At 42.3% G+C, this 230,686-nt stretch carries 188 protein-coding genes, 3 tRNA genes, 2 pseudogenes and 1 riboswitch; of the genes and pseudogenes, 91 read left to right on the top strand and 102 right to left on the bottom strand.

The features are described 5' to 3' along the window. Positions 1-418 precede the first annotated feature (418 nt). Positions 419-1,567 (top strand): site-specific integrase, encoded by a 1,149-nt coding sequence (locus SNE26_RS02265; protein ID WP_321557757.1) that lies wholly within the window; start codon positions 419-421, stop codon positions 1,565-1,567. A 264-nt stretch (positions 1,568-1,831) separates the two neighbouring features. On the opposite strand, the gene SNE26_RS02260 is transcribed toward SNE26_RS02265, so the two are convergent. Then, on the bottom strand, positions 1,832-4,261 hold the full coding sequence (locus tag SNE26_RS02260; RefSeq protein WP_321557756.1) for a hypothetical protein: 2,430 nt from the start codon (positions 4,259-4,261) through the stop codon (positions 1,832-1,834). 274 nt (positions 4,262-4,535) lie between these two features. Between SNE26_RS02260 and SNE26_RS02255 the strand changes: the two genes are divergently transcribed. From SNE26_RS02255 to SNE26_RS02235, 5 genes are read left to right on the top strand one after another with little or no spacing between them, the layout of a single operon-like run. Then, entirely contained in the window at positions 4,536-6,254 is a 1,719-nt protein-coding gene (locus tag SNE26_RS02255) for a class I SAM-dependent DNA methyltransferase (RefSeq protein WP_321557755.1), read from the top strand. Further along, on the top strand, positions 6,254-7,525 hold the full coding sequence (locus SNE26_RS02250) for a restriction endonuclease subunit S (RefSeq protein WP_321557754.1): 1,272 nt from the start codon (positions 6,254-6,256) through the stop codon (positions 7,523-7,525). Before SNE26_RS02255 ends, SNE26_RS02250 begins: the two co-directional genes overlap by 1 nt. Continuing rightward, positions 7,522-8,157, top strand: coding sequence for a hypothetical protein (locus SNE26_RS02245; RefSeq protein ID WP_321557753.1), 636 nt, complete (start codon positions 7,522-7,524; stop codon positions 8,155-8,157). The genes SNE26_RS02250 and SNE26_RS02245 overlap by 4 nt, the downstream gene beginning before the upstream one ends. 9 nt (positions 8,158-8,166) lie before the next feature. Next, positions 8,167-9,990, top strand: a complete 1,824-nt coding sequence (locus tag SNE26_RS02240; protein WP_321557752.1) for a DUF262 domain-containing protein — start codon at positions 8,167-8,169, stop codon at positions 9,988-9,990. Positions 9,991-9,995: 5 nt separating this feature from the next. Continuing rightward, positions 9,996-13,010, top strand: a complete 3,015-nt coding sequence (locus SNE26_RS02235; protein WP_321557751.1) for a DEAD/DEAH box helicase family protein — start codon at positions 9,996-9,998, stop codon at positions 13,008-13,010. 10 nt (positions 13,011-13,020) lie between these two features. Here the strand turns inward: SNE26_RS02235 and SNE26_RS02230 are convergent, their stop codons facing one another. Beyond that, a complete protein-coding gene (locus SNE26_RS02230; protein ID WP_321557750.1) occupies positions 13,021-13,260 on the bottom strand; it encodes a helix-turn-helix transcriptional regulator in 240 nt (79 codons plus the stop codon). Between the two features lie 100 nt (positions 13,261-13,360). Here SNE26_RS02230 and SNE26_RS02225 point away from each other — a divergent pair, with 100 nt between their 5' ends. From SNE26_RS02225 to SNE26_RS02195, 7 genes are all read left to right on the top strand, one after another. Then, the gene (locus SNE26_RS02225; protein ID WP_321557749.1) at positions 13,361-13,708 is read left to right on the top strand and encodes a hypothetical protein; all 348 of its coding nucleotides are present in this window, start codon (positions 13,361-13,363) and stop codon (positions 13,706-13,708) included. A 22-nt stretch (positions 13,709-13,730) separates the two neighbouring features. Then, the gene (locus SNE26_RS02220) at positions 13,731-14,381 is read left to right on the top strand and encodes a hypothetical protein (RefSeq protein ID WP_321557748.1); all 651 of its coding nucleotides are present in this window, start codon (positions 13,731-13,733) and stop codon (positions 14,379-14,381) included. A gap of 67 nt (positions 14,382-14,448) precedes the next feature. Next, positions 14,449-14,772 carry a hypothetical protein gene (locus SNE26_RS02215; RefSeq protein ID WP_321557747.1) on the top strand — a complete coding sequence of 108 codons (324 nt, stop codon included), beginning with the start codon at positions 14,449-14,451 and terminating at the stop codon, positions 14,770-14,772. 302 nt (positions 14,773-15,074) lie between these two features. Beyond that, entirely contained in the window at positions 15,075-15,635 is a 561-nt protein-coding gene (locus SNE26_RS02210; protein WP_321557746.1) for an ATP-binding protein, read from the top strand. Then, positions 15,619-17,139 carry a PIN domain-containing protein gene (locus SNE26_RS02205; protein WP_321557745.1) on the top strand — a complete coding sequence of 507 codons (1,521 nt, stop codon included), beginning with the start codon at positions 15,619-15,621 and terminating at the stop codon, positions 17,137-17,139. Before SNE26_RS02210 ends, SNE26_RS02205 begins: the two co-directional genes overlap by 17 nt. After that, positions 17,136-18,086, top strand: a complete 951-nt coding sequence (locus SNE26_RS02200) for a hypothetical protein (RefSeq protein ID WP_321557744.1) — start codon at positions 17,136-17,138, stop codon at positions 18,084-18,086. The genes SNE26_RS02205 and SNE26_RS02200 overlap by 4 nt, the downstream gene beginning before the upstream one ends. A gap of 6 nt (positions 18,087-18,092) precedes the next feature. Further along, on the top strand, positions 18,093-18,464 hold the full coding sequence (locus tag SNE26_RS02195; protein ID WP_321557743.1) for an ASCH domain-containing protein: 372 nt from the start codon (positions 18,093-18,095) through the stop codon (positions 18,462-18,464). Between the two features lie 537 nt (positions 18,465-19,001). Here SNE26_RS02195 and SNE26_RS02190 read toward each other — a convergent pair. From SNE26_RS02190 to SNE26_RS02175, 4 genes are all read right to left on the bottom strand, one after another. Further along, positions 19,002-19,075, bottom strand: a tRNA-Arg gene (locus SNE26_RS02190). Positions 19,076-19,215: 140 nt separating this feature from the next. Beyond that, the gene (locus SNE26_RS02185) at positions 19,216-20,022 is read right to left on the bottom strand and encodes a polysaccharide deacetylase family protein (RefSeq protein WP_321557742.1); all 807 of its coding nucleotides are present in this window, start codon (positions 20,020-20,022) and stop codon (positions 19,216-19,218) included. Beyond that, positions 20,003-20,971: a glycosyltransferase family 2 protein gene (locus tag SNE26_RS02180; protein ID WP_321557741.1), complete on the bottom strand. Its 969-nt coding sequence runs from the start codon at positions 20,969-20,971 to the stop codon at positions 20,003-20,005. The genes SNE26_RS02185 and SNE26_RS02180 overlap by 20 nt, the downstream gene beginning before the upstream one ends. 265 nt (positions 20,972-21,236) lie before the next feature. Next, on the bottom strand, positions 21,237-22,418 hold the full coding sequence (locus SNE26_RS02175) for a glycosyltransferase family 87 protein (RefSeq protein ID WP_321557740.1): 1,182 nt from the start codon (positions 22,416-22,418) through the stop codon (positions 21,237-21,239). A 109-nt stretch (positions 22,419-22,527) separates the two neighbouring features. On the opposite strand from SNE26_RS02175, the gene SNE26_RS02170 reads away from it, so the two are divergent. Both SNE26_RS02170 and SNE26_RS02165 read left to right on the top strand, forming a co-directional pair. Next, positions 22,528-23,457, top strand: coding sequence for a Nif3-like dinuclear metal center hexameric protein (locus tag SNE26_RS02170; protein WP_321557739.1), 930 nt, complete (start codon positions 22,528-22,530; stop codon positions 23,455-23,457). 317 nt (positions 23,458-23,774) lie between these two features. Beyond that, positions 23,775-24,635, top strand: coding sequence for an N-acetylglucosamine kinase (locus SNE26_RS02165; RefSeq protein WP_321557738.1), 861 nt, complete (start codon positions 23,775-23,777; stop codon positions 24,633-24,635). A gap of 393 nt (positions 24,636-25,028) precedes the next feature. On the opposite strand, the gene SNE26_RS02160 is transcribed toward SNE26_RS02165, so the two are convergent. Further along, entirely contained in the window at positions 25,029-25,721 is a 693-nt protein-coding gene (locus tag SNE26_RS02160; RefSeq protein ID WP_371328320.1) for an NUDIX domain-containing protein, read from the bottom strand. Positions 25,722-25,850: 129 nt separating this feature from the next. Here SNE26_RS02160 and pfkA point away from each other — a divergent pair, with 129 nt between their 5' ends. The 7 genes from pfkA to SNE26_RS02125 all read left to right on the top strand — a co-directional run bounded on the left by pfkA (position 25,851) and on the right by SNE26_RS02125 (position 32,813). Continuing rightward, positions 25,851-26,837 (top strand): 6-phosphofructokinase, encoded by a 987-nt coding sequence (gene pfkA / locus SNE26_RS02155; protein ID WP_321557737.1) that lies wholly within the window; start codon positions 25,851-25,853, stop codon positions 26,835-26,837. 7 nt (positions 26,838-26,844) lie between these two features. After that, positions 26,845-27,693: a hypothetical protein gene (locus SNE26_RS02150; RefSeq protein WP_321557736.1), complete on the top strand. Its 849-nt coding sequence runs from the start codon at positions 26,845-26,847 to the stop codon at positions 27,691-27,693. Positions 27,694-27,698: 5 nt separating this feature from the next. After that, positions 27,699-28,694 (top strand): type I glyceraldehyde-3-phosphate dehydrogenase, encoded by a 996-nt coding sequence (gap, locus tag SNE26_RS02145; RefSeq protein ID WP_321557735.1) that lies wholly within the window; start codon positions 27,699-27,701, stop codon positions 28,692-28,694. Between the two features lie 90 nt (positions 28,695-28,784). Continuing rightward, entirely contained in the window at positions 28,785-29,189 is a 405-nt protein-coding gene (locus SNE26_RS02140; protein WP_321557734.1) for a hypothetical protein, read from the top strand. Between the two features lie 625 nt (positions 29,190-29,814). Further along, a complete protein-coding gene (locus SNE26_RS02135; RefSeq protein WP_321557733.1) occupies positions 29,815-31,317 on the top strand; it encodes an MAC/perforin domain-containing protein in 1,503 nt (500 codons plus the stop codon). Between the two features lie 210 nt (positions 31,318-31,527). Continuing rightward, the gene (locus SNE26_RS02130; RefSeq protein ID WP_321554927.1) at positions 31,528-31,908 is read left to right on the top strand and encodes a hypothetical protein; all 381 of its coding nucleotides are present in this window, start codon (positions 31,528-31,530) and stop codon (positions 31,906-31,908) included. Positions 31,909-31,937: 29 nt separating this feature from the next. Beyond that, complete coding sequence (locus SNE26_RS02125) at positions 31,938-32,813, top strand: IS3 family transposase (RefSeq protein WP_321554928.1); 876 nt, start codon at positions 31,938-31,940, stop codon at positions 32,811-32,813. 450 nt (positions 32,814-33,263) lie between these two features. On the opposite strand, the gene SNE26_RS02120 is transcribed toward SNE26_RS02125, so the two are convergent. Then, the gene (locus SNE26_RS02120) at positions 33,264-33,989 is read right to left on the bottom strand and encodes an SDR family oxidoreductase (protein ID WP_321557732.1); all 726 of its coding nucleotides are present in this window, start codon (positions 33,987-33,989) and stop codon (positions 33,264-33,266) included. 51 nt (positions 33,990-34,040) lie between these two features. Then, positions 34,041-34,946, bottom strand: a complete 906-nt coding sequence (locus SNE26_RS02115; protein WP_321557731.1) for a helix-turn-helix domain-containing protein — start codon at positions 34,944-34,946, stop codon at positions 34,041-34,043. Positions 34,947-35,552: 606 nt separating this feature from the next. Here SNE26_RS02115 and SNE26_RS02110 point away from each other — a divergent pair. Together SNE26_RS02110 and SNE26_RS02105 are read left to right on the top strand one after the other, a co-directional pair. Next, complete coding sequence (locus tag SNE26_RS02110) at positions 35,553-36,623, top strand: NADH:flavin oxidoreductase/NADH oxidase (protein WP_321557730.1); 1,071 nt, start codon at positions 35,553-35,555, stop codon at positions 36,621-36,623. 116 nt (positions 36,624-36,739) lie between these two features. Further along, complete coding sequence (locus tag SNE26_RS02105; RefSeq protein WP_090523343.1) at positions 36,740-37,159, top strand: OsmC family peroxiredoxin; 420 nt, start codon at positions 36,740-36,742, stop codon at positions 37,157-37,159. Positions 37,160-37,320: 161 nt separating this feature from the next. Here the strand turns inward: SNE26_RS02105 and SNE26_RS02100 are convergent, their stop codons facing one another. The 6 genes from SNE26_RS02100 to SNE26_RS02075 form a co-directional block, all read right to left on the bottom strand. Further along, a complete protein-coding gene (locus SNE26_RS02100; RefSeq protein WP_321557729.1) occupies positions 37,321-37,686 on the bottom strand; it encodes a hypothetical protein in 366 nt (121 codons plus the stop codon). A gap of 376 nt (positions 37,687-38,062) precedes the next feature. After that, positions 38,063-39,298 carry a cytochrome c3 family protein gene (locus SNE26_RS02095; RefSeq protein WP_321557728.1) on the bottom strand — a complete coding sequence of 412 codons (1,236 nt, stop codon included), beginning with the start codon at positions 39,296-39,298 and terminating at the stop codon, positions 38,063-38,065. Positions 39,299-39,404: 106 nt separating this feature from the next. Continuing rightward, on the bottom strand, positions 39,405-40,901 hold the full coding sequence (locus SNE26_RS02090) for a RagB/SusD family nutrient uptake outer membrane protein (protein ID WP_321557727.1): 1,497 nt from the start codon (positions 40,899-40,901) through the stop codon (positions 39,405-39,407). 17 nt (positions 40,902-40,918) lie between these two features. Then, positions 40,919-44,335 (bottom strand): TonB-dependent receptor, encoded by a 3,417-nt coding sequence (locus SNE26_RS02085; protein ID WP_321557726.1) that lies wholly within the window; start codon positions 44,333-44,335, stop codon positions 40,919-40,921. Between the two features lie 266 nt (positions 44,336-44,601). After that, complete coding sequence (locus SNE26_RS02080; RefSeq protein WP_321557725.1) at positions 44,602-45,636, bottom strand: FecR family protein; 1,035 nt, start codon at positions 45,634-45,636, stop codon at positions 44,602-44,604. Between the two features lie 144 nt (positions 45,637-45,780). Continuing rightward, entirely contained in the window at positions 45,781-47,964 is a 2,184-nt protein-coding gene (locus SNE26_RS02075; RefSeq protein ID WP_321557724.1) for a TonB-dependent receptor, read from the bottom strand. Positions 47,965-48,024: 60 nt separating this feature from the next. On the opposite strand from SNE26_RS02075, the gene SNE26_RS02070 reads away from it, so the two are divergent. Beyond that, a complete protein-coding gene (locus SNE26_RS02070) occupies positions 48,025-48,363 on the top strand; it encodes a hypothetical protein (protein WP_321557723.1) in 339 nt (112 codons plus the stop codon). A gap of 16 nt (positions 48,364-48,379) precedes the next feature. On the opposite strand, the gene SNE26_RS02065 is transcribed toward SNE26_RS02070, so the two are convergent. The 3 genes from SNE26_RS02065 to SNE26_RS02055 form a co-directional block, all read right to left on the bottom strand. Continuing rightward, positions 48,380-48,967, bottom strand: a complete 588-nt coding sequence (locus SNE26_RS02065) for an RNA polymerase sigma-70 factor (RefSeq protein ID WP_321557722.1) — start codon at positions 48,965-48,967, stop codon at positions 48,380-48,382. 525 nt (positions 48,968-49,492) lie between these two features. Then, entirely contained in the window at positions 49,493-51,067 is a 1,575-nt protein-coding gene (locus SNE26_RS02060; protein ID WP_321557721.1) for an AGE family epimerase/isomerase, read from the bottom strand. A gap of 4 nt (positions 51,068-51,071) precedes the next feature. Then, positions 51,072-53,570, bottom strand: coding sequence for a glycoside hydrolase family 9 protein (locus SNE26_RS02055; protein WP_321557720.1), 2,499 nt, complete (start codon positions 53,568-53,570; stop codon positions 51,072-51,074). 372 nt (positions 53,571-53,942) lie between these two features. Between SNE26_RS02055 and SNE26_RS02050 the strand changes: the two genes are divergently transcribed. Then, the gene (locus tag SNE26_RS02050; RefSeq protein ID WP_321557719.1) at positions 53,943-55,049 is read left to right on the top strand and encodes a hypothetical protein; all 1,107 of its coding nucleotides are present in this window, start codon (positions 53,943-53,945) and stop codon (positions 55,047-55,049) included. Positions 55,050-55,141: 92 nt separating this feature from the next. Here SNE26_RS02050 and SNE26_RS02045 read toward each other — a convergent pair whose 3' ends face one another. Then, positions 55,142-55,690 carry an inclusion body family protein gene (locus tag SNE26_RS02045; RefSeq protein WP_321557718.1) on the bottom strand — a complete coding sequence of 183 codons (549 nt, stop codon included), beginning with the start codon at positions 55,688-55,690 and terminating at the stop codon, positions 55,142-55,144. Between the two features lie 410 nt (positions 55,691-56,100). On the opposite strand from SNE26_RS02045, the gene SNE26_RS02040 reads away from it, so the two are divergent. From SNE26_RS02040 to SNE26_RS02020, 5 genes are all read left to right on the top strand, one after another. Continuing rightward, on the top strand, positions 56,101-56,649 hold the full coding sequence (locus SNE26_RS02040) for a hypothetical protein (RefSeq protein ID WP_321557717.1): 549 nt from the start codon (positions 56,101-56,103) through the stop codon (positions 56,647-56,649). A gap of 24 nt (positions 56,650-56,673) precedes the next feature. Continuing rightward, positions 56,674-57,339 carry a hypothetical protein gene (locus tag SNE26_RS02035; protein WP_321557716.1) on the top strand — a complete coding sequence of 222 codons (666 nt, stop codon included), beginning with the start codon at positions 56,674-56,676 and terminating at the stop codon, positions 57,337-57,339. After that, entirely contained in the window at positions 57,323-58,129 is an 807-nt protein-coding gene (locus SNE26_RS02030; RefSeq protein WP_321557715.1) for a histidine kinase, read from the top strand. Before SNE26_RS02035 ends, SNE26_RS02030 begins: the two co-directional genes overlap by 17 nt. Positions 58,130-58,156: 27 nt before the next feature. Continuing rightward, positions 58,157-58,804 carry a response regulator transcription factor gene (locus SNE26_RS02025; protein WP_321557714.1) on the top strand — a complete coding sequence of 216 codons (648 nt, stop codon included), beginning with the start codon at positions 58,157-58,159 and terminating at the stop codon, positions 58,802-58,804. Between the two features lie 271 nt (positions 58,805-59,075). Next, positions 59,076-59,771 (top strand): Crp/Fnr family transcriptional regulator, encoded by a 696-nt coding sequence (locus SNE26_RS02020; RefSeq protein WP_321557713.1) that lies wholly within the window; start codon positions 59,076-59,078, stop codon positions 59,769-59,771. A 30-nt stretch (positions 59,772-59,801) separates the two neighbouring features. On the opposite strand, the gene SNE26_RS02015 is transcribed toward SNE26_RS02020, so the two are convergent. The 7 genes from SNE26_RS02015 to SNE26_RS01985 all read right to left on the bottom strand — a co-directional run bounded on the left by SNE26_RS02015 (position 59,802) and on the right by SNE26_RS01985 (position 69,037). Continuing rightward, the gene (locus SNE26_RS02015; RefSeq protein WP_321557712.1) at positions 59,802-60,212 is read right to left on the bottom strand and encodes a PIN domain-containing protein; all 411 of its coding nucleotides are present in this window, start codon (positions 60,210-60,212) and stop codon (positions 59,802-59,804) included. Further along, positions 60,205-60,441, bottom strand: coding sequence for a hypothetical protein (locus SNE26_RS02010; RefSeq protein WP_321557711.1), 237 nt, complete (start codon positions 60,439-60,441; stop codon positions 60,205-60,207). Before SNE26_RS02010 ends, SNE26_RS02015 begins: the two co-directional genes overlap by 8 nt. Before the next feature lie 84 nt (positions 60,442-60,525). After that, positions 60,526-61,467, bottom strand: coding sequence for a helix-turn-helix transcriptional regulator (locus SNE26_RS02005; protein ID WP_321557710.1), 942 nt, complete (start codon positions 61,465-61,467; stop codon positions 60,526-60,528). A 246-nt stretch (positions 61,468-61,713) separates the two neighbouring features. Then, positions 61,714-63,243, bottom strand: coding sequence for a RagB/SusD family nutrient uptake outer membrane protein (locus SNE26_RS02000; RefSeq protein WP_321557709.1), 1,530 nt, complete (start codon positions 63,241-63,243; stop codon positions 61,714-61,716). A 24-nt stretch (positions 63,244-63,267) separates the two neighbouring features. Continuing rightward, positions 63,268-66,543 carry a TonB-dependent receptor gene (locus SNE26_RS01995; RefSeq protein ID WP_321557708.1) on the bottom strand — a complete coding sequence of 1,092 codons (3,276 nt, stop codon included), beginning with the start codon at positions 66,541-66,543 and terminating at the stop codon, positions 63,268-63,270. 369 nt (positions 66,544-66,912) lie between these two features. Further along, positions 66,913-67,791 (bottom strand): hypothetical protein, encoded by an 879-nt coding sequence (locus tag SNE26_RS01990; protein WP_321557707.1) that lies wholly within the window; start codon positions 67,789-67,791, stop codon positions 66,913-66,915. Between the two features lie 10 nt (positions 67,792-67,801). Next, positions 67,802-69,037 (bottom strand): YdcF family protein, encoded by a 1,236-nt coding sequence (locus SNE26_RS01985; protein ID WP_321557706.1) that lies wholly within the window; start codon positions 69,035-69,037, stop codon positions 67,802-67,804. Positions 69,038-69,223: 186 nt separating this feature from the next. Between SNE26_RS01985 and SNE26_RS01980 the strand changes: the two genes are divergently transcribed. After that, positions 69,224-70,411 (top strand): PAS domain-containing sensor histidine kinase, encoded by a 1,188-nt coding sequence (locus SNE26_RS01980; protein ID WP_321557705.1) that lies wholly within the window; start codon positions 69,224-69,226, stop codon positions 70,409-70,411. Continuing rightward, positions 70,408-71,451, top strand: a complete 1,044-nt coding sequence (locus SNE26_RS01975) for a response regulator (RefSeq protein ID WP_321557704.1) — start codon at positions 70,408-70,410, stop codon at positions 71,449-71,451. The genes SNE26_RS01980 and SNE26_RS01975 overlap by 4 nt, the downstream gene beginning before the upstream one ends. Positions 71,452-71,532: 81 nt before the next feature. On the opposite strand, the gene SNE26_RS01970 is transcribed toward SNE26_RS01975, so the two are convergent. The 3 genes from SNE26_RS01970 to SNE26_RS01960 form a co-directional block, all read right to left on the bottom strand. Continuing rightward, on the bottom strand, positions 71,533-71,928 hold the full coding sequence (locus SNE26_RS01970) for a hypothetical protein (RefSeq protein ID WP_321557703.1): 396 nt from the start codon (positions 71,926-71,928) through the stop codon (positions 71,533-71,535). A 106-nt stretch (positions 71,929-72,034) separates the two neighbouring features. Then, positions 72,035-73,441 (bottom strand): D-alanyl-D-alanine carboxypeptidase/D-alanyl-D-alanine-endopeptidase, encoded by a 1,407-nt coding sequence (gene dacB, locus SNE26_RS01965; RefSeq protein WP_321557702.1) that lies wholly within the window; start codon positions 73,439-73,441, stop codon positions 72,035-72,037. Continuing rightward, on the bottom strand, positions 73,419-74,855 hold the full coding sequence (locus SNE26_RS01960) for an amino acid permease (protein WP_321557701.1): 1,437 nt from the start codon (positions 74,853-74,855) through the stop codon (positions 73,419-73,421). The genes dacB and SNE26_RS01960 overlap by 23 nt, the downstream gene beginning before the upstream one ends. Positions 74,856-75,006: 151 nt before the next feature. On the opposite strand from SNE26_RS01960, the gene SNE26_RS01955 reads away from it, so the two are divergent. Continuing rightward, positions 75,007-77,250, top strand: coding sequence for a sodium-translocating pyrophosphatase (locus SNE26_RS01955; protein ID WP_321557700.1), 2,244 nt, complete (start codon positions 75,007-75,009; stop codon positions 77,248-77,250). Positions 77,251-77,475: 225 nt separating this feature from the next. On the opposite strand, the gene SNE26_RS01950 is transcribed toward SNE26_RS01955, so the two are convergent. Then, positions 77,476-77,676 (bottom strand): helix-turn-helix transcriptional regulator, encoded by a 201-nt coding sequence (locus SNE26_RS01950; RefSeq protein ID WP_321557699.1) that lies wholly within the window; start codon positions 77,674-77,676, stop codon positions 77,476-77,478. Positions 77,677-78,232: 556 nt separating this feature from the next. On the opposite strand from SNE26_RS01950, the gene SNE26_RS01945 reads away from it, so the two are divergent. After that, positions 78,233-79,093, top strand: coding sequence for an RNA polymerase sigma factor RpoD/SigA (locus SNE26_RS01945; RefSeq protein ID WP_090466905.1), 861 nt, complete (start codon positions 78,233-78,235; stop codon positions 79,091-79,093). Between the two features lie 227 nt (positions 79,094-79,320). Here the strand turns inward: SNE26_RS01945 and SNE26_RS01940 are convergent, their stop codons facing one another. The 3 genes from SNE26_RS01940 to tyrS all read right to left on the bottom strand — a co-directional run bounded on the left by SNE26_RS01940 (position 79,321) and on the right by tyrS (position 81,724). Continuing rightward, positions 79,321-79,782 (bottom strand): RES family NAD+ phosphorylase, encoded by a 462-nt coding sequence (locus tag SNE26_RS01940; protein ID WP_321557698.1) that lies wholly within the window; start codon positions 79,780-79,782, stop codon positions 79,321-79,323. After that, entirely contained in the window at positions 79,782-80,276 is a 495-nt protein-coding gene (locus tag SNE26_RS01935; RefSeq protein ID WP_321557697.1) for an antitoxin Xre/MbcA/ParS toxin-binding domain-containing protein, read from the bottom strand. The genes SNE26_RS01940 and SNE26_RS01935 overlap by 1 nt, the downstream gene beginning before the upstream one ends. 164 nt (positions 80,277-80,440) lie before the next feature. After that, complete coding sequence (tyrS, locus tag SNE26_RS01930) at positions 80,441-81,724, bottom strand: tyrosine--tRNA ligase (RefSeq protein ID WP_321557696.1); 1,284 nt, start codon at positions 81,722-81,724, stop codon at positions 80,441-80,443. Between the two features lie 161 nt (positions 81,725-81,885). Here tyrS and SNE26_RS01925 point away from each other — a divergent pair, with 161 nt between their 5' ends. Next, positions 81,886-82,560, top strand: a complete 675-nt coding sequence (locus SNE26_RS01925; RefSeq protein WP_321557695.1) for a hypothetical protein — start codon at positions 81,886-81,888, stop codon at positions 82,558-82,560. A gap of 4 nt (positions 82,561-82,564) precedes the next feature. Here the strand turns inward: SNE26_RS01925 and SNE26_RS01920 are convergent, their stop codons facing one another. Continuing rightward, a complete protein-coding gene (locus SNE26_RS01920; protein ID WP_321557694.1) occupies positions 82,565-82,855 on the bottom strand; it encodes a hypothetical protein in 291 nt (96 codons plus the stop codon). A gap of 229 nt (positions 82,856-83,084) precedes the next feature. On the opposite strand from SNE26_RS01920, the gene rpsA reads away from it, so the two are divergent. From rpsA to SNE26_RS01885, 7 genes are all read left to right on the top strand, one after another. Next, entirely contained in the window at positions 83,085-85,052 is a 1,968-nt protein-coding gene (gene rpsA, locus SNE26_RS01915) for a 30S ribosomal protein S1 (RefSeq protein ID WP_321557693.1), read from the top strand. A gap of 169 nt (positions 85,053-85,221) precedes the next feature. Next, a complete protein-coding gene (locus tag SNE26_RS01910) occupies positions 85,222-85,614 on the top strand; it encodes an ACT domain-containing protein (RefSeq protein ID WP_321557692.1) in 393 nt (130 codons plus the stop codon). A gap of 90 nt (positions 85,615-85,704) precedes the next feature. Next, positions 85,705-86,244 carry a bifunctional pyr operon transcriptional regulator/uracil phosphoribosyltransferase PyrR gene (pyrR, locus tag SNE26_RS01905; RefSeq protein ID WP_321557691.1) on the top strand — a complete coding sequence of 180 codons (540 nt, stop codon included), beginning with the start codon at positions 85,705-85,707 and terminating at the stop codon, positions 86,242-86,244. A 67-nt stretch (positions 86,245-86,311) separates the two neighbouring features. Continuing rightward, positions 86,312-86,692, top strand: a complete 381-nt coding sequence (locus tag SNE26_RS01900; RefSeq protein ID WP_321557690.1) for a four helix bundle protein — start codon at positions 86,312-86,314, stop codon at positions 86,690-86,692. Between the two features lie 71 nt (positions 86,693-86,763). Beyond that, positions 86,764-87,696 carry an aspartate carbamoyltransferase catalytic subunit gene (locus tag SNE26_RS01895; protein ID WP_091163068.1) on the top strand — a complete coding sequence of 311 codons (933 nt, stop codon included), beginning with the start codon at positions 86,764-86,766 and terminating at the stop codon, positions 87,694-87,696. Positions 87,697-87,972: 276 nt separating this feature from the next. Next, positions 87,973-88,251 (top strand): hypothetical protein, encoded by a 279-nt coding sequence (locus tag SNE26_RS01890; protein ID WP_321557689.1) that lies wholly within the window; start codon positions 87,973-87,975, stop codon positions 88,249-88,251. Between the two features lie 94 nt (positions 88,252-88,345). After that, complete coding sequence (locus SNE26_RS01885) at positions 88,346-89,776, top strand: serine hydrolase domain-containing protein (RefSeq protein WP_321557688.1); 1,431 nt, start codon at positions 88,346-88,348, stop codon at positions 89,774-89,776. 507 nt (positions 89,777-90,283) lie between these two features. Here SNE26_RS01885 and SNE26_RS01880 read toward each other — a convergent pair. The 3 genes from SNE26_RS01880 to SNE26_RS01870 are packed head-to-tail and all read right to left on the bottom strand — an operon-like array spanning position 90,284 to position 96,071. Further along, positions 90,284-91,411, bottom strand: coding sequence for an efflux RND transporter periplasmic adaptor subunit (locus SNE26_RS01880; RefSeq protein WP_321557687.1), 1,128 nt, complete (start codon positions 91,409-91,411; stop codon positions 90,284-90,286). After that, positions 91,404-94,649, bottom strand: a complete 3,246-nt coding sequence (locus SNE26_RS01875) for an efflux RND transporter permease subunit (RefSeq protein WP_321557686.1) — start codon at positions 94,647-94,649, stop codon at positions 91,404-91,406. Before SNE26_RS01875 ends, SNE26_RS01880 begins: the two co-directional genes overlap by 8 nt. 18 nt (positions 94,650-94,667) lie before the next feature. Next, entirely contained in the window at positions 94,668-96,071 is a 1,404-nt protein-coding gene (locus tag SNE26_RS01870; RefSeq protein ID WP_373695589.1) for a TolC family protein, read from the bottom strand. 89 nt (positions 96,072-96,160) lie between these two features. Here SNE26_RS01870 and SNE26_RS01865 point away from each other — a divergent pair, with 89 nt between their 5' ends. The 3 genes from SNE26_RS01865 to SNE26_RS01855 are packed head-to-tail and all read left to right on the top strand — an operon-like array spanning position 96,161 to position 98,578. Next, positions 96,161-97,111 carry a LysR family transcriptional regulator gene (locus SNE26_RS01865; RefSeq protein WP_321557685.1) on the top strand — a complete coding sequence of 317 codons (951 nt, stop codon included), beginning with the start codon at positions 96,161-96,163 and terminating at the stop codon, positions 97,109-97,111. Beyond that, positions 97,065-98,315 carry a glycosyl hydrolase family 8 gene (locus SNE26_RS01860; protein ID WP_321557684.1) on the top strand — a complete coding sequence of 417 codons (1,251 nt, stop codon included), beginning with the start codon at positions 97,065-97,067 and terminating at the stop codon, positions 98,313-98,315. Before SNE26_RS01865 ends, SNE26_RS01860 begins: the two co-directional genes overlap by 47 nt. A 35-nt stretch (positions 98,316-98,350) precedes the next feature. Then, positions 98,351-98,578, top strand: coding sequence for a hypothetical protein (locus tag SNE26_RS01855; RefSeq protein WP_321557683.1), 228 nt, complete (start codon positions 98,351-98,353; stop codon positions 98,576-98,578). Positions 98,579-98,887: 309 nt separating this feature from the next. On the opposite strand, the gene SNE26_RS01850 is transcribed toward SNE26_RS01855, so the two are convergent. The 9 genes from SNE26_RS01850 to bglX all read right to left on the bottom strand — a co-directional run bounded on the left by SNE26_RS01850 (position 98,888) and on the right by bglX (position 120,300). Beyond that, positions 98,888-100,207: a flavin monoamine oxidase family protein gene (locus tag SNE26_RS01850; protein ID WP_373695596.1), complete on the bottom strand. Its 1,320-nt coding sequence runs from the start codon at positions 100,205-100,207 to the stop codon at positions 98,888-98,890. Positions 100,208-100,487: 280 nt separating this feature from the next. After that, a complete protein-coding gene (locus SNE26_RS01845; RefSeq protein ID WP_321557681.1) occupies positions 100,488-103,277 on the bottom strand; it encodes a sugar-binding domain-containing protein in 2,790 nt (929 codons plus the stop codon). A 504-nt stretch (positions 103,278-103,781) separates the two neighbouring features. After that, positions 103,782-105,335 carry a VCBS repeat-containing protein gene (locus tag SNE26_RS01840; protein ID WP_321557680.1) on the bottom strand — a complete coding sequence of 518 codons (1,554 nt, stop codon included), beginning with the start codon at positions 105,333-105,335 and terminating at the stop codon, positions 103,782-103,784. Positions 105,336-105,354: 19 nt separating this feature from the next. After that, complete coding sequence (locus SNE26_RS01835) at positions 105,355-106,920, bottom strand: VCBS repeat-containing protein (RefSeq protein WP_321557679.1); 1,566 nt, start codon at positions 106,918-106,920, stop codon at positions 105,355-105,357. Positions 106,921-106,935: 15 nt separating this feature from the next. Continuing rightward, complete coding sequence (locus SNE26_RS01830) at positions 106,936-108,258, bottom strand: vanadium-dependent haloperoxidase (protein WP_321557678.1); 1,323 nt, start codon at positions 108,256-108,258, stop codon at positions 106,936-106,938. A 10-nt stretch (positions 108,259-108,268) separates the two neighbouring features. Next, positions 108,269-111,883 carry a VCBS repeat-containing protein gene (locus SNE26_RS01825; RefSeq protein WP_321557677.1) on the bottom strand — a complete coding sequence of 1,205 codons (3,615 nt, stop codon included), beginning with the start codon at positions 111,881-111,883 and terminating at the stop codon, positions 108,269-108,271. Positions 111,884-111,960: 77 nt separating this feature from the next. Then, positions 111,961-113,730 carry a RagB/SusD family nutrient uptake outer membrane protein gene (locus tag SNE26_RS01820; RefSeq protein WP_321557676.1) on the bottom strand — a complete coding sequence of 590 codons (1,770 nt, stop codon included), beginning with the start codon at positions 113,728-113,730 and terminating at the stop codon, positions 111,961-111,963. A gap of 26 nt (positions 113,731-113,756) precedes the next feature. Next, positions 113,757-117,056: a TonB-dependent receptor gene (locus tag SNE26_RS01815; RefSeq protein WP_321557675.1), complete on the bottom strand. Its 3,300-nt coding sequence runs from the start codon at positions 117,054-117,056 to the stop codon at positions 113,757-113,759. A gap of 937 nt (positions 117,057-117,993) precedes the next feature. Then, positions 117,994-120,300: a beta-glucosidase BglX gene (bglX, locus tag SNE26_RS01810; protein ID WP_321557674.1), complete on the bottom strand. Its 2,307-nt coding sequence runs from the start codon at positions 120,298-120,300 to the stop codon at positions 117,994-117,996. A 189-nt stretch (positions 120,301-120,489) separates the two neighbouring features. On the opposite strand from bglX, the gene SNE26_RS01805 reads away from it, so the two are divergent. Further along, entirely contained in the window at positions 120,490-121,251 is a 762-nt protein-coding gene (locus SNE26_RS01805) for an NUDIX domain-containing protein (protein WP_321557673.1), read from the top strand. A 22-nt stretch (positions 121,252-121,273) separates the two neighbouring features. Here the strand turns inward: SNE26_RS01805 and SNE26_RS01800 are convergent, their stop codons facing one another. The 14 genes from SNE26_RS01800 to SNE26_RS01740 all read right to left on the bottom strand — a co-directional run bounded on the left by SNE26_RS01800 (position 121,274) and on the right by SNE26_RS01740 (position 137,261). After that, positions 121,274-122,995: an ATP-binding protein gene (locus SNE26_RS01800; protein WP_321557672.1), complete on the bottom strand. Its 1,722-nt coding sequence runs from the start codon at positions 122,993-122,995 to the stop codon at positions 121,274-121,276. A 2-nt stretch (positions 122,996-122,997) separates the two neighbouring features. Further along, positions 122,998-124,128 (bottom strand): sensor protein KdpD, encoded by a 1,131-nt coding sequence (locus SNE26_RS01795; protein ID WP_321557671.1) that lies wholly within the window; start codon positions 124,126-124,128, stop codon positions 122,998-123,000. Between the two features lie 232 nt (positions 124,129-124,360). After that, complete coding sequence (locus SNE26_RS01790; RefSeq protein ID WP_321557670.1) at positions 124,361-124,924, bottom strand: K(+)-transporting ATPase subunit C; 564 nt, start codon at positions 124,922-124,924, stop codon at positions 124,361-124,363. A gap of 97 nt (positions 124,925-125,021) precedes the next feature. Continuing rightward, positions 125,022-127,112, bottom strand: a complete 2,091-nt coding sequence (gene kdpB / locus SNE26_RS01785; protein WP_321557669.1) for a potassium-transporting ATPase subunit KdpB — start codon at positions 127,110-127,112, stop codon at positions 125,022-125,024. 99 nt (positions 127,113-127,211) lie between these two features. Then, positions 127,212-128,927: a potassium-transporting ATPase subunit KdpA gene (kdpA, locus tag SNE26_RS01780; protein ID WP_321557668.1), complete on the bottom strand. Its 1,716-nt coding sequence runs from the start codon at positions 128,925-128,927 to the stop codon at positions 127,212-127,214. A gap of 9 nt (positions 128,928-128,936) precedes the next feature. Next, positions 128,937-129,014: a K(+)-transporting ATPase subunit F gene (gene kdpF, locus SNE26_RS29505; RefSeq protein WP_373695595.1), complete on the bottom strand. Its 78-nt coding sequence runs from the start codon at positions 129,012-129,014 to the stop codon at positions 128,937-128,939. A 552-nt stretch (positions 129,015-129,566) separates the two neighbouring features. Then, positions 129,567-130,913 (bottom strand): sigma-54 dependent transcriptional regulator, encoded by a 1,347-nt coding sequence (locus tag SNE26_RS01775; protein WP_321557667.1) that lies wholly within the window; start codon positions 130,911-130,913, stop codon positions 129,567-129,569. A 129-nt stretch (positions 130,914-131,042) separates the two neighbouring features. Further along, positions 131,043-131,243, bottom strand: coding sequence for a YqaE/Pmp3 family membrane protein (locus SNE26_RS01770; protein ID WP_090531506.1), 201 nt, complete (start codon positions 131,241-131,243; stop codon positions 131,043-131,045). 50 nt (positions 131,244-131,293) lie between these two features. Further along, positions 131,294-131,845, bottom strand: coding sequence for an acyl-CoA thioesterase (locus SNE26_RS01765; RefSeq protein WP_090532037.1), 552 nt, complete (start codon positions 131,843-131,845; stop codon positions 131,294-131,296). Between the two features lie 131 nt (positions 131,846-131,976). Continuing rightward, positions 131,977-133,230 carry a DUF5103 domain-containing protein gene (locus tag SNE26_RS01760; RefSeq protein WP_321557666.1) on the bottom strand — a complete coding sequence of 418 codons (1,254 nt, stop codon included), beginning with the start codon at positions 133,228-133,230 and terminating at the stop codon, positions 131,977-131,979. 5 nt (positions 133,231-133,235) lie between these two features. Beyond that, positions 133,236-133,667 carry a hypothetical protein gene (locus tag SNE26_RS01755; protein WP_321557665.1) on the bottom strand — a complete coding sequence of 144 codons (432 nt, stop codon included), beginning with the start codon at positions 133,665-133,667 and terminating at the stop codon, positions 133,236-133,238. Positions 133,668-133,809: 142 nt separating this feature from the next. Then, a complete protein-coding gene (locus SNE26_RS01750; protein WP_321557664.1) occupies positions 133,810-135,732 on the bottom strand; it encodes an ABC-F family ATP-binding cassette domain-containing protein in 1,923 nt (640 codons plus the stop codon). A gap of 143 nt (positions 135,733-135,875) precedes the next feature. Next, on the bottom strand, positions 135,876-136,649 hold the full coding sequence (locus SNE26_RS01745) for an SGNH/GDSL hydrolase family protein (protein ID WP_321557663.1): 774 nt from the start codon (positions 136,647-136,649) through the stop codon (positions 135,876-135,878). Between the two features lie 252 nt (positions 136,650-136,901). Then, a complete protein-coding gene (locus SNE26_RS01740) occupies positions 136,902-137,261 on the bottom strand; it encodes a hypothetical protein (RefSeq protein WP_321557662.1) in 360 nt (119 codons plus the stop codon). Positions 137,262-137,462: 201 nt separating this feature from the next. On the opposite strand from SNE26_RS01740, the gene SNE26_RS01735 reads away from it, so the two are divergent. Further along, positions 137,463-137,996, top strand: coding sequence for a hypothetical protein (locus tag SNE26_RS01735; protein WP_321557661.1), 534 nt, complete (start codon positions 137,463-137,465; stop codon positions 137,994-137,996). A 131-nt stretch (positions 137,997-138,127) separates the two neighbouring features. Here SNE26_RS01735 and SNE26_RS01730 read toward each other — a convergent pair whose 3' ends face one another. Further along, positions 138,128-140,488: a BamA/TamA family outer membrane protein gene (locus SNE26_RS01730; RefSeq protein WP_321557660.1), complete on the bottom strand. Its 2,361-nt coding sequence runs from the start codon at positions 140,486-140,488 to the stop codon at positions 138,128-138,130. Between SNE26_RS01730 and SNE26_RS01725 the strand changes: the two genes are divergently transcribed. From SNE26_RS01725 to SNE26_RS01715, 3 genes are all read left to right on the top strand, one after another. Next, positions 140,479-141,228 (top strand): RNA methyltransferase, encoded by a 750-nt coding sequence (locus SNE26_RS01725; RefSeq protein WP_321557659.1) that lies wholly within the window; start codon positions 140,479-140,481, stop codon positions 141,226-141,228. The two genes, SNE26_RS01730 and SNE26_RS01725, sit on opposite strands and share 10 nt — an antisense overlap. Before the next feature lie 46 nt (positions 141,229-141,274). After that, a tRNA-Cys gene (locus SNE26_RS01720) sits at positions 141,275-141,345 on the top strand. 30 nt (positions 141,346-141,375) lie between these two features. Continuing rightward, entirely contained in the window at positions 141,376-141,549 is a 174-nt protein-coding gene (locus SNE26_RS01715) for a spore protein (RefSeq protein WP_090527770.1), read from the top strand. A 255-nt stretch (positions 141,550-141,804) separates the two neighbouring features. On the opposite strand, the gene SNE26_RS01710 is transcribed toward SNE26_RS01715, so the two are convergent. Continuing rightward, positions 141,805-142,848 carry a quinone-dependent dihydroorotate dehydrogenase gene (locus SNE26_RS01710; protein WP_321557658.1) on the bottom strand — a complete coding sequence of 348 codons (1,044 nt, stop codon included), beginning with the start codon at positions 142,846-142,848 and terminating at the stop codon, positions 141,805-141,807. 298 nt (positions 142,849-143,146) lie between these two features. On the opposite strand from SNE26_RS01710, the gene SNE26_RS01705 reads away from it, so the two are divergent. Together SNE26_RS01705 and SNE26_RS01700 are read left to right on the top strand one after the other, a co-directional pair. After that, positions 143,147-143,749 carry a DUF998 domain-containing protein gene (locus SNE26_RS01705; protein WP_321557657.1) on the top strand — a complete coding sequence of 201 codons (603 nt, stop codon included), beginning with the start codon at positions 143,147-143,149 and terminating at the stop codon, positions 143,747-143,749. A gap of 22 nt (positions 143,750-143,771) precedes the next feature. Beyond that, the gene (locus tag SNE26_RS01700) at positions 143,772-144,131 is read left to right on the top strand and encodes a hypothetical protein (RefSeq protein ID WP_321557656.1); all 360 of its coding nucleotides are present in this window, start codon (positions 143,772-143,774) and stop codon (positions 144,129-144,131) included. A 153-nt stretch (positions 144,132-144,284) separates the two neighbouring features. Here the strand turns inward: SNE26_RS01700 and SNE26_RS01695 are convergent, their stop codons facing one another. Then, a complete protein-coding gene (locus tag SNE26_RS01695; protein ID WP_321557655.1) occupies positions 144,285-144,707 on the bottom strand; it encodes a hypothetical protein in 423 nt (140 codons plus the stop codon). 120 nt (positions 144,708-144,827) lie between these two features. Here SNE26_RS01695 and purU point away from each other — a divergent pair, with 120 nt between their 5' ends. Both purU and SNE26_RS01685 read left to right on the top strand, forming a co-directional pair. Next, positions 144,828-145,652: a formyltetrahydrofolate deformylase gene (gene purU / locus SNE26_RS01690; protein ID WP_321557654.1), complete on the top strand. Its 825-nt coding sequence runs from the start codon at positions 144,828-144,830 to the stop codon at positions 145,650-145,652. Between the two features lie 231 nt (positions 145,653-145,883). Continuing rightward, on the top strand, positions 145,884-146,765 hold the full coding sequence (locus SNE26_RS01685) for an endonuclease/exonuclease/phosphatase family protein (protein WP_321557653.1): 882 nt from the start codon (positions 145,884-145,886) through the stop codon (positions 146,763-146,765). Positions 146,766-146,817: 52 nt separating this feature from the next. Here the strand turns inward: SNE26_RS01685 and SNE26_RS01680 are convergent, their stop codons facing one another. After that, on the bottom strand, positions 146,818-148,278 hold the full coding sequence (locus SNE26_RS01680) for a glycoside hydrolase family 30 protein (RefSeq protein WP_321557652.1): 1,461 nt from the start codon (positions 148,276-148,278) through the stop codon (positions 146,818-146,820). A gap of 278 nt (positions 148,279-148,556) precedes the next feature. Then, positions 148,557-149,066, bottom strand: a complete 510-nt coding sequence (locus SNE26_RS01675) for a chorismate mutase (protein ID WP_321557651.1) — start codon at positions 149,064-149,066, stop codon at positions 148,557-148,559. A 159-nt stretch (positions 149,067-149,225) separates the two neighbouring features. Between SNE26_RS01675 and SNE26_RS01670 the strand changes: the two genes are divergently transcribed. After that, positions 149,226-150,260, top strand: a complete 1,035-nt coding sequence (locus SNE26_RS01670) for a sterol desaturase family protein (protein ID WP_321557650.1) — start codon at positions 149,226-149,228, stop codon at positions 150,258-150,260. Positions 150,261-150,398: 138 nt separating this feature from the next. On the opposite strand, the gene SNE26_RS01665 is transcribed toward SNE26_RS01670, so the two are convergent. Together SNE26_RS01665 and SNE26_RS01660 are read right to left on the bottom strand one after the other, a co-directional pair. Then, positions 150,399-151,382, bottom strand: coding sequence for a helix-turn-helix domain-containing protein (locus SNE26_RS01665; RefSeq protein ID WP_321557649.1), 984 nt, complete (start codon positions 151,380-151,382; stop codon positions 150,399-150,401). Positions 151,383-151,510: 128 nt separating this feature from the next. Then, positions 151,511-152,158 carry an ankyrin repeat domain-containing protein gene (locus SNE26_RS01660; RefSeq protein ID WP_321557648.1) on the bottom strand — a complete coding sequence of 216 codons (648 nt, stop codon included), beginning with the start codon at positions 152,156-152,158 and terminating at the stop codon, positions 151,511-151,513. Positions 152,159-152,432: 274 nt separating this feature from the next. Between SNE26_RS01660 and SNE26_RS01655 the strand changes: the two genes are divergently transcribed. From SNE26_RS01655 to SNE26_RS29495, 4 genes and pseudogenes are all read left to right on the top strand, one after another. Then, positions 152,433-155,042, top strand: coding sequence for a DNA translocase FtsK (locus SNE26_RS01655; protein ID WP_321557647.1), 2,610 nt, complete (start codon positions 152,433-152,435; stop codon positions 155,040-155,042). A 69-nt stretch (positions 155,043-155,111) separates the two neighbouring features. Continuing rightward, a complete protein-coding gene (locus SNE26_RS01650; protein WP_321557646.1) occupies positions 155,112-155,789 on the top strand; it encodes an outer membrane lipoprotein carrier protein LolA in 678 nt (225 codons plus the stop codon). A 214-nt stretch (positions 155,790-156,003) separates the two neighbouring features. Next, positions 156,004-157,097: pseudogene (locus SNE26_RS29500) on the top strand (ISAs1 family transposase). Positions 157,098-157,264: 167 nt separating this feature from the next. Further along, positions 157,265-158,358, top strand: a pseudogene (locus tag SNE26_RS29495) (ISAs1 family transposase). 93 nt (positions 158,359-158,451) lie between these two features. Here SNE26_RS29495 and SNE26_RS01625 read toward each other — a convergent pair. The 4 genes from SNE26_RS01625 to SNE26_RS01610 form a co-directional block, all read right to left on the bottom strand. After that, positions 158,452-158,988 carry an AAA family ATPase gene (locus tag SNE26_RS01625; protein WP_321557645.1) on the bottom strand — a complete coding sequence of 179 codons (537 nt, stop codon included), beginning with the start codon at positions 158,986-158,988 and terminating at the stop codon, positions 158,452-158,454. 7 nt (positions 158,989-158,995) lie between these two features. Beyond that, positions 158,996-160,108 carry an ATP-binding protein gene (locus SNE26_RS01620; RefSeq protein WP_321557644.1) on the bottom strand — a complete coding sequence of 371 codons (1,113 nt, stop codon included), beginning with the start codon at positions 160,106-160,108 and terminating at the stop codon, positions 158,996-158,998. A gap of 125 nt (positions 160,109-160,233) precedes the next feature. After that, a complete protein-coding gene (locus tag SNE26_RS01615; RefSeq protein WP_321557643.1) occupies positions 160,234-160,713 on the bottom strand; it encodes a DUF4265 domain-containing protein in 480 nt (159 codons plus the stop codon). A 9-nt stretch (positions 160,714-160,722) separates the two neighbouring features. After that, the gene (locus tag SNE26_RS01610; RefSeq protein WP_321557642.1) at positions 160,723-161,784 is read right to left on the bottom strand and encodes a polysaccharide deacetylase family protein; all 1,062 of its coding nucleotides are present in this window, start codon (positions 161,782-161,784) and stop codon (positions 160,723-160,725) included. A 117-nt stretch (positions 161,785-161,901) separates the two neighbouring features. On the opposite strand from SNE26_RS01610, the gene SNE26_RS01605 reads away from it, so the two are divergent. Continuing rightward, positions 161,902-162,174: a hypothetical protein gene (locus tag SNE26_RS01605; protein ID WP_091211965.1), complete on the top strand. Its 273-nt coding sequence runs from the start codon at positions 161,902-161,904 to the stop codon at positions 162,172-162,174. Continuing rightward, positions 162,171-162,932 (top strand): MBL fold metallo-hydrolase, encoded by a 762-nt coding sequence (locus tag SNE26_RS01600; RefSeq protein ID WP_321557641.1) that lies wholly within the window; start codon positions 162,171-162,173, stop codon positions 162,930-162,932. The genes SNE26_RS01605 and SNE26_RS01600 overlap by 4 nt, the downstream gene beginning before the upstream one ends. Positions 162,933-163,004: 72 nt before the next feature. On the opposite strand, the gene SNE26_RS01595 is transcribed toward SNE26_RS01600, so the two are convergent. Together SNE26_RS01595 and SNE26_RS01590 are read right to left on the bottom strand one after the other, a co-directional pair. Beyond that, the gene (locus tag SNE26_RS01595; protein WP_321557640.1) at positions 163,005-163,283 is read right to left on the bottom strand and encodes a DUF3072 domain-containing protein; all 279 of its coding nucleotides are present in this window, start codon (positions 163,281-163,283) and stop codon (positions 163,005-163,007) included. 66 nt (positions 163,284-163,349) lie between these two features. After that, a complete protein-coding gene (locus tag SNE26_RS01590; RefSeq protein ID WP_321557639.1) occupies positions 163,350-163,817 on the bottom strand; it encodes a hypothetical protein in 468 nt (155 codons plus the stop codon). A 186-nt stretch (positions 163,818-164,003) separates the two neighbouring features. Between SNE26_RS01590 and SNE26_RS01585 the strand changes: the two genes are divergently transcribed. The 3 genes from SNE26_RS01585 to SNE26_RS01575 all read left to right on the top strand — a co-directional run bounded on the left by SNE26_RS01585 (position 164,004) and on the right by SNE26_RS01575 (position 167,621). Continuing rightward, positions 164,004-165,584 carry a GDSL-type esterase/lipase family protein gene (locus tag SNE26_RS01585; protein ID WP_321557638.1) on the top strand — a complete coding sequence of 527 codons (1,581 nt, stop codon included), beginning with the start codon at positions 164,004-164,006 and terminating at the stop codon, positions 165,582-165,584. A gap of 258 nt (positions 165,585-165,842) precedes the next feature. Then, positions 165,843-167,108: an ectonucleotide pyrophosphatase/phosphodiesterase gene (locus SNE26_RS01580; protein ID WP_321557637.1), complete on the top strand. Its 1,266-nt coding sequence runs from the start codon at positions 165,843-165,845 to the stop codon at positions 167,106-167,108. 9 nt (positions 167,109-167,117) lie between these two features. Further along, on the top strand, positions 167,118-167,621 hold the full coding sequence (locus SNE26_RS01575) for a hypothetical protein (protein WP_321557636.1): 504 nt from the start codon (positions 167,118-167,120) through the stop codon (positions 167,619-167,621). On the opposite strand, the gene SNE26_RS01570 is transcribed toward SNE26_RS01575, so the two are convergent. The 3 genes from SNE26_RS01570 to SNE26_RS01560 form a co-directional block, all read right to left on the bottom strand. Next, positions 167,613-168,551 (bottom strand): DUF72 domain-containing protein, encoded by a 939-nt coding sequence (locus SNE26_RS01570; RefSeq protein ID WP_321557635.1) that lies wholly within the window; start codon positions 168,549-168,551, stop codon positions 167,613-167,615. The two genes, SNE26_RS01575 and SNE26_RS01570, sit on opposite strands and share 9 nt — an antisense overlap. 148 nt (positions 168,552-168,699) lie before the next feature. Beyond that, positions 168,700-169,461, bottom strand: a complete 762-nt coding sequence (locus SNE26_RS01565; protein WP_321557634.1) for an SDR family oxidoreductase — start codon at positions 169,459-169,461, stop codon at positions 168,700-168,702. 282 nt (positions 169,462-169,743) lie between these two features. Then, a riboswitch (SAM riboswitch) is annotated at positions 169,744-169,858 on the top strand. Between the two features lie 149 nt (positions 169,859-170,007). Further along, entirely contained in the window at positions 170,008-171,456 is a 1,449-nt protein-coding gene (locus tag SNE26_RS01560) for a DUF3943 domain-containing protein (RefSeq protein WP_321557633.1), read from the bottom strand. A 255-nt stretch (positions 171,457-171,711) separates the two neighbouring features. On the opposite strand from SNE26_RS01560, the gene SNE26_RS01555 reads away from it, so the two are divergent. Beyond that, positions 171,712-172,113, top strand: coding sequence for a transmembrane 220 family protein (locus SNE26_RS01555; RefSeq protein WP_321557632.1), 402 nt, complete (start codon positions 171,712-171,714; stop codon positions 172,111-172,113). A 75-nt stretch (positions 172,114-172,188) separates the two neighbouring features. Here SNE26_RS01555 and SNE26_RS01550 read toward each other — a convergent pair whose 3' ends face one another. Beyond that, a complete protein-coding gene (locus SNE26_RS01550; protein ID WP_321557631.1) occupies positions 172,189-173,037 on the bottom strand; it encodes a transglutaminase family protein in 849 nt (282 codons plus the stop codon). A 4-nt stretch (positions 173,038-173,041) separates the two neighbouring features. After that, positions 173,042-173,779 (bottom strand): peptidase, encoded by a 738-nt coding sequence (locus SNE26_RS01545; protein WP_321557630.1) that lies wholly within the window; start codon positions 173,777-173,779, stop codon positions 173,042-173,044. A gap of 136 nt (positions 173,780-173,915) precedes the next feature. Here SNE26_RS01545 and SNE26_RS01540 point away from each other — a divergent pair, with 136 nt between their 5' ends. After that, positions 173,916-174,920, top strand: a complete 1,005-nt coding sequence (locus SNE26_RS01540) for a nucleoside hydrolase (RefSeq protein WP_321557629.1) — start codon at positions 173,916-173,918, stop codon at positions 174,918-174,920. A gap of 66 nt (positions 174,921-174,986) precedes the next feature. Continuing rightward, positions 174,987-175,214, top strand: a complete 228-nt coding sequence (locus SNE26_RS01535) for a hypothetical protein (protein ID WP_321557628.1) — start codon at positions 174,987-174,989, stop codon at positions 175,212-175,214. Here SNE26_RS01535 and SNE26_RS01530 read toward each other — a convergent pair whose 3' ends face one another. Further along, complete coding sequence (locus SNE26_RS01530) at positions 175,215-175,964, bottom strand: YdcF family protein (RefSeq protein ID WP_321557627.1); 750 nt, start codon at positions 175,962-175,964, stop codon at positions 175,215-175,217. 100 nt (positions 175,965-176,064) lie between these two features. Between SNE26_RS01530 and SNE26_RS01525 the strand changes: the two genes are divergently transcribed. Continuing rightward, positions 176,065-176,274 (top strand): YtxH domain-containing protein, encoded by a 210-nt coding sequence (locus SNE26_RS01525; protein WP_321557626.1) that lies wholly within the window; start codon positions 176,065-176,067, stop codon positions 176,272-176,274. Between the two features lie 442 nt (positions 176,275-176,716). On the opposite strand, the gene SNE26_RS01520 is transcribed toward SNE26_RS01525, so the two are convergent. From SNE26_RS01520 to argH, 5 genes are all read right to left on the bottom strand, one after another. Then, entirely contained in the window at positions 176,717-177,112 is a 396-nt protein-coding gene (locus SNE26_RS01520) for an AraC family transcriptional regulator (protein ID WP_321557625.1), read from the bottom strand. A gap of 6 nt (positions 177,113-177,118) precedes the next feature. Next, the gene (locus tag SNE26_RS01515; protein ID WP_321557624.1) at positions 177,119-178,753 is read right to left on the bottom strand and encodes an amidase; all 1,635 of its coding nucleotides are present in this window, start codon (positions 178,751-178,753) and stop codon (positions 177,119-177,121) included. A 221-nt stretch (positions 178,754-178,974) separates the two neighbouring features. Next, positions 178,975-179,673 (bottom strand): DUF1345 domain-containing protein, encoded by a 699-nt coding sequence (locus SNE26_RS01510; RefSeq protein WP_321557623.1) that lies wholly within the window; start codon positions 179,671-179,673, stop codon positions 178,975-178,977. A 63-nt stretch (positions 179,674-179,736) separates the two neighbouring features. Further along, positions 179,737-179,940 carry a YwbE family protein gene (locus SNE26_RS01505; protein WP_112572483.1) on the bottom strand — a complete coding sequence of 68 codons (204 nt, stop codon included), beginning with the start codon at positions 179,938-179,940 and terminating at the stop codon, positions 179,737-179,739. Positions 179,941-180,035: 95 nt separating this feature from the next. After that, positions 180,036-181,370 carry an argininosuccinate lyase gene (argH, locus tag SNE26_RS01500; RefSeq protein ID WP_321557622.1) on the bottom strand — a complete coding sequence of 445 codons (1,335 nt, stop codon included), beginning with the start codon at positions 181,368-181,370 and terminating at the stop codon, positions 180,036-180,038. Between the two features lie 384 nt (positions 181,371-181,754). Here argH and SNE26_RS01495 point away from each other — a divergent pair, with 384 nt between their 5' ends. The 9 genes from SNE26_RS01495 (at position 181,755) to SNE26_RS01455 (ending at position 192,021) form a co-directional block, all read left to right on the top strand. Beyond that, positions 181,755-184,424: a family 78 glycoside hydrolase catalytic domain gene (locus SNE26_RS01495; RefSeq protein WP_321557621.1), complete on the top strand. Its 2,670-nt coding sequence runs from the start codon at positions 181,755-181,757 to the stop codon at positions 184,422-184,424. A 136-nt stretch (positions 184,425-184,560) separates the two neighbouring features. Then, the gene (locus SNE26_RS01490; RefSeq protein WP_321557620.1) at positions 184,561-185,205 is read left to right on the top strand and encodes an START domain-containing protein; all 645 of its coding nucleotides are present in this window, start codon (positions 184,561-184,563) and stop codon (positions 185,203-185,205) included. Positions 185,206-185,521: 316 nt separating this feature from the next. Beyond that, positions 185,522-186,259 (top strand): (Fe-S)-binding protein, encoded by a 738-nt coding sequence (locus tag SNE26_RS01485; protein ID WP_321557619.1) that lies wholly within the window; start codon positions 185,522-185,524, stop codon positions 186,257-186,259. Continuing rightward, positions 186,259-187,647, top strand: coding sequence for a lactate utilization protein B (locus tag SNE26_RS01480; protein WP_321557618.1), 1,389 nt, complete (start codon positions 186,259-186,261; stop codon positions 187,645-187,647). The genes SNE26_RS01485 and SNE26_RS01480 overlap by 1 nt, the downstream gene beginning before the upstream one ends. Continuing rightward, entirely contained in the window at positions 187,644-188,234 is a 591-nt protein-coding gene (locus tag SNE26_RS01475) for an LUD domain-containing protein (protein WP_321557617.1), read from the top strand. The genes SNE26_RS01480 and SNE26_RS01475 overlap by 4 nt, the downstream gene beginning before the upstream one ends. 294 nt (positions 188,235-188,528) lie before the next feature. Next, positions 188,529-189,266, top strand: coding sequence for an SDR family NAD(P)-dependent oxidoreductase (locus tag SNE26_RS01470; protein WP_321557616.1), 738 nt, complete (start codon positions 188,529-188,531; stop codon positions 189,264-189,266). A gap of 80 nt (positions 189,267-189,346) precedes the next feature. After that, the gene (locus SNE26_RS01465; RefSeq protein ID WP_321557615.1) at positions 189,347-190,888 is read left to right on the top strand and encodes a DHA2 family efflux MFS transporter permease subunit; all 1,542 of its coding nucleotides are present in this window, start codon (positions 189,347-189,349) and stop codon (positions 190,886-190,888) included. A 27-nt stretch (positions 190,889-190,915) separates the two neighbouring features. Next, positions 190,916-191,518, top strand: a complete 603-nt coding sequence (locus tag SNE26_RS01460) for a TetR/AcrR family transcriptional regulator (protein ID WP_321557614.1) — start codon at positions 190,916-190,918, stop codon at positions 191,516-191,518. A gap of 113 nt (positions 191,519-191,631) precedes the next feature. Then, positions 191,632-192,021: a response regulator gene (locus tag SNE26_RS01455; RefSeq protein ID WP_321557613.1), complete on the top strand. Its 390-nt coding sequence runs from the start codon at positions 191,632-191,634 to the stop codon at positions 192,019-192,021. Between the two features lie 141 nt (positions 192,022-192,162). On the opposite strand, the gene SNE26_RS01450 is transcribed toward SNE26_RS01455, so the two are convergent. Next, positions 192,163-192,624, bottom strand: a complete 462-nt coding sequence (locus tag SNE26_RS01450) for a DUF4268 domain-containing protein (RefSeq protein WP_321557612.1) — start codon at positions 192,622-192,624, stop codon at positions 192,163-192,165. A gap of 539 nt (positions 192,625-193,163) precedes the next feature. Between SNE26_RS01450 and SNE26_RS01445 the strand changes: the two genes are divergently transcribed. Next, complete coding sequence (locus SNE26_RS01445) at positions 193,164-193,451, top strand: DUF3892 domain-containing protein (protein WP_321557611.1); 288 nt, start codon at positions 193,164-193,166, stop codon at positions 193,449-193,451. Between the two features lie 53 nt (positions 193,452-193,504). Here SNE26_RS01445 and SNE26_RS01440 read toward each other — a convergent pair whose 3' ends face one another. Beyond that, complete coding sequence (locus SNE26_RS01440) at positions 193,505-193,861, bottom strand: nuclear transport factor 2 family protein (RefSeq protein WP_321557610.1); 357 nt, start codon at positions 193,859-193,861, stop codon at positions 193,505-193,507. A 273-nt stretch (positions 193,862-194,134) separates the two neighbouring features. On the opposite strand from SNE26_RS01440, the gene SNE26_RS01435 reads away from it, so the two are divergent. Continuing rightward, positions 194,135-194,707 (top strand): cyclic nucleotide-binding domain-containing protein, encoded by a 573-nt coding sequence (locus SNE26_RS01435; RefSeq protein ID WP_321557609.1) that lies wholly within the window; start codon positions 194,135-194,137, stop codon positions 194,705-194,707. A 71-nt stretch (positions 194,708-194,778) separates the two neighbouring features. Further along, positions 194,779-195,216 (top strand): carboxymuconolactone decarboxylase family protein, encoded by a 438-nt coding sequence (locus SNE26_RS01430; RefSeq protein ID WP_321557608.1) that lies wholly within the window; start codon positions 194,779-194,781, stop codon positions 195,214-195,216. A gap of 73 nt (positions 195,217-195,289) precedes the next feature. Here SNE26_RS01430 and SNE26_RS01425 read toward each other — a convergent pair whose 3' ends face one another. Continuing rightward, positions 195,290-195,580, bottom strand: a complete 291-nt coding sequence (locus tag SNE26_RS01425) for a YciI family protein (RefSeq protein WP_321557607.1) — start codon at positions 195,578-195,580, stop codon at positions 195,290-195,292. Between the two features lie 95 nt (positions 195,581-195,675). On the opposite strand from SNE26_RS01425, the gene SNE26_RS01420 reads away from it, so the two are divergent. Next, a complete protein-coding gene (locus SNE26_RS01420; protein ID WP_321557606.1) occupies positions 195,676-196,026 on the top strand; it encodes a nuclear transport factor 2 family protein in 351 nt (116 codons plus the stop codon). 111 nt (positions 196,027-196,137) lie between these two features. Here the strand turns inward: SNE26_RS01420 and SNE26_RS01415 are convergent, their stop codons facing one another. Further along, positions 196,138-198,093, bottom strand: a complete 1,956-nt coding sequence (locus SNE26_RS01415; RefSeq protein ID WP_321557605.1) for a sialate O-acetylesterase — start codon at positions 198,091-198,093, stop codon at positions 196,138-196,140. A gap of 203 nt (positions 198,094-198,296) precedes the next feature. On the opposite strand from SNE26_RS01415, the gene SNE26_RS01410 reads away from it, so the two are divergent. Further along, complete coding sequence (locus SNE26_RS01410) at positions 198,297-199,361, top strand: LacI family DNA-binding transcriptional regulator (protein ID WP_321557604.1); 1,065 nt, start codon at positions 198,297-198,299, stop codon at positions 199,359-199,361. A gap of 33 nt (positions 199,362-199,394) precedes the next feature. Here SNE26_RS01410 and SNE26_RS01405 read toward each other — a convergent pair whose 3' ends face one another. After that, on the bottom strand, positions 199,395-200,954 hold the full coding sequence (locus SNE26_RS01405; protein ID WP_321557603.1) for a beta-N-acetylhexosaminidase: 1,560 nt from the start codon (positions 200,952-200,954) through the stop codon (positions 199,395-199,397). Between the two features lie 900 nt (positions 200,955-201,854). Here SNE26_RS01405 and katG point away from each other — a divergent pair. Then, entirely contained in the window at positions 201,855-204,131 is a 2,277-nt protein-coding gene (gene katG, locus SNE26_RS01400) for a catalase/peroxidase HPI (protein WP_321557602.1), read from the top strand. Positions 204,132-204,326: 195 nt separating this feature from the next. Here the strand turns inward: katG and fbp are convergent, their stop codons facing one another. Further along, a complete protein-coding gene (gene fbp / locus SNE26_RS01395) occupies positions 204,327-205,373 on the bottom strand; it encodes a class 1 fructose-bisphosphatase (RefSeq protein ID WP_321557601.1) in 1,047 nt (348 codons plus the stop codon). A 79-nt stretch (positions 205,374-205,452) separates the two neighbouring features. Beyond that, positions 205,453-207,906 carry a phosphoenolpyruvate synthase gene (ppsA, locus tag SNE26_RS01390; protein ID WP_321557600.1) on the bottom strand — a complete coding sequence of 818 codons (2,454 nt, stop codon included), beginning with the start codon at positions 207,904-207,906 and terminating at the stop codon, positions 205,453-205,455. A gap of 130 nt (positions 207,907-208,036) precedes the next feature. On the opposite strand from ppsA, the gene SNE26_RS01385 reads away from it, so the two are divergent. Beyond that, positions 208,037-208,921 carry an AraC family transcriptional regulator gene (locus SNE26_RS01385; protein WP_321557599.1) on the top strand — a complete coding sequence of 295 codons (885 nt, stop codon included), beginning with the start codon at positions 208,037-208,039 and terminating at the stop codon, positions 208,919-208,921. Positions 208,922-208,996: 75 nt separating this feature from the next. On the opposite strand, the gene SNE26_RS01380 is transcribed toward SNE26_RS01385, so the two are convergent. The 3 genes from SNE26_RS01380 to SNE26_RS01370 form a co-directional block, all read right to left on the bottom strand. Further along, the gene (locus SNE26_RS01380) at positions 208,997-210,589 is read right to left on the bottom strand and encodes a RagB/SusD family nutrient uptake outer membrane protein (RefSeq protein ID WP_321557598.1); all 1,593 of its coding nucleotides are present in this window, start codon (positions 210,587-210,589) and stop codon (positions 208,997-208,999) included. 20 nt (positions 210,590-210,609) lie between these two features. Further along, complete coding sequence (locus SNE26_RS01375) at positions 210,610-213,879, bottom strand: TonB-dependent receptor (RefSeq protein WP_321557597.1); 3,270 nt, start codon at positions 213,877-213,879, stop codon at positions 210,610-210,612. A gap of 270 nt (positions 213,880-214,149) precedes the next feature. Further along, positions 214,150-215,154 carry a FecR domain-containing protein gene (locus tag SNE26_RS01370; RefSeq protein ID WP_321557596.1) on the bottom strand — a complete coding sequence of 335 codons (1,005 nt, stop codon included), beginning with the start codon at positions 215,152-215,154 and terminating at the stop codon, positions 214,150-214,152. A gap of 172 nt (positions 215,155-215,326) precedes the next feature. Here SNE26_RS01370 and SNE26_RS01365 point away from each other — a divergent pair, with 172 nt between their 5' ends. Next, a complete protein-coding gene (locus SNE26_RS01365; protein WP_321557595.1) occupies positions 215,327-215,959 on the top strand; it encodes a methyltransferase domain-containing protein in 633 nt (210 codons plus the stop codon). Positions 215,960-216,152: 193 nt separating this feature from the next. Here the strand turns inward: SNE26_RS01365 and SNE26_RS01360 are convergent, their stop codons facing one another. From SNE26_RS01360 to SNE26_RS01350, 3 genes are all read right to left on the bottom strand, one after another. Further along, positions 216,153-216,746, bottom strand: coding sequence for a sigma-70 family RNA polymerase sigma factor (locus SNE26_RS01360; RefSeq protein ID WP_321557594.1), 594 nt, complete (start codon positions 216,744-216,746; stop codon positions 216,153-216,155). 250 nt (positions 216,747-216,996) lie between these two features. Continuing rightward, positions 216,997-217,866, bottom strand: a complete 870-nt coding sequence (locus SNE26_RS01355; RefSeq protein WP_321557593.1) for an inositol oxygenase family protein — start codon at positions 217,864-217,866, stop codon at positions 216,997-216,999. Between the two features lie 292 nt (positions 217,867-218,158). Continuing rightward, positions 218,159-219,688, bottom strand: a complete 1,530-nt coding sequence (locus tag SNE26_RS01350) for a glycosyl hydrolase family 28 protein (protein ID WP_321557592.1) — start codon at positions 219,686-219,688, stop codon at positions 218,159-218,161. A gap of 266 nt (positions 219,689-219,954) precedes the next feature. Here SNE26_RS01350 and SNE26_RS01345 point away from each other — a divergent pair. Beyond that, positions 219,955-220,026 (top strand) — tRNA-Arg (locus SNE26_RS01345). Positions 220,027-220,089: 63 nt separating this feature from the next. On the opposite strand, the gene SNE26_RS01340 is transcribed toward SNE26_RS01345, so the two are convergent. Continuing rightward, the gene (locus SNE26_RS01340; RefSeq protein WP_321557591.1) at positions 220,090-221,478 is read right to left on the bottom strand and encodes a sulfatase-like hydrolase/transferase; all 1,389 of its coding nucleotides are present in this window, start codon (positions 221,476-221,478) and stop codon (positions 220,090-220,092) included. 76 nt (positions 221,479-221,554) lie between these two features. Continuing rightward, positions 221,555-221,917: a helix-turn-helix domain-containing protein gene (locus SNE26_RS01335; protein WP_321557590.1), complete on the bottom strand. Its 363-nt coding sequence runs from the start codon at positions 221,915-221,917 to the stop codon at positions 221,555-221,557. Between the two features lie 75 nt (positions 221,918-221,992). Between SNE26_RS01335 and SNE26_RS01330 the strand changes: the two genes are divergently transcribed. From SNE26_RS01330 to SNE26_RS01320, 3 genes are all read left to right on the top strand, one after another. After that, a complete protein-coding gene (locus tag SNE26_RS01330; protein WP_321557589.1) occupies positions 221,993-222,808 on the top strand; it encodes an SDR family oxidoreductase in 816 nt (271 codons plus the stop codon). A 177-nt stretch (positions 222,809-222,985) separates the two neighbouring features. Continuing rightward, positions 222,986-223,870 carry an oxidoreductase gene (locus tag SNE26_RS01325; RefSeq protein ID WP_321557588.1) on the top strand — a complete coding sequence of 295 codons (885 nt, stop codon included), beginning with the start codon at positions 222,986-222,988 and terminating at the stop codon, positions 223,868-223,870. 96 nt (positions 223,871-223,966) lie between these two features. Continuing rightward, positions 223,967-224,773: an AraC family transcriptional regulator gene (locus SNE26_RS01320; protein WP_321557587.1), complete on the top strand. Its 807-nt coding sequence runs from the start codon at positions 223,967-223,969 to the stop codon at positions 224,771-224,773. Between the two features lie 185 nt (positions 224,774-224,958). Here SNE26_RS01320 and ychF read toward each other — a convergent pair whose 3' ends face one another. After that, positions 224,959-226,062: a redox-regulated ATPase YchF gene (ychF, locus tag SNE26_RS01315; RefSeq protein WP_321557586.1), complete on the bottom strand. Its 1,104-nt coding sequence runs from the start codon at positions 226,060-226,062 to the stop codon at positions 224,959-224,961. A 215-nt stretch (positions 226,063-226,277) separates the two neighbouring features. Between ychF and mgtE the strand changes: the two genes are divergently transcribed. After that, positions 226,278-227,648, top strand: a complete 1,371-nt coding sequence (gene mgtE / locus SNE26_RS01310; RefSeq protein ID WP_321557585.1) for a magnesium transporter — start codon at positions 226,278-226,280, stop codon at positions 227,646-227,648. Positions 227,649-227,720: 72 nt separating this feature from the next. On the opposite strand, the gene SNE26_RS01305 is transcribed toward mgtE, so the two are convergent. Together SNE26_RS01305 and SNE26_RS01300 are read right to left on the bottom strand one after the other, a co-directional pair. After that, on the bottom strand, positions 227,721-228,053 hold the full coding sequence (locus SNE26_RS01305) for a DUF3276 family protein (protein WP_090528014.1): 333 nt from the start codon (positions 228,051-228,053) through the stop codon (positions 227,721-227,723). Positions 228,054-228,457: 404 nt separating this feature from the next. Beyond that, a complete protein-coding gene (locus SNE26_RS01300; RefSeq protein ID WP_321557584.1) occupies positions 228,458-230,245 on the bottom strand; it encodes an ABC transporter ATP-binding protein in 1,788 nt (595 codons plus the stop codon). Between the last annotated feature and the right edge of the window lie 441 nt (positions 230,246-230,686).

Raw genomic sequence — 230,686 nt, 5'->3', positions numbered from 1 at the left:
TAAACAATGGCGAGATAAAACATTTCAATGACTGGCTTTAGCTAATATCCGCAAAACATACAAGATAAAGCGTGCGGCGATGGCACAGGACATGATAAATGGCCGGGACTTAAATAAAGGATGCCGAAAGTGTGCCAATAAGTAACCTAAACAGATAAAACACGAAACAGAAAGTAAACCCAAACCACTGACAGAATCTCAACTAACAGAATGAAAAACTGTACCTGCTGGAGAAAAAGGCGATAAACGCAACAAAAAAGCCCCTTAGATAAACTAAGAGGCTATATAATAGTGATCCCATTTGGATTCGAACCAAAGACCTACAGATTAGAAATCTGTTGCTCAACGTCTAAATGAGCTAACTGAGGCGGTTTTTTTCTTATTCGGGTACAAGTGCGCCACTTAATGCGCCAAATCAATGTACACTGAGCCAAAAATTGTTACTAAACCCAACTTATCTTATCGTTCTCACATCTCTTTTCACTTTAATGGAAAAAGATTCAGGGAGTACAACGGTAACCGTTTGAAAATTAAGATTTATCCAAACTACGCATCATCTATAAAGGAGAAAGACAGGTTGCTAAGGCAATTGTTATTTGAATTTAAAAAGTCACTGGAAACAGGCTGGAATCCTTTAATAGTTGATGAGCCAATTATTGAAATTAATGCAGAACCAATACCATCTCTTGAACAACTATTTTTAGAAGTTGAAGCAACAAAGCTATCCAGCCCTTTATCCGATAAGTATAAGAGAAACATAAAATCCATCGTAAAGCAGTTTTTAGCATTTTTAAGTACAGAAGAAAAATGTAGTCCACTTCAATCACTAAAGCTTAGCAGAATTGAGACCTTTCTCAATCAGTTCAAATCGTCTGCGACCAACTACATGAATATCCGTAGGATGTTGGGATTATTCTTTGCCGAATTTGAAAGGAAAAAATACATCACGGTTAATTTGATTCTAAATACTCCACGCTTAAAACCGAAAGCTGCCCTTCACAAGATTTATACAAAAGAACAATTAATTCCCCTGCTGGACTATCTTAAAAAATCAAATCCCGACTTATACTTGTGTTGTTTGTTATCGTATAGCTGCATGTTACGCCCACATATTGAAATCAGATTATTAAAAAAACGGCACTTTAATGATGATTTCTCAACCATTTCGTTATCCGGTGCAGAGAATAAAAGCGCTCGTGTAAGGGTGGTATCAGTCCCCAAATATCTTCAAACTATTATTGAAAATAGATTATCGAAAGTACAAGACCCCGAAACAAATATATTTACGTTAAGTAATCATGCTTTTAACGAATACTATTTTAACCTGATATGGACACGCCTAAAGTCTGATATGAGCAAAAATGGTTTGATACAATCAGAGCAAACCATTTATTCTTTTCGCCATACCGCTGCCATTGATGTGTATAATCGCACTAAGGACATTCACATACTACAACAACTTTTAGGGCATTCAACAATGATAGTGACGTTGAAGTATCTACGGGGTTTAGGTGAATTGAACAGCCAACAATTAAAGGATGTGTTACCAGTATTAGAGTTAGTTTAATTACCTCCCCCGAAAGCCCCCCACACAGTATCCCGTTACTCTCCGGGGCGGGCCCGGGCCGGGTGGTCCCCATTTGGGACTATCCAAGACAATCGAATCTACCGCCGAACCCTGAATTTGACTTTTTCAAAACATGACCGTTTTTGTAAAATTTTGAGAGTCGGTAAAAATTTTTTTACGCAAATTTTGTGAAAAAATTAAGCCTTCACAATAATGCCCTATTGCCCGCAATTAATTAATGACAATAGGGCTTACTTGTACTGCTTAGTAAATATACTTAGCCTGCAACAACGGGAAATTTGAAAACAGCCGTACCGTTGAGTTAGTTCTTATCAAACGCCCCCGGTGAACGCATTGTAATGAATCTCCCTCCACTTGTTCCAAGTGCAGCTTTTGTAATTCAGGATTGGCGAACGTTTTGAAAGAGAATCGGCGACCTTTATAGGTTACTTTTAAAGGTTCTGTTTCAAAATTATCGCACTCAATCATTAGTGTATCAGCTAAAAACTTATAATACATCGGCGGGTAAGTCATCGTGCCAACTACACAAAAATCTTTCCCTTCTAATTTATTTGAGCCGACAGCGTTACCAAAGTGTAGCGTATCATCAGGATTTTTGAAGTACTTTTTATATTCGTTAAATGTGATAACAGGTGAATCGCCGACCATTGTTGAAATTTTTTCGTGGTACTTGCTAAGTCCACTTTTAGAGCAACTTTTGGAAGTGTATTGTATGATAGTCCCCTGTAATTGAACGTTAGATATATCAATAACTTCCAGCCTATCCCCAAATACTTTTTCAAATAAGGTTTTTGAAGCGGTCGCATCTAAAAAAATTATTTTTTTATCGGTTGGCAGCTTACTCAGATGATTAACTTGGTAGTGTATGTACCCCTCTTGAAATGAAAAAGTTGACGATTGAAAAAATTTAAGTACGTTACTGTTGAAATGATTTGCCCGGACTATCTGCTTTAAAATGAAATGATAATCACCAAAGTTGGGGGTGCCGTGGATGTTTGAATCTTTAATAGTTAAAACATCCTCCCATACGCTGGTATCTAATCCCCTAAGCTTTAACTCGTTTACCACTATCGAAACGTCACTAACAGTAGTTGTCAACTGTTCAAACAATGAACCAAAAGTATTTTCATCAAATACATAGGTATCATGCGGGAAAGATTGGTAAACCATCCTTGTGTGGGTAGTGAATACGGTTAAGTCTGCATTAACATCCCTGATTAATTTATTTTTAACAAGATATTCCGATGCACAAACTATATCGTTAGCATCAGCAATGCCACTCTCAAATATTGAATAGCCCTTTGCCAAGTCCTTAATCAGAAAACTAACTACCTCACCTAAACCTGTTTGATATAACCTATTAAAGTGTGCTTTTACCGGTGCGCTAAAATTAACTAATGCTTCCGGCGTAACAACTTTTTCATCATTATCTAAGTTCGATGCCGTATAGTGTTCATCTTTCAACTTGTTGCTTGGAAAGCCGATTACTACACTTTTTTGATTTCTCCAATAAGAAGTTTTACCAAGCCCCGGCGGTACTTTAACCAAATATACCTTGTTCCCTTTTTCGGTGCGTATCCGCTCGTTCGCCTTTAATAGCTTAGCTTCGGCTTTCGGCAGCGTAAGCATATCAACTTGATATGATGGGTCAATCTCAACACGCCCTCGTTTTCTAAGCAATTCAGCAAACGTTTGGTCGGGATTATCTTGGTCTTCCTTGTAAGGTGAGTAATTGCCAATTAAGCAAGGTCGATAATTTCCCTGATTGCGTAACCATGAAATTTTATACCGCTTAACCTTAGCATATTCGGGGTTTCTGTCTAAACAGGTCTTGTACAATTTCTCACCGCCAACAATAGTTATTAAGTTGGATGCCATACATAGTAATTCCCGGTCGTTAAGTTTGGAACCTAAATCAGGAGTACCCCCGCCTTCGTAAAAAGTTTTGAATAACCTACATTTCAATAGGTCTTCCATCTTCCAATTATCAATTAAATCGCCGCCTGTCTTAGGTTCGACGAAAAAAGGGGGAATCTCGGTAATCCTATAAGTATATAAAGATGAATAACCATTATTTCCCGTTTTTTCAATATTATTAAAATTGAAAATTTTTCTACTTCTACCACCAGCTAAGGCATATTTTAGTTCGTTAGCTATTTCAAATAATTGAGCAGGATTAAAAGTTGAATCAGGAATTCCCCGGAATACTTTTTTGTTGGTTCCCGACCAAACCCTTGCTAAGTCCAAACATGAAATATCATTTTTACCATTGAAAACCACAGTGAACGCTTGAAGAATATCTAACGCAAGTTGTGAATCTCGCACTTCACCGTCACAAATAAATACCAAACGGAATCTTGGGTCAGTCTCCGTATGCCGATAGGTGTAATAGCCAAAAAGGTAATTCAAACCAAAATCCCGGCAAATATCGTTTGCTTCGTTTAGAGTGATGGTCTCGTCAAAGTCAAGCGCAAAAATAGTTTGCGTTATAAAATTATTTGTATGCCGTTTGTTTTGGTCATACACTTGGGCGGTAAATGGTTGTCCCCGCTCAATACATTCAATTAGTTTTTCATCCGATGTTTTGCAATGTGAGAATTTAAGTTTTGCTATCTCGTCATCGGTTGGTTTTACGTGAAAAGTCTTTTCACTCGTGGAGTAAATTAAATTCACTATTCATAAATCGTTGTTAAGTTCTCTTTAATGCTTCAATGAAGCGAAAGACGGCGGTAATAGTTCAGTGAACTTAACTTAGTAATACTATTTCCCGATTAGTCGTCTCTCTTTTAATACTTTAAGATGTATTTTTTCGATTTGTTTACCAGCGGAATTATTGCTGATTTCTCTTATTACAAAAATAATTCATTTAAAAAAAATTGCCACTTTTATTTTCAAATACATTCAAATTTGTAGTTTTAGAAGAACTTAGCCCTATCATTGCAATAACATGAAGAACTTTAAGGAAACTGCCAATTTTATATGGTCAATAGCTGACCTTCTCCGGGGCGATTATAAGCAAAGTGACTATGGCAAGGTTATACTACCGTTAACGGTACTGAGGCGTTTAGATTGCGTACTGGAAGGCACCAAAGTTGAGGTGCTTAAAAAGTATGAACAGGCTAAAACCATGAACATACAGAACATTGACCCAATACTAAATAAGGTAGCCGGATACAATTTTCACAACCGCAGCAATTTCACTTTCGATAAACTTGTTGCTGACCCTAACAACATTGCCGCCAACCTTATCGAATACATAAACGGGTTTTCTGCCGATGCCCGTGAGATAATTGAGCAATTTGAGTTTGAAAACCAAATTACCCGCATGGATAACAACAACCTGTTATTTATGGTGGTAAAACGTTTTCAGGAAATTGACCTACACCCAAAAAAGGTAAGTAGCATGGAAATGGGTTACTTGTTTGAAGAATTGATACGCAAATTTGCTGAAATTTCAAACGAGACAGCTGGTGAGCATTTTACGCCACGTGAAGTTATACGGTTAATGATTAACCTGCTTTTCCTGAATGACCGAGATATACTTACACAAAAAGGTATCGTAAAAACCATATACGATTGCTGTGCCGGGACGGGCGGTATGTTAAGCGTTGCCGAAGAATACCTGAATGAGTTGAACCCGGATGCCCGTTTAGAAGTGTTTGGTCAGGAGTTAAACCCGGAATCATACGCTATCTGTAAATCGGATATGTTGATTAAAGGACAAAACCCGGTTAATATAAAAAAGGGTAATAGTATATCTGATGACCACCTATCAACTGAAAAATTTGATTACCTGATTACCAACCCGCCGTTTGGTGTTAAGTGGGAAAAGATTGCTAAAAAGGTAAAAGCTGAACATGAAGAAAAAGGATTTGGCGGCAGGTTTGGTGCCGGGTTGCCATCCTCCGGGGATGGGTCTTTCCTGTTCTTGATGTCGCTTATATCAAAAATGAAGCCAGAAGGCTCACGGCTGGCTATCGTATTCAACGGTTCGCCAATGTTTTCGGGTAGTCCAAGTACAACGAAGAATGAATCAAGCATACGGCAGTGGATAATAGAAAATGACTTATTGGAAGCTATTATAGCCTTGCCTAACCAATTGTTTTATAATACCGGCATAAGTACCTATATATGGATACTATCCAACCATAAGTCAGCTAATCGCCGGGGGAAAGTACAACTAATTAATGCCGTGGACTTTTATAAAAAAATGAGTAAATCTCTTGGTGATAAACGTAACGAATTAAGCCCTGACCACATTACCGAAATCACTAAGGTGTATGGCGAATTTTTACCGACCGAAATCAGTAAAATTTTTGATAACCGGGACTTCGGCTATTCAAAAGTTACGGTTGAACGCCCTGAAAGGGATGCCAAAGGCAATATAAAAACCGACAAAAACGGCAAACCAAAAGCAGATAGTAGTTTACGAGATACAGAAAGTATCCCGTTGAAAGAAAACATAGAAGCTTACATAAAAAAAGAGGTATTACCTCACGTACCGGATGCATGGGTGGATGAAACTAAAACTAAAATTGGTTACGAAATTAACTTTACTAAATACTTCTACCAATATAAGCCGTTGAGGTCATTGGATGATATAAGGCGTGACATAATTGCCTTGGAGCAAGAAACTTTGGGATTAATCAACGAAGTAATTGCCTGATGGGAATGTATAATTATAAAGAATCAGGAATTGAGTGGATTGGTGAAGTTCCGCAACACTGGATTTTAAAAAAGGTCAAGCATACTACCTACGTAAAAGGAAGAATTGGTTGGCAAGGTCTTCGGTCGGAAGAATTTTTGGAAGTTGGCGACAGTTACGTAGTTACCGGTACAGATTTCAATGATGGACAAATTAATTGGACAACCTGTTATCAAATTACAAAAGCGAGGTATGACGAAGACCCTTACATCCAATTAAAGGAAAACGACTTGCTTATTACCAAAGACGGAACTATTGGAAAAATTGCATTGGTTAAAAATATCCCGTCTATCGCAACTTTAAATAGTGGGGTATTTGTAACAAGACCAATTAGCGGAGATTACATTACATCTTTTTTCTATTGGGTTTTGCAGTCAGATATTTTTACATCTTTTATTAACCACAATAAAAGCGGCTCAACCATATTGCATTTATATCAAAATGTTTTTAACGAGTTTAAGTTCCCTTGCCCATCAATTCCTGAACAACATAGTATTTCTCAATATCTCAATCATAAAACAGAGTTAATAGACAAACTAATAGGTGGCAAAGAAAAACTCCTTCAACTTCTTAATGAAGAGCGTATAACAACTATTACTCAATCAGTCACTAAGGGACTAAACTCAACTACAAAAATGATAAATAGCTGGGTTGAGTGGTTAGGAGAAATACCCGAGCATTGGACAGTAAAAAAAATTAAATATGTTGCCAATCTAAAAAGTGGAGATACAATCACATCCGAGTTTATCACCGAGGAAGGTGCTTATCCAGTATATGGAGGGAATGGGTTGAGAGGTTATTATGAGCGATACAACATGGATGGTGATTATATCCTCATAGGTAGGCAAGGTGCATTATGCGGTAATATTAATTATGCCTCAAATAAATTTTGGGCATCTGAACATGCTATTGTTTGTTATCTGAATAAAGAATATGATTGGATTTGGCTTGGCAACCTTTTAACCGTAATGAACTTGAATCAATATTCACAATCAGCAGCGCAACCGGGATTGGCGGTCGAAAAAATTAAGAATTTGTCAATACCTGTACCTAATTATGATGAACAGCGGAGAATTGGAGAATTTATAACGCAAGAATGCTACCGAATAGATAGATTAATGCAAAAGATAAAAAAAGAAGTTGAACATCTTAAAGAATACAAAACCGCATTAATATCAGAAGTGGTTACTGGCAAGGTTGACATAAGGGACGAAGTAAATGTTTTCTCATGACTAACCTTATCAACCGTGTTTACAGATTAATTGATGACTGTTGGATAAGCTTTACTTCAAAAGTTGGTGGCGGCGTAATAAATATAAACAAAGAGGCTTCGATGCAGTTGCAGTTCGCCTATATCCTAAATAATGCGTTTGATTTGATTATATACGCCCCTGACGAAAAGGTTTCACTTGAACTTGAAACCGGGATATCGGTCGATGGACGATGGAGAGAAGTCGACATTTTAATCTCTATGAAAAAAGACAATGAGTTTAAATATTTACCTATCGAAATGAAATGCTACAAAACGCTTGCTTCGTCAGGTAAGAAGCGTGGTGGTGCTGACCTTTTTATGAAAGACGTTTATGAAGATATTCATTTACTGGAAAAATATTCTTTAGGGGCGGGTCACTTATCAGGTATTCAATTAACTATGACCGACATGAAAAATTTGGTATCCCCTTTAAAGAAAATAACTAAAAATTGGGATTACGATATTTCTCATGGTTACTCAATAATCGGAGGCGTTGTAAAGACCACACCTATCGGCGGCAAACCTGTCAACATTAGCTTATTAAAGGATTATACTTTCAACTGGACTCAAATAAACAAATATTATTTCCTTAAACTTATCGCAAATTCCTAAACCCTTACAATGAAAAAAATATTAGGCGCACCTAAAAGTATCAGAGAATTATTTACTGGTGTAAAGTATAGCATCCATTACTACCAACGTGAGTATCAATGGGAAAGAAAGCAGATTGAAGAATTGATTGAAGACCTCACAGGAGAGTTTTTAGAGTATTATTCAGACGACCACGAACGTCAGGAAGTAGAAAAATATGGTCACTACTTTATGGGGTCTGTTGTACTTACCGAAGATGAAAATGCCATTATTGACGGTCAGCAAAGGCTTACGTCTTTAGCTTTATTGTTAATTTATCTGACCTTAAATCTTAAAGACGAACATGACAAAGCCGAAGTTTTAAACCTGATACATTCGCAGAAATACGGCAAAACCACATTCAATATTAATGTTGAAGAAAGGAATGAATGCTTAGAAAGCATCTTGGATGGTAAAGAATTTGAATTGAACAACCGCCCGGAAAGCGTAAAAAATATTTGGAATAGGTACAATGATATAAAAAGTTTAATGATTGATGCTGTAAGTGAACAAGCATTGCCTTACTTCAAAGATTGGATAATTGATAATGTGCAATTTATTCGTATTGAAGCCCAAACAGAACAGGATGCGCATAAGATTTTCGTATCAATGAATGACCGGGGGCTAAGTTTAACAGCAACAGAAATGTTAAAGGGCTATTTATTATCGGAAATAGCAGATGATAATGAAAGGCAAAAAGCAAATGAACTTTGGAAGAACAAAATATTAGAATTAAAGGCTTTAGGAAAAGAACAAGAAAGTGATTGCATAAAAACTTGGTTGAGGTCACAATATGCCGTTACAATCAGAGAGCGCAAAAAGAACGCACAACAAGGAGACTTTGATAAAATCAGCAACGCTTTTCACAAATGGGTGCGAGAAAATTCGTTGCACATAGGCTTACAGAGGTCAAACGATTTCAACAGATTTGTTCAAAAGGAATTTATCCTTTTCGCTGATACATATATTCGGATATTTAGGTATTCAAACAATCTGACTGCGGGCTTTGAACACGTATTTTACAACGCTAACCGAAACTTTACATTGCAGCCTTTATTAATTTTAGCTGCGATTACTCCAACTGATAGCAAGGAAACAGTTGATAAAAAAATCCGAACAGTATCTTGCTTTTTAGACCAGTTTATTTCAATCCGAATTTTCAATTTCAAAACATTGGATTACTCAGCCATGACTTATGCGATGTTTACCTACGCCAAAAAAGTACGGCGAAATACGTTGCCGGATTTATCAAAGTTCCTCACAAAGGAAATTGCTAACTATGAGTTCAAATTAAGCGGAATTAATAGTTTTAACTTAAATGGATGGACAAAGCGATACATGCTTCATCAATTAGCAAGGCTTACGCATTTCGTTGAAAAACAAAGCGGGCGTGACACCAAATTTGAGACTTATGTCGACCGTTGGATAAAAAATCCTTACGATATTGAACACGTTATTTCTGACCACTACAGAAGATATAAAGACGAATACGAATCCGAAGAAAGTTTTCAAAACCATAGAAACATGTTTGGCGCTTTAGTATTGCTGCCACAGGATATTAACCGAAGTTTAAATGATAGCAACTACGACAAGAAATTAGATAAATATTACAGTCAGAACTTACTTGCAGCATCTTTGAACGAAAAGACGTTTAAAAACAATCCACATTTTTTGAAATTCATTGAGGCTGGAAAATTAAAGATGGTAGCCGTACCATCTTTTAAGAAAGCGGTAATAAAAGAACGGCAATCAGTATATCTCGAATTAGCGAAGCTTATTTGGGATGTGAAAAAAATCAATGAATTTTCACTATAACGGTTATGGCAAGCGGGATACACACAGAAAAAACTTTTGAAGCAGCTATCGAGCAATCGCTACTCACTTACGGTGGTTACGTCATAGGGAATTCAGATGATTTTGATGTTAACTTAGGTTTGTTCCCCGGTTACGTCACAGACTTTCTAAAAGCGTCGCAACCTAAAGAATGGATTAAAATTTCAGGCATTCATAAAACGGAAGTCGAGAAAAAGGTAATCCAACGCTTATTAAAGGAATTGGAGTTACGGGGTACACTTGATGTGATACGTAACGGGTTTATTGATTACGGCGTTAAATTTAGGTTGGGTTACTTCAAGCCGGAATCTACACTTAACCCTAATGCTGAGGTCTTGTATAAAACCAATAGATTATCAGTCACCCGGCAGCTGTTTTACGAGCGTAGAGGCAGCAACTCAATTGATATGGTATTATCCCTCAATGGATTGCCAATTGCCACCATAGAGCTTAAAAACCAGTTTACCGGGCAAGACATTACACACGCAAAAAAGCAATACGTGTATGACCGTGAACCGACAGAACCGATATTTCAATTTAAGAAACGGTCGTTAGTACACTTTGCCGTCGATACGGATGAATGTTATATGACCACCAAATTGGATGGTAAACATACCCGTTACCTACCATTTAACAAGGGTAACAACAACGGAGCGGGAAATCCTACAAACTATAATGGTTACCGTACCGCCTACCTTTGGGAATACGTATGGGCGAAGGATAGCATGATGGATATTATCGGTAAGTTCCTTCACCTGAGTTCCGAAGAATTTGAATTTAATGGTGTTACTAAAATAAAGGAAACTATTGTATTCCCACGGTATCACCAAATGGAGGTAGTACGTCAGGTGAGCGCAAACGCCCGTGCGGAGGGGGCGGGTAAGAACTACCTTATCCAACACTCTGCTGGGTCGGGTAAATCAAATTCAATAGCTTGGTTATCTTATCGTCTTTCAAGTATCCATAACGAAGCTAACGAACGAATCTTTGATACGGTAATAGTAATTACCGACAGGAAGGTCCTGGACAACCAACTACAAAACACCATATACCAGTTTGAACACAAACAGGGGGTGGTCCAAAAAATAGATAAAGATTCTCAGCAATTAGCCGATTCCTTAACCGCTGGGTCAAATATCATTATCACGACCCTGCAAAAATTTCCATTCATTTTAGATAAAATTGGCGAGATGTCTAATCGCAAGTACGCAGTCATCATTGATGAAGCGCATAGCAGTCAGGGGGGCGAATCGACAAAAAAGCTAAAAGAAGTATTAGCGGCAAAATCATTGGAAGACGCTGAACAGGAGGATATTTATACAGGTTTAGACGATGATGTAGAAGATGAAATCAGGAAGTCTATGCAAGCTCGTGGACGGCAAACTAACCTTAGTTTTTTCGGTTTCACTGCCACTCCAAAAGCTAAAACGGTAGAGGTTTTCGGTACACCTGATGAGAATGGTAAACCAAAGCCTTTTCACCTTTATTCAATGCGGCAAGCCATTGAAGAAGGTTTTATTTTGGATGTATTAAAGAATTACACTACCTACAAAACATTTTACAAGCTATCCAAACAGATTGATGACGACCCGGACGTACATAAAAAGCAGGCAGCGACAGCAATAGCCCGGTTTTTATCACTACACCCGCATAACTTAGCCCAAAAGACCGAAGTAATGGTTGAACATTTTAGACAAGTTGTATCAAAAAAAATTGGCGGGAAAGCGAAGGCGATGGTTGTTACCAGTTCACGGTTACATGCTGTACGCTACAAAGAAGAATTTGATAAGTATATCGAGAAAAAGGGCTATAATGATATAAAGACCTTAGTAGCATTTTCGGGTAAAGTGATTTATGATATGTTCCCGGATGGTGTTACCGAGGTTGACCTGAACGGCTTTAAGGAAAAAGAATTACCGAAGAAATTTAATACCAGTGAATATCAATTACTGTTAGTTGCAGACAAATACCAAACCGGGTTTGACCAGCCACTATTGCATACGATGTATGTAGATAAGAAATTGTCAGGCGTTAAGGCCGTGCAAACACTATCACGGTTAAATCGAATGTCTGCCGGCAAGGATGATACCTTTGTACTGGACTTTGCTAACGAGACCGAAGAAATACTAAATTCGTTTCAACCGTATTACGAACTGACCACAGTTGAAACCACAACCGACCCGAACCACCTGTACGACTTACAGAATGAAATTAGAAAGGCGCACATAATTTGGGACACCGAAGTCGATAATTTTTGTAACGTATATTTTAAGTCGGCGAGGGCTTTATCAGTAGCGGAGCAAGGTAAGTTATACGCTTACGTTGACCCGGCAGTTGACCGCTACAAGCAATTACCAGTTGAGAGCAGCAAGGATGATGTTATCAATACCGAATCAACGCAGGAAGGCTTTAAAAATACACTTCAATCATTTGTGCGGCTTTATTCATTCCTAACTCAAATTATGCCTTTTACGGATGTGGAGTTGGAAAAACTTTTTACATACGGTAAATTCCTGCTTAAAAAACTACCAAGAAACGCAAACGACCGTTTTCAATTAGGTGACGAAGTATCATTGGAGTATTACCGATTGCAGCGAATCAGCGAAATAAATATCGTAATGGAGCCGCAAGCGGAATATGGTTTGGATGGACAAAACGAAGCGGGTATCCGCATGACTAAAGAAGAAAAGGCGGCACTATCAGAAATTATTGAAGTGCTTAATAAAAGGTTCTCAACCGAATTTAACGATGCTGACAAGCTTTTCTTTGACCAGATTGAAGCTGAGTTGGTCGCCGATAACAAGTTGAGCCTACAGGCTAAAACAAACACCATTGAGAACTTTAAATTTGGTTTTGACGACATCTTCATGGATAAACTTATCTCCCGTATGGAGCAAAACCAAGATATATTTTCCAAGATGATGGACGATAAAGATTTTGGCGGGTTGGTAAAGGATTATATGTTAAAAAAGGTTTACAACAGTTTGAATAAAGCCGGGTAGTTGGTAGCGGTTAAAGCGGTTTTTCAGGTAAAAAATCACGGGGGCTACAATTAAAAATCACAGCAAGTTTATTGATGTGTTCCGTATTATACTTCGCCCGGTGGTGCGGGTTTTCAATGGCGCCGATAAATGAATCTGACACATCCAATTTGATAGCCAAAACAGCTTGCGACATATTTCTATCTTGACGCATTTGCTTCACACGTTCAATTATATAGAGGTCTAAGGCTGATTTCTTGATTTCCGACATTTTCAACCTACAAGGTTGCCGTTTAATCAGCTTCGCAATACCAACACAGGTATTGGTAATCTCGTTTTTGTTTTGTAACTTAGTGTTACAAATTACTTAAATGAACAAGCTGATTTCTTACGTAGTTGGGTTAGCCATAACTATTGCGATAATGTATGTTATCGGTTTTATTATAGCCTGTATTGTTATGGTGGTAGTATTGATTATCAAAACATACATCGCCTACAGAAATTCAAAAGTTCAATTTACAGAATGGGAATATGATAGCGAGTACCCACCTCTTATCAGCACTGTAGATGGAGAACAAATGTTCCAAAATATAAAATGTTATGGAAGATATAATCGGTTTGAGGAAAAGTGGGAATTTAAAAAAGTTGTTGACCCGGTAAAACGCCCGTTGAATGAAGCCAAATCATTAAGTGATAAATATTGGTTAATGTATCGGTAAGGGTTACGTAAGGAGTTGGGTAATGGCAGAACACTTGATTATTAACGAAGATGATTTTGATTATTTTAATCGCTTGGTTAATAGTGCTGTTAGAGACGGCTTCGAAATCGTATCATCAAGTAGTCATTGGGACTACGAACGTAATAAAACAATTTATCATGCTTTGGCAGTTGATAAAAATCCCCAAATCAGATACGAAGAAGATGATGATGATGAAATGGACTACCTTATTCCTGAAACTCCTATCAAACAAGAAAAAAGAATTGAACTATCTACAGTTGAGTATCTGTTAAAATTTGCTACAAAAAAGGATTTAACCGGATTTTGTACCGCAAAGGGAGAGAATGAAATAAAACCCGAATGGGATGAGGATAACCAGCCTTTAAATAGTTTAGGACGTGTTTTTAATCGCCGCCGTGGTTTTTTGTCACTGGCTGCCTTTACAGATGATAATGTTTTATTAATAAATGATTTCCTGTTAAACAGCGGCGAATTACGTGACCTGACTTATAATCTTGAAAATAACAATATCAATTTTAAAGTTATTCATTTCAGCCCGGATGACTTTGACCGGGAATGCGGATTAGTATCGCACTTTGAATATCTCAACCGTATGCAAAAAATACAACAAGAGAAAACTAACGTAAATTTCCTTCAATGGCTTTTTAAGTAAGCGAACTTCGTTTTGTGACGTTTATACAAACCATGCCATTGCAAAAGGCGATACCAACAAACAAGTCATGCAAAACCATTTCAAAGTTGTGTTATTCAGCATAGCGCATCTTGATTCACTTTATCACTACACGTGTGCGGAATTACCGTTTTTAGGAGAAACCATTGAACTTGAAAGGGGGCGGACGTTTTTTACTATAACAGAAACGTTCTTAATGTCAGACCCGAATGATGACTATGCGGCGGCGTATATCCTATGTGGTACGCTGAACGGAAAGCAGTGGAGTGCATCAAATTTTAAGAATTTAAAGCACCGTATCCACCGGACTGTAAATTTAGATATTGAGTTAAATAGCTATGGTAACGTGATATTTCCTGAATCTTTGGACTAAAATTATATGTACCATTATGGTATAAAACTGTACTTTTTAGTACTTTAATTGACGTTAATGATCACCGCCGCCTGGCGGGGATCATTAACATATACAGAATTCAGTATAAAAAACGGATAATTTACCCGACCGACGGGGTGGCAGGTGGGCTTAACCGACAATCAGAGCTAATATTTTCAATTTTTTGTTGGAATAATTCATAAACTCGTCCACATTAATTACTACTTGCTATTACAGCAATTTTATATAACAAGTAGTATTATAATTATATATTTAACAACCTTTATTTTATCGGTCAATTTGTGAACAATAAAACGACATTATTCAAGAATATTATATTCGTTGGTGGAATACATGGGGTTGGCAAAAGTACTATTTGCCACAGGCTGGTAAATGCTCTGAATATCAATTACCTCTCTGCCAGCGAAGTTTTGAAATGGAAGGATATCAATACCGATTTCAAAAACAAGTTAGTAAGTGATATCCCCGACACCCAAGACAGATTATTACGAGGGTTACACAATGTAGTTAACCATGACCATCACTATATTTTAGACGGACATTTTTGCTTATTCAATAAAGATGGGGTTGCAACGAAAGTGCCTTTGAAAACCTTCTCCGCCATCAACCCGATTTACCTCGTTGTAATTGTCGGCGATACGGCGAAGGTTGCAGATGGGCTAAAGAATCGGGACGAAAAAACATACTCTGAAAAATCTTTAGCCTATATGCAAACTATGGAATTGCACTATGCACAAGAAATCTCTACGGAATTAAGCGTGCCACTTTTTGTGTACGATACAAGCCAATCAGACCTGAGTTATAATAAACTACTATCACAGCTACATGAGAGCCTTACTTGATACAAATATTATCATACATCGAGAATCTAACCGCATTCAAAATGAAGGTATTGGCGTACTATTTTATTGGCTGGATAAATTAAAAATTGAAAAGTGTATTCATCCGGCAACAGCAGTAGAGTTAAATAAATATAAAGACAAAGTTGCGAAGGGGGTAATGAATGTGAAAATAGAGAACTATAATACTCTAAAGACTATCGCTCCCTTTGACGATAAAATAAGGAATGTAAGCTCTAAATTTGATAATAATGACAATGACCGAATCGATACGCAAATCTTAAACGAAGTGTACGCAGGGCGGGTCGATATTCTCATAACCGAAGACACTAAAATTCATAATAAGGCGGTCGTTCTTGGCGTTCAAAACAAAGTGTTCAAAATCGATGAATTTATAGATAAGTCTATATCCGAAAATCCCGAATTGATTGATTACAAAGTACTGGCTGTAAAAAAATCTTATTTCGGTTCGCTCAATCTGCAAGACACATTTTTCGATACGTTCCGTGAAGACTACGCCGGTTTTGACAACTGGTTCAATAAAAAAGCAGATGAGATTTGCTATGTCTGCTATAACAATAACATTTTAAGTGCCTTTCTTTATATCAAAGTTGAAGACCAAAGTGAAAACTATTCTGAGATTGCACCAATATTTACTAAAGGAAAAAGATTAAAAATAGGCACGTTTAAGGTTATAAATAACGGTGTAAGAATTGGTGAACGATTTCTCAAAATCGTGTTCGACAACGCCTTAAATAATACTTCTATTGAAGAAATATACGTAACAATTTTTGACAAAAGACCTGAACAAAACAGATTGATTTTAATGCTAAAGGAATGGGGGTTTGTTGAGCATGGCACTAAAAATACAAACAATGGAATTGAACAAGTGTTGGTTAAACCTTTTAGCCGACGGAACCCGGTAAATATTCAAAATCCAAAGCTTACTTTCCCGTTTATTTCAAGAGATTTAAATTTTTATATCGTTAAAATTGAACCGCAATACCATAGCGAATTATTTCCAGATTCAAGATTAAACAATGAATCGCCTTTAGATTTTGTAGAAAGCAAACCGCATAGAAACGGGTTAAGTAAAGTTTACATATCTCATTCTAAAGAAAGAGATTTTAAATCGGGGGATGTTTTAATCTTTTATAGAATTGGAGAGCAGGCACCTAAGATATATTCAAGCACTGTCACAACGATTGGCATTGTTGAAAATATTATAGATTCTATTGCAACATTCGATGATTTTAAGGCAATATGTAGGAAGAAAACTGTTATTTCAGACGAAGATTTAAAAAGCCAATTTTGGGACAAGTACCCCAAATATAGACCGTTTGTTATAAATTTTTTATATGCCCATTCACTGCCGATGCCCAAGCCGACACTTAATGATTTAAACCAATTAGGCATAATACAGGATGTGACTAATATGCCACGTGGTTTTATAAAAATTAATAAAGACCAATTTAACCGCCTTATCAAATTCGCTTATAAAAAATGAAAAGTATTGCTGTATGGTATGAGCCAAAAAACAACTCTATTGAATCGTTAAATGATGTTGAGCTTCACTTCAACCTTTGGAAATTACCTTTGGGTTCATCCCAATATACAAGGTTTATGGACATTGGTATTAAGTTGGACAACACTACTAACATATCAAGGCTGAAAATATATTTTCCATTTAAAATACAGAAAGCAGATTTTACCGACATCGTTGATAAATTTATCAGTAAACCAGATTTGGTCAGTGCAATTTTTAACGAAAACTATAAAACGACATCGGTAGGAATCAGCAAAAATCACCGTATTACAGATTCCAACAATGAATTTGTTTTTAATATTTACGAAACCAGTGATTCTGATGTTGAAATAACAGAGCAGTTTAAGGGGACGGTTATTAACATTAGCTGCCAAGAATCACAAGAGCAAACCTATTTTAGATTTAGAATCAGCGGGAATTACCTACTGAGCCTAAGTGATATTCAAAAGCCGTCTAACGCTGTTGTTCAAAGTGCATTCTCTAAAATTGAACTAATTGATTTTCGGGTTAATGAAGCGAGAGATTTGGATTTAGACCTTTTAGAACGAATTGACCGGGAAAAAGCACTGAAAATTAAAAAAGCACACTTCTTCTTTATATGTTCTTCCAACGAAGATGTTTTAGGGTCACATAAGCCGTATGTTAGCTGTCGAAATTTAGAGAACTACCGTTGGATAGGATACGTAGATGATGACAAATTGAATCCTAATCAAATTTTTCTTGCATACCACTGGACACAAGGCGGCAAGCCGGGAGATGCCAAACAAGACTTTAGCGTACTAATTAAATCTAAATTTGAAAGTAACAATTGGCGAACGATTGCAGTATACATATTAGGTTTAGCCGTATTAGCTATTTTGTTTAACATTGTCAGCCAGCAAATAATCAATTGGATTAGCTGTAAATAACTATATATGAAAGTAGTACTATCTATCAAACCTGAATTCGCATTTAAAATTTTCGACGGTACAAAGCAATTTGAGTTTCGAAAGGCGATATTTAAAAATCCCACCGTAAAAAATATAATCGTTTATGCTTCGTCACCAGTGCAGCAAGTTATTGGTGAGTTTGAGATTGAAGAAATATTGAAATTTGAAAAAAACAAATTGTGGGAATTAACCGCAGAAGCATCCGGAATAACTGAGCATTTCTTTTTTAAGTATTTTGAAGAAAAAGTAGATGGATACGCAATAAAGATAAAAAACACGAAACGTTACAGCACACCTAAATCGTTAAAAAGGGATTTTAATTTGTTACCACCTCAATCATTTGCTTATTATCTGTAATAAAAAAAGCCCTCTGATTTTAATCAGGGGGCTTAATATTCATAATGTGATTAACGTAGTAGCTTTTTCGTTTACCTCATCAACTACACCTCCTGTTAATCGTCTAAATAAATTGAGGTTGTTTTGTTACCGTACTCATAGCCCAATGCTTCCGCTATCAATTCGTTTGAATAAGCCATTCGCTTTGCCAGTGTCGCCTACGTATACCGGGCAACGTAGGTAGTAACATCAAGAATACCACAATCTCCACCGATAACACTAAAGTATTGATATTGGTTTTTATCCATTGAAGTATCAGGTTTGGCGGGCTTTCTTTAGTCAGCGGATGAATACGTTACTAAACCAGTATAAAAGTGCGCCACTCAATGCGCCATAAAGTGCGCCATTTTTACCATGCTGATTAAACAAACCGCTTGGATTTAAAACAAAAAATGCCTATCTTTAAGATAAGCATTTTGAACTCGTTTAGAATGAAAAACCCCTTTATTTGACTTAAAGAGGTCACAAAACCATTCAGCGGAGCTGAAAGGTTTCTTGTGATCCCATTTGGATTCGAACCAAAGACCTACAGATTAGAAATCTGTTGCTCTATCCAGCTGAGCTATAGGACCATCGCATCCTGATTACAAATATACACATGGTTTTGATCCATGGCATATCGTATAATTTTTTGCGGTGCAAATATGCAAAATTATGCTGAAAATAACAATCAATTTGGTAATTGATTTGCTATAAGCTGCTTAACAGCCTGTTAATACAAAACAGGTGCCGGCTTATTTCTGTTTTTTATCTTACTACAAAAACTGTCCGTCCGTCTAAAGGTGTAACCTTTAGACGCTGCCCAATCAATAAAATCACCTATTCGTTGAGCAAAAACTTCGCCTGAGTTTTTTGAAACATAGCCAGGGAACCCGAATTTTTCCTTATCGTGCAGATCGGTAAATTCCCAGGGGTGAAAATACAGGTTCAGATAGCCATCTTTTTTATGTGCTGCCGCACTAATGAGCTTTAACACATACAGCGGTAAATTATGAAAGCTTAACCAAAAAAGCGGAAAACGTATCAGGGGCGAAACCGAAGCCGGGATCTGCAGCACATCATGGTCATAAAACCAGCTTCGGGATTTATTAAAATTGTTGTATCTGCCCGGCAGCCAGGTTGGATTTATGGACGAATTATATTCATAACCGGCTTTTGCAATCTCTGCCTCATCCACCGGCATCATCCGGGCCATCCGAAAACCTGTTACCTCAGTCTCCGAAATATGCTCCAATACCAGCTTTGACTGCCTTAAATGCTCAACTTTAAAATCGGAATGATAATATCCATGCGAAGCTATTTCATGCCCTTCGGCTACCATTCTTTTGATGATTTCTGGCTTATTGACAGCATAATTAGCAGTACAAAAGAAAGTAGCTTTTATATTTTTTTGTTTCAGCAGGCCGAGTATAATATTGGTACCTCTTGTTGAAATTTCAAGCTGCTCATCAAATGATATTGATTTACCGTACTCAAACGGCATATCAAACTCCTCGACATCAAACCCCAATAAAATCATTATCTACAATAACAACGTTTGACGAACGGATAATATAATGCGGGCGATGTTTAGACTGCATAAATATTTTGCCTACATACACTCCAATAACACTCATTATAAGTAACTGAAGGCCGCCAAAAAAGGCTATAGTAGCAACAATTGACGCCCACCCCGAAACCGCATAACCTAAAAAATAACTTACCAGCACGTAAGGAATGTACAAAATAGCCAGTGATGAAAAGAACAAGCCTATCAACGATACAATATAAAGCGGTCTTGCACTGAAGGCTACAATACTGCCTATAGCAAGCCTAACCAGTTTTGAAAAAGAATAGCTTGCCTCGCCGGTATGTCGTTTTGACGGTACATAAGGGATGCCAACTTGCTTATAACCGGCCCATTTAATTATCCCCCTGAAAAAGATCTCGTATTCGTCAATAAGTTTAAGCTGTTTCACTACCTTCTCATCAATCAGCCTGAAATCGGCAGTACCGTTTTCCATCTTGATATCTGATAGCATATTAAGGCCTTTGTAAAACAACTTTGAGGTAACTTTCTGATATCCCTTGCCGTGTGGATTTTCACCTTCACGATAGGTGTAAACAATATCATAGCCATTTTCCCAAAGCTTTAACATCTTCAGGATCAGTTGCGGTGGGTGCTGCAAATCGGCATCCATCGTTATTACGGCATTGCCCTGGGCCATTGCAATACCCGCTTTAAGGGCGTAATCTTTACCAAAGTTGCGTGAAAGCTCTACATAAAAAACATTAGGATGCAGCTCGGCACTGATCTTTAATTCATTTAAAGTGTTATCACGGCTGCCATCGTCAACAAAAATCAGCTCATAGGCGTATCCTGTGGGCAAAAGTGTTTCACGAAGTTGCTCAATTAAATAACTAATGTTTTTTTCTTCGTTATGGGAGGGTATAACAATAGAGATCTTTTTATCAGCAGGGTATATCATAGTTATACTATGGAAATTTTTAATTGTAACAGGCGGTATAATATTAAAAGCTTATATTTGATTGCATTTTCACTCTGAAATGACCTTACGATTAATTGCTACAAAACGTAACTGTCATGATCAGTTTTAACAAAAAAGATGCAAAAGACCCTAAATGCAACTTTCTTGTTACAAACATAATTAATAATTATTTATTAATCTGCAAATTTTTCTGATTTTACAGCAAAAAATAGTCATTCACGGTTTATTTTATACCTGGCTCCTTTTAAACCGTTGCCGGGCTTAATACACTTTCTTTTTCTTTGACAAAATCTCTGGTAAGTGTTTCGTAAATTATTTTAAGCCAGATCAAAAAACAGGGTATCGATTTCAATTTATAAGGAACGATATATTGTGTGCGGATAAAGGATGGAAAAAGATCGGAAGGGGAAAGACTGGTTATTAACAATGCTAAAACCAGCAGAAAAATCTCAAAGCCGGTTACCGGTCGGTTCAAATTCATAAACCAAACGGCTACCCCAACAAAAGCGATAATGTAGGTTGATGACTCGGCCGAACTGCTGAAGATCACTGCGAAGATTAGCACCGACGAAAGGATCAGCCGCTGATATTCCAAAACCTTATAGGCTCCAATGCGAAGGTACGACAGGGCAAACAGCACCAGTGCCGGCCCTATCACATACATATTCTTAAGGTTATCATAATGAAAAACCCTGCGGATAAAACCCGTAACACAAATTTCCTGCATGTATGATTGCTGGTTATCCGAATTTTTGACTACCAGGTCAGCATACCAGTCATGATAAGTTTGTATGATAAACGAGGGAGATGAAATAGACATCGGCAATACAAACAACACTGCCGACCAGAATATAAAACTTAGCATAAACTTTGGTTTGTTGGCCGAAAAGAAAAAGAAAGCCAGTCCCACTATACCGTACAGCTTTATAAATGCGCCAAGCGCTATCATTAGCGCCGCCCAAAAATCCTTCTCCCGCTTTATAAAATTAAAACTTAATATGATCAGCGCCGCTATCATAGGATTACTTTGCACATTGGCCGATGCTGTCATCAGCTCATGAGCGCACAACAAAAGCACAATAACGTATTGATCGTTTTTCAATGGCAAGAGTTGGATGGCTTTAAACAGGATGAAGGCATTGAACAACACCCATAAAATAACCCCGATACTATCAGGCAGAATAGCGAATGGTGCCATGATTATGGAAAATATCGGCCCATAGTGGTTCAGGTCGTAATAATGCTCAGGCTGATAAGCGTACAGGTTATGCTGATGAATGGTATTTAAAAAGTTATATTTAAATATGGTGTAATTGTTAAACCCCTGGTGGGCTAAAACGCCTTTAATGACCAAAAATAGACTTAGGCCAAACCATAAAGAATAAACAAAGGGTTTGTTGGTGATAAGCTTAGCAAGTTTTTGCACGGATTAGGAATCGTTAAATTTATGCGAAGATATAAATACGTCACACAATTATTACAAATCCAGAAATTAACTTGTGCTATGTTATCTTTGACAAAACCCAATCATTACCATGAATTCAAACCTCTCCCCCATTAATCATAATCCCGATCGCCGTAAGTTCATCGGTCAGTTAAGTGCCTTAGCAGGTACTGCTGCGTTATTATCAGCTCCTTTTGCTGCAGATGCAATCACCCTTGTTAAGCATGATGAAAATATTACCGTAGGGCAAATTATCGACCTGTTTATGAAACAGGTGCCCGGTGCCCCGTTCCCCAACACAGTGGATACCTTAAAATCGGGCAACCGCGATATTGTAGTTACCGGCATAGTTACCACCATGTTTGCTACTATCGGCGTAATTGAAAAGGCTATCAGCTTAGGTGCTAATTTTATTATAGCGCATGAGCCCACTTTTTATAACCATGCCGATGAAACAACCTGGCTGGCCAATGATGATGTATACCTGTATAAAAAGCAATTGCTTGATAAGCACAACATAGCCGTTTGGCGCAACCATGATACCATACACAGCCTTAAACCCGATGGTGTTGGCATTGGCTTGCTAAAGCAGCTTGATTGGGTAAGCTATTACAAACCCGAAACAGGAAACCTGTTAACCATCCCTTCTACCTCCTTAAGTTCGCTTATCGAAACACTGAAAAAAAAATTAAAAATTGAGAAGGTACGATACATAGGCAATCCATCACAAAGCTGCCAAAAGGTGCTGCTGTTGCCCGGAGCTGCAGGCGGTAAAAGGCAGATCACTGAAATGAGTACAAAAAAGCCCGACGTACTCATCTGCGGTGAAATTTCGGAATGGGAAACTGCCGAATATGTAAGGGATGCCCAGGCCAAAGGCGATAAACTATCGTTAATTGTATTGGGCCATATTGCCAGCGAAGAACCGGGCTCCGAATTTATGATAGGCTGGCTAAAACAAAACGTGCCCGGCATTAAAGCAACTCACATTCATCCGGGCAATTCACTATCCTTCATGTAATGCAAAAGCCACGTTTTAGCATTTAATAAAGCCAATATTTTGCTAAATAATGTAACATTACGTACAATTGTAAATTACTCTGTTTTTAATTGTAAAGGGAAACTGCTTATCTGTAAACTTTACATTTAAAAAAGATATAGTTGACCTGATTAATTATTGATAACATTGGTGCGAAAGTGCCATTTAAAGTTTAATTTATATTAAAAAGTAGCTGTAATTTAAGTAAAAATCGCAATTTTCAATTTTTGAAATACAAAGTGTTTTTTTTACAATAAGTTAATCCTACTTTTAACCGATTTTTAAAAAAACAAAAATTTATGATCATAATTGCTGACGGTGGCTCAACCAAAACAAATTGGTGCCTGGTTACCGAAGAGGGAAAAAAAGTTTACTTTAATACCGAGGGTTATAACCCATACTTTTCAAGTACAGAGTATATTATACAATCACTGAACGAAAGCTTGCCTACCGATCTTGAAAAAAACCTGATCACCGAGGTTAATTACTACGGTGCAGGTTGTTCAACCCCCGAAATGCGTAAGATTGTTGAGGAAGCCATGAAAGTGGTTTTCGCCGGCGCAAAGGTTAACATCGGTCATGACCTGCTGGCTGCTGCCCGTGCTTTGCTTGGCAACACCGAAGGTTTTGCTGCTATATTAGGTACCGGAACCAACACCTGCATTTATGATGGTAAAGAAGTGATACACAATATCGATTCAGGTGCATACATCCTGGGTGATGAAGGCAGTGGTTGCTACATTGGCAAAAAATTATTGACCGATTATTTACGCGGATACATGCCTGAGCCTGTGCGTGCCCTTTTCTGGGAAACTTACAAGCTTACTCCTGATGATATTAACGAGCAGGTTTACACCCAACCCCGCGCTAACCGTTTTTGCGCAAGCTTCAGCAAATTTGTTTACGATAATAACGTACACATTGAATACTCACGCAACCTGGTACGTACCTCGTTCGAAGATTTTTTCCGCAACCTGGTAACCCACTACCCTGATTATCAAAAATATACTTTCAACTGCATTGGTTCCGTAGGTTACAATTTCCGTAACGTGCTGGAAGAAGTAGTTACCGAAAATGGCATGGTTGTTGGCAACATCATCCGCTCACCTATAGATAACCTGGTGAAATACCATTTGGAATTAGCACCTTCTTCTTTATAAGAAGAGAGTCAAGAAATAAAGACGTCAAGAATCAAGACCTAAGAAGTTAAGATTTTACGATAAAAGAAAGGGCTGGAAGATTTTCCGGCCCTTTTCTTTTTAGTATTCTCTAACAAATCATCAGATAACGTTGTCGTCCGTCCGTATACCTGTGTCACCGTACTTACGGACAATGTACGGACGCGGCTCTCTCCTCCCCGTCATTGCGAGGCACGAAGCAATCGCGAACTGTACAGGGGGATTTGCATAACCCCTCTGCAAACCGGGGATTGCTTCGTGCCTCGCAATGACGGTTTGGAGAAGATGTAAAAAAGAAAAAGGTTGGAAAATCTCCCAACCCCTTCTTTTATATCAAACTTCTTGATTCCTGAATCTTGACTTCCTGCTTCTACCTCACACCAAATTCATCTCTCCCTGAAAAATCTTGCCGTACTTGCGTTTATCAAATTTGTAGAGTTTGGCTGCGCGGTATGATACCCCTTTCTGCTTCTCATCCAGTTCCTTCAAAAAGCCGTAGCTCAGCATTTTTTTGCGAAAGTTACGTTTATCCAGCTTTTTATCTAAAACAGCCTCATAAAGCGACTGTAATTGTGTAAGGGTAAATTTCTCGGGCAGTAATTCAAACGCTATTGGCTGATAGTGCAGGCGGCGCTTTATTTTATTGAAGCCTGTTTTAAAGATCTCACTGTGGTCAAACGCAAGTTTAGGCAGTTCGCTTACCGGGTGCCAGAACGCCTTTTTAGCATATTGCGTAACCGGACGCAACTCTTTTTGCCCGTTTATACGGATCAATGCATAGTAAGCAACCGTAATTACACGGCCCTGGGGGTGACGGTTCACCTCGCCAAAAGTATGAAACTGCTGCATGTGCAAATCACGTAAACCTGTAAGTTCATACAGGATCCGCTCGGCAGCATCGTCAATACTCTCGTCCTGCTCAACAATATAGCCGGGCAGTGCAAGCCAGTCTTTATATGGCTCCTCGTTTCGCTCAATAAGCAAAATTTTAAGCTCGCCGGCTTCAAAGCCGAATATCACGCAGTCAATCGAGAATACGGAATCAAACTTGGGTAACATTAGTTCCAAACTATTAGTGAGATTTAGTTAATAAGTTTAAATATATAGCCTTAATTCCTAATCCAAAAAAAAATAAATAAAATTTAATGGTGTAATCTACACACACTATCTTCGTAGCGTAAAATTAAGGAGCGAAAGATGCGTAAAATTTCAAAAATAGGGGTTTTAACTTCAGGTGGTGATGCCCCCGGAATGAACCCTTGTATACGTGCTGTTGTGAGGACCGCACTGTATAACGGGCTGGAAGTTGTAGGTGTAAGGCAGGGTTATAAAGGCCTTATCGAAAACGACATGTATGAAATGGATAAACGCTCGGTAAGTAACATCCTTAATTTAGGCGGCACAATTTTAAAAACCGCACGCTGTTTGCCTTTCAAAACCGACGAAGGCATGGAGATAGCGTATCAGAATGCCAAAGCCCGTGGTATTGACGCCCTTGTGGTTATTGGCGGCGATGGTACTTTTACCGGCGCCCTGCGCTTTTCACGTAAGTATCCCGACATTGCCGTAATGGGCGTACCGGGTACCATTGATAACGACCTTTGTGGTTCAACCTATACCCTGGGTTTTGATACAGCTACCAATACGGTTATCCAGGCTATTGATAAAATCCGCGATACTGCCGATGCGCATGACCGCCTTTTCTTTATTGAGGTAATGGGCCGCGATTCGGGCGCTATTGCTTTGCGTGCAGGTATCTCATGCGGCGCCGAGGCTATTTTACTGCCCGAGCGCGCTACCGCTATTGACGATTTGATCGTTAACCTTAAAGAGGGGCACATGAACAAAAAATCATCGAGCATTGTAATTGTTGCCGAAGGCGACAAAAACGGCGGTGTTTATGACGTGGCAAAGGCTGTACAACAAGAAGTTAAAAATTACGATATAAAAGTTACTATCTTAGGCCACTTGCAACGGGGCGGCGCACCGTCAAGCTTTGACCGTATTTTGGGCAGCAGGCTTGGCTTTGCAGCAGTTAATGCTTTGGTTGCCGGCGAATCACAAAAAATGGTAGGTTTGCAGGCCAACCAGATCATGATGACAGACCTGGAAGCAGCACTTAACCAGCATGAGTTTAAGCTTGAAGAAGACCTTTTACAAATGATGGATATATTATCGATATAAAAGATTAATGATTGCAGTTGTTTATAGCGGATCGTACTTTGCACATTGGAGGCTTACTGATAAGGGAAGAACTGTTGCTTCCTTTAAAACCAATGGTATAAATCCCTATTTTAACGACGAAAAGCATATCCTTCAGCTGCTCAACAAAAACATCAATCTTATACACCACGCCGAAGTAATCAGGCGCATCTACTTTTTTGGCGCGGGCGCCTCGTCAGATGAGCGAAAGAAGATAGTTCATAGCGCTTTTTCAACCTTTTTCAAGTTCGGAAAAGTTTCTGTTGAGCATGACATTGCCGGAGCGGCTATAGCCTGCTGTAAAAACGAACCCGGCATTGTGAGCATTTGCGGCAGCGGCAGCAATGCCGCCTGGTACGATGGAAGAAGAGTTTGGCCAAACAATTACGGCCTGGGTTATATCCTTGCCGATGAGGGCTCGGGCAACTGGCTGGGCAGGCAGCTCATCAAAGAATTTATGAACGATACCCTGCCCCCATCGATCCGTAAAAAGTTTATCCATAAATATGATGCCGATCGTAAAAACCTGCTCGAAAAGGTTTACCGGCAAAAACAACCGGCTTTATTTTTAAGCTCATTTACCGATTTTTACCTCGATAACAAGAGCGATCATCATCTGCAAAACGTCATAAAAAAAGGATTTAGCAAGCTAATTTCTACATATTTGTTACCTTTATATCAGCAACACCCGGGTACGTCTGTGCACTTTGCAGGATCTGTTGCTTTTAATTTTCAGGAACACTTATATGAAGCTGCCGCCGAAGCTGATCTGCAAATCACTAACATAATTAAAGAACCCATAAATAATTTATTAACCTACTATTCAAGTAAAAATTAAAAATCATGAAAATAGGAATTAACGGTTTCGGCCGTATTGGCCGCCTGGCATTCAGGGCTGCAATTGAAAGACCAGACATTGAAGTTGTTGGTATTAATGACCTTGTTGAGCCAGATTACATGGCTTACATGTTAAAATACGATTCAACTCACGGTCAGTTCAAAGGTACTATTGCTGTTGAAGGCGGTCATTTGGTTGTTAACGGTAAAACCATCCGCGTTACTGCCGAAAAAGACCCTGCTAACCTTAAATGGAACGAAGTAGGTGCTGAGGTTGTAATCGAATCAACCGGTTTGTTCTTAACTCAGGAAACTGCTCAAAAACACATCGATGCCGGTGCTAAAAAAGTAGTTATGAGCGCCCCTGCAAAAGATGATACCCCTACATTTGTAATGGGTGTTAACCACAAAGCGTTAAAAGCCGATCAAAACATCGTTTCAAACGCTTCATGTACCACCAACTGTTTAGCACCTATCGCTAAAGTATTGGATGATAACTTTGGTATCGAAGAAGGCTTAATGACTACTGTACACGCTGTTACTGCAACTCAAAAAACAGTTGACGGCCCATCGGCAAAAGACTGGAGAGGTGGCCGTGGTGCTTACCAAAACATCATCCCTTCATCAACAGGTGCCGCTAAAGCAGTTGGTTTAGTTTTACCTCAGTTAAAAGGTAAATTAACAGGTATGTCATTACGCGTACCAGTTGCCGACGTATCTGTAGTTGACTTAACTGTACGTTTGAAAAAAGGTGCATCTTACGAAGCCATCAAAGCAGCTATGAAAGCAGCATCTGAAGGCGAATTAAAAGGCATCCTTGGTTACACTGAAGACGAAGTTGTATCTGAAGACTTTAAAGGCGATGCACGTACATCAATTTTTGATGCCAAAGCAGGTATCGGTCTGAATGAAAACTTTGTTAAAGTTGTATCCTGGTACGATAACGAGTGGGGTTACTCAAACAAACTGATCGACCTTGTTCAGGAAATTGGCAAATTATAATTGCTGATTTTTCAGATCATATAAAAACGCCCTTCGGTTATCCGAAGGGCGTTTTTTTGTATATTTTAGTCCATAAAACCAAACCCCAATATGATAGATGATACACTATTGAAAACGATTGATGATGCGCACATAATTGCTAAAAAAGCTCAACAAAATAAAGAGCTCGATTTGTATATAGATATTTTTGCCGATGACCTGCAATACAAACAACTCAATGGCAAAACCATCGGAAAGAAACAATTGGCAGCCGACGTTAAACGTTATTTTAACAGGGTAAAAAGCTTTTCAAGCAATTATCGCAGAACTGAATTTAGTTTTTCAGAAGGTAAAGTTACAGAGCGGTTAACACAGTATAGCGAGGTTTCAATCCGTGTATTTATTTTCTTCACAAAAAAATGGACTGTTGAAAGAGAAGGTATTTATGAGTGGAAAATGATTAAAGACAGTTGGAAAATTTTCAACGTTGAGGTTTTAAACGAACGAATCTATTGATCCTGTAATTTACTGCGGGCTACACCATCGTTAAAATCCCTCCCACGGATTGCTATTAAAAAATCCGAAATTGAACATCTGAAATCCCAAATCACAATAATGGCGTTCCCGTTAGCTAACGGGCCTGGCTTTACGTTGCAAGTCCTCGCCTTTCCTGCCCGCAATTCCTACACAGGCTGTGGGCTTTACACTGCGATTCCTAACGCGGCCTGTGCTCAAGCCCGTTTTCCGCCGTCCGTATACCTGTGTTACTGTATTTAAGGACGGGTGGCGGACGGGGGCCCGTGACTTTGATACTCGCGCCTAAACGGGCACCGATTGTAGGCTTGAAAGCTCATTGCCTCATGCCATTTTAATTAGCTTATACATCTATATTAAATAAGTGAAAATAAGATAATTAAATCATTTCACCTCTCATATAGTCTTATTTTTTTCAATCCAAAACTCATTTATTAAGAAACTATTAGTTTAAAACATTCTTCAATACAAACCACTTATTCAACATATTACCCAGTAAATAGCTTACATCGTAAGTTTATTAACCATACATTAATGTATATTTTCAATTAAATACAATACTTAAATATTTTTTTCTTTATTTCGCGGCACATTAATAATAATTATTATGATTAAAAATCTAAACCTTAAAGTTTTATTAGCAGGGATGTTCATTACCTCTGCCTCTATGCTAACAAGTTGCAAGAAAGAGCTTGCACTGGTACCTGAAACAAATGAAAAACCTTCAAAACTGGCTACCCGTGATGCAGGGGTTGGTCCTTACGACCTGCTGGGTTTTGGCTATGATGTAACCGGCGAATATGCAAGTTCAAACTCAACTACTTATCAGGTTGTAGACATCGCTAAGATAGCTCTGGCAGAGCCAAACAGGTTCGTTACCGATTTGAATGTAACGCAGTATTTTGAATCCCATTCAGGCTCGACAGCAGAAGATTATTCACAAAACCTTTCTTATTCAACAGGTGCTTCCTTAACAGTTGGTGCATTTAGTGGTACGATCAATGAAAAGTTCCGTGAATTTGGTTCTTTATCTTCAAAATATTCTTATGCTGATGCTTCAATGTTGATCAGGCAAAAGCGACTTAAATTTGATGCCCCTTTAAGTTTGATAAAATCCAGCTATCTAACCCCTGTGTTTAAATCAGATGTGAACAGTATGACCGCTCAGCAACTTGTGACGAAGTATGGTACGCACGTTTTAACAGACATAATTTTAGGTGCTAAGTTAAGTTTATATTACCGCTCTCAAACCACAATTAAAGACAGGGCTTTATCGGCAAAAGCTGGAGCTGAAGCAAAAGGATTATTTGGAATTTTTGGTGCTTCAACCAGCATAGCTTATCAAGATTCATTGATAAACTCAAACTTTGATCAAACCCTGCGCTATGAAACTGTTGGAGGGGATGGCAGCAAGGGATTGCTTTTAGGTGATATGAAGCCGCTTGAATCAACTCCGGCCGTAAATATAGGCAACTGGCAAAGCAGCTGTACTCGTGAAAATGCAGCGTTTATTCAATTAGGTAACAGTTCAACAAATCTCATTTTGTTATCTGATCTTATTGATGACCCGACTAAAAGTACAGCTGTTAAAAATTACATTAATCAATATTTAGCAAACAAGCATGTTCACCTTTCAAATACTTTGGCTACCGTAAAATCAAGTACCTTTTACAATATTTTTTTAAGGCTTAACGGTGAAAATTTTGTTTCAAACACGGATGGTAGCGGTGTGGTTAATTGCCAGTATACAGCAAGTGCTTTTGAAAAAGTATTATTTGCAAAACAAGCCGACGGGACCTATACTATAGAATCAAATCGTTTTCCTGGATTATTTTTAAGAATGGATGGACGAAATGTGCCTAATAATAATGATGGAGGAGGAGTTGTAAACCTACAGAACGGTGCTTCAGATTACGAAAAATTCAAAATAATCAAACAAAGCAACGGCACCTATGTAATACAATCTGCCAAATTCGGTACATATTTAAGAATGGATGCCCGTGGATTTACTTCTTCTAACAATAGCGGCGGAGGTATAGTTAATTGCAAGTCTGGATCAACAGTACCTGGAGGATGGGAAACTTTTGTGATAACTCCTGATCTTTACTAACCCTTAAAAGAAATATTTTTTAAGCAAAGAGGCTGTTTCCTAATATTGGAGACAGCCTTTTTGCTTTTTAAAAACGGCTGCCTCAAGCGTTCCAAACTGGCGAGAATATGCAGTATAAGAAAAAGCGTCGCGTACTCGTGACTTTAAGCGAGTTCGCCCTGTATAGTATCTGTCTTGTCCTAAAATAGGTTTACACAACAGTAAACAAAAATGGAAAGATATTCAAAAGTGTATGGCAGCAAATGGCAAAGCCAGTACAGCGAGGAGTTTAAGCGTAAAGTTTGTCAAGAATATTTAGAAGGTCAGGAAAGCCGAACAACGATTGAAAGGAAATACAAATTAGGCAATAGCCGTATTGCGTTTTGGCTCAAATCATTCGGATTGGAGATGAAGAAAACAATTTATGTATCTTCGAATGATATGCCAACCAAGAAAGATCAGGATGTCCCGGCCGAAAACAGCGCATCAATTAAGTTATTAAAAAAGCAACTTGAAGATGCATTGCTGGAGAAGGAGCTTTATCGTAAAATGATAGAAGTGGCCGAAAGAGATCTTAAGATCAATATCCGAAAAAAGTCCGATACCAAGTAATCCGTGAGATTAAAGACAGCTACCCTGGGATGAGCCTGGTGAAGTGCTGTTGTTTACTTGGAGTTACCCGGCAGGCCTATTACCAGCATTTTTGGGAGACAGAAGCGATAAGCTTTGAGCAGGAAATATTATTAAATGAGGTCCGGGCAATAAGGGCCATACATCCGATTATTGGCGGTAAAAAACTCTATGTTTTGCTGCAGCCTTTTTTGCTTGAGCACCGGATAAAAATGGGCAGGGATGCGCTTTTTGATCTGCTTGCTGCTCACTACTTGTTAGTTAGAAAGAAAAGGCGGCGCATACATACTACTCAATCTTTTCATTGGCTAAGAAAATATCCTAATTGCATAAGAGAAATTATTCCGACTAAAGTGAACGAAATATGGGTGTCAGATATCACTTACTACAGGACAAAGAAGGGATTCGTTTATATCAGTTTTATAACGGATGCCTATAGTAAAAAGATCGTCGGCTATCATGCCGCTGATACACTGGATGCAGTTCACACACTTAGTGCTTTACAAATGGCCATTAAAGAAAGTGACCAGCCTTTGACTGGCTTAATACATCATTCAGACAGAGGTGTTCAGTACTGTAGCTATGATTATGTAAAGCTATTACAGGACAATGAAATAATCATCAGCATGACCGAAAACGGAGACCCTTTAGAGAACGCAGTAGCGGAACGGATAAATGGAATAATGAAACAGGAGTACCTGGAACATCATATACTTAATGATAAAAACCAGGTTATGGAACTTTTAGCTAAGTCTGTAAACACTTATAATAAGCTAAGGCCTCACATGAGTTGCAATATGCTTACACCTGAGATCGTACATCAAAATAACCTATCTGTACAGCGAAATTGGAAAAGTTATTATAATTCAAAAAATGTCAATCTGTAAACCTATTTTAGGACTAATCAATAATGTAAACCTATAGCAGGATTAATCAATTAAACTGTAAACTTATTTTAGGACGATACAAGTTATTATAATTCAAAAAATGTCAATCTGTAAACCTATTTTAGGACTAATCAATAATGTAAACCTATAGCAGGATTAATCAATTAAACTGTAAACTTATTTTAGGACGATACAGAGGCACGAAGCAATCGCGAACTGTACAGGGGTACTTGCACGGCTGCTCTGTAGGTCGGGGATTGCTTCGTGCAATGACGGGTGGTGCGGGCTTGTGTATCGGTAAGCAATCGCGAACTGTACAGGGGTACTTGCATAGCCTCTCTGTATGTTCGCGATTGCTTCGTACCTCGCAATGACGGATGGTGAAGACTTGTTTTTCTTCTTGCCTCTTTCTTCTTGATTCTTGACCTCTTGAATCTTGACTCTATCCGCCTACCACGGGCTTTCACCATAATCGCTGAAGTATTTGCCTGTTGGGCCGTCGGGGCCTATCATGGCGTATTTAACTATCGGTGCTGCGCCGTCTTCTACCGGTTTTGGGCCTCGGTTGCCGTTAAATTCGGTATTGGTGTAGCCGGGGTTTACCATGTTTACTTTAACCTGATCTTTAAGGTCGTAGGCTAATGCTACGGAATAAGCGTTCAGTGCAGTTTTCGACGGCCCATAAGCTGCCGACTTAACCTCATAATGCTCCCAGTTTGGGTCGTTATGATAAGTTAATGAACCCAGATCGGATGTTACGTTCACAATCCGTGGGTTTGGCGACTTTTTAACCAGATCGATAAAAATACGCACCGTACGGATCACCCCGAAAAAGTTAACCTCAAAAACCTCTTTCATGATATCGTCGCTCACGGTGTCGGCTTTCTGCGGGAACGCGCCGGGGATCCCGGCATTATTGATGAGCACATCCAGGTGATCTATTTTGGCGGCCAGTTCATCATGGGCTTTTTGTACCGATGCCTCGTTGGTAACATCTATCAGTAATAGTTCAACATCATTTAAACCTTCGGCTTTAAGCTGCTCAACGGCTTTTTTGCCCCTATCCTGATCACGGCTGCCCAGGTAAATGTAGTAACCGGCCTGGGCCAGCTGACGGGCGCTTTCTAAACCGATACCTTTATTAGCGCCGGTTATTAAAACTGTTTGCTTTTCCATAATACAAAGCTATGGAGGCCCGGTAATTATCCCGCTGCACATAGCAGGGCATTAACTGTACATTTCCCGGATTTGCATCCTGAAGGCTATGGGCGTGGTATCGGTAAGGCGTTTAAAAAAGCGGTTAAAGTAAGCGGCATCCTCAAAACCAAGCTCATCGGCAATTTGCTTTACCGATAGTTCGGTATGCAGCAGGCGGCGTTTAGCCTCAACAATCAGTCGCTCGTGAATGTGAGTGATAGCCGTTTTGCCGCTTTGCTGTTTAATAACATCGGTAAGGTGACCGGGAGTTAAATTCAGCTTTTCGGCATAGGCGGCAACATCATGCTGAGTGGTATAATGCTCGGCTATCAGCGCCTGGAAACTTTTAAGCAGGCAATAATTTAGGGTGATGCAGGTTTCATTATACTGCTCGCTGTACAACCTGCTCAGGTATATAACCAGTACCCGCATCCAGGAGCTAAGCATCTGGTTGCGCCAGGTACCATCAGCTTTAAACTCAACCAGCATTTTGCGCATCGTATCTTCTATAAAAGTAAGATCGGCAGGGCTAAGCTTTATTTCGTGCGCGGCAGCAGGGTTTTGGATTATGGGAAGCTGTTGAAGTATGCGGTTATCTTCCAGCTGCAAAAACTCGTCGGTAAAGCTCATTATCAGGCCCGCTGTAGGCCCCGAATGCTCCTTGAGGTGTACCTGCTGCGGTACGGTAAAATAAAAAGTATCGGGCTTTACGGTATAAGGTACAAAATCTATCCAGTGCCTGTTAGCACCGCTTTTAACCAATACAAACAGGTAATAATCCTTACGGTGAGGCTGCAGAAATGCCGGATCGAGCCAGAACTCGCTGCAGTGCTGCAATGCTTCGCACATATGTATCATGGTATTACCCTGCTCATTGTTCTGTTGCAGGGTAAAAGTAGGGATAACGTTTTTTTCGGGTGTAGTTAAAACAGGCATAAAGCAAAGTACGCAATTTTTGATATGGTGTAAGCAGCCAACCAACAGCGGATTGTAAATGTTTGTTTTATCGTAAATCCTCAAAACGCCATTGCGGGGCACGAAGCAATTAGCCCCCTTAAATCTCCCCCAGAAGTGTAGACTTCAAAAATGTTTAAAGCCCTCTTCTTTGAAGAGTTGAGTGAGGCTAATTGCTTCGTACCTTATAATGATGTGATTGTAAGATATTGATTATTAATTGTATTTTTTGGAGTGATTTTATAAATACGGGCGTTCCCGTTAGCTAACGGGCCGTGCTCATACTGCACCAGGCATTATCCGCCAGTTGGCGGACGGTATCCGCTCCTATCACTAATGCGGCCCGCGCGCGCTATCGCTAAGATATTTTATAGGTCATTACGATTTTTTTCAGGATTTCCCTGATGGATACTCGCAATGACGGGTGGAGAATGTTATTTCACCTTCAGAATCCGCCGGATTTAATCACTACCCATAACAAAGTGATCCCTGGCACAAAACAACTCTCCCCTCTCACTGCAATATCATTTTACAAAAACAGTACATACGCACTGCTTGTTAGTACGCATATTTGCAAAAACAAAAGACATGTCTACATTATTTTCTCCGCTTAAAATAAAAAACATCGAACTAAAAAACCGCATCGTAGTATCGCCTATGTGCGAGTATTCAAGCCAGGATGGCTTTGCTAACGACTGGCACCTGGTACACCTTGGCAGCTTTGCGACAGGCGGCGCAGGACTAATCATTACCGAAGCCGCAGCAGTATCACCCGAAGGACGCATTACCTTTGCCGATCTGGGTTTGTATAAAGACGAGCACATCGAAAAACTAAAACAGATCACTGATTTCATCAAAGCGCAGGGCGCTGTTCCCGGTACGCAGCTGGCGCATGCAGGGCGTAAGGCAAGTCACCAGGAACCATGGAACGGCGGCAAACAGATCCCTGCCGATCAGCCAAATGGCTGGCAAAGCGTTTCGGCAAGCGCTGTTCCTTTTGCTGAAAATGAAGAACCACCTGTAGCTTTAGATAAAGCAGGAATCGAAAAAGTGAAAGCAGATTTTAAAGCTGCTGCCGTAAGGGCTGTTGCTGCCGGTTTCCAGGTAATAGAGCTGCATGGAGCCCACGGTTACCTGATCAACCAGTTTCTTTCACCATTCAGTAACCAACGTACAGATGAATATGGCGGCAGTTTTGAAAACCGCATTCGCTTGCCCCTCGAAATAATTGAAGGTATTAAAGAAGTTTGGCCTGAAGAGAACCTGCTGTTTGTACGGATCTCGGCAACCGAATGGGTAGAAGGCGGCTGGACAGCCGGTGACTCTGTTGCTTTAGCCAATATTTTAAAAGGTAAAGGTGTTGATTTGATTGACTGCTCAACGGGCGGCAACATACCAAATGTTAAAATCCCATTAACGCCAGGTTATCAAGTTGAATTTGCCGAAAAAGTTAAAAAAGAAAGCGGTATACTTACAGGTACGGTAGGTTTGATCACCAAATCGGACCAGGCTAATGAAATTATAGAAAACGAACGCGCCGATCTTGTGTTTTTTGCAAGAGAAATGCTTCGTGATCCGCATTTTGCACTACGCGCCGCACATGAACTTGGCGAGGAAATAAAATGGCCGGTACAGTATGAACGGGCTAAATGGCATTAATTGGTTCACGGGTAATAGTTCATGGTTCATAGCAAACCCTGAAACTAATGCCTCACAAATTAAGCCATGAACTATGAACCATAAACTATGAACTAAATACACAAAAACAACACACTATGAAACGTACAGCAAACGCCCATTGGAACGGTACATTACAGGCAGGCCAGGGAGAGATCACTACCCAGAGCACCGTATTAAACAAAACCCAGTATTCATTTAAAACCCGCTTTGCCGATGGTATTGGCACCAACCCGGAAGAATTATTAGCTGCCGCTCACGCAGGCTGTTTTACTATGGCTGTTGGCGCTGCTTTAACCCAGGCAGGTTTTACCCCTAACGATTTAACCACCGATGCAATCCTTGACCTTGATATGCAAGCCTTAGAGGTTACAGGCATCCATTTAGAAATAAAAGGATCAGCAATTGATGGTGTTTCTGAAGAACAATTTAAAGAAATTGCCGAAGGCGCCAAAGCTAACTGCATTATTTCAAAAGCGCTGAGCGTGCCAATTACTTTAAGTGTTACTTACGCTTAATTACATTTTATAAACTAACAAAAAAGGGATTGCGCAATGCACAATCCCTTTTTTGTTTACATTCTCTTGTCATCCTGCACCTGCCCTTTTAATACAACAAGGCCGCCGGTTAAACCGGTGGCCTTTCAGCACATTGCTAAATAGGGTTTCAATAAGCTATGTTACAATATAAATACAAGCAGCATGGTAATATGTACCAGAACGCTGAATGCAAAAAAGCCAAGCAACGTACGGATACCAGAGCCGCCCATGCCTGCTATAATGTTGGCAAAAAATAGTACAAGGGTTATAGCCAGTATAGCTATAGGAGCATTGTAATAATACAGCAGAAAAGCAGGTACAGGTAAAAAAAGCACACCCTGTGATATCAATGAAAACATGAACCAGGCAGTTCTGTTGGGGGCCTGACTGTCGGCAAAGGCAATTAACTTATTCCAGATATTGTTGCCTGTTTTAATATTGGCTGTGTTAACTGTATTGGTATTTGCAGCGGCCCATTCAGGAGCATTTATTTTTAAAGTTGCCATGATTGTTATCTTTTAATAATACAAAGATGGCCGGTACGGCTTGCCTGTACCATGATCGTGGCGCGTAAAAAAAGTGATCATGGTCACTTCTCAAAACCATGGTGTCGGGGAGAAAAAAACATGTCATTGCAAGGCACGAAGCAATCGCATGCTATACAGGGCGGCATTGCTTACGTGCGATTGCTTCACATACTTGTTTATTTGCTAAAAGGCTGTTTAAAACGATGGTTTTGAATGTAGAGACGCATAATTGCGTCTCACGCCTGCAATTTACGGCAACTGAGACACCTTTTGAAATTGGCTTGTCCTACGTGAGACGCAATTATGCGTCTCTACAAAATATTTTCTTTTTTCAAAACAGCTTGTAAGCCAAAAGCTACTTCCCGGCAGCTTGCAAAAACGCCAATATCTTTTTAGTTTCATTTGGATAGATAGCAATGCGGTGAGTGCGCACCATGTATGGCGATGATTTTTTATTCGCGGTATCATTTACAGCAATGGTATTTGATGGCTTAAGCGGCATATGGCAATCGATACAGTTGTTTTGCATCATCGCGCTTAGCTTAGGCGCTACTTTGCAAAAATTGTGATTGGATTCGGTATGGCAGGTCATACATTTTTTTGAATACAGGGCAAGGTTTCCACCATTATTTACATGCGTGTTATGGCATGTACTGCAATCCATATTGCTCATTATATAACACTTGCTGGCGGTTAGCAGACCGTTCTGGTTGCCGTGCACATCAAGCGAAGCTGCGTTGGTTTGAATATTCAAATAATCCGGCTCCTTGAACCGGGCAAGCGTATCTCCCATTTTAAATTTAAAGGTTGATATCTGGAAAGCCTGCTTACTGCTCGAATGACAAACCCCGCAGGCATCCATTTTTTGAGCACGGGTAAGCGATACAAAACGGATAATATATTTTGCTTGCTTTTCTTCCGGATAAGCCTCGTGGTAATTCACGTGATTGGCAGCGGGGCCATGACAGCGTTCACAATCAATGCCATAAATGACAGATGCAGGTTCAAACTCAACCTTACGGTTTTGCATATCAACATTTTGTGGCGATGCCTGCCTGACGAACGATGCATGGCACTCAAAACATCTTTGCAAAATAGGTCTGTTAAAATCAGGTTTATCACCATCATAACCCGGACTATTCGCCCAGCCATGAACAGCACTAAAGTAAGATACCGGCAATTCAAGCAATTGCTTACCCTGCCAGTACATGTAAGTTTGGGCCTTGTTTACACCAAAAGTGATATCCATTTTATGAGCAAGGGCCTCTTTGCCATTGGCGTAACTCACCTGGTACAGTTCCCCATTGCGTTTCTCCATTTTAACTACAGCACCATCTGCATATTGCAGAGTGTTACTGTGTGGATCAAAACTCCCGTGTACAATATCAGGTGTTGTTGGTCGTGATGAAAGGTAGTGTGCTGTATGCAGGTAACTGTCGTAAACATCCTTATGGCATTTTTCACAACTTGCTGACCCGGCAAAGATCTCGGCTCGCGGGTCCTGCGGCTTATCGCTCAGGCATTGTACCAACAAAAAGCTCAATGGTATCAGTAACAATAAAGCCAAAAAGAATGTGCGCTGCTTAAGCATAAAATTACCTGCTAAAAATTGAAAAGCCAATGTAATGCCCCTCTATATAAAGATAAAAAGGCTGCCATGTAACATGACAGCCTTTTTATTGATTATAAGGGTTAAATTAATAACCCGGATTTTGTTTAAGCTTGGTACCGTTAAGTGTTTCATTTAACGGGATTGGTAAAATCTCATTAACACCTGCTTTAAAGCCTTTAGATGCAAGCACGGTTGGTGCTTGTCCCCAGCGTACAAGGTCAAACCAACGATGGCCTTCGGTAGCCAGCTCAAGTCTGCGCTCATCATAGATATTTTGAAGCGTAGCAGGTTTTGAAGCTAAACCAACACGGGCACGCACTGCATTGTACAATGTTTGTGCACGGCCCTGATCACCGCCGCCGTTCAATTCGGCTTCGGCCTCCATCAGGTAGGTATCAGCCAAACGGATCTCGATGTAATCGTTAGGCCAGTTCAAATCTGTAGTACCTGTGGTAACTTTATTAGCCAATACAGGTGCATACTTCTGAATAAAATAACCTGTATTTTGGTAGCTTGGTGAATAACTGGTTTTGGTAGCTTTAGTTAAACTGTCAATGTTAACAACGGTATAACCATAACGCGGATCGCCTTTTAAAGCGGTAGCCAGTTGGGTTGTTACCGGATTAAAACCATAACCCCCACCATAATACACCGGGCCGGTATAGCTACGCGGACCAATCATCTGGGTGTAGATGTTCGATTTAAACTGGTTCCAGTTGCTCCAGGTATAGCTTTGTGAGCCTGAGTGAACCAATTCAAAAATCGATTCACTGTTAAACTTGTTTTTAGGGCTGAAAACATCGCCAAAATTCGGCAACAGTTTATAGCCGTAGTTGGTATTCACATCCTGCAGCATAGCGGCAGCGTCTGCCCATTTCTTTTCATACAGATAAACTTTACCCAACAAAGCTTTGGCAGCACCCTGCGTAACACGACCGCCTTCTGTTGCCGGAACAGTAGTTGGCAAGCCTGTTATTGCCGCTTTAAGGTCGGTTTCAATCTGCGCATAAACAGCTTCAGGAGTTGCCTGTGGCTGATCATATACGTTAGTAATGTTCAGTGTGGTTAATATCAGTGGTACATTTTTAAACAACCTTATCAGGTCAAAATAATAATGCGCACGTAAAAACTGGCCTTCGGCAGTATAGCGTTTCAATACATCCGCGCTTAAACCTACTGCCTTTGGCAAATTTGCAAGTAATACATCCGTACGGTTTACGCCCTGAAAGTTAATTGCCCAAAACTGGTTTTGCGGACCTAATGCCGGCGTAAGTGTGTAATTATTGATTGCCTGCCACTGAGGTACATCAGACGAGCTGCCGCCACCTGCATAGCAATCATCAGATGCTGAGTTAAGCGCACCAAGCGGATCAGAGTAAGTGTTATCGATACCGCCGGTTTCTGTAACCAACGGATCATAAGCCGCCACAACTGCTGTAAGTGCCTCATCGGGGGTAGAATAATAGTTTGACTCTAAAAATTGCCCTTTAGGATCAAGCTCAAGGAATGATTTTTTACAAGATACTATCGTACCCATCCCCAATAAAACAATCCCTGTATATAGATAATATTTCGATTTCATGATAATTGTAATTTCTGTTATAAAGTAATATCCAAACCTGCCATAAATGTGCGTGCCTGAGGGTAAATGCCCATATCAATACCGCCGCTTATTTCAGGATCATATCCTTTGTAACCTGTAATTGTTACCAGGTTATTACTGCTCAGGAATACTCTAACCCTCTTAACATCGGCTGCTTTTAACCATGCTGCCGGTAAGCTGTAACCCAACTGCAAAGTTTTGATACGGAAGTACGCACCATTTTGCAGGTAAAAGTTTGATGGGTTTTTGAAGTTATTGTTCGGGTCGGCATCACTTAAACGCGGGTAGTTGCTGCTGCTGTTGGTAGTTGTCCACGCGTTAAGCGCTTCAATTGGATAGTTGGCAGCTGGTATATCTAACCTGCGGTAAGCCTGATAAATTTTGTTGCCCCAAACACCTTGTCCAAACAGTTTGAAATCAAAGTTTTTGTAGTTGGCACTCAGGTTAATACCATACGTGAAAGTTGGCAGCGGGTTACCTAAAAACTGGCGGTCGGCCTGGGTTATTTTGCCATCACCATCGGTATCCTGCCATTTAAAATCACCTGGCTTAGCGTTTGGCTGGATCAACTGGCCATTTTTGGTATACGAATCAATTTCGGCCTGCGAATGGAATACACCCAGTTCTTTGAAACCATAAAATTCGCCTAAAGGTTGCCCCGGAGTAACACGGCCAATTTCATAAGTTGAGCTTTGTACGGTACCAAGTGTAAAATGATCTATCTGGTTGCCTAAGCTCAATACAGTGTTTTTGTTGTAAGAGATATTGCCGCCTACGTTATAGCTAAAATCACCTATCTTGTTATTATAGCCAAGGCTTAACTCAATACCTTTATTCTCCATATCACCTACGTTATCATAAGGCTGATCAGAGAAACCTGCATATGAAGGCAATGATACCTGCTGTAACATACCTTTGGTAAGCTTGCGGTATACATCAACAGTTACGCTCAGGTTGTTTAACAGGGTTGCATCAAAACCGATATCGGTAGTATGGGTTTCTTCCCATTTCAGGTTAGGGTTTGCCGGCGCGTTAGGACTGTAGCCGATATAAACCTGATCACCAAATACTGCGTTACGGCCGCTGCCAATTGTAGCAGCATACCTGAACGGCTGGAGCGCCATTTCGTTACCTACCGAGCCGTATGAAGCGCGCAGTTTGAAGAAATCAACAAATGAATTTTTAGGGAACCAGTCTTCACGGCTCATTACGTAGCCGATTTGACCGGCCGGGAATACACCGTAAATGTTGTTGCTACCAAATTTTGATGAACCATCACGACGGATAATACCTGAGAAAAGGTATTTTTGATCGTAGTCATAAGTTACCCTGCCAAAATATGATGCCAAGGTATGTGGCTGTACAGCATCTAAACCAAGTGCACTTGCTGCAATCCGGTTGGCCGCCGGCAAAGCGAAGTTTATAGAGGCATCGTCAAGTGAACCTACCGGCTCGCCCAAAAATGTTCCCTGTAAACCTGATGAAGTAGTTTTTTGCGCACTGGTACCTACTAAAGCGGTAAGGTTGTGTTTACCAAATGAACGGGTGTAGGTAGCTGTGTTATCCCAGTTCCAGGTAAGGTTCCTGTTATAAGCGGTTACCTGCGATGTTGTTGTATTTGACGTACTTGAGTTAAGGTAATACAATGGCGTAAAAGCATCAGAACCATAGTAAGCCTGTTTAGCGCTGATCTGCGAACGGATCTTTAAGCCGCGGATAGGTTCAACCTCAACAAAAGCACTACCTAAAAGGTTGGTAGCATCGTTATAGTTACCCGTAATTGTTTGTGCGTAGGCAAACGGATTAGTGATTTCCTGGCCCACATAGCCTGAAATACCGTAAGGTAAGCCTTGCGCATTGCGGATGATGTTTGCATTAGCATAATCACCCTGATTTGGCTGGGCGCTAACGTTGTTTACAGTAACCGGCGTAATCGGGTCAAGATTTAAGGCAGAGCTTAGCGGACCACCGAATACACTATTGGTGTTACCGAAAGCCTTGTTTTTGCTGTACGCATAGGTAAAGTTTTCACCTACGGTAAGCCATTTCTTTAGTTTGTATGAAGTATTAACCGTGAAGTTAAATTTCTTATAACCCGAAATTGAAGGCATCACCACACCCTGCTGATCAAGATAACCGAATGAGGTATAATAGTTAGCTTTATCAGAAGCGCCGCTGATGCTCAGGTTATGGTTATGAATGATGGCATTACCTTCAAAAATCTCATTTTGCCAGTTAGTACCTGTGCCATAGGATGATGGATTAGCAAAAGGGGCAGCCTTACCATCATTAGTTAATGACTCATTCCTTAAAGTAGCATACTGAGTTGCATTGGTTAGTTTAGGCTTGCTTACCGGCGACTGGATGCCAACATAACCGTTGTAGGTAATTTGGGCATCGCCTTTTTTACCTTTTTTGGTAGTAACGATAATTACACCGTTTGATGAACGGGAACCGTAAATAGCGGCAGACGCATCCTTCAATACATCTATCGATTCAACATCATTCGGGTTGATGTTATCCAAACCGCCGTTATCAACCACAATACCGTCAATTACATATAACGGATCGCTGTTTTGCCTTGAGGTAACACCCCTAACCCTGATTTGTGGTGAAGAACCCGGCGAACCCGAGCTTTGTACAACACTAACACCGGTAACGCGGCCTTTCAAAGCATCGTCAACACGGGTAACCTGCTGATCCTGCAGATCGCTTGCTTTAACACTACTGATAGCGCCGGTAACTGTAGTACGTTTTTGCGTACCATAACCTACAACCACAACTTCGTTAATTGTTTTTATATCTTCAGTTAATACAACATTGATTACTGTTTGGTTGCCAACAACAATTTCTTGTTTAGCATAACCAATAAATTGTACGACGATAACCGAAGCCGGACCTGCAACAGATAATTTGTAGCCTCCGTCAACACCGGTAGTGATACCATTTGTTGTACCTTTTTCGGTAACTGTAGCTCCCGGAACCGGCTGGCCTGTATTATCGGTAACCTTACCGGTAATGGTAACGTTAGCCGCAACCTGCTCAGTAATTACAACACCAGGTTCGGCAGGATTAATTGCAGGTACAGTAGCTGCTTTTTTTTCAAGTACTACCCTATCGTTCATTACATCGTAATTGATACCATTGTCTTTAAACACCTGGTCAAGTACGGTTTTTAATGTTTGGTTATTGATGTTTAATGAAAAGTGCTTATCAGCGTCTAAAGAACTCGTGCTGTAAATAAACTTTACATTGTTATTTTTTTGAAGGTATTGTAAAGCCTCAAGCATGGTTGTATTGCTGAGCGTAACATTTACCTTTTTATTAAGGATCCCCTGAGCTTTAATCGGGCTTGAATAAGCTATGCTGCTTACCATTATTGCTATCAGAATCTGGCTAAAAGTGATCTTCATGATTTTACCCCACGGTATGGGCCTTCGTAAACGAAAATTCATATATTTGTTATGTTTCTTTGTTAAAAATGAGACAATTAATAGCCCGCACACCTCCCTGAGGTGTTCTTAGCGGAACGGGCTTTTGATCCTTAAAACTTAGGGGTGCTCGCAACACTTCTAAGTTTTTTTATGCAGATCATTTCTGGGTTATTTTACTTTTCTTCTTCTTTTAGGTTTGTAGTTTTTTGTACATCTTATAATTTTTGATTTGTTTAAATGGTTGGTTATTTAAGTTCTATATGGTTATTTACTATAGCGTAATCAATATTGAGCGATTTTTTCAGCGCGTTAAGCACATCGGGTAAGTTAAACCCATCAAAATCGGCGTTCAGGATGTAATGGTTTAGCTTTTCGCTGCTTACCTTGATATTTACATTAAAGCTCGAATCAAGTACAGGGATGATCTCCTTAAGCGGCTTGTTATCAAACACGAGATGCGTGCGCTGGTACTGTTTCACCGTTGATCTCACTTCAACCGCCTGTGATGTCAGTGTATGCTTATCATTCAGATAAACCGCCTTTTGATGCGGATAGATCATCACCTCATCTTCGGTAAGCTTTGTTGTAATGGCATTGTTACTACCTTTAGTTTTAACACTTACCGAAACCTTACCTGTTAATACAGATACATCGGCTACGTTACTCCGCTCATTGTCGCGCACCAGGAAACTGGTACCCCAAACTTTGGTAACTATGGAACGGCTGCTGATAATAAAAGGGCGCTGAGGGTTTTTGGTCACCTCAAAAAAGCACTCGCCTGATATGCTCACCTGCCTCGAATCGGGAGCAAACAGGTTAGGATAGCTGATCTTTGCCGATGGATTGAGCCAAACCGCGCTGCTATCCGGCAAGGTAACTTTATAAATATGACCCGTATTATTGCTAATGTTAAACAGGTGTACATCGCTTATCGCTGATGCTGCCAGATGCTGATCTTTTGTTTTTTGGGTATAAATAACCGCTATAGCAGATAGAGCAAATACAACTACAGCCGCAACAGCTACGGTATACCATTTGCGGAACGACACAATTTTTGGTTGTTCTTCAGATACCGGCCGATTCACAAGATCAAGATTGCTAATAATACGGAAGTAGATATTTTCTTCCAGTTGCTTCTCGTCGGTAGGTGACAGGTCCGAAACATGATCATTTTCACGCTCAAAGCTGAAATACCATTGCCTTATTAAAGCTATTTCGGCCTCGGTGCAATCGCCTTTGATGTATTTCTCGAGCAAATCAATGCGTATAGGTTCTTTCATGAAAAGAAAATAATTCCGGTTTATAAATGAGATGACGTTTGTGAGATAGTGTACCCCCTACACTCCCTGAATATTTTTTTAAAAAACATTCAGGGAGTGTCATCAAATTATCCAACACACTGAAATACAGCCAAATTACATTGACTACAATTTGAGTTTTATGCCGCCGTTAACCACAAAACCATCCAGCGGGGCATAAATATCTTTAAATGTCGGGTCGGTAATGCTGCCGGTGTATATCGGGCCGAACTTAGTTTGGCGGGTATCAGTCAGGTTCTCGAAGTTTACAAACAGCGAAAAGTGCTTCCACATCTTTTCGGCCATGAAACCTGCTGTCCAATATCCCCGACCGACCGATCCGTCATTCAAACGCTGCGGACTGAAATAATATGCTTCGGCCCCAAGTTTTAACTTGCCCTCTATTTCATAAACCAGCACATTGTTAAGCCTGTTACGGGATACAAGCGGATAGTTTGTTACTTTGTTGCCGGTATGCTGGGTAACATCGGCCAGGGTATAACCAATAAACAGCTTAAAATTGTTATAGGTTAGCTTAATATTGGTTTCGATGCCCTTGGTATTCAAATCGCCGGGAGGCTGCAGGTATTGTAAATTGCCATCACTTAGGGTAGTTAACAAAATAGGCCTTTCAATACGGGTATAAAAGAAAAGCTGGTTAATGCTCAGGCTCATCATGTTATCAAACAAACCGGTTTTATAAGTAATATCATAATTGGCACCGTATGATCTTTCGGCTTTGGTATTGGCTACATCTATCGGCAATACATTCCTAAACTCAACACGCTCAGCATCCTCGGTAAATACAGTTGGCGCTTTATAGCCAAGGCCCCCGCCCAAACGGGTCGAAAAATGAGCATTTATCTTGTACAGGCCGGAGATTCTCGGCAGTAAAAAGAAGCCGTATTTGCTATGGTGATCTCCCCTCAACCCCGATTCAAGGGTAAACTTACCGGTAGCATTCCAGGTATTTTGTACAAAGGCACCAAATGTGTTGTAACTATAGCTTCGCAGGGCAAAAGCGCTGTTTTTATCTTCGGTAAACTTATCGGTAAGGTAATTTATCCCTACAACCCAATCGGTTCTACTGCTGTTATACGCGTAATTAGCCTCGCTGTAAGATGAAACCTGCGAACCCGAAAACTTGTAAGCGGACAGGTTAATGCTTCGGTCAAAATAGCTTACACTGTTTTTAACTGTAAGTTTCTCCTTATCATTGATAGTATGGTCAAGTTCCAATTGAGAACTGTAACGACCGGTTTTGTTTTCCTCAAAATAGGAATGCTGTTCATCGCCCCGGCCTTTAAGATATTGCATATCACCGCCAATCCTGTTTTCGATAGTTGAGTTTATGCCCGCTATCAGTTTTGTACGGTCATTAAAGTAAAAAAACAACTTGGGATTAAAAGTATAGCGATTAAACCGGGGAATGGCAGATAAACCAATATCTGAAGGATCATAGGCCGTGCCATGGTTATAGGCCGCATACATAGTTACGCCTATATCTTTAAACTTTTGCGAATAAAACCCGCTGGCATCAAGTCCCAAAGCCGATGTTCCATTTAAAAGGAAATTTAATTGTCGCTCGTCGGTTGGTGTTTTAGATACTAGGTTTACCAGCCCAGCAATTGCGCCGCCACCATAAAGTGTTGATGATGAACCTTTAATTACCTCAACCTGCTTCAGGTCAAGCGGAGCTATCTGCAATAAACCAAGTCCACCCGAAAAACCAGAATACAGCGGAAAACCATCGCGAATGATCTGTGTGTATTTACCGTCCAGGCCCTGGATGCGGATACTGGAATTGCCGCTGGTCGCCGATGTTTGCTGTGTTTGGATGCCCGTACTTTCGGCCAGCAGCATACGGATATCTCCGGGCTTCATATTTCCTTTTTCGTCCAGTTCCTCGCCCGAGATCACCTCAACCCTTGTAGGGATGTTTGCTATGGTACGGCTGCTGCGGGTGGCGCCTATCACAACCTCGGCAAGGTTTTCGCCTTCTTCCTTTTCGGGCTGTAAAAAAACAAGTACAGGGGCCTGTTGGTTTAGAGGGAAAATAACTGTATCTGTCCGGGTTTGATATCCGATAAAACTATAACGGATAACCTGTTTACCATCGGGAACATTGTTAAGTATTATCATCCCGCCCGTGTCGGCAGCGGCGCCTTTACCCGTTGCAGGCATTAAAGCAGTAGCGCCAATTAATGGTTCTTTTGTCTTTCCATCTTTAACAATGGCCTTAAATGTATTTTGAGCGTATGATATAGTAGTATAAAGTAGTGCAATAAAAAGCACAGTTAGTTTTTTCATGATGTTATTATAATTAAGTGAATACAGAAAACGGGCCGGGAGGCCGGGTATTAACTTAATTTGGGAGGCAGCCAGATAGCAGAAGAAATTTTGGTAATGCGTGGCTGGCAATATGCAGCATATTCATTAGCAGCGCTCTCCGTTACCACGGGTAAACTAACAATCAAAGCTTTGCCCGCAACGAAGCCTAAACATGAGCCACAGGTAAAGAAGGGCGAACAGCCAAAACACTCCTTTTCATTAGGAGCTTGCTTACTTGTAGCCTCCTTGTTTACAACAACGCAGTCCTTATCTGTGCAGCATGGTTTAGCCGAAAGGATAATAACATATAAAGACAAGATGAAACAAATAATTTTCACGCACCAAAGCTATTTAATTATTGCCGGCTTTGGAAAATGATTTATCAAAAGCAGTGTTAAAATTTGTGAAATAACATGGCCATCACCCACAGCATGTGATGGCTCAGACTTAAACGCAACCGTTTAATTGCCTTGGTAATTTGATTTTCAACCGTCTTTTCCGAGATTCCCAGCATCTGGGCTATCTCCTTGTTGGATTTATATTCCTTACGGCTCAATTCAAAAACCGACCGGCATTTATCAGGGAGATGACTTATTTCGGTTTCAAGCGTATGGGTCAGATCGCGAAGCATGATCGCATCTTCGGTTCCGGTATCGGTCTCGGTAGTTAATAATTTAAGCGCCTCGGTATGTTTTGCCCTGATGGTTTGTTTACGGTATTGATCAACCACCTGGTTTAAAACCGCCAGGTGCAGGTAACCGCCAATAGTAGTATTAATTTGCAGCGTATGGCGTTTATGCCAAAGATTTGAAAATATCTCCTGAACAACTTCCTCGCACAGTTCTTTATTTTTCAAGCGTTTGTAAGCATCGCCGTACAGCTTTTTCCAATAACGCTGGTAAATTTCCCTGAACGCACTAAGCTTATCCTGCTGCAGTAACCCTATCAACTCCTCCTCAGTCAGCCTGGTAAAATCGTTCATTTGTTAAATAACGTGGCAATTAATGTTAAAAGATTGGCAAAACTCAAAATAATTAAGGCAACTAACAAGATGTGAATTGTAATACTTTTAATATAAAACCATCATTATGTTGCTTTGACACAATAAGATAAACAGGTTGCAATGTTGATTTTACAGCAAACAGGTGGGATTTTATGTATAGATTCACTTGATTCGAGGCAAATTTATATTGACTATAAATTGACACAAAATAAGATTTTTTGCTGCTGAACGGGGTAAAATATCGTTATGATAAAATAAGAGGTTATACGATTTATATAATATATCTGATAAACGGAACTTTAATGGACTTGCTTATAATAATTTAATTGGGGAGTAACTCTAATAGATGCTTGCCTATTTAAAACTAAGATAATGGCGTTGCCTTCGGCCGGGCTATCCGCTCATACGCCTGCAGGCATTACGCTCTTGGCCGGTATCCGCTACTATCCCTAACGCTGTCTGAATCAGAATTTACAGGATTTAGGAATCTACAGAATTAGATAATCAAAAAGCTTTAACCAGAGCAGACTCATTCCCCGCCAAATCAACTGCCCTCACACTTAGCTTACCATTTTCACCCGCCATAAAATAATTTAATGGTGTAAAACCAATCCTTTTGCCATTGCTATAAATATTATAACCCAGCACCCGCTTATTATCCTCAGATGCCCCCCATTTTAAAGTACCGGTAGCCTTAACCAGTTTTACCTTTCGCGGTACAGTAGGTGGTGTTTTATCCGGATCGAGCTGCATAATACAGTTCATCAGCGCGCGCAAGGTGTGGTAAGTTCCCTTCCAGATCTGCCCTTTGAGGGCTGTTTTATATTGAGGTTGCTTATCTATGCCCCCCTGGTACCAGTCGCCGTGCTCATGGTCAATGAGGTAGTTTTGGGTGTATTGCCACAAGATTTTAAACTTATCAAAATACTGATGCTTATCCTGTGGATATTTGGCCGCCATGATGAACAGGGTGTTGAGCCCTTCGGCCTGTGCCCACCAGTTTTTGGTATCCTCGGTAATGGTAAGTCCGGGCTTATCTTTAAAGTAATAACCTTCGTCATAAAAGCCGCCAACCTTGTTATCCCACCCGTTATCCAATGCATCGTCGACCATTTTCTTACCTATCTGTAAGGTTTTGATATCATCCTCCCAGCCTAAAGCATGTGAGGCTTCAAGCATCAGGTAAGCCGTTTCCACATTGTGTCCGTACGAGATATGATCAAGGCTATGATGCTGCTTATAAACTGCAAGGCTCGAATCGCGGTAGGAAACCGGTGTCCAGTCGGGTTGAAAAAACAGGATGAGGTTACCCTTGTCATTGGTAATCTTATCGCGCACCAGCAGCAGCATTTCCTCCAAACGCGCTTTGAGCAGTTTATCAGGCCATACGCCATACAATTCAGTAAATGCCTCCAGCAGGTGGATGGATGAGTTTTGATCTTTATAGCCCGTTTCGGCAGTTGATTTTATGCTTGCATCTCTTACAACGGGCGTACCATCGCGCTGCATGTGCTGGTAGTAACCTTTATAAACCGGGTCGTGGGCGTGTTTCTCCAGCCACCAAAAACCTTGCTTAGCCAGGTTTAACGCGCTGCTATCCCCCGAAGCCTGGTAATATGCAGCAAGCGCGTAAATAGCAAAAGAGTTGCCATAAGCTTCCTTAGGTGCAAAGCCACCCTGTTTAGGATTGCCCTGTTTATCGGTAAAAATGTAAAAGCCTCCGTACTGTTTATCCCACAATCTATCCCGCAAAAACTCATACCCATGGCGAGCCCCTTCTATGTAATATTTTTTACCGGGGAAAAGCTCTGCAGCTTTGCTGTTGCTCCAAACATGCCGGGCCTGGGTTACCAGCATCTTATCCTGGTTTCCCGTTGGCTTAAAATCATATGTAAACGCGCTTAAAAAGCCACCATCGGCAGTATCAATAGCGGCGGGGTACCAGGGTTTAAGCAGTTCATCAACCATCGATCTTTGCATTTCATGGGCTATCTTTTGCTTTTCGCCCTGATTATTTTGAGCAAATACAACCGACGCGGTACCGATTAAAGCCGAAAGCAACGTGATCTTCAATTTCATAAGCTTACTTTTTATTTAAAACGTGATCGGCTGCTAAAACTAAAAACAGGTAATCGGTAGTGCCCCCGCCTAAAACGTACTCGCCCTGTTGCCATAGGTAAGGCCAGTTAAGCAGTTCGGGAAAATCTGGACGGATAAGCGCCGTGCCGGATGTGATGCCACCGGGAATATATGAGCGGTCGGCCCGGTTAAAGCCGTAAGCGGTGGTCATTGACTTTGCGCCCACTCCCGATACAAATGAAGCTGTGTTAGCCCCCGGATGACAGCCCAGCACAAAATCAATGGCATGCAGTATATAGGTATCGCTAAAAACAGATGGGAAACCGGAGTATAAAAAGTATTGTTTATACCCAAAATTCTGGATCCCCCAGCCCGCTCCCCAAATATTAGGTTCGTACGGAACACCATAAGGGGTTTTGGTTCCCTGCTGCTGAATTTGAGCGTAGAGCTTCTTTACAGCTTCGGTTATTTTATCATGATAATTTGCATCATTGATCAATCCCATGGTGCGGCCAACCAACCAGCCGGTGTTATCAATACTGTTGGCTATTGCATCAGTATTGTTTACCAGGTAATCGGCATAGGTTTTATCTTTTGTAGTAATAAATAACTCAACGGCTAAAGCTACGCGGTGGCGCAAATTCTGATCTGGCGTATTTTTCCAAACCTCCTGTGCTATTTGCAGGCATTGTGTAGCAAGCGTGTCATTATAGCCCTTCATTACACGACTGGCAGCGGCCAGTGCGGCGGCTGTTTCTAATGAGCGGCCGGGATTGTCCTCAGTAAATACCCAGCGGTCATCAGCTGCGGCAGGAGTTTTCAATACAGGGTCGGTATTTGAAGCGTTGGTTACAAAAGGTTTGTTATCGGTGATATTAGCGGCATCACCTAAAATGGTGTACTGCCTGATGGTTGGCTCAATAACTCCGCGGTAAAAACGCCCCATTGCCTGGTAGCCGCCGGTTATAGCCAGCAAACCGTGCTCAATCTGTTGCAGCATATCCGGTTTACCATCGGGTTGGTGGATTTCTACAATGTGGTTCTTTTGGTCGATAGTGGTATTATCATACTTTACGTCAAAAGCCTCGTATGCTAAGGTAAGCCCATGAACCGTTTCTGCCTGTGATTCAACCCGCAGATCAAAATCACCGGCATCATGCCATGCGCCACGGTCGAGAAATGGTACGTTATCGCCCGGTTTATATTTGTTGAGCGTACTATGCCCCTGGATATACCCATCAAAATGATTGGAATCTATTGGCGCCATCCTTGCATCATCCATATGGCATAAACCATGCCATACGCGGTATTTTTCGTTAACACGCATGTGGCACATCTGTATTGGCAAAAAGTATGAAAGCGTTGGCTGCCATACATCATTTTTAAATACGTCAGTACTGATCTGGAATGGCTCGGTTTGATAGCTACCATATTTCACCACATACATGCCCGGTTTGATGATCTTTGAAAAATCAAATTGCAGATAATGGTATCTCAAAAAATCGCCCCAGTTATTAGGCGTAGCTTTTAGAACGGCTACCAAACCGCCGTTTTCATCTACCCTCAGCAGCGAAACCGGCAATACTTTTTTGTCATTCCTATCCAGCTCAATTACAGCTATCTTTTGCTGCGCAGGATGATAGCCCACTTGTGATACCTGTACCACAGGCTGCGATTGCCAGCCGTCGACAGCATTTGGTGTTACCAGCCATTCTATAGCATTTTTTGACGCACCTTTCGCCACTAATGAACGTACCACAAACCAGCCATTGTTATGCTTAGCCCGGCCATCCAGCAATTGCAGGTTACCTCCCGAAAGGTTTTCAATGGTCATGCGCTGCAAATCGGTTTCAGGTACTATAGTGAGCTTTCTGCCTTCGGCCATAGGCATAACCTGGATTTCGCCTTCTTTGTCGATATAAGTTTGTCCATCGGCCTGCTGTGGAAAGATGCCAAACTGCTTATCCATATAATAGGATTTGCCAAACAGGATCCCCGGAAATAACTCCAGGTTAAAACCTACTTTACCAATCCAATTATCCGGCAGGGGTTTGTCCAAATCAACAATGATCCTGAATGCTTTACCTGCCGGGATTACCCGGATATTATAAGCAAAATTCAGATCCGGGTAAATGATGGGATTGAAACCATGGCGGTTCATATCCGGATTGGGGAACTCCATGCGTACGCTTACCTCGCCGGTAGTTTTATTAACTACCCGCTTACCCACTTTGGGAATAGGCGACCATTGCCCCGGCGTAGGTTCCAGCCTGATATCGCCATTGGTAGCTACACGCTGCCCGTTTTGGATAATGCCTACCCCACCCTGATGTCCTTCGGGATAAAAATCATGGGCAAGCATCACGTTTACACCCTTATATTCAAGATATTCCTGCGCGTTAAGCTTCATTAAATTAACAGCAGGCTTAACCTGTGCATACAAAAAGCAGGGCAATAAACAGCAGGCAGTAATAATCGTCGTGAAGGTAAATTTAGATCTCATCAGGATAATGGGTTAACCGGTAATATGCAATAAGATATTTGCATGGCTAAAAATACTTCTGCGGCAAGGGCTCAGTATAATGATATATTAACCTTTTGTTGCCTATTTTATACAATAACAGGGATTTTACATTAAAAATTACTATCAATTAAAACCCTGTTTACGGCGCCGCAATCCACTTACTACCAATTAATTAAAAATTAAAATACCTGATATCGGGTATTCATTTTGTTCATTAATTAATTTAAATTTGATTACCAGTAATACCTGTGTGCCGAAAAAGGGATCAAAGAGTAGGCAACAATCATTAAACCGATGGCCTTTCCGTTATTCTTAGCTGTAACAGCTTCGTGGCTGTTACTGAACCCCTGTTTGAAAAACCAAGTTTTTAAATTATTGGCGGCTGCATTTATTTTTCTTAGCTGCTCTGCAGCAGTTCATGCGCAGCCTGCAAACCCCGATAGTGCAAAAAACACTATAGGTAAAAAAGATTCAGTAGCTAAAGCAAAATTCCTTCCCGATTCTATATTAAATATTTACAACCTAAGCGGACGAAAGGATTCGGCCAGGCTCAATGAAATCATCGCTATCAGGCTCAAAACTACGCTCCCTATAGATTCGTTCAAAACCTTGTACGTTGATGACATCAAAGTAGGAGAAACTGCTTTTTGGAGTAGCAACGATTATGAAAAGATAGTATATTTTAAAATAGATGAATCGGTACAGAACCTGGCCGTGCAGTTTTTAGCCAGCAAATCTCTTGATAAGGCCCGCATCCCGGTATATTTTTCAGTAGGATACTCTGGCGGGTACATAACCAAAGGCTTAATAAAAACACAGCTTGAGGTTAAACAAAAAATAAGCAGGGTTTGGGTATGGGTAATGGCAGTTATAATGGCAGGTTTCCTGGCAATGGGTTTAAAAAACAATATCTTAAAAGATGACAGCAATTTATACTACAGCCTGAGCCGTACGCAACTCCTGTATTGGACGGTAATTTTTTGCGTCACTTATCTGTACATATGTAATGAAACAGGAGCCCTTCCTGATATCCCGGGTTCGCTGCTCGCTATCCTGGGCATTAGCGCTGCAACTATGGCTACGGGCAAGGTTATCGAAAACGACCAAAAAACCAAAACCGAAATTGATCCCAAAGCGCATAGTGAAGGCTTTTTTCACGATATCCTATCCGACAGGAGCAGCATCAATATCCAGCGCCTTCAAAATGTGTTGTTCAATATCTTGTTCGGGCTGATCTTTATACAAAAAACCATATCATCAAACCTGCTTCCCGATTTTGATAACAACATTTTGCTGATGATGGGCATAAGCGCAGGCACCTATGCCGGGTTAAAAGCCACCGAGCCAACCAAAGACCAGCCAACTGAGCAACATGATTCAACTACCGTGGGAAATGAAAAACCAACCGACCAACCCGACGGAGATGACAGTAAAGGGGGTGGAGGTAAAACAAAATAAACAAAGCTTTTAATAAAAACAGGCACAAACCCGGTATCATATGATGATAAACCGGGCCTGTGCCTGTTCTTTTAATTCGGGTTTAAGCTGAATTAGCTTTGTACGGTAACGGTTGGGTCCCAGTAATAGTAACCAAATAATACCGGGTCATTAACGCCTCTCTGGCGTACATAAAGTGCAAACTGAACGTTGTATTGTTCGGTACCTTTGTTAATTACAGTAGCCTGGTTAAACCAAAAATTTTGATCTGAGAACCCAACAGGAAGTGCAGTGCCATTAGTTGGCAAAATACCTGTGCGGTTGTATACATTGAAAGTTTCGCCATCAAATACTACATCTTGTGCATACCATGCTAATTTGTAAATAACTACGGCCGAATCAAAGTTACCATACTCTGATACCGCATACCAGCGTATAACATCGCCTACATCAGCTTTGATGTTAAGGTCGGCCCCGCCCGAACCGGTAATGGTATTACCGCGGGTAGCAACCATATACATATAGCTATGAGGCAAGCCTGTGGGAGCATTAGGATCCTGGCTTGGGCTTGGATAATCGGTAGTGATTGCATCGGTGTCGATAACTACCTGGATGTTGATGATCTCCTGCGAGGTGGAGAGAAATTCGCTGTTAATTGCCATGACTAAAAGGGTTATTAGGATAAATAAATGTCCCTACTCTTTAAAGGATTTTCGGGTTAGCTCCTTTGATCAGAGCGGAAAAGACCGAAGCGCTTCTTACCGGTTTTTCTTCTTCGCTTATCACAATACAAACCTCCGCTTATTTAAACAGGCTTATTAGAGAAAAAATACCGAATAAAAAAAATAAGTATTTATACGTATGCAAACCATAAAAACACCCTTTCACACTATTTCACACCTATTAACTTTGCGATATAGGAAAACCAGCAGAAAACAAAGCGAACAATAAATAATTAGTGAGAAATTTTTTCACAGTAGTATAAATAATTTCTCACTTATATAATTTATTATTATCAACATAAAATACAAATAATACAACTATATTACCTGCATATTAAACCTATTATATCATGAAAAAACGACCTCTTAACTTATTCAAACCAATTGCTTTGGCGATTACCATTTGCTTGTTTTTTGCCATGACATCATGCAGGCAGGCTACTCAATTCGCGCAGGTAAAGTACACCGCTACCCAGGTTAACCATTGGCTCGACTCGGCTAAAACCGACAATTTTGTTTTTCAGTTTTACAGCCCCCAGGTTGATGATGTTAAAAAACCATACCAGCTTGTATCATATATTCTTGATACAGCAGGAGGCTATCTTAACCCGGTGCACCCCGACACGCTGGCTATTACAAAAGATACGCTTGTTAACTTAACCGGCCCCGTGGTTTTAGGCAATACGTACCTCACCAAAAAAGCTATTATAGCGATTATCTCAACCGATAGCGGAAAAAAACGTGATTATGACTTCCTGGTTTTTACACCTAAGATCATGGCCTCCAACCAACACCTTGTATACGCCATCAGCCTCATAAAAAACGGCGCATCTATTGATTACCGCGACTCAGACACCGGGGATGTTGATTCAAATCCATCACCTCCGGCAAAAATGTAATAGCGTTAAAAAAACTGTTGCAAAGTGGAACAGCTAATTAAAGGCATATCTGACTGGTCGGAGGTTTGGGCGCTGCTCATTCCCCTGGCCATTTCTTGTTTAAAGAAAAAACAGCCTGCTTTTAACAAACCTGTTGTTATATATTTATGGACTGCGTTGGCAATTAATGTAACTATTGACGCTATATGGAAGCTTAAAACAATTTTACCGCACCCATATAATACCAATAATTACCTGTATAACATACATTCTATAATCAGGGTGCTATTGTTCAGCTCGTTTTTTATAAAGCTAAACCAACAGTTTCTGTCGCGAACAAAAAGAATTGCACCATATATTTTTTTAGGGTTTGTGCTTATCAATTTCAGTTTTTACCAAAACTTTTTTGATTACGGGCAATTGAGTAGCAGATTACTATCATTTGAGGCAGTAATTATGATGTTTTATTGTATGCAGTATTACCTGTTTAAAATAACCGACGATGAAGAACCGGGTAAAAAACAGCCCGACTTTTGGATAGTAACCGGCCTGGGCATTTATTACACGGTAAACTTTTTCATTTTTCTGCTGTACAATGAACTCACCCTGCGCCTGCACAACTTTGCCATAAGCTTGTGGAACATCCACAATTTCACCTATACCATTTTATGTGTATTTATAGCGAAAGGGTTATATGAAACAAACGAATGACGATATCAGACTTCTGCTCTTTATGGGTATTGCGGTTATGCTTTCTTTATTCGCCAGTATATTGCTCATTTTTATATTTTTTCAGCGTAAAAAATACCAGTATCAGCAAAAAATACAAAAGCTGCATCAAACCCAGCAAAACCAGCTGATCGAAGCCGCTGTACGCAGCGAGGAAACAGAACGCCACCGCATTGCCGAAGAGCTGCATGATGAGGTGGGCGCCATTTTATCGGCATCAAAACTGCATTTACAAGGAGTAAAGATTAACGTTATTGATAAAAACAACGAGCCAAGGTATGAAAAAGGGCAGGAATTGCTTGATATGGCTATTAAACAGGTACGCGGAATTTCGCACAACCTGCATTCAAGTATCCTGAAAGAGTTTGGGTTAAATGAAGCTATCCGGCATTTTACCGAAAAAATAGCAAACAATGATCTCATATTTATTACTACCGATCTTGACGATTCATACACAAGCCAGGCCAATGAAAATGATATAAGCATATACCGCATGGTGCAGGAGTTAATGAACAATATACTTAAACACGCCAGGCCTAAAAAAATACACATCACATCAGTTTATAACCAGGATGCTTTGAACATCAGTATTTTTCATAATGGAAAAGGGTTAAGCCATGTACAATATGAAGAACTAAAGTTTAATAAGCAGGGCCTTGGCCTGAAGGCCATCCAAACCCGCATCATTTTGTTAAAAGGCGAAGTATCATTCAATCACAACCCCGGGGGATACTACATTAATATCAGCATCCCCCGAACAATTACTATTTAACCATTATAACACTTCAAAAACAAGGCGATGAAACCTATAAAAATTGCCATAGCCGATGACTACACCATATACAGGGATGGCCTGAAGATTGGCCTTACCCAGGATGAAAACCTGGAAGTAATACTTGAGGCAGCAGACGGTGAAGACTTAATAAAGGGTATTGAAACCAACATGCCTGATGTAATTATCATGGACCTCAAAATGCCTGTTATGGATGGTATGGAAGCTACCAAACTCATCAAAAAGACCTATCCGGATATAAAGATCTTAGTAGTGACCATGTACGATGACGAAAAGTTCGTGATCCATTTAATGGAGATTGGCGCTAACGGATACCTGCTAAAAAATGCCGAGGCAGAAGAGATTAGGAAAGCGATATATTCGGTACACGAAACAGGCTATTACTTTAACAGTATTGTAAGCAACGCACTGTTAAAAAAACTGGTGATAAAAGGCAACATCAAACCATCCTTTAAAGAGGGCGTTGAACTTACCGAACGGGAGCAGGACGTACTGAAACTGATTTGCGCCGAAAAAACAGCCAACGAAATGGGTAAGCAGCTTTTCCTTAGTCCGCGTTCGGTTGAAGGGATCAGGCAGCGCCTGATAGATAAGGTAGGCGTACGTAATACCGCCGGGCTGGTAATGTTTGCTGTAAAAAACGGAATAATCTGATACTTTTTTAAATTAGTGATACCATTTGTTATACTATTTTTTAAAATAAAACTCCATTTTTAAATAAACACACGAAATACACCCATACGAGAGACCACAAAAACAATCAATCTGTTTTTTTTATTCAATAAAAACATTTTTTATCAGGTTTAAAACCGTCAAAACCAACAATAAATAAAAATACATCAATTAAAATTCGCCACTTTGATAAAAAATACAATTTTCATTGATATTTTTACAACAAAACGCGGACTGATTGATAAATATTTGAATGAAAAGAAATATCCAGTGTGATAATCAAACCTGTCTTTTATGTAAAGGCTGTATAAAAGAGTGGCTGCCGGCAATTGCAGCCAACAAAAAAAACTTTAATGTAAAAAAAGGACAGGTTATTTTCAGTGAAGGCGACCCGGTGAAAGGAATTTACTTTGTTTATGAAGGCAATGTGAAAGTTCATAAAAAATGGGGGCCGGATAAAGAGCTTATTATTCGTTTTGCCAATAAGGGCGCTATTTTTGGCCACCGTGTACTGGGTAAACATGCTACCCACTACCCTATTTCGGCAACAGCTTTGGAAGCAGGCATTATATGCTACATTGATATGGAGTTTTTTGAGGCCACTTTAAAAGTAAACCCTCAGTTTACCTACCAGCTAATGTTATTTTTTGCGGACGAACTGCAGGAAGCCGAACGCAAAATGCGTAATCTTGCGCATATGCCGGTAAAGGGCCGTGTTGCCCAGGCACTCATAAGCCTCAAGAATCAGTTTGGCACAAACCCGGAAGGCCATATTGATGTAGAACTTACCCGGCAGGACCTCGCCTCATACGCCGGCGCCACTTACGAAACCGTTTTCAGGGTAGTTAATGAATTGATACAGGAAAAACTAATCAGCACCAACGGCAAAAAGATCAATATCACCAATCACGATAAGCTTTTCCTTTTAACGCAGGATGATGATTTGTAGAGGCGGATGTTTTCAAATTAAAATGAAAATCTAATTTAACCCTTTAAATGGATTTATAATTTTCAGTTGTGAGTCTATGATTTGACCATCATTCATATCTTCGGAATATAATATTGAACAATCTGACTCCAATGCTGATGCCAAAATTATTGAATCAAACATCTGAAAATCATATTTATTCATAATCTTCAACGCACGCAACATCATAGGTTCATTTACCGGAACATAAACACATTGCTGCAAATATGTTTTTATAAGATCAGCTACTTTATGCTTTGGAAATTTCCATCTCCGCAGGCAAACGTTAATAAACTCGCTTAGGTTCTGAGAACAAAAAAAAGGACTATCGGCAATTATCTGAATGGCTTCCGCCTGCTTTTCTGGATAAAAATCATCTAAGGCATAAAGCAGAACATTAGTATCAATAGCGATATTACTCATAATTATTAGCATCATCCCTATCAAACTTATACCCACCACTATTGAAAGAAAAGTTCTTTAGTCTGTCTTTCAAAAGGTCAACCCTTAAGTCTTTGGACTTAGTTTCTTTTTCAATTGATTCAGTTTCATCAACCGAAAATGCGATAATTTCAATCATCTTCCCAACCAGATCATCCGGCAACTCAAGCGTAAGACTTTTTTTGTTGGATTTTAATATTGTTCTTATCATAATACCAAATTTACAAAATTCAAGTAATCATTACGATAACGACAATCATTTTTAACATTCTAATAATTATCGGCAACTCAACCCTCACCCCGCCAAATTCCTTACCTCAACCGGCGATAATGATGTTTGCTTTTTGAAGAAGCTGGAAAAATGCGATAGCTGTTCAAAGCCCAGGCTATATGCTATCTCTGATATGTTCCAATCGGTTTGTTTAAGCAGGATGCGGGCTTCCTGGATGAGCCTGCCCGTTATATGCTCGGTTGTAGTTTTGCCTGTACTTTCTTTTAATACCTTATTAAGGTGATTACTATGAACAGCAAGCCTGTCGGCATAGTCTTTAGCTGTACGCAGGATAACCCTTTGATCGGGCGACGCTATTGGAAACTGCCTCTCCAGCAATTCAATAAACAGGGATGATACCCTTGCGGATGCATTATGATTATTACTGTAATTGGTAAGGGGCTGCAGTTTCTGACCATAGTGAATTAGCTCCAGCAAATAGTTCCTGATCAGGTCATACTTGTACAGGTAATCAGATGCTATTTCCTGTTGCATCTTTTTAAAAATGAGGGTGATCTCATCGGCCTGTTCATCTGTAAGCATAAACACCGGGCAACCTCCGGGACTAAAAACCGGTAACACATCTAACACCACACCGCTTTTCGATTGTACCATAAACTCATCGGTAAAAATGCAGAAATACCCGGATTGATCCATGTCCTGCGGCTTCCAGCTATAAGGGATTTTAGGCGAACCAAACACCAATGCATTCTTTTCAATATTGATAACCTTATCTGCATACTCAGCAATATTCCGGCCCCTCACCAGGTTTATCTTATAATATAACCTGCGATTGTAAGGCACGTGGGTAGGATCCTTCTTTATTTTAGCAATGATGTCGCTAAGGTTGAATACATTAAAATGCCCTATCTGTTTGTTGATATCAGCCGGAAGCAGGTCCCTTACTGTGCTATTGGTACGCTCGGCGGCGTCTTTATAGAAATCTTCTACTGTTACAGTTTTCATTTTGCTTTGATGGAACAACACAAACTTAATGATAACTATACCATTATTTGCTTCAGGTAAATGAGTTCTTACAAAACTCAAACAAAAGCTTGCAGCATATCAATACTTTATAGTTCCGAAAGGCGAAATGAATTAATACCTAACAAAAAGGTTATTTGAATTTGATAAATTTCATTAACAGATGACAAAAAAGAAGCCGCCTCATACTTCACTTATGAGGCGGCTTCTTTCTATGCAACACAGGTATTAATAACCTGGGTTTTGGTACATCTTAACAGGGTCAAGCTTGTACTCATCAAATGGAATAGGATAATAACGATCTTTAGTAGTAAAGTTCGCCAGCGAAGCCAAACCGAAATCAGTTTGCTTTTTGGCCTTGAAGTAAGCAACTAATTCGGCATCGTTAAAAGTGCGCAACAGATCATACCAGCGGTGGTGCTCAAAGGCAAGCTCAACGCGGCGCTCGTGTAAAATAGCCAGTTTTAATGTCGGGTATTTGGTAGCATAGTCACTGTTTGTCATTGATACCGCATAAGTTGGCATACCTGCACGTGTACGCACCTGGTCAAGCAAGCTTATAGCAGTAGCCTGATCGCCAAGATAATTATCAACTTCGGCCAATGAAAGTATCACATCAGCATAACGCATCAGGATCCAGTCGTTACCACCGTAGCCATTTATACCGGCGGCATTACTTATATCCCTAAATTTGGTTACAAACCAGTCTTTTACAGTAGGATCATTTGCAAATTTCACGGAGAAGGTCATACGCGGATCGCCTGTTTCATACTCATTAATCAAATCATGAGTAACGTTATAGCCCGCGCCTGTCGATTTTTTCTTACTATTAAGCGTATCGCCTTTTGCCTGAAAGTTAGCTGCTATTGATGAACTGTAATTAATATCACCCTGAATATTTACTATTTGGAAAATGAGTTCAGGACAGGTTGTTTTTTTAGCAACATCAAAAACATCGGTATAAGGAACACTCTTAAGCTCACCAAAAGTACGCATGTTATAAACATTGGTTAAGTATGTTTTGGCGTTAGTGAGATTAGTAGTACGATTGGCCTGATCCTGAGTGGTTGCCATAGTAAGATATACCTGGCCCAGCAAAAAGTTAGCAGCAGCTTTAGAAGCTCTGCCGGTTGAAGCCTGAAGGTTTGGAAGCGGGCTGTTATTGATAACATCCATCAAATCGGCTACTATTTGCTGATAAACAACGGCTTGCTTTTCGCGAAAAGTAGCTGCAGGCAAATCAGAATACCCCAATTGCTTGGTAACCAATGGTACATCTCCCCAAAGACGCACTAACTCAAAATAAGTAAACGCACGTAAAAACTTAGCTTCGGCAATGTACTGCTGTTTTACACTGTTATCCGGGAACGGCACAGCATCAATATGTGATAATACCACGTTTGCCCTGGTAACAGTACCATATAATGATACCCAGTGAGATTTCAGGTAAGTATTACTTGGAAGTATTGAAAAGTTACCAAACTGAAAAGGTTCCCCTGAGTTTGATTGGTTATCCTGAGTTCCTGTATCGTCAGAACGTTGATCTGTCCACAGATCGCTGCTTTCACCTACATTATTGCTACTGCGTAACGATTGATAGATACCGTTTACAGCTAACAACACATCATTAGGAGTTTTATAGCTTGCATCAACAGTTATAGCATTGGGGTCACTCTGATTTAAAAAGTCTTTTTTACAAGACGGGCTTATCGCCACAACAGCTGCAAGGCAGGCTATGGCTACAAATTTTTTATTCATCTCTATATCTCTTTAAAAAATTCATTAAAAAGTAACATTAACACCTAAGTTGTATGACCTAACCAGCGGGTAGGTACCATAATCGATGCCCGGAGCAAGATTGGCAGGCTGAGTGTTGTTTGAAGCAGCACCTGAATAATTATAGTCAACATCAGGGTTATAGCCTTTGTACTTGGTGATGGTAAATGCGTTTACAACACTGGCAAAAACGCGTGCTTTGCTCAGGCCTAAAGTTTGTTGTAAGAAGTTAGGCAAAGTATAACCTAAAGTAAGGTTGGTACAACGCAGATATGAGCCGCTTTGCAGGTAAAAAGTTGATAAACGGGTACTGTTACTTTGTGTGCCGGCACGTGAGGCACGATAAACCAAACCATTACCAGGATTGGCATCATTGCGGTAACGCTGAGCCACGTCGGCGTATTGATTACCAGATCCTTCCATGTTGTACAGGTAGTAATCCTGGCCATCAAGGATCTTGTTACCGTATGAGCCATTGAATGAAGCACCGAAGTCAAAACGTTTGTAAGTACTGTTAAGGGCGAAGCCGTAAGTAAATTTAGCATATGGCGAACCGATGATAGTTTTATCAGCATCGTTTACAACGCCATCTTTATTGGTATCAACAAACCAAAGATCGCCTATTTTGGCAGGATTGGTTTGAGAAGCTGATGGAGCGGTTTTACCAAAATTAGATGCATTGATCACGCCACCAACCTGGAAACCGTAGAACATACCAATAGGCTGGCCCTGAGTAGTTATGCTGGTAAGGTATGAACGCTCGGCACCGTTGATGATGAGGGTATTTTGGGCAGGCAGTTTAACTACTTTGTTGCGGTTTAATGAAATGTTACCGCTTGCACCTAAAGTGAAATCTTTGGTATTAATGATTTTACCATCTAACTGCAAATCAAAACCCGTGTTACGAATTTTTGAGTCGCGCAGGTTAGTTAAGATAGTAGTACTGCCAGATATTGCCGAAATAGGCTGATTATACAACAGATTGTACGAGTAACTTAAATAATAGTTGGCAATAACCTGTAAACGGCCGTTAAATAAACCGATATCGGCACCAAGGTTATATTGCGATGTGGTTTCCCAGCTTAATTTCGGATCTTTTAAACCGCCTGGATATGTTCCGGTAGCTATACTGCCATTTAACACAGCACCAACCGGGCTGGCCAGTGTTTGCGAGATAGCGTAATTAGGGATATTGAAGTTACCGCTTTTACCCCAGCTTGCGCGGATCTTAACCGTTGACTGATCACCAAGAAAATTGTGGTAGAAAGATTCGTCAGAAAGATTCCAGCCTGCTGCTACTGAAGGGAAGTAACCATACCTGTTTGTTAAACCAAAGCGAGATGAACCATCGGCACGGAATGATGCAGTTAAAAAATACTTACCGGCATAGTTGTAGTTTGCACGACCAAGGTACGACAGTAAAGTATAAGTACTTTTAGCAGCTGAGTTTAAGCTAAAGAAGGCCGCATCGGCACCTTTGCCTGAAATTTCGGGCACATAATCACTCTGAAAACCATTTGCCTTTACGCTGATGTAATCGCTGGTTGTTTTTTGTGCTGTATAACCGGCTAACGCATCAAAGTGATGTTTGCCAAATTGTTTGGTATAGTTTAAGGTAAACTCCGCCAATCTGTCAACGTTAATAAGGTTTGAAGCCTGTGCATTGGCTGCAAGTATTGACTGCTGAGATCCCGGAGGGAACGCACCGCTGCTTATTGTGGTTGGATAGTAGTAATCGTATTTTTCGGTATAGGTTTGTGTACCAAGATTGGTTTTAAAATTGAAACCCGGCAATATATTATATGTTACGTTGGCATTATAAGTACTACGGTAACCTTTTCTATTAATTTTAATACGCTCGGCAAGTGCTACAGGATTTTCGATACTCTGATAGCCGTACTGAGATGAACCGGCGGCTTCAACGTTTGTTTGTAAAGAACCATCAGCATTATAAGCAGGCAGGTAAGGCATATAAATCAAGGCGCCAAGGATTGGGCTATGGTCAAAGCGGCCTTCCTGTGTTTCCTGGTTGGTATTTTGAGTATAGGCTATGTTTGCACCGATATGGATACGTTTGCTGACATCGCCATCAATATTTGTACGAAAGTTAACACGCTGCTGACCGGTTGATTGAATAATACCCGGTTGGTTTTGATACGCACCGCTTACATAATAACGAATACCATTAGAAGCTCCTGAGAACGACAAAGTGTGTTTCTGGAAAAACGTGTTGCGGTATAATTCATCCTGCCAATCGGTATGTACTGTTTGTTTAATAGGGGTTTGTGAAGCAAAATCATATAAGCCATTGGGAATGCTCACACTACCCGAATTACCTACATTAGTAACACGTGTTGCGTTGTTATCAGAGTACATGGCATCGTTCCAGCTATGGCCTGAATTAACCCAAAGGTCATGATAAGCATTATTACGACCATCTATTACCAGTAAAGCGGCCTGATCGGCATCAAGTAATTTTACTTTGTGTGCCAGCTGGTCAACGCCGGTCTGTACATCATATTCAAAACGGCCTTTACCTTCTTTACCTTTTTTGGTAGTAATCAATACTACACCGCCCGATGCACGTGAACCATAGATGGCGGCAGATGCAGCATCTTTCAAAATGTCGATGCTTTCGACATCATCAGGGTTAATGAATATATCATTACCGGCAGGGTAACCGTCAATTACATATAAGGGATCAGAGCTGGCGTTGAATGAGCCAACGCCCCTTACCCTTATTTTAGTGCTTGTATATGGTGCACCGCTGGTTTGCGATACTTGTACACCTGATACTTTACCGGCAAGTGCCTGGCCAAGCGAAGGAGCAGAAAGGTTCAGATCACTGGCTTTTACGCTGGCGATAGAACCGGTAACATCGCTTTTACGGATAGACTGATAACCGATGGCTACAACCTCGTTAAGCATGTTTGCTTTTGGTTTCATTTTAACGTTAATGGTTGATGAACCGCCAACTGTTATTTCCTGCTGATCATAACCAATAAAGTTGAAAATAAGCACGGCGCCTTCTTCGGCCGAGATAGTATATTTACCGTTTGTGTTAGTTGCAGTACCCTTATCAGTACCTTTAATCCGAACCGATACGCCGGGCAAAGGAAGGTTAGTTTCGTCGGTAACAGTACCGGTAATTTGCTTTGCGGCGTCATATACTATATTTTTTGCCGAAGCGTTTGAGATAAAAGGTTTTAGCAAAACCAGTAAAAACAATACAGGAATTAAAAAAAACCTGCTCAAAAGATTTGGATTAATCTTTTTATTCATATTTTTAAAATTGATTGTTGAAAGAAATGACTTAAAGCCTTGGACCGCTTTTGAGTTATTTGACAATTATCCCGGACCAGGTGAGTGTTAGCGCATTCACCGGTTCTTAGTTTTATCGCCGAGCTCGATGTTAAGTTGAAGTTAATGTTACATAGGCGATTATTTTTAAAGATGTGAGCAAAAGATTAATAATTTAATAATTATTATTGCGTTATCATTAAATAATATTAATATAAAGTTATCAATATTGTAATAATGACAGCAAAGCTAAACCTGCTATCTTAACCAAAGGATACCTTAGTGTTAAATTTACATTAACAAAAAATAAAAAAACACCTGCCTGTTTGCAGGCATTTTTACTTTAGCCTGCTACCAGGAAGTACTGGTAAAATTCACGTTATTTTTGCGTGATGAGGTTACGGCTATCCCCTTTTCATCACTGCCAAGCAATGAAAACCCTTCCAGTTCATCACCCCTGTCAATACCATCAACCTGGCTTAGTACCACCTGCTTACCGGCTTCTATTGATTTTTTAAGATCAACATAGGTAAACCGCCATTGCCTGCCCTCAAGCTTATTCTGAATCAGCACTAAAACACCTTTATCAGCCTTCCAATACAGGTTTTGTACCCAGGGCGTACATGTAAACTTTTTATAAAGTACGCCGGGCTCTTTAGTGCTTTTAGCTTTGGCCAGCTTTTCGGGGTCATACAAGCGTACTTCGTTGCCATGATCGCCATAATCGGCAGTGGCTACATACCACTTATTATTATATTTTACATATTCCGGACGCGTGCCCTGGATGCAGGCATCATCCTCAATGGTATTAATTAAGTTACCGTCAAGCGTTCCGGTTTTAAGCAGGCCTTTCCAGTTTACATTATAAATCACGGCTCTCCATTGGCTTCCTGCAGCATTCAAACGAATGGAATTACCTATAAAAGTTGGCCCTTTATCATTATTATAAGCTATGCCGGTTGGGTGATTAATAACATCCTGCCCGTTTTGGGTTAGCTTATATTCTTTATGCTGATAAACCAGGCTGTCATGATCCAGCTTAAATTCGCGGATCATCCCTACCTCCCTGTCACCATATAAAAATACACGACCGTTTTGATAAGAAATCCCCTGGCAAGCGCCTAAAGAATCGATGGTTATGGCGCGGTCAAGTTTATGATCAATTGTCCCGGTGGTAATACTGCCAATCCCTAAAACAGCAGCTACTATAGTTAAAGTAAGTTTTTGCATGAGTTAATTATTAACGAGGGTCAAGTGGTTCATCAGGATCAATTTGTTTCGCTTCTTCAACCGGGTAATATTCAACTTCGGTTTCAGAATTGCGCTTAGCCAGTTTGTAAGGCACATAGTTCAGTTCCTTTTGGCAGCGGGTATCCATATTCATGATAAAATCGGTTTGTGATTTATCAGTTACCACAATGCCGGGCTTATCGGCGGGGATGCCATATTTATAAAGAAGCCTTGCGCTGTTACGCATATTGGTAGTGGTATGGCGTGCATGCGGTTCAATGATGATCACATTTTCAGGAATGTGAAGGGTTTTCATTAAATAAACCTTCATTTCTTCCGCTTCATTATACTTTGTTTTATAAGGATGCACTTTACCGCCTGATACAATAATAAACGGCGCTTTGCCCGCCTTATATTCCTGTACCGCCAGCCTGCAGCGCAGCATCCCCTCCCCGCTCAGCGGCGATGTTAAATTATCAGGGCCAGCGCCGGGCACGAGGATATTTGAATAAGGATAACCGCCCCATTTAATGGTTTTGATACGGGTTACGGCAGCTTTGTTTGCGTTTAGCTCCATCGGCTCATAATTAGCAGGGTCCTGCCTTTCGTTGATCTGCAGATAAAGCAGTGCTGCCTGCATAGCCGGTTCAAAAAACAGCTTTGTTCCTTTAATATCACCAATTAACGTAGCACTGGCATCATACATCAGCGTATAATATGCCCTCGCTTTAACATTATAGCTAATAGAATCTATTTGCGGATAGTTAGGCTTTTTGCCTTCAGCATAAACACCAATAGTATAGTTGATACTCCAAGCATCCTGCTCCCATGCCTTCACAAGCAATTGCTCCGGCGATAGTTTTTTATACAAACTGTATTGCCCCGATGGGATCAGCTTTGATTTAACCAGCTTATCAAGCGAGTTACCTGCCTTATACAAAGCCATAAGTCGCTCACTTACCGATTTGATATCTTCATCAGTCAGTTTTACGGCAGCTGTTAAACATGATGCATCTTTACAATCGGTGAAGGAACTACTTAGGGCACTTAGTTTTTTTTGTGTAAGCTGTGCCAGTCCGGGATCATTTTTAAGTAAAGCGCTTACTTCGGCATCCTGTTCAAATAAAGTCAGCAGTCCGTAGTTTTTAGTCTTTACATAATCTGTCGGGGTATTTTTGACGGGGGCTTGTGCAAAGGCGCTTAAACCACCCCATCCAAGCATTGTTAGTAGCAGGAGTTTTTTCATTGAGCTGTTTTTTAACAAGGCGCAAATAACGCCTAAGCAGATAAACTCAAAGTTAACTACCGGTAACTTTCCTCTTACAAAACAGGCCTAATTTTGATTTAAATTAAGATATACCATCTTTAGGACAAAATAATCCATGTCAATTTTGATATTTGTAAAAGCTGATAAATATCCCAAACTTCATCTATGGAAAATGCTGCCTTATTAAAAGCCATTATTGAAAATGCTATCGACGGCATTATTACTATTGATGAACGGGGGATCATAGAATCCATTAACCCATCGGCCTGCAAACTTTTTCAATACGAGCCTAACGAAGTTATCGGCAAAAACGTGTCGATATTAATGCCCCAGCCTTATAAGCAGGAGCATGATCATTATATCAATCGATATCAAACTACCGGTAAGCCACATATCATTGGTATAGGCCGCGAAGTAACAGGCTTGCGCAGGGACGGCACTCAATTCCCGTTCAGACTTGGGGTTAGCGACGTAAATTTTTCGGGCCGTAAAATATATGCCGGTTTTATACACGACCTTAGCCGTGAGAAGGAAGCAGAAGACAAGCTAAAGGAATATGCATCACACCTGGAGGAAGTGGTAGAGGAGCGCACCCTCTCCTTAAAACAATCTGTTCTTGAACTGCAAAAAGCAAAAGAAGAAGTGAGTCAGTCCCTCGAAAAAGAGAAAGAACTGGGGCAATTGAAAAGCCGCTTTGTATCCATGGCATCACATGAGTTTCGTACGCCTTTAAGCGCGGTTCAGTTATCAGCCTCACTTATTGATAAATATGCCGAGCCTTTGCACAGCCCGCAGATCAGCAAGCATGTTGGTAAAATCAAAAATGCCGTTGGCAACCTTACCACCATTCTGAACGATTTTCTCTCGCTCGAAAAACTGGAAGCGGGGCGTGTTGAACCATCATATACCAGGTTTGACCTGGTTAAACTGGCGGAGGAAATAACCGAAGAAATGCAGATTATGGCCAAGCAAAATCAAAATATCCTTTATCAGCATACAGGTACGGATAGTATGGCTTATCTTGATATTAACCTGCTTAAAAACTGCATTATCAATCTCATCACTAACGCCATCAAATATTCGGGCGAGGACAGCTTTATTGAATTTAGTACTGAAATAAATGCATCCGGCTGTTCTATTACTGTAAAAGATAACGGCATAGGCATTCCCGAAAGCGATCAAAAGCATTTATTCGAGGCATTTTTCAGGGCTCATAATACAGGTAATATCCCCGGCACCGGTTTGGGCCTTAACATTGTGGCCCGGTATGCCGCCCTTATGAACGGCCGGGTTGATTTTCAGAGCAACGTAAACGAAGGCACTTTATTCACCATTTTATTTCCAGCCTTATGAGCCAAAAGATCCTGATCATTGAAGATAATAACGATATCCGCGAAAATGTAGTTGAAATACTGGAGCTGGCCGGTTATACTGTATTTGAGGCAGATAATGGTAAAAAAGGCGTTGAACTGGCCATTAAAAACCTGCCCGATGTAATACTTTGCGATATCATGATGCCCGAGCTTGACGGCTATGGGGTTTTATTTATGCTGAATAAAAACCCCGAAACAGCCGCTATTCCTTTTATATTTTTAACCGCCAGGGCCGAACGGATTGACCAGCGCAAAGGCATGGAAATGGGGGCCGATGATTACCTCACCAAGCCTTTCGACGATATTGAACTGATGAATGCCATTGAAAGCAGGCTGCGAAAAAAAACCGCACAACAAAGCTTTTATAGCCAGTCGCTGGAGAGCTTAAGCTCCATCGTATCAAAAAACAACGGCCTTGCCGAGTTAAAGCGCATTATCAGCGACCGAAAGGCACGCCTGTTTAAAAAAGACCAGGTAATTTACTACGATGGTGATAAAGGGAATGGCTTGTACCTGATACTAAAAGGCCGGGTTAAAACCGTTAAGCTGGCAAACGATGGCCGTGAACTGATGACTGCCATACACGCAGCTGAAGAGTACCTGGGGGTGAATGCCATGCTCTCGAACGAGGCCTATACAGACACTGCAACTGCAATGGAGGACAGCCAGCTGTGCCTGATCCCGAAAGACCAACTGGATAACCTCCTCAATTTATATCCTGATATTGCCCGCGAATTTATCAAACTACTCTCCAATCATATCCGCGACCGGGAAGAACAATTATTGCAGCTTGCCTACAACTCAGTACGGAAAAGGATGGCCGATACTCTGATGCGCCTGCATAAACAGCAGGGTGGAGACTTCAAAATTTCGCGCGAAGATCTTGCGGCCATGGCCGGCATAGCAACCGAAACCGTAAGCCGTACCCTTACCGATTTTAAAGATGAAAACCTCATTGATAAAAAAGGAAGCCAGATCACCGTGCTCTCGCCCGAGCGGCTGGCCAAAATGAAGAACTGACCGCCGTCATTTTTAGATGATCGTTGCTCATTCTCTCAGCAATGGCTTGATTACAACGAACCATTTGCACCCCTGGTGCAACTATTTCTGTATCAACACCAACAACTCCTGTGGCGTTTCATAAATTGTGCCTTTGTAACTGAGTGCTTTAACGCCAACGCACACGGTATCAACGGCTTTAGTAGTATGGGTAATATAGATCTTCCCACGCACATCAGGTTCGATGCCTTCACTTACCATCTTCATACCGGTTAGCAACTGCATTACACTATCAATGCCCGGCTTTTTATCAAAATATTTTTCTTTCCCTTCGGGGAAGTAATAATCAAACTTATCGCAGCTGATCCTGAACTGGGTTTCGCGGCCAAGTTCGGTGAATTTAAATTTGATGGTTTGGACATCATCGGCCGGGCTGGTTTTGCTTTTGCAGGCCGCAAATGACAGTGCTGCAAGGAAAATAAGTTTATAACTTTTCATTATCGGTTCGATATTACGGTTCCAATAAAGTTAAGGTGTTTACCAATAGAATAAAAGCCGATATAAAAATCTATAAAAACTCCCACTTTAGGGCCGGGGGGGGCAATTACTTCAACTCATCCAAAACCCTGAACATTTTCTCCTTTATACCCCGGCCCGGTCCGCTGAAATTATTAATCATAATAGAAAAACAAAGCTCACGCCCGTTTTTGGTTTGATAACCGGCATAGCACAACACGTTGTTGATACTACCGCTTTTCATCTTCATATCATTATAAACCGGCAAACTTGTATAAAAATCGGGAAACCAGCTTTCTTTTTTTGCCGATTGCAGGATGCGGGCCAGCGTTAACGTAGTTACCCTATCGCCGGGCGAAAGGCCGCTGCCATCGTAAATATTCATACTCCTCGTATCTATCCCTTTGGCTGCCCAAAACTTTTGTACCTCATCCACCCCATTTGCGGTTGTAGGCTTGCGGCCCTGTTTCCAGGCTATAGTTTTAAGTAACTGTTCAGCGTAAAGGTTGATACTTTTCTGGTTAAGCCAGTAAACTATTTTGCTTAAAGTTGGTGATGATATAGTTGCCAGATTTTTTGAGATAGCAGGTAAAGGCAGGTTTTTAGCATTCAAAGTAGCGGCTGATTCCGGCTCATTACCGATAATGATACCTAAGCTCCTCAGCGTATCATTAAGCCGTAACGCAGCATCATAAGCGGCATCAGGGATGGCAGCCGAAATGCTTTTCTTGTCCTGGTCAATGGCGTAGGTGCCGCGCAGATATATTACCTTACTGCCAACTGGTAAAAAGGCATAGGCATTATCGCCTGATCCGGCAGAACCATTTGTCAACTCGCTTTTAAATGCAAGGTATGGCATCAGCGGAACAGTGCGGGATACGCCAACCGGGTTACCAACCGCACCGGTACGAAGCTTGATATCAAACTGATTTTCGCGCCAGCAAAGCCCGGATGTTCCTGCTCCGTAATAGTTGCCGATATCCTGCCAGATCCAGCCTTCGGGGATAGATTGCGTACCGAAGATGCTGTCATCACCAATAATACGGCCGTTAATTTTTTTGATACCGGCTTTTTGCAGGGCATCGGCCATAAGGGCTAATACATGGCCCTCTTTGGTTTGTTCATATCGCCAACTGCCCAGGGTTGGGTCGCCGGCGCCTTTAATGATGATATCGCCGGTCAGGATGCCGTCGGCACTAATCTCTCCGGAATAACCTAATTGTGTTTGATATTGAAAATCGGGGCCTAAAACATTAAATGCAGTAATACTGGTAATGGTTTTAAGCGTTGAAGCGGTAGCCAAACCCATGTTAGGGTTACCGCCAAATATCTGCTCCCCGGTTTTGGCATCAAGTACAGTTAACGATACTGAAGCATAGCTGCACTGGCTATCGGCCTGTAAACGGTTAAAAGCATTTGATATCCTTTGCTGAAGCGTTTGCGCCGTAACATATCCACCTATAAATAAAAAACTAATTACCAGTAAGTGCCTCATCCTGTTTCTTAACGTTCCGCTGCGAAATATAATATATTGGTACGCCAATCAATACAATAATTAAGCCCGGCCAGGTAAACTGGGGCTTGTAAATGATCAACAATACGCAAAATATCAATCCCATTATTATGTATATAGCAGGCAAAACCGGGTATCCCAGTGCTTTATAAGGGCGCTCGGCATTTGGCTGTTTAGTCCGTAGAATATAAATACCAAAAATAGTGAGCACATAAAAAATCACTACCACAAATGAGATCATATCTAACAGATCGCCGTAGCGGCCGCTTAAACAAAGTACCGATGCTACTGCTGCCTGGATCCATAACCCAAACTCTGGCACGCCAAATTTATTTAACTCACCTGTTTGTTTAAAGAATAACCCATCTTTTGCCATGGTATAATAAACCCTCGCTCCAGAAAGTATCAAGCCGTTATTGCAGCCAAAAGTTGATATCATGATCATAACAGCAATGATATAAGTGCCGAGATTACCAAATATGATATGCGATGCAGCTACGGCAACACGATCTTTATCGGCAGTGGCTATATCATGCATCGACAGTACGCCAGTGTAAGCAACGTTGGCCGATACATAAATGATGGTAACGATCAAAGTCCCTAAACCAAGACTTAAGGCAACATCCCTTTTAGGGTTCTTCATTTCACCGGCTATAAAAGTCACGCTGTTCCAGGCATCACTGCTGAATATCGAACCTACCATCGAAGCTGCAATAGCCCCCATGGCGGCAGCAAGGGTAAGACTAACAGTTGTATTATCCGCTTTAAGGTTATGAATATCCCAGGCGTTACTCCAGTTGGCATGCCATATTTCGGGCTTTAGCGCAACAAAACCAAATATGATCAAACCAAACAAACTTAAAAGCTTGGTAAGCGTGAATGTGGTTTGGATAAGTTTACCACTTTTTACCCCTTTGGTATTGATGTAGGTAAGTAGTACGATAATGAAAATTGACATCAGCTGTGCCGCGCTGATCTTTAAGAAACCGAGTTGAAAAAGAATGTTCTCCTCGCTAAGAGGGCGAAATATATAAGCAGCAAACTTGCTGAAAGCCACCCCTACGGCGGCAATGGTGCCTGTTTGGATCACCGCAAAAAAACTCCATCCGTATAAAAACGCGATGAGCTTATTATAAGCTTCCTTTAAATACACATACTGCCCGCCGGCTTTGGGAAACATGCCGCTTAATTCGCCATAGCTTAAGGCGGCAGTGAGGGTCATAAAACCGGTGATAACCCAGATGGCTATCAGCCAGCCGGCAGAGCCAACATTACGGGTAATATCTGCACTAACAATAAAAATACCTGAGCCTATCATGGAGCCCGATACCAGCATGGTACCGTCCAGCAAGCTAAGCTCATGTTTCATTTTGGGCTGCGATGAGTTTTTCGCCATATATGTTTTAGGGTTTAAATCTCTAAACTATTCAAAAAACTTTAATATTAACGATCACTATAGTAAATAAATAAAATTACTATTTTGCAATCACCAATTATTAAACACTGCTAAAACCAAGTAGTACTACTTATTAAACCAAACTTGTGATATGGATTTTCTGAACAATTATTTAATTTATTTAATTCCTGTTTTTGGACTTATCGGGATCCTCGTTATGGCCGTTAAAGCCGCCTGGGTTACCAAACAAAACGCCGGTGACGGTGACATGGCCACACTTGCAGGCTATATTGCCGATGGCGCTATGGCCTTTTTACGTGCCGAATGGAAAATATTAGGCGGTTTTGTGGTAGTTGCCGGTATTTTGCTGGCCTGGTCGGGCACAACGGTTGCCAGCTCAAGTCCGGTTATTGCCATATCATTTGTGATAGGCGCATTTCTATCAGCCTTTGCAGGTTACCTGGGGATGCGCATCGCTACCAAAGCTAACGTACGCACTACACAGGCCGCACGTACCAGTTTAGCACAAGCATTAAAGGTTTCATTTACCGGCGGAACAGTAATGGGCTTGGGTGTTGCCGGTTTGGCTATTATTGGTTTAGGATCGCTTTTTATTGTTTTTTACCAGGTTTATGTTGTTAAAGTAGCGGGCAGTACCGTTAACGGCGAGGCCATGGCAAAAGCCCTTGATGTTTTAGCAGGTTTTTCATTAGGTGCAGAATCTATAGCATTATTTGCCCGTGTTGGCGGCGGGATCTACACCAAAGCAGCCGACGTAGGCGCCGACCTGGTAGGTAAAGTTGAAGCCGGCATTCCTGAAGATGATGTTCGTAACCCCGCCACCATTGCTGATAACGTAGGTGATAACGTAGGTGACGTTGCCGGTATGGGCGCAGACCTTTTTGGCTCATATGTAGCCACCATGCTGGCTACCATGGTACTGGGCCGGGAAATTGTATCACATGATAATTTCGGTGGCATTGCCCCGGTATTGTTACCAATGGTGATTGCCGGTTTAGGATTAATATTTTCCATTGTTGGCGCATCTCTTGTGAAAATTAAAAATGAAACCGATAGCGTACAAAATGCTCTGAATATTGGCAACTGGGCCTCAATTGTATTAACGGCTATAGCTACCTATTTTGTTGTACAATGGATGTTGCCATCGGGCGAATTTCATATGGTACGTGACGAAGTTAATGGTGTTGTAAAAACAGGAATAATACCTTTCACCAAAAATGGTGTTTTCGGATCGATATTGGTTGGTCTGGTAGTAGGCACTTTAATGTCGATTATTACTGAATATTACACAGCCATGGGTAAACGCCCGGTATTGAGTATTATCAGGCAATCGTCAACCGGTCACGCTACCAATATTATCGGCGGCCTATCGGTAGGTATGGAATCAACTGTGCTGCCTATCCTTGTTTTGGCATCGGGTATTTATGGTTCATATTATTTTGCCGGTTTATACGGTGTTGCTATCGCTGCTGCCGGTATGATGGCAACTACAGCTATGCAACTGGCTATCGACGCTTTCGGGCCAATTGCAGATAATGCCGGTGGTATTGCCGAAATGAGCCGCCTGCCCGAAGAAGTACGCCATCGTACCGATAACCTGGATGCTGTTGGTAACACTACAGCTGCTACAGGTAAAGGTTTTGCTATTGCTTCGGCAGCGTTAACGTCATTAGCCTTATTTGCGGCTTTTGTGGGTGTTGCAGGTATTGAACATATTGATATTTATAAAGCTAACGTACTGGCCGGCCTGTTTGTTGGCGGAATGATTCCGTTCATTTTTTCTGCCTTAGCTATCGCTGCGGTGGGCAGGGCAGCCATGGCCATGGTAGAAGAAGTTAGGCGCCAATTCCGCGAAATTCCAGGCATCATGACCTATGAAGGTAAACCCGAATACGAAAAATGCGTAGCCATATCTACCAAAGCATCTATCCGCGAAATGGTTGCCCCTGGTTTAATCGCATTGATCACCCCTATCATCATCGGTTTTGCCTTTGGCCCCGAAGTGTTAGGCGGCTTGCTGGCAGGTGTTACCGTATCGGGCGTGTTGATGGGAATTTTCCAGAGCAATGCAGGTGGTGCATGGGACAATGCAAAAAAATCATTCGAGAAAGGCTGCGATATCAATGGCGAGATCTTCTACAAAAAATCGGAACCACACAAAGCATCAGTAACAGGTGATACCGTAGGTGATCCGTTTAAAGATACTTCAGGCCCATCTATGAATATCCTCATTAAATTAATGTCGATAGTTTCATTGGTTATTGCCCCACACCTGAATAGCCATCCGGCTCCAACCAGCGCCAGCATTCAAAAAGAGATGAATAAACAACCCATGAGCATCCACGTGGTTGTTAAATCAGAGAAAAGTGTCTAATAGTTTTTATATTTAATGAAAGAGCCGCCTGTTGAGGGCGGCTTTTTTTTGTCTGAACCTGGATTTATACGATTTGCCGGATTATTGGAATTTATTATAAGAACGGGCCCGCGGACGACAGATTTGAGATATGGACGTGAGATTTGAGATAAACCCTCTATTTAACATAATCCCTTTCACCTTTCACCTTTCACCTTTCACCTTTCACCTTTCACCTTTCACCTTTCACCTGCATTCCAAAATATCCCCCGGCTGGCAATCAAGGGCCTTACATATTGCTTCGAGGGTTTCAAAACGGATGGCTTTTGCTTTTCCGGTTTTCAGGATGGAAAGGTTTGATATGGTGATCCCTACCCTGTCGCTCAGCTCATTTAATGACATTTTGCGCTTTGCCATCATTACATCCAAATTAATAATTATGCCCATAACTTAGATATTACAGTTAATAATAAGTATAAACCCAATTTCAATTACTTCAATAGCCACACAGCAGATATTATCATTATTAATCTCAATATCTCTATTTATAATTATATCTTTTAGCTATTTTCATTCGGCCCTTATTTTTGCGAAATGACACTTCCCCGATAGCGCCCTGTAATATTGGTCCGCATCTTTTAGTGCCATCTGTTGTCTCTATTCCATCACGTATCATATCTTAAAACCCTGCTGTACGTCGGCAGCCATATATTGAAAGATAAACAAATCAAATACTATTTAAACAAGCCTTTAAACGGTACGTACCTTTTTCATTACACTATGATATTAAATCCATTTCAAACAAAAACAATATTTATTAAATAACAAAACAAATTCATCGTTTTACGATAAATTTTATCTGCAATTCGTAAAGTAAAAAATTAAAATATAAAATTTGACACTGGTATTGCTATTTCTGATTTATATGTTTTATTTTAGAAACAAAATATTAGCTTTGCACGTTCTATTCAGAATATAACGAATAGAGAGGTTTATTAAATAGATGAGACAACTCAAAATAACGCAATCCATTACCAATCGCGAATCGCAATCGCTTGATAAATATCTGCACGAGATTGGTAAGGTAGACCTGATAACCGCCGAAGAAGAAGTAATTTTAGCCCAAAAGATCCGCGAGGGCGACCAGGCGGCATTGGAGCGTTTAACCAAAACTAACCTTCGCTTTGTTGTATCTGTTGCTAAACAATACCAAAACCAGGGCCTCACACTGGGCGATTTAATCAACGAGGGCAACCTCGGCCTGATTAAAGCCGCTAAGCGTTTTGATGAAACCAAAGGCTTTAAATTTATATCCTATGCTGTATGGTGGATCCGCCAGTCGATATTGCAGGCCATTGCCGAGCAATCGCGTATTGTGCGTTTACCGCTCAACCAGGTAGGTTCCTTAAGTAAGATCAGCAAAGCTTTTTCAAAGCTTGAACAGGAGTACGAGCGCGAACCATCGCCCGAAGAACTTGCTGATATATTGGAGACCACTGTTGATAAGATCTCCGACACACTAAGTAACTCGGGCCGCCATGTATCAATGGATGCACCGTTTGTACAGGGCGAAGAGAATACATTGCTTGATGTACTGGAAAACCAGGAACCAAACACCGATTCGATCCTGATCAATGAATCATTATCTGAAGAGATCAAACGTTCACTGTCGACCTTAACTGAACGCGAGCGCGAAATCATTGTATTGTTCTTTGGATTAGGAACTAACCACCCGCTTTCATTAGAGGAAATTGGCGAGAAATTCAACCTAACCCGCGAACGGGTACGCCAGATCAAAGATAAGGCACTGCAGCGCCTGCGCCATACCTCAAGAAGCAAGATACTGAAATCATACTTAGGTTAATCAAAAAATCTAAAGGAGATATTAAAAGAGGCTGTCTCAAAAGTCAGAGAACAGCCTCTTTTTCTTTAATTTATTCGGGTAGGTGGTGGAGTAAGTTTTCGTATAGACGATTCTCAAGGGCTCGATTTTGCTTTTGAGACTGCCTCTTTTTTGTTGGTTTATTTGGTTAGCTGCTATGCAATAACCGCCCCCCCCCCGATGACTTAATGACGATTTATCAAAATGACTTAATGACTAATAATAAGCCGCCTGTCAAAACTAAAAGGTTCTCTTTTTAAAAGCTTTACATCAAATGCATCGGGATGCAAGGGATTGAGCAGGTAATTATATTCGGCAGGGACAATTGATGAGGGTACTTTCATTAATAAATACTCCTGCTTTTTAAGGAAAGTGTCGCCAAGTTGGCGCAAAATCACCGGGCCGGATATATCACGCCAGTCTTCAGGTAATTGCTCAGCCTCCACAGTGATTATTTCACTATCCGGCACTTCAATTTCGGTTAGGCAATAATTACCCGGAATTACCAGCGGATCCAAATGTACCAGCACCTCCAGCACCGCTAACGATCTGGATGAAGCAAGATAAAGCATCGGCTTCCCCTCGCTGTTCCATCGTCCGCCATACAATCGCGCCCCGGTGCCGCTCAGGTCGGCGGCGTAGTTACATTTAGTAATACGATAAAGGATCATCAGGCAAAAATACCGTGCTCGATACGGCCAAGTTCTTTAAAAACCATATCAAAACCGGCAGACGTATCTAAAATGGTTACCGGAGCCTCGCCCCTGAAAACCACCGAGGGTGTTTTGATCCAGATCTTGAATTTATCCATCGATTCAAAAACCTCCTCGCCACGGGTATAAAGCCGTGCAAGCTCAATAGCCTTTTCGGCATATTCGGTTTTGATGATGGCATCATCTTCGTAGCGCTGCAAGGTACGCTCGGAGATATGCAGTATATTGGCAAGCTCCTGGATATTAAGAGAGATTTTTTTAGCGAATGAAAGTAAAGCACCTTTAGCAAACCCTTTACGCGCCAGGCTGATGATATCAAAATCAGAAGATGCTTTTACCTGTTTTGAGCCATTCAATAAGCTATAAAACGAAGGCATAGCTCCCTGAACAACATAAGCTGCCATGGGTTCATTAACCTCGTTTTTAGTATCCGGCTTTGATTTATATGACATATGTACAAATATAATTACCATTTGTCGCATTTACAAATATAAACCAACAAAAAAAGCGATAGATTTTAGCCTATCGCTTCTTGTGTCATTAGGTCATTGTTCATTAAGTCATTGCAATGCTAATGGCTTAATGACGCCAAAGGCTAATGAAATAATAACTTAATTTATTCTGCAACTATCAAAAAATAGTTCTTTTTACCTTTTTGTGCTACAATAAATTTACCGCCAATTAGTGCATTATTATTATATACATCATCAGCAGTACCTATCTTAACTTTATTGATAGCTACACCTCCACCTTGTATCATCTTTTTAGCCTCTCCTTTTGAGGCAAAAACGGAGGTTTTAGCAGCTAAGAGATCAGCAGCATTAATGCCCTGCTCCAGTTCACTTAATGCTATATTATAATTAGGTACGCCGGCAAATAAGTCTAACACTTCCGCATCATTAAGCTCATTTAAAAACTCAATCCCGATATTCCCAAATAAAAACTCAGATGATTTGATAGCCTTTTCGTACTCAGCTTCGCCATGCACACGGATGGTGATATCCTTAGCCAATGCTTTTTGCAATACACGCGTGTGTGGTGCGGCATCATGCTCAACCTCCATTGCTTCAATAACTTCACGATCAAGCAAAGTAAAAATGCGGATGTATGATTTAGCGTCAACATCTGTAGTATTTAACCAAAACTGGTAAAACTGATAAGGCGAAGTACGCTCGGCATCAAGCCAAACTGCTCCGCTTTCGGTTTTTCCAAACTTGGTGCCGTCGGCTTTTTTTATCAGGTTAGTAGTTAGGGCAAAAGCCTCCCCGCTGTCTTTACGACGGATCAGCTCAGTACCGGTAACAATGTTGCCCCACTGATCGCTGCCGCCCATTTGCAATGAGCAGTTATGGTGTTTCCACAAGTAGTAAAAATCGTAGCCCTGTACCAATTGGTAAGTAAACTCGGTGAATGACATGCCGGTATCACCTTCCAATCGTTTCTTTACCGAATCCTTGGCCATCATATAATTTACCGTAATGTGTTTGCCCACATCGCGGATAAAATCAAGAAAAGTAAAATTTTTGAACCAGTCGTAATTGTTCACCATTTCGGCACTGTTGGCTCCGGTGTTAAAATCCAGGAAACGGGTAAGCTGTTTTTTTACCGCCTCCAGGTTATGCTGCAGCACATCCTCTGATAACAAATTACGCTCGGCCGACTTGCCCGAGGGGTCACCCACCATACCGGTAGCACCGCCAACCAAAGCATAAGGTTTATGGCCTGCGCGCTGAAAGTGGATCAGGGTCATGATCTGGGTAAGGTGACCAACGTGCAATGAATCGGCAGTTGGATCAAAGCCGATATACCCCGAAGCCATACCTTTATTTAACATATCCTCGGTTCCGGGCATTTCGGTATGCAGCATGCCGCGCCAGCGTAATTCTTCAACAAAGTTCATATCAAGTTCTGTTTCAAAAAGGTGCAAATATAACAGAATAATTGGCTGGGTAGCGAGCCTTTGTCAACTTGATACAGGTTAACTACAGGTAAAATCTGTTTCAAATAATTACTTATATTTTGTATCTTGAGCAAAACCGGGTATTTTGCAAAGCAAGGGCTATGAATTTTTTATCTCATTTTTATTTCGACAGGCATACTACAAACTGTTACCTCGTGCTGGGAACGGTACTGCCCGACCTGTTGAAAAATGCCGATAAAACAATCATTCTTCACCCCGAAAAGCTACATCACACTGATAGCGAGGTTAATTCTATTATAGCTGGATGGAACAAACACCTTGATGTTGACAGGTATTTTCATTCATCTGATTTTTTCACCACCCGTTCGCACGAGCTTAAAAAGCTGCTGGCCCCGGCCCTGCAGGGATCGCCGGTTAAACCATTCTTTTTAGGCCACATCGCATTGGAGCTTATCATCGATAACCTGCTGCTCACCACAGGTAAAATAAGTGTTAACGAATTTTACGATCATTTAAGCGGCTGCCGTGAAGATAAAATAAGGGAGTTCCTGACTTTTGCAGGGTTAAAGAATAGCGACGTTTTTTTTAAATTTTATGAAGGTTTTAAAAAAAGCCAGTACCTGCATACTTATGCCGAAACGCACCAGATAGCCTACGCACTTAAACGGATCTGCATGCGGGTTTGGCAAAACCCTTTCACTCCAGAACAGGAAGCGTTGATGAACGATATTCTTGATGGTTACCGTGAAGAGATGCTTGGCGATTTCATGTCGATTTTTGAAGAGATAGACAGCAAATTGAGGAACCTGCTATAAAAGCTTACTTGATAGCATTTTCCAAACTGCCAAAATCTTCATTCAAAAGCAACTCATAAAGTTTTATTACCTCATCCCAACTTTTCGCCTGATAATACAATTGCTTACCATCTATAACACAGATCATTTTTAATGATTTATCTGTTTCCAAAATACATTCTTCCTCTTCTGTTCCAACCCAAAAAGCACCATGCTCATCATCCATATCCTGTGTTTCGGCAATAGCCATTAGTACATTATCCATACTGATATCATCCTCACTATCCGACCATGCCCTTTGCAAATATTTAGTCATAACTTATCAATTCGTAGTCCGCATCATAACCTTGGCGCTGTTATCAAATCATTCATTCTGGGTAAAATTTATACCAACTTTAATTTACCCTCCCTTAATCAGCGCCAAAAACATATAAAAACTCCTAAAATATAAGGAATTAACATTAAAAAATTTCTTTTTTCAATAAAATATATCCGTACCTTTGCAGTCCCAATTAACAAATTGGGAAAAGGAGAAAAATTATTTAATGGCAAAAAAACAAGAAGCAGAAAAAGAATTAAAAGCGAAAGAAGCTGAACTGGGTACAGTTAAAGCGGCTGGCGAAAAAGAAACTATTGAATCAGAAGCTGATTCAATATCAATTGAAGAGATCAAATCAAAAATCGCGGCTACACCAAGCGAAGATTTCGACTGGGATGCTGACGACAAAAAATTTGGTAACTACAGCGATGACGACCGTGAGAAATTTGAGAAATTGTATGATGGAACTTTCAGCTCTATCACCAAAGGCGAAATCATCACCGGTACTGTTGTTAACGTTAACAACAAAGATGTTGTACTTAACGTAGGTTTCAAATCAGACGGTTTAGTATCAGTATCAGAATTCCGTGACACACCAGATCTTAAAATCGGTGACAAAGTTGACGTTTTTGTTGAGTCGCAGGAAGATGCTAACGGTCAGTTAGTACTTTCACGCAAACGCGCAAAAACTCAAAAATCATGGGAACGCATTAATTCAGCCCTTGATAATGATGAGATCATCACCGGTTTTGTAAAGAGCCGTACTAAAGGTGGTTTAATTGTTGACATTATGGGCGTTGAAGCCTTCTTACCTGGCTCACAGATCGATATCAAACCTATCAGGGATTACGATGTGTACGTAGGTAAAACTATGGAATTCAAAGTTGTTAAAATCAACCACGAATTCAAGAACGTTGTGGTATCACATAAAGTGCTTATCGAAGACGATCTGGAAAATCAAAAAACAGAAATTGTTGCACGCCTTGAAAAAGGTCAGGTATTGGAAGGTACCGTTAAAAACATTACCGACTTTGGTGTATTCATTGACCTTGGTGGTGTTGACGGCTTACTGCACATTACAGATATTTCATGGGGCCGTATTGAGCACCCACGTGAAATTTTGGCATTGGATCAAAAGATCAACGTTGTTGTTCTTGACTTTGATGACGAGAAAAAACGTATTGCTCTTGGCTTGAAACAATTAACCCCTCACCCTTGGCAAAGCCTTTCTGAAGAAATTCAGGTTGGTTCAAAAGTTAAAGGTAAAATCGTTACCGTTGCTGATTACGGTGCATTCCTTGAAATCATCCCTGGTGTTGAAGGTTTGATCCACGTATCAGAAATGTCATGGTCACAAAACCTGCGCAACCCTCAGGAATTCCTGAAAGTTGGTGACGAGATCGAAGCTCAAGTATTGACTTTAGATCGCGAAGAGCGTAAAATGTCATTAGGTGTTAAACAATTAACTCCAGATCCATGGCAAAACGCTGCTGAAAGGTACGCAGTTGGTACTCAGCACGTAGCTACAGTTAAAAACATGACCAACTTTGGTGTGTTTGTTGAACTGGAAGACGGCATCGATGGCTTGATCCACATCTCTGACCTTTCTTGGTCTAAAAAAGTTAACCACCCTAACGAATTCACTAAAGTTGGTGAAAAACTAAACGTGGTTGTACTTGAACTTGATGTTGAAAACCGCAAATTGAGCTTAGGCCACAAACAGCTTGAAGAAAACCCTTGGGATACTTTTGAAACTATCTTCACTATCGACTCGATCCATGAAGGTACCGTTATTAAAGTAACCGACAAAGGTGCTATCGTAGCTTTACCTTACGGTGTTGAAGGCTTTGCGCCAACCAAACACCTGGTTAAAGAAGACGGCAAGAGCCTGAAAGCTGAAGAAGCTTCTGAATTCAAAATCATTGAATTTAACAAAGAAAACAAACGTATCGTTATTTCACACTCACGTATCTGGGAAGAAGCCCGCGCTGATGCCCGCGTACAGGAATTTGAAAACCGTAAAAAAGAAGCAAAAGCTGCTACTAACGCGGTGAAAAAAGTGAAAGATTCTGTTGAAAAATCAACTTTAGGCGATCTTAGCGTATTAGCTCAGTTAAAAGAGCAAATGGAAGGTGCTGAAAACAAAGCCCGCAAGGCTGCACCTGCTGCTAACAGCTCTGAAGAAGAAGCATAATTTTAGCTTAGCACTTTATACAAGCCCCTCCGGTTTCCGGAGGGGCTTTTTTATTGGAAAAACTTTTCTGAGCGAGGTACGAAGCAATCGCATGCTATACAGGGCGGCTATGCTTCCGTGCGACTGCTTCGTGCCTCGCAATGACTTGTTTTTGATTTACATTTGTCATATGATCGGAGAAACCAACCTCAACACGCTCTTAAAAAACATGACACCAATGCTTAATGATGGTGATTATGTTTATAGTACAACAACATCATTAAACAATATCAACTCCTGCGACGTCATAGCCTTTTTTAAAGAGGAAGAAGCCACCACCCTCATTCTCAAAAAAGAAGCGGCCGATAAGCTAAACCTCGAATATAACTACGTTGCCGCCTGGATCACTTTGACTATTCATTCGTCATTGGAGGCAACCAGACTTACTGCTGCTTTTGCAACCGCGTTGGCAAAAGAAAACATCAGCTGCAATGTGGTAGCGGCCTATTATCATGATCATATTTTTGTGGCTAAGAAGGATGCGGAAAGAGCGATGGCAGCTTTGAAAAAGCTATCTGAATAATAGCAGGTAAAAAAAGTCTCCCCTCCCGGGGGAGATTTAAAGGGGGCTTTTCAAAACAAATTATTACTTTTGCCCAAATCCACCCATACGATGCAAAATCTAACACTGCTCGACGGACAAAAGTTTCAAATCACCATACAACGTTTATGTCGCCAGTTAATTGAAAATCATAACGATTTTTCAAATACAGTATTAATTGGTATTCAGCCGCGCGGCATTTATTTGGCTAAACGTGTTGCCGAAGAATTAAGAAAGATCCTTCCTGATAAAAACATACTGCAAGGCGACCTTGACATCACTTTTTACCGCGACGATTTCCGTCGCCGTGAGTCACAGCTGGTACCTAATCAAACCAAAATAGATTTTATTATTGAAGGCAAAAAAGTGATCATGATGGACGACGTGTTATGGACGGGCCGCACTATCCGTGCCGCCATGGATGCGATGCAGGCCTTTGGTCGCCCGGAAAAGGTGGAACTTTTAGCGTTGGTAGACCGCCGCTACTCGCGCCATATCCCGGTTTCGGCCGACTATGTGGGCATCGAGGTTGATTCTATAGCATCGCAAAAAGTGGTAGTAAGCTGGAAAGATACAGACGGCGAGGACAAGATCGTTCTTGTTTCAGAATGATTTCGGATTTCGGACGTTCGATTTCGGATTTATTTGATTTAGAATTTTTCGATTTGATAATCTAATAATGGATAAAGTAGAATTAAAACAGCGAACAAAGAAGTTCTCAATAGACGTTATCAAGTTTGTCGAGGAGCTTCCGCGAAAGCGTTCACTTGATATATTATCACATCAGTTACTAAGAAGTTCCACCTCAATAGGTGCAAATTACAGATCGGCATGCAGAGGAAAATCAACGGCCGATTTTATAAATAAAATTATAATAGTTGAGGAGGAAGCCGATGAATCAGTTTACTGGTTAGAATTAATGGAAGAATCAGGACTCATAAGTTCAACAATCTTACCTCTGCTTAAAAAAGAAGCGAATGAACTTACTGCTATATTCACAGCAATAGGCAAAACAGCAAAAGAAAAACAACGATTAAGCAAATCAGAAATAAAAAAATAAAAAATCGGCATTCGAAAATCAAGAAATAAAAAATCCGAAATCGAACATCCGAAATCCGAAATCAAAATAACATGGCAGGACTGAGCACACGACACTTATTGGGTATAAAAGATTTGAACCGGGCAGATATTGAGCTGATATTTGAAACTGCCGATACTTTTAAATCTGTTTTAAACCGGCCGATCAAGAAAGTGCCGTCGCTGCGGGATGTTACCATTGCCAATATTTTCTTTGAAAATTCAACCCGTACCCGTTTATCATTCGAGCTGGCCGAAAAAAGGCTATCGGCCGATGTCATCAACTTCGCGGCCTCGTCATCATCAGTAAGCAAAGGCGAAACCCTGATTGATACAGTAAACAACATCCTGGCCATGAAGGTTGATATGGTGGTAATGCGCCATCCATATGCCGGCGCTGGCATCTTCCTGTCAAAACATGTAAAAGCGCAGATCGTGAACGCCGGTGACGGCGCACATGAGCACCCTACCCAAGCCCTGCTTGATGCCTTTTCCATCCGCGAAAAGTACGGCGATGTCGCTGGCAAAAAGGTAGTAATAGTAGGCGATATCCTTCACTCACGTGTGGCGCTTTCCAATATTCTTTGCCTTAAACAACTGGGGGCCGAAGTAATGGTTTGCGGCCCTACAACACTTATCCCTAAATACATCGGCTCGTTAGGTGTAAAGGTCGAGCATAACCTGATCAAAGCTCTTAACTGGTGCGATGTTGCCAATATGCTCCGGATTCAACTGGAGCGCCAGGATATAAAATATTTCCCTTCGTTAAGGGAATACACTATGCTTTTCGGTCTTAATAAAACCATATTGGATTCGCTGGATAAGGAGATTACCGTAATGCACCCCGGCCCTATCAACCGCGGCGTGGAGATCACCAGCGATGTAGCCGACAGCAAGCAATCCATCATACTCGACCAGGTGGAAAACGGTGTAGCCGTACGTATGGCTGTGCTTTACCTGCTGGCCGGACAAACACCAACCATATAAAGAGCATGTTTCAGGTATGAAATTCAATTTTAAAACATATCTGAAACATACTTATAAAGGAGAACTTGTTTATCTTGCCGTTATTGTCGCATTGTATCTTTATGATCACGACAATATCATCTTCCTGGTATTTTCCCTTTCTCGTTTATACAGGGTTATTATCGTTATCAATATAAATTAACCCAGGCCGAAAAGCTCAAGGCCAAAGGCCTCACCGAAGAGGATATCGAAAATATCAATTTTGTAAAAAAGTGGGAGCATTCGCGCCGGCGCGGCATGTGGAATTATTGCATCATTGATGGCGGTTTTATTTTCGGATTGGCTATATCACTTATTACAAGCATTGCCTGGTTAATTTTTAAAGGCAAGGATATGCATACCTTACTTGCCGAACCTGGCGATATGTTTGCTTTTATCGGTTACAATTATATGATCGGGGCAGGTATTGCCGTTATCATATTCCGCATGAAATGGAAATATAACGAAAAACGTTTCCTGCGCTTAACCGATCCTTTGGCCGATAATTATTTTGCCAAAGATTACCAGGATATATAAGTCAATAGTATTTAGTCGTAAGTCAATTTTTTTCCAAACTTAAGACTTGTGACTAAAGACTAAGTGCTTTTCAATATAACTCGAACTACTTTTCATGAAACTTAGATTCTGTTTTATCTTACTTTTATTCATCCCGGGCATAACCTTTGCCCAAAGCCATCAGCAATTTAAGACCGATTCGGTATTTGTGCTGGTGAAAAAATTCTTCAATGCCAAACAGGCCGACTCCATTTATGCCCTCACAGGGCCGAACTTCAGGCATGCCGTTAGCGAAGGACAATTCCGTCACCTTACAGAACAACAACTTTTCCCACTGAATGACATCAAGGGTTCAACTGTAATCAGTTTTGTTAATAACAAGGTAAGTACCTACAAGCTGGTGTTTCAATCAGTCACGCTGCAATTGCTCATGAGCCTTGATGCCGGTAACCAGATAGAGCTTTTTCTGTTTCAGCCTTTTAAAGATATTACTGCAGATAAAACCACACAGGTACCTACATCCAACAAAATGCTTAGTATAATGGATAAACAGGTTGATTCCGTAGCCCGCGTCTATATTCAAAAAGCAAATACGGTAGGCCTTAGCATTGGGGTTATTAAAGATGGCCAGTTCATCACTTACAACTATGGGGAAACAGCCCGCGGCAATAAACAATTGCCAACCACAAATACCATATTCGAGATTGGTTCAATCACTAAAACATTTACAGCTACCTTGCTGGCTTATTACGCTAACGAAGGTAAAGTAAAACTAACCGATCCCATTACAAAATATCTGCCCGATTCTGTAAAAACCAATGCTACGCTAAATGCTATAACCCTCCAAACCCTAAGCAACCATACATCAGGGTTGGCAAGGATCCCCGAAAATCTTCAGTTTGATTCGGCCAGCTCGGCTAATCCTTATAAAAGTTACAACAAAAAATTGCTGTATAGCTACCTCAAAACCTGTAAGCTTAATAGTAAGCCAGGCGAGCAGTATGCATATTCCAATTTAGGAGTTGGCTTATTAGGAACGATATTATCGCAAGTAAGCGGCAAAACATTTGATCAAATGGTACAGGAGGTGATTTGTGCCCCTTTAGGCATAAAAAATACTGTTCAGCATTTAAGCACGTTACAGCTACCCCACTTCGCCAAAGTATATAGTCAATATGGCGACCCTACGGTTGCCTGGGATTTTGACGTCCTCGCCGCCTGCGGAGCCCTGCATTCAACGGTAAATGACCTGCTGATATATGCAAAGGTCAACATGAGCGGTGGCGCAGATAAGCTATCAAAGGCTTTTGAGCTAACCCATCAAATTACTTACAGCAAGGATGCCAAAATAGCGCTCGGCTGGCATATCATTTTGGTTGATGGCGTTGAATATATTTTCCATAACGGCGGTACCTATGGCAGCAGCAGTTTTTTAGCTTTTAATGCAGATAAAAAGCTGGCGGTGGTCGTGTTATCCAATGCAGCTGAAAATACGGACGCAGTGGGGACGGGGATTATTAAGAAGTTGCAGGCGACAGGAAAATAAAACAGAATATAAAGCGCGGGATTGTGCGATTCCTCTCTCAAGAGGTGTAGGGGTGTGTTTCTGCCTTGACAAGCTTGTAGCAGAGACACACCCCAGCCACAACAGTTTCCACCGCGCCCCCTCTCAAGAGCTATCGTGTGGACACATCTTTAAAGAATTGTCATTTAGATAGAGCAGCGGCGGGTTGAGTGGTGGAGCGAAAGAGAAATCTTCTACATCAGGCCTTACAACTATACTTGTAAAAAGCAGAGCGTAGAAGATTTCTCCTCACCTCTGTCGCACAATTCCACCCTTGGGTTCGTCGAAATGACATTTTTTTCTATCAATGATAAGATAAAAAAGATGTGTCCACACGATAGTCTCAAGAGGGGAATTAAAAAATCCATCTAAATAAAAAAGGTGCCTGAAAACCTATTAAGCTTCCAAGCACCTTTCCCTTCGCGCTATTCAGGTTGTTGACTTTGAAGAAGAAATTTTCAATCTTCAAATCAACCAATTTCCAAATCATTAATATTTCAAGGTCGATCCGTTCCTGATCTCGTCAGATGCAACTTTTACCAGTTTGTCATCAGCCTTCAGATCGCTCCCGAAAATTTCGATGCTATCACCATTGCTCAGGCCCTTTTTCACGTCAACCCAAACCGCTTTATGGTCAACAACCTTTATAACAAAAACCTTCTCAGTTGAAGTAGCAACAGCAGTTTTAGGCACTACATAAGTACTGTCGCCGGCAGGCAGCGGTACATTTACTTCTGCAAACATGTGCGGAAGCAGCTTTTTGTCTTTATTATAAACATCCATCTCCAGGCGTTCGGCGCGTAGTTTTTCGTCAAGCGCACCTGCTATACGTTTTACCTGTGCGGTGAATTTTTCACTTGGCAATGCCCTCACTGTAAATTTAACCTCGCTTTTGTTGCTTAGCGCACCGGTGTAAATTTCGGGTACCGAAACTACTAAACGTAAACGGCCCTGATCCTGTATGGTAAACAACGGATCGGTGCTTTTACCTCCCGGACCAACATAAGCACCCAGGTTTACATTGCGGCTTGTGATTACCCCATCAAACGGGGCGCGGATTTCCAGGTAAGCCAAATTGGCCGATACCTCTTTTAAGCCTGATTTCGCGGCGTCAATGTTAGCCTGGTCGGCGTTCTTTTTAGCTTCGGCTTGCTCCAAATCGTTTTGCGAAACAGTACCCGGGGTTTTGCTGGTGCTTACCAGTCTGTCATAGGTGGCTTTGCTGGCAAAATAAACAGCTTCAAATTGTTTAATGCGTGATTGCGCTGCAGCTAATTGCGAGTTAATTTCCGGTGCTTCAAGCACGGCTAATAGCTGGCCCTGGTGTACCTCTGAACCAATATCAACCAAAAGCTTTTTAACGTAGCTGTTAGTTTTTGCATACAGGTCAACCTGTTGGTAAGGGATCAGTTCACCCGGTATGGTGATGTTGCTGCTTAACCTGCCTTTAGTTACCGGCACAATTTGTACAGTTGGGGTTTCAACAGCATCCTGCTGTTGTTCCTGTTCCTCCTGCTCCTTTTTTTCTTTCTCATCTGAGTGGCAGGCGCTCATGGAGCCAATTGCCATCCCTAAAACGGCAAGCAGCAGTATTGATTTATTTTTTAGCTTATTCATGGTGGTGCAAAGGGACATAAAATTTACTTTCTTTATCTTCTGGGTCTAATGATACAGATTGAGTGGTGGCATTACCTTGTACCCAGGCAAAAACCAATGGTAATATCAACAGCGCGGCAAAGGTGGAGGCGATAAGTCCGCCGATAACGGCACGACCAAGCGGCGATGTCTGATCTCCACCCTCGCCTAAACCAGATGCCATCGGTACCATACCCACGATCATGGCCAAACTGGTCATCAATATGGGGCGCAGACGTAATGCCACCGCTTCACGGGCCGATTTCAAGGCGTCGCCGTTGTGCTTGCGCAGCTCTTCGGCATTGGTGATCAGTAACACCGCGTTTGAAATGGATACCCCTACCGACATGATCATGCCCATGTATGACTGCAGGTTAAGCGTAGCGCCGGTGATCTTAACCAATAGCAACGAGCCAAACAATACAGCCGGCACAGTTGATAAAACCACCATCGACATTTTGAACGACTGGAAGTTTGCCGCCAGCATCAAAAATATCACCAATACAGCTACTAATAAGCCCGATTGCAGGCTGTTCAGGGTATCGGTAAGGGTTTGGCTCATGCCATGCATTTCAACTGTTAAACCACGTGGCGGTTTGCCCAGGTCGTCAATGGCTTTCTGTACATCATTGGTTGCTGTACCCAAATCCTTTTTATTGATGTTTGCTGTTACGGATAATGTTGGCACAGCGCCTACGTTATCGTTTTCGCCAAAGGTCGTGCCTGTTTTAACATCAGCCACATCACCCAATACCGGGCGGGCCTGGTTTGCCAGCACAGGTATTTCCTTAACATCATTTAAGCTGGCCATCTGGTACTCAGGCACCTGAACCTGCACAAGGTAGCTTAAGTTTGATTTTTCATCAATCCAGTTGTTTTTTTCCGTAAACCTTGATGATGAAGTTGATGCTACCAGCGACCGGGAAATATCATTTAAACCAACACCAAGCTGCGCAGCCCGCTGCCTGTCGATATTGATATCAATAGTTGGATAATTGAACGACTGGCCTATCTGCACATCGCGCAGGTATTTGATATCTTTCAGTTTATTGATAACCTTAAAGGCGTAATCAACGTTTTGCTTTTTGTTCTTACCGGTGATGGCTACTTCGATAGGAGTTGGCGATCCCTGGCTCAGGATCTTATCAGTCAATTCAATCGGCTCAAATGATAGTTTAACGTTGGGTAACTGTTTTGCCATCTCATGCCTGAACTTTTCTTTCAGATCGTCAAGGTTAACCTTATAATCCTCCGTTAAGCTTACCTGCATAACAGACTCCTGCGGGCCGGCCATGAACAGGTAGATCGGGTTGGTTGAGAATGATGAAGGGTGCGAGCCAACAAATGTTGAAGTTATAGCTATGTGGTTTTTACCCACAATATCGCCCAATATGTGCTGGGCCTTAACCGCTATCAGTTCCGTACGCTCTAAACGGGTACCATCAGCAGCCCGCAAACGTACCTGGAAGGTACCTGAGTTTACTTTAGGCAACACGTCGCGGCCAATGATATTGAACAACAGGAAAGCAAGTCCACATGCAGCTACTACATAAACCGTTACCAGTATCTTGCGGTTAGGCAGCATGCGGTCCATCAGGCGCATAAAACTGTCTCTGAATTTGTCAAAGCGGGTGACCTCGCCGCCTGTATGTTCAAGAGCGGCCTTCATGGCTTTTTCTTTTTGTTCCCATGGCTCACCTTCATCCTCTAATGCAAAACCATCTTTATGGCTGTGGTCTTCATGCTTGTTTATCATGATCCAGTTGGCCATGATAGGTACAAAGGTTTGCGCCAGGAAGTAAGAAACTATCATGGAGAAACCAATAGCCAATGCCAGCGGCAGGAACAATGCGCCCGGGATCCCATTCATAGTAAATGCAGGTGCAAACACCGCCAGGATACAAAACAGGATTAGCAATTTAGGGAACGCGATCTCCTTACAGGCATCCCAAATAGCCAAAGCTTTTGGTTTGCCCATGTCAAAGTGCTGGTGAATATTCTCGATCGTCACCGTCGATTCATCCACCAAAATGCCTATCGCCAGCGAAAGCCCGCTCAGCGTCATGATATTGATAGTCTGATGCGCTAACGACAGGAAGAATATAGCCGATATGATACAGGTTGGGATAGTAAGGATCACAATAAGGGCCCCTCGTTTATCACCCAAAAACAACAATACCATAAGCCCGGTAAGTACCGCACCTATCGCGCCTTCTTCGGCCAAACTTTTTACCGCGTTAATTACATAAACCGATTGGTCAAACACGAACGACAGTTTCACATCATCGGGCAGTAAAGCCTGGAATTTTGGCAAAGCCTTTTTCAGGTTCTGAACTACTTCCCAGGTTGAAGCCGTGGCCGATTTGGTGATGGGCAGGTAAACCGAACGTTTACCGTTAATAAGCGCGTAACCGTTGGTGATATCGGCGCCATCTTCAATAGTGGCTACGTCCTTCATAAATACGGTTTGAATCCCATTTTTATAAAGCGGGATATCTCCAAAATCCGGGATTTTCTTTATCGTGGTATTTGAAGGTGCAAGGTAATTATAATCGCCTATGCGTACGTTACCCGCCGGAGTGTTCTGGTTATTCTCGCGCAGGGCAGCCACGATCTGGTCGGGCGTTAAGTTGTGCGAGCGGAGCAGGTTAGGGTCGACTTTAATCAATATGGTACGCTGGTTACCACCAAAAGGCGCCGGTGCGACAAGGCCGGGTATGGAGGTAAATGACGAACGTACGTAAACCAGAGCATAATCCAGCAATTCGTTATTGCTTCGGGTGGCGCTGCTCAACACCAGCTGACCAACCGGCAGCGTTGAAGCATCAAAGCGCAAAATGAAGGGTGGCTGCGACCCCTGCGGAAACGCGGCCTGCGCCCGGTTGGTGTAACTCGTGACCTCCGCCGCGGCCTGGGCCATGTTAGTGCCCTCATAAAAAGTAACTTTAATTAACGTTAAGCCCTGTATGTTTTTTGTTTCGATGCTTTTTACGCCCGATACAAAAAGTAACAGGTTAACATATTGCTTACCGAAGTAAGCCTCCATTTGGTTTGGGGTGAAACCGCCGTATGGGTGCGATACATATATAACCGGCAGGTTAAGATCGGGAAATATATCGATCTTGATAGTCCGTACCGCATTTATACCGAAGAAGAACAGCCCGGCTACTATAACCAATATGGTAATTGGTTTTTGCAGCGCCCCTTTTATCATTCCCATTGTATATGTGTGTAACTGTTAAAAATTATTGATGAAGATCCCGAAATCGCCTGTGGCTGCCGATTTGAACAGCAATGCCTGCCATACGTTGTTCAGGGCTATGTATTTGTCAACCTCGGCCCGGTTAAGGGTATAAAGCGCCTGTGTAAAATCAACTATATTTGAAAGTCCGTTTTTATACAGTGTATATTTTTGAATGTAAGCGTTGTTAGCGGCCGAAACTTCAACCGGTACTTCGTTCACATTTTTCAGGGCATTGCCTATGCGTGTTTCGGCCAATGCGCGCTGTGCTTCCAGTTGTTTGTCAATCAGCTCATAATCATTCTTCAGCTGTTCTGAAGTATATTTTTGCGATTGTACCTGGTAGTGGGTCCTGAAAACGCTTGTAAAATTCCATATTACGCCCACGCCAAACAGGTAATTGTAACGTGTTGGGTCAACACCTGCTCCATAACTGCCCGTGTAACTATCCTGGTTAGTGCCATAGTCCGACTTAAAGCCCGATCCTCTACCCTGATAAACACCAAACAAACTAAAGGTTGGCAATGCAAAAGTGCGGAGGTACTTAGCCTGCTGATCGCTCACGTTTACCCTGTTTTGGTAAAATTTCAAAGTTGGGTGATCAGTAGCGGCAACAGCGCTCAAAGCCTCCAAATTATTTGGCTGTTTGGTAATAAAAGCGCTATCCAACTGAAACTCCTGCGCCGGGATCCCTAAATAAATCGATAGTTGGTTGCTTTGATCCTGTACCGTTTGCTGAGAATTGGTAAGCGCGATTTTAGCGTTAGATACCTCGGCATTGGCCAGTGATGAATCCACACCCGGATTTAAACCGTTCTTTACCCGGGCAACGACAACTTTTTGCAGTTCCATAGCGCGGTTGAGGTTGTCCTGCTGAGCTTTGGCAAGCTGCTGCGCTGCCAGTAAGTTTAAATACGTGGCTGCAACGCGAACCTGGTGCTGAAATTGCTCCTGTGCAAGATCAGTTTCATCGCGTGATACGATTGTTTTTTGTACGCCAATCCTTTGCTTCGATTTGCCGAAGGCGAAAAAGTCCCAGCTAACGTTGGTCAAATAAAGTGCGCCAAAGGCGGCATTCCAGTTCTGTTTGGCCAAAGCCGGGCCGGATGACGATACCGATAAACCACGGTAGCCATAAGATGGTCCGTTTTGGCCGTTCACTGTTCCGTAGTCCTGCTGCGCGGAGAAGTTTACATCCGGCAGATACTCCGTTTTTGTTTCTTTGAGGTATGCCTTAGAGGCGTTAAGCTGGTTTGCCTTCGACTTGATTGAAGCATAGTTAGCAAGGGCCATTTGTTCAGCATCCTTAATGGAAAGGACTTTTTGCTGAGCTTGTACGTGTAAGACATATGAAACACTCAAAAAAAACAGGAGTAATTTTTTTGAATTTGTGTTTAACATGAGGTGTATTTTATACACTGCAAATGTATACCTATATGATTCATGAGAAAAATGAATTAATTTTGTGTAAATCATTAGCAAAACTAATAATGAATATTGCATTACATCATTTCAGGTTAGTTGACACCATTTCAAAAGAAGGATCGCTGACCAAAGCAGCGAGTGCTTTACACCTAACTCAATCAGCCCTGAGCCACCAGTTAAAAGAACTGGAAAAAGAACTGGATATAGACGTATTCCATCGCCAGGGAAAGAAACTACAACTAACCGAAGTAGGGTACCGTTTTCTACGAAGTTCGGAAAAAATATTAGCCGAAATACGTACCCTTGAAGAAGATATTAACAACTATAAAAATGGTAAAACAGGCAAGCTTAATATCAGTATGCAATGCTATACGGCATACCACTGGTTGCCTGGCGTAATTAAGGATTTCAAGAGCCAATGGCCTGATATTAACATAAATATAGTTTCGGATGCAAGCCGCCGTCCACTCGAATACCTCATGCGCGGCGACCTTGATTTGGGCATTGTACGCACCCAAATGGTGAATACACAAATCGTTTATGAACCTATTTTTGAAGACCGCCTGATATGCATTTTACCGGTCGATCACCCGCTGACAAAAAAGGCTGTTATTGACATCTGCGACTTCCAGGATCAGGAGTTGATCCTCGCTCTTTATGACCCCTCATACCAGGAAACCCCGGTCATCGAAACATTGATCCAGGAGCAGCATGTGAAGCCCAAAACCCTTAGCCGGATCCACTATACCGATGCCACAATTGAGATGGTAAATGCAGGCCTCGGAATTAGCGTTATGGCCGATTGGATTGTGAAGCCATACCTGCCCGGTAAACACATTGTTACAAAGCCACTGCACCATAGCATAGCAAAACGTACATGGTATGCCGCCACCTGTAAGGATACCCCGGCAATTCAGAATTTTTTGAGCTGCCTCAAGAACCATTTCTGCAAAACCGAGTTATTGTGCAATGATGCGGAAGAGGTTGCTGCTTACCCCGAACTACGTGCGATATAGCCCACTGATATTTTTGATATTTACGCTGAACGGCCTTTATGCACAGGTTGCATTAAGGCCGTTTCCGCAACATTGCCGATATACCGCCGGTACTATTAAACCTAATCATCATAGTCAGCAACAACTGGATAAACAGGTAACCGCTTTTTATGATCAATGGAAACACCGGTACATAAAACCGGGCTGCGATAAAGGCCAATTTTATGTTTGGTTCGAAAAACCCGGTAAGGAATGTGTATCCGAAGGGCAGGGTTACGGCATGATCATTACCGCGCTGATGGCCGGATATGATAAACAAGCCAAAACCGTTTATGACGGTTTATACAATTACTACAAAGCTCATCCCGCTAAAACATCACCTTATTTAATGGCCTGGGCACAGGTAAAAAACTGTAAAAACCTCGACAGAAGTACAGCTACCGACGGCGATATGGACATAGCCTACTCCCTGTTATTGGCCGATAAACAATGGGGCAGCAAAGGCAATATCAACTATCTGCAGGAAGGGAAGAACGCCATGGCGGCAATTATGCATTATGAGATCAATCCGAAAACGTTTTCTGTTTTATTAAGCGATGGCAGCGACGGAGATAGCGAAGATTATTATGACATGCGCTCATCTGATTTTATGCCTTCCAATTTCAAAGCATTTGAAGGGGCATCAAAAACCGGTAAATGGCAAAAAGCTATTGATAACAACTACCGCTTATTTAACTATCTGCAAAAAACTTATAGCCCGGACGCCGGCCTGGTGCCTGATTTTATCAGAGGTATAAACGCCAAAGCCCGGCCTGCGCAGCCAAACTACATGGAATCAAAGTATGATAGTTATTATAACTACAATGCATGCCGTGTTCCATGGCGCATAGCTACTGATTATTTATTATATGGCGATAAGCGCGCAAAAGCTTTTGTAACCCCAATAAACAGATGGATCAGGCAAACTACCAATGGCAACCCTGATAATATTTCGGCCGGGTATACGCTTGAAGGAAATGACATTAACGGTAGATACTTTGAAGCGCTGAGTTTTATAGCGCCATTCGCTGTATCAGCGACGGTTGATCAAAGTAACCAGCAATGGCTTAATAAAGTTTGGGATTACCTGGTAGCCTTTAAACTGAAGGACTACGATTATTACGATAATACCATCAAGATGCTGGATATGATCATAGTGAGCGGAAATTGTTGGAAGGTGGAATAAATTGATACAGACGAATAATTTAATTAAATTTGATTATGCTTACAGTTCAAGTAAAATTATCCGTAGAAGACATTATCAATTCATTACCCGATTTGAACGCTAATGAAGTTGATAAACTTCAGAACGCTATTGCTGTATTGAAAAACGAAGAAGCATTACAACAGGCGATTAACGAGGGCTTAGAAGATATAAAACAGGGCAGGGTAACTCCACATGACGTAGTAATGCAGGAAATTAAAGCGAGATATAATTACAAGGCGTGAATTTCATGGTTTTGTGGTCAGACAAGGCCAAATCAACTTATTTCGAAGTAATTGAATATCTGGAATATAAATGGACCGAAAAAGAAATTAATGCATTCATTTCCAGAACTGACGGCGTAATCATTAAAATAAGCAATAACCCTTTTCTATTTCAACAGCATAAAGATGATACCTTAATCAGGCAGGCTGTATTACATGAAAATGTCTCACTCATATACCAAATTTCAGAAGATCAAAAATTAATTAACCTTATTACATTTTGGGACAACAGACAGAACCCAACTAAACTAAAAGTAAAATAACACCCTCCTACTCATACCCTAATAACATTTCCGCAGCTCTTAATCCACTGGTAAGCGCCGCCTCAACAGTTCCCATTGCCGTTCCTTCATACAGATACTCACCTGCGAAAAAAAGGGTATCACCAATAGGATGGCTTAATATTTTCCGTGCCCCGGCGGTTTCAACGGTATCATAACTATATGACCCGCGCGAGAACGGATCGATTGTCCAGTTGATTACATTCCAGGTGAGGAGTTTTTCTTTCAGCTTCGCGATATCGATCTTAAAAATATTGGAGATGGAGCCAAGTGCTTCTATCAAAACATCCTCGTCGCTGGTATTCAAACGTGCGGCTGCAGGCGGACCACCGAGCCAGCCGGTAAGCAGCGGGCGATGTACAGGCATCTGTGTCCACCAAACCGGAATTGCTTCGTTTGAAAACAGGAAACCCATATCTTCCAGATCGGCACCGGTCATTTGCCGGGTTTCATCGTTGTACCAAAATGCTTCATCAAACTCCAATAAAACTTTGATCACAGCCCCAAAACCAAGTGATTTTAAGGCTTTGGTGTAATAATCAACAGGCGGGTCAAAACTCAATGTGCCTTTCAATCCGGCTTCAGCCTGTAGTATGCCCAGTGGTACAGCAACCAGCAGTTGCCGGGCCTGATAGATGATCCCTATGTCTGTGCTTACAGTAACATGATGTTGCCCCCAGTCAATATCTTTTGCAACAGCATTAAGGTAAATATGGCCGCCTGCCTGTTTAAACTCATTTGCCAGGTAGCTGATCAACGTGCAATAACCACCTTCTACACGGTACTGTGCATCCTCATGCTCATTTTGCCACTCTTTACGGATAGAAAAGGCGCTGGCTTTTTTTGGATCGGCATTGTCATAACCGGACACATATCCCCGCACAGACTCCCGGAGACCGGCATACTCTTCGCCCGAAAACTCTTGTTGCATGAAATCCTCAATGCTCATATCATGCTTCAGCTGCATGATACTTTCCAAAAATTCGTCCCAATGTTCAATTACATGCCCCTCGGCTATAAACTTCCCGTCATCATATTTCCACATAGAGGCGGAGGCCGGGGTATATTTAATACCGGCTTCATTGAGCAGGCTTTGGGTTATGGGTAAATCGCCATGAATAAATTCGGCGCCCAATTCGGCGGGCTCGAGGGAGGTACCATGTTCCAATGTATGAATGCGGCCACCAAGCCGGTTACGTCCTTCAAGCAGCACAATGTTTTTACCTGCTTTGGCAAGCGTACGGGCTGCCATTAAGCCTGCTGCCCCGCCGCCTATGATAATTACATCTGTATTTTCCATATGTAAAATGCGTTGAGCAAGATAAGCAGATTTTTAAAGCAGAACCTGTATAGCAAGTAATTCTTAAACAAAATTTAACACAGATGTCTATCGACTGTCGCAAGTATGTAGCGAAGGGATTATGGGTGGGTTACTTGTGCCCTCGACTTCTGCAGCCAATTGGACAAGACAAGAAGAAGAGGCACAAGTAGCCTTCACCCCCAGGCAGCCCGACATACTTGCGCCAGTCGCAGCCAGTTGCAATGACAAAAAAAGTTCAAAATAACATTTGTTATTAAATGAAAAGCTCTTACTGCAATGCTATCACCTGCTTATCCAAATTCCAGCCTTCAAGCAATATTGTTGGTTTTACCGTACCCAGCTTAGCTACCGGGGCACTAACGGACACAGTGATACTTTCATGCGGGGCAAGGCTAAAATAATTACCTGTCCAGTAGCTTGGCATCACCTCTTCACCATTTTTCATCAGTTGCGGGCGGACGAAGAACGCCAGTTGGTTTGAGTTATTGGTGAACTGCATAGTCCATTTATTTTCGCTTGCACTTTTTTCGGCTTTGATTTCTTTGGCTTGTACCTGTGCATGCTTCATATCATTCAGCGTTGTAAAGTCATCGGTAGCTGAAAGCCAGTATACATTGTGTGATACTGTTTTGCCTGCGTTATTGGTCAGGTTCAACACCACAAAGCTTACACCGCTGCTGGCTGCAAGGGCATCTTTAAGCTGTATCACTTCCTTAACACCTGTTTGTGACAGCCCTACATTACCAACCTTTGCCGATTTAACCAGCTTGCTACTGATATCATAAATATCGGCCGTTGCGGTTAAACTGCCGGTTGCATGGTGCGTACGGTTTATAATAGCTATCGACGAATTATCATAATTATACTGAATGTGGATAGGTTCGCAGGCATTTTGCATGGTGTAGTAGCCTGCGTTAGGTTCAAGGTACCAATCGTAAATCTGCCATATTACACTTGGCAGGGCTGCATTTAGCTTCCAGAGCATCACGCCACCTGTTTCGTTCAATTTATGACCATCGGCCTCAAAAATACCCTGGTATCCTACAGCGTTCATGAGCTGCATCTTGTCTGAAAAATTAACAATACTGCTTGGCTTACCATACCTTTTGGCCATTTCTTCATAGTACTTATCATACTTACCTGCACCGGTAGCCGCATCATGATAGCCCCATGAATTATTAAGGGGGAAAGGCAAATTGGTATCCCAAACCAGGTTAGGGATGATCTTTGGCAACGTTGTATACGGTGGTTGTGACGGCAGGCCGGTTTCGTCTTTAAACACCCAGTCCTTAGCATCATTGGCCAGCTTGTAGTAGTCTTTAGGGTCTTTCCACTCGTACGGGCCGCCGCTGTAAACGCCCGATGGCATCTCATCAGGCCATGAGCCTTTCCAACCGGCAGGCAGTTTGGCAAAGCCGGACGAACTTGGAATGAACGGACGTGTACCATCTAAAGTGATGATATCATTACGCATTACATCATATAATTCTTTACGGGCGTGGCCTTCGTTCCCCCCAGTCCATACCAATAAACTTGGGTGGTTACGGATGCGATAAATGGTGCTCTCCACGTTTTTAATGAACACGTTGCCTTCAAGCGGCCAATCTGGCGAGCCTTTAAATTCGCCCTGGGTATCGCCGGTGATCCAAAAATCCGACCATACCATTTGCCCATATTTATCGGCAGCATTCCAGAAAGCATCGGGCTCGGTAACACCACCACCCCAAATACGTACCAGGTTAACATTGGCATTGCGGCAAAGGTGCATTTCATAATCATAACGGGCAGAATCGCGGTTTACCATCATATCCGGTACCCAGGCGCCACCTACCAAATGCACTTCCTTACCGTTTACATAAAACTTACGGCGCACAAAACCGTTGGCTGTGGTTTCGGCTTTTGAGGCAACCTTGCGGATCCCAAATACAAAAGTGGTATCATCGCTTATCGTGTTTCCCTCGGCATATTGCATACGGATACGGTACAGGTTTGCTTTACCATAACCATTAGGCCACCATAATTTAGGCTGACGGATGATCAGCTGGCTAATCTTATCTGCATTTAACTCCACCACTTTTTCAGCACTGGCTGGCACTACTACAGGTTGGTTAAACTGAACCGGAGCACCTGCAAAATTGTCGGGTTTTATGCTAACAGTTAGCTTACCACCGTGCGTTGCGGTTGTATTGTTGGTCAATGTTAAATTTAACGAAAGCTTAGCTATACCTGTATCAGGCAGGCTTGGTAAATCAGTAACCAGTTTTGGCCTGCCAATAGTCACCGCACCAGTAGTACGTAAAAAAACCGGTTGCCAGATGCCCATATTACGGTCGCGCACCGGCGGGATCCAGTCCCAGCCCGATGAACAAAGCATAGTCACGTTTTTGCCGATATCACCGGAAGGGCCTCCATTTTCATAAAACGGGCCGAGTGCTTTTAATTGCTCTTTTGCAGGATAGCCCGGATAATCAAGCGGATATATTTTTACTGCGAGGGCGTTTTCGGCACCGGCTTTAACAGCATCGCTTACATCCAGGTTATGCTCGGCAAACATTCCGGCCATTTGGGTGCTGTCGGCAATTTGCTTGCCGTTAAGCCATACAGCTGCCCGGTAGTTGATCCCTTTAAATATCAATTGAAAACGGCGGCCTTTGTCGCCAGCTGGCACTTTAAAAGTAGTGCGGTACCAGTAAGGTTTTTTCCAGGGATTAGGGTCATTAGGTAAATGACTGTATTGTTCCAGGTTATATTCTTTGTTGAATTGATCGGAGGCATCAGGAATCAGCAAATTGTTCAGCCCCTGGTACGGGTCGGGATAAATATGGTTAGCTACTAATCCGGTAAGTACTGTTGAGGGCACTTTTACCGGGAACCAATATACTGGTGAATGATATTGCGCATTGGAAAGTTCGGGGCCGGAGGCACTTATCAATGCAGAGGATTGCAGATCGAAATTGCTTAATTTAACTTGTTTTACAACTCCTGATTGTGCCGATACAAAGGCAGGCAAAAGACAGGCGCCTATCAGATTTAAAGCAGAGCAGATACTTTTGTTCATTTAATATATTAATAAATATCGTTGTAAAACTACTTAACATACAGCCAGATACAGCTGTACTTATTTATCAATTTGTTGTACAAATGATACGTTTTAGGGATTTAGTAAAACATTTTACTGATTTGGCGGAACATTTTTAAAAACCATGCCATTGCGATGAGGAACGCCCCCGGCCAATGTTGGTGTTGTCACCAACATTTTCCCTAAACAGCTATGTTGACGCAGAAAAAGTTGTTGGTGACAACACCAACAACGGCGGAGCGATATATAGTTTGCAGTTGGATTGACTCTACTGACAATCGGGGGTTAACAGGGTTAACAGAATTCAGGGTTAACATTTACGTATGTAATTAATAATCAATTAATTGAGTGTTTTTTATACTAAAAATGTGTTAACCCCTTTTTGTATAAATATTAGCAGCTAAATATCAATTCACAGGCAACAAAACACGAAGGGTGGTCAATTCGATTTATGATACATCCTCAAGAAAAGAATAATGAAAACTACTTTTTGATGGTTTTATTCTGCAGCACAATGACAGGTTCATACAGATCCCAATTGGGTTTATAGTCCTTTTGGTTCATGAGGCCCTGTGCCCCTACCGAAAAATTACCCAAGACAAGATCGGTATCGCCATCGCCGTCAATATCACCGGCATCCATCGAAATCCATCGGCCTAATAAATTAACCGGTACCTCATGAACTTTAAACTTACCCGGACTAAGCTGTTCATGGTAGGTAAAACCTTCGGTAGGATGATATTTATAATCGGGGAAGAAAGCGATAACGGCCAGGTCGAGATCCCCATCCTTATCAAAATCGGCAGCTATGGCTTTGGAGCAGCCATTGATATGGTAAAAGTAGGTTTGCTTAAATTTCCAGTTGCCCTGGTTTGTAAAAATGTAAACACCATGGTAGGGCTTAAATATGGGAGAGTAATCGTTGTTATCTCCGCAAGTATATACTATATCAAGTTTACCGTCGTGGTTAATATCAACTAATTGAAAACTGCTCGAACCATATACAGACGGAAAACGCATGATGTTTTTGGTAGTGAAGCGCCCGTTTTTATCATTCAGGAACAGCCAGATGCCTTCATCGGCCTGGGCAAACAGGCAGGCAATGTCAGGCCAGCCATCTCCGTTAAAATCACCTGTATAAACAATTTCCGGGCCTGGAACAGCACGGATGACCTTTCTTTTGAAGGTATGGTTAGCCCCTTGCTGCAAGAGGAATAAACCACCCCTATCGCGGCCAAAACCACAGCTTACATAATCCATCAGGCCATCTTTATTGAAATCGGCCGCAGCGCTTTTAACCGGGCGCGGCAGGCTATCGGCCATTAAAGACGTATCTTTTGATTTCCCGTCGAGATTAATATGTGTTAGTGTGCCCTTAAGCTGGTCGTTTGGCGGCAGGATCCCGATGCAGGTGATTACGGCGCTATTGGCTTCTGTTACTGACCGATAAAACGTAGCATCAGTTATCGGCGAATGGAATTTTTTGATCAGTGTAGCCGAGAGGTCGCTATTCCAGCGGTAAAGCTTATTGCCGGCACCGCCTGTATAAAAATGTCCGTCAACATCATTAAACTTAACCATTGTGGTCATGGCCTCTCCCGATTTAGTGTCAATATTAGCAGGCCTTTTTACCGAAAATATAGCCGAATCGAGCACTGCACCGGGCTTGGGAATTTTTAGTTTTTTAGGCGAAGCGTACCGGTAATAAACCACAATCTTTGTCCAATCGGCAAGTGATAGTGTGGCCCCTGGCCCGGCTATGTATTGATCCATAAAAGGCTGCATGCCTAATTTACGTCCCATCGCAGGCAGGATATATTTATCCCAGGTGACGCTATCCAACAATGAAGCATCGGGCGGCTCATGGCAGCTGCCGCAATGCTTGACGGCCGTCTTTTTTGCATCTGCCAAAAGCTCTTCGTCGCTCGGTTCATTATTGCCGCAGCTGTTTAAAGCTGCTATCAAAATAGTAATCAGTACCGTGGCCAGTAATAATATGTTAAGCTTTTTTACCTTCACACCTCCTTCTTTCCTCATCTACAATTTGGATATAGCTTTACTTTTTAGTGTGATTTTCAAGTACGATCAGGGGCAGGTGCTGATCCCAATTGGGTTTAAAACCGTCCTGAAACATAAAGCCATCAGCATAATTACCTAACACAAGGTCGGGCTTGCCATCCTTGTTCAGGTCGGTCATTTCCATACACATCCAGTGACCAAGCTGGCTAATTGGTAAAGCATGGGGTTTAAAATCGAAAGGTTTAGCCTGCTCAAAATAAACAAACTCTTCGGCTGGTGTATTTTTCATATCAGCGAAGAAGGCTATAGTAGCAATATCAATGTCACCGTCGCCATCAAAATCGGCAGCAATGGCTTTTGTACAGCCGTTTACAGGGTAAAACCAGCGTTGTTTAAAATTCCAGTCGCCTGTATTGGTAAAAATGTACAAACCATGGTACGGCTTAAGGATCCGTGAATCGCGGTAGTTATAGCCGCATGTTAATACGAGGTCAAGCTTGCCGTCATGGTCCATATCAACCAATTGAAAGCTGCTTGAACCATACACCGGCGGGAAATGCAGCAGGTTTCGCGTAGTAAACCCTCCATTTTTATCATTTAATAACAGCCAAAGCCCTTCATCACCGCTGCCAGTCAGGAGCATCACATCCGTCCATCCATCGTTATTAAAATCGCCGGCTAAAGCTTGTACCGCGCCTGGCTTATCGTAAATAGTTTGTTGCTCATAAGTATGATCTTTATTTTGTTTGAGCAGGTAAACGCCGCCTTTAAACTTACCCTGGCCGCAAACTACAACATCCTGCAAGCCATCCTTATTAAAATCGCCTGTTACCGTACCAACGGGCCGGGGCAGATCTGATGCGATATAAGTTTGTTCGTTGTTAACATGCTGCGCGTCAAGGTTCACTTTAACTACTTTACCATTCGGAAAATCAACCGGTGCCATACGCCCGATGCAGGCGAAAAAGCCCACATTGTTCCCGATACTATCCTTGCCAAAACTAACTCCAACTGCAGCTGATGGAAATTTCGCGAGGGAGTCCATTTTTAAATTATTATCCCAGGTATTCAATTTTTCATCCACCGCATCGGCACTATACATACGCCCTGTAGCCGCATTAGTAGCAAGCATGGTAGTAAAAGCGGTGTAACTTACCGGTGCAGGCTTTTTAAGCGTAAAGCCAGCCCAATCATTTATCAATGGGATGGGCTTTTTAGCCGGCAGCAAGGTGTCGGGCGCTGCCTTTTTATAATAATCTAAAATGGCTGTCCATTCGGCAATAGTTGCACCGGCAGTATCAAGCGGATTGTTTTTATAGTATGACGAGCCTCCGTAAGTTGAGATATGCAGCAGCGGCGCCATATTAACCAGTGTGTGGTTAAGCCAAACATCTTTTGGCAATGCATCAACGGGCACTAACGAGTGGCAACGGGTACACTTTAATTGTATCAGGTTTTTACCATCAACTATAACGTCGCCGGTAAACTTATAAGGTTGGTATGCCGGTTTACGCTTGCAACCATTGATGAGCGTTAAACCGGCTAATAATGCAGAGAATGAAAAAAGATATGATATGGTTAATACGCTTTTTTTAAAATTCATAAAATAGCTAACCTCTTATTTTTTAAGTTTTAATTTTTTCCAGATGTATTCGCCTACCTGTTTGCCTTGTACAGCACCCTGATCAACGCTATTGCGGAAGTGGATACCACCGTAAAACCTGCTTATCGAGGTTTCATCGGCAGCTTTCAAAAATGAGTCGAAATGGCGCTGCATGCCTATATAACGCAGATCGCTGGTATCCTGATAGGCAAAATTATCGCCAAATAAATGCGTAAGTACCACCGCCGAAGCACCACTTATATCACTATGCCCGCTCGGGTATTCGGGGAATGGCGGCGTTTGCAGCATAGGTAGCCAGTCGTGGTCAATTTTATCGTTAATAATAGTTACGGGCCTTATATAGTTAGTTTCATATTTAACCTGCCAGCCGCAAATAAAGGCATCGTACAAAGCTATTGAAGTAAGCGCGTAGGCCTGGGCGGTTTTTATAACATCAGCATGGGTTTGCTTACAGGCAATAGCTGTTATACCAATCCAATGCCCACCAGGAGTGATTTTTTTATTGGCAAACATCATATGACCGTTATGCTGAATCACAAAGGGATTATCATCCCAAAAACGGGCAATCTCTACCTGTTCTGGTGTGATGTGCTTACTCAGGTCATATACCTCCTGTGTTTGCTTAAAATACTCGCTGTTTTTATCCTCACTAAAGGCGGGCGGGGGCGGCAACGGGAACATGGTTGAGGTATCAACCGCGAAGGTGTGCATAGTACCCCAGCAAAACTCTACGCCGTCCAGGTAATCGGGAGGTGTAGGATGCCAGTTGCCAGGATTATCATTACCCAAAAACCTTGGCTTGCCGCGGGTTTGGGGATAATTATCAACCGCTGCCCTTTTTAAAATGTACTTACCTATCTTTTCGCCAAATGCCATTGAGCGGGCATAGGTTGAATCATCAAGATTATCTTTATACATGGCATAAACCTTAGCCTCGTATTTTTTGAGCGAATCGATAGAAAAGGTAACCTTATGAGCTACTGCAAAAAATGCCGATGTTGCCGCGAGCGTGTAATTATACTTTACCCCGGCCTGCGGCTGGGGCGGTTTTCCAAAGCCCTTTAACTGTGCGGTAATTGAATTATAATCGGGATTTTGATAACGAAGCGCCTCATATGCTGCCAGCGTGGTATATCCATAAATACGACTTGAAACCGGGGGGCTGAATACATCATAAATAATAACCTGCGTAAGCTGATCAACGTTGTTATGAATAACATCAGCATCTTTGATCAGCGGGATCTTTTTAGGCTTAGTTCCGCAGCCTAAAATAAGGGCACAACCCGCAACGGCTATAAATATCTTAAAGCATCTCATTTATAATAGTTTAGTTAATTGGTACATTTCGTTGATGGCCATAACTGTCGGTTACAGTTACCGATGCCATGTTATCATCAATATTAATGAATCTGCCCGATTGAGACAAGAAAGAATTACCATTATAAAACTCCTGTTTAGCAGTTTTACCATTTTTATATTTTATGGTTGCAAATACATCAAGCGGCTGCAGGCTATACGTTTTAACGGGCCTTTTCAGCTCAAATAATTTCATCCTGTCACGATTTTGAGTAGCTGCCAATAAGTAATTACCCCTGGCCCCTTTAAGTTTCACCAAAGCCTTACCATCACCCGGAATATAAATACCGCTTTGCATAATGCTAAGCGGTTTAAAACCTCCCTTACCATCACCCTTTAGCAATAAACCGTTAAAAGCATCGTAACGGCCTGTTGCCACTTCGGTGCCATAGTCATTGCCGTTCAGTGCAACATCCAGGTTACCATCACCATCAAAATCATCAACAGTAATGCCGCATAGTTCAGACATTTGCGCCTCAACCGGCAGCGGAATGGCGGTAAATTTACCACCGCCGTCATTACGCAAATAAACCGACTGCAGGTAGTTCACTTTTAAACGCAATGCGCCCTCACGCATTTTTGGTGTGATCACCGAATCCATTGTTGCTGTTGCAAACGAGCGGTAATTCTGGAACCTGATACGCATGCTGATCATTTGCTTCACAATATCATCGCGGCCAAAAGCCGGGAATTCCTGCAGCTGTCCATCCTGATCCTTCAGAAAAACGGAAGGGAAAGCATCATAACTGCCATTGTTGTCAAAGTCTTTAGCGGTAATATAAATAGGGTATTGATCGCTTGCCTTATAAAAAGTATTTAAACCGGTATTGCCTACAATGTAATCCGTATCACCGTCGTGGTCAAAATCGCCGGAGGCAATAGTGTTCCACCAACCAAGCTTGTTTTCAACGCCGGTGTTTTGCGTTACGTTTTTGTATACCCCATGATCATTTTTAAGGAAAGTGATAGGCATCCATTCGCCGGTAAGGATCAGGTCGGGCCAGCCATCGTTATTAAAATCGGTAAATGTGGCGTCACAAACCAGGCCAATATTATTCAATTCTTTTGCTGCCGATGCAGATACGTCGGTAAATTTAACAACGCCGTTTTTGCTGTCGTTACGCAAAATAAAACTTGAAACCGGCTTAGGATAGTTCCAGGGATCTACACGGCCGGATATAAACAAGTCCATTTTGCCGTCACGGTTTATATCTGCCGCTTTCACACACATTTTACTGGTGAGGTTTTTAGGCAGGGCATCCGGCTGCAGTTTAAAGTTTCCTTTACCATCGTTAACATAAAGCCTGTCCTGGTAGTTTGATGAACCGGGCTCACTTTCATAACCGCCGCTGGCTACATAAAGATCAGGGTCGCCATCGCCATCGGCATCAAAAAGCAGCATACCTTCATCCTTAACCCTAACCGGCGATATCATATGCGCCATATCATTAGGATTACCAACGGGGGCAATAGTTTTGGGCTGAGGTACCAGGTCGCGCTGAATAAATTTGCCACTGGCCTGCTGCAATAGTAATTGAGCCGGGTATTTGGTAGTACCGCCAACCACCATATCGTCCAAACCATTACCATCTACATCGCCAACCGCTATGGCCGGCGTATATTCCGACAGTTTATGCGGAAGCAGTTTCTGAACATTAAAGTCGATATAATCCTGATCGTTATGTTTGTAGCTTATACCTGCCGATTGAGTGATATCTTTGAACAATGCGGTGTTATCAACCGAAGGCTGTTTATTGTTATAATCAAGCTTTGCATCGCCAATTTTAACCTGGAGTGTTTGATTAGTTTTAACATTGGTAAGCAACTGTTTTTCACCGTTATCCCAGCGGATCACCACCGAATCGAGTTGAGATACATTACCCAGGCCAAAGTGGGCAATATCCTGTATGGTGGATAAATAACCGCGGTAAGGTGTATTTTCATAGTACTGGTGTTTGCCATGATCGTAATAAATATCGGCAAAAGCGCCAAGGCCGTTAAGGTTTTTAGCCCCGCCATGAAACTGTATATGTAAGTAGTTACTACTGTTTATTGCTTTTTTACGGGAGGTATTTCTGTAGATCATGGCTTCATCATTGATATTGTTGATCACCATATCCATTGTGCCGTCATTATCCAGGTCGGCATAGGCGCATCCATTTGAAAACGAGGGGGTACCAAGTCCCCAGCTTTTGGTTACATCCTCAAACTGCACTCCGTTAGTATTACGGAAAGCGTAATTAGGTATTTTCACAATCGGGATCTGGTCGAGCACCTGTTGGGTTGACGCTACCGAATAGGCCATTTGCCTGAAAGTTATAAAATCATGATCGGTTACATCGCGCGGATAGCCGTTGGTTATTACGATATCACGGTAGCCGTCATTATCAAAATCGGTTATCATGGGCCCCCAGCTCCAGTCTGTTTGTCCAACACCACTTAAAAAAGCCACATCGCTGAATGAAGGATCACCGATGGAATCATTGCTGCCAATTCGCGGACCATTATTCAATTGTAAAGTATTACGGGTATACTGGTATTGATATTGATACCTGTCAAAGTTTTGAAATACCTGGTAATTGTTAGGCGGCATGAACATCTTTTTGCGGTAATTATCCTCGGGGTTCATGTCCACCTCAAAAACATCAGCAAGGCCATCATTGTTCACGTCCTCAATATCCTGCCCCATGGCGCTGAAGGCGGTGTGTTTAAAATATTCCTGTACCTTATCGGTAAAAGTGCCGTTACCGTTATTGATGTATAAAATGTTATCGGTTAAAAAATCGTTAGTTACGTAAATGTCTTTCCATCCGTCGCGGTTAATATCAACAATGGTAGCCGCGTGACCGTAGCCTTCGGTGCCGATGCCTGCCTGTTTTGATACATTGGTATAAATCGGGTGTTTTAGCGCCGGATCCCAGTCGCAGCGGTAAAGCTGTCCGGTGCTCCGGTGACTTCCATTAGTAATTATCGGCCTGAATGTGCTTTGATTATCGCCGGCTACAGCCTCATTAACCGTGAGGTACATATCCAGGTCGCCATCGTTATCATAATCAAAAAACGAAGCCATGGTTGAGTGAAGCTTTACATTAAGGCCATATTCTTTAGCCATTTCTTTAAAACGTGGTACACCATCTTTACCTATGCCCTGGTTTACGTAAAGCAGGTTGGTGCGCTTAACCGAATCATCAAGCAAGGTATAACATACGTAAAGATCCATAAGGCCATCGTTGTTGATATCAACAACGGCCACTCCCCTGCCCCATCCGCCGCTGCCGCCAACACCTGCGGTTGATGTAACATCATCAAACGTCATATCGCCTTTATTAAGGTATAGTTTATTTGATGTGGTATTGGCAACAAAGTAGATATCCTGCAAGCCATCATTATTGAAATCGCCTATTCCCACACCGCCACCATTATACAGGTTAAGTTTGGTAAGGGGGTTTATGGTATCATTTTCAACAATTTTATTATTAAAGGTAATACCCGAATGCGAAGAAGGGACCTGTTCAAAAAGTGTAGCTTTTTTACAGGCACTAAATAAAACGGCAACCAGGCATACAAGGGGAAGGGTGTACTTCATTATTGGTTAGTAAACTATAAAAAAAGGTGGAGATAATTATCTCCACCTAAAGTTAAATATTTAAAATCAATGGTTAATTAATAACCAGGGTTTTGTTTAAGTTTTGAAGAACCTGTTGCACCTGAAAGGTCGATCTGGTTTTGAGGTATTGCATAATACTCATTTTTACCTTTTGTGAAATGCGCACCGTTTAATTGCGAGTTGATGTTTATATCATATGCAAAAAACGCATTAATCTCATTAGCCATACTGCCTGTACCCTGATCCCAACGTTGTAAATCGAAGAAACGCTGGCCTTCCATAGCCAATTCCAGCTTTCTTTCGAAATGAATAGCTGTGCGGGCATAGTTTTTATCAGCAAACGCACCAGCAGGGTAAGGGCTAACTACGTATTTATCAGCTTTGGTGGTTTTATCTGTATACTCAGACTTTGTGGCGTCATAGTCGCTGTTTTTATAGACCCACCAAATAGGATTGGCAGCACGCGTACGTACCATATTAACGTAAGTTAACGCTTTGTTAACATCACCTACTTCTACCTCTGCTTCTGCAGCCATTAAAAGCACATCGCTCCAACGCATAAGGTTAACATTGTTTGAAGTAACTTCGTTAGCAGCCCAGTAGTTTTCAGTACTTGAGTTGGTACCTTTTTCGCTTGATGAATATACGTTTTTGCGTGGGCTGAATACACCATCCGTAGGGTCACGGATCCATTTTGGCTCAGGATTGCCCCAGTCCAAATATGGAATATTAGGACGCCCTACTGTAATATCCAAACGCGGATCCACATTACCGGTGTAAGGATCAGTTTTACCGCTTACTTTTTTCCCATCGTTAAACGTGGTAAACAACGGCAAACCATTATCATCTGTTTTAAACGAGTTACCTAATGATTGGGAAGGGTTGAACCAACCGCAGCATGCGCCGGGACCACTGTTGTAAGGGAAGTTCAATTCGTCGCCAGTGTTACCGTTGTTACCGCCTGAGTTATCATTTACTGAAGCCTGAGCTGCAAACACCGATTCAACACTGTTTTTTTGAGCCGAATTGGGGCTGAAGTTTTTTTGCATGTTATCGTTTAATGCAAACTTTTCGCCGGTGGGTTTGATTCCGTTGGTTATCAGATCATCATACAAAGCCTTTGCTTCGGCAAATTTATGCTGAAACATTTTAGCCTTCGCCAGGTAAGCAACAGCTATCCATTTATTAGCACGTCCTTTGTTTGGCTGGGTTGCCGGGATATTGTCGATACCTGCTTGTAAATCTTTTTCAATATCAGGCCATATATCTTTATCGTTGGGCTGGTTGCCATCGGTAACAGTTTCATCAACATAAGGGATCATGTTGTACATTTTCTTCAACTCAAAGTAGTAGTATCCCCTTAAAAACTTAGCTTCACCCATTATTCGTTTTGCCTCAGAGGCCGAAATATCCTTGGCCAAAGGCAAAATGCGCAATACGTCATTTGCACGCACAACACCGCTAAAACACAAGGTGTATTTTGATTGAATATAAGGGTTTGAGGTGGTGTAAGTAAAGTTACCAACTGGCAATGCGTCGTTACCACCATCAGATGGCTCCGAGCCTTTGTAAGCATCGCCGGCGGCCACGCTGCCAAATAACCAGTTTGAACCGGCAGCGTTAATACCACCACCTATCCCACCAACACCATCTAACAGCGAATAAGTGCCTATAAGTAAACTTTCTACTCCAGCCTTGTTAGACAAAAGTTCTTTATTTAAACTTTGCAGGATCGGCCTGTCAAGTATATTTTTTCGACATGCATATACCAGGCACACCGATAGCACTATCAGTGGTACGATCAGTTTTGCTTGTAATTTTTTCATAACTTTTATTTATAAAATTTTACGTATTAAAAAGTGGCGTTGACACCAATATTGTAAATTTTTTGATTAGCCGGATAGTTGCCAAAGTCGATACCGAAACTGGTATTATCACTCAGGTTAGATGGTTGAAGCTCAGGATCTAAACCTGAATACTTTGTAATTGTAAATAAGTTGTTTGCCAGGAAATAAACCCTTAACCTTTTAACACCTAAGCTTTTAATTTTTGAATTAGGTATGGTGTAGCCTAAAGTCAATGATTTTAACCTTAAGTAGTTACCATTTTCAACATACCATGAGTTGGGCTCGCCTGTGTTATCCGCGTTGGCTGTTCTTGTTAACACAGGAATAGTTGCTTTTGAATTATCTGCACCTGGTCTCCAAACTTTAGGGCCTAATATATCGGCACTTACGTTACCGGTAAATACCTGTGGAAAGTAAGTCCAGTATTTAACGTAATTGAAGATCTTGGCACCAAATGAACCATACAGGAATGCATTTAAATCAAAGTTTTTGTAAGCCAGGTTAAGTGTAAAACCTGTTGTAAATTTAGGGTTAGGATTACCAATAAATGTTTTATCATCTACAGAGATCTTACCATCTCCATTTACGTCGGCATATTTGAATAAACCCGGGCGCGCGTTACCATCAGTTGGAGAAGCGGCTATATCAGCAGCATCCCTGTACAAGCCAATAACTTTATAGCCATAAAATGCACCTACGGGTTGGCCTGGCTGCAATCTTACAAAGTTTTGAATACGGGTTGAACCGCTACTATTGCGGTTTTGATATTTCAAACCGTTCAAATCTGTAACCTTGTTATCGTAGTGGCTTAAGTTTAATGACAGATCATATTTAAGACCGTTGGCTGCCCCCCCATGATAAGCTGCTGTTACCTCAAAACCGGTGTTTACAATGTTACCACCGTTAACATAAGGCAGGTTTGGAACCGCAACCGGGGCAAGGGCAATGGAAGGATCGGTTGAAACGAATAACAAGCCGGTAACTGATTTACGGAAATATTCGGCTGATAAGTCTAACTTGTTATTGAAGAGTGTCGCGTCAAAACCAATGTTTTTGATGATATCATTTTCCCATGAAGTACTGATGTTACCTAATTGGCTACGATAAGTACCTGTAACTGTTTTATTACCAGTACCATCAATATCGTAGTTCGCGTTACCATTTGATGGTATATACAAAGTGTACGCATTACTCAACCTTGTTTCAACACCATTTAATGAACCTAACTTACCGTAGCTGGCACGTAGTTTCAAATCGCTTAACCAACTGATATCCTTCATGAACGACTCTTTGGAGATCCTCCAACCGATACTTGCCGACGGGAAGGTGCCCCAACGATAGCCATTAGCAAAATAGGATGATCCGTCGCGGCGTATTGTACCACCAACGATATATTTGTCGTCAAAGGTGTAATCGGCTTTTGCAAAGTAAGATAACAAACCGGAATCAAAAAGCTGATCAACACCATTACTTGGCGCATTTACACCATTTGCAACGGTAACATAGTTAGGAAGGAAAGTAAGGTTATAATTACCACCGCCTGCACGGATGCCACGACGATAGGTTGTAACTGCTTCTGAACCGGCCAGTATCTTAACGTTGTGTTTACCAAATTGCTGGTTGTAGTTTAAGGTATTGGTCCAGGTGTACTGACTATTGTAACCTGCAACTTCGGTAAAACCGTTTGTTGAAGTATTACCTTCTGAGTTTTCGTAAGCTGTTGGCGTAAAGAAATAGTAGTAGTAATTATCCACAGTACCACCAAATTGAGTGCGGATGGTGAAATGTTTCAAGAAATCAACCTCTGCAAACAGGTTACCAACTATGTCCCAATTATTATTCCTATTATTTTTTGTACGTTCCTGAACAGCTACCGGGTTGCTTGAGTTACCTAAACTTCCCGACCTGGTGCCTGCAAAGTTGCCCTTAATATCATAAACCGGGATAATAGGAGGTTCTCGGTAGATATATGATACAGCGTTACCTTCGTTTTGGTTATTGCTCAGGTTAGGGCTTCTTTTGTAAAATATATAAGCATTTTCACCAACCCGCACGTGGTTACCAAGCGCAAACGTTGTATTAGCCCTTACTGAATAACGTTTAAAATAAGTATCAATTAACGTACCTTGCTGATTAAAATAGTTAACAGACATTAAGTAGGTAGATTTTTCGCTACCACCACTTGCTGTAATGTTATGACTTTGAATAGGAGCCGGTTTAAATACTTCGTGAAACCAGTCGGTACCCTGTTTATTGGCAAGCGTTATATTGTTTGCGCCAAGTTTATCAGTACCTGCAGGATTTAAACGCAATGGATCTAACGGATTACCATTATTAGGATCCAAATTATACCAGTCGGCAGTAGTACCAGGATCACCAATGTGCGCACCGGCAGGAGTAATAAAATCAGGAATTGTCCACTTTTGTGTTTTTCCGGGATCATATTGAGAGTTACCATCAGCTAATGGGCTTGTGCCATCAGCTTTAGGGCTATTTAAATATGATTCATAAATTGCTTGAACATAAGTTTTAGTGTCGGCCAGTTTAAAGCCGTCGGCCAATGGGCGTTGTGTACCGTAAAACGCATCATAAGTAATTGTTGTGCCACCACTTTTACCTTTTTTAGTTGTTACCACAACTACACCATTTGAACCACGCACACCATATATTGAGGCTGAACCGTCCTTCAGTACCTGGATAGATTCGATATCATTGGGGTTGATGTCATTAAGTGACCCCTGAACACCATCGATCATAACAAGCGGTGCAGTACTGAAGATCGAACCCACACCACGTACGTTAACAGTGGCTCCGCCACCAGGGTTACCCGAGTTAATTACGGTAACACCAGCAGCCTGCCCTTGCAATAAAGAAGCAGTGTTGGCCGCAGGCACAGTTTTTAAGCTGGCCACGTTAACAACAGCAATTGAACCGGTAATGTCCTTTTTACGCTGAGCCGTATAGCCCGTTACAATTACCTCATTCAATGTGCTGCTACCAGATTGTAACGTAATACGCAGGTTTGCGTCGGTACCTACTTTAACCTCGGTACTTTGATAACCGATGTAGGTAACTACCAGGGTATTGCCCGGGCTTAAGGTTAAGGTGAAATCACCGTTAACGTCGGTCACAGTACCAGTACTTGTACCTTTAACGCGTACAGACGCGCCAACAATGGGTAATTTATCGTCGGAGCCGATAACCTTACCTTTGTACTTTGTTTGTGCTGTAACTACCAATGAAGATACCAGGCAGCATAGCAGCAAACCCAAGTATCTTCCTTTTAGGAGTAAACTTTTAAACATGAGATTGAGATTTAGTTGATTAATATATTTGATTTAAGCTTTTTGGTCGATAATTGGTGGTGCTATGTTTTAAAATGAAAAATTGCACGCTTGCGGGCAACCTGTTTATACGGGGCGATTGTGAGATAGGCCCTGTTAACCAGATTAATTGAAGATGAAGTGTTGGAAAGTAAAAAATGTAAAAGTTTTATCATATGAACTTCTCTCGTATAATTTTTTTAAACTTTTTTATCCGTGTAATCACCTTTTTTGTGCTCCCGCTGCTGAAGCAACATTCAAGTTAAAATGTTATAATAATATTAGATTTTGAACGATTTCTGTTAAAACAGAAATTTATATTGGCTATGGAACTAATGTAATTAGTGTGTACTGTATACACAAGTAAAAGAAGCAGATTTACAAATTAATTATTTATAGGTCAATTTATCAGCTAAAATTACAAATTGCAAACTCTTCATTGATACATTATTAATACATGAGCTATTTTTTTGAAAATATCGCATTGTAAAAGTGTTGCTATTATTCTGTAACAGGTCCGAAAAGGTTGTTGAAACAATAAATATTAGTGCAACAGAGCTGTTACCTTCAATATTTTGCCCCCGGTTTAATACGCCGGGCCTCATTGCCCTAATTTACCAAAATGTTAAAATATCATCATACTTTGCATATACTGTCATGCCAACATTTATTATTAATTGCACAATAATAAATGTTGAATATACATTTACACCAACGATACTTTTCAAGTAATAAATGTTCATATTACATTTATTACAATCGATTTCACACTCTTGCGCAACCTTTTACACACTTTTTTTAAAACAAAACAGCACCGGCAAAATTTACTTGCCGGTGCTGTCCAGATATTTTTGGGTACCCAAAAATATCTTTGCTTTTTTTAACAAAGTGCTAAAAATGTATTATATTCCAAATGGTACTATTTGGTCCACCAAACCGATGCATTATGCGTATCGGCCGAACTGGTTCCTATTTGCACAATAAACTCGCCAGGTTCCCAGTCATACTTAAGCTGGCTGTTATAAAATTTCAATTGTTCGGGAGTAATATTAAAAGTTACCTGTTTTGACCCGCCCGGCTGAAGGCTTATTTTTTGATAGCCTTTAAGCTCTTTTACTGAGCGGCTGATGCTCGCCACAGGGTCGCTGATATATAACTGAACCACTTCTTCGCCCGCATATTTACCTGTGTTTGTTACGGTGACTGTAGCTGTTAAAGTTTCATTGCCTTTTAATTTATTTTTGCTTACGCTAACCGCACTGTAACCAAAAGTGGTATAGCTTAGGCCATAACCAAACGGATAAAGCGGATCATTTGAAATATCAAGATAATTTGACCTGAATTTTGACGGACCACCGCTGTATGGCCTGCCGGTGTTTTTGTGGTTATAATATATAGGTATCTGTCCTACGCTGCGCGGGAAAGTAGCGGTCAATTTACCGGCCGGATTATAATCGCCGAATAATACGTCGGCAATAGCATTACCTGCTTCGGTGCCCGGCGCCCAAACGTCAAGTATCGCGTTAGCATGTTTATCTTCCCAGGTTAGGGTAAGCGGACGGCCATTGAACAACACAATCACCATTGGTTTGCCCAGTTTTGAAAGTTCCTTCAGCATGTTTTTCTGGCTTTCGGGAATATCTATATCCGAACGGCTTGACGACTCGCCCGACATGCTTTGCGATTCGCCCACTACAGCTACTATCACATCCGATTTTTTGGCAGCATCAACTGCTTCTTTCAACAGTTCATCGGCCGGCTTAGCATCTAAGGAAACCATACCCGGACCAAAGTTCAACCTTTTAATAAACAGGCTATCCTCTGTAATATTGGCGCCTTTAGCGTAATTGATGGCAACGTTATTCCCCACTACGTTTTTAATACCTTCCATTACACTCACCGATTTTTGCCATTCGCCGGCAATAACCCAGGTACCCAGCATATCCCGGCGGTTATCGGCCAGCGGGCCAACCAATGCAATACTTCCTCCTTTTTTAAGCGGAAGAGTTTGATTATCATTTTTTAATAATACAAAGGAGTGTTTGGTAATTTCCCTCGCAGCCGCACGGTTGGCAGGTGATAATTCTTCTTTAGCCTCCTTATCGGCATCCATTGATTTGTAAGGATTATCAAACAAACCTAATTTATACTTGGCTTCCAATACACGCCGGCAGGCAAGATCAATTTCCTGCTGGGTTATTTTCTTTTGTGCAAGCGAGTTCTTTAAAGTTTTCAGGAAACCCTCTCCTACCATGTCCATATCCAAACCAGCTTTAAGCGCAAGGGCAGATACCGTTTGCAGATCACCAAGACCATGATCTGTCATTTCGTTTACAGCTGTATAATCAGACACCACGAAACCTTTAAAGCCCCAATGCTTCCTTAACAGATCAGTTAGCAACCATTGGTTACCTGTTGCAGGTACACCATCAACCGTATTGAATGAGCTCATGAAGCTGCCCGCACCTGCATCAACTGCTGCTTTATATGGCGGCAGGTAATCCTGGTACATTTTAATACGGCTCATATCAACTGTGTTATACTCACGACCAGCTTCTGCACCTCCGTAAAGCGCAAAGTGCTTAACGCAAGCCATCACAGCATCCGCATCTTTCATGTTTGTTCCCTGGTAGCCCTGTACCATCGCTTTTGCCACCTGCGAACCATACCATGGGTCTTCGCCCGAACCTTCAGAGATACGGCCCCAGCGGGGGTCGCGGGCTATATCAACCATTGGCGAAAACACCCAGTTTAAACCTTCGCCGGTTGCTTCTTTAGCTGCAATTTGTGCCGATTGTTTGATCAGGCCCATATCCCACGTAGCCGACATACCCAAGGGGATAGGGAAAATAGTACGGTGACCGTGGATCACATCCAAACCAAAAATAAGCGGGATATGCAATCTTGAGTTTTTAACAGCTATGTCCTGGACCTGGCGGGTTTGCTTAGTACCCCATACACCAAATACGCCGCCAATTGATCCTTTTTTAATATTTTCTTCAACACCTTTATTTACTACCGATCCTGTTATCGCCGCCCCGACTGTTACCAGGTTAAGCTGACCAATTTTTTCATCAAGGGTCATTTTACTCATCAGGCCTTTTACATAGGCGTTCATTTTTGCATCTTCGGTTTTGGCCTGTGCCAGCACCTTGTTAAAGGGCGTCAATGCCACGCAAAATGGCATCACGGCTATGACAAGCCGGCTTGAAAAATACTTTTTCATTTTTTAATTTATATGGGTAGTAAATAATTGGTTAACAAATATGACTAATAATCAGGGCATTTCATTGCGCCCTTAAATATTTTTGATGGTTTTTAAAGCGATATGCTATGGCATTTTACATAGTGTATTAAGTACACAATTGTAAATATTATAATTAAAAAATCAAACTTTATTTGTACAATAGCACAAATGTTAAGTAAACAGCAACTTATTGAGTACAGCGAGGATGCCCGTAAAAACTACGTGAACCACATTTCTATTGATTGTGTTGTATTTGGATTTCATGAAGGGCAAATGAAAGTGCTGTTGTTAAAAACCCATAATGAAGAAAAATGGTACCTGCCCGGCGGCTTTGTACTTAAGGAAGAACCGATAGATAACGCAGCTGTAAGGATCTTACAGGAGCGTACCGGTTTGGATAAAATATTTTTACAGCAGTTTCGTGTATTTGGCGACCCGAACCGTTCAAAGGTTCATAATGATATGTATGCCGATATGCTGCCTAACGAACAAAACTGGTTTTCGGGCCGGTTTATATCTATAGGCTATTATGCACTGGTTGATTTTTTTGGTGTTATGCCCCACCCCGATCAGTTTTCGGAACTTTGCGCCTGGCGTGATCTGGACGATATGCCCGAAATGCAGCTCGATCACGAGAATATCTATAAAAATGCTTTAGATGCCTTACGCCTGCAGCTTAACTATCAGCCTATCGGCTACAACCTGATGCCGAGGGAATTTACTATGCCCGAGCTTCAAAAACTTTATGAAACCATTTTAGGCAAAAAGCTGGACAGGCGCAACTTTCAGCGCCGCATATTAGGCTTCGGCATCCTCAACCGGTCTGAAGAACCCCGCAAAGGCGGCGCACATAAGGCGCCATACCTGTATTCGTTTGATATGGAAAATTACCGGCATGCCTTAACCGAAGGGTTTAAAGGCGGATGGTAATTTCGGCCACAAGAGCGATAGCTTACGCTGCAGCTATCGCCCTTTTTAGTGTAAAATAAAAAGTACTGCCTGAGCCTATTTCACTTTCGACATTGATCTTCCCTGCCTGGGCTTCAATAAAATCCTTGGCAATAGCAAGGCCCAGTCCAGTGCCGCTTTGCTCAGATGTAGTGTTGGGCACCTTAAAATAGCGCTCAAACAAACGGGGCAGGTATTGGCCTTCAATACCTTTGCCATGATCGGTCACTGAAAATTCAATCTCATCATTCTTGTGCTTTTTAACTACCAGTTCAACGGTCGATTTTTCATGGCTGTATTTTATGGCATTGGAGAGCAGGTTAATGAGCACCCAGGTGGTTTTATCCAGGTCGGCATGCACTTTAGGCAGGCTTTCATCGCATTTTACCTTGATATCCACCTGCTTCTGATCGGCAATAAACTTGATGGCCTTCACCGCGTAATCCACGATATTTTGAGGGTGTGTGCTGCCAAAGTTCAGCTGCAGCTTACCGGTTTCAACCTGGGCCATATCCAGCAACTCACCGGTGATAAGCAGCAACCTGCGGGTGTCCTCGTCTATATTGCTGATCAGCTGGCGCTGTTCGGAGTTTACCTCTCCAATACGCTCATCTTCCAATAGCTTAAGGCTCATTTTTATAGATGAGATCGGCGTTTTCAACTCGTGCGATATGGTAGCGATGAAGTTGGTTTTAGCCTCGTCAAGCTGCTGATATTCGGTAATATTTTTCAGGATGATCACCTTGCCTATCACTTTATCCCTGCTGCTAACCGATAGCGATTCGCGCGAGTAAAAACCTTCACGCTCGTCGGCGAAGATCCGCAGCTTTGCCTGGTCGTTCACCAGCAGCTTACGTAACAGATCATTTTCGAGCGCAATATCAGGGGCATATCTGCCATTAAGCTGATCTGCTTTCATGCCAATAAGATTGCAGGCCACCTGGTTGGCAAATATGATAATGCCCTTTTCGTCAAGACCGATAATGGCATCATGCATGGAGTTGATAATAGTTTCGATCCGTTTTTTTTCAAACAGGATACTGGCCAGGTTACTGTTTTCAAACTCATCAAGCTTGCGGGTCATGTTATTGAAAGCTTGTCCCAACTCGCCAAATTCATCGTCCGATTCAAAATGGATCTGTTGATGATAATTTCTGTTAGATACCTCTTTGATACGTGCTGTTAGCTCCTTAATAGGATTGGCAATATAACCCGGAAAATTAACCGCGAAACTAAAAGCCACCAAAAACAAAAACGCTCCTAAAAAAGCCACCAGCCAGGTAACCCGTTTAGAAGTAGCTGTCGCTACGTCATTTTTATGCGATATAGCATCCATATTAAGCTTCATGATACCATACAGATGCTGATGCAACCTGCTCCGCAGTTGGTTTTGTACCGCTTCGGTATTATCAGCATGTTTCAGCTTTTCATAGGTGGCGCTTGCCGAATCGGTCAATTGCTGCTCGCCCGCTTCAGTAACATTGCGTTGCTGCAAGGCTATATTTTGATCAATTGTTTTTAACTGTTGCGGAGTTAAGCTGCCCGTGCGCGAATCTAATGCTGTTAACACATTCTGTGTGTATTGCAGGGTTTTGTAGTTATCTTTCAGGATAACGCCCGCATCGGCAGATAACCGGTTCAGGAAGTATATAGATAACCCGCAGCAAATTAATGCCAGTACAAACAGGAAACCAATGCCTGTACGGAGTTTGTTTTTTATAGTCATGGTTATGAAAGTATTACAAGGTCAATATCAGTTTTCGACATTTTATTCAGTAGCTGTGTAAACACAGCTGTTTTCATGATAAGCTGGTAAAATTTAAACCGCGGCTTGCCAATACAAATCGTGGTGATGTCATATTTTTCGGCGGTTTCCCAAATGGTGCGGGCTACATTATCGTCTTTTACCTTCAGCACTTCACCTCCCAGTTGCGTAGCAAGCTTCATGTTATTAATAAGGTGCCTTTGCGCGGCTAAGTTAATCTTATCACTGCTCTCGCGCGAGGTTTGCACATACAACAAATACCATTTGGAACGATAATATGATGATAACCTTGCCGTTTTACGGATAATGACCTTAGCCGACTCATCATTGGTGCTGATACAGGCCAAAAACAGCTCGGGCCGCAACTTAATGGTTTTAGGTACTTCAATATCTATCTTCCGCTCAACCTGGTGGGCCACTTCGCGCAGGGCCAGCTCACGCAATTGCAATATTCTTTCTGCCTGAAAAAAGTTGCTGAGCGCAGTCGGAATCTTCTTCTCGTCATAAATCTTACCTTCTTTAAGACGGTCAATCAGCTCATCGGCGGTAAGGTCGATGTTCACCACCTCATCGGCCAGTTGCAAAACTTTGTCGGGCACACGCTCATTGATGGTGGCACCGGTTATGCGCTGCACTTCTTCGTTAAGACTTTCCATGTGCTGTATGTTCACCGCGCTGATCACGTTAATACCCGCGTTCAGGATCTCCAGTACATCCTGCCAGCGCTTTTCGTTGCTGCTGCCTTCAATATTGGTATGGGCCAGTTCATCAACTATTACTACCTCGGGCCTTAGGCTGATAATCGCTTTTAAATCCATTTCCTCCAGTTCCTTCCCCTTGTAAAACAGTTTGCGGCGTGGTATTATGGGCAGCCCTTCAAGCAGGGCATGCGTTTCCTTACGGTTATGGGTTTCAATGTAACCTATTTTAACGTCGATACCATTACGCATCAAAGCCTGGGCCTCCAGCAACATGCGGTAGGTTTTGCCTACCCCGGCGCTCATGCCTATATATACCTTGAACTTCCCCCGGCGCGATTTTTTGATCAGCTCCAGGAAATGTTCAACTGATTGCTCTTTGGTGTCTTCGTTCATAAGGCTAAGCCCCCTCTAAATCTCCCCCGGTAGGGGGAGACTTTAAAATTATCGATTATATATACAGCTATTAATGCTGTGCGCTTTTTATTCTTCAGCCGTTGTTGGTGTTGTCACCAACAACTTATGCTTTTCAATTAACATTCCGTGCGCCTTGTCTGATGGTTGTTGGTGTCAACGGCCTCAATTTGCAAATCAAAGTCCTCCCTTCCGGGGAGGATTTAGGTGGGGCCTATTTCATCTCATCCAGTGCCACATTTAATTTCAACACATTCACCTTAGCCGGGCCAAACAAACCAAACAACGGTTGCTCTGTATGCTCATTAACCAGTTTGGTTAAAGCATCGGCCGATAAACCACGGGCTTTAGCCACACGGGCAACCTGTACCCGCGCACCGGCGGGTGAAAGATCAGGATCCAGTCCGCTGCCCGATGCGGTAACCAGTTCGGCAGGGATCTGTGAACGGGTTACACCGGGATTGTGCTTCAGGAAATCTTCAATTCGGCCTTCAACCTGTTTCAGATAATCGGGGTTTGAAGAGCCTTTGTTTGAACCTCCCGAACCCGCAGCATTATAATCAACTGCCGATGGACGGCCCCAAAAGTATTCGTCTTTAGTAAATTTTTGGCCAATGTTGGCATAACCAACTACCCGGCCTTTGTAAGCAATGGTTTCACCATCGCCTTTGCCCGGAGTAAATTTACCGATACCAGCTATAGCTAAAGGATATATGCCTGCTAATAATACAATGAGGATTAAAGTAAGCTTGATGGATGGCAACAAATATGTTTTCATTTTCTTTTTAGATTTGAGATATGAGATTTGAGACGTGAGATCTTGGATACAGGGATATAAAATAAGACAAGTTCCTGTCTCAAATCTCACATCTATATTATATAAAAAGTGCAACAGCTAAATCAATTAATTTAATACCAATAAATGGTATCAGGATACCGCCTAAACCATAAATGAGCAGGTTACGGCGTAACAGGGCGCTTGCACCTATTGGTTTGTATTCGACACCACGCAAAGCCAACGGTATCAGCAACGGAATAATAATAGCGTTAAATATCACTGCCGATAATATAGCCGATTGTGGGCTGTGCAGGTCCATGATATTTAGTGCCTTTAAAGCCGGCATTGATACCATAAACAGCGCCGGAACAATGGCGAAGTATTTGGCTACGTCATTAGCGATACTGAAAGTGGTCAATGTACCGCGGGTCATTAATAATTGTTTGCCTATTTCCACAATTTCAATCAGCTTGGTCGGGTCGTTATCCAGGTCAACCATATTACCGGCTTCTTTAGCGGCTTGCGTACCGCTGTTCATAGCCACGCCAACATCGGCCTGGGCAAGAGCAGGGGCATCGTTGGTACCGTCGCCCATCATGGCAACCAGTTTACCACCCTGCTGTTCTTTTTTAATGTAGTTCATTTTATCTTCCGGCTTCGCCTCGGCAATAAAATCATCCACACCAGCCTTCTCAGCAATAAATTTGGCCGTAAGCGGATTATCGCCGGTAACCATTACGGTTTTAACACCCATTTTGCGCAGGCGCTCAAAACGTTCGGCAATACCGGTTTTAATAATGTCCTGCAGTTCGATAACACCCATGATCTTTTCATTTTGCGATACAACCAGCGGGGTACCATCGTTTGATGAGATCTTTTTAACATTCTCTTCAACATCGGCGGGGAATGGGTTGCCAGCCTTTAAAGCGATGTTACGGATAGAATCAAATGCGCCTTTACGGATACGTAAACCATCATGAGTATCTAAACCGCTTGAGCGCGTTTCGGCAGTGAATTTGATGAAAGTACCAGCCCCTCCCAAACCCTCCCCGGAAGGGAGGGCTTTATAATCTTCTACTATTCTAAGCAGCTTGATTCTTTCTCCTTCTCCCCCGGAGAGGGCCGGGGTGAGGCTCAATTCAACAATTGACTTACCTTCAGGCGTTTCATCTGCCAGCGAGCTTAATACGCATGCCATTAGAAAATCTTGCTCGTTTACACCGGCTGTTGGGTAAAAGCTCGTTGCTTTACGGTTACCGATGGTAATAGTACCGGTTTTATCCAGCAATAAGGTATCCAAATCGCCGGCAGTTTCAACGGCTTTACCTGATTTTGTGATCACGTTGGCACGTAAGGCCCTGTCCATCCCGGCAATACCGATGGCCGATAAAAGGCCACCGATAGTGGTAGGGATCAAACAAACAAACAACGATATAAAAGCAGCTATAGTAATGGGCGTATTGGAATAATCACCAAAAGGTTTCAGCGTAACACATACAATAACGAAGATCAGTGTAAAGCCGGCCAGCAAAATGGTCAATGCTATCTCATTAGGGGTTTTCTGGCGTGATGCACCTTCAACCAAAGCAATCATCTTGTCCAAAAAGCTTTCGCCGGGCTGGGTAGTAACCAGTACTTTTATCCTGTCAGACAGTACTTTGGTACCACCTGTTACAGATGATTTATCGCCACCGGCCTCACGGATCACAGGGGCTGATTCGCCTGTGATGGCCGATTCATCAATGGTGGCAATACCTTCAATAATCTCACCGTCAGTCGGGATATTATCACCGGTTTCACAGATGAAAACATCGCCTTTTTTAAGTTGTGACGACATTACCCTTTCCTCCTTGCCGTTAACCAGCAGGCGGGCAGGTGTTTCTTCGCGGGTTTTGCGGAGGCTTTCGGCCTGGGCTTTACCGCGTGCTTCGGCAATGGCCTCGGCAAAGTTGGCAAACAGTACGGTTAATAATAATATAATGAATACCGTAAAGTTGTAGGCAAAGCTACCCTGCCCTTTATTAGTAAGCGAAAATATGCTCACAATGAGCATTACAACGGTACCTATCTCCACGGTGAACATTACCGGGTTCCGAAACAGCACACGTGGGTTTAACTTGATGAAGGACTGCTTTAAAGCATCCTTCATCTGATCACCCTGGAACAATGTATTTTGATTTGAGTTCATGATTTATGGTTTTACCCCCTCTAAATCTCCCCCCAGGGGGGAGACTTTTTGATTTACTTTTTAAAGTCCTCCCTTTCGGGGAGGATTTAGGAGGGGTGTTTATTTTAATGAAAAATGTTCAGCAATCGGACCTAAAGCTAATGCCGGAAAGAATGATAATGCAGCAATGATCATAATTACCGCGAAGATCATCAGCCCAAAGGTCGAGGTATCACTCTTCAGCGTACCGGCGGACTCTGGTATATATTTCTTATTGGCTAATAATCCTGCTATGGCCAGCGGACCAATTATTGGCAGGAACCTGCCTAATACCATCACGATACCGGTGGTATAGTTCCAGAAGATATTACCATCACCCAAACCCTCAAAGCCCGAACCATTGTTGGCTGCTGCCGAGGTGTACTCATACAACATTTCGGAAAAGCCGTGGTTACCGGGATTATTTAACCATGAAGATGGTTTAACAGCCCAATCAGCACCGGCCGCATGCACAATAAAGTATGATGAAATGGCGAGGCCAACCAATATGATAAAAGGATGCAGCAACGCAATAAGTGAAGCGATCTTCATTTCGCGCGCCTCTATCTTTCGTCCCAAAAACTCCGGAGTACGACCAACCATCAAGCCCGAAATAAATACGGCAACTATGATAAATATGTAGAAGTTAAGGAAGCCAACCCCACAACCGCCATAAAAACAGTTAATCATCATGCCCAGCATCATCATAGTGCCCGAAACCGGCATGGCGCTGTCATGCATGGAGTTTACCGATCCGGTGGAGATAATGGTGGTCATAATACTCCAGTAAGCCGAGTTTGCCGGGCCAAACCTTACTTCCTTACCTTCCATTGCGCCTGTGGCCTGGCTCACGCCCATTTTAGCAATAGCAGGGTTGCCATGCAGCTCGGCATTCATGGTCGGGACCATCAGCATCAACATGCCCAGCGTCATTACACCGAAGATCACGTAGGCGAATTTCTTTTTATTGAGATAAAAACCCAGTGCAAATACCAAAGCAATAGGAATAACTACCTGCGCTACCAGCTCAACAGTATTGGTTAAGTAGTTGGGATTTTCGATTGGGTGGGCAGAGTTGGCACCGAACCAGCCGCCACCATTTGTACCCAAATGTTTAATAGCGACTAAGGCAGCAACCGGTCCGCGGGATACGTGAACGGTATCGCCCTGCATGCTGATAAAAGTATCTTTGCCGGCATAGCTGGTGGTCATGCCGTTAAATGCGAAGATTACAGCTATAACAAAAGAGATAGGCAATAATACGCGGGTGATAGATTTCACAAAGTACTCCCAAAAGTTACCCAGCTTGTCGGTAACCTTATCTTTCATGGCCCTGAAAACAACTACCAGCGCGGCAATACCTGTTGCGGCCGATACAAAATGCAGGAACATGAATACAAAATGCTGTGTAAAGTAGGTAGCGCCACTTTCGCCTGAGTAGTGCTGCAGATTGCAGTTCACTAAAAAGCTGATGGCGGTATTGAAAGCAGTATCAGGCGACTGGCCCGGATTGGCGTCAGGGTTAAGGGGTAGGTGGTCTTGTGCCATCAGACATACAAAGGCATATATTAACCAAACGCTGTTGATGGTGAGCAGGGCCAGCAGGTGCTGTTTCCAGTTCATTTCGCGTTTGGTATCGATGCCGCTGAAGCGAAAAATGAGGCGATCGAGCGGGGCCATAAAATCGAGCCAGGTTTTTTCGCCCTTAAAAACTTTAGCCATGTAACGGCCAAGGGGAATGGCAATTGCTAAGGTGAGCAGGTAGGTGAAAATTACACCCGTAAGTTCAGTGTTCATAGTTTAATGTTAAAATTTTTCGGGTTTAAGGAGTACGTATACCATGTAAATGAACACGGCTACTGCTACAATGAATAGTGCTGCCATGGTGTTAGATTTTTTCGAAGTAGGTTACAGATTTAAAAAAGACCCAGAATACCACTACAAATGTGGCCAGGTAAGCGATTGTGAGTAAAGCATCCATTTTTATGTGTTTTTGCAAAGGGCTTTGCCAAGCGGATGCCAAGAAATTTATTATCTATATAAATAATTGACTATTAAATATTTATATAGATTTAAGATTGAGGTTTTATTTATTTAGGGAGAATTGAACTATCATTTTGATAGGTGATTATCAAAGTGGAAAGCCCCCTCTAAATCTCTCCCTGAAGGGGAGACTTTTGATTTGAGTATTTATCGTCGCCGCTCCGCTTACTGGTCGAAGTTTAGCGATAGCGTAACTTCGTCCCAAAATGAGTTAAGCTTTCAGCTTAACCATAAAAGTAGTTGTTTGAATGCCTGCTACAGCGTAGCCCCGGAAGCAGGATGCTTCCATTGTTTTAGGACGAAGTTACGCTATCGCTAAACTTCGACCAGTATCTGTACCTAAAGAGCAATAAAAAAAATCCGAAATCGAAATTCCGAAATCCGAAATCAAACTTACTCCAACCCGTACTCCTTAAGCTTTCTGTACAACGTTGCAACACCAATATTTAACAGGTGTGCCGCCTCGGCCCTATTCCCATGCGTATGGTTGAGTACCCGTTGGATATGCAGTTTCTCGACAGATGAAAGATCGAACGCTGAAATTGGCGCACCGCTTTTTACCTGTTGCTGTTGAACCTCATAAGGCAATAAACTTTCGTCAAGCACATTACTATCCGTAAGGATCACCGCGCGCTCGACAACGTTTTTCAACTCGCGGATATTACCGGGCCAGGCATAAGCTTCAAGCTTTTCGATAAACTCATCGCTCAATACATTTACCTGTTTTTTTACTTTAAGCGCGAAGTGCTGCATAAAGTATTCTGCCAGTAATTTGATATCTTTTTTACGTTCGCGCAGGGCCGGCAAAGTGATCTGGAACACGGACAGACGGTAATATAAATCCGACCGGAAATGTCCTTCGTTACTCTCATTTAGTAAATTTCTATTTGTAGCCGCCAGGATGCGCACATTAACCTGGGTAGGTTTAGTATCCCCTATTTTAATAAACTGCTGCGATTCGAGCACGCGCAACAACTTGGCTTGCAGATCATGATCAAGCTCGCCTATCTCATCTAAAAATATGGTGCCGCCGTTGGCTTCTTCAAACAAGCCTTTTTTATCTTTAACAGCACCAGTAAACGAACCTGCTTTGTGGCCAAACAGCTCGCTTTCCAATAACTCTTTAGTAAAAGCGCTACAGTTTACGGCAACAAACGATTTTGAGCTACGGTTGCTGGCCTGGTGAATAGCTTCGGCAAAAATTTCCTTGCCGGTGCCGGTTTCGCCCAATAATAATACAGTAGTATCAGTAAGGGCCACTTTTTGAGCCAGCTTGATCACATCACTGATAGCGGTTGATCTGCCGATTAGCCTGTCAAACCCGAACTTATCATTCAGCTTACTTTCCAGCTCGGCAACTTTTTGCTGCAGCAAGGCTTTATCCATGGCCTTGCTTACCAGCGGGATGATCTTTTCGTTATCGTCGCCCTTGGTGATATAATCAAATGCCCCGGCTTTAATAGCTTTTACACCATCGTTAATGGTACCGTAAGCGGTTAAAACAATAATCTCGGTATTAGGATAGTTTTTCTTGATGGTTTCAGAAAGGGTAATGCCATCAATATCGGGCAGCTTAACATCACTTAATACCACGTGTATGGTGTCCTGCTGCAGCTTTTTCAAGCCTTCCTTTGCCGTACCTGCGGTAATTACCTCATGCCCTTCCAATTGTAAAATACGCGCAAGCAAGTTGCGCAGGCGTTCTTCATCGTCGATAATTAATAGCTTACCTTTTTGCATCGTGGCAAATATGACAATTTTGAACCATGATTTTTAGGATTTGAAGATTTCTTGATAGAATAGTCCTAAACAGGAAATACCCGTTCTAAATAATCCAGATCAAAATATCAGGGGATCCTATAATCAAGGTTACCAACGGTAACGCCTTGTCGCCCGCATCAGTTGCCTGTGGCGTTTGGCCTCATAATAATCGCTGGTTACCAGGATGGAATGGATGACGCCGGGGATCCAGAAAAAAAGGGTTAAAAATATATTCAATATAAATGCACCTATCCTGCCGGTAGTAAGGATGGCAAGCGGTGGCAGTAAAAAGCACAGAAAATATCGCATGGCAGTAGTTTTAATGTTTAAACCATTTAGACGATACGCCGGTAAATTTGTTACTGCTTTATTTCTTCGCCAAGATTTGGTGGTAACTGATCGCCAAAAAACAACGCTTTCAATTCAGTAGCATCATTTGGGTTCATTTTTCCGCCTAATATTAACCTCAATTGGCGGCGGCGAAGTGCACCTTCATACAGTGCACGCTCCTTATCAGTTTCGGGGACAAGCTCAGGTACAGTTGTCTTTTGACCATCTTTATCCAGGGCTACAAAGGTGTAATAGGCTTCGTTACTTTTTACTTTAGTGCCCGACGGGATGTTTTGCGCCCAAACATCCATCCTTACCTCAACCGAAGTAGTGAACGCACGGGTAACCTTTGCTTCAATGCTGATCACATCGCCCAGTTTTATCGGCGACTGGAACGATACGTTATCTACCGAAGCGGTCACCACAATCCTGTTGCAATGCTTTTGTGCCGAAATAGCAGCGGCGATATCCATCCAATGCAGCAGGCGGCCACCCATCAGGTTGTTTAGGGTATTGGTATCATTGGGCAATACCAGTTCGTTCATGATGGTGTATGATTCCTGCGGCGATTTTCCGGTCATATTGGGTGAAATTTGGTGCAAAGATACAAAGCCCCCTCTAAATCTCCCCCTAAAAGGGGAGACTTTTGATTTGCTATCGCTATAAGTTTGATTTTAAAGCCCTCTCCCTTTAGGGGAGGGTTTGGGTGGGGTTACTGCTTCGTCACCAACTCCCTGAAACCTACCAGTTCGTCCCAGCGGGCAGCGGGTGGGCGATAATAGGTAAGCATTTGGTATTCGTTTTCGGTTTCAAAATGACTGCCTTCAAAAGGAATATCATCAGCTTTGCCTGTTTTGGCATCTACCCAAACGTATTCGTAATCATATACGCCTTGTTTTAACAGCATGTTTACCGTGTAACGGCCGTTATCAAGCGGGTGCAGCCTGTTGTTTTCGTCAAGCCGGTAATTATTAAACTGGCCAACTACATATGGACTACCCTCTTTAGGGTCTTTACCTGTTGATAGCGTAAAATACACATGGGCATAGTCGGCATCGGTTGCCGGGGTAGTGCCGTCATTATTCAGGATATAAAACTTCCCGTCATTATCGTACTGAAAAATGTAGTTGGGCTGGTCGCGCACCGGATCACCCAACAGCACTACTACATTGGTTGAATCCTTATAAATTTTAGCCACCCTTTGCGAGTTGAGTTTGAGCGTACGGGTATCAAACAGCCTGAACTCATTACGGCCCGGAAAATCATTGATAGATACATCATTATAAATTAACTGTGTACCGCGGATATAAGTGGGCTGCCCGTTAAGCACCGCAGTTTCGGTACGGGCATTTTGCATAATGAAAGTACGTAAGGCATAAGCAGGGTTCTGCACAACAAGCCCCGAATAATCAACCGTAAAATTGATCTTCTGGTTGGTTTGCCGGGTGGCATTATTGGCCGAAGCCACCAAATCGGCGGCAATAGCTACCCGTTTACCCAGCACATACAGCCTGCGGGTAAGCACCATTTTGTTTTGATCACCATTTTCATACACCTTCAGCACATAATTGCCCGATATTTTAGGAGCGATGTTATTGTTAGGCAATGAAATTTCGTAATGCGTATACTTCTGCATGGTACCGGTGGAGTAGTTGTAATTATAGAGGCGGTCGTCGGTAAAGCTTTGCAGGTATTCGGCAGTGGAAAGGTTTGATGAGTTCCAGTTGGCATCGCAATGCTCAATGGTATAATAATAATTATGACTGCCGCCCCGCAGGTCATCAAAAGCAAGCAGCACTTTTTCGTCCGATACCAAGTTGATCACCGGAAAAGAACCCTGCTTGGCAGTGTTATAAAACTCCACGCTTTTTATAGCCGGAGAGTAAACGTTGTTGTTATAGGGTGATTGGGCGAAGGTTGCTTGAATAAACATGGTGAAGATTACCATGCTTAAAAATATCCTCATTAATTTCATTCCTGTTCAATATCTGTTTTATTCTGCAGCCAATACTGCCTAACGTCAAAACTAAACAATGCAACTGACAAAAATAAAAAAGGAGAACCTGTTGCAAAAGTGAACGCTGAACCGCCATTAGTGAATATGTTATGTACCAGGTAAAAGAAGCCTATCCACATCATAACAAGCGCAACAAGCCGCATTATCAATTTCAATTTGTGCGTACTTATAAACAGCAGTAATTGGCCAATTAAAAGAAACAAAGCCCCAGCTGCAATTGAGTCTTCATCATTATTAGTTAATGTTAATGAAAACTTAAGCGTTTTTGCTATCGGAAACGCAACCTCCGCAAATATTACTGGTACTGCTCCATGCCCCATTCCCACAATAATAATACAACTGGTTATTAATATGGCTATGGCAAGCCCACGATATTGGTTGATCATTTATAATTTAGGTTTGTATTAACTTTGATAAACGAATATAAAAAAGCCGCTATTGCAATGCAATAGCGGCTTTTTTATATTCGCGATACTTTACCCCATACTTATCAAAGCCCTCTCCCTTCAGGGGAGGGTTGGGTGGGGCTTACGATTCCAATTCCAAAATCTGCTCGGCCAGTGCTTCCCACTTATCCTGAATTTGTTTCAGTTCGGCTTGCTTAGCACTGTAAGTGGCGTTGGTTTGTTTTAGTTTGGCGCTGTCGCTATATATTTTTTCGTCGGCCAGTTGGGTTTCCAGTTGCTTTACATCTTTTTCAAGGTCGGCAATCTGCTGCTCCATTTTGGCCAGGTCCTGGTTTAATTTTTTAAGCTGCTGATGCTTGTTTTCGCCTTGCGGCTGTTTAACAGGCTCAGGCTTTTTCTCTTCCTTTTTAGGCTGAGGTGCAGGCGCGGCAGCTTTGGGCTCCAGCTTGCGTTTGGCAAACCATTCGTCAAACTCGGCGTAAGTACCTGGATAGATCTTGATCTTCTGATCCTCAATGAACCAGATCTTGTTAGCTACATTATCCAGGAAATACCTGTCGTGCGATACCACGATGAAAGTACCTTCGTACTGCTCCAATGCCTGGATCAGGATATTTACCGATTGCATATCCAGGTGGTTGGTGGGCTCATCCAGTACCAGGAAGTTGGCATCGGCAGTAAGCGCTTTAGCCAAAGCCACGCGCGATTTTTCACCACCCGATAGCACTTTGATCTTCTTGAACACATCATCCCCGGTAAACAAAAACGAACCTAAAATGGTACGCAGCTCGGTATCCGTATGTTTTGGAGCAAATGATTGCAGCTCCTGTAAAATCTGATTTTCGAGGTGTAAAGATTCCAGCTGGTGCTGGGCAAAAAAAGTAGTAGTTACGTTATGGCCGGTGGTTACCGTACCAGTATAATCCTTGTCGGCAGATGCGATGATGCGCAGCAGGGTTGATTTACCTTTACCGTTGGCACCGATCAGGGCAATTTTATCGCCTTTTTCAATTACAGCTTCACCGCCATTTAAAATATCAATTGCAGGATATTTTTTAACGATATCCTCTAAGGTGATTACATGCCTGCCCGATTGTTTGGAGAAACGGAAAGCGAAGTTAACCGAAGGGTTATCATCATCCACATCATCAATCCGCTCCATTTTATCAAGCATCTTGATACGTGACTGCGCCATTTTTGCCTTAGAGGCCTTGGCGCGGAAACGCTCGATCAGGCGCTCTTCCTGCTTTATTTTTGATTGCTGGTTTTTGAACTCGCCGCGCTGAATTTCTTCACGTAAAGCTTTTTCTTCCAGGTAAAAAGTATAGTTACCCGCATAAACAGTAAGCTTACCCTTGCGTGATTCAACGGTACGGTTGATCACTTTATCCAGGAACCACCTATCGTGCGATACAATGATGATAGCGCCGCTAAATGCTTTCAAATAATCTTCCAGCCACTGGATAGATGGTAAGTCCAAGTGGTTAGTAGGCTCATCCAGCAGCAGGATATCGGGTGCCTGCAACAGGATCTTGGCCAGCATTACACGCATCCGCCATCCGCCCGAAAACGTGCTCAGCTTGCGTTTGCAGTCGTCATCACTAAAACCCAGACCAGCTAAAATTTCGTGTGCTTTGTATTCGATATTGTAACCGTCAAGCAGTTCAAATTCGTGTTGCTTGTCGCTTAGTTTATTTAAAAGTTCTTCGCTATAATCCGTTTCCAGCTTCTTGAGCAGGCTCTCTATCTCGTCATGCAGCTGGTTCTGACGCTCAAAGGCTTCCATGGCCACGTGTACGATGTTTTTGTCAGATGAATATGAAAGCAGATCCTGATTAAGGTAACCCATGGTAAGGTCCTTAGCCATTGATATAGTTCCGGAGGTAGGCTTATAGTCGCCTACAATAATTTTTAAAAGGGTAGTTTTACCTGTGCCGTTGGCACCAATTAAACCAATTTTTTCACCGGGTTTAATATGCCAGTTGGCTTCATCATATAGGGCCCGCGCACCAATCTCGAACGTAAGGTTATTTATAGCAATCATTTACGCGCAAAGATACGACTTTTTGAGGTGAAAGGCTAAAGGCGTTGAAATGAGGTTAAAGGCGAAAGGTCTTTAAATGAAACAAAATAGAAAGGCCAAAGATATTCAGAAGCAAAGCCGCAGCTACCTTTAGCCTTTCGCCTTTAAAGAGCTCCGGTAGCTTTCAACCACGTTTGTGCCATGAGCGCTTCGCCAGCTACGCTGGGGTGTACACCATCGAGGTTCCAGTAGGTGGCCGGTGCTGTTTGCTCGGCTTTGTCAAATGCAGATTGATAGGGCACAAACACTGCGCCGAACTCTGCTGCTACATCTTTGGCAGCCTGGCGGTAAGCATCAAATGCAGGGTACCATTTATCATCAACGGCCTTTACATTTTTTTCGGCAAAAGGCTCGCAGATCACCAGTTTAATATCGGGCAGGGCCTGTTTGGTGCGGGTAAGCAATTTTTTATAATCGGTAATGTAAGTTTCAATAGTGCCTGTATAACCGTTGGTGAGTGTATGCCAAAAGTCGTTTACACCGATGTGGATGCTCAGCACGTTTGGTTTAAGGGCAAGACAATCGGTATCCCAGCGGTCGGCCAGTTGAAACACTTTATTTCCGCTGATGCCTTTGTTGTAAATTTTGAGGCCTTTATCGGCGTGCTTAAGCAACAATTGCGATGCGGTAAGCAATGCATAACCCGAGCCTAAAGCGCTTGTGGTATTGGGTTCGGTTTTGTTATGATCGCGGCCCCAGTCGGTAATGGAGTCTCCCTGAAAAAGCACTACATCTCCCTGGTTAAAAGTTATTTTTGGGGCTGGTCTTTCGGCGGCTAAAGCCGATGAAACAATTGATGGTATTCCCATAGCCGCCAGCGTTCCTACAGCCGTAGTTTTTAAAAAATAACGACGGTAGTTTTGTTTGGTATCTTTCATTTGAGGATTATAAAGGTATTTGCCGAATTTACTGAATTGCCGCAATTATTAAAATTTTGTTGGTTTTTGTATCAGGGTTTGTGAAAGGAATATTACATAAATCCAAAAAACTGCCGCAGGTTTTCAACCTGTGGTGCCGCATTAATTAAGCTTTCAGCTTAATTAAAACTGAAGCTGAAAGCCTCGACTATACTCAACCACGAGTTACGCTATCGCTAAACCCGCGGCAGTTGGTAGTAAACCCGCGGCAGATCATTTATCAGCCACAAAATTAATCGGCTTTGCAGGATCATAGGTAACATACATCCGTTTCCAGGGGGCATCGTCTATGAGCCGCCATTTGTGTGCGGTGCCTGTGATATCCTGGGCTATCAGGATCTCGCCGGGATTCAGCATAAACTTTTCGCCGGGATAAGTCTCAAATTCAAGGGTACCGGTAAGGGTGATCACATATTGATAGGCAGGAGCATTATGGTAATCATAAAAAGCATGCGGTTCCGATTCCTGGAACCTGATAGCCAGCGCCTCATTAAGCGGGCCTAATTCAATCGTACCCTTTTCAATATGCGAATGGCCATCGTCGCCGGTGTATAGCCTGTAAGCTTTTATCATATGGGCCAAACTAACATTTAACCGTTAATACCATCTAATTGCAGTATAATTATTGCAAAACAGTGGCGTTCCATATTTATTATGGATGAACTTGCCGGCGTACTTAATGCGAGTAATTATTTCTTTAATCAATAGCTCATAAAAAACACTATTTTTATTGCAGATAATTACAGCATCGATAAAGAGCTTTCTATCCAAACCATGAAAAAACTTTTACTTATTTTTTGCCTTTTTACTGCTGCACACAGCTTTGCATTTGCCGATAAAACCGCTATCAACCATTTTGTAATTAAAGAAAACCCCTTTGCTGTTGATGAGGTTGCCGTAGTTGCCACCGATACGGCAGGCGTGATACAGGAAAATGTAAACGGTGTTTTCACCTTTGTAATGAACGGTTTTACAGAAGAGCTTAAGTTTGACAAAGGCACGGCTTTTTATCGCCACAAGCTTGACCGTTCAAGCTTCCTGTACGCCAAACACATGAACGACGCCGGTACGCATGCCATACTGTATTACATTTACAAACACGATAGTAAACTAAGCCCTTTCCATATCAGCTGGGTATTACTGATAGCTATCCCCCTATTGCTGGTATTGCTGGCCTATATGTTTAAGCGGTTCATCATTATTGCCGTGGTTATCTTCTGTATTTTCCTTTACTTCAACTACCACAATGGGTTAAGTATCCCAACCTTTTTTGAAAGCATTATTGATGGCCTGAAGAATATGTTTTAGAACGAGGGCTCTTTTTGGTAAAAGGCTAAAGGTGAAAGGCAAAACGTGGCTGCAGCTTTGCAAAGGATTATTGTCTGGCTTTTCCTAAAAAACCTTTGACCTTTCGCCTTTTACCTTTAACCTCTAAAACCTTAAAAAGGCAATCCTATACCAAAATTCAGCTGCATAAAATTGTAGCTTTCACCGTTGGCTGTTTCGTACGCTTTTTTGAATGAGCCCTTGCTGAATAGCTCGCCGGCATGGTTAATCAGCACCCATTGGTTAGCTCCGTTAAATTGCGGGTCTTTAAGTTTAAAGGCTGCATCAAGCCTGAAAACGAAGAAGCTTAGGTCGAACCTCAGTCCTGTACCAATACCTACAGCTGTTGAGCTTAAAAAATTGTTCAGTTTAAATTGCCCGTTGGGGTTATCAGGCTCATCATGCAAACGCCACACATTACCCGCATCAACAAAAACCGCACCTTTGAGTTTTGCGCCAAAAAAGTTATTTGCCAGCAGGTACCGGTACTCGGCATTGGTAATAAATTTGATCTCGCCAAATTGATCAAGATATTTCAGGCGGGCGCGTGTATTAACATCAGTTCCATAAAACGAAGCACGGTTAAATTGCCCCGGGCCTAATGTGCGTGGCAACCAGGCCCTGATATCATTGGCGCCACCTGCATAAAAATTCTTTTCAAAAATAAGCTGATTGCTATTACCATAAGGGATACCTATGCCTGGGTTTATGCGGAAAACAAATTGTTTTTCGCCGCCGAAATTTCGATAGATGCGCGTATCAAGCTCAACTTTGGTATACTGCGCAAAGGTATATCCAAAAAGCTTGTGCTGCCCAAGGGTATCTTTAGGCGCATTGGTGAGATTGCTCACCAGGTTAAGGAAATTACCGCCAATATCCAAACTGCCGCGGAAATAGGTAAAATTCTCATAACCATTAAGTTTTATAGCATTAACCTGGTAAGTATACTGGCTACCGGAAGTGAAAACCGTACGCCCGATCAAATAAACATATGAGTACCTGTTTTGGGCAAGCAAAGCAGCCCTTGCAGCCGGATCAATTATACCTCTCGAAAACTCAATGTTGATGGGCGTAATGGTATGTGTTTTATAAGGCGTGTCAAAAAAGTCGTACGTAATAGAATTGATAAAACTTTCGCGCTTAACCAGGTCCTTTTGGTAAAACAATGAATAGTTTGACGAAAATGTAGTATGCGGAACTGCAAATTTACCCAGGAAAGGAAATTTGAACGGAAGCAAAAGGCGCGGATAGACAAGCTGTGCCCCTACCCTAAACTCCTGGTTTTGAATAATGCTGTGATCGTTACCTACATTGTTGCCATTATCAAAAAGGATACTCCAGTTAACTTTTAGCTGCAATATAGCGGCCTGCTTAAACAAATTCCTGTCGGTAAAAGTATTACCCACGTTATAACCGAAACGACCACCGCTAAAAAGCACCTCGCCTTCAATACGGTCGCTCATCCGTTTAAGCGGCACAATATCTATCCGGGTATTAAGCCTGTTGGAGCTATCCTTCAATTTTTCGTAAACAGGGTTGGGCACATTTCTGAAAACATTTAGCTCGGATAAGCGCGTGGTGGTGCGCGTTTGCTTATCAATATCATATACTTCGCCTTTTTTCTGAAAAACGTAATCGGTTACTACCCTTGGCTTAAACCTTTTAGAGTAGTCAACAAACCTGAACTGTGAATCAACCTGTATCGTATCAACTTTACCAGGTGTGCGTCCCTGGCTGTTTGATATCGTAATTAATGTATTGTTGATAGTATAAACCGGGTGCTGCGTTTTCCCCGCCGGATTGTCGATGATCATTTTTACATCAACCACGCTGCTGTTAAAGGTAGAATCGTAGGTAAAATTGATATACTGCCTGTAAAAATCGTAGTAACCGTTATGCTTCATGAGCAAATACAGCTGGTCGCGGTCATAGGCTAAACTATCGGTATCAAATCTGCCTCCCGGTTGTATGTGAGATACCCGGTTGCGGTTACCATTATACAAAGCCTTAATATTATTATCGGCAATACTATCTGTAAACTTACGGATGCGGAACATAGGGCCTTCATTGGCAGTAAAAACCAGCTCGGCCTTCTGCTTTTTGACTATCACACTATCGGTAATTTTTGCTTTAAGATAACCACGGCTGCGAATGTATTTTTCCATTTGCAGCCGTGAGTACTCAACCAGGTTACTATCTAAAACTACGGGAGCTTCGCCTATGTTTTTTTTACCTTTTTTACTAAAGGTGTAGTAAAGCTGCAAATTGAGCCAGTTATTAGGCTGCTGCTCCTTATCCACATAATTTATAGCGGTTTCCGCAAATTCCTCATCAATGCCTTTTATAGTAATCTTGCGTACCAGTGCCTGGTCCTTGCGAATACCACGGGTAATACTGCAGCCCGAACCGATAATAATCAGCAAAATACTTAATATTGTAAGGCGGTAAACAGCAGGCTTAGTATATGCTTTCAAAATCACAGATCAGTTTATTAAAATCCTTACAACATAAAAAATTCCGTAAAGAGCATGGTTTGTTTTTGGTTGAGGGCTACAAATCAGTTGTTGAGTTTGTAAACGCTGCATACCAGGTTGATGCCATATACCATACCTCCGAAATTGCTCCAAAAATGATGAATTTATCCCGAAAAATAAATTTTCAGGAAATTTCATTGACCGATCTGGAAAAGATCAGCAGTTTGAAAACCCCGCAGGAGGTAATTGGTTTGATTAAAATACCAAAATGGCCCCGATTAAATTATAACTTACTGAAAAACAAGTTCTCACTGGTGCTTGATGGGGTGCAAGACCCCGGCAATATGGGCACCATTGTCCGCACGGCCGACTGGTTTGGCATTACCGATATTATTTGCTCAGAAGATACTGTTGATGTTTATAACCCTAAAGTGGTGCAGGCTACTATGGGCTCATTAGCACGGGTAAATGTGCATTATGGTGATTTAACAACTATCCTTCCCGAAATAAAGCTTCCTTTATTTGGCGCCATGCTCGATGGCGAAAATATCTACAGCACCAATTTCGGCCATGAGGGTTTATTAGCCATGGGCAACGAAGGAAATGGCTTGCGCCCTGAAATACAGGAGTTAATAAATAAAAAAGTAACTATACCCCGGATCGGTTATGCCGAATCACTGAATGTAGCCATAGCCACAGCCATATTATGTTCAGAAATAAAAAGAAATTCGTTCAAATAAATTTGCCCGCTAAAAATAATTACTATCTTTGCAGTCCTTAAAAAAGGGTCGGATGGCCGAGTGGCTAGGCAGAGGTCTGCAAAACCTTTTACAGCGGTTCGAATCCGCTTCCGACCTCAGGGTTAAAAAAATTTAAAATAAAAGACAATGGGCGTTACTCGTTTAAAAAGAAAAGACAGGAGAAATAAAACTTTTTCACGCTTAGAAGTACAGTTCTTGAAACTGGCTACTAACCTTGAATACGGAAGCCGTTCTGCTGAGTCAAAACACAGCCAGATAGCTAAAAACAATGCAGCTTTAGATATCGCATTAGGCAAATAATTCTCTCCTTCTTCGGAAGAAAAAACTTAAAGTCCTGCCGGTTTCCGGCGGGACTTTTTTTTGAACCTTGATTTTCTGGGGGGGGGGATAAAGGATGATCTTGATATCCCTCCTCCCCGCGAGCGTGTCCTCACGGTCGCACGCATGCAGGAATGGGATATACTTTATGGGCACGGACAAACATTGGTGTTTCCGTGAGGACACGGAAACAGGGGGAAAATATATTGGGAGAAAAATCCTGACAATCTTTAAATCCTAAAAATCACGGTTCAGAATCTTCTTATTAATCCTTCCTATCAACCCCGGCCCTTCATAAATAAACCCGGTGTACAACTGCACCAGTGAAGCGCCGGCATTCAGCTTCTCAACCGCATCTTCGGCCGAATGAATACCCCCTACACCAATAATGGGGAACGAACCGTTTGATTTTTTATGCAGGTATGCAATTACTTCTGTTGAGCGTTTGGCAAGCGGCTTGCCGCTCAACCCGCCGGTTTCTTCTTTTAATGGAGATGAAAGGTTTTCCCTGCTGATGGTTGTATTGGTAGCAATTACCCCGTCTATGCCTGTTTGCTGTACAATATCAACAATATCATCCAGTTGAGAATCAGTCAAATCAGGAGCTATTTTTAGCAGGATAGGCCTGCTGATACCATTTTTATTATTGCGTTGTTGTAAGGTATTCAGAATCTCCATCAGAGGACCTTTTTCCTGCAGGGCCCGCAAACCCGGGGTATTGGGTGAGCTTACGTTAACTACAAAATAATCAACCACATCAAACAGGCGGTCAAAGCATTTAATGTAGTCACTTACAGCATCCTCGTTAGGGGTAACCTTGTTTTTACCAATATTACCGCCAATGATCAGTTGTTTATTGATATTTTTAGGATCGCGCCTGAAAGCGGCAATCCGTTCGGCGGCAATATCTACACCAAAATTATTGAAACCCATGCGGTTAATGAGCGCGCTATCTGCGGGCAGGCGAAACATGCGTGGCTTTTCGTTACCGGGTTGTGGTAATGGTGTAACAGTGCCTATCTCCACAAAACCAAAACCAAGATTGGCCATTTCACCCATCATATCGGCGTTTTTATCAAAACCCGCAGCCAGGCCAACCGGGTTCCTGAATTTCAGGCCAAAAACCTCGCGTTCAAGCTTTGGATCTTTTACATCCCACATCGCCTTACTTAACGATGCACCGCCCGGAAAACGGTTAAAGCGTTTCAGGTTGCGGGTAACAAAGTAATGCACATTTTCCGGATCGAACTTAAACAGGATGGGTTTTATCAACTGATACATGCCGCGAAGTTAGCACATTTTTGCGACGGTGGATAAACGTATAGGCATGACCAACATCTGTCACATCTCTTTGATCCTACGCCGGATCGCCTCCACCCTGCCAGCCAGAAGAGAAGACCTTTATGTGTTTGAATCGATTAGGGTTCGCCAATCCATTTTATAAACTAAACCATATCGGCGACGTCGTTAAACAGTCTTGAAAAAATAAAATAAAAATATAGTACTATGTATTGTATAGTACCATGTTTAATATTAACTTTGTTTTAATCGAAAGAAAAACAATTTGAATATTATTAAAATGGATACTAAACCACTACTATATACCGGCATCATTATTCCCATTGTGTTTTGGCTTTCAACCATTGTTTGCGGGTTTGTGCATGGTAATTACAACCATTTCAGCAATACAATCAGTGAGCTGGGCGCTATCGGCACAAAATCTGAAACGTTGATGGAAACATTTACGCTCCTTAATACAGTGCTCAGTGTGTTTTTTATGGCGGGACTGTTTATTGCATGCAGTCAATTGGGGCTTAATATCCTGCCGGTGTTTGGGGTGATAGGTTTCCCTATTATGTTTGGCTGGGCGGCAATATTTCATGCAGGCAACCCGCTGCATTCGGCGTCCGGGCCTGTGTTTTTACTGCTTTACGCAGGTGCGCTGCTGTCGGTTATTTTATGGAGGAGAGAGGAGTTTAGGCAGATCAGGAAACTTTCGCTATTAAGCCTGTGCATTATGCTGCTCATCTTTATCCGCTTCATTCCTTCAGCTACCCTTCAAAACAATTATACCGGGCTTATTCAAAGATTGGCCCACCTGGGTTGGTCGGTTTGGTTTATATCGCTGAGTTCCTGTTTTATAAAACTGCTCGACTGCAAAGAGCAGCATCAATTAAAATAATCAACATTAAAAAAACAACAACATGAAAAAATTAGGTTATGTATTGGTTGTCATAGGTTTGATAGCCCTGTTAGATGCCTGCCACATAGGTGGAAGACATACAGTAATTTCTGAAAACGCTGATGGCAGAGAAAGACGGATTGAATACTGGGGGCACGTGTATTTTACCGCTGATAGCACGGGCATCAGCAGGATCTCGCCCAATGGGAAGGTGAAATATAAAAATAATGACTTTGAAATAAGTGCCGAAAGCGATTACAACGGGCGTATTACCTATCAATTTAATGACGGCGAAAAGAAAAAGGAACTTGATAATAACGAGAAGATTTCCTTAGCAAGCGCTGTACGGGATATGATGAAAGTAGGGCATTACAATAAATAACTATTATATAGGGTAAGCGCAGCTTACAGTTTACTTACCCCGCCGGTGTCCCTCTCTGCTTTGCAAAGAGGGCAAGAAAAAATACCCTCCTCTCTTTATGCTTATTGGAGAGGAGGTAACAAATATAGCGATGCCGGGGGTGAGTAACGGCAATTATTTCATCCGTACATATACTTCATTAAATCCGTCAGCTATATAAATTTCGTTCAGGTAAAGCGTATCGTGCCTGATGAGGTATGAAACCGGACGCGTATCAAGCGTAGGACCAGTTATCAGCAATACATCAGCCTTTTCTGTTGGGCTGTATTGGTAGTTTGGAGTAGTACGGAAATTGCCGCTGATCTGCAGCACCTCGTTTTGAAACCTTTTGAAACTGCTATCAGCATAAAATTCATTTCGAATATTGTAGCCGCTGCTTTGTGGCGTAACGGTAAAGCCGCCAATACCGCCAACTGATTTCACCCAGCGCCATTTGCCAACTATACTGCTGTTGCCCGGCCCGGGAAGGTTACCTTTATTGCAGGCGGTTATACTACATAATAAAATTACGGATGCTGCTAACAGGATAATTTTCATAATTGTGGGTTTATAAGATACCTTACGGTACAGCACATAGCTTTGCTACAATAGGTTGTAAAATAATTTAAAGGAAAATGCCTGTTGTATATTCAGCAAAATTCTTTGTATCATTAAACCATGATTATTGTAATACAGTGTAAAGACAAAGTGGGCCTTGTGGCGGCCATATCTGCAACATTAGCCAAACACCTGCTTAATATAGTTTCCATGCGTGAGCATGTTGATCATAACGAAAATGTTTTTTTTACACGCCTGGAAGTTGAAAAAGGCGACGACGCCGGCCTCGAAGATTCATTACGTAAAATACTGCCCGAAGGGGCTTATATCTCAGTAAACCCTGAGCCCGTAAAGAAAGTGGTTATACTGGCTACCAAAGAGTATCATTGCCTGAGCGATATCCTGGTGCGCAACCACTTTAATACCCTGGGCGCAAGTGTACAATGTGTTATCGGCAATCACGCCAAACTGCAAAACATATGCGAGCGATTTGACATTCCTTTTTATCATATCAGCCACGAACAGGTAAGCAAGGCCGAATTTGAACAGCAGGTGATCGGTACCATTAAACAATATACTCCTGATTACGTGGTACTGGCTAAATTTATGCGGATCCTGTCGCCCCGGTTTGTAGCTGAATTTCCGATGAAGATCATTAATATCCATCACTCATTTTTACCTGCATTCATTGGTGCTAATCCCTATAAACAGGCGTTTGAACGGGGTGTGAAACTCATTGGAGCGACTGCTCATTATGTATCAAATGAATTGGACGAAGGGCCGATCATCGCCCAGCAAATCGTCCCGGTAAACCACTCATATAGCTGGACAGACATGGTAAAAGCCGGCCAGGAAGTGGAAACTGCCGTATTAGCCAAGGCCCTGAAGCTTGTTTTTGAAGACCGGGTGTTTGTATATAAGAACAAAACGGTAGTGTTTGAGTAAACACACAGCCAATGTTCGGGATAGTAGCGATACCACCAATGCGAGGCTAAGCTTCTTTCCGCCGCCCTTGCACGTTTCTGCAAATCCAGAATAGCATCAATCCCAACTTGTAAAATTTAAAAAACTTCATAAGTCCCCACCAGCTAATAATTTCCAGGATGTAACTCATAACTTAATATTCATTTATAATTTTGTTCAAGTGCCGTGGGCATCTTTATCTAAATATTTACTATGAAAAAACTACTTTCTTTATTATTTATAGCTACGCTTTCTGTTTCAGTAAGTTATGGCCAGCATCAGCTTACTATAGCTACCTATAATTTACGCAATGATAATTCCACAAACGATGATTCGGTACGCGGCAACGGCTGGAAACAGCGCCTGCCGGTTATAACACAGCTTGTCCGCTTTCATGACTGGGATGTTTTTGGTACCCAGGAAGGGCTGGTGCACCAGCTCAATGGTTTAAAACAGGCCATGCCCCAGTACGCCTATACCGGCATAGGCCGGGATGATGGCAAAACTGCCGGCGAGTTCTCGGCCATTTTTTACAAAAAGGATAAATTTAAACTGTTGAAACATGGCGATTTCTGGATGGCGCCAATTATCGACAGGCCCAACAAAGGCTGGGATGCCGCCCTGCCAAGGATCTGCTCATGGGGGTATTTCCAGGAGATAAAAACCGGTTACAAGTTTTACTACTTTAACCTGCATATGGACCACATAGGTGTTATTGCCCGCCGCGAGAGCGCAAAGGCGGTATTGAAAAAAGTGAAAGAATTAGGCGGTAACTCGCCTGCTATTTTATCAGGCGATTTTAATGTTGATCAAACATCTGATAGCTATGCGGTGATCAATAACTCGGGGATGTTAAAAGACAGCTACGTATTATCTCCCGTTAAGTATGCCACTAATGGTACTTTTAATGATTTCGACACTAATGATAAAACCACCGGCCGTATCGATCATATTTTTGTAACCAAAGATTTTAGGGTAAAGAGATACGGGATCTTAACGGATACCTACAGGGCGAAGGCTAAAGGGTCGGATAAATATGAGGCTAAGGAGCCCAGCGACCATTTCCCGGTAATGATAGTGGTGGATCATAAATGACCCACCATACCAGAGATTTAGTTGATTGATTAACTAAAGGTTTTTATAAAGATCACTTCACCATAAGTGTAGCAATTGAATGCGGCAGAGCAGTAGTGCCTGCCGCTTTTCCTTTTATCCAAAGGCTGTAATCTATTTTTTCGTCGGTTTTATTCATTACCACCACTGCAATTGAACCATCGGGGTTTTGGTAAGCGGTTGTTAACAGCTTATCCCGGCTGGCCACCGCGCTGATGCGTTTTGCCCCCGGGTGGATATATTTGGAGAAATGACCGATGTAATAGTATGAGCTGGTGTAGATGAGGCTTCCGTTACGCAGGTCGGCATGTACGGGGGCAAAGCAAAAGTTGCCAACGTGGTTTGGCCCGCCTTTTTCATCAAGCAATACGTTCCAGTCGGTCCAGGCCACGGTACCGGCATTAAAGTCATTGATCATGGAAAGGCCGTAACGTTCGCCAAGCGACCAGTCATTGATCTTGTTGAAATCAAATTTTTCGATACAGCCTTCGGTAAATACCAGGTTTTTGCCAGGGAATGCTTCATGGGTACGACGGGTGGCTTCAAAATTTTGACCGGCACCTGTCCAGGTTTCATACCAATGGAAACCGATACCCCAGATGTATCTGGCCGCTGCCGGATCTTCCAGGATAGTGCTGGCGCGTTGGTAAAGCAAATCGCGGTTATGGTCCCAAACTATCAGTTTTTTATTGGCCAGGCCTTGTTTTTGCAAGGTTGGGCCTAAAAAGTTCTTTACAAAATCACGCTCCTCTTCGGCAGTATACATGCATGATTCCCATGTTTGCTTTGCCATAGGTTCGTTTTGTACCGAAAGGCCCCAAACAGGGATACCCTCTTTTTCATAAGCTTTAATAAACTTAACGTAAAAGTTGGCCCAGCTTTGATCAAACTCTTTTTTGAGCTTACCTCCGTGCAGTACATCGTTATTATCTTTCATAAAAGCAGGAGGGCTCCATGGTGATACAAACATGGTTAGCTTACCACCCGCAGCTGCTGCAGCTGCTTTAATAAAAGGGATCCGGTAGGTTTTATCGTGGCTGATATCGAAGGTCTTTAGCTCCTTATCGCCATCTTTTACATAACTGTAGCTATCGCTCGAAAAATCACAGCTTTGAATGTTGGTTCGGCCAAAAGAGTAACCAATACCTTTGGCTTTATCGTAGTAAGCGGTTAAAAATTCTTTCTGTTTATCTTTTGGCAGTTTGGCATAAGTTTCGGCTGCTGCATCTGTAAGCGCACCTCCAATACCTATCATGGTTTGGAATGTTTTGGCCGGATCAATGAAAACTGCTACCTCTGTTTCGGCAGGTTGTGGTTTGTCCGCAAACTTCAGGGTTTCAGTTTCTTTAAACCTGTACCCGGCCTTTTCCTCAGATACAATCACCCTGACCGATTTACCTGCTACCGAATAAGGCGCTTTACCCTGGGCACTGGCAAAGCCACCCTTTAATAATCCGCCTGCGATGAAACAGGCAATTAAATACTTTTTTTGCATGAGTTTAATTAAATAGGCTTGCCGGTTTGGTTACGAGCCTGGACTGGGCTAACCGGAGTTGTCAAATTTATTAAACTTAATTAAAAAAAAGCAAAAAGCCCGATATAAATTATCACATCCGGGGGCCTTGCAGGGCAAATTGATACGCATTAATACCAAATCTTATTTCAAGTTAATTAATTGATATAAAGCATATTATACTATACCCCATAATAGACTTGCTTACAAATTTGATGCGCTAAAATGCATTTAAAATTATAGTGTATTTTTTACACCGCCTATTGTTTTTGAGCCTTAATTTCTTCTTCAATGCGCAGGCTTTCTTTATGAATGGCGTTCATAAGTTCGGTAATGAACGTGGCGGAGAGCCCTTCCTGTTTTCCGGCTTCGATAGTTTTTTCAAGAACCTGTTTAAAACGATCGGCCTGAAGGGCCGGAATATTGTTTTTTGCTTTGTAGATGCCTATCTCTTTTACCACCCGTTCGCGTTCGCCTAATAAAGCGATGAGTTTTTTATCGATTGAATCAATTTTGATCCGGTTGTTTTGCAGTGGATTGCTGGCAGAAGTTTGGGTCATAGGTGTTGATTGGGCGTTAACTAAACTGTACCGGATCATACACACTAAAAATAATATAAAAGCACGGTTAAACATTTTCATATAAGATGATTTTTGAGGTAAATTTAGAGAAATAACCTTGCTGTTAATGGATTGTTTCAGGATTGATGCAGAGTTACTCACTCCTGACATCACTGCACCCGCTACCCTTTTTATTTGATACTCCCTCATCTCTTTTGCTCTATTTGCCGAGCTAATGAATAGCGCAGGCCTGGTGAGCCTACTATGTGTGATGTTAATATCTTTTCAAAGAATTAACATGTACCTACATACACACAAATAAAATACCTAAATTTGAATAAACTTTTTACCGGTTAACCTATTTTCAACATGGATTTTTTAAAAGCGATTTACGATCACGTTACAGGATTTTTCGGTCTCGGCGGGCTATATGATATCATCAAGTCGGGCGATTATAGCAAGTTGCTCACTTATGATGGCATCACCGCTTTATTGGGCCCAATGTTACCTGTACTGCTGGTATTCGAGATCATCAGGGGGGCCTTTTATAAAAAATTTAAGGTGATCCATTATAAGATCTCTTTTTGGACCTATGTGCTAAATGCTTTTATAGGCAGTGTGCTTTCCATAGCTATGGTAGGGTTTTGCATCGGCTTCTTTTCACAATTCGCTGCTTTTAAAACAACGTTTACCTGGTACTGGTTTATTTACGGCTATATCGTATGGGAGTTTGCGCATTTTTGGTATCATTACCTTGCGCACAAAGTACGGATCCTGTGGTGCCTGCACTCAACTCATCATGCACCCGAAAGCATGAACCTTTCGGTTACTTTCGCTCATTTCTTCCTCGAAGCGCCATATGCCGACCTCATCCGCACCAGCATTTGTATTTTATTGGGTGTAAACCCACCAATGCTGTTTGTGATCATGTTTGTGGATGGCTTTTGGGGATCAATGATCCATATTGGCGAAAACCTTATTGAAGACGGGCGCCTCGGCTTCCTCAACAGAATCGTACTTACGCCATCGCATCACAGGGTACATCATGCACGTAACCCATTATATATGGATACCAATTTCTGTAATCTGTTACCGATATGGGATAAAGTTTTTGGTACTTTTCAAAATGAAGACCGTAAGATCCCTATTGAATATGGTATCAGTCGCCCCATGATTAAAAACAGCTTTTTGGATGCCTATTTCGGCGAAATCATAGCGCTGGCCAAAGATGTACGCAAGGCGCCCGGCATTAAAAACAAATTTCTGTACATTATAATGCCTCCCGGCTGGAGCCATACCGGCGATCATAAAATGACAACTGTTGTTAAAAAGGCCTATTTTGAATCGCTTGAGGAAAAGGAAGATAAATCTGTAAAACAGGGGGAGAAGGAAGAAGTGGTTTAAAACGGATGCTTTTCCTAACCTGTCATTGCGAGGTACGAAGCAATCCCCGACTTTACAGGGCGGATTTGCATGACTGCTCTGCTTGTTGGGGATTGCTTCGTACCTCGCAATGACGGTAGTGGAGAGAATATTCCCGCATTAATTCTCCAGTACTGCTCTCCTGCAATATTTACTTCTGTAATCCTGCGGGGTTAATCCTGTTATTCGTTTAAAGATCTTCCTGAACGTTTTCAAGTCGTTATAACCAACTTTGTACATCAGTTCGCTGATATTGAAATTGGTTTTCTCCAGCCCCTTTTTCACCGACTCTATCTTTACCTTTTGCAGATATTCCATCGGTGTATTTTGCGTGGCGCTTTTAAACCGGCGAATGAAATTACGCTTGCTCATATTAGTTTGGCCCGCAATTTCCTCTACCGATATAGGTAAATGATAATTGTTTTCGATATACAATTGCGAGCGCATAATTTCCTGGTCTTCATGCTGATGCTGCCCTTCAAATACCTTGAAATGTGCCTGGCTGGTACGGTCAATATCCAGCGAAAACATTTTACTGGCCCAGATGCCTGTATCCCTGCCGCAATATTTTTCAATCAGGTACAGGATCAGGTTCATGCTTGAAAAAGCACCGCCGCTGGTATAAGTCCCGTCTTTATCGGTGGTTACCATATCGGGCAAAATATTTACATTGGGATAGCGGCGTTTCATATCATCAACAGCAACCCAGTGTGTGGTACAGGGTTTACCGTCAAGCACCCCTGCTTCGGCCAAAAAATAGCTGCCAAAACACAGGCTGGCCACTTCCGCGCCCTTATTATACATATTCCTTATAAAGTCGATCAGATTTTTGTTTTTACGCATTACCAAATCAGGCGGACCGTAAAATGCCGGGGCTATAACGAGGTCGATATCTTTGATCTCATCAATGGTTTTAAAGCCGGTAAACTGCGCCGGAAAATAAAGCAGGTTATTGTTTATTCTTTCGCCTACAAGCATTACGCTAAAGGCTTCGGTTTTGCCGCTTTCTACTAAAAAACGGTTAGTATGCCTCACCATATCCAATACGCCCGATATGGTTGAAAGATTAATATCTTCGTGAATAAGCAGCGCTATTTCTTTCATTTGTTATAATTCAGGTTATTACAAATATATAAAAGCACCCGGCACAAAAACATGCAATAAGCCTTAAAAAACACGGATCAGCGATAAAAAGCTATCACTTAACCAGTTTTAAATTAAGCGTTTAAACATCAACTCAAAATCTCAGCTATCTCTTCAAAGCCTTTTTCGCGGGCCAGGTCGGCGGGGAGTTTGCCGCCTTCCATCCGGGTAAAAACCTCTGCACCGCTTTCCAGCAGCAGGATGATCAACTCCAGGTTACCATTTTGCGCGGCCGAATGCAGCGGCGTAGCGCCAGCTTGTTGCACAACGTTCACCTGAGCACCGTTTTCAATAAGCATGCGGGCTATATCGGTATAGTTTCCGGCAGCTGCCGAATGAATGGGGAACACGTTGAAACCGTTATTTGATTGAAGGTTAACATTTGCACCCTTCAACACCAGGTACCGGGCCACATCAAACTGCCCGAAATAACAGGCCAGCCCAAGCGCGGTAAAGCCGTCGTCAGCGTAATCATCAAGTGCATTTGGATCGGTAGCTACAAGGTGGGCAACCGCATCAAATTTGCCGGCAGCGGCAGCTTCAAACAAACTGATATTGCTCACATAATTTAACAGCAAATTGGTAACCTCCGGCTTTTTATAATAACACGAAAGCATAAGCGGCGATACGTTAAGGCTTGTTTTTTTTAAAGCCAGCGCCCGGTCGCGGCCAAGCAAGGTGTTGATACTATCTAAATCGGCAGATGCGATATATTCTTCCAGTCTTTCTATGCTCATTACTTAGTTAAGTAAAGCGTTTATTATTAAGCGCGCTGTTATATTTACTTTGTTAAATTTACGTTTTATGCTACAGGTAATGTTGTTTTTCAATTATACTAAAAAATTAAAAATGTTGCCAATAAGTTATATAATCTGTTAACTTTATATTCATTCGGCCTGTAATTTTTTGCAGGTTAATGAATCTTATATAAAATATTTACCGGGTGTAACTGTAAAGTTCACATAGGTGAAATTTTACGTAAGTTTGCACATAAACGTTTGTTACATCAGGATGCCGGCAAAAGGAAACCAGTTTAGATCAAATAATTTCAAGGGAGAAAATCAGCCTCGCCAAAGCGGCAAGGCCGAAAAGGAACGAGTGGCAGGCAGGAAATTACCTAAACTGCCCAGCTTTGACTTTGACTATGAAAACGGCAAGGCTGTTAAAATTGCAGGCTTGTTTTCACTGCTATTATCCATTTTTTTCCTCATCGCTTTTACATCATACCTGTTTACCTGGCAGGAAGACCAGAGCTACATTTCCAAAACAAACGGCGGCTGGCATAACCTTTCAACAGGCACTACCGTTCATGAAATTGCCGACCTGAGCGATCCCACTATCAGGGCGCAAAACTGGCTGGGCAAGTTTGGCGCGTTATTATCCAATCAGTTTATTTATGAGTGGTTTGGCGTAGCTTCATTCCTGTTTATTTTTGTGTTTTTTGTTGTAGGCTACCGCCTGCTTTTTAAAGCGAGGTTATTTTCTATCCGTAAAACATTGGCGTATTCTTTATTCAGCATTGTTTTTATTTCGGTGGCGATAGCTTATTTTCACTCATTTGTGATTGATTATCCCCACTACCTTGAAGGCGGCTTCGGTTTTTGGAGCAACCGCTTACTTGCGGCTCAGATAGGTGAAGCGGGTACCGGCGGCCTGCTGGTATTTTTGGCACTTACCGTATTGGTAATAGCTTACAATATCGACTTTAAAATACCTCAGCGTAAAAACCGCCCGGTTGCAGCAATGAGTGTTGATGAGGTAGCACCCGAACCAGTTGAACTAATTGATGAAGAGCCGTCAATGCCGCTTGAATGGCCCCGGGGCAATAACAAGATCCGCGAAACCCATGTAAGCAGTATCATGCCCGAGCCCATGGTGCAGGAACCGCTTATACCACCATCCCCGCTCAGGCACCCTCCTATGGAGCAAATGCCCGGATTCCATGAGCCGGTAGTTTTAAGACCGGCAAACACTGTTAAACATGAGCCGGAAGAGGAAGAAGAAATTCCGCTTACAATTGATACCAACAGGCCATTGCCCGAACTAAGCGTTGAAAAAACCGATAACGAAAAAGCAAACGACCTGGTAAACCAGTTTGGTATATATGACCACAAGCTCGATCTGGCTTCATACAAACTACCGCACCTGGAGTTATTAGAAAACCATGGTTCAAACAAGATCTCGGTTAATGCCGAAGAGCTGGAAGCCAACAAGAACAAGATTGTTGAAACGCTGAACCACTATAATATCGAAATTGATAAGATCAAGGCTACTATAGGCCCAACGGTTACCCTGTATGAGATCATCCCTGCTCCCGGCGTAAGGATCAGCAAGATCAAGAACCTGGAGGATGATATTGCATTAAGCTTAGCCGCTTTGGGCATCCGTATCATTGCCCCTATGCCAGGCAAGGGAACTATTGGTATCGAGGTGCCTAATCAGAACCCCGAAATGGTTTCGATGCGTTCTATCCTATCGACAGAAAAATACCAGAACACCACAATGGACCTGCCTATCGCTTTAGGTAAAACCATATCTAACGAAGTGTTTATTGCCGACCTGGCCAAAATGCCCCACCTGCTGGTTGCGGGTGCCACCGGCCAGGGTAAATCGGTTGGTATTAACGCCATCCTGGTATCGCTGTTGTATAAAAAACACCCTGCCGAACTCAAATTTGTACTGGTTGACCCTAAAAAGGTTGAGCTTACACTTTTCCGTAAGATAGAAAGGCACTTTTTGGCTAAGCTGCCTGATGATGGCGATGCCATTATCACCGATACTAAAAAAGTGGTAAACACACTCAATTCATTGTGTATTGAGATGGATCAGCGCTATGACCTGCTGAAAGATGCGCAGGTACGTAACCTCAAAGAGTACAATGCCAAGTTTGTGAACCGCAAAATCAGCGACCCGGAAAAACACCGTTACCTGCCGTTTATAGTACTGGTGATTGACGAGTTTGCCGATTTGATGATGACGGCCGGTAAAGAAGTGGAAATGCCTATTGCCCGTATTGCCCAACTGGCCCGTGCGGTGGGGATCCATTTGGTTATCGCTACACAGCGCCCTTCGGTTAATATTATTACAGGTACTATTAAAGCCAACTTCCCGTCAAGGCTGGCATTCAGGGTGCTTTCCAAAATAGATTCACGTACCATTCTTGATGCCGGTGGTGCTGATCAGCTGATCGGTCGCGGGGATATGCTGTTTTCAACAGGCAGCGACCTGATCCGTTTGCAGTGCGCCTTTGTGGATACTCCGGAGGTTGAAGCTATATCCGATTTTATCGGCAATCAAAAGGGGTATCCATCGGCCATGTACCTGCCTGAGTATGTTGGCGAAGGCGAAGCAAGCAGTACTAAGGAATATGACCCTGACGACCGCGACCCGATGTTTGAGGAAGCAGCACGCTTAATTGTCCTGCACCAGCAGGGCTCAACATCGCTTATCCAACGCAAAATGAAGCTGGGCTATAATCGCGCCGGCCGCATCATTGACCAGTTGGAAGCAGCCGGAATTGTAGGTCCTTTTGAAGGCAGCAAAGCCCGCGATGTGCTTTATCCCGACGAATACAGCCTTGAACGTTACCTGGAAACGCTTCAAAAGCCAATCAAAGATTAAACCAACCCGTATTTAATTACTCTAAACCAATAACTATTAATGATAATAGTTGTTGTTGAATAAAACTGAATGAAAAAGATCATAGCATATACCATTTTAGCAATAAGTACATACAGCACCGCTTTTGCGCAAAAAGACAGCCAGGCAAAAGCAATTTTAAACCAGGTAAGCCAAAAATACCGGTCGTACGATGTTATTAAAACAGATTTTACCTTTAGCCTGAATAACCAGCAGGCCAACATCAAGGAAACACAAACCGGAACCCTGATATCTAAAGCAAAAACCGGCAAATACCGGGTTACCCTATATAACTCAGCCGCAAAACCCGAAGTTGACAAAGAGATACTGAGCGATGGCAAAAGCCAGTGGACCTATCTTAAAAAAGATAAAGAAGTACAGGTGAGTGACGCCGATAAAGGAAGCGACGGGCTGAACAACCCGGCCCAGATCTTTACCATGTATGAAAAGGGATTTAAGTACCTATACACCGGCGAGCAAAAAATAGCGGGCAAAGCATACCAAACCATCGAGCTTACACCCGAAGATGATAAAAAAGCCATTTTTAAAGTGAAGCTTACTATTGATAAAGTAAAAAAACAACTTTACAGCGCCTTATTGTTTGATAAAAACGGCAACAGGTATACTTATACTGTACGCACCTTTACCCCTAATGTACCCGCTCCTGATGCAACTTTTGCATGGGATGCTAAAGGCCACCCGGGCGTTGAAGTTGTGGATTTGAGGTAGGTTTTTATTTAGATGTGTGATTTGAGACGTGAGATTTGAGATATTTTGAAGCGGATGGTTTTACCTTCCGCTTTTTTATTTGTTTCCGTCGCCTCCCGGCCATTGCCGTGAACCTAAGCAATTAATTGAACAAATGGTTTTAAAAATCCCCTCTCGAGAGCAGGGCTATTGCATTCTAAATATTATAAGTTAACTTGAGGTCAAAAAAGTTAGGATGGATAAGAGCATATTAGCGTATTTATCAGAGTTACCGGATATAAGGCGAAAGGCAGGCCAGCGCCATGACCAGACTTTCATTCTGTTGCTTGTGTTAATGAGTACAATGAGCGGTTATCATGGCTATCGTTCGATGGGTGATTTTATAAAGCGGAATGAAGTCGATCTTTTGGCCTTCTTTCAGCCTAATAAAGCCCGCCTTCCAAGCTTTTATACTATAAGACGTGTAATACAAGATTTAGACTTTAACAGCTTAAATGAGAGTTTCCATAAATGGGCCAGTCAGCATATTGATTTGTCTAAAAATGAATGGCTACATATAGATGGTAAGGCAATGAAAGGGACGATGAGCGATTATTCTCTTGACAAACAACGATTTGTAAGCCTGGTAAGCTTGTATAGTAGCAGGAGTAATCAAGTCGTTGGCCATGGTTTAGTTGACAACTCAAAACAAAGTGAAATCTCTGTAGTTCAGCAGCTTATTTCCAGTTTAGGATTACAGGGGGTAACGTTTACACTTGACGCATTACATTGTCAAAAAAAACGGTAGAGGCTATTATTGATACAGATAACAATTATATAATAGGCGTGAAGAAGAATCAAAAGAACCTTTACAAAAAGATCGAAACCATTACATCGGACGAGGCAATGGTTTGTAGTAAGTTTGTTGAGTTGTTGAAAAACAAAGGGCGAATAGAACGTAGAACAGTTTGGGTGTACCCGGGAACAGAGGAAATCAGTAACACATGGGCTGGGGTAAGCCAACTTATTAAAGTGCATCGCTGGGTAAAAGAAAAAGGACGTATCCGGGAAGAATACGCCTTTTTCATCAGTAGCTTAATCGGTAATGCGCAAACATTCTGCCATGGTATTAAAAGCCATTGGAGTATAGAAAACAGTCTTCATTGGGTAAAGGACGTGACATTTAACGAAGACGCTTCACGAATTAGAACATCCAATGCGCCTGAAAATACTTCTGTGTTCAGAAACATAGTTATTAATGTATTTAGAATAAATGATTACCCAAACCTCGCACAAGCGCAAAGGCTTGTTTGCAACGATATCAACAGGTTAAAACAACTATTAAATTAGAATGCAACAGCCCTGCTCTCGAGAGGGGGCGCGGAGGAACGAGTGGCGGCAGGGGTGTGTTTCTGCTACAAGCTTATCAAAGCAGAAACACACCCCTCCGCCCCTCTCAAGAGCAGGGCTGTTGCATTCTAAATATTATAAGTTAACTTGAGGTCAAAAAAGTTAGGATGGATAAGAGCATATTAGCGTATTTATCAGAGTTACCGGATATAAGGCGAAAGGCAGGCCAGCGACATGACCAGACTTTCATTCTGTTGCTTGTGTTAATGAGTACAATGAGCGGTTATCATGGCTATCGTTCGATGGGTGATTTTATAAAGCGGAATGAAGTCGATCTTTTGGCCTTCTTTCAGCCTAATAAAGCCCGCCTTCCAAGCTTTTATACTATAAGACGTGTAATACAAGATTTAGACTTTAACAGCTTAAATGAGAGTTTCCATAAATGGGCCAGTCAGCATATTGATTTGTCTAAAAATGAATGGCTACATATAGATGGTAAGGCAATGAAAGGGACGATGAGCGATTATTCCCTTGACAAACAACGATTTGTAAGCCTGGTAAGCCTGTATAGTAGCAGGAGTAATCAAGTCGTTGGCCATGGTTTAGTTGACAACTCAAAACAAAGTGAAATCTCTGTAGTTCAGCAGCTTATTTCCAGTTTAGGATTACAGGGGGTAACGTTTACACTTGACGCATTACATTGTCAAAAAAAACGGTAGAGGCTATTATTGATACAGATAACAATTATATAATAGGTGTGAAGAAGAATCAAAAGAACCTTTACAAAAAGATCGAAACCATTACATCGGACGAGGCAATGGTTTGTAGTAAGTTTGTTGAGTTGTTGAAAAACAAAGGGCGAATAGAACGTAGAACGGTTTGGGTGTACCCGGGAACAGAGGAAATCAGTAACACATGGGCTGGGGTAAGCCAACTTATTAAAGTGCATCGCTGGGTAAAAGAAAAAGGAGGTATCCGGGAAGAATACGCCTTTTTCATCAGTAGCTTAATCGGTAATGCGCAAACATTCTGCCATGGTATTAAAAGCCATTGGAGTATAGAAAACAGTCTTCATTGGGTAAAGGACGTGACATTTAACGAAGACGCTTCACGAATTAGAACATCCAATGCGCCTGAAAATACTTCTGTGTTCAGAAACATAGTTATTAATGTATTTAGAATAAATGATTACCCAAACCTTGCACAAGCGCAAAGGCTTGTTTGCAACGATATCAACAGGTTAAAACAACTATTAAATTAGAATGCAACAGCCCTGCTCTCAAGAGGGGAATCGTACAATCCCTCGCTTCTTCCTTAAGTTAACGGCTATGCCCAGGAGGCGAGCGGCGGCAATTTATTCTAAATCCTTTACTTTATTTAATATCATGTCTACCCTTTTCTCAACAGTCGTATCCCCTTCAATAACCAGTAGAGGAGTTTCAAGCTTATTCATCCAATTTTTGTGCGAATGTAAACTGCGGCTGTTGGTAATAAGCTCATCGTATCCCCGTGCCCAATCGATAAATTCATTATAGAGCCTGTTTCGTTCCCTATTGGTATAGATGACATCGCCATAACGTTCAAGTTCCCTATCTCTTAAACGCTGTAGTCTTATCTCAGGCGGGATATATAAAAATACTGACAGGTCAAAACGCCAGTTATTGTTCCAGTTGATGACGGAACCGCCAAGGATCCAGTTTTCATTATTTGTTATCTCCTTGTTGATCAAAGCATTCCTTTCTTCGGGCGGTCTTCGATTAGTAAAAGGGGGATCGGAAGGAAACCAGAAATAATGATCGCTGTCGAAATATGGATAGTCAAGTTTTTCGCTTAAAACCTGGCCGAGCGTGGTTACTCCTGAGCCGGAGGCACCGAAGATATTGATGTGCATAAAATTGTTAAAATAATTCGGCAGGGTTAATTGATAAAAACTCCTGCCAGCTTAAACCTTGTTTTCCAATCAACAATATTTTATCGGGATTAAACTGTTTTTGAAATTCCTTCATCCCAGCTGTTTCCTTATCGTTATTGCTCTTCACCTCAAGCGCGATAACTTTACCGCGGCGTTCCAGCACAAAATCAACCTCGTCATTTCCGTTGCGCCAATAATATACCTTAAACCCTTCAGTTAACGCAAAGTTAGTTAAATGAGCCCCTACTGATGATTCAATAATCCGCCCCCACTCCGCAGGGTTTGTAATAATTTCATTAAACATCTCATTACTTTGAGCACTAATCAAAGCGGTATTGTGCACCTGAAATTTAGGGCTCGATGAGCGTTTTCGGATAATATCGGCGGCATATTTTTCAATTCCTCCCAATAAACCTGCTGTATCCAGCAGTGTTAAATAATGAGATAAGGTGGTGGTATTTCCCGCATCTAACAATTGCCCCTGAAGTTTTGTAAATGAAAGTATCTGGCCCGAATAAAGACAGCCTAATTCAAACAGTCTTTTCATTAGGGCAGGTTTATCAACCCTGGTGAGCATCAAAATATCCTTAGATATACTGGTTTCAATTAACGAGTTATTTACATAATTCTTCCAACGTTCTTCATCATCAATTAAGGGGGCAGATCCCGGATATCCCCCAAACCACGCAAACTGATCGGCGTTCCAGCCAAAGGCATCGTGCATCTCGGTAAACGACCAATGGCTGATATAAGTACTTTCAAAACGCCCCGCAAGTGATTCGGTAAGCCCTTGCTGTAATAATAATCGTGATGAGCCTAATAATATAATCTTAAGATTTCTTTCATCGCGTGTATCCTTATCCCATAAACGCTTAACTATTTCGCTCCAGTTACTTATTTTTTGAATTTCGTCTATAACTAATAAGAACTCTTTTAAACCTTGCTGATCCATTCTTACCCGCACGCTCTCCCATAATTGATCAACCCAAATGGAATTGGAAGCTGAGATAGCGTCAGCAGATTCAAAAACGTAAGGGATTTCCGTTTTTTTCAATAATTGCCCAACAAGCGTAGTTTTCCCCACCTGACGAGGGCCCATTATTACCTGAATAAAACGGCGTGGCTCTTTAATTCTCTTTATAAACAACTGAAGATAAGACCTTTGGTACATAAAAATAAATTTACTCAATATACTGAGTAAATTTACTCAATGCATTGAGTAAATCAAAGTTGGCTATAATTTTTAATTTGATGCCCTTCCGATAAACACGATTCTGCATAATCTATAATACCCCGCTCTTTCAATTCCTCTAACCGAGCTTTAACTAAGCTATAATTAACCGAAGCCGGTACATCGAGGGCAAAATACTTACTGTCCATTCCTTCCCAGTTGCATCCCAATTCTTCGAATAATTTACCGATACTTTTGAGGTCAGCAGTATTACTCATTAAAATAACATGGATGGTTGAATTACCAGAATATTCCCTTGTTTCGCGGTAAGTGAGCATTTGCTCATCAGTATCATATTCTGCAAATACAATATCACCTGCTGCAATAACCGGCAGGTAAAAAGGGATATTATCCAACGCATAAAGACCTTGCTCTTCGTTGACAATCTTAGCCCACATAGTTTCCACAGTCGTCTCTTCTAAAATATCACTATATAACCTGAATAATATTTTTACATGTTTATCATCACCCATAAAACAAACTTACTCATTTCCCACCTTAACCCGCCGTTCCATCACCTCTTTCCAGGTGGTTAAAATAAAGCCCTTTTGCTTTAGATAAGCTTTGAGCCGTGGATCGGTCATGGCCAGCAGGTCGCCTTTTCGGTTCTGGCCTTCGTTGCAGATATTTTTAAACTGCGGTGATGGTTGTGTACAATGCATGAGCACCATCGTTAACCCGGGCGAAAACCGCTCAAAGTTTTCGATATAATGGTCTGTATACCATTTTTGCAGTTCCTTATCGGTTGCCTTATCAATATCCGGCATTACCCAGTCATAGCTTGAGTTATCAAGGTCATCTAAAACAGGCAAGCCGCCTTTCCAGACTATTTCGCCAAGCTCTTTCACTTTATTCAGTTCCGCGGGTTCGGGGATGGTCACACCCTGGGTGTATTTACCCTCTTTTTTAAGCCGGGCTATGGTAGCATTTTTCGCCTCCTCGCGGTAAAAAAGGTCTTCGCCGCCGGGAAGCATTACAGGTATTTTCTTTTCAATGCCCAGGTTAATATATTTTTCAAGAAAGGCGGGTTTAGCAAATAAAGTTCCCATGTGCGAATCCAGGTGTGTCGGAATAAAGCCCATGCTTAAAGCACGGTCAAGCTGTGCCCTTATTTCTTTGTCCACCTCATCTGCCGAAGCCCTGAAATAAACGGCCGCTACGCCAGGCCAGAAAGTACCTTCCTTATCTACCAATGCCGGAACTGCGGCTTTACCTGCAAGCGGCCCCCAGCGGTAATTTTTCCATTCGGACGTTAGGGTTAAATGCAAGCCGGCATCAATACCCGGGTGCTGATCCATATAATGCTTAAAATCGGGCACCCAGGGACAGGGCATCATCACACTTGTTGAGGTGGCAACACCATCCCCAATGGCTTTCTCCACCCCTTCATTCGATTCATGCGACATTCCTGCGTCATCAACATGCAGAATAATTACACGTGCGCCCTTAGGCCAGCCAAGCTTTTCGGCATAGGTTTTGGTTTGCTGCGCACAAACTGTTATACTAAAAACAATACCTGTAACAGTAAGTAGTAAGTTCTTCATCCGGATAGTTTTAGGATATAAAAGGTAAATAAAAATAGAAATTTAATTACCAAATGTGACATGCAAATGCCAATTTAAGCCCTGCAAATACACCCATTTTTACTACTTTTGAAATTAATGCTTCCCGCAACTAACCATACACTCGAAAAACTGGAAATGCTGTTAAAAACGGCCGGTTATAAAGTGCGTTATGAAAAGGGAAACTTTAAAACCGGGGCTTGCCTGCTGCTTAACAGTAAAATGATTGTGGTGAACCGTTTCTCTAATCTGGAAAGCAAGATCCTTGCTTTGGTTGAGTTATTGCGCGAACTTGAGGTGGATTACAAGCTGCTTGATGATAAACAGATTGCATTTTTGCAGGAAATCAAACAAACTAAACTGCAGCTGTGACCATAACATTTTTAGGAACCGGAACATCGCAGGGGGTACCTGTTATTGCATGTAATTGTGAAGTATGCCTTTCAACAGATAAATATGACAAGCGTCTGCGCAGCTCTGTTTTAATTGAGGCCGAAGATAAGGTTATTGCCATTGATTCGGGGCCCGATTTCAGGTACCAGATGCTTCGCGCTAAAGTACAGCACCTCGATGCCATTGTTTTTACGCATGAGCATAAAGACCACATTGCCGGTATGGATGATATCCGCGCGTTTAATTACAAACAAAACGCCCCGATTGATATTTATGCTGATGAAAGAGTGCAAAAAGCCCTCGTGCGTGAATTTCCCTATATTTTTGATGGCACGGGTTACCCGGGCATTCCGCAGGTAAACATGCACAGCATTGCGCTTGATCCTTTCATGATTGGTAATGTTGAGCTCATCCCAATCGAGGTATTCCATTACAGATTGCCTATAAAAGGTTTCAGAATTAAAGATTTTACGTATCTCACCGATGCCAAAACAATTCCGGATACGGAAAAGGAAAAGATAAAAGGCACAAAAATACTGGTGATCAATGCCCTTCAAAAGGAAACTCATATCTCTCATTTTACGCTTGAAGAAGCCATAGCTTTTGCAAACGACATAGGGGCCGAAACTACCTATTTTACACATATAAGCCACAGACTGGGCAAACACGCCGATGTGTCTAAAGAGCTGCCTGCCGGCATTGAACTGGCGTATGATGGCCTGAAACTGACCATTTAATATCGTCAAAACTGCGCCGCCTAAACCCGGTAAGTATGAATTTATTGAGAAGCTTACCTTGCCTTTTTTTAATTAATTATTTAAGCCCCTGCCTGTTTTATGCTGCAGCTCGTCTATCCGTTTTGATGCTTCGGCCTTGGTAAGCGATCCGTCAAACTCTTCACCGGCCTCGTCAGATAATGTTTTGAGATAGGAGTGCTGTGCGCCGGTCATGGGTTCATCACCTGTCGACCATTCATCAGGATCCTTTACCATATTTGAGCCTTTTATTTGATTTTGATTGATGATCTCCTCATCATCCGATTCATCAAAAAAGCCATTGTCGGGTGTATCATTGGGGTTGGTAGCCATAACTATTGTTTTATAATTACAACTGTTACCGGGTCACATTGTTTTTATTTTCAAAGGCGTTGAAGATCACAGCTCAATGAAGCTCACTCTGTCTATAGTACCTCTGTATTGTTTTAAATGCCCCTTATCGCTCGCATCAACCACACCCCTGATAGTTACTTTACGTTTATTCATCCGGGTAAACTGACCATCGTTATAAGTAAACAAACCTATATGAGTACCAGGCAGGTAAAGCGGGCAATCCTGGCTAAAATCAATCCAAATGGCATTATGTAAAGCGTGGCTCGAGAACAGGCTGTCGTTAAAAAGCGCCGATTGCTCGTTTCCTTCTTTGTACTTGCCGCTCACTTCAACATATTGCTTATCATATTTTTCAATATGGCTGGCCAGCTCGGTGAATGAAATCTTTTTATAATCTTTTGAGATATTGCAATCGCTTTGGAAGATCCTTTTTTGTTTGGCACATGCACCAAGCAAAACTAACAGCGGCAAAATCCGGAGCAAATTTTTGATATGGATAAACACCGCAGTCATTTAAATTAGGAGTGATTAAGATAGCGAAAATATCTGTCAATAATTTTGATAACAGATATTTTACAGCGAGGTTACAGATGCTGTAATTAAAACTGAATTTATCTTTGCTAAAACGTTTAGGCATCTTGTTTCTTAGCTTAATGCTGTTATTTTTGTATGTCAATATTTAACCTGAATTAACCTCCCATGAAATTAAAACTGATAGGCACCTTACTCCTATTGTCGGCCCTTGGCGTACAGGCCCAGCAAAAAGTAATCCCACTTTACCCGGGCGCAGCTCCGGGTTCCGAAAACTGGACCTGGAACGAGGGTGAAAGCGATAATAACGCCTTTAATACAAAAGTGGTTTATAACGTTACGCAGCCTTCCTTGAGTGTTTTCCTGCCCGATTCGTCCATCGCTACCGGCACCGCAGTGGTTATTTGCCCCGGCGGCGGCTTCCATACCCTGTCAATCAACAGCGAGGGTTATGACGTAGCCAAATGGCTCAACAAACAGGGTGTAGCCTGCTTTGTATTGAAATACAGGCTGGCCCATAGCTTAACTAACGATCCTGTAAAAGAATTGATAGCCAAAATGAGTCAGAAGGATTTTCCGAAACAGGTAGCGCCTATCATTCCATTGGCCGTTGCCGATGCACGCGCAGCCCTAACCTATGTACGTGAACATGCCGCCGAATATCGGGTTTCGCCTCAGCGGATAGGGATCATGGGCTTTTCGGCAGGCGGCACACTGGCCAGCGCCGCAGCTTTTAATTATACCGCCGCTAACAAACCTGATTTTGACGCACCTGTTTATGCCTATGTGCCGCCCGAACTGCTGTCAAAAATTCCTGATGACGCGCCACCGATGTTTATAGCCGCAGCTACTGATGATCAGCTTGGCCTTGCACCACATAGTGTTGAGCTTTACAACAAGTGGCTGGCATCAAAACATAGCGCAGAACTGCATATGTATGCTAAAGGCGGCCATGGTTTTGGCATGCGCAAACAAAATCTGCCTACCGATGCCTGGATAGACCGTTTTAATGATTGGCTCGATTTGAAAGGTTTTCTGAAACCTGTAGACCCAAAAGTAAAATCAGTTAAAGAAAGGGCCGATCAATGGGAGGCCTACCATAAGCAATGGGAAGATGCATTCCATAAAGACTGGGCAAATATGACCCGCTACAAGGCCGATAATGAAAAGGTAAAAGCATCGGCGCCGAACCCTAAAAGTGTGGTTTACATGGGCGATTCCATTACCGATTTCTGGATCAATAGGGACTCGTCGTTCTGGAATGGTAAACCTTATTATGACCGTGGCATCAGCGGGCAAACCACCACTCAAATGCTGGTACGCTTCCGTGAGGATGTGATCGACCTGAAACCTGGCACCGTAGTGATCCTGGCTGGTATAAATGACATCGCCCAAAATAACGGCCCGATAGCTATTGAAGATATCTTTGGCAATATCCAATCCATGGCATTACTGGCTAAAGCAGCCAACATTAAGGTGGTATTGTGTTCGGTACTGCCTGCCTATGCTTTCCCATGGCGCCCCGGTATGGAGCCTGCACAGAAAGTGATCCGGCTTAACACCATGATCAAAGCCTTTGCCGATGCCAATAAAATGGTTTATGTAGATTACCATAGCGCCATGGCCGACGAGCGCAAAGGCCTGCCGAAGAACTTAGCCGCCGATGGTGTACATCCTACCGTTGAAGGATACAGGATAATGGGGCCACTGGTTGAAAAAGGTATTGCAGAAGCGTTGAAGAGGAAGTAAGCCCGAGAAACTTTAGCAGATGAAGCTGAGTTTGGGTATCCGGTGGACAACATGACGGATGGAGAGATGTCATTTCACCTTCAGAGGCCCTGGATTTAAACACTCAACATGACACCTTTTTTTATTATATCATGGGTAATTTGTTCAGCACCCGGCATGTAAAAATTTGATTAGGTAATGGTAAAAACAGTCAAAGTTTACCTGTCGTTATCATTCAGGTAACGCGGTTTATCTACATTCGCAAACCATTGTTTCAGCATGAAAAAGTATAATCTTTTTTTTATCTGCCTTTTGCTGGCAGCTACAACCTTCGCCCAGGACACTACACAAAAAATAATCCCCAATCGCAAAAACAGTATAGCCCAGCAAAAAAAGCCATATGTTATCCTGATTTCCGCCGATGGTTTCAGGTATGACTATGCTAAAAAATATAATGCAGAGCATTTGCTTTCCTTGAGCAACGGTGGTGTGCAGGCCAAATCCATGATCCCTTCATACCCTTCGGTGACTTTCCCTAACCATTATGCTTTGATAAGCGGCTTATACCCATCGCACTCGGGCCTGGTTAACAATTCCTTTTATGACCGTAAACGGGATGACAGTTATTCCATGAGCAACAAACAGAAGGTAAAGGACAGCAGCTGGTATTTTGGTTCGCCGCTTTGGGTATTGGCCGAGCAGCAGAAAATGCTTTCGGCAAGTTTTTACTGGGTTGCTTCAGAAGCAGCTATACAAGGTATCAACCCAACTTATTACTATGTTTATAACGATAAGATAGCCATTCATGACCGCATTGGTGCTGTGGTAAACTGGCTGAAACTTCCCGAAGATAAACGCCCGCATCTAATCACTTTCTACTTTCCGCAGGTTGACCATGCCGGCCATACTTTTGGCCCGGATGCACCCGAAACTGAACGAGAAGTACATTTTGTTGATTCGGCGGTTAATGAGTTGAACAAGGCCGTAAAAAACACCGGGCTTGATGTTAACTTTATTTTTGTATCAGATCACGGCATGACTAAAGTTGACCGTGAGCACCCCATCGGTATTCCTGCGGCTATCGACACTGCTAAATTCAAAATCTCCGGCGATGGCATATTGGTTGAGCTTTATGCAAAAGATAAAGCGGCTATCCAGTTAACTTATGATCAGCTCAAAACCGAAGCTAAAGATTATGATGTGTACCTGAAGACCAATGTACCCGCCAACCTGCACTACAGCCAAACCGACGATTGGCATGACCGAATAGGTGATATTTTGCTGATCCCTCATTACCCTTTGATTTTTAATTTATGGAACAGTAAAAAGATAAACATCGGCTGGCATGGTTATGATCCTTACGTGATAAAAGACATGCACGCTACCTTCCTGGCCTGGGGACCAGCATTTAAAACCGGCAAGCAAATACCTTCTTTTAAAAATGTTGATGTTTTTAACTTAGTAAATCGCATATTGGGGCTTAAATACAATGGCAGGGTTGATGGTACTGATCAGCTTGCCGATGAGGTTCTTATAAAAAAATAGAAACATCCTATGAAAAACATAGTCAGGCTTCTGATCATCATATTATCGCCGCTGGCATTACATGCCCAAAACCCGGTAGTAGTAAAGCAACAGGCAACCCTAATGGCCCAAAGCATGACCAAAGGCGATTATAAAAGTATTGTTAATTATACTTATCCCAAAGCGGTGCAAATGGCCGGGGGCAAAGAAAAAATGGCTGATATGATTGGTGCAGCTATGCAGCAAATGAAAACTGCAGGCATCAGCTTTGAAAACGTTACAGTTGGTACTCCTGGTAAATTTTATAAAGCAGGGAAGGAAATTCACTGCCTGCTGCCCGAAACTATCATTATGGCAAGCCCTAAAGGCCGTATGGCCATGCACAGCAATCTGCTGGCAGTTAGCGGCGATGGCGGCAAAAACTGGTCGTTCCTGGATATGAACAATTCAACTGCCGATAAGGTAAGGCAACTGATCCCCAACTTCAACCCGGCTATGAAAATTCCACCCGCTACAACAGAACCGCTACAATAACAGCGAGGTTTGGGCGGTTGGCTTATTATCGTCTCTTTGGATAAATTGAGGGCGCATTAGCTGAGTGCCCAATGCATTGTTTAGTTTCTCAACCACATAATCGGCCAGTTCGGGTGAGTAACGCTCATCATGCTGGTGCATAAAAAACCATACCGATTTAAGGCCCTGATCTTTCCAGTTTTTGATCCGCTCAACCCATTCATCAACGCGGGCATAATCTGTTGGGTGCAGGCTGTTGCCTACAAAGCGGATAAAAGCATGAGGTGTAGGCAAAGCCATATGCACCACATCACGGCGGCCGCTGGCATCGGTTATGATCGAACCAATGTTTAAATCATGGAAAAGGTTAAATACCCTATCGCAGTTTTCGGCAACGGCAAACCAATCTTTATGGCGCAGTTCAACAAATACGGGAAGATCTTTTGGTAATTGTTCAAGATAGGCCTTAAGCTCCGGGAAACTCTTTGGCGTGTAATTATCGCTCAACTGCAAAAACAGCGGACCGAGCTTATCGCCGAAAGCCAAAACGCCTTCATAATACGTGGTCGTGATATCTTCCGCGTTTTTTAAGCGGCGAATGTGACTGATGCTTTGCGAAAATTTAGGGCAAAATTTAAAACCGGGATTACTATCCGCTTTTTCTTTCCACTTGGCAATGGTGTCCGGGCCGTAAACCTGGTAAAAAGTGGCGTTAAGCTCAATGCAATCAAAGTGCTTAACATATTCGTCTAAAAAATTAGCGTCTTTGGTTTTTGGCGGATAGATCTTACCAACCCACTCCTTCCGTCCCCATTTGGCACAGCCAACATGCACCTGCAAAGGCACATCATTTTTTGCAACGGCAAGCGTATCAACAGTTATCTGCGGATCGGCCGGCAGGGTGAAATCAACCCTTGATAATTCTTCGTCCGGTACTCTACCAAATTCCATTTGCTTTTTTGTGCGAAAGATAGTGATTTGGTTGGATTGTAGAATGGTTGATTAAGTGAGTAGTTGATTAGGTTAATAGTTGGAATGGATGGATAAACAAGAATTAAGACAACTACTCACCTAATCAACTCAATCAACCATGCACCAATTAAAGAAACATCCCGCCCGAAGCTTCAATACGCTGGGCGTTGATCCAGCGGGCATCTTCAGTGCAAAGAAAAGCTACTATGCCCCCTATATCATCTGGCTGGCCTACCCTACCCAAAGCTGTGGATTTCGACATCATCTCTTCCAGACCCGGATGCGAATCAAATGCCGCTTTAGTAAAATCGGTTTGAATGATGCCGGGGGCCACGATATTTGCGGCTATGCCGCGGCTCCCCAATTCTTTTGCCAGATATTTGGTGAATACTTCGATAGCGCCTTTCATGGAGGCATAAGCGGCGTATCCCGGAGTTGAGAAACGGGCCAGCCCGGTCGAAAAATTGATGATGCGGCCGCCATCGGCAATTACAGGTAAACTCTTTTGCGTTAAAAAGTAAACACCTTTAAAATGAACGTTGAACAGGTTATCAAAATCTTCTTCGGTGGTTTGTGCAAAAGGTGAAGCAGCGTCAATACCTGCGTTATTGATCAGGAAATCAAAGGTATCACGCCCCCACTTTTCGTTCAGGGTTGCTTTCAGTTTTTCAATGAAAGCATCAAAGGTTGATACAATACCTGTATCCAATTGCAGAGCAGCGGCCTTTTGCCCTGCCGATTCAATTTCTGCAACAACAGCTTCCGCTTCTTCTTTTTTACTGCGATAAGTAACTATTACATCAATACCTTTTTTAGCCAGGTGCAGTGCAGCATTTTTACCTAAGCCACGGCTGCCGCCGGTTATCAGTGCTATTCTATTTGTTCCCATTGTGATGTTTTTTAATGTTTTAACAATACAAAGGTGCAATAGTTAGGAATTAAAATTATGGTGACTACTTCAGATTAAATGGTGATCATTTCAGTTTTTTCTCCCAAATAGCTCTATCAAAAAACTCAAATTAACATTAGCTTGAGACAGCACCAACTAAATTTATCGCCCTCAAAATCAATATAAAAGAAATAAAAATTAAAATAAACTACTAAAACTATAGGAATTATATAATTTATTATTACATTTGCACTGTCAACAACGACAAAATGTTTTTTTAATAACTTATCAAGAAAGACTGAGGGAAAGGCCCAAAGACGTCTTAGCAACCTGTACATCCGCATAATGTAAAAGGTGCTAATTCCTGCTCCCGTGCAAAACGGGAGAGAGATAATTATATCTACACCCCACAACCGATCTGATTAAGTGATTTTTATGGTTTTCAAGTCGCGTGACCGAGAGGATAGGTGGGGGTCCGCAATACCCTAAACGGCAGTTCGAATCTGCCCGCGACATCAAATTTTTCCAATCTTTTTTGTTTATAGCTTACAGATTAACCCGGTATCTTGTTGAAATCCGCAGGTACGGGTAAGTTTTGTCTACATCAGGATGATTTTTATAGTTCCCTTCCAGCCTGAAATATCCGGGTTCGGCACTTATCGAGAGATCCTTTAACACACGGTAACTTATCTCATTGGTGATGGTATGTAAAAAATAGTGCGACTTATTACCATTAATAGTCATGAGCCAACTACCACGATAATTAATATTATAATTAAATCTGTTACCTATATTAAAACCAGCTCTGCCGTTTATGGCAAAGCCTGAGCCGTAATCATAATTGCGCCCTCTGTACAGATATGGATCGGGAGCGGCCCCTAAAATGATGAGCCCGGCCCCCACTGCGGTGTTTACTTTAAAGCCATGCAATAATTTAAACTCCGATAATAAATTAGCCTTTACGCTTTGCCCTCCATAAAAGAAAGCAGCATTGCGTATGTAATCATAATTGGCTGATATGATGATCAGGTTCTCCACCTTATCCGACATCGACATGTCCCACCCTGCAATGGACCCATAAACACTTATTACGTTAACGGATGAACTATCATCTTTTCCAAATTCGGCAGTGATCGAAATATTGCTGAATGGCGTGCTCAGGTTTTCGTTAGGAGCACCATAAAGCAGCCTGGCCCTTCCAAACCAGCCAAACCGACCGTGAGTTAACAAACCCTGGTTTTCGCTGTTAAACCTGCGTGCGCCCAGATCAAATTCGGCACTTACTTTTGATGAATCATCCTGCGATTTATCAGCCGGGTCAACAACCTTTCCCCATTTTCCATCAATAAGACGGTTAAGGCCATTCATGGGGTTAACCAAAAAGCCCAGCACCTCGCTGGCTTGCCGCTTAAAACCACGGCGGTGGTTATTAATGATCTTATTAGATAGCCGGTAGGTCATTTCGCCCAATACTATGCCGCCAAAGCTGGTGTTGATAAAATCATTAGGAGCAGGTGCCTGGTTTTCGGCAAATGTTTCCCACAGGTAACTGCCGGCCATGGTAGCCGGGACTGATTGCCAAAAACTAAAACCGTTGCTCCTGAAGGCGCTGTAAAACATGCTGCCGTGATATGGATGTCCAAACTGGTTGGTTTGAAACGGGTCGTTATCCCAGGCCCAATTGCCGGGGTTCAGGTTATGGTTTACTGTTTTCCAGGAGATCCGGGCATAATCAACTTTAGCTATGTAGCGATCGTATGTCCACGGCGTGATCTCGGCCAGGCCAAGCTCTAAAGCAGCCCTGCCAAAACGTTTCTTTTTTGCCGGCGGGTCCGAAAATTGTGTTATGGTATCATTTACCTTACGTACATCAAAGATATTAACCTGGGCACGGGCACGCGCACTGCAGAAAAGCATGAAGAATAAAAGTGAGAGCAGTATGATTTTTAACTTTCCGGGGCATTGTTTGGTAAAATAGTAATCTGTTAAGGTCATATACATTAACAATCTAAAAGGGTACGGCTGCAAAAAAGTTATAAATAATGAAGTGAGTTAGGCTAAAAAATGTTTGAACAATATTTAATTAATGTTAAGCCGGATATAATTTTAATGGTGCGTTAAGTGGGGAATAGCTGCCGGTAATTGTTATTTCCTTATTTAATACTGAAACATATTTTCATATATTTAGCATTGCTTAGCCTGCATTTTGCGTAACAAAACCAGTATAAATTATTGCAATTGCTTTTACTTATGAAAATCTTCAACATTGTATGGGTTGTACTTTTTATCGTTTTTGCGGGTTTACAATATAACGACCCCGACCCTTACCTTTGGATGCCCATTTATCTTTATTGTGCCTGGTTTTGTTACCTGGCTGCTAAAAAAGAGTTTTACCCTATTGGCTATGCAGCCGGGATCATCATCTTTACAGGGTATGCCATTTACAAGATATTTGATAGCAATGGCCTTATCGACTGGTTTAAGTTCCATCATGCCGAAAGCCTTGTCCAAACCATGAAAGCCGAAAAGCCCTGGGTTGAAGAAGTGCGTGAGTTTTTCGGGTTACTGATTTGTGCGGCTGTGCTGGCAGCTAACTGGGTTTATGCTGCAAGGGAAAGCAAAAAGGTACCGGTAAAGAAGGGAAGGCGATAAGCCCCCTTTAAATCTCCCCCGGTAGGGGAGACTTTTTAAAGTCCCTCTCTCCCGGAGAGGGATTTAGGGTGAGGCTTACAGATACGACAATCCCTTAAATTCCCCGCTGTCATAATAAAATGGCTCAAAGCCATCCTCGGCAAGCTCACAGCTTACCTGCATGGTGGTAAAGGTAACATCGCCAAAAATATTGGCTATGGCCGAGTCGGCAGCATCATGGCCGGTAGCTATTTTGATAAGGCCGTTTAAAGGTACCAGCCGTGTTGCATCAAACAGGACCCACTTGCCACCAAGGTAAGCCTCAAAGCAGGCGTGAAAATCGGCTGGCTTGAGGTGATAGGCATAACCTGTAAAATAACGTGCAGGTATGGTTAGCGCCCGGCAAAGGGCTATGCCCAAATGCGCAAAATCGCGGCAAACACCGGCCTGTTCGGTGACGGTATCAAAAGCCGATGTTTGTGAATTGGTTGATCCGCTTAAATATTGCACATTTTTATTGATCCAATTTGTCAATTCAACCACTTGCTCAAAAGGGTTGGTCATATGCCCGAACATATTGTGCGCCAGGCGATATAATTTATCCGACTGGCAATAGCGGCTTGGATTTAAATATGGCAGCACCGGCGATGGCAGCTCTGAAACGAGGGTTTCCTGCAATTCACCAAAATCAGTTGTTTCATAACAATTATCAACCGTAGCTTTATAAGTAACTTTAACATTAGGCGTATCGGCACTTACATCAAAGCGCACCAAACGGTTTTCGCCCTGCAGGGTTTGCAGCTCTTCAAACTTAATATAGGGCTCCAGGGTAAATTCTTCACTTATCACCGTTTGGTTTGGGCTGCGTAACGAGTGTATGTTTAAAATCAATGTGCCCGGCGACCGTACTACATATTCCATTTGGGTAAACACATCGAATTTCATGTTATCAGCTTTCTGTTTTTATTTCTTCTAATTTGTTAAATGTGGCGTCCATCCAATCCTCCGAAATATGCTCGAGGGCAAGTTTCAGTTCCTCGGCCCATTGGGTTGAAATATGCTCCAGGTCCTGCTTATTATAACGCTGCTCAACAATATTGAAGCTGTCTTTTTTATAAACGGCTACGTCTATCGGAAAATCGACATTATTTGAGCTTACCCTTGTTGAATCGAACGAAAGAAAACCCGTTTTCAGCGCCAGTTTCAGGCTCGAATTTTCATCAAGGATCCGGTTAAGGATAGCCTTGCCATGGCCCGAATTACCAATTACCACATAGGGTGCCCCCTGCCCTAACTCCACCCAGTTTCCTTCGGGGTACAGCAAAAAAAGCTTATGCTCGTCATCATCACGCAATTGGCCCCCAATGATCGTATTCAGGTCGAACCTTAAACCTGCGGCATCAAGCGACACCTTATCTTCCTGGGCGGCACGCTTTACCTGTTCGCCAAAAGCATTCACAGCCTTGTACATTTTATTAAATTCGGCTGTTTCCAATAATTCGTTAAAATAGATCACCGCTTTATCCCGCACCGAGCGCAAACCGCTGGTCATGATGAACAGCGAAAAATGATCCTTTTGTTCTATGGTGATCTTCTTTTTTACAGTAGTATCCGTCCCCGAAGTTATGCGGGTATCGGCAATGGCCAATAAGCCCTCTTTAACTTTAATTCCCAGGCAATAAGTCATTTGATTAGCGTCGTTCGTTATAAATTAATACTTGCCAAAGTAATTAAATAATGCGAGATTTATTAACCGATCATTCATAAACCATTTATTTACCGCCACATCTTTTTCGGGCCTATCTTTTATTTTATTTCATAAAATGAATTTCAAATCAGCATTACTTATCCTGTCATTGATTTTTAACCTCAACTTTGTCAAAGCGCAAAAACATAATCCTGTCCCAGTTATTTTCGACACGGATATTGCCGGGGATTATGACGATGTGGGGGCTATGGCCCTGCTGCATGCCTTTGCAGATAAAGGCGAAGCTAAAATATTAGCTACCCTATCATGCAACGCCTTTGAAACTACCGCACCAACTATCAGTGTGATCAATACCTATTTTGGCAGGCCCAATATCCCGATAGGTATTGTAAAAAAAGACAAGCCCAATAAAGACTGTGCACAGCAATGGGCCCAGGCTATCATTGCCAAATATCCGCATAATATAAAATCAAACAGCCAGGCAGTTGAAGCAGTAGCACTTTACCGCAAGATCCTGGCAAAGCAGGCCGATGGCAGTGTAACTATTATTTCCGTTGGCTTTTTTACCAACCTGGCCGATCTGCTCCGGTCGGGACCTGATAAATACAGCAAGCTGGATGGAGAACAACTGGTGAAAAAGAAAGTAAAAAACCTGGTATCCATGGCTACAGGAATAGGCACCGATGGCAAAACCTTTAGCGAATACAATGTAAATGTGGATGCAGCCTCGGCGCAAAAAGTGTTTGAAGACTGGCCTGTACCTATTATCCTTAGCGGTTTTGAAATAGGCGAAAAGATCCTGACAGGGATCCGCCTGATCAACAATACATCAATACAAAACAGCCCGGTAAAAGATGCTTTCCGGGTTGCACTCACAAAAGACAAGAATACAATTGGGCGAAACAGCTGGGACGAAACTGCCGTACTAACAGCCATCAGGGGCCCCAAACCTTATTTTACCTATCGTAAACTCAACATGGAAATAAAGGATGACGGTACCGATGTAGTGATACCAGGAGAACGGTTCTTATATCTTCAATTTGCCATGCAACCCGGAGCTATTGCAAAGGATATTGAACAACTAATGATGCACCAACCTGTTAAAAAAGTGAAACAGTAAATACCACTAAAATACCAACTACTTGGTATTGGATTTTCAGCCGATTGATGCCACCTTAGTTTCATCATGAATAAACCAATTAAAATCCAGGTAGCTATCTTTTGTGAGCCTTGCATCATCTGCGGCAGCAGGCCTGTTATAGCTCAGGCTAAAGGCAAATTTATTGTAAGATGCGGTAGCAACGCCGATCATTATCAAACCCCACCCGGAATGGTTGACATTGCCAATTGGAATAAGCATAACCGCCCGGAGCCTGGCATCACCCCAAATATGGGGCATCTTAAACAAGGTTGATCACTTAAAATAGCGGGTTACTACGTAGCCGATAGCTTCCTTTATATATGTCACCCATCCAGCCAACGCGCCTGCATTGGGCAGAAAATCATCGGCAGATACCGAAAGCCTTCGGCTGGAAAAACAGCAGGGATATGCAACCACATCAACCCCCTGCTTTTTAAATATCATCATGGAGCGGCGCATGTGAAATGCCGAAGTAACCAGCAAATACGGCCCCTTAAGTTTATGCTGCTGTAGGAGTGCCTTCGAAAACGCAGCATTTTCAATCGTATTGCGCGATTTAGGTTCGGTTAATATGCAGCTATCAGGAACCTGCATCTCCCGGAGTTGTCCCCTTACCCAATCGGCCTCTCTAAAGCCTGATGGCATCAAAAGGCCATTCCCACCGGATATCAAAAGATGGCTGACCTGGCCTGTTTTCTGTAATCTGACACCTTGGATAAACCTGTCTGCAGAAGAATTAAAGAAGCCGCCTCCATTCCCATCGTCCGAGCTAAAACCGCCTAATACTATAGCACAGGTGTACTTTTTGCCGGCGGGCACATTAGTTTCCCGGACATCCCAACACCAGCTTATTACATTAATTAACACCGAATTAGAGAAAATATAAAATACAATAATACCCGTAATTAAAAATTTTCGTTTACGTTTTACGTTCTTTGAAAAAAGAGCTACCAATAAAAATACGAATACCCATAAAAGCAAATTCATTAAAAACGAAAGCACTTTTGAAAAAATAAAAAACATATCGTGGTTATTGTGTTTAAGTACTTCAAATATAGAAGCTTTTATCAGGCAAAGTAACAAACTGGCATTATCATTGTCATATATCAGAAAAAAATATATTATGGGCTTTATCAAAACTCTTGCTATAGGTGCTGCAGTTGCTTACGGAATAAATTACGTAACCAAAAAAGGACCCGACGGTAAATCAATTATCGATAACCTGGTTGACAATGCCCCTGATTGGGTCGAACGCGCTAAAAAATACGGCGAACTTACTTTAGAACAAATTGCCGTGCGCACTCAAAATTTCAGGGATAACAACAGGCGTTAATACGCCCTGCCTGGCGCTTTGTATATAACATATTATTTTTAACGGGCTTCACTTCAATACCTCATTATGTGTTATAATCGATAATGTTTGGTGGATGATAAAGAAGTCACTGTTTGACTATAACAATGATATGCTTAGCGATGCATCCTAAACAGGAGCTGATTGATATGCTTAGGCGCAGTTGCCATGCATCTCTCCTAACGACGTGATTGTAAACTATTGATTGTTAGATTTATTAAAAATCATATTAGAAGCAGGGGCGTTCCCGTTAGCTAACGGGCCGGGCTTTTCGTTACAAGTCCTCGCCTCCCGGCACCACAGCCCGCGCACGCTGTGGGCTTTACACTGCAATCCCTAACGCTCCCCCGCACAACACCTCACCAAAATATAGTTTATACTTTACCACAATATCGTGTAATCTTTCAATCCTATAAATCAGGGTTCATTTTTTCATCAGCCATTGTTCCCGGTATTGCTTTGGTGTTACACCTTCAAAACGTTTAAAAAACTTAGTAAAATTGGATGGATCGAAGGTAAGCTTATTTGCTATTTCGGCTACACTGGTCATGTTTTCCTGTAGCATGGTTTTGGCAATTCCCATGATTTTCTCCTCGAAAAAGAAACAGGGGTGTTGCCCTGTGGTGAGTTTAATGGTGTTGCTTAAATGCGTAGGGTGGATATGTAACTCACCGGCAAAGTCACGGATCTCGTACATATCCAATACGCGGTTGTTCAGGACATCGTCAAGGTGTTTGTCAATGGCCTTCAAATATTCCGCAGTGATTTCATGCTGGCGGGCCAATATCTTCTTCGGAATAGTACGCGTTGCTTCCATCATACAAAATTAAGCAAACAGATCGGGCTTAAACAGTGGCGCCACCCGCTTTTTGGACGTCTGCTCGTAAGCATATCCTAATTTAATGATATCCCCCTCTTTATATGCTGTGCTAAAAAACGACAACCCAACCGGTAAGCCATGCGCCAGTCCCATAGGCACCGTAATATGCGGATAACCTGCCATAGCTGCCGGGCCCGAAAAGCCGAAACCGTTATCATAATCGCCATTTACCAGGTCAATGCATACGGCCGGGCCGTTGGTAGTGCCTATAATTGCATCAAGTTTATATTTGGCAAGTATATCATCAATAACTTTACGGGTGCCAGCATTGGTTTGCTTAACCGCGTCAAGATACTCCTTGCTGTTCAGGTCGCCTTTACCCTGGGCCAGTTCCATAGTCTCCTGTTTAAAAAAGGGCATAGCTTTGGCCTCATTCTGTTTGTTAAAATCGATGACATCGGCCAGCGTTTTTATTTTGCTGTTTGCGTTGCTAAAGTATTGGTTAAGGCCGTCTTTAAATTCATAAAGCAGCACGGTAAATTCATTTTTGCCTATAGTTTTTAGTTCCTTGTTCAATTCTATCTCCACCACCCCGGCACCTTTACTTTTTAGGGTTTTGATGGCATCCTGCAATAGTGCAACAACCGCCGGGTTATCATCAAACGCTGTTTTTTCAATACCCAGGCGCTTGCCTTGTAAACCATTAACATCTAAAAATTTGGTATAATCAGCCTCGGTCTTGTCTTTACTGCCAAGCGTTGCCAGGTCAAGCGTGTCAATACCGGTAAGCGCACCAAGCAGTATGGCGGCATCTTTAACTGTACGCGCCATAGGTCCGGCAGTATCCTGTGTTTTAGAAATAGGAATTATGCCCGAGCGGCTCCATAAGCCTACTGTTGGTTTAATGCCCACCAGGCCGTTAACCGACGAGGGTGAAACTATAGAACCATTGGTTTCCGTACCGATACCTATAACGCAAAGATTGGCAGCTACAGCCGTTCCCGTACCTGCACTTGAGCCGCTGGGGTTCCTGTCTAAAATATAAGGGCATTTGGTTTGCCCTCCCCTGCTGCTCCAGGCACTTGTTGAATGCGTGGAACGAAAGTTTGCCCATTCGCTCAAATTGGTTTTGCCCAATATTACCGCTCCCGCCTCGCGGAGCTTATGCACAATAAAGGCATCCTGTTTAGCAAAATTATCGGCTAACGCCAATGAACCGGCTGTGGTATGCATGTTATCACCGGTATTAATATTGTCCTTGATCAGCACCGGTATACCATGCAGCGGACCGCGCACTTTACCCTTTCCTCGCTCCCTATCCATTGCATCGGCCATGTTCAGGGCATCTTTGTTAAGCTCGATAACTGAGTTGAGCATGATGCCTTTTTTATCTATCTGATCGATGCGTTTCAGGTACAGTTCGGTGATCAGCCTTGAAGTAAACTGTTTGCTCTGCATTTTTTGCTGCAGATCGGTAATGGTTATTTCGCTCAGTTCAAATATATCGTCCTTACTGTTATCAGCAACGGCAGTTTCATCAGCTTTATTTTCGGCAGATGGCTGATTGCAGGAAGCCGCTACTAAAGTAGAGATCGTTAACCCGGCTAATGAGCCGGTTTTGAGGAAATTTCGTCTGTGCATAACTGTTTTAAATAAAAGGCATTACAAGTAACAAAATATTTAACTACTTTGAAAGTTGTGGAGGGAGTGGATAGTTAAATATTACAATGTACGAACAGAAAAACAAATAAAAACGGGGTCATGCTGAACTTGTTTCAGCACCCTCATTTGCTTGGTTTACGCCTTGCAGATGTGCTTTGCAGATGGGATCCCGAAATAAATTCGGGATGACGTTTTTCTTCTTACTTCGATACCATACCAGATATCACATTAATACTCAACGCTACAATAGCCGTATTAAACGCAAAAGAGATCAATCCGTGGATCCAGGCCAGCCGGCGGATTAACCGGGAAGAGATCTCCACGTCGGATACCTGGAAGGTCATGCCTACAACAAAAGAGAAATATACAAAATCGAGGTAGTCGGGCTCTTTTTCGTCACCCGGAAATTCAAGACCACCGAGATGCTTGAGTTTTTTATCATCATCGGGGTCGGTAGTATAATACATGTGGGCGTAACGCAGCGTAAATATGGTATGCACCAGCCACCATGAAACAATAACCGAAGCCATTGCTAATAAAACCCGTGCTGTAACTACCGCTTCAGATTGATTCTTTGTAGATAAAAGCAGGAACAAAATTGCCAGTAAGCTCATTAGCGATGCTACTATCACAAACAAAAATATCAGTGTACGGCTCGAATCCTCTATTCGGGCTATCTTACGGATCTCGGCCGGGTTGGCAGTCAGGATGATGATCCAATCCATAATAATAACGCACAAAGCAAAAGCTATCCACGTTACCAACGCCACCGTCGGCGCCGAAAAATGTGCCCAGGTAAAAAATAAGGTTATCGCGGCAGCTCCTAACGAGATCAGAAGACGGTGATGAGCATCAAGGCTAAAAAAGATCTTGGTTTTTGTTTTGGTATTTTGAGGCATAATCATTTAGGCTACACCGTAAATATGCGGATGAATAGTGTAGAATAAATGAAGATACTAAACTTAATCTTCTTCCTCAACAATCCAGGCCACACGGCCAACCTGCCCGTCATCCAGTTGCACTTTGATGCCCCGCGAGTGGTAAGCCGCACTTGTAAGCAGGCGTTTTACGAAGCCGCGGGTTAACGTGCCTGTACGCTGATCCTTTTTTAATATGATATCAACCTCAAGGCCGGGATATATATCGCTTCTGTTTTGTCCGTTCATGACCGTTGATTGTTTTTGATTACGTTGATTTCGCTGATTAAATCTACCGTCATTGCGAGGTACCTCGCCATGACGTTTTTGTAAATGACATCAATTTATTCAACCAACCCTTTTATTGCCTGCTCTACCTTTCCGAAATCAAAATTATTGATCAGTTTATCAAAAGCTACAGTAATTTGCTCATTGCCCAAATTACCAATGCTGCCTTCATGGGTATGGTTCACCGTTTTATCAGGGTTAAAATCACCGGCTTCAATGGCTAAGCCCACTTGTTTGTATGCATCACGGAATGGTGTGCCGCTTAACGTTAAACGGTTTACTTCTTCAACGCTAAACAGGTAAGCATATTTGGCATCGTCCAGGATATCGGTTTTTACCGTGATATTTTGCAACATAAAAGTTGCCATTTGCAGGCAGTGTTTCAGGTCGGCAAAAGCCGGGAACAGCAGTTCTTTTAATAACTGAAGTTCGCGGTGATAGCCCGATGGCAGGTTGGTGGTCATCATAGCTACATCTGTAGGCAAGGCCTGCAGGCGGTTACATTTGCCGCGCATAATTTCCCAAACATCGGGGTTCTTTTTATGCGGCATGATGCTGCTGCCGGTGGTTAACGCATCGGGGTAACTTACAAAAGCGAAATTCTGGCTCACGTATAATGCCTGGTCCATAGCCATTTTGGCCAACGTTGCCGCAATGGATGAGATAGCCTGCGCAATAATCCGCTCGGTTTTACCGCGGCCCATTTGCGCGTAAACCACGTTATAGTTAAGGCTGTCGAAGCCTAAAAGCTGTGTTGTTAAAGTACGGTTAAGCGGGAACGATGAACCATAACCGGCCGCCGAGCCCAGCGGGTTTTTATTGGTTATGCGATAAGCTGCTAAAACCAGTTCCAGGTCATCGGCCAGACTTTCGGCATAAGCGCCAAACCATAAGCCGAATGACGATGGCATAGCTACCTGCAAATGGGTATAACCTGGCAATAAAACATCTTTGTGTTTCTCGCTCAATTCAATTAACTGGCGAAACAAAGTTTCGGTGCTTTCTACAACCTCTTGTAACTGGTGACGGAAGAACAGTTTAAGATCAACCAAAACCTGATCGTTACGTGAACGGCCGCTATGGATCTTTTTACCGGCATCGCCGATGCGCTGGGTAAGCAGCAGTTCAACCTGCGAGTGCACATCTTCTACATGCTCATCAATCCTGAAACCGCCTTTGGCTATATCGGCATAAATGTTTTTCAGTTCACGCTGAACAAGCTCAAGGTCGGCACTGTCCATCAACCCAACGCTTTGCAGCATACGGGTATGGGCCAGTGATCCTAAAACATCAAACGCCGCCATTTGCTCGTCAAATTCGCGATCGCGCCCAACAGTAAAGTTTTCAACCAGTTCGTTAACGTTGGTAGTTTTTTGCCATAGCTTGCTCATGGTGCAAATGTATAAATTTGAGAACAATGTGTGCATTATTTGTGCATACCGCCACCGCTCGGCTCCAGCCGAGTGGTTATTATTTCCAGGCCTCTGGCCTTTTCTTTTCGTCGGCCAGAGGCCGTAAGATAGTTGCCACCCGGCGGGAGCCGAGCAGCAGCGGGGGGATTTTTTTTGCGGAGACAAAGAGCCATTCTTCCCCCAAGGTCGTATCCTCACGATCGCCTGCATCAACCTGCTCATCCTAAAAATCCCCCCAAATCCTGGTTCAGACTAAATAAGACAGTTCAGGATGCCAATCCCAAACCATCCAATTAACATTGCTAATTGTGACAACATATTACAGCCTTTGGCCAATATTGTATAAACCGCTATCTTAACCACATGAAACACCCTTTATGTAAGCCATTGCTTAGCATTGCCTTATTATTTTGCTTTTTTTCGGTAACGGAAGCCCAAACACCCGGGGCTGCAGGCCTTAAATCCGAATATCTTATAAACCCAATAGGTATCGACAACGCTCACCCACGCTTAACCTGGCTTATGGATGATAAAACGCAGGGAGCAGCCCAAAGTGCTTATCAGCTTTTTGTAGGTACTGATTCAATTGCTGTTTCTGCAGCCAAAGGCAACGCGTGGGCCACCACCAAAATTGCTTCATCAACCAACCTTGCTATTTATAGTGGCCGGCAACTAAAACCTTTTACTAAATATTTCTGGAAGGTTCAGCTTTGGGACCAAACCGGTAAAAAGCTTTCTGCATCGCCGATAGTCAGCTTCGAAACAGGCATGATGGGGATGCAGAACTGGAAAGGCTCATGGATCAGCGATAACAAAGGGATCGCCGTAAACCCTGCACCATACTTTCGCAATACATTTAAGGTAGCTAAGCCAATCCGCTCGGCAAGGGCTTATATCGCGGTGGCTGGTTTATATGAATTATATCTTAACGGCAAAAAGATCGGCAACCACCGGCTCGATCCTATGTATACCCGGTTCGACAGGCGGACGCTTTACGTTTCATATGATGTTACTGCTCAATTACAAAGCGGTAAAAACGCAGTTGGCGTGTTGCTGGGCAATGGCTGGTATAACCACCAGAGCACGGCTGTTTGGTTTTTTCACCAGGCACCATGGCGCGGCCGCCCGGTATTTTGTATGGATTTGCGCATCACTTATACCGATGGCTCTGTTGAAACCGTAAAATCCGGCACCGATTGGAAAACATCACTTAGCCCTGTCGTTTTCAACAGCATCTATACTGCCGAGCATTATGATGGTCGCTTAGAACAACCGGGCTGGAACACCGCTAATTTTGACGACAAAAAATGGAAACCTGTCATTAACCGCGCGGCTCCATCCATGAACATCGTATCGCAGACTATGCAGCCCATTCGTGCGGTTGATACCATCAGCACCAAAAGCGTTACCAAAATTGACAGCGACGTTTGGGTGTTTGATATGGGCAGGAATATCTCAGGCGTAAGCCAGATCACCGTTAAAGGCGATTCGGGTACAGTGATCCGCCTGAAACATGCCGAAAGGTTGAACAAGAACGGTCACGTTGACCAATCAAATATTGATCTGCATTACCGTCCTACCGATGATAAAGATCCATTTCAAACCGATATTTTCATTTTAGGAGGCAAGGGAGAAGAAACATTTTCACCTCGCTTTAACTATAAGGGCTTTCAGTATATTGAAGTAAGCAGCAGCAAGCCTATTCAGATTGACAAGGAGAACATCAAGGCATTTTTTATGCACAGCGATGTGGAACCGATTGGTACCGTTAAAGCTTCAAACCAAACTATCAACCAAATCTGGACTGCCACTAACAACAGTTATTTAAGCAACCTGTTCGGCTATCCTACCGACTGCCCGCAACGCGAAAAGAACGGATGGACGGGCGACGCACACATTGCCAGCGAAACAGGCTTATATAACTTCGATGGCATCACCGTTTACGAAAAATGGCTGGCCGATCACCGCGACGAGCAGCAGCCAAACGGCGTACTGCCATCCATTATTCCAACCGGCGGCTGGGGTTATGAATGGGGTAACGGCCCAGATTGGACCAGCACCATCGCCATTATTCCGTATAATATTTATCTATTTTATGGCGATAGTAAATTGCTTGCCGATAGCTACAATGCTATTGAAAAATATGTAAACCACATAGATGAACTTTACCCGACCGGCCTTACTACCTGGGGCCTTGGCGACTGGGTTCCGGTAAAATCTGTTTCCCCGGTTGAGCTTACTTCATCAGTTTATTACTATACCGATGCCACCATCCTGGCCAAAGCGGCCAAAATATTAGGCAAACAAGCCGATTATGTAAAATACACCGCGCTGGCCAATAAGATCAAAAATGCCATCAACGCAAAGTATTTAGATACCGCGACGGGCACCTATGGCAAAGGATTGCAGACGGAACTAAGCGTACCGCTTTACTGGGGCATAGTACCCGAAAACATGAAGAGTAAAGTAGCAGCTAACCTGGCCAAACGTGTTGCCGCCGATAATTTTCATTTAGATGTGGGTATTCTTGGTGCCAAGGCCATTTTGAGTGCTTTGAGCGACAACGGATACGCTGACGTGGCTTACAAAATAGCATCGCAGGAAACCTTCCCTTCATGGGGCTGGTGGATGGTTAATGGCGCAACCACGTTATATGAAAACTGGCAGATAGATGCAAAATCCGATATATCGCTCAATCACATTATGTTTGGCGAAATTGGTGCCTGGCTATACAAAGGCATTGCGGGTATCCACCCCGATCCTGAGCATCCGGGTTTTAAAAATGTATTGTTGCAACCGCATTTTGTACCGGGTTTAAATGAGTTTACGGCCACGCATAAAGGGCCGTATGGTAATATCGTTTCATCATGGCAGCGTACTGGTAATGGGATAACTTATAAGGTTACTGTACCCGCCAATTCAACAGCAACAATCACCTTCCCGGCAGGTAAAGTTTACCTTGGCGGCAAACCGCTTAACAACCCCGGGTTGTATAAGGTCGCTGCGGGTAGCTACGTATTCGAAATAAAATAATACTGCCGCAAATGCCATAGCATTTTCATATTTTAATATCTGCGCGAATCAAATGACCATTTACTGACAGGCCGGGGCAACCCCGGCTTGTTTTTGTATATAAATTTGCCCCACCTTATTTACAATCACTGATACCATGCGCAGGATATTATCTATCGTATTTTTATTATTTGTTGCCAAACTTGCAGTGGCCGGCCCGGAAGAGCCTTGGTCATTAAGCACCGATAAAGAGGGCATCAGGGTTTACACCCGTCATATCGCTGATTCAAAGATCAAAGCCATAAAAGTAGAATGCACATTTAACGCAACTGCGGCACAGTTAGTGGCTGTGCTTATGGATATTAAAACCTGCGGCGAGTGGGTTTACCATACCAAATCGGCAACCGTTATTAAACAGGTATCTCCATCAGATATTTATTACTACTCGGAAGTAAATATCCCCTGGCCGGTGCATAACCGCGATTTCGTTGCGCATTTAAAAGTTACGCAGGATGCTAAAACCAAAGTTGTGACTATCGATGCGCCCGTTATCTCAAATATGGTACCCGCGAAAGATGGCATTGTAAGGGTTGAAAACTCAACCGGCCGCTGGGTTATTACGCCAACCGATAGCAGCCATGTAAGCATTGTTTATACCCTGCACCTTGATCCAGGTGGTTCGGTACCGGCCTGGCTTATCAATATGTTTGCAGCACAAGGCCCAATGGAAAGTTTTAAAGGCTTGAAAAAGCAACTTCAGAAACCGGCTTATAAGGATGTGAAGCTGGCTTATGTGCAGTAAAACCGACCGTTGATTCGCTGATTTTTCTGAACCAAGATTAAATGGATGAAAGGATTTATGGGATTTGAATTACCCCTTCTAATTCACTTCATATTCAAAAAACCCCTTAATCCAACAAATCCCCCAAAATCCCGGTTCAGACAATCTGCAAATAAACATCAACATTTTGCAAATAAAATTGAAAACTCATAACACACTTAGCTGTACTTTCGATGATTAGTATATAACCGTTTGATTTGCTTGCAGGATACCAAAGGATAGTTGTGCAAATTATAAACGCTAATATTGCTTTACCAATAAAGTAAACGTGTAAACGATGAGAGTTGCCCTGTTTGTACCTTGCTATGTCGACCAGTTTTACCCCCAAGCGGCCATTGCTACGCTGGAGCTACTGGAGAAACTTGGCTGTGAAGTCCATTACCCTAAAAATCAAACCTGCTGCGGGCAGCCGATGGCCAATTCGGGCTATGAGCATTTAACCGGCGGTTGCAATAATTTATTTGTCGATAATTTTTCGGGATACGATTACATTGTCTGTCCATCGGGCAGCTGTACCCTGCATATCAAAGAGCATTTACATGCCGATGGCCGCGAAGAACAGGCAACAGAGATCCGCAAAAAGGTTTATGAGCTTACCGAGTTTTTGGTTGATGTATTAAGGGTGAAACAACTTACTGCCAGCTTTCCTTACCGGGTTGGCTTGCACCAAAGCTGCCACGGATTGCGGGGCTTGCGCATAGCCCAAATGAGCGAGCTGGTTGCCGAGCCTTTCAGCAAACCGGCACAACTGCTTGATATGGTTAACGGACTTGAACTGGTTCCATTGAGCCGACAGGACGATTGCTGCGGTTTCGGCGGTACGTTTTGCGTGGTTGAAGAGGCTGTATCGGCCAAAATGGGTAAAGATCGCGTGGCCGACCATGTATCGCACGGGGCACAATACATCACCTCGGCCGATCTTTCATGCCTCATGCACCTCGAAGGCATTCTGCGCCGCCAAAACAGTGATGTTAAAGTAATTCACATGGCCGAGATTTTAAACCACAGCATGTAATGAGTACCGCTACTACCAAAGATCACCCGCATTTAGCTGCCGACTTTAACCGTGACGAACCACGCGTAAACTGGCACGACGAAACCCTGTGGTGGGTACGTGCCAAAAGAGATATTGCCGCGCATAAACTGCCCGAATGGGAATTGCTGCGCGAAACCGCGTCGCAGATAAAATTTAACGTACTCTCAAACCTGAGCGCCTACCTGGAGCAGTTTGAGGCCAACGCCGCTAAAAATGGCATCATTGTACACTGGGCGGCAGATGCTGCTGAACATAACCAGATTGTACACAGCCTGCTTGAACAAAGGGGCATTACCAAAATGGTAAAAAGCAAATCGATGCTTACCGAGGAATGTCATTTAAACGAATACCTGAAAGAGCATGGCATCGACGTAATTGACTCAGACCTTGGCGAGCGGATTGTACAATTGGCGAATGAACCACCCAGTCATATTGTATTACCCTGCATCCATAAAAAGAAGGAAGAGATAGGCGACATTTTCCACGAGCATTTAGGTTCGGCCAAAGGTGAATCAGACCCTAAAATATTAACTGAAACTGCCCGACAGCATTTGCGCGAGGTGTTTTTAACCCGTCGCGCTGCACTTACCGGCGTTAACTTTGCCGTGGCCGAAACCGGCGAATTTGTAATTTGCACCAACGAGGGAAATGCCGATATGGGCGCTCATTTGGCCGAGATCCATATTGCCTCGATGGGTATAGAAAAGATTATCCCTGAAAGAAAGCACCTTGGTGTGTTTTTACGCCTGCTTACCCGCAGTGCTACAGGTCAGCCGATCACCACCTACTCCAGCCATTTCAGTAAACCGCAGGATGGCACCGAAATTCATATTGTTATTGTTGATAACGGGCGCAGCATACAGTTAGGGCGCGAAGACTTTCGCAATTCGTTAAAATGCATCCGTTGCGGAGCTTGTATGAATACCTGCCCGGTTTATCGTAAAAGCGGGGGCCACAGCTACCATACCGCCGTTGCCGGGCCAATTGGTTCTATCCTGGCGCCCAATCTCGACATGAAAAAATATGCCGACCTGCCCTTTGCCTCTACCCTTTGCGGCTCATGCAGCAATGTATGCCCGGTTAAGATAGATATTCATGACCAGCTATATAAATGGCGGCAGGTAATTGTTAAAGAAGGATACTCGCCCAAAACAAAAACCTTGGCCATGAAGGCAATGGCCTTAACGCTGGCTTCGCCAACTTTATACCGCATGGGCGGCAAAACCGGCAGGCTGGTATTTAAATACGTCCCTTTTGCAGTGAACAATAAATTAAACCCATGGTACAATCAACGGGAAATGCCCAAAGCACCCGATGAGTCATTCGGTGAATGGTATGCCAAAAGGAAAGGAGCAAAAAATTCATGAGCCGCGAAAAAATATTAGCCGCTGTAAAATTCAATCAGCCTGCAGCTAACCCACTACCTGATATGGAAGTGTTGAATACGCTCACGGATGTCCGGACAGACCTGGTTTCAAAATATAAAACCATAGCCACAGGCGGTGGTAGTTTTGTTTACGAAGTAAGTGGCTTTGATGAGATCAAAACCATCATCAATAATGAATTTAAACCCGGGGTAAAGATCATATCGGCCCTTAATGAGCTGAGCGATTACATTTATGCCGATACTGTAAAGCACGAAGATGGTCACAACTTTGCCGATGTAGAGCTAACCGTACTTCGCACCAACCTTGGCGTTGCCGAAAACGGTGCACTCTGGCTTACCGAAAAAGAAATGGGCAGCCGGGTATTACCGTTCATTGCCCAGCATTTGGCAGTTGTAATTGGTAAAGATGATTTTGTACCAACTATGGCGCAAGCTTACCAAACCATTGGCGATGCCGGTTATGGTTATGGCTCATTTATATCCGGGCCTTCAAAAACAGCTGATATTGAACAATCCTTGGTTATTGGTGCGCATGGGCCGAGGAGTTTATCGGTGTTTATACTTTAACAGATCGCCCTTAAGAATCATGTCATTGCGAGGAGCGAGATAGGAATGAGCCTGGGCGCGACGTGGCAATCGCATGCTATACAGAGCGGCTAAGCTTCCGTGCGATTGCCGCGCTACGCTCGCAATGACATATTTTTTATTGCACACTTTTATCTCATCTCGCGTTCGCTTGTAACGAGCTTAAGGTTCTCATTATCCCTAAAAATCAACAATTTACAACAATGACAAATGGATGATACAAAAATATACCGATTGGTATATTTTTGTACTGTCGAAATTAATGACACACACAACATGAAAACTTCAGAAAATACCGTATTAATCACCGGCGGCAGTGCCGGCATAGGTTTTGAAATAGCTAAACAATTATCTGCTAAAAACAACCATGTAATTATCATTGGCCGCAACCAGGAGCGTTTGGATAAAGCCGCAGCCCAATTGCAAAACGTAACCGCTATTAAAGCTGATATATCAAATGCAGAAGATGTGGAAGCCTTAACCGCACGAGTGAAAAAAGACTTCCCGCAGCTTAACGTGGTGATCAACAACGCCGGTGCAGCTTCAATTAACGACCTGCTTACTACGCCTAATGTTTTTGAAAATGCACAGGCAGAAATGTTCACAAATTATATTTCAGTTGTACGCCTGAACGAAAAATTATTACCTGTTTTGCGTCAGCAAAGTGAAGCGGCTATCGTAAACGTATCATCGATAGTTGCCTTTTTGCCAGGTAAACAAACAGCTACCTACTCGGCAACCAAAGCAGCTTTGCATTCTTATACCATTTCATTAAGGGCTGCTTTAGAGGATACCAATGTTAACGTATTTGAGCTGATGCCGCCACTGGTTGATACCGAATTTTCGGCAGAGATTGGCGGCCATAACGGCATCCCGGCATCACAGGTGGCAGATGAATTTACAGCCGGTTTTGAAACCAATAACTACGAGATCCGCGTAGCAGGTACAGAAGCATTTTATCGCTTATTCCTGTCAAACCCGGCCGAAGCTTTAAAGGCCCTGCACCAGAGATAATTTCTGGTGTAATTTTTTTGCCCTAAAAAATACCGATCGGTATTTTTTAGGGCAATTATTACTTCATAATTCATACTTTAATGAAAAAAAGCATCCTCATCATTACCGTTATAGCTGCTGCTATCATGGAATTGATTGACACCTCCATAGTAAACGTAGCCCTTTCGCACATGAGCGGTAACCTTGGCGCAACGCTCGAAGACACTTCCTGGGTGATCACCGCATACGCCATAGCCAATATCATCGTAATACCCATGACCAGCTTTTTAACTACCAAGCTTGGTCGCCGTAATTATTATATCGGGTCTATTATCGCATTCACTTTCTTTTCGGCTATGTGCGGGCTGGCATCAGATATATGGACACTGGTTGCTTTCCGCTTTTTACAGGGCGTTGGTGGTGGCGCCCTTTTATCAGTATCTCAAGCCATCGTGTTTGAAGTTTATGGTAAAGACCGCGTAGGTATAGCCAGCGCACTATTTGGCGTAGGCGTATTTTTAGGCCCAACCATCGGCCCTACCCTGGGCGGTTTCATCACTGAAAATTATACCTGGCCATGGATCTTTTATATCAATATCCCTATCGGCATTGCCGTAACCATATCAAGTTTATTGCTGGTCACCGAACCGGAAATCAAAGCCAAAGTAAAAAATGTAGACTGGTGGGGCATCCTCCTGCTCATCATCGGCATAGGCTCACTCCAAACCGTATTGGAGCGGGGCGAAACCGACGACTGGTTTTCGGCCGGTTACATCATCGTACTCACTATAGTAGCGGTTATCAGCCTCAGTATATTTATCTGGTGGGAACTCACAACCCCTAATCCGGTTATTGATTTGCGGGTACTCAAAAGCAAATCACTTGCTGTTGCAGCCATTTTAACCTTTGTAACAGGATTCGGATTGTTTACTTCGGTATTCCTTACCCCGGTACTGGCGCAACGGGTGCTGCTTTTCCCGCCTACTATAACAGGGCTTATCTTATTGCCCGGCGCGGTGTTGGCTATTGTAGGTTTGCTGTTTTCGGCAACGCTACTAAAAAAGGGCGTATCCCCGCTAATTATTATTACAGCAGGCTTTGTGATCTTCATAATCTTTACCTGGCAGATGTCGCGCGTAAACCTGGAGGCAGCACCCGGCGACCTGGTAGGCCCGCTTATTTACAGGGCTATGGGGATTGCCCTGTTAACCGTTCCGCTTACTGCTTTGGCTGTATCCGGGCTCGAACCCAAAGATATCCCGCAGGGGTCAGCCCTAAATAACATGATGCGGCAGTTGGGCGGCTCATTTGGTATCGCAGTAATCAATACCTATGTTGCCAAACGCTTCGGTTTGCACCGCAATGACCTGTTGGTTAACATAACCGACTTCAATGACCAGGCCATGGCAAGGATAGCCAAGCTTACCAATTATTTCGGCAGCAGGGGCTTTTCTTCATTTGATGCGCATAAAAAGGCTATAGCAGTTATTGACAGCACGATAAACAGGCAATCGTTCCTGTTAAGTTATTTAGATGCTTACCTGTTTTCCGGTTTAATATTTTTATTGGCGATGCCGCTTTTACTACTGGTCATCAACCGTAAAAAACAGGCCAGGCCTATTGTTATCATAAATGACCACTAATTAAATACCAGTTGGTATATTTGTATTATGGAAAACGAATTGTCAAAAGCCGAGCGCACACGCCAGTTCATTATTGAACGTACTGCAGCTATATTTAATAAAAAGGGCTACGCGGGCACTTCCCTGTCTGACCTTACCGGGGCTACAGGCCTTACCAAGGGCAGTATTTACGGCAACTTTAAAAACAAGGAAGAAGTAGCTGCCGAAGTTTTTGATTACAACTCGGCCAAGGTGCGTAACCAGGTGCAGGAGCGGATTCAAAAAGCCAAAACCTACCATGATAAGCTACTGGTTTATGCGCAGGTTTATCATAGTTTTTCGCGGGGCGATTTCCCTGCGGGGGGCTGCCCGATACTCAATACAGCGGTTGATGCCGATGACACCAACCCGCTTTTAAAAGATAAGGCGGCCAGGGCTGTTGTGCGATGGAAAACACGGATAGAAACCCTGGTAACTGAAGGTATTGAAGCCGGCGAGTTTAAACCGGGCATTGATACAACCGAGGTAGCTTTATCAATGATAGCACTAATTGAAGGCGGTATTATGATTGCCAAAGTAACCGATACACCCGCTAATTTAGATACGGTTTTAAAAACAGTAAATAAACTGGTTGACGAATTAAAGCGGTAAAATAATATATATTTAAGAGCTACAGGTTGTTACTTGATTGTTACAATAATTGGATTTAACTTTGAAAACAAAAGAAACGCTCCCCGCGTTATCTTCTTTACCAATTATTAATTATGTCAAAAAAGATATTGATCCTTGATGATAGCGAGGATATTTTGGAAGTGATGAAAGAAGCTCTGGAAATGGAGCATTATGAAGTTGAGGTACTGAACTATACTGATGACATATGCAAGGCGGCCCTATCAGCGAACGCCGACCTTGTAATTTTGGATTACATTTTGTTCGGTATAAACGGTGGCGAACTATGCCACATGCTAAAAACCACCCCGGCGACGGCGCACATCCCGGTGGTGATGGTATCGGCCTACCCGCGTGTGCTGGAATCATTAGGCAACTATGGCTCGGATGCTTTTATTGCCAAGCCTTTTAATTTGAGTGATGTTATCGACACGGTTAACCACTGCTTTTTAACGGCGGGCGATGATGTAGCGCATATGGTGTAAAGGAATCATCATTGTAAGTCTGTAACATCTCTACGCAGTTATTGCAAGATACGAAGCAACCCCCAGTTGCAGAGCAGCTCTGTATAGTTCGCGATTGCTTCGTACCTCGCAACGACGCATTTTTTTTAATGCAACCCTATTCTACCTGAACAAATCAAAGCTATATTGCGCAACACTCCAAAACTCATCGAGCGCAATGATCCGGGGTTTAAAAAAGGAGATTAATGCCGGCCAGTCTTCCTGCTTAAATACACTTACGCCGGGCAGGGTTTTAATAATGCGGGTTACGGTTTTGTTGTACTCATCGGTTGTATGCAGCTGCCATTCCCATTCCTCATTAAGCTCAGATTGCAGCACGTTTTTTAATTCAATAAACTGATCAAACATCAATTGTTGAATGTCTGCATCAGGATGGCTCATTTCAATAGCAATAAAAGCCGATCTTTTATCCGCCTCCATTTTAAAGTACAGGTGCTTAATTCCGGTTTTATAATTCACCCAGTTAGTACGCAGGCCATCAGCCGAAAGCTGGGGTTTGAGGTATTGCCCAAATGCCGTCCAGAAAGCTTGTTTTAATTGAGTTGTTTGTTCTTTTGAGTACAAATTTGTGAAGATTGATGGGGGACAAAAGTAAGGGTTTTAAAATAAAACAAAGGAAGCCGTCATCCTGAGTGTTTAAATCCCCCGGCCTCTAAAGGTGAAATGATTAAGCAAAGACGGCCTGTTACCCTGTGCCTGTTGAAGGGCCGCGTCCAGAGGCCCTGCCCACCATGCTTCGACTGGCTACCCATGACATAATTAAAAAGACGGTCATGCTGAACTTGTTTCAGCACCCCACTTGCTAAGCCGCGTGCTAAGCAGATCGCCTACCTATCCCGTGGGATCCTGAAATAAATTCAGGATGACGGGCGGAGAAATGTCATATCTCCTTCAGAGCCCGCGGGATTTAAACACTCAACATGACACCCCTTTTTAATTATGTCATGGGTAACCTGTTTCAGGGTCCCACAGGACAGATCGTCACCATGCTTGCATACACTTAGCAAGCGGGGTGACGAAACAAATTCAACAGGCCGATATTTATTAGCTTCGGTAATCTTATCTAATAAACCATATCTTTACAAATACCACATTGATATTTTATGGCAAGCTACCAGGTAAACTGTATTGATAAACCCAAAGCCTCAAGTACACAAGAGCAGATAACCCACATCGGTTATTACGAATCGTTAGACCGGCCAAGGGTAGTGATCTCCGTTGCCGAAGCCATAGCGCGTATCGAAGCCAACAGCCAGGCCTTTTATGTAAGCACCGAGCGGGGCAAAACCTATCTTACTGTTGTAAAACCCGAAAACGGAGGCAAAAAACATCTGCAATCACTAACCGACAGGACCGGCATTGATAACCTTTTGACGTTGGAAGAAGTTTAGGTAGCAACGGTCAAAACCTTTCGCCTTTAACCTTTTCCCTTTCGCCTCAAAATTTATTCCTTTTTATCAACGATATAGGATGTAACGCTTTTCACCTTATCATTTTCCAGCTCATAAAAATCGGCATAATACATGGCCATATCTTCACCGTTTTTGCCTTTGCACTGAACAAGCCCGTCAACAGCAGCGGTATTGCCGTCCACAAGAATATGATCCTTGGTTGATGAAACCATTTTCACGTCTTCCATTCCGCCTAAAAATTGATCAACTTCATTCTTCCCGTTCATAACAGTGATGGACGAACCTTTCATAATCCATTTTACGTCATCGGCAAAAAGGCTTAATATTTTTTCAACGTCATTATTATCAAAAGCGTTGATAACCTGCTGTACAATTTCTTTAGTTGTCATGATAGTTTGATTTTGTTTAGAATAAAGTTAGCCCTTATATACCGGGGCGAAGAGGGGCAAAAATGACATTATCAGGGTATTTTATGACCAGTCAGCGAAATGGCGTTTAAAATAATCCGACCTGCTTTACTAAATCTCATATTGAAAAATTTCTATACGAATGCTTCGCAACTCCCCTAGAATTAATCGAATTAGACGAATTTGCATTAATTTAAGATTCGTGTAATTCGATCCAATTCGAGAAATTTGTGCCGACTAAATTATGCCAAACATATGTATCCCGACCTCATCAACCACATTAAACGCTATGTTCAGCTATCTGCGACTGATGAGGAAAACATATGCCAACATTTTGAATTAAAGAAATTTAAAAAGAAAGAGTTCATTTTAGAACCAGGCAAACTTTGTGCCGGTAACTATTTTGTAACCAAAGGCCTGGTGAGGCAGTATTTTGTTAACAACAAGCTTAACGAGCAAATTATCCAGTTTGGCCTGGAAACCTGGTGGATAGCCGATCAGGACAGTTTGCTTAATCACCAACCGGCCACTACCTATATCCAAACCATTGAGGCTTCAGAACTGCTGTTGCTCACCGAAAAAAACCGCGTAGCGTTGTTTGAAACTGTGCCGCAAATGGAGAGCTATTTCCGCGTTATGATGCAAAAAGCCTTTATTGCATCGCAACGGCGCATCGGTTATATTTTTAACCAGAATGATGAGGAACGTTACCGGCACTTCACCAGTCTTTTCCCGGCCTTTGTGCAGCGGGTACCGCAATATATGCTGGCATCATATTTAGGTTTCACCCCGCAGTTCCTGAGCAGGCTCCGGGCTAAAAAAATCTGATTTTCTTAAACTCAGTTCATTTTTTGAGGGCCTGTTTATCCTCAACTTTGTATTAACAAAAAGATAAAAACATGAACCGATTAAAAATGAACACTGCCGAACCGGCTGGATACAGAGCCCTGATAGCCCTTGAAAAATATATAGAAAGTACAGGTTTAACCACCCGCCATAAAGACCTCATCAAGATCCGCGCTTCACAAATTAATGGTTGTGCCTTTTGCGTGGATATGCACACTACAGATGCCCGCAAAGCCGGCGAAACCGAACGCCGCATTTACAACATCAGCGTTTGGCGTGAGGCCCCTTTCTTTGATGAGCAGGAGCGTGCTATCCTGGCCCTTACCGAAGAAGTAACCCTGATAACCGGCCGGGTATCTGACCAGACTTATAAAAAAGCAGCCGAAGTATTTGATGAACTTTACCTGGCCCAGGTAATCATGGCAATTATCACCATCAACGCCTGGAACCGTATTGGTGTAACTACCGAACTTCAGCCACCGCTTAATTGAATCTTTTAATTTCTCGATTGTTTTAATATGAAGCCGCCTGTGTAATACCGGGCGGCTTTGTTGTTAATTTAGCCTAAGCAGGCATCAAAGCCATCATCAACGCCACCTCATAAGTACCTAAAACATTGGCCGGATCATTAGCGATAATTTCCTTTACCTGTGCTTCATCATCAACAGCCAGGATACCGAGGCCATAAACACCCTTGGGGTCGAAAACCGGGCCAAAGATAAGCACCAGCCCTTCGTTCATTTTTCCTTTCAGATACTCAGAATGTGCCTGCATGATTATGCGCTCATCATCGGTCATATCATTTGGAAACGTTGGGCGGTTACCAGTCAGTTTTATTACGAAGTGCTTTTTCATCCTAATAAATTTAAGAATTATTACTGAAGGATGTTTAAAGGAATAATTATTGATAGTTACATAGCAACATTGTATACCTAAAAACAATAATAACTATGGCAACAGAAGCAAATGCCCCCCTGGGCAGTGCTAACGATGTAGTACTGTCATTTATAAAAGCGCTAAACGAAGAAGACTTTGAAGCGGCCCGCAGCTGTGCTGCCGACGACCTGAAATTTATTGGTGTACTTGGCCAACGCGATGGTGCCGAAGCCTACTTTACTGATATGCAGCGTATGAAGCTGAAATACGATATCAAACGCGTATTTAGCGATGGTGATGATGTATGTATCTTTTATGATATTGATATGGGTCGTACTACCATATTCAGCTGCGGGTGGTACCATGTGGTTGATGGTAAGATAAACTCTATACGGGTGATATTTGATCCGAGGCCGTTGTTGTAGGCTATAAAAAACAAGATCGTCATTGCTGTAAGGTACGAAGCAATCCCTATGAGCAGGTTCGCCCCGCATAGCTTGGGATTGCTTCGTACCTCTCGCAATGGCACATTTTAATTATCTCCCTACCCAGTTGTCCGTACGGAAAGGTGAAGCCGGCAGGCCAACTCCATTGTATAAAGTACTTACCGGGTTGTTGGCCCAGGCATACCTTACTGCAACCGGGCTTTTAACATCCGGACTGCTCACAATAACCTTACTGTCTTTTATAACGGCATTTGCCCAATGAAACTTCATATCCTCGCCGGCAACGGCAAAACCCTGCAGATTTTCGCTGCCCTGCGCTTTTAAACCGCCATCGGTATAATTAAAGCTAAGCTCAATTTTATCGCCATCAATTTTTTGAGACTTATACACAGGTCCGGAATATGACTGTTTTTTATGGTAGGTTTTATCAAGTGCTACCAATGCCAGTCTGCGGCCAACTTCCTGTTTATTTTTTGGGTGGATATTTTCGGCTTCACCAAGATCAATAGCCACAGCCATCCCTGTGTTAGGCAATTCAAGCGTTTGAGTTTGGGCCTCTCTCAACTCGGCCCAGCCCGAAGGGACCGGTTCGGCATCGCGCTTTTGCCAGTTGGCTAATTGTACAAAGTAAAACGGAAAACTACCTTCGTTCCAGGTAGTGCGCCAGCCGTTTATCATGCCCTCAAACAATTCTTTATACTGGCCCGACCTGCCTGTATTGGCTTCGCCCTGGTACCAGATAACACCACGGATGGCCATTGGAGTAAGCGGATTGATCATGGCATTATACAGTACAGCCAAACGGTTCGGGTTATCGGCAACAGGCATAGGCGGCAGGCTTTTTATATTAAAACCTACTTTATAATCCCAGTTACCGGCTAAGGAGATCTTTTCGCCTGATGCTGATACTAATTGCATCTCATCGGCGCCATACAGGCCGCCACCACCACCGCTGTCAAAAACCCGCACAGTGATCACCGACTCCCCTGCCCTTATCTTTGCAGCAGGAATAGTGTAATTGCGCGACTGTGTATAACCATCCGTTGCGCCTATCTTTTCACCGTTAAAAAATGTTATTTCATTATCATCTATCTTACCCAGGCTAATCTTTACATCCTGCCCTGCCCATGCTGCAGGGATGGTAATCTTTTTACGAAACCAAACAACGCCATCGAAATCACCTAAAGCACCTTTTTCAAAAAACTGGGGCAGCAGCATGCTCCGCCAGCCGGCAGTATCCGGGTTGAACGCGTTATTATTGGTATAGCCCCTATCGGCAGCGGTAGCAAGTTTGTTCCAGGCATCCAATTTTTGCGCAAAGGTTGATGGCGTTTCTGTTTTAGCGGATTCCTGCTGTTGTTTGATCTGTGCGCTAAAAGCAGGATTATTAGTTAGCGTATTTTCATCGCTCCAGGCTTCGATCATAGTGCCGCCCCAGTTTGAACTGATGAGGCCGATAGGAATTTTAACCTGTTTATTGATCTCCCTGGCAAAGAAATAAGCCACCGACGAAAATTCGCCGATAGTTTGAGGCGAGCATACCATCCAGCCGTTATTAGCCACTTTTATATCGGCTTGCGGGCTAAGGTTTGTTGCCTGCGATACCTGTAACAGACGGATCTCCGGGTAATTGGCGTTGGCAATTTCTTCTTTATAATTATTCACCTGGCCCCAGCCGGCCACGGGCATCTCCATATTCGACTGGCCGGAACAAACCCATACCTCGCCTATCAGTACATTATTTAAAACTATGGGGGCGCTGCCATCGGTTACGGTAACTTTATAAGGCCCACCATACGATGGGGTTTTGACCTTGACTTTCCAGTTACCTGCCGCATCGGCAACGGTGGTATAAGTTTTATTATTCCATGATGAGGTAATGGTTACCGTTTTACCGGCATCAGCCGTGCCCCATATGCCAGCCATAGTTTTTTGCTGCAAAACCATGTTATCGCTAAAAACCCCAGGTAATACCACCTTGGAAAAAACATTGCTGCTTAGCAATAAGCCCCCGATTACAACAGGTAAATACTTTTTTAAATTCATTAAGTTTTATTTTACAAACGTTAGGTTATTGATGAATTGACCGGCCTTAAAGTTAAGCGCTGTAACTGACAATTTAAAAAACGTTTTGCCGACATTTAATACATTGCCCGTAATTATAAACAGGCACAATTGAACCGGGCTTCAGGCATTACTCCCCCTGTAAAAATGATTATCAAAATATAGTACATTTGGATTACACGCTCATGAAAAAAACAGGAACCGAATTAACAGGTGTTAAAGAAATTGCCCGAAGGGCAAACGTATCTATCGGGACGGTCGACAGGGTTATCCATAACAGAAATGGGGTATCTGAAGATACCAAAAATAAAATCAATGCCATTATTGAGGAAATGAACTTCCGGCCCAATAAAATGGCCAGCCTTTTAGCCTCCCGTAAGATCCTGAATTTTGCTATCCTGATCCCTGCTGTTTCTGGTGAAACAGATTATTGGAGTTACCCTTTAAACGGCATAAAACAAGCAGCAGACGAGATCAGGCAATTTGGTGTAACCATTAAATATTATTTTTATGATCTCAACTTAAAAAGCAGTTTCCATACAGCGGCTGATGAACTGCTGAAAAACGAGCCAGACGCTGTACTCATGGCTCCATCATTTGTAGAAGATTCAATTGACTTTGCCAAAAAGATCCTGGAGCTTGAACTGCCGCTGGTATTTATAAATTCGGATTTGCCCGGTCAGCCTGGCCTTACCTACATTGGTCCCGAGCTTTATCAAAGCGGTAAACTTGCCGCCCAGCTTATCAGTCTTGCCATTCAAAAGCAGGATAAAATTTTAACGGTAAACATATCAACCGATCTCGAAAATAACCATCACCTCCTGCGGAAGGAACAGGGATTTAAAAGTTTTTTTGAGAGCAGCGGGAATGCCAACAAGGTTGTAACCCTCTATATCAATGACACCAAATTTGACGCAGCAGAAAAAACATTATTAACTGCTTTAACGGCTGAGGCTGCCATCAAAGCCATTTTTGTAACCAACTCAAGGGTGAACGTTATAGCCGAAATTTTAGTAAAACATAAAAGAACAGACATTTTGCTTGTGGGTTATGATTTTTTGAAAAAGAATATCGATTACCTTATAACCGGCCAAATTACCTTCCTGATTTGCCAGCGCCCTAAAGAACAGGGCTACCTTGGTGTTATGGCACTTTACAAACATCTTTTTAAAATAAGCGAGGTTGAAAAATCAACTTATATGCCTATTGATATCATCACGAAAGAAAACTACCGGTTTTATAATGGTTAGTTTAAATTACAAGCAATCTGAATGCTTCAATCTTCATTTTACTTTAGCCAAACGATTGTACAGCACGTGGATTTTCTGGCTCCTCAATAGATTTTCCTCATCGAGCGCTGATTTATAAAGAAAATCCTTATTAAGCGCAGTGAACTCAACGTTCAGCTTTTGTTCATCAGCTAATAATTTATCGAGTTTTGTTAAGCACACCGGAACCTGATCAGCAGAAAAACCGGGTGAGTTTACTTCAGCTTCAATTTTCATGTACCTAAGGTAATACACCCTGATCCCGGCCATTAAAACATAATGCCTAACTTCCTGCTCCTCTCTTATCGGTTTCAATGATTTCAGCACGTTCAGGGCATTTGTCGCGCTATCCAGCAACTGGCTTACCGTAATTTCCTTTGGCGATATAACCTTGCCATGAACCACATTATATGGTGTTGCAAATAAAGCATGCTTAAACTGCATAGCCTGCTGCGAGTTTAAGCCATAACGGGTATTACAATAATTGATGATGAACTGATCATTAGTTAACTTTTCGTCGCTATTTAGTGTACTTAAATAATAGCTCACCAGGATATTGAAACCGTTTAAAGGGTATACATGGCGAATAGCAAACAGGTCGATCAGTTCATCTTCCGACTCAAACAAGGAGGAATAAACACCCGAGGTTGACCATGACGTCATGACGATGCCTTTATAACCCAGCTTTCGCGATAGCGGAATAAAATCCCTGATGTTATTGAAATGCTTTTGCCAGTCGGTAAGAAAATAGTTATCCGGATAGCTCCTGATGGCCGGCGATCCCCAGATCTCATATCCTGATTTTAACAGTTTGGCATGGTCGCCAAAATGGTTCACGTCCCAGCCATAGTTCCAGTCAACAAAAATAGTTTCTTTGGGCAGCAGGCTAATGTAATCCGGATATTTCAGGGCAATATCAGCCCATACAATTGGTCGTTTGCCTAAACTTACTACAATATCGCACAGCATTTTAATATGGTCAAAATACAATCGCGACAAGCCTATTTCGGCCGCTCGCTTTTTGCATTTTTCACAGTGTCCCAGTAAGTAGGTTTCGTCGCCACCGATATGGATGCAGGGCGAGTTATGCGTTGAAACCAAATCAGTGTAAAGGGTGGTGAATAGCTTCTTATTTAATTCGGGCTCACTTGGGCAAACCTGGCTAAAATCTTTCTGATCTTCGCGCAGGGCGACATATTTATAGTTGCGAAGGATATACTCTACATGCCCGAAGCTTTGCTGCAGCGGGATCACCTGGATATGAAGCGAATTGCAATAGTTAACAAAATCGCGGACCTCCTCTCTTGAATAAGCATACCTATTGGCAATAAGGGGTTCTTTCACAAACGGGTAACTTCCCTCCCATTCCATTACCAGGGTATTGATGCCGTTATTGCTTAAGTTTAGTACAAACTTTTTTAATGCAGGCAACTTCATTACCTGGATGCGCATATCGAGGTGGAAACCTTTTATCCTAACCGAGTCGACCGGCTTTATATCGACGGCCGATACCGAAAAGTTCAAACCTGTAATAAACAGGATCAATATTAAGCTGCGTTGCAAATGGCGTTTCATAGCAATTCTATTTTATCATTATTGCTCAACTGAAGGTGGAGGTTTAATTTGGATTATCATTTTACGTGTACGCACACGTAAACAATAATAAGCATTTACAAATAAAAAAAGCCGTTCAAAAACAGCTTTACTGAATATTTATATAGAATCTATTAATTAGCTTCATAAAAGCAATTAAACCGCATTAATAATCAATCCATTAGCTTTAAGCTTTGCATTCTGCTTTCGGCTTCACATAAAATGTATCACAAATTTTATAACAATTATCAGAAAGTTCAAAGCCGGTTAGAGCAACCGGTAAAGCAAGATGAATAAACAATGTGCTATCCCTGGCTAACACATTGTTTTTTTAACTAAAACTGTATTTTACAATGAAAATACCCATTAAAGAACTATCGGGAATATCGTTGCAGGCAGCGTTGCTGCCTGGTAAATTTTTTAATTAACAACATGAACCTTTTACCCGGGATAGTTCAACAATCCGATAAATAAAGAAGTATCCGGGAAACCCCTTATATTTTAACAAGACGTATTGAATACAGGTATTGTTGCAGGATGGGATAATTTTTATTCATGCTGATAAGATTTAAGGTTGTTGCAAATCTAAACAAATCAACTATAAATACGGGCAAACAGGTAAAAAAAGGTGGTTTTTACTTATTAATTAAGTTAATTCCTGTTATGCTTTACCGATACAGAAGAACCCTGGTTTCTATTTGCAGGTATAAAAGGTAGCTTTCCCCTCTTTTGAAAGGGTTGATATCGTTTAGCTATGCTATAGTTTTTAACTATCAGCACATAGAATTAATCGATTGTGATTGTTGACTTTAACATCATAATTTTATAAAACTTAATACCCAACCAGGGTTTAGGGAGCCCATTCAATATATAAATATAATTATGGAAAACGGATCAAATGACATCAGTAAATGCCCGTTTCACAACGGCACTATGAAACACAATGTTGGCGGCGGCGGTACACGGAACCACAATTGGTGGCCTAACCAGTTAAAGCTTAACATCCTGCGCCAGCACTCTTCATTATCAAACCCGATGGGAGAAAGCTTTAATTATGCCGAAGCCTTTAAAAGCCTCGACCTTGAAGCTGTAAAAAAAGATCTCCATGCGCTTATGACCGACTCACAGGATTGGTGGCCGGCAGATTTTGGCCACTATGGCGGTTTGTTTATCCGGATGGCCTGGCACAGTGCCGGCACCTATCGTGTAGGTGACGGCCGCGGCGGTGCCGGTGCTGGTTTGCAACGTTTTGCGCCGCTTAACAGCTGGCCGGATAATGTAAGCCTTGATAAGGCCCGCAGGCTGCTTTGGCCCATTAAACAAAAATATGGCCGAAAAATTTCATGGGCCGACCTGATGATCCTTACCGGTAACATAGCGCTTGAATCAATGGGTTTTAAAACCTTTGGCTTTGCCGGCGGACGTGAGGATGCCTGGGAAGCAGATGAATCTGTATACTGGGGTGCAGAAACCACCTGGCTTGGCGGCGATATCCGTTATGCGCATGGCTCACCGGGAGTACAGGAAGGTCATGGGGTGCTGGTATCAGATGATGATGCCGATGGTGATATTCACTCACGCAACCTCGAAAAACCGCTCGCTGCAGTGCAAATGGGCCTGATCTACGTAAATCCCGAAGGCCCGGATGGCAACCCCGATCCGATCATGGCTGCTAAAGATATCCGGGATACTTTCGGTCGTATGGCCATGAATGATGAGGAAACCGTTGCTTTAATTGCAGGCGGTCACACTTTTGGCAAAACCCATGGTGCTGCATCTGCAGATAACGTAGGTAAAGAGCCCGAAGCTTCTGACATTGAATCGCAGGGCTTTGGCTGGCACAACGGTTATGGCTCTGGTAAAGGCGCCGATACTATTACCAGTGGGCTGGAAGTAACCTGGACCACAACGCCAACCAAATGGAGCAATAACTTTTTCGAAAACTTATTTGGTTTTGAATGGGAACTAACCAAAAGCCCGGCAGGCGCCCATCAATGGGTAGCTAAAAATGCAGAAGCTATTATCCCCGATGCTTACGATGCGTTGAAAAAGCATTTGCCAACCATGCTTACTACCGACCTTGCATTAAGGTTTGATCCTGCTTATGAAAAGGTATCAAGACGTTTCCTTGAAAATCCGGACCAATTTGCAGATGCTTTTGCACGTGCATGGTTTAAATTAACCCACCGTGATATGGGACCGAGGGTACGTTACCTCGGTGCTGATGTACCTGAAGAAATATTACTTTGGCAGGACCCTATACCTGCTGCCGATTATGCACCGATAGTTGAAAGTGACATTGCAGCTTTAAAGGGAAAGATATTGGCATCGGGCTTAAGTATCTCTGAATTGGTTTCAACTGCCTGGGCTGCTGCTTCTACCTTTCGCGGTACTGATAAACGCGGCGGTATAAATGGTGCCCGCATCCGCCTGGCCCCGCAAAGATACTGGCAGGTAAACAACCCAACGCAGTTACAAAAAGTATTGAGCGTACTTGAAGGCATCCAAAAAGAGTTTAACGGCGCCCAAACTGATGGCAAAAAAGTTTCCCTGGCCGATCTGATTGCATTAGCCGGATCTGTTGCTGTTGAAAAAGCAGCCAAAGATGGCGGACATGATATTACCGTTCCATTTACCGCAGGCCGTACTGATGCTTCACAGGAGGAAACCGATGTAGAATCATTCGGTTACCTGGAGCCGGCAGCCGATGGTTTCCGTAACTACCGCAGATCAAGGTTCGCGGTGTCTACCGAAGAATTACTGACAGATAAAGCACATTTGCTTACACTAACAGCACCTGAACTAACTGTGCTATTGGGCGGCCTGCGTGTATTAAACATCAATTTTGACGGATCGAAACATGGCGTGTTTACCTCACGTGAGGGTGTGCTTAGTAACGATTTCTTTGTAAACCTGCTTGATATGGGCACTGCATGGAAAGCTGTAGCTGCCGACAGGGAACTTTACGAAGGCAGTGACCGTGCCAGCGGTACAGTAAAATGGACAGCGACCCGCGCCGACCTTGTGTTAGGCTCCAATGCCGAACTAAGAGCTATTGCCGAAGTATACGGAAGCACCGATGGACAAGACAAATTTGTTAAAGATTTTGTAGCTGCCTGGACCAAGGTAATGAACCTTGACAGGTTTGACCTGGCTTAATATTAAAAGCGACGCTGTAAAGCACAACGTTAGCTTATAAACACAACTGTGAGCTATTATTTTGCGTGTAGTTACAAGTAAAATAATACTCACAGTTTTTTAATTAAAAATCCGGGTAAACTTAAATAGCGCCCCCGCTCCCCCGGTTTGTCTTTAAATCAATTTATAGCCTTAGGCATTTTGCTTTTAGCTTCCTTATATTAACTCCATATAACTATAGTCAACATTGGTTGTAATTGGCGAAAAGCGCTTCATCATTTCCTCGGCCTTGTTTACCATTTTTTTTGAACCGATGAAGATACCCGAACGCTGGTGCAGTTCTGTAACCTCGAGGTCCAAAATACGTTCGTATCCGTTACTGGCTTTCCCCCCAGCCTGTTCAATGATGAAAGCCATAGGGTTACACTCATAAATTAAACGCAATTTCCCTTTCGGGTCGCTGGCATTTGCAGGGTAAATAAAGATCCCTCCTTTTATCATATTCCTATGCAGGTCGGCTACCATCGATCCGATATACCTTGCTTTAAACGGCCTGTTTGTTGTTACATCCTCCACCTGGCAGTATTTGATATATTTCTTTACCCCATCAGGAAAATGGGAATAATAGCCTTCGTTTATAGAATAGATAACACCATCGTCAGGAATACGCATTTTGGGATGCGACAGGCAAAACTCCCCCAAAGAGGGATCTAAGGTGAACCCGTTCACCCCTTTCCCGGTAGTATAAACCAGCATTGTCGATGAACCATAAATTACATATCCCGCCGCTACCTGCTCGGTGCCCCTTTGTAAAACATCTTTAATGGTAGCCCTTCCATCGGTTGTTTTCCGGCGGTAGATGGAAAAAATGGTGCCCACGCTCACATTTACATCGATGTTGGACGAGCCGTCCAGTGGGTCAATCGCTACAATATATTTAGCATGCTTTGAAATTTCGCTGTCAATATCGATATATTCATCATTTTCTTCCGATACCACAATGCAACATTCACCGCCCTGCTGTAAGGCCGAAATAAACTGCTCATTAGCAAAAACATCCAGCTTTTTCTGACTTTCGCCCTGTACGTTTACCGAACCGTTATCGAGGGTCAGATCAGCCAATCCTGCTCTGTTAACTTCCCTGTTAACAACTTTTGCCGCAATCCCAATGTCTCTCAGCAGCCTGGAGAGTTCGCCTTTGGCATAAGGAAATTCTGCTTGTTTTTCAATAATAAATTGGCCTAAAGTTTTTACGGTTTTCATATCAATAATATTTTTAAGATTAGTACCGCCACCCGGAGCCGGGTAGCGGTTGTTAGAATTAGTTAATGAATTTCAATTGTCAGGCAGATAGACAGAGCCGTTTTGCCGTTTCAATCTCATCCTCTATCTTCCTGATGGCCATTACGGTTTTAAAAAACGAGTCGGGGGTAACGGAGATACTGTCAATCCCCTCTTCTACCAGGAACTGGGCAAAATCAGGGTAATCAGATGGCCCCTGCCCACAGATCCCCACTTTCACGCCTCTTTTCTTCGCTGTTTTTATTAACGATGAGATCATGAATTTTACGGCGTCATTACGCTCGTTATACAAACCCGCTACCAATGATGAATCACGGTCGAGCCCCAATACCAGTTGGGTAAGATCATTGGAGCCTATTGAAAAACCATCCACATAATCAGCAAACTGCTCGGCCAAAATCACGTTCGACGGAACTTCGGCCATCAGGTAAACTTCAAGCCCGTTTTCCCCTCGTTTCAGGCCATACTCTTCCATTGTTTCGTATACCAATAAAAGTTCGTTCACCGTGCGGCAAAAAGGGATCATCACCACCACATTATCAAGGCCCATCATTTCGCGTACCTTCGTAATAGCCTTGCATTCCATTCCAAAAGCCTTTTTGTATACCTTAGAATAGTACCGGGATGCCCCCCTCCAGCCTATCATTGGATTTTCTTCGTTCGGTTCAAAATATTTACCGCCGGGCATATTGTAGTATTCATTGGTTTTAAAATCAGAGAAACGTACAATTACTTTATTGGGATAAAATGCAGCGGCTATCCTGGCTATTCCGTAGGATAGCTTTTCAATGAAAAACGCCTCCTCACTGTCATAACCAAGCATAGCTTCCTCAATATGAGCTGTTAATGAGGCATCATTCAGGCTCCTGTGCTGGAGCAGGGCCAGCGGGTGGATTTTTATATAATTATTGATGATAAACTCCTCCCTGGCAAGGCCCACGCCTTTTCCGGGATAATGCGCGTAATTAAATGCAATTTCGGGCGATCCGATATTCATCATTAGCGGGGTTTCAATTTCAGGCAGGTCATTAAGGTCATGTTCCCGCTTAGTAAACGCCACTATGCCGCTATAAATAATTCCGGCGTCGCCTTCCGCGCATGAAGCGGTTATTTCATCGCCGGTTTTCAGAATAGCAGTTGCCCGTTCGCAGCCAACTATAGCCGGAACACCTAATTCCCTGGCAACAATGGCGGCGTGACAAGTTCGGCCGCCCTTATTGGTAATGATAGCTGATGCTTTTTTCATTACCGGCTCCCAGTCAGGGTCCGTCATATCAGTTACCATGATATCGCCGGGCAAAAAGTTTATTTCGTGGATATTTTGTTTTCCGATACCTGAAAGGTTGTGCACCCTGCCTGTAGCAATTTTATCGCCAACAGCAATGCCTTTCAGCAAAATCCTGTCTGCTCTGTCCGGATCATTGATACGAAATTCGGTAAGCAGGTTTACTTGCTTGCGGGAATGGATAGTTTCGGGCCTTGCCTGTACTATAAACAATCTGTCGCTGATCCCGTCTACCGCCCATTCAATATCCATAGGGCACCATTTGCCTTTCAATTTGGTGTAATATGCTTCAATGATAATTACCCAGTTACTTAGCTGAATGATCTGATCGTCAGACAAGCAAAACCTTGAGCTTTCTTCAACAGGGGTGTCAATGATTGTTACGGCTGCTTCCCCGGGCCTTCCATAAATCATTTTTTTATGTTTTTTGCCCAATTTTTTTTCAAGGATGGATCTGAAACCGCTTTTCAACAATGGCTTATAAACAATAAATTCGTCGGGATTAACAGATCCCTGCACCACCATTTCGCCCAAACCGTACGATCCATTGATAATAACTGCATCTTTAAAACCGCTTTCGGTATCTAATGAAAATGCAACTCCTGAAACGCCTTTATCCGAACGGACCATTTTTTGCACACAAACAGAAAGGCCAATGTTAAAATGATCATAATTAAATGATGTCCTGTAACTGATTGCCCTATCGGTAAATAATGAGGCAAAGCAATTTTTTATAGCTGTTAACAAGCTTTCCTCTCCGCTTATATTTAAATAAGTGTCTTGCTGGCCTGCAAATGAAGCATCGGGCAAGTCTTCGGCGGTGGCCGACGAGCGAACTGCAACATCGCCGGAGTGATCTTTGTATTGAATCAATAGCTCCTTATAGGCCTCAACAATCTCATTTTCCATTGCGGTAGAAAACCGGCCGTTTTGTATAAGTCCCCTTATTTTACTGCCACAGGATAAAAGAACCTTCAAATCGGTAACATCTTTATCCTCAATAATGTCCCTGATCTGCTTATCAAGTTGATTGTCTGCGATGAACTGGTAGTAGGCCTTACTTGTGATGATAAACCCATCAGGAATATCAATGCCAAATTGAGAGATGTTCTGCATCATTTCTCCAAGCGAAGCATTTTTACCTCCTACTAATTCAATGTCACCTATTGAAGCTTCAATAAGTTTCATAGTAAATTTCTTTTCCTTCATGGCTAAAATTTTATAAAACGAAGTTAACCACTTAGTAAACTGTGCGATGCTTAAATATTCATAAAAAGTAATACTATATTCACAACATATTATCTATTTTTATTTTTTATTATTACTATAGTATAAAATAATGGAATTTTTCGAGCAAATTTTAAAGGTCGACAATTCAGCTTTTACAATAGCCGAAGCAAATACTTATCATGCCATCAACAATTTCCACAACCATCCAGAGCTGGAGCTGATCTATATTATAAGCGGAGAAGGAACTTTTTCGATAGGAAATACATCAAAGAGAATTTCGGGAGATACTATGATGATGATTGGTTGTAATGTACCTCATATGTTCAAGTTTGAAACTAACCGCTATTATGATTACTCCATGAAAAGCGGTAAGATCCCCAAACCGCTGCAACTGCTCACCCTTCATTTTGATCCGAATAAATTAGGAAGTACTTTCATGACGCTGCCTGAAAACAGCCTCCTGAACAATCTTTTAAACAGCGCTAAAAGCGGGCTGTTGATCAATAGTAATTCAAAAGCTATTGCCGTCGACTTTATCCGGCAAATAGAAAATTCGGCTAAGCATGAACAACTTCCTTTGTTGCTGCAGCTGTTAAATAAAATTGCTGAGGGCGAACAAATCTCAAACGTGGCAGGTCAAACAGAAAAAAAGGTCTTCAACAGAATAGATGAGTTGAGGTTAACGAAGATCTATTTATATACGATGGACAATTTCTATAAGGACATTAAACTTAAAGACATAGCAAACATTATCCACATGGTACCTAAGGCGTTTTGCCATTATTTTAAATTGCGTACCGGCCAAACCTATTTTGATTTTTTACTGACCGTAAGAATAGAAAACTCGTGTAAACTGATCAGGGAGACCAATGAAAATATAAATTCAATTTGCCGCGATTCGGGGTTTAACAACCTTTCAAATTTTAACAGGTATTTCAAATTAGCTACCGGCAATACCCCGATGGAATATCGGAGAAAATTCAGAGAGTTTTAAGATTAATAAGACCCTAAAAAAGCAAATGCAGGCTTTTTACGACCTGCATTTGCTAAATAAATAATAGAAATTAAATTAATAACCCGGATTTTGTACCAGTTTCGGGTTCAACTGCATTTCCGGTCTTGGGATCGGGAAAATACGTTTATTAGGATTAGCATCTGTTTTTATGCCCCATGGCTTTTCAAACTGGCCAAAACGGATCAGGTCATTACGTCTCCACATTTCCATAGAGAACTCGCGGCCACGCTCATCCAATATATCAGACAGCGTTACAGTAGTCAAAGGCGAAGCTTTTGCACGCGCCCTAACCTGGTTAACCAATGATAAAGGCGAATCGCCATTGGTTGCTGATGCGCCGCGTAAAATAGCTTCGGCTTTTTCCAGTAAAATATCGGCATACCTGAACATAGGCACATCATTGCCCTGGTTACGGTCTGTATTTAGGCTGTCCGGATAAAACTTATTGTTCCTGTAACCTTCTTCGTTGGCAAGTTCGTCGTTACCAATGTCAAAAGTTGCCGGGTTTTTCCATACAATATCAGGCGTAAACTCCAACTGATGGATCACCGTAGCATTTGGATTAGGCCCGGAGTAACTTGCATCAAGCCCGATATTGGTTGTGGTAATATTTATTGGTGTGCCATCGTTATTGTACTGCTTGCCAACCAAAAATTGTTTTTTGCGGATATCATTCGCATCGTTAAACAAAGCATAATATTCTTTGTAAGTATAGACGGGGCCGTCAGGTGTGTAAGGCATTTTATACTTATTTTTTAGGTTAGGGTTTAATGTCCAGCGCGAATAATACTGCCCCTGCGCCAACACACCGTCATAAGGTATGGCAAAAATAAAGTCCTTAATACCCGGGCCGTTATTAGGCTTAAACATGCCTAAATAATCCGCATCTAAACCATACTGACCGCTTTTTATAACGTTATCGCACATAGTAACAGCGTCCTGGTACCTTGGCGTACCAATATAATATTGCGCGTTAAGGTACATTTTTGCGAGTATGGCGTACGCCAAACCTTTGGTCGGCCTGCCATAGGTAGTTACCCCTGCTGTCCCGCTCAGATCAGAAATTTGCCCAAGCAATTCACTTTCAATAAATGCAAACACTGCCGCCCTTGGCTGGGTGCCCAGGTTGGTAGTATCGCCAAAAGTTTTGCTGATAGGAACATTACCAAAAAGATCCATCAGGTAAAAGTACGACAGGGCGCGCATGGTTTTAATTTCGGCAATGGTTTGCTTTTTTGCATCGCTTTCGGGCGTAGGTGCCAATAATGACAATACCTGGTTACATAAACTGATGGTTCCGTAACCTCCCGACCAGCAAGTTTCAGTCATACTGTTATCAGGAGTAACGGTGTGCAGGTTTACTGTTGAATAGGTGCCGCCGTCAAGCCAGTTACCACCACGTGCAACAAGTACGCATTCATCAGTACTTAAATTTTGCAACAACCAGTATTGCCTGCCTGGCGCTCCACGAAATGAGGTATAGATAGGCCCTGTAGCGGCTACATACTGTGCTGGCGTGGTTGGAAAATTGGCCGTTGTAAGTGCCGATTTTGGTGTAATATCCAATTTAGTACAACCCGAAAGGTAAATTGCTCCTATAAACATGGCAATGAAGCCAGGTTTTATATATCTTTTTAAATTATTCATGTCTGTTAGGTTAAAATCTATTATAAATCAACTTGTACGCCGGCAAGGAAGCTCCTTGTTTTTGGATAAAAATTATTGCTGTCTACCCCGATAAACTGGCCGCTCGCCTGGTTATCAATGTTTAAGTTCAATTCAGGATCGACGCCTTTGTATTTGGTGATGATAAATAAATTGGTACCGGTAACATACAACCGGATGCCATGCACATAATTGCCCGCAACATTTATTTTATAGGCCAGCGTAGCATTACTTAACCTGATGAAAGCGCCGCTTTCAAGATAACGTGTTGAATATAAATTGGCATTAACATCGGTACCCGGCTCACTTAGTGTTAAAACAGGTACACCATGCGCCGAAGCCTGGGTAGGCTGGTTAAAGCTGGCCAATGATGCATTCATGATCTTGTTACCGCCCTGGCCCCTGAAAAAGAAATTAAGGCTAAAGTTTTTGTAAGTAAAATCATTACCAAAACCGAAGGTATATGTTGGCTGTGCATTGCCCGCATAAGTTTGATCAGTACTTTGGGGTGTCGTTGTTGGCTGGCCGTTGGCACCCAGGAAGGTAGATACACCATTAGTGCGACCAAGGTATTTCAAAGTGTAAAATTCACCAAGCGGATAACCGGCTTCAATGATTGATGTTTTGATGCCGCTTTGTCCCGGCCCTTCCGGATCGCCTGCATATATTTTTGAAAGATTTGGTGCCAGTGCAGTGATCTTATTTTTGTTAAATGAAATATTTCCGTAGCTGCTCCAGGTAAAGTCTTTTGTTTTTATTGGCGTTCCGTTAAGCGCTATCTCCACACCTTTATTGGTCATGCTGCCTACGTTTTCAATTTTTGTACCAACAAAGTTGTTAATAAGCGATACCGGCACCGAGGTGATCATGTCGGTTGTTTTTTTATTGTAGATATCAACCGAACCGCCCAAACGTCCTTTAAATAACGAGAAATCAACACCGCCGTTCAGTGTAGCTGTACTTTCCCACTTCAAGTCGGGGTTAGGATTTTGGGTTACGCCAATTGCGCCAATATAGGCGCCATTGTAATAAAAGCTACCGGTAGTACCATAAAGCGTTATAGGAGTATAAGGAGAGAAACCCAATGAGTTACCTGTTTTACCATAGCCAACCCGCAGTTTCAAATCATCAAACAGGGATTGAGATTTCATAAAGCCCTCGTCAATGATGCGCCAGGCGGCCGAAGCAGCCGGGAAGTATCCCCAGCGTTTGTTAGTACCAAAGGCATTTGAACCGTCACGGCGCAAAGATGCCTGCAAAAGATATTTACCTTTATAGCTGTAATTAAGACGAGAGTAAAAAGATATTAAACGTAAAGTTTCAACATTAACACTACCATAATCAACCCGGTAACCTGCGGCAGGCGTACCTAAACCCAGATTACTGGAACCCGTAGCATCCGAAATAAAGCCTTGATTGGTTGATTGAAAACCATTACCTGTTGTGGTTTGGTCTATCGAATAACCAAATAATGCTTTAAAATCGTGTTTGTCGTTCCACTTATGGGAGTAAGTTAAATAGTTTTCAAACAGCTTTTTGTTATCCTCATAAGTTGAACGGATAGCTTTGCCGCCAAGGCCCGGCGCAAGTTCTGAAGCCGAGTTGTAATAGGTGTCATTATTGGTATTTGTTTCCTGGTAAGCTAAGTTAAAATTGTAAAGCAGGCCTGCAGGCAATATCAACTCACCGCGTACGTTGCCCAGTAGTAAGTTAATTTTTTGTTTGTAGCTATCGTTGGTTATAAGCCCTACGGGGTTATAACCCAGCTTTAAAGTAGGATCATTGTAAAAGGTACCGTCGGCGTTATAAATGGTACGCGTTGGCAGATATTGAACTATCGACTTAAACAGGCCGGGACTTTGTCCGTTTGCCGATGATAGCGGAATATCATTAACTAACAGGTTGGAATTGGTTACCGAATTGCTTAATGAAAAATCCAGTTTCAACTTATCATTCAGCGCTTTTTGGGTGATATTAAGCCTGCCTATAACACGCTTCATATCGCTGCTTTTAACTATACCCTGATTTTGGAGGTAGTTTATGCTTCCGTTATAAGTGGTTTTATCGGTACCGCCGCCAAAAGAAAGGTTATGATTTTGAGAGAAGCCGGTGCTGCGTTCAACCGCTTTTTGCCAATCGGTATTTCCACCGTTATCATTCGCAGGGGTAAAACTTTGCCCGTTAGCTTTTACATAGGCCCTTAACTGCTCGGCGCTGGCAACTTTAAACTGGTTAGATACTTTTTCAAATGATCCGTATCCGTTATAGGTCATCCTTAGCTGCCCGGCTTTAGCCTTTTTAGTAGTGACGATGATTACACCATTGGTAGCCCTGGTTCCGTAAATTGCCGCTGCCGAAGCGTCTTTCAATACATCTATCGAAGCAATATCTGACGGGGCCAACAGGTTAAAATCGGCGCCGGGTACGCCATCAATTACATAAAAAGGAACAGATGCCGCACCAGCCCTTATTGATGACGGGCCGCGTAACGTTACCGATGCTTTGCCGTTCGGGTTACCATCGTTGGTGATATTTAAACCTGCTACTTTACCTTCCAATAAATCGGCAGGGGTTGCAACAACACCGGCGTTAAATTGTTCGGCCTTAACAGTAGCAATCGCGCTGGTCAGCTCCTTTTTGGTAGTAGTACCATAACCTATTACTACGACAGTAGATAACGAATTAGCCGATGGCTGCAACGTAACCTTTATAGCCGTTTGTTTACCTACAGCAATTTTTTGGGTTTCAAAGCCGATATAAGAAAATACCAGCACGGCTTTTTCATTAGCGACCTGAACCCTGAATTTACCGTCAATATCGGTTACTGCACCTGTTGCAAGGCCTTCTATTTTAACAGAAACACCTATTAAAGGTACCCCCTTATCGTCCACAACAGATCCCGTAACAATAATAGGCGGGGGAAGCTCTGCTTTTTTCTCTACCGGTGGTTTGGGTGCCGGTTTAACCAGTAAACTTCCTTCAACTTCGGTATAAGTAAATTGGTTATCTAATAAAACTTTTTTCAAAACAGCTTCCAGCTTTTCGTTACGGGCCGTAAGTGTCACCTTAACATCGGTTTCAATGTTATTCCCTGTGTACATGATCCGCACACCGGTACTTGCAGAAATCCGCTCCAGTGCATCAGAAAGTGGTGTGTTTTTTAATTTAAGGGTAACTGGCTTTTCCAGTACGCTTTGTCCGTATGAGTTACCAGCCATGGCAATGGTTGATAGTGAACAGACAACTAATAAAATTATCGCATTAATTTTCATAACATATGTTATGGTTCGAAAGACTCTTTCGGGTATGTTTATTTTCATATTTTTGCTATATTAAAGTGTTATAGGTCAAGCTGGAACGTGCTGCGGTTGTGAGAGGCCCTGTGCATGGTCCAAAAAAAATCCTTGCATTTTATTTCCTCCAAAATTGGCCCGGCCATTTTGGAGGATCCTTTTCTCTTTCCTGGGTTTAACTCATAGCAATTTCATTTTTAGGTTGTCAAACATTTTATTTGCACTTATATAATTGGTATATCAGGTACATTAATTACAGCCTTTGCCCTTTAAAGTATAGGCATCCCCCTCCTTTTTAAAATGAGCATTTACAAGGGCCCCCGTCAGCTTCAATACTTTCTCCAATGCCATATTGTTAAAATCGGCGTATAATGTACAGTTCAGTAAATTCTTGTCGGCCCTGATCGTCACATTATATTTTCGCTGAACATCAGCCAAAACATCAAACAAGGGCGTATTATGGTATTGCAGGTTACCCTGCTGCCAGCTGATCACAGACGAAGCATCCTTAATTTTTTCGGCAAGCAGCGTTTTGCTGGTTTTGTTATATACCAATTGCATATCTGATGTAAGCAATACAGCCGGATGTTTTGAAGCTGTTGGTATTACTCCTACTTTTCCGCTAACCACTGTAATTTTGATGGATTTATCTTCGTTATAAGCTTTAACATTAAAGCTGGTACCTAACACAGTGGTTTTAATTTTGCCCGAATGGATGATAAACGGCTTGCTGCTATCGTGTGCTACTTTAAAGAAAGCTTCGCCTGTAAGTGTAACCTCCCGCGTGTTCTGCTTAAACTTATCGGGGTACTTTAACCGGCTGCCGGCATTAAGGCAAATGGTTGTACCATCGGGTAAAGTGATCAGTTTTATTTCGCCGTTCAGTGCTATTGTTTCCTGGTAATTAACCGGGTTCAGCCAGTTATCCAACTGCTTTCTGAAGATATAGCCCGCACAAAAAACGGCTGTTACCGATGCTGCTACCGCTACTTTTAAGAGCACCCGCCAAAGGGGAAACACTTTTCGGGGCGGAGGCTTTATAATACGCTGATGAATATTCTTAAGGATTTGATCAGATGCCTCACCGCTCAGGGAGATCTTTTTTTCCAGTGCATCTTTACTGAAACCTTCAAGCGCTACAAGGTATAATTCCGAAACATCACCCTGCAGGTATTCGGCAAGCCAGCGCCTGTCTTCAGGAGTTAAATTCTCGGTATTATAAAGCCTTTCTAAGCGTTTGACTATAGTTTCCACAAGCTATTTTTATATAAATACGCCGGGAGCTTTAAAACGGGGGGGATGGTTTTGTGATTTTTTAAAGAAAATTTAAAAAAATCGCAAATCTTTCGATGAACAATAATCCTTGTGCTGACTTACTTAAATACTATCTTTATCATAAGCAAACAGCTAAATAATTACTCCTTATATGAAAGATACCTGGACAGAAAAATGGAACCAACGATATGCCGAAGAAGAATTTGCTTATGGTGAACAGCCTAATAATTTTTTGCAACAACAACTGGCACTTCTAAAACCAGGCAAAATTCTTTTCCCAGCAGAAGGCGAAGGCCGTAATGCTGTTTTTGCAGCCAAACTTGGTTGGACAGTTTCTGCATTCGACATTAGCATTGAGGGGCAAAAGAAAGCGCTGAAGCTTGCAGAAAAGAAACAGGCAGTTATTGATTACCAGGTTGGGGAATTGCAGGAACTTAATTACACACAGGCACAATTTGACGTGATCGCCCTCATTTATGCGCACTTTCCTCCAAACATCAAATCACTTGTACATCAAAGCCTTAATAAATATTTAAACGTCGGAGGACTTATCATTTTCGAGGCTTTTAGTAAAAGCCATCTTGACTATTTGGCAAAGGATGAAAAAATGGGCGGCCCGAGAGACATCGAATCACTATTTTCTGTAGAGGAAATTAAAACAGACTTTAATAATTATGAGATTTTAGAACTCCTGGAAACAGAAATCGATTTAAATGAAGGGCTTTATCACAGCGGCCAAGGGTCGGTGATCAGATTTGTAGGACGAAAAAAGATGGATGTCTGAAAGTTTCAGGTATTATTTGCTTAAGGTCGGTGTAATCACCGCACCACCTACCAAACTCTACAGGTAGTCCTTCAGCTTTATAACTAATGTGCCCTTATGCATCATTAAATGCCAGCCAACTGGTATGGAGATTACACCAACCACAAGCTTAATGTGTGCAATGAGCAATCAGTTTACAATAAATAGCCCGTTATTAATTCCCCCCTATCCAATAACAAATCATCATAACGCCTGCTGTTTTCCATTCGGCGTGATGTTCTTTTATATGGTTTTTAACAGCTACAACCGCATGCCCAAGGTATTCTTTAACAGTATGTTTAGAAAGGTTCAATCTCTCGGCCGCCTCTTCATAGGTTTTTCCTTCCAGCTTGCAAAGGGTGAATACCTTTTTACGCTGCGGGGATAATTGGTTGATAGCCTGTTGTAATAAATAATATTGCTCGTCCATTAACTGTACATCACCGTTGTCGGTTTCCATTTCGGCAAAAGGCATGGTGTTAACAATTGCGGTTTCCCGTACTTTTTTACGGAGATGGGAGATCGATTTGTTAAAGCTAAGCACAAAAAGCCATCCGCTTACAGACTGATCAGGGTTAATATCGGCCCGTTTTTCCCAAAGGGCTATAAAAATATCCTGCAAAATATCGCAGGCAATGTCATCATCTTTAGTGAGCTTGTAAATATTGCGATAAATGGCCTGGTGATACTTTTGATAAAGCATATCAAATGCACCGATGTCATCATCGTGTAAGCGAAACACTAAATCTTTATCTCCGTTTGTATTCATAAAAACCTGGTAATTATTTATTTATTCATTAATTAATAGGTAGGAATTATTGTGAAAAATACAACTATTTTTTTATCAATAAATCTGCTTCACAGCAACATCATTAATAATTTATTCAGTAATTGGTTAAAAGGAGGCTTTATAGCCTTTTGTAAAGTTTTGCCCAGGTTATAAAATTACTTTTTTTACAGCCTGAGCAAAACAAGTTAATTTAACTGGCCAAGATAAAACCGGCTGAAATTACAGCCCTTTATAATTTAACTGTCGCGGGCAAATATTTGGCAATCAAATCCTCATAATAAGGTTTTAACTCAGATACTACCGGAGGTTTCGGACTTTTAGAGTACAGATCGTACGGATTAAATTTATCAACCCATTTAAACATCTCCTGGTCATGCGCATTCAATAAATGATCGTATGCCTTTTCGCGGTGCTGCGAGTAAAAAGAGTGGTAACGGATCATGTACAAAGCTTCTTCGGGCAAATAATCTTTGGTAATGTGGTATAGGTACTCATCATGCCCCCATGACATATGCACGTTGTCGAGCCCGCATTGATGTGAATATACACCATATTTGGTATTGTAACGCTCATCATCATTATCGGGGTTTGCAGCAAAAAATTCGGGGTAAACTATCTTATCCGAAAACTTACAGCCTACCGGGAACGAATCGCCCACTACATTCCATTGCGGTTCGCCAAAAAGGCAAAGCACCTTGCCTAAATCATGGATAAAGCCTGTTAATACAAACCAATCCGGATGACCATCGGCACGGATAGCCTCAGATGTTTGCAATAAATGCTGCAACTGATCAAGCGAAATATCCGGATCTGATTCATCAACCAGCGTATTCAGATATTCCATTGCCGACCACCATGGCATTTCTTTTTTATCAAACTTTAAAAAGTTTGCCTTTTTGGCCAATACATTGCCATAGGTTTGATAAGTATGGTTAAGCCTGTAAAACTCCCGCACCGGGTTATTTTCATCGTCGTTATAAACCCTGAACTCCTCTTTGGCCTTCTCGGTTCCCGGCTCGGGGTACCTGCTCAATACATCATCTTCCCATACGTCAAGACTTGACAATGGCGATATCTCTTTTTCAGTTAACTTTTCCATATCGTAAACCTTTCATTAAATAATAAGCATCTTGATCTTTATTGTCCCCCAACCCAACCACAGAAAAATCCAATTAAGTATTGTGGCAATAAACTTTTATTGGGGGCTGTAATTAAATGCTCCGTTTAGTTTTATAATGATTAAATTTTGATAAAAAAAACGGTGCTTTTATATTAACTGCAATATTTATTTACGTAAACGATTAAGTTACACCGAAGCTAAAAGCTGAACGCGCAACGCTAAAAGCCCTTAAATTGATTTAGCAAGGGTGATTTCCTGATGTGAAATAAAATTACCTCTTAAGGATCTTATTTTTACTTGTTCCGGGAATCTGAATGCCTTTAACCGAAGATTTAGTTACCCCGTTAAGCACAATCACCGGCAACGATTTAACCTGCGGTATTTTGAGGCCATTTAGCACCAGCCCATCCACATCATGAAATACACCGGCGGCCCTGAAATCATTCCCCAGGCAGCTAAGGGTTACATTTTTAAACGTCAGCCCTTCTGCATGGCGCGTATAAAATCCCCAGGCCGGCAATTCTCCAAACATGGAAAACTCCGGATAATCATGCGGGTTTTCGGGTATCCTGGATAACGAATCGAGGCTGACATTTGCCACAGCTTTGCTGGCATCGCCGTGGTACACTATCTTAATGTTTTCGAGGATTACATTTTTAACAGGATGCCCCGGCAAGCCCGCAATTGACGAAGGAAAGATATTGTGGTTCCCTTTAACTAAAGGCCCTTCCATCGGATAACCTTTATCGGGTTTACCTTTTGGCACGTCCACCGTTACGTTGCTGATGCGGATACCATTGATGCGACTTACTACAGTATCCTTATTACGATGACCGAGGCGAATAAAAATGGCATTGCCTGTATTTACCGCATTAATGTTACTGATATCAATATCTTCCATCACACCCCCATCAACACATTCCAACGCAATGGCCGACCGGTAGGTATCGTAAATCTTCACATTCTTTATCGTTATCTTTTTAAAACCGCCTCTTGAGGCCGTGCCAAATTTAATCCCGCTGGCGCTGGACCTCGTGGTACAGTTTGCCACATAAATATTTTCGCAGCTACTGTTCCTGTCGCTCGATTTCAGGCAGATGCCATCGTCATCGGCGTTAAAAAAACTGTTGGTAAGCTTTACGTTTTTGCAATCAACCAAATCAATACCATCGTTATTCCAATAGGTATTGCTTTCTACTTTTATGCTGTCAATGACCAGGTTGCGGCATTTGGTGTAATCCTGTACCCACACCAGGCCGTTTTTCATGGTTACGCCTTTTATCAGTACATCGGTACAGTTTGAAAAATGGATCAATTTGGGCCGGTTAGGTTCCTCGGGCTGGGTTTGCCCCCATGGGTTTTCCTTTTGCCATAACGAATCCCTTAATTTACCCGCTTTCAGCATCGCAAAAAGGTCTTTCAGCAATTCCTCCCCGTTTCCATCAATAGTTCCCTTACCTGTTATGGCAATATGCTGCAGATTGTTGGCAACTATTAAAGGTGCCGCATGACCTTCCCCAAAATCAATTCTTTTCGCGCTGCTCAGCAACGTAGCATTTTCGGCAAGGTTCAGGGTAACATTTGATTTCATGCTGATACAAGCCGTCAAAAACTTTCCGGCGGGTACATATACTGTACCGCCGCCCTGCGCGCCTGCATTATCAATAGCCTTTTGAATACTGATGGTGTTATTGGTAATACCATCGGCTTTGGCACCATAATCGGTAACGTTAAATACTTTTTGCTGAGCGTAACCGGCAAATGGCGTTATAAGCAGGGTTAAAAAATAAAGGATTTTCATTATAAGTTATTATTAAGAGAAAAATTCAAGCAGGTTTATAGCTTCTAAAGTTTACGAACATGAAGCGTTTAATTGTACATTAAACACCTAAACTATTAAACTTTCAAATTAGTTGGCGGCAGCCGTATATTTTTATTTACGTAAACGTTTACGTAATGTAAATGGCGCTGATAATAATTATTACCAAACTTGCGCATTATTACAATACGTTAATGTAGTAAACAATGCTTTTGGTTTAAATCAATTTTATATCTTTGCCCCTGTCTGCTCCCGTAGTTCAATGGATAGAATTATGGTTTCCGGTACCATCGATATGAGTTCGAATCTCGTCGGGAGCACAAAAGGGACTTACAAATTGTAAGTCTCTTTTTGTTTGTCCATAGATACTTGCATTGCTTCAATCAATTCTCCTTCATGCCCGGATACTGGTCAAAAAGAACTTTTAGCTTTTGGGCCATTTCAGGGTATTCTCTGATCACATTAGTGCGTTCGCTGGGATCATAGGCCAGGTTAAATAATTCTGTTTTTGCAGGCAGCGGCAAACCAGCTACGCCGCCAACGTTGTTATTAGCTTTTACTTCGCGGTATTTCCAGTCGCCCAGGCGCACGGCTTCGCAAACGCTGTTATTATAATAATAAATTGGCCTGTGTTCGGGATGTTTGGGCGCTTTGCCTGTCAGCACATCTGCTATTGATTGGCCGTCAAGAGTTCTGGCTTTAGGCAGCGGGGCTCCTGTCCATTTGGCAAGCGTTGGCAAAACATCGAGGTTGCTCATCATACTGGTAATACTTGCACCAACCGGGGTATGATTTTTCCAGTAAACGATAAACGGCTCACGCAAACCGCCTTCATACGATTGTCCCTTGCTACCGCGGAAAACCCCTGCCGTACCTGCATCCCAATGTTTGGTAGCACTATCGCCCAGCATCCGGTCAGGAAACTCTATCCACGGACCATTATCACTCGAAAACATAAAGATCGTATTATCAGCCAGTCCCTGTTTTTCCAGTTCGCTCCAAACCTTACCAAGACTTTCGTCCAGTTGTTCAACTACATCACCCAAATGGCCGCCATCGCTGCGGTTTTTATTTTTTGCGGATGATGCAAAGGCTACCGGCAAATGCGGCATATTATGGGCGAGATACAGAAAGAACGGCTTACCGCCTTTTTTTTGCTCTTTGATGTATCGGATAGCTTCACGCTGGTACAGGTCGATCAGCGATGAATCTGCCGGCTTCAAGATCTCCGGCTTATGGTTACGAAATACTTTAATAGTAGTATCCGTTTTTACATAAGGCGAACGGTAATCATGGCTGTATAGTAAGCCATAGTACGAGTTAAAACCCTGCGCCATTGGATGGTTGTAAGCCGCGTGATCGCCAAGGTGCCATTTACCTATCATAGCGGTTTCATAACCAATTTGTTTCAACATTTCGGCAATGGTAACTTCCTGGTCGGGAATACCAAGTTTTGAACCAGGCCCGATTGGATAAGGCAGATTCATCCGCGATGCATACCGCCCCGTGAGCAACGAAGCACGTGAAGGAGTACAGGTTGGGCTGCTCACTACGTAATTAGTTGCCCTTACCCCTCTTTGTGCCATCTTATCTAAAAACGGCGTACGAATAACGGGGTTTCCATAACAACTCAGGTCGGAGTAACCCATATCATCGGCTAATACAAAAACGATATTAGGCAATTGTTTTTTTTGTGCCGAAGCAGGTACAATTAAGAATAAGAAAGCCAAAAGGAAAAGGCCTTTACAGGTTAAATTGGTGAGATGTTTCATTGCCCGGTGAAAATAGTTTTTATAACGGATGACTGTTAAAGATAACTTAACTTTTACAATAGGCTTTAACTAACAACTATTGCTTATCAGCGTTGCGCAGCATCTCGCGGTGCTCCTTTCCCCATTTTATCATCTCCAAAATAATACTGCCAAAACTTCGGCAGTACTCTGTCGACTGGTATTCGATCAAAACAGGTGTTGTAGGCGTAACTACCCGCTTAACAAGCTTGTTCATTTCCATGGTTTTCAGCTCGCGCGACAACATCCGCGTGGTGATGCCGGGGATGCTCCGCTCAATTTCCCTGAAACGGTGATTGCCATTGCAAATGGAATTGATGATTGGCAGCGTCCATTTACCGCCTATAACATACATGGTGTCCTGAAGTGCCTGCCGTTCATCGGCATGATTACGTTGATGTGACGTTATTCCTGCTTCCATACTGGTATACTCTGTGTAACTGGTTACAAAATTATATCAATTACACTATACTTTTGCATAAAAAAGTAAAATACCATGTCAAAAACAGTTTTTATAACCGGAACCAGCAGCGGCCTGGGCAAATTAACCGCTAAACATTTTGCACAACAAGGCTGGAACGTAGCCGCCACCATGCGTACGCCCGAAAAGGAAATTGAATTAACGCAATACCCTAATATTAAAATATTTAAGCTGGATGTTACCAACCTCGAGCAGGTAAAAACCGCTACCGAACAGGCTATAGCAGCTTTCGGCAAAATTGATGTTGTGGTAAATAATGCGGGTATGGGTACGTACGGCGCATTAGAGCTTGCTAAGGAAGAGGATATCGACTGGCAGTTTGCGGTAAATGCCCGCGGTCCCATCAACGTGATCCGTGCGTTCCTGCCACATTTCAGGCAAAACAATGGGGGCATGTTCATCAACATCAGCTCGTTTATGGGCATTACCACCGCTGTACCGCTTGGCTCACTTTACAACATGTCGAAATTTGCACTTGAAGGCCTTACCGAAGGACTTTATTACGAGTTAAAGCCGCTTAACATCCATTTAAGGTTGATAGAACAGGGCGGTTCAAAAGGCAATAATTTTGTTGAAAGTGTGGTTTGGAACCAAAACCCGGATATAACCGCTTATGATGAACTTACCGCTAAACTACAAAATCTGATGAGCTCACGCGATGAATCACAACTGGATGATCCAATGGAGATTGTAAATGCCATTTATGATCTGGCAACCGGCAAAAGCAACAAATTCCGTACAGTAATAGGCAATATGGGCACCATGCTGATGAACATGCGTAACACCATGCCTATTGAGGAATACATGGAAAAGGTGAACAGCATGTTTTAATTTGAATCTTGATTAATAGGCTTTAAGGATTTCCTGATATCATGAAATCAAACATCAGGAAATCCTCTAATCAAGCGCATCAGGTTGAGCTTTTCAACAAAGCAACTTGAGCCTTTTAACAAAACGCTACACTGCCATTCAACCTAACTTTGTATTATCAAAATTAAAGATAACACTATGAAAAAAGTATGGTTTATAACAGGCAGCGCCCGCGGATTAGGCCGCAGCCTTACAGAAGCAGTTTTAGCAGCCGGCGATAACGTTGCCGCTACAGCACGTAACCCCGAACAATTAAAAGACCTGGCTGATCAATATCCCGGCCAGGTTTACCCTATAAAACTTGATGTTACCGATTACCCTGCCGTACACAAAGCCGTTGCAGATACGGTGGTTCATTTTGGCAAAATTGATGTATTGGTAAATAATGCTGGTTTCGGCATCATTGGTGCAACTGAAGCCTTTACCGGTGAGCAGGTACGCAGCCAACTGGAAACCAACCTATATGCGCCTATCGAAATCACCCGCGCTGTATTGCCTTATATGCGCAAACAACGTTCGGGCAGGATTTTGCAGATCAGCTCGGTTGGTGGCCGCGTTGGTAATGCAGGTTTAAGCATGTACCAGGCAGCTAAGTTTGGTTTGAGCGGCTTTACCGAGGCTTTAGCTAAAGAAGTAAAACCGCTTGGCATACTGGTTACCAGTGTTGAACCAGGAGGCTTCCGTACCGATTGGGCCGGCGGATCTATGAGCTATGCACCAAAAATTGAAGGCTATGAACAAACCGTTGATGTGCGTGCAGATTATCTATCAAGCGGTAAATTTGTTCCTGTTGGCGATCCCGAAAAAGCAGCCAGGGTAATGATTGAACTCGCTGAACATCCCGAACCACCTGTGCACCTTATATTGGGCAGCGAAGCCGCCGGATTGCTAAAAGCTGCCGATGAAGCACGCAAAGCCGAATTTGAAAAATGGCTGCTGGTTACTACTTCAACTGATCATGATGAAGCGGAAGATTTCCTGAATACTGAATTTGGAAAATCAATAACGGCTCAAAAAGTATAATATAATTTCGGTTTTGGAGACATGTTCCCCGGGATATACCAGACTTACGAAGTTTCAAACTTCGTAAGTCTTTCTTTATTATTAAATTTGAGCACCATGCCTTTGTCAAACCCAAAAACATCGCCTCGAATACTTTATTCCTGTTACTCGCACATAAGCAGGGCTGGCGAGCAATTCATTGCCGACCATATTTTCGGCTACATCCTTTCGGGCGATTCGGAATTGTATATAAACGGCAAAAACTACTATTTTAAGCAGGGAGACTATCGCTTCCTGAAACGGAACGAACTGGCCAAATTTGTAAAGCATCCACCCGCAGGCGGCGAATTTAAAACCATTACCATCGGTATGGATCAGGCAACGCTGCAAAGTATAAGTGCCGAACTTGATTTACATGCCGATGGCCAGTATACAGGCGAAAGCGCATTGTTCCTGAAACCCAACGGGCTTTTTAACAATTACATCGCATCGTTAAGCCCTTATATGGATAAAAGCAGCGACGAGATCAGCCCTGCGCTTACGCTGCACAAGGTAAAAGAGGCCGTAATGATTTTGCTGGAAACCAATCCCGAACTTAAAAATATCCTGTTTGATTTCAGCGAGCCCGGCAAAATAAACCTGGAAGCTTTTATGACCCAAAACTACCGCTTTAATGTAGATCTTAACCGCTTTGCCTACTTAACCGGCCGCAGCCTGGCTACCTTTAAACGTGATTTTGAACGAATTTTTAATACTTCCCCCAATCGCTGGATTCAAAACCAAAGGCTAAAGGACGCCTACTTCCTCATCAAAGAAAAAGGGCACAAGGTATCAGATGTGTATATGGATGTGGGTTTTAAAGACCTCTCCCACTTTTCATTCGCCTTTAAAAAGGCTTATGGGATAGCACCATCGGCGGTGTAACCGCTGAGGTAGAGTCAAGAAATCAAGAATCAGGAGGCAAGACAAAAACAGAAGCGAGAAGTTAAGGCTCAAGAATCAGGACATAAAAAAACCAGGAATGATTGGAACTCATTTCCTGGCTCTTATATCTTGTCGTCTTGACTCTAAACACTTGTCTCTTGAATCTTGACCTCTTGGCTCTTTCCTTACACGTTAAACCTGAAGTGCATAATGTCGCCATCCTGCACAATGTAGGTTTTACCTTCAACACCCAGTTTGCCGTTTTCTTTTATAGTAGCCTCAACGCCATTGAATTTTACAAAATCATCGTATTTAATAACTTCAGCACGGATAAAGCCTTTTTCAAAATCGGTGTGGATTACACCTGCTGCCTGTGGTGCAGTGAAACCCTGGGTAATAGTCCAGGCACGTACTTCCTGCACACCGGCAGTAAAGTAAGTAGCCAGGTTTAGTAGCCTGTATGCCGCTTTGATCAGTTTGTTAACGCCCGATTCAGTAAGCCCCAAATCGTCCAAAAACATCTGGCGCTCTTCGTAAGTTTCCAGTTGCGAAATTTCAGATTCAATCTGAGCTGAGATGATCAGTACTTCAGCGTTTTCATCTTTAACGGCTGCTTTTACTTTTTCAACATAAGCATTGCCGTTACTAACCGAACCTTCATCAACATTACAAACGTACAATACAGGTTTAGCAGTAAGCAGCCAAAGGTCGGCTACATATTCTTTATCTTCCTCTTCAACGGGGGCGGTACGGGCCGATTTGCCTTCAAGCAGGTGGTTTTTATAAACGGTTAAAACATCAAAAGTTTTTTTAGCCTCTTTGTCGCCGCCGGTTTTAGCCATCTTTTCAACCTTCTGAATCTTTTTCTCGATAGATTCAAGATCTTTCAGCTGTAGTTCGGTATCAATGATCTCTTTGTCGCGGATAGGATCAACCGAGCCGTCAACGTGGATCACGTTATCGTTATCAAAGCAACGCAATACGTGGATAATGGCATTTGTAGCACGGATATTGGCTAAAAATTGGTTACCCAAACCTTCGCCTTTGCTGGCGCCTTTAACAAGGCCCGCAATATCAACTATCTCGATAGTGTTTGGTACTATGCTTTTGGGGTTAACTATTTCGGTAAGCTTTGTTAAGCGCTCATCCGGCACTGTAATTACACCCACATTTGGCTCAATAGTACAAAACGGAAAGTTAGCCGCCTGCGCCTTGGCGTTTGATAAGCAATTAAATAGTGTCGATTTACCCACATTCGGCAAACCTACTATACCACATTGTAAACCCATGTTTTTAAATTAGCCCCCTCTAAATCTCCCCCGGAAGGGGAGACTTCCATTATTATTAATTAAAAGCCCTCCCTTCCGGGGAGGGTTGGGAGGGGCTGAATTCGGCTGCAAAGATAACAGAAAATTTTGCCTTATAATTTGAAAAAATAAACGACTTTTGCGCACGTTGAAAAACACCAAACAAGATTGTAAAACGATGTAAAAAAGAGGGCTTTATGGAAGAAATGGTTGAGCAAATAGAATTGTTGCTGGAAAAACAAGACGATACCCAATTACAGGAATATTTGAACAACCTCAACATATCGGATGTTGAAGAACTGATTGGAGAACTTCCGGAACATGGCCCTAAATTCATCGAAACCCTTTCGCTTAACCGCGCGGTTAATGTGTTCCGGATTCTTGAATTCCCGGTGCAGGAGCGGATCATTAAAAAACTCTCGGGCCAAAAGCTGGAAGATCTGATCAATGAACTCCCGCCCGACGACCGCACAGCACTTTTCAGCGAATTGCATGGCGACGCCGTTCAAAAACTTATCCAGAAACTTTCACGCGAAAACCGCGACGAAGCTCTAAAACTTTTGGGTTACGAAGAAGAAAGCGTTGGCCGCCTGATGACGCCCGACTATATTGCCGTTAAACGTACCTGGGATGTAAGTCGTGTGCTTTCGCACATTCGCCGTTATGGTAAAAATTCGGAAACCATCGATGTTATTTATGTAATTGATGAGCACGGTGTTTTACTTGATGATATCAGGATCCGCGAGATCTTATTGGTAAAGCCCGAAACCAAGGTGAGCGAACTAATGGACGGCCGACTGATTGCCCTTAGCGCTGCCGACCCACAGGAAGAAGCCATCAATGTTTTCAGGATGAATAACCGTACCGCCCTCCCGGTGGTTGATAGCGGCAATGTACTGTTAGGGATTGTAACCGTTGATGATATCCTTTGGATAGCTAACGAAGAATACACCGAAGACATTCAGAAAATAGGTGGTACCGAAGCGCTGGATGAACCCTATCTGGATATCAACCTTTTTAAACTGGTAAAAAAACGTGTAGGCTGGCTTATCATTTTATTTTTAGGTGAGATGCTTACCGCTACCGCTATGGGCTATTTTGGCGATGAGATCTCTAAAGTAGTCGTACTGGCTTATTTTATCCCGCTAATTATTTCAAGTGGGGGTAACAGCGGTTCGCAGGCTTCAACCCTCATTATCCAGGCCATGGCCCTTGGCGAGGTTACCGTTACCGACTGGTGGCGGGTTATGCGCCGGGAAATTCTTTCGGGCCTGATGCTTGGTGTTTGTTTAGGTTTAATAGGCTTTTTACGCATAGCCGCCTGGAGCATGTTCAGTAATATTTACGGCCCGCACTGGATGCTGGTTGGTTTTACGGTAGGTGCATCCCTTATCGGTATCGTTTTATGGGGGTCGTTATCAGGTTCGATGCTGCCACTTTTGCTTAAAAAGCTTGGCGCCGACCCTGCTACTTCATCTGCTCCGTTTGTGGCTACCCTGGTTGATGTTACCGGGCTAATCATTTACTTTACCATAGCAGTATTGTTTATGCGGGGGATATTATTGTAACCACGCAAAAAGCCCTGCTTCCAAATAAGAAGCAGGGCTTTAATTATTTTAGTTTAGTATTGTTCTGTAGTATTAAATCTCAAACGAAAAATCTTCATCGGCAGATGCCCTGGCAATTTCAGGGTTTTCGCTATACTCGTAGCGTTTTTCAACTACCTCCTGGTTTGATTTGATGTAGTCGATGGTATCTTTCAAACCTTCGGCAAATTTTTCAAAGTCTTCTTTATATAAAAAGATCTTGTGTTTTACAAACACCCCATCTTCCAAACGTTTTTTACTTTCAGTAATAGTAACATAATAATCGTTTGAACGGGTTGCTTTTACATCAAAAAAATAGGTCCGCTTCCCAGCTCTCACCTTCTTTGAATAAACCTCTTCGCGCTCTCTATTGTCAAAATCTCCCATATATATTTACCTGTAATTAGTTTTGGTTGGCATAAATATAAATAAATTTTCAAAGTGCAAGTATTTTATTCGTTATTATTGAGTTTTTTGAAACAAAAGTGTCATTTTTTTGTGTGGATGACCGATTAAAGGGAGTTGTAAAAAGAAAGAATACAAAGTCTCTTCACTGGCGCAAGTTTTGCGGGTTTGGCTGTGCGGAGGCTAACTTGTGCCAACTTATTTTGATGAGACATGGGAAGCACATGTATCCTCCCACACTCAGCAGCACAAGGGACTTGCGCCAGAATGGGAAAACGGGAAGAACGACTGGCCCTACCCAACCCTCCCCGGAAGGAGCGGCAAAAAAAGGAAAAGATACAGATCAAAAAAAGTCTCCCCTACCGGGGGAGATTTAGCGGGGGCTCTTATGCATCCTGCTCTTCTTCCAGCAGTTGTTTTTCGTAAAGCTCAAAGTAAGTACCTTTAAGCTGCATCAGGTATTCGTGGTTGCCCTGCTCAACTATTTCGCCGTTATCCATCACCAGGATCTTATCGGCATTTTTTATGGTGGAAATGCGGTGGGCTATGATGATGCTCGTTTTATCCTGCATTACCCGGCCAAGGTTATTCAAAATCTCTTCTTCCGTGCGGGTATCAACTGCCGAAAGGCAATCGTCAAAGATCAAAACCTGCGGATGTTTGAATATGGCGCGTGCAATGGATACACGCTGTTTTTGACCGCCCGATAAGGTAACGCCGCGTTCGCCAATGAGGGTTGTAAAACCTTCTTCCAGTTCAATAATGTTATTGTATACTGCGGCATCTTTAGCGGCCTGCTCAACAACCGGCATGTCCAGTACATCGGCACTAAAAGCAATGTTATTGGCTATGGTATCCGAAAACAGGAACACCTCCTGCGGTACAAAACCTATCTGCGAGCGGTAGTTTTCAAGACCAAGTGATCTTATCGAACGGTTGTCAACCGTGATCTCTCCGCCTGTGGTATCGTACATGCGCATTACCAGGTTGGCAATGGTTGACTTACCCGAACCTGTACGGCCTATAATAGCCAACATCTGCCCAGGCTCAACCGTAAAGGAAACATTTTTTAATGCCTGGATGCCCGTATCAGGATAAATGAATGATACCTCATCAAACCTGATCAATCCCTCAACATGGTGATTTTCTGCAACCGGCGAGATGATCTCAGGCTTTTCATGCAAAAATTCGTTAATGCGTTTTTGCGAAGCTGCGGCGCGTTGCACCAATGAGGTTACCCAGCCCAGCGAAATAACCGGGAACGAAAGCATATTGAGGTAAACAATAAACTCCGCAATATTACCCGGGGTAATGTTGCCTTTTATTACTTCCACCCCGCCAACGTACATGGTTATTACGTTACTCAGGCCTACCAGCAACAGCATGATCGGGAAAAACAGGGCCTGTACTTTGGCCAGTTCCATTGAGTGTACTTTATAGTCCTCACTCTCCTTTGCAAAGTTTTCGCGCACAAAGCCTTCGCGCACATATGATTTGATCACCCTGATGCCCGAAAAATTTTCCTGCACAAAGCTGGATAAGCCGGACAGGCGCTCCTGGATCATCTCGCTGCGGTGATTGATAATATTGTTTACATAGTAAATAACACCTGCCAGAATAGGCAATGGCAGTACCGAAAAAACGGCCAGCTGTACATTTACAGTAAGCATGGCATATATCACCATCACAAACAATACCACGGTATTGATGGAGTACATGATACCCGGCCCAAGGTACATGCGTACACGGCTTACATCCTCGGTTACGCGGTTCATTAAATCTCCGGTATTGTGGCGGCGGTAAAAGGCAAGGGAAAGTTCCTGGTAGTGGTTATAGATCTCGTTTTTTAAATCGTACTCGATATGGCGCGACATGAGGATAATGGTTTGCCTCATAAAAAACAGGAACAAGCCCCGCAGCAATGCCAGCACCAATACCAGCGTACCAAACAGGAAAAGGCTGGTACCGAAAATATCATAAATGAAACTCTGCCTGTCGAAACCAGAAAACAACTGATAGGCGCCGATGTTTTCGGTAACCAGATCAAAAGCTACGCGGATAACCTGCGCGGGCAGCACACCAAAAACATTGGATATAATTACAAACAGCACGCCCGGAATAAGCCGCCAGCGGTATTTGTAAAAGAATTTATTAAGGTATGCGAGGTCTTTCATTTATTATTATAGTCCGGAAGCCGGGAAAGTCCGAAAGTCGGAAAGCCCTGACATAATAATCAAAAGTATTAAAATTTGAGGAGAGTGATTGAATGGAAAAGTCGGGAGGATGTAAGAATGTTAAATTGATGCATCTGTTGCAATTTTGTTAAGTGTTCAATTTTTAAAGTGTGAACACTTGCAGTTTTTTTCAAAAATAAACACTATTGATAATCAGCAAATTATAAATAGCTCCAAGCGCCTTAAAATTCACAATAAACACATGCACACTAATAATCAATAAGTTACAAAATCACAAAATCAAAGACTGAACACTCGTTTTTTAAAAGTTGAACACTGACAGGATCATGTCAGTATGATCATCGCTTTTTTAGTTAATCGTTTGTCGAAAATAAAAGGCTGCACGCCATCAATTTTCGACGTGGGGGCATTAGCATGCAT

The organism is Mucilaginibacter sp. cycad4 (assembly GCF_034263275.1).
In the GTDB taxonomy this organism is placed as follows: domain Bacteria; phylum Bacteroidota; class Bacteroidia; order Sphingobacteriales; family Sphingobacteriaceae; genus Mucilaginibacter.
The sequence above is the reverse complement of the archived record's forward strand: the minus strand, read 5'-3'. Positions and strand labels throughout refer to the sequence as shown.

What these genes read in the sequence shown, in the direction of transcription:
- SNE26_RS02265 (WP_321557757.1), top strand. Translation starts at nt 419, where the DNA reads ATGTACACTGAGCCAAAAATTGTTACTAAACCCAACTTATCTTATCGT.
- SNE26_RS02255 (WP_321557755.1), top strand. Translation starts at nt 4,536, where the DNA reads ATGAAGAACTTTAAGGAAACTGCCAATTTTATATGGTCAATAGCTGAC.
- SNE26_RS02250 (WP_321557754.1), top strand. Translation starts at nt 6,254, where the DNA reads ATGGGAATGTATAATTATAAAGAATCAGGAATTGAGTGGATTGGTGAA.
- SNE26_RS02245 (WP_321557753.1), top strand. Translation starts at nt 7,522, where the DNA reads ATGACTAACCTTATCAACCGTGTTTACAGATTAATTGATGACTGTTGG.
- SNE26_RS02240 (WP_321557752.1), top strand. Translation starts at nt 8,167, where the DNA reads ATGAAAAAAATATTAGGCGCACCTAAAAGTATCAGAGAATTATTTACT.
- SNE26_RS02235 (WP_321557751.1), top strand. Translation starts at nt 9,996, where the DNA reads ATGGCAAGCGGGATACACACAGAAAAAACTTTTGAAGCAGCTATCGAG.
- SNE26_RS02230 (WP_321557750.1), bottom strand. Translation starts at nt 13,260, where the DNA reads ATGTCGGAAATCAAGAAATCAGCCTTAGACCTCTATATAATTGAACGT.
- SNE26_RS02225 (WP_321557749.1), top strand. Translation starts at nt 13,361, where the DNA reads ATGAACAAGCTGATTTCTTACGTAGTTGGGTTAGCCATAACTATTGCG.
- SNE26_RS02220 (WP_321557748.1), top strand. Translation starts at nt 13,731, where the DNA reads ATGGCAGAACACTTGATTATTAACGAAGATGATTTTGATTATTTTAAT.
- SNE26_RS02215 (WP_321557747.1), top strand. Translation starts at nt 14,449, where the DNA reads ATGCAAAACCATTTCAAAGTTGTGTTATTCAGCATAGCGCATCTTGAT.
- SNE26_RS02205 (WP_321557745.1), top strand. Translation starts at nt 15,619, where the DNA reads ATGAGAGCCTTACTTGATACAAATATTATCATACATCGAGAATCTAAC.
- SNE26_RS02200 (WP_321557744.1), top strand. Translation starts at nt 17,136, where the DNA reads ATGAAAAGTATTGCTGTATGGTATGAGCCAAAAAACAACTCTATTGAA.
- SNE26_RS02195 (WP_321557743.1), top strand. Translation starts at nt 18,093, where the DNA reads ATGAAAGTAGTACTATCTATCAAACCTGAATTCGCATTTAAAATTTTC.
- SNE26_RS02185 (WP_321557742.1), bottom strand. Translation starts at nt 20,022, where the DNA reads ATGATTTTATTGGGGTTTGATGTCGAGGAGTTTGATATGCCGTTTGAG.
- SNE26_RS02180 (WP_321557741.1), bottom strand. Translation starts at nt 20,971, where the DNA reads ATGATATACCCTGCTGATAAAAAGATCTCTATTGTTATACCCTCCCAT.
- SNE26_RS02170 (WP_321557739.1), top strand. Translation starts at nt 22,528, where the DNA reads ATGAATTCAAACCTCTCCCCCATTAATCATAATCCCGATCGCCGTAAG.
- SNE26_RS02165 (WP_321557738.1), top strand. Translation starts at nt 23,775, where the DNA reads ATGATCATAATTGCTGACGGTGGCTCAACCAAAACAAATTGGTGCCTG.
- pfkA (WP_321557737.1), top strand. Translation starts at nt 25,851, where the DNA reads ATGCGTAAAATTTCAAAAATAGGGGTTTTAACTTCAGGTGGTGATGCC.
- SNE26_RS02150 (WP_321557736.1), top strand. Translation starts at nt 26,845, where the DNA reads ATGATTGCAGTTGTTTATAGCGGATCGTACTTTGCACATTGGAGGCTT.
- gap (WP_321557735.1), top strand. Translation starts at nt 27,699, where the DNA reads ATGAAAATAGGAATTAACGGTTTCGGCCGTATTGGCCGCCTGGCATTC.
- SNE26_RS02140 (WP_321557734.1), top strand. Translation starts at nt 28,785, where the DNA reads ATGATAGATGATACACTATTGAAAACGATTGATGATGCGCACATAATT.
- SNE26_RS02135 (WP_321557733.1), top strand. Translation starts at nt 29,815, where the DNA reads ATGATTAAAAATCTAAACCTTAAAGTTTTATTAGCAGGGATGTTCATT.
- SNE26_RS02130 (WP_321554927.1), top strand. Translation starts at nt 31,528, where the DNA reads ATGGAAAGATATTCAAAAGTGTATGGCAGCAAATGGCAAAGCCAGTAC.
- SNE26_RS02125 (WP_321554928.1), top strand. Translation starts at nt 31,938, where the DNA reads ATGAGCCTGGTGAAGTGCTGTTGTTTACTTGGAGTTACCCGGCAGGCC.
- SNE26_RS02120 (WP_321557732.1), bottom strand. Translation starts at nt 33,989, where the DNA reads ATGGAAAAGCAAACAGTTTTAATAACCGGCGCTAATAAAGGTATCGGT.
- SNE26_RS02115 (WP_321557731.1), bottom strand. Translation starts at nt 34,946, where the DNA reads ATGCCTGTTTTAACTACACCCGAAAAAAACGTTATCCCTACTTTTACC.
- SNE26_RS02110 (WP_321557730.1), top strand. Translation starts at nt 35,553, where the DNA reads ATGTCTACATTATTTTCTCCGCTTAAAATAAAAAACATCGAACTAAAA.
- SNE26_RS02105 (WP_090523343.1), top strand. Translation starts at nt 36,740, where the DNA reads ATGAAACGTACAGCAAACGCCCATTGGAACGGTACATTACAGGCAGGC.
- SNE26_RS02100 (WP_321557729.1), bottom strand. Translation starts at nt 37,686, where the DNA reads ATGGCAACTTTAAAAATAAATGCTCCTGAATGGGCCGCTGCAAATACC.
- SNE26_RS02095 (WP_321557728.1), bottom strand. Translation starts at nt 39,298, where the DNA reads ATGCTTAAGCAGCGCACATTCTTTTTGGCTTTATTGTTACTGATACCA.
- SNE26_RS02090 (WP_321557727.1), bottom strand. Translation starts at nt 40,901, where the DNA reads ATGAAATCGAAATATTATCTATATACAGGGATTGTTTTATTGGGGATG.
- SNE26_RS02085 (WP_321557726.1), bottom strand. Translation starts at nt 44,335, where the DNA reads ATGAAGATCACTTTTAGCCAGATTCTGATAGCAATAATGGTAAGCAGC.
- SNE26_RS02080 (WP_321557725.1), bottom strand. Translation starts at nt 45,636, where the DNA reads ATGAAAGAACCTATACGCATTGATTTGCTCGAGAAATACATCAAAGGC.
- SNE26_RS02075 (WP_321557724.1), bottom strand. Translation starts at nt 47,964, where the DNA reads ATGAAAAAACTAACTGTGCTTTTTATTGCACTACTTTATACTACTATA.
- SNE26_RS02065 (WP_321557722.1), bottom strand. Translation starts at nt 48,967, where the DNA reads ATGAACGATTTTACCAGGCTGACTGAGGAGGAGTTGATAGGGTTACTG.
- SNE26_RS02060 (WP_321557721.1), bottom strand. Translation starts at nt 51,067, where the DNA reads ATGAAATTGAAGATCACGTTGCTTTCGGCTTTAATCGGTACCGCGTCG.
- SNE26_RS02055 (WP_321557720.1), bottom strand. Translation starts at nt 53,570, where the DNA reads ATGAGATCTAAATTTACCTTCACGACGATTATTACTGCCTGCTGTTTA.
- SNE26_RS02045 (WP_321557718.1), bottom strand. Translation starts at nt 55,690, where the DNA reads ATGGCAATTAACAGCGAATTTCTCTCCACCTCGCAGGAGATCATCAAC.
- SNE26_RS02040 (WP_321557717.1), top strand. Translation starts at nt 56,101, where the DNA reads ATGAAAAAACGACCTCTTAACTTATTCAAACCAATTGCTTTGGCGATT.
- SNE26_RS02030 (WP_321557715.1), top strand. Translation starts at nt 57,323, where the DNA reads ATGAAACAAACGAATGACGATATCAGACTTCTGCTCTTTATGGGTATT.
- SNE26_RS02025 (WP_321557714.1), top strand. Translation starts at nt 58,157, where the DNA reads ATGAAACCTATAAAAATTGCCATAGCCGATGACTACACCATATACAGG.
- SNE26_RS02020 (WP_321557713.1), top strand. Translation starts at nt 59,076, where the DNA reads ATGAAAAGAAATATCCAGTGTGATAATCAAACCTGTCTTTTATGTAAA.
- SNE26_RS02015 (WP_321557712.1), bottom strand. Translation starts at nt 60,212, where the DNA reads ATGAGTAATATCGCTATTGATACTAATGTTCTGCTTTATGCCTTAGAT.
- SNE26_RS02010 (WP_321557711.1), bottom strand. Translation starts at nt 60,441, where the DNA reads ATGATAAGAACAATATTAAAATCCAACAAAAAAAGTCTTACGCTTGAG.
- SNE26_RS02005 (WP_321557710.1), bottom strand. Translation starts at nt 61,467, where the DNA reads ATGAAAACTGTAACAGTAGAAGATTTCTATAAAGACGCCGCCGAGCGT.
- SNE26_RS02000 (WP_321557709.1), bottom strand. Translation starts at nt 63,243, where the DNA reads ATGAATAAAAAATTTGTAGCCATAGCCTGCCTTGCAGCTGTTGTGGCG.
- SNE26_RS01995 (WP_321557708.1), bottom strand. Translation starts at nt 66,543, where the DNA reads ATGAATAAAAAGATTAATCCAAATCTTTTGAGCAGGTTTTTTTTAATT.
- SNE26_RS01990 (WP_321557707.1), bottom strand. Translation starts at nt 67,791, where the DNA reads ATGCAAAAACTTACTTTAACTATAGTAGCTGCTGTTTTAGGGATTGGC.
- SNE26_RS01985 (WP_321557706.1), bottom strand. Translation starts at nt 69,037, where the DNA reads ATGAAAAAACTCCTGCTACTAACAATGCTTGGATGGGGTGGTTTAAGC.
- SNE26_RS01980 (WP_321557705.1), top strand. Translation starts at nt 69,224, where the DNA reads ATGGAAAATGCTGCCTTATTAAAAGCCATTATTGAAAATGCTATCGAC.
- SNE26_RS01975 (WP_321557704.1), top strand. Translation starts at nt 70,408, where the DNA reads ATGAGCCAAAAGATCCTGATCATTGAAGATAATAACGATATCCGCGAA.
- SNE26_RS01970 (WP_321557703.1), bottom strand. Translation starts at nt 71,928, where the DNA reads ATGAAAAGTTATAAACTTATTTTCCTTGCAGCACTGTCATTTGCGGCC.
- dacB (WP_321557702.1), bottom strand. Translation starts at nt 73,441, where the DNA reads ATGAGGCACTTACTGGTAATTAGTTTTTTATTTATAGGTGGATATGTT.
- SNE26_RS01960 (WP_321557701.1), bottom strand. Translation starts at nt 74,855, where the DNA reads ATGGCGAAAAACTCATCGCAGCCCAAAATGAAACATGAGCTTAGCTTG.
- SNE26_RS01955 (WP_321557700.1), top strand. Translation starts at nt 75,007, where the DNA reads ATGGATTTTCTGAACAATTATTTAATTTATTTAATTCCTGTTTTTGGA.
- SNE26_RS01950 (WP_321557699.1), bottom strand. Translation starts at nt 77,676, where the DNA reads ATGGGCATAATTATTAATTTGGATGTAATGATGGCAAAGCGCAAAATG.
- SNE26_RS01945 (WP_090466905.1), top strand. Translation starts at nt 78,233, where the DNA reads ATGAGACAACTCAAAATAACGCAATCCATTACCAATCGCGAATCGCAA.
- SNE26_RS01940 (WP_321557698.1), bottom strand. Translation starts at nt 79,782, where the DNA reads ATGATCCTTTATCGTATTACTAAATGTAACTACGCCGCCGACCTGAGC.
- SNE26_RS01935 (WP_321557697.1), bottom strand. Translation starts at nt 80,276, where the DNA reads ATGTCATATAAATCAAAGCCGGATACTAAAAACGAGGTTAATGAACCC.
- tyrS (WP_321557696.1), bottom strand. Translation starts at nt 81,724, where the DNA reads ATGAACTTTGTTGAAGAATTACGCTGGCGCGGCATGCTGCATACCGAA.
- SNE26_RS01925 (WP_321557695.1), top strand. Translation starts at nt 81,886, where the DNA reads ATGAATTTTTTATCTCATTTTTATTTCGACAGGCATACTACAAACTGT.
- SNE26_RS01920 (WP_321557694.1), bottom strand. Translation starts at nt 82,855, where the DNA reads ATGACTAAATATTTGCAAAGGGCATGGTCGGATAGTGAGGATGATATC.
- rpsA (WP_321557693.1), top strand. Translation starts at nt 83,085, where the DNA reads ATGGCAAAAAAACAAGAAGCAGAAAAAGAATTAAAAGCGAAAGAAGCT.
- SNE26_RS01910 (WP_321557692.1), top strand. Translation starts at nt 85,222, where the DNA reads ATGATCGGAGAAACCAACCTCAACACGCTCTTAAAAAACATGACACCA.
- pyrR (WP_321557691.1), top strand. Translation starts at nt 85,705, where the DNA reads ATGCAAAATCTAACACTGCTCGACGGACAAAAGTTTCAAATCACCATA.
- SNE26_RS01900 (WP_321557690.1), top strand. Translation starts at nt 86,312, where the DNA reads ATGGATAAAGTAGAATTAAAACAGCGAACAAAGAAGTTCTCAATAGAC.
- SNE26_RS01895 (WP_091163068.1), top strand. Translation starts at nt 86,764, where the DNA reads ATGGCAGGACTGAGCACACGACACTTATTGGGTATAAAAGATTTGAAC.
- SNE26_RS01890 (WP_321557689.1), top strand. Translation starts at nt 87,973, where the DNA reads ATGTGGAATTATTGCATCATTGATGGCGGTTTTATTTTCGGATTGGCT.
- SNE26_RS01885 (WP_321557688.1), top strand. Translation starts at nt 88,346, where the DNA reads ATGAAACTTAGATTCTGTTTTATCTTACTTTTATTCATCCCGGGCATA.
- SNE26_RS01880 (WP_321557687.1), bottom strand. Translation starts at nt 91,411, where the DNA reads ATGAATAAGCTAAAAAATAAATCAATACTGCTGCTTGCCGTTTTAGGG.
- SNE26_RS01875 (WP_321557686.1), bottom strand. Translation starts at nt 94,649, where the DNA reads ATGGGAATGATAAAAGGGGCGCTGCAAAAACCAATTACCATATTGGTT.
- SNE26_RS01870 (WP_373695589.1), bottom strand. Translation starts at nt 96,071, where the DNA reads ATGTTAAACACAAATTCAAAAAAATTACTCCTGTTTTTTTTGAGTGTT.
- SNE26_RS01865 (WP_321557685.1), top strand. Translation starts at nt 96,161, where the DNA reads ATGAATATTGCATTACATCATTTCAGGTTAGTTGACACCATTTCAAAA.
- SNE26_RS01860 (WP_321557684.1), top strand. Translation starts at nt 97,065, where the DNA reads ATGATGCGGAAGAGGTTGCTGCTTACCCCGAACTACGTGCGATATAGC.
- SNE26_RS01855 (WP_321557683.1), top strand. Translation starts at nt 98,351, where the DNA reads ATGCTTACAGTTCAAGTAAAATTATCCGTAGAAGACATTATCAATTCA.
- SNE26_RS01845 (WP_321557681.1), bottom strand. Translation starts at nt 103,277, where the DNA reads ATGAACAAAAGTATCTGCTCTGCTTTAAATCTGATAGGCGCCTGTCTT.
- SNE26_RS01840 (WP_321557680.1), bottom strand. Translation starts at nt 105,335, where the DNA reads ATGAGGAAAGAAGGAGGTGTGAAGGTAAAAAAGCTTAACATATTATTA.
- SNE26_RS01835 (WP_321557679.1), bottom strand. Translation starts at nt 106,920, where the DNA reads ATGAATTTTAAAAAAAGCGTATTAACCATATCATATCTTTTTTCATTC.
- SNE26_RS01830 (WP_321557678.1), bottom strand. Translation starts at nt 108,258, where the DNA reads ATGAGATGCTTTAAGATATTTATAGCCGTTGCGGGTTGTGCCCTTATT.
- SNE26_RS01825 (WP_321557677.1), bottom strand. Translation starts at nt 111,883, where the DNA reads ATGAAGTACACCCTTCCCCTTGTATGCCTGGTTGCCGTTTTATTTAGT.
- SNE26_RS01820 (WP_321557676.1), bottom strand. Translation starts at nt 113,730, where the DNA reads ATGAAAAAATTACAAGCAAAACTGATCGTACCACTGATAGTGCTATCG.
- SNE26_RS01815 (WP_321557675.1), bottom strand. Translation starts at nt 117,056, where the DNA reads ATGTTTAAAAGTTTACTCCTAAAAGGAAGATACTTGGGTTTGCTGCTA.
- bglX (WP_321557674.1), bottom strand. Translation starts at nt 120,300, where the DNA reads ATGAAAAAGTATTTTTCAAGCCGGCTTGTCATAGCCGTGATGCCATTT.
- SNE26_RS01805 (WP_321557673.1), top strand. Translation starts at nt 120,490, where the DNA reads ATGTTAAGTAAACAGCAACTTATTGAGTACAGCGAGGATGCCCGTAAA.
- SNE26_RS01800 (WP_321557672.1), bottom strand. Translation starts at nt 122,995, where the DNA reads ATGACTATAAAAAACAAACTCCGTACAGGCATTGGTTTCCTGTTTGTA.
- SNE26_RS01795 (WP_321557671.1), bottom strand. Translation starts at nt 124,128, where the DNA reads ATGAACGAAGACACCAAAGAGCAATCAGTTGAACATTTCCTGGAGCTG.
- SNE26_RS01790 (WP_321557670.1), bottom strand. Translation starts at nt 124,924, where the DNA reads ATGAAAACATATTTGTTGCCATCCATCAAGCTTACTTTAATCCTCATT.
- kdpB (WP_321557669.1), bottom strand. Translation starts at nt 127,112, where the DNA reads ATGAACTCAAATCAAAATACATTGTTCCAGGGTGATCAGATGAAGGAT.
- kdpA (WP_321557668.1), bottom strand. Translation starts at nt 128,927, where the DNA reads ATGAACACTGAACTTACGGGTGTAATTTTCACCTACCTGCTCACCTTA.
- kdpF (WP_373695595.1), bottom strand. Translation starts at nt 129,014, where the DNA reads ATGGCAGCACTATTCATTGTAGCAGTAGCCGTGTTCATTTACATGGTA.
- SNE26_RS01775 (WP_321557667.1), bottom strand. Translation starts at nt 130,913, where the DNA reads ATGCAAAAAGGTAAGCTATTAATTATCGACGATGAAGAACGCCTGCGC.
- SNE26_RS01770 (WP_090531506.1), bottom strand. Translation starts at nt 131,243, where the DNA reads ATGCGATATTTTCTGTGCTTTTTACTGCCACCGCTTGCCATCCTTACT.
- SNE26_RS01765 (WP_090532037.1), bottom strand. Translation starts at nt 131,845, where the DNA reads ATGACCGGAAAATCGCCGCAGGAATCATACACCATCATGAACGAACTG.
- SNE26_RS01760 (WP_321557666.1), bottom strand. Translation starts at nt 133,230, where the DNA reads ATGAGGATATTTTTAAGCATGGTAATCTTCACCATGTTTATTCAAGCA.
- SNE26_RS01755 (WP_321557665.1), bottom strand. Translation starts at nt 133,667, where the DNA reads ATGATCAACCAATATCGTGGGCTTGCCATAGCCATATTAATAACCAGT.
- SNE26_RS01750 (WP_321557664.1), bottom strand. Translation starts at nt 135,732, where the DNA reads ATGATTGCTATAAATAACCTTACGTTCGAGATTGGTGCGCGGGCCCTA.
- SNE26_RS01745 (WP_321557663.1), bottom strand. Translation starts at nt 136,649, where the DNA reads ATGAAAGATACCAAACAAAACTACCGTCGTTATTTTTTAAAAACTACG.
- SNE26_RS01740 (WP_321557662.1), bottom strand. Translation starts at nt 137,261, where the DNA reads ATGATAAAAGCTTACAGGCTATACACCGGCGACGATGGCCATTCGCAT.
- SNE26_RS01735 (WP_321557661.1), top strand. Translation starts at nt 137,463, where the DNA reads ATGAAAAAACTTTTACTTATTTTTTGCCTTTTTACTGCTGCACACAGC.
- SNE26_RS01725 (WP_321557659.1), top strand. Translation starts at nt 140,479, where the DNA reads ATGCTTTCAAAATCACAGATCAGTTTATTAAAATCCTTACAACATAAA.
- SNE26_RS01715 (WP_090527770.1), top strand. Translation starts at nt 141,376, where the DNA reads ATGGGCGTTACTCGTTTAAAAAGAAAAGACAGGAGAAATAAAACTTTT.
- SNE26_RS01710 (WP_321557658.1), bottom strand. Translation starts at nt 142,848, where the DNA reads ATGTATCAGTTGATAAAACCCATCCTGTTTAAGTTCGATCCGGAAAAT.
- SNE26_RS01705 (WP_321557657.1), top strand. Translation starts at nt 143,147, where the DNA reads ATGGATACTAAACCACTACTATATACCGGCATCATTATTCCCATTGTG.
- SNE26_RS01700 (WP_321557656.1), top strand. Translation starts at nt 143,772, where the DNA reads ATGAAAAAATTAGGTTATGTATTGGTTGTCATAGGTTTGATAGCCCTG.
- SNE26_RS01695 (WP_321557655.1), bottom strand. Translation starts at nt 144,707, where the DNA reads ATGAAAATTATCCTGTTAGCAGCATCCGTAATTTTATTATGTAGTATA.
- purU (WP_321557654.1), top strand. Translation starts at nt 144,828, where the DNA reads ATGATTATTGTAATACAGTGTAAAGACAAAGTGGGCCTTGTGGCGGCC.
- SNE26_RS01685 (WP_321557653.1), top strand. Translation starts at nt 145,884, where the DNA reads ATGAAAAAACTACTTTCTTTATTATTTATAGCTACGCTTTCTGTTTCA.
- SNE26_RS01680 (WP_321557652.1), bottom strand. Translation starts at nt 148,278, where the DNA reads ATGCAAAAAAAGTATTTAATTGCCTGTTTCATCGCAGGCGGATTATTA.
- SNE26_RS01675 (WP_321557651.1), bottom strand. Translation starts at nt 149,066, where the DNA reads ATGAGGGAGTATCAAATAAAAAGGGTAGCGGGTGCAGTGATGTCAGGA.
- SNE26_RS01670 (WP_321557650.1), top strand. Translation starts at nt 149,226, where the DNA reads ATGGATTTTTTAAAAGCGATTTACGATCACGTTACAGGATTTTTCGGT.
- SNE26_RS01665 (WP_321557649.1), bottom strand. Translation starts at nt 151,382, where the DNA reads ATGAAAGAAATAGCGCTGCTTATTCACGAAGATATTAATCTTTCAACC.
- SNE26_RS01660 (WP_321557648.1), bottom strand. Translation starts at nt 152,158, where the DNA reads ATGAGCATAGAAAGACTGGAAGAATATATCGCATCTGCCGATTTAGAT.
- SNE26_RS01655 (WP_321557647.1), top strand. Translation starts at nt 152,433, where the DNA reads ATGCCGGCAAAAGGAAACCAGTTTAGATCAAATAATTTCAAGGGAGAA.
- SNE26_RS01650 (WP_321557646.1), top strand. Translation starts at nt 155,112, where the DNA reads ATGAAAAAGATCATAGCATATACCATTTTAGCAATAAGTACATACAGC.
- SNE26_RS01625 (WP_321557645.1), bottom strand. Translation starts at nt 158,988, where the DNA reads ATGCACATCAATATCTTCGGTGCCTCCGGCTCAGGAGTAACCACGCTC.
- SNE26_RS01620 (WP_321557644.1), bottom strand. Translation starts at nt 160,108, where the DNA reads ATGGGCCCTCGTCAGGTGGGGAAAACTACGCTTGTTGGGCAATTATTG.
- SNE26_RS01615 (WP_321557643.1), bottom strand. Translation starts at nt 160,713, where the DNA reads ATGGGTGATGATAAACATGTAAAAATATTATTCAGGTTATATAGTGAT.
- SNE26_RS01610 (WP_321557642.1), bottom strand. Translation starts at nt 161,784, where the DNA reads ATGAAGAACTTACTACTTACTGTTACAGGTATTGTTTTTAGTATAACA.
- SNE26_RS01605 (WP_091211965.1), top strand. Translation starts at nt 161,902, where the DNA reads ATGCTTCCCGCAACTAACCATACACTCGAAAAACTGGAAATGCTGTTA.
- SNE26_RS01595 (WP_321557640.1), bottom strand. Translation starts at nt 163,283, where the DNA reads ATGGCTACCAACCCCAATGATACACCCGACAATGGCTTTTTTGATGAA.
- SNE26_RS01590 (WP_321557639.1), bottom strand. Translation starts at nt 163,817, where the DNA reads ATGACTGCGGTGTTTATCCATATCAAAAATTTGCTCCGGATTTTGCCG.
- SNE26_RS01585 (WP_321557638.1), top strand. Translation starts at nt 164,004, where the DNA reads ATGAAATTAAAACTGATAGGCACCTTACTCCTATTGTCGGCCCTTGGC.
- SNE26_RS01580 (WP_321557637.1), top strand. Translation starts at nt 165,843, where the DNA reads ATGAAAAAGTATAATCTTTTTTTTATCTGCCTTTTGCTGGCAGCTACA.
- SNE26_RS01575 (WP_321557636.1), top strand. Translation starts at nt 167,118, where the DNA reads ATGAAAAACATAGTCAGGCTTCTGATCATCATATTATCGCCGCTGGCA.
- SNE26_RS01570 (WP_321557635.1), bottom strand. Translation starts at nt 168,551, where the DNA reads ATGGAATTTGGTAGAGTACCGGACGAAGAATTATCAAGGGTTGATTTC.
- SNE26_RS01565 (WP_321557634.1), bottom strand. Translation starts at nt 169,461, where the DNA reads ATGGGAACAAATAGAATAGCACTGATAACCGGCGGCAGCCGTGGCTTA.
- SNE26_RS01560 (WP_321557633.1), bottom strand. Translation starts at nt 171,456, where the DNA reads ATGACCTTAACAGATTACTATTTTACCAAACAATGCCCCGGAAAGTTA.
- SNE26_RS01555 (WP_321557632.1), top strand. Translation starts at nt 171,712, where the DNA reads ATGAAAATCTTCAACATTGTATGGGTTGTACTTTTTATCGTTTTTGCG.
- SNE26_RS01550 (WP_321557631.1), bottom strand. Translation starts at nt 173,037, where the DNA reads ATGAAATTCGATGTGTTTACCCAAATGGAATATGTAGTACGGTCGCCG.
- SNE26_RS01545 (WP_321557630.1), bottom strand. Translation starts at nt 173,779, where the DNA reads ATGACTTATTGCCTGGGAATTAAAGTTAAAGAGGGCTTATTGGCCATT.
- SNE26_RS01540 (WP_321557629.1), top strand. Translation starts at nt 173,916, where the DNA reads ATGAATTTCAAATCAGCATTACTTATCCTGTCATTGATTTTTAACCTC.
- SNE26_RS01535 (WP_321557628.1), top strand. Translation starts at nt 174,987, where the DNA reads ATGAATAAACCAATTAAAATCCAGGTAGCTATCTTTTGTGAGCCTTGC.
- SNE26_RS01530 (WP_321557627.1), bottom strand. Translation starts at nt 175,964, where the DNA reads ATGTTTTTTATTTTTTCAAAAGTGCTTTCGTTTTTAATGAATTTGCTT.
- SNE26_RS01525 (WP_321557626.1), top strand. Translation starts at nt 176,065, where the DNA reads ATGGGCTTTATCAAAACTCTTGCTATAGGTGCTGCAGTTGCTTACGGA.
- SNE26_RS01520 (WP_321557625.1), bottom strand. Translation starts at nt 177,112, where the DNA reads ATGATGGAAGCAACGCGTACTATTCCGAAGAAGATATTGGCCCGCCAG.
- SNE26_RS01515 (WP_321557624.1), bottom strand. Translation starts at nt 178,753, where the DNA reads ATGCACAGACGAAATTTCCTCAAAACCGGCTCATTAGCCGGGTTAACG.
- SNE26_RS01510 (WP_321557623.1), bottom strand. Translation starts at nt 179,673, where the DNA reads ATGCCTCAAAATACCAAAACAAAAACCAAGATCTTTTTTAGCCTTGAT.
- SNE26_RS01505 (WP_112572483.1), bottom strand. Translation starts at nt 179,940, where the DNA reads ATGAACGGACAAAACAGAAGCGATATATATCCCGGCCTTGAGGTTGAT.
- argH (WP_321557622.1), bottom strand. Translation starts at nt 181,370, where the DNA reads ATGAGCAAGCTATGGCAAAAAACTACCAACGTTAACGAACTGGTTGAA.
- SNE26_RS01495 (WP_321557621.1), top strand. Translation starts at nt 181,755, where the DNA reads ATGAAACACCCTTTATGTAAGCCATTGCTTAGCATTGCCTTATTATTT.
- SNE26_RS01490 (WP_321557620.1), top strand. Translation starts at nt 184,561, where the DNA reads ATGCGCAGGATATTATCTATCGTATTTTTATTATTTGTTGCCAAACTT.
- SNE26_RS01485 (WP_321557619.1), top strand. Translation starts at nt 185,522, where the DNA reads ATGAGAGTTGCCCTGTTTGTACCTTGCTATGTCGACCAGTTTTACCCC.
- SNE26_RS01480 (WP_321557618.1), top strand. Translation starts at nt 186,259, where the DNA reads ATGAGTACCGCTACTACCAAAGATCACCCGCATTTAGCTGCCGACTTT.
- SNE26_RS01475 (WP_321557617.1), top strand. Translation starts at nt 187,644, where the DNA reads ATGAGCCGCGAAAAAATATTAGCCGCTGTAAAATTCAATCAGCCTGCA.
- SNE26_RS01470 (WP_321557616.1), top strand. Translation starts at nt 188,529, where the DNA reads ATGAAAACTTCAGAAAATACCGTATTAATCACCGGCGGCAGTGCCGGC.
- SNE26_RS01465 (WP_321557615.1), top strand. Translation starts at nt 189,347, where the DNA reads ATGAAAAAAAGCATCCTCATCATTACCGTTATAGCTGCTGCTATCATG.
- SNE26_RS01460 (WP_321557614.1), top strand. Translation starts at nt 190,916, where the DNA reads ATGGAAAACGAATTGTCAAAAGCCGAGCGCACACGCCAGTTCATTATT.
- SNE26_RS01455 (WP_321557613.1), top strand. Translation starts at nt 191,632, where the DNA reads ATGTCAAAAAAGATATTGATCCTTGATGATAGCGAGGATATTTTGGAA.
- SNE26_RS01445 (WP_321557611.1), top strand. Translation starts at nt 193,164, where the DNA reads ATGGCAAGCTACCAGGTAAACTGTATTGATAAACCCAAAGCCTCAAGT.
- SNE26_RS01440 (WP_321557610.1), bottom strand. Translation starts at nt 193,861, where the DNA reads ATGACAACTAAAGAAATTGTACAGCAGGTTATCAACGCTTTTGATAAT.
- SNE26_RS01435 (WP_321557609.1), top strand. Translation starts at nt 194,135, where the DNA reads ATGTATCCCGACCTCATCAACCACATTAAACGCTATGTTCAGCTATCT.
- SNE26_RS01430 (WP_321557608.1), top strand. Translation starts at nt 194,779, where the DNA reads ATGAACCGATTAAAAATGAACACTGCCGAACCGGCTGGATACAGAGCC.
- SNE26_RS01425 (WP_321557607.1), bottom strand. Translation starts at nt 195,580, where the DNA reads ATGAAAAAGCACTTCGTAATAAAACTGACTGGTAACCGCCCAACGTTT.
- SNE26_RS01420 (WP_321557606.1), top strand. Translation starts at nt 195,676, where the DNA reads ATGGCAACAGAAGCAAATGCCCCCCTGGGCAGTGCTAACGATGTAGTA.
- SNE26_RS01415 (WP_321557605.1), bottom strand. Translation starts at nt 198,093, where the DNA reads ATGAATTTAAAAAAGTATTTACCTGTTGTAATCGGGGGCTTATTGCTA.
- SNE26_RS01410 (WP_321557604.1), top strand. Translation starts at nt 198,297, where the DNA reads ATGAAAAAAACAGGAACCGAATTAACAGGTGTTAAAGAAATTGCCCGA.
- SNE26_RS01405 (WP_321557603.1), bottom strand. Translation starts at nt 200,954, where the DNA reads ATGAAACGCCATTTGCAACGCAGCTTAATATTGATCCTGTTTATTACA.
- katG (WP_321557602.1), top strand. Translation starts at nt 201,855, where the DNA reads ATGGAAAACGGATCAAATGACATCAGTAAATGCCCGTTTCACAACGGC.
- fbp (WP_321557601.1), bottom strand. Translation starts at nt 205,373, where the DNA reads ATGAAAACCGTAAAAACTTTAGGCCAATTTATTATTGAAAAACAAGCA.
- ppsA (WP_321557600.1), bottom strand. Translation starts at nt 207,906, where the DNA reads ATGAAGGAAAAGAAATTTACTATGAAACTTATTGAAGCTTCAATAGGT.
- SNE26_RS01385 (WP_321557599.1), top strand. Translation starts at nt 208,037, where the DNA reads ATGGAATTTTTCGAGCAAATTTTAAAGGTCGACAATTCAGCTTTTACA.
- SNE26_RS01380 (WP_321557598.1), bottom strand. Translation starts at nt 210,589, where the DNA reads ATGAATAATTTAAAAAGATATATAAAACCTGGCTTCATTGCCATGTTT.
- SNE26_RS01375 (WP_321557597.1), bottom strand. Translation starts at nt 213,879, where the DNA reads ATGAAAATTAATGCGATAATTTTATTAGTTGTCTGTTCACTATCAACC.
- SNE26_RS01365 (WP_321557595.1), top strand. Translation starts at nt 215,327, where the DNA reads ATGAAAGATACCTGGACAGAAAAATGGAACCAACGATATGCCGAAGAA.
- SNE26_RS01360 (WP_321557594.1), bottom strand. Translation starts at nt 216,746, where the DNA reads ATGAATACAAACGGAGATAAAGATTTAGTGTTTCGCTTACACGATGAT.
- SNE26_RS01355 (WP_321557593.1), bottom strand. Translation starts at nt 217,866, where the DNA reads ATGGAAAAGTTAACTGAAAAAGAGATATCGCCATTGTCAAGTCTTGAC.
- SNE26_RS01350 (WP_321557592.1), bottom strand. Translation starts at nt 219,688, where the DNA reads ATGAAAATCCTTTATTTTTTAACCCTGCTTATAACGCCATTTGCCGGT.
- SNE26_RS01340 (WP_321557591.1), bottom strand. Translation starts at nt 221,478, where the DNA reads ATGAAACATCTCACCAATTTAACCTGTAAAGGCCTTTTCCTTTTGGCT.
- SNE26_RS01335 (WP_321557590.1), bottom strand. Translation starts at nt 221,917, where the DNA reads ATGGAAGCAGGAATAACGTCACATCAACGTAATCATGCCGATGAACGG.
- SNE26_RS01330 (WP_321557589.1), top strand. Translation starts at nt 221,993, where the DNA reads ATGTCAAAAACAGTTTTTATAACCGGAACCAGCAGCGGCCTGGGCAAA.
- SNE26_RS01325 (WP_321557588.1), top strand. Translation starts at nt 222,986, where the DNA reads ATGAAAAAAGTATGGTTTATAACAGGCAGCGCCCGCGGATTAGGCCGC.
- SNE26_RS01320 (WP_321557587.1), top strand. Translation starts at nt 223,967, where the DNA reads ATGCCTTTGTCAAACCCAAAAACATCGCCTCGAATACTTTATTCCTGT.
- ychF (WP_321557586.1), bottom strand. Translation starts at nt 226,062, where the DNA reads ATGGGTTTACAATGTGGTATAGTAGGTTTGCCGAATGTGGGTAAATCG.
- mgtE (WP_321557585.1), top strand. Translation starts at nt 226,278, where the DNA reads ATGGAAGAAATGGTTGAGCAAATAGAATTGTTGCTGGAAAAACAAGAC.
- SNE26_RS01305 (WP_090528014.1), bottom strand. Translation starts at nt 228,053, where the DNA reads ATGGGAGATTTTGACAATAGAGAGCGCGAAGAGGTTTATTCAAAGAAG.
- SNE26_RS01300 (WP_321557584.1), bottom strand. Translation starts at nt 230,245, where the DNA reads ATGAAAGACCTCGCATACCTTAATAAATTCTTTTACAAATACCGCTGG.